Here is a 230686-nt window from a genome sequence, read left to right on the forward strand (position 1 = left end):
GAACGGCTTCAATACACGAAGCGGATGTTTGATATCCTTGCGCGGCTGATTCCCGGCGGCATGGATGGCGGCATATCGACGTCGCCGCTGGCCTACAGGCATTGGTACAGCGATACGCCACAGCAGTGGAAGGAGATGCGCAGGCATGCCACGATGCAGGTGGTGGATGTGACCGGGCAGCTTGTCCGGATTCATCGCGAGCAGGGGAAAACCCTGCACCTGGATATAGAACCCGAACCCGATGGGGTGCTGGAAACAGGAGACGAGTTTATTGCCTGGTATGAGAAGGAGTTGGTGCCAGCGGGAATAGCAGTATTATCGAAGCAGTTTGGGATGACAGCTACCGAAGCGGAGCAAGCGCTCAAAACGCATGTCCGGCTTTGCTATGACGTGTGCCATTTTGCCCTGGGCTATGAAGACCATGCCGCCGTAATGAATACATTATCCCGGCATGGTATACAAATCGGGAAATTCCAGATCAGTGCCGCCATTAAGGCGGCCATGCCGGCTGATGCGGAAGCTCGAAAAGCCATCGGCAGGGCGTTCATGGCGTTTGATGAACCCACTTATTTGCACCAGGTTATTGCAAGACAGCGGGATGGGGGAATTGTCCGTTTTAAAGATTTGCCCCATGCGGAACCTGCCCTTTTTGATGAGCGGACGGCGGAATGGCGCTCGCATTTCCACGTGCCCATCTTTTTGGAAGATTTGGGGGAGCTAAAATCGACCCAGTCGGATATCATGCAGGTGCTAACCATGCACAAGGCCGGGCGGTTGACCAATCATCTTGAAGTGGAAACCTACACTTGGGCGGTGCTTCCGGAACAGCTGCAGCTCCCCATCGCTGATTCCATTTCGCGGGAATTGAAATGGGTGATAGCGCAATGTGCAGACAAACGTGATTGCAGAAAAAAGTTGATATGAGGAAAACGGTAGTGATTGATGTGGTAGGATTGTCGTCCGCTTTGATCGGCGAGGACACCCCATTTTTGACGAAATATCTGGAAAATAGCCGCCTAAGTAGGATAAAGCCCCACCTGCCCGCAGTAACGACCTCCATGCAGTCTACATACCTAACCGGCACATGGCCGTCGCAACATGGCATTGTCGGAAACGGCTGGTATGATCGTACGGATTGCGAAGTGAAGTTCTGGAAACAATCGAATAAGCTGGTGCAAGGGGAGTCCGTGTGGGAAACAGCCAAGCGCATCAATCCGGCGTTTACCTGTGCCCAGTTATTTTGGTGGTACAATATGTACTGCGGGGCCGACTATTCCGTTACCCCGCGGCCCAATTATTTGGCGGACGGCAGGAAAATGCCCGACTGCTATTCACACCCCGCAGGGCTGCGCGATGAGTTGCAGCAACGATTTGGCCAATTTCCGTTGTTCAGTTTCTGGGGTCCGGGCGCCAACATTAAGTCGTCTGAATGGATTGCGAACGCCGCTATGTATGTAGAGGAAAAGCACAGCCCTGCCCTCAACCTGGTTTACCTGCCTCATTTGGACTACTGCCAGCAAAAATTCGGGCCCCAAGGCCCTATTGAAAAGGAGTTGCGCGAGATCGATGCGCTGCTCAAGAAGCTGGTCGGCTTTTTTGAAGAGCGAGGTGCCAATGTCATTCTGCTTTCAGAGTACGGTATTGTACCTGTATCCCGACCCGTTCACATCAACCGTATATTACGCAATGCCGGGTTACTCGGCATCCGCACCGAGCGCGGACTGGAATTGCTGGATGCCGGCGCTTCGCAGGCATTTGCCGTATCTGACCATCAGGTTGCTCATATCTACACAAAAAGCGACTCCATAAAAGCGCAGGTGATAAAATTGCTCACGGCGGAGGAAGGAATTGATCTGCTGTTGGATGAGGAGGGGAAGGAGCGGCACCACCTCGACCACGAGCGGGCTGGGGACATTGTGGCTGTAGCCAAGCCGGATAGCTGGTTTACCTATTACTTCTGGTTGGATGACCGTGTAGCGCCCGATTACGCCCGGATGGTTGATATCCATAAAAAGCCGGGGTATGATCCTGTGGAAATGTTCATGACGTCTAAACTACGGGCAGGCTATAAGCTGTTGCGGAAGAAGCTGGGGTTCCGGTATGTACTGGATGTGATCCCGCTGGATGCTACCTTGGTCAAGGGTTCGCACGGTGCTATTCAAATACCGGAAAAGTATTACCCGGTTCTTGTTGCCCGAGATATGGCGATACCGGAGGAGTTGGAGGCGATCGCCGTCAGGGACATCATCCTGCAAAGTCTCCTGTCCTGAAGGTAGCCGCGGAACCTAACGGTGCAGGATGGGTATCCGTGGAAATGAGCTAATTTTGTTCTTAACCAATGAACGAATCGCTATGAAAAAATCCTATGTACTGTCATCGTTGCTTCTTGGTGTCCTTACGGTTGGCATAGTAAGTGAAGCACTCGCTAAACGGTCGTCCGTACGCCCTGCTCAGTTGCGCGTAGAATACCTGGAGAACCCGCAAGGGCTGGACGTATTAACGCCGCGATTCGGATGGGTGCTGGAAGCAACCGACCAAGCGGCATTCGGGCAGCGGCAGACGGGCTACCGGATTTTGGTGGCGTCCACAAAAAAGCAGCTATCCAAGGAGCAGGGAGATGTGTGGGATAGCGGGTGGGTCGATTCGGACGAAAGCCAGCATATTCGCTATGAGGGACGTCAGCTCCTGTCCGACCGAACGTATTATTGGAAGATACAGGCGAAAGATGAGCACGGTATGGTGTCGGTATGGAGCAAAACCGCATGGTGGTCCACCGGCCTGTTCAACCAACGTGAATGGCAAGCCAAATGGATCGGTGGCGATGAGCTATACGACCGAGCGGCACCGGACAACAACATCAATGACCCTTGGTTGCGGAAAACCGTACAACTGTCTAAAAAACCGGGCAAAGCCATGCTGTTTATCGCCTCTATAGGCTACCATGAGCTATACGTAAACGGTGAGCGCATCGGGAATGACGTACTGGCGCCAGCGGTCACCGACCACACGAAGCGGGCACGGTATGCAGCATATGACATTGCAGGCAAACTTCGGAAAGGAGATAATGTGATTGGTATCTGGCTGGGTACCTCCTGGTCGATCTTCCCGCCGTATATCCTCCATGAAGACCGCCCACTGACACCGATCGTGGCGGCGCAGGCAGCCATCTACGGCGAGCGGTTTCCCGCTGACGGGGACGAACCCATGACGATGGTGGTCACCGATGCCTCATGGAAGACCCGTCCGAGCCCCAACCGGTTACTGGGAAAATGGGATTTCCGCAACATGGGAGGAGAACTGTGGGATGCCCGCAAGGAAGACCCGGAATGGAGCACCCCGGCCTGTGACGAGTCGGATTGGAAAGCGGCTACCGAGTACCCCGTTAAGCTGAAGATGTCTGCACAGGCGGTAGCTGGCAATCGCCTGTTTGAAGCGATCCGCCCCGTGAGCATCGAAGCACGGCCCGATGGATCTTACCGTGTGGATATGGGAGTCAATTTTGCGGGTTGGACTGAAATCGACGTAAAAGGACGAAAAGGAGATACCATCCGTTTCTTTTATTCCGAGCGGGAGCAAGACGACATGACCTTCAACCTGCACAGTGCCTATGTCATCGGCAGCAGCGGGGAAGGAACTTTCCGCAACCGGTTCAACTATAGTTCGGGTAGGTGGGTGACCATCCGGGGGCTGAAGGAGGCACCAACGGCCGGTGATATCCGAGGTTGGATGGTGCGGACAAATTATGCCGGGGCCGCCCGGTTCGAATGCTCCGATACGTTGCAGAACTGGATCTATGACCGGGTGCGGTGGACATTTGAAAATCTTTCCCTTGGAGGGTATATCGTGGATTGTCCGCAACGGGAACGCATGGGCTACGGAGGCGATGCGCATGCGACGAGTGAAACGGGGATGTTCAACTACCACTTGGGTGCATTTTATACCAAATGGATGCAAGATTGGCGGGATGTGCAGGGCACCGAACCCATGGTGGGCGATATGCTGGACGCCAACCATGCACGGAAGGCAATGACCAGCGGCAGGATATTCAATAACGGCGTACTGCCCCACACCGCGCCTACCTATTGGGGCGGGGGCGGACCGGCTTGGGGCGGTATCGTGGTGACACTGCCCTGGTTCATGTACCAGCACTATGGCGACAAGCTTGTACTGGAAGAGAATTTCGAGCTCATCAAGGGATGGCTTTCCTTCCTGCAATCACATACAAAGAGCGATCTTTTGCAGCGATTTGGCGGTCAGTGGGATTTTTTGGGTGACTGGCTCTGGCCCAATGCGGCAGCAGAGGGCATGAATAACGACAAAGTCGAAACGCTTTGCTTGAACAATGCCTATTATGTATTCAACCTGCGCACCGCGGCGAATATTGCCCGCGTATTGGGAAAAGGTGATGAAGCGGATACATGGGAAAAGCAAGCGAATGCATCGGCAAACGCCATTCATTCAACATTTTTCAATGCGTCGGATTACAGCTATGCCGACGGTTCAATGTCCATTCTAGCCGCTGCGCTATTGGCAGAGATTCCGCCAGTGGCATTGCGTGAACGTGTGATGCGTAGGCTGGAGCAGGAAATCCTTGACGTACGGCAGGGCCACATCCATGCCGGAATCACGGGCGGGGCGTTGCTGTTCAAGCTGCTTCGTGAAGAGGGCCGGAACGATTTGATATATAGCATGGTATCGAAGACCACTTATCCGAGCTGGGGATATATGAAAGCAAACGGGGCAACCACCATCTGGGAGATGTGGGAGAAAGACCTTCCGGGGCATTCCTTGCTGCATAGCTCGTACCTCTATCCGGGTGCATGGTATATTGATGGGGTAGCGGGAATCAGGCGGGATCCCAGACACCCCGGATTCCGGCGGTTTATCATCCGTCCGCCAGCGGCAGGCGCAACGGATATCCAGTGGGCGAGCGGAACGTATGATTCGCCCGTGGGCATGATTATATGTAACTGGTCAAGGGAAAAAGATCAAATGCAATTGGAAATTACCGTTCCGCCGAACAGCGTAGCAACCCTGCAGTTGCGACCGGACGACGCCGTAGACGTATCCGGTTATACCACGATTGCAGAACAGGGGGAAGACAACGGTTTTCTGCAGTATGAGCTAAAGCCGGGGAAATACAGGTTGCTTAAGCCTTAATTGCGATTTGATTTTCAGGACAGCACAGGTTGCTTTTATCAAAAAAACACATTAATATTGCAATACACCAATTATTGAATTAGTTTGCCTAATTCCAGCTCATGGCATTGCACAGGATACATAATGAAGCGGAAATTCTGGGTGGCGTAGCGAAAGGTGACGAAAAAGCCTTTGCTGAACTATTTTACGCTTATTATAATCAATTGGGTGAGTTTATTTTTTCCCTTACCCATGATACCGATGCTGCTGCGGAAATTGTGCAAGAGGTCTTTGCAAAAGTATGGATCAATCGCGAATCCTTTCCGTTAATAAAGAGCTTTGATGCATACCTGTTTATCCTGTGCCGCAACCATACGCTGAATTACCTCCGACGGCTTGCAGCCGAGCGAAAAAAATATGCTGCATATCTCCGGGAAGCAGACACCGTAGAAGAGGCGACGGAGATTACCGTCCGGCAGGACGCTCACGAATTGGTGGAACGGGCCGTGCAATTGTTGCCCCCCCAGCAAAAGGAGGTCTTTATTTTGCGTCAAAAGGGACTAAAAAACCCGGAAATATCCCGACAGATGAACCTTTCCGTGGAGTCCGTGAAAAAGTACCAGCACCTAGCCATGAAATTTGTGAGCGAATTTGTGCGGGCAAAAGTGGCGGTCTCCATCGCCCTGAGTTTGCTGTTGCTTAAATAAAATCGTTATTCAGTATCCACTTTTTGTCAATCCGGTGTCTTTATAGCAAAGACAGATCAGTTAGATGCGACAAAACCGGATGGCACCAAAACGGCTTGCAACATTAATCGAACGTGCGATGGCTGGCATACTCACTCCGCAAGAGCAGGATGAGTTGCTGGCTCAACTTGTAGATACACGTAATAAACACGAAGCTGAAAAGCTCCTTGCAGAAGCTTGGGGCCGTTTTACACCTGGCCGGCCTGTTTTCAGCCGTGAGGAGGGCCAGAAGATGATGCAACGGATTTTGGAGAAACACCAGGCCGTTGACGATGAACCTGTTGAAAAGGTCATTGCTTTCTCGGTTTGGCGTCGGCTTTTGCTGGCTGCCAGCATCGTGTTGATTGCCACACTTGCCGTTTATATGGTTGTTTATAAAGCCGACGATAAATCAAACGCGCAGACGCTTTCCCTCGCCGTTGAAAGGGCCGGAATAGAACCGGGCAAAGAGCGGGCGGTTATCACGCTGGGCGATGGGCGGACCATCATACTGGACGATATCGGCCATGGTCTGCTCGCTGAAGAGCCTGGGGTACATATCAGAAAGATTGTTGGCGGGCAAGTCCAGTATGAATTATCTCCGCAGGCGGAAACGGCTCCCATTGCCGACAACACGATCACCGTTCCGAGAGGTGGACAGTACAGGTTGGTGTTGCCGGATGGCACAAAGGTCCACCTCAATGCTGAATCGATGCTCGTTTATCCAACACGTTTCGACAACACCGCACGAGAGGTGAGGCTCACCGGTGAGGCATATTTCGAGGTGACCCAGCAATACAATGGTGAACGAGGCAGACAGGTCCCCTTTGTTGTGCACACGGCTGCCCAGAAGGTTGATGTGCTGGGCACTTCATTCAATATCCAAGCTTACAGCGGCGCAACCAGAACCGCTTTGGTGGAAGGAAGCGTGCGGGTTACCTCTGCCGGTGGCGATACTGTAGTGCTGCAACCAGGCGAGGCGGCCGTGCAGCCGGATGGCCAACCGATGATTAAAGTGGAGAAAATCAATATGGATGAAGAATTGGCCTGGCACAATGGGTATTTCATTTTTAATGACGAAGGCATTCAGGGTATTATGCAACGAATAGCCCGATGGTATGATGTAGAAGTGAGCTATCAAGGCAATATGTCCGACAAGCGGTTTGGCGGAATCTTTCAACGATCTAAGAGCGTTGCGCAGCTACTGGAGAATTTTAGGACTACCGGTTTGGTGGATTTCAAAATCGAGGAAAGGAGGATTATCGTTATGGAAAAATAGCACATTGCTACCGCTCAGATTCCAAACGAACAAAAGAAACCGGATGCGGGCCAACGCATCCGGTTGATTCCGAGACCGGAATTTTGGGCAAATCTCGAATTGATAAGTGAACCAATTATTTAATTAAACCCAAATTCAAATGTATAAAATTTTTACCGCTCTATGCGGGAGGAAACCAATTATTCATCGATATCCCTATTTGGTGATCATGAAAGTTACCGTATTCTTAACATTTGCCTGCATGCAACTGGCCATTGCCGGTCATGGGCAGCATGTAAGCATCAATGTAGAAAATGCCGCTGTCACCGAAGTACTTTATCAACTGTCGAAGCAAAGCGGTTATGATTTCATCTATGATGCCAAGCTGCTGGAAGACGTAGGTGCAGTGACGTTGCAAGCCAGCAACAGGCCATTTAAGGAGGTGTTGAGCAGGTGCTTCGAAGGCCATTCGTTGGAATTCGTATTTAACCAGGACAATACGATAGTGATTCGAAAGGGGCCGGCGCATAACCGCGATAAAGTGCCGCTGCAGATGCGCATTTCGGGGGCGGTGCGTGATTCCCTTGGGAGTCCACTTGAAGGCGTGTCGGTTTTGTTGCAAGGCACGTCTCGCGGTACGGTCACCGATGTGAATGGGACCTTTCAGATTCAGGCAAAACCGGGCCAGGTGCTGACATTGCGGGCATTGGGATACTTGACGCAGGAGGTTATCGTGGGAAGCCAGCAGCACATTCAGGTGGTCATGCAGCCCGAGCTGTCGGATTTGGACGAGGTCGTTGTGGTTGGATACGGTGTGCAGGAAAAGGTAAACCTGACCGGAGCTGTCGGTGTGGCTTCCGGCGAACGCTTGGAAAAAAGGCCCATCGCTTCCGTGGGAGAGGGGCTGCAGGGCGTTATACCCAATTTGAATATTGCTCCGCGAAATGGCGATCCGGCTGAGCCTATTGCTTTCAATATAAGGGGATTTACATCGATAAACGGAGGTGAGCCGCTCATTTTGGTCGATGGTGTCCCTATGGATATCAACCGGATCAACCCTAGTGACATCGAAAGCGTAAGTGTGCTGAAAGATGCTGCCGCTGCCGCCGTTTACGGCGCCCGGGCCGCTTTCGGCGTTATTTTGGTAACGACCAAAGGAGCGAAAGCCGGGAAAGTAAATGTCGACTTTAACACCCAGCTGTCGTTGGCGAAGCCCATTTTCAACATGGATCCAATCACCGATCCTTATGAGTTTGTCATGGCCAAGAACGCGGCTACCCAGCGGAGTGGGGGTAACAACTGGTATAGCGAGGTTTATGTAAACGCGGCAAAAGCATATTCCGAAGGTACCGGGCCCGAATGGATTGTCGACAATGGATCGTTGATATATGTGGGTTTCAATGATTACCACAATAAAATCATGACCAAGTTTGCGCCGACACAGCAACACGACCTATCGGTGTCTGGGGGCAGCGAAAGCTCGCGCTTTTTTGTCTCACTGGGGCATATGAACAAGGATGGGTACCTGCGTTCCAAGCGAAATGAAAATTTCAAGCGGTACAACGTGTTGATGAAAGCCGATTTTAAGATCACTAACTGGCTGAGTATCGATCAAAAAATTACATTCAACTCGCAACAAAGCGACAAGCCGCATTTTTACAACTGGGATGTCAACATCAATTCATTGGCACGGGTTGACCCCATCATGCCAATACAATTTCCGGATTTGCCTTACTACCTCGAGCCCGGAGACCGTGAAAAATACGAACCGTATATCGGCATGTATTTTGGCGGGACAAACTTCTTCCCGTATCTCCAACATGGTGGCCGTGCCACGTTTACGAACAACGATACCTGGCTGACACAGGGAGTCAGCCTCGAACCGCTGAAAAACCTGAAGGTACGGGCAGACTTTTCCTATAATTTTTTCAATAGGAACTTTCAGGATGTAGCCAGTAAGGTCAGTGTCGTATCAACCGACCTCACGGCTGCTAATATGCTGAGTGCAGGATACAGTGGAGATGATTGGATCAACGAAGTAAACAACTTCAACCGGTATTACGTATTCAATGCATATGCTGAGTACAATTTACAGACGGTAAGCGGGCACCGGGTAACGGCGATGGCCGGCTTCAATCAGGAAGCGGGGAGAAACAAAATGATCAGAGCAAGGGCCAGGTCGCTGATTACGCCAACGGTACCAGATATCAATACCACAACCGGAGCGCAAGAAACCTATGGAAACAGTTCGCATGTGGCGCTACGAGGCGCCTTTTACCGCATAAACTACAACTATCGCGATCGATACCTGTTGGAAACCAACGGTCGGTACGACGGGACGTCGAGGTTCCCCAGGGAGTCGCGCTACGGCTTTTTCCCATCCATATCATTGGGCTGGCGAATAGACAACGAAGGATTTATGGCATCGGCGCGTTCATGGTTGAACAATTTGAAAATCCGGGCCTCCTATGGGTCGTTGGGCAACCAACTACTGGGAACGAATTATTACCCCTATATCGCTGCAATGGGTATCGGACAGTCACCTTACATGTTTGCGGACGACCGGATACCCTATGTGTCTGCAGCGGGGTTGGTCAGCCCGGCGTTGACCTGGGAAACCGTTGTTTCCAAAAACTTGGGCTTGGATTTTTCGGTCTTCAGAAACCGTCTTGACGTATCTTTCGATGCGTATGTCCGGGAGACAAAGGACATGTTGATGAGTGTCACCTATCCTTCAATCCTGGGCGCTGCTGCGCCACAAGAAAATGCGGCTGATTTACGGACAAAAGGATGGGAGTTGGCGTTGACCTGGCGGGACGATGTAGGCAAGGACTGGCGTTACGATTTTACCTTGGCGGTCTCCGATTGGTCATCGACGATTACCAAGTTTAATAACCCATCAGGTGCGCTGAGCGGGCACTATGTCGGAAAAAAAATAGGCGAAATCTGGGGATATCGGACGGTCGGAATTTTTCAGACCGAAGAAGAGGTCGCAGCGGCAGCGGATCAATCGCGCCTCGGCTCAAACTGGCGGCCGGGCGATATTCAATATGCCGACTTGGATAACAATGGTTTTATCAGTCCGGGAAACAATACGCTTGCCAATCCCGGCGATCGGGAAATTATCGGGAACGAGACGCCCCGGTATTCTTTTGGAATCAATGCGGGCGTATCCTTCAGGGATTTTAGTCTTACCGCGTTTTTCCAGGGGATATGGAGCAGGGATCACTATCCCTCATATGGGCGATGGACCTGGTTTTTTCCCTTCAACGCGGGGCACGTCGAACGGTATTTTATCACTGACTCATGGAGCGAAACCAACCGCGATGCCTACTTCCCGGCTGCTACGTACAATCCAGCCAAAAACATTCAGCCACAGACCAGATTCCTGCAGCAGGCCGGCTATATTCGGTTAAAGAACATAAACCTCACCTACGACTTACCGAAAAACCTGGTGAGCAGTATCGGTTTGGGTAATGTTCAGGTGTTCTTTACCGGAATGAACCTTTGGGAATTTTCCAAGATACGGAAGCCGCTCGACCCGGAAACGATATACGGGGGATCAATCGAATACCCCATGCAACGGATATTCAGTGTTGGGGCAAGTGTATCATTCTAAAAAATTAAAACAACGTATTATGAATACAACGATAAAGTACCGTATTTTTTCCCTGCTTTCCTTGCTATGGGTCGGTTGTAACGACGAATTTTTGGAGCGGTATCCGCTCGACAGGATAAGTGGCGACACATATTGGAACACCGAGAATGATTTAGCTGTTTATAACAACAGCTTGTACCACATGACGTTAAACAACAACGATGTGCCTATATTACACGGTCATACTGCCGATGATTGGTCCAGTATCTGGAACCAGGACGAAATGAGTGATAATATGGCCATTCTAGGGATAAGACATGTTTTTTATCAGGAAATACGTTCCGGAAAGCACAACGTTCCGGCTACGCCGGGCTGGTTTGGGTATAAAGGCTGGAATTTCGTCAGGGCCGTAAATGTCGGACTGGCAAACTATAACAGGGCCGATATTCCGCAGGAAATCATTGACAGATACGCGGGCGAAGCGCGGCTTTTCCGCGGATGGTTCTACGCGGAAAAAGTATCGAAATATGGCGATGTGCCATGGATCGATAGGGAACTGAATATCGATTCTGAAGAATTGTATGCGCCACGCACGCCGCGGGAGGAAGCAATGGCACATGTGCTGGAGGACCTGAATTTCGCCGCAGAGAAGCTTCCAAACAATTGGAATGACGGCAATACACCAGGAAGGCTCAACCGATGGGCTGCCTTGCTGGTAAAATCGAGGGTCTGTTTATTCGAGGGGACATGGCGCAAATACCATGGCGGTTCGAATGCCGATCTTTGGTTAGCGGAAGCCGCAAAAGCCGCAAAGGAACTGATTGAGGACGGTCCTTATCGGTTGTATGTAACCGGCGATATCCATAATGACTATAATGCCTATCACCGGATATTGGACCTCAGTGGCAACCCGGAAGTGCTGTACTGGCGAAAGTACAAAGCCGGCGTGCTGACCAATCACATACAGGTGCCGTTTAACGAGATTGCCAGCGGAACAAAGAGCTTAGTGGAGGACTACCTGGCTTCCGACGGGCTGCCCATAACCCTGTCGCCGTTGTATGAAGGTGATGAGGAAATCGAAGACGTTTTCAAAAACCGTGACCCGCGGTTGAGGCAAACAATCCTGCACCCCGAAGACAAGGAAAAATACCGGTATCATCTTGGCAACGCCTTAAGTTATCCACGTGTTATCGGTATGGAAGCCAACCCTTCGGCTACCGGCTACCACATTGTAAAATTTTACAACGCCGATGATATGATAGGTAAGGCTTATAATACCGGTGAAAGCCCCGCGATTATATTGAGGTTCGGTGAGGCAATGTTAAATTATGCCGAGGCGTTGGCGGAATTGGGAACAATAACCCAGCACGATTTAGACATCAGCATCAATAAATTGCGTGACCGGGTGGGCATGCCACACCTAACCCTGAATGTCCCGATGGATCCCAGGTATGCCGCCGATGGCGTGTCTGCACTGATTGTTGAAATCAGGCGCGAGAGGCGGGTAGAGCTCTTTGCAGAAGGGTTCCGCTACAACGACTTAAGGCGATGGAAACAGGGTAAAAAGTTAGAACAGCCGACATGGGGTATGCGGTGGAACGAAGCGGCCATTGCACGTTATCCGGATGCGGAAGTACGAACAGCCATTGATCCAGTGACCGGAAAAACATACATAGACGTCGATCAGGGTTCGGATTGGGAAAACCCTGTATTTGACGAAAATAAGCATTATCTATGGCCCATCCCGTTGAGTGAACTTGCCCAAAACCCAAATATTGGGCAAAACCCGGGCTGGGATTAGCATAGCATATCGGAATAAGCAAATCGAATGGACAGACCAAAAAGGATATCGACGACGCTGATGCTGTATGGTTTTTGCTTGCTGATGGTAGCCATGCCATGCGAGGCACCAGCCGCAACGGATCCAGCCAAGCGCAAACGTGATTTTAACTCCGATTGGAAGTTTATCCTGGATCCGTTGATTGACGCAAGCGGCTATGTGTTTGATGATAGCGGTTGGGAAACTGTGTCCATCCCACACGATTACAGTATGCCCCTGATGGATTCCCCTCAGCAAACATCAGGCGGCGGTGTTGTCGGACCTTTTTCGATTGATAGCGAGGGCGGGGCATTTACCGGCCACACCACGGGAGGGGTAGGGTGGTATCGGAAAACCTTCCTACTGGACGAATCGGATAGGGGGAAAATAATCAACGTTCACTTTGATGGGATATACGCTGAGTCGGAGGTTTGGATAAACGGGCACAAAGTAGGTTTTAGGCCTAATGGATACGTGCCGTTTTATTATGACCTGACACCGTTTCTTCACATTGGTAGCAAACCGAATGTAATCGCGGTGAGTTGCAGAAACCTCGGGGCGAACAGTCGTTGGTATGCTGGCTCAGGCATCTATCGCTACGTGCATCTAACGGTAACCGATCCTGTCCATGTAGACACATGGGGGCTTCATGTTAGTACCGATCGACTAAATAAGAAACGAGCCAAGCTGTCCGTCAGCACGACGCTTGCCAATCGGTCGGAAATGGGGGCAAGGGTACTTGTGCTGAGCGAGATCGTGGATCACAATGGCGTTGCCGTGGCAAGAAGGACGAAAGAACAGGATGTTGCCGCAGGTGAACAGGCCACATCCCTGGTTAGCTTAGAGGTGAACGACCCGAGGCCGTGGTCACCGAAAGACCCCTACCGATACCTTGTCCGCATCGCACTCTTTATAAACGGCAGGCCCGTTGACTCGGTAGAAGAAAAGATCGGTATTAGAACCATCCGGATCGACGCACGTAACGGCTTGCGCATAAATGGCGAATCGGTGCTGTTGAAGGGCGCTAATATACACCATGATCATGGATTTCTTGGAGCGAGGGCTTACTCGGCTGCGGAGGCGCGCAAGGTCGCGGCGTTGAAAGCTAATGGCTTCAATGCCCTCCGGACCAGCCACAATCCGCCGTCGGAGGCGCTGCTGGAGGCCTGCGATCAATTGGGGGTGATGGTGATCAATGAGTTTTTCGATATGTGGGAGCGGCCAAAGAAACCGGACGATTATCATCAATATTTTTCGCAGTGGCACGAAAATGATCTGGCCCATGTCATCGCCCGCGATAAAAACCGGGCATCGGTAATGGCATGGAGCATCGGCAATGAAATCAACGAACGGGCTGATTCGTCAGGGATAGCCATCGCCAAGCAGCTGGTGGATCTCACCCGAAGGCTTGATCCTACTCGCCCGGTCACGGCAGGTGTCTGTGATTTCTGGGACCATAAAGGCCGCCCTTGGGAAGACACGGATCTGGCGTTTCAATTTTTGGACGTGGCCGGATACAACTACGGGCACGAACATTACGCTTCCGACCACCAACGCCACCCGCAGCGTGTAATGCTGGGAACGGAGTCGTATGCACAAGAGGCGTACGATAATTGGCGGAAAGTACAGGAGTTTCCTTATGTCATCGGAGACTTCATATGGACGGGGATGGACTATATCGGTGAAGCCGGGATCGGACATAGTGTACTTGATCAAAAGGCGGAGGGTAATTTGCTGCCTTGGCCATGGTACAACGCGTGGTGCGGCGATTTGGACATCACCGGCTCCAAAAAACCACAGTCCTACTACCGCGACGTCGTTTGGCAGCGAAGCAGCCTTGAGGTGGCGGTGCGGCCCCCCGATCCCCAGGGCAGTGTCTTATATACCAGTAAGTGGGGATGGCCATCTGAACAGCGGAGCTGGACATGGCCGGGAAAAGAAGGGCAGCCTTTGACGCTGGCCATCTATTCGCCGGGACCCTTCGTCACCGTCACGCATAATGGAGCGCAGGTGGCGCATCGCGGGGTTGATGCCGGTTCAAAGTGGATCACGCTACTGGAAATTCCCTACGCTCCGGGAGACATTTCGGTCGTAGCTTCAGACGGTAAACGAGTGATCGCCAGGCGCACCTTGCACACCACAGGCAAGCCAGCAGCACTCCGGATTGTGGCAGATAGGCCAATGGAAGACCAAGGGGGCGATGGCCTCATCTTTGCCCATATTGAAGTGATAGATGAAAAGGGTAATGTTGTTCCCAATGCCAACGCTGAAATTGCGTTGGAAGTAAATGGCGCCGGAACGTTGATTGGCGCGGGAAATGCAGATCCGACGGACCTGACGAGTTTCAACAATCCCAAGCCCAAGGCGTTTCAGGGCAAAGCTTTCGCGGTAATTAAGATGGAAAAAGGAAACGGAATGCTGGTCTTTCGCGCAAGCGCTGAGGGATTGGAGGGAGCTGTCACATTCCTCTAAAGATCTTCGGAGATACCCCGAATTTCTTCTTGAACAACCGGGAGAAATAATAAGGAGAATCAAAACCGGTGTAATAGCCGATTTCTTTGACCGTGAGCTTGGTGCTTTTGAGGAGCTCTTCGGCTTTATCCAGCCGGAGGTCGAGGTGGTATTGATTGGGCGATTTTCCGGTAAGCCGCTTAAACGATTTCCTGAATTTTGAATAACTGATCGGGAACTCTTCGACCAAATCTTCCATGCGGACGTTGTTTCCCAGCTCGGTCTGGAGTCTGAGTATGGCTTTCGAAACCCACACCGATTCGGGGTCGTCTTGGTTTTTCTTTCCCTGGTTTACCCGGTTGAGCAAGGCGATAATCTGCAAGGTAATGCCCGCGGCAACCTGTTGGTGTCCGATCTGGGCGTTCGACACAGTGCTTAACAGTTGAGTAAATGCCGCGATCAGCTCTTTATTGAGCCCCGAATCGACAAATGGAGTTTCGGGATGGAATAATTGACTCATGACATGCCGGGGGTAGCCGCCGTTAAAACCGACCCAATACTCTTCCCATCCATATGCGGGGTCCGGTTTATAGCGGTGCCAGACGCCCGGAAAGAGCATAAAACAGGTGCCTGACTCAATCACCCGGGGCCGTGTGTTGGCCGATTCGAATACACCGCGGCCATTGGTGATGAACACCACGTAATAACCGTCCAGAATGCGGCCTTTGTTCCAGGAGAACGCATGGTCCGCAGGATGCTGGTTGACGTCGGGATATTGGGCATGTTTGTCAATCTTGGTATAACCGACAGTATTGACGTAAAAATCCAACACTCGGTCAACCTCTCTGATGTGCAAATATTTATGATAATTGCTCATAACCGGTTTGTGCTACTGCTATCAAACATACGGAAAGCATGTGACATTCGGAAATGTCAAAAAGTGTAAAAAAAGGTTCCGATTAGTCATTTTGTGCTGGCCGTTTAAAGCGATCTTTGTATAACACATTCACCAATTATATAGATTATGAATACCGACGTAAGTAACGAGCAGATTGATTTTTATCGCGAGAATGGTTATGTAGTCATTGAAGACTTTTTGAACGCCGAAGAACTCGAACATTGGCGCAACGCAGTAACCCGGGCCATCCAGGTGCGCAACGGCCTCAAAATACCGGGCAAAGATGTACGCCTCGGCGAAGAGGACGGCATCAACGAGGACGCGGCCTATTTCAACAACGTATTCGACCAGCTGCTGAATCTCTGGCAGACCAGCGAAGAAGTGAGGGAATTGATGGTTGATGACCGCATTGGCAAGATGGCGGCCGATTTGGCAGAGGTAGACGGCATCCGCATCTGGCACGACCAGACCTTGATCAAACGGCCGTGGGCCAATCCGACCTCGTGGCATCTGGATACACCGTTCTGGTCATTTTCCGATCGGCGTGCGTTGTCTATCTGGGTGGCACTGGATGATGCAACCCTTGAAAATGGATGCCTTTTCTTTATTCCGGGCTCGCATAAGACCACCACATTTGAGAATGCCGGAATCGGTAAAAATATGGGCGGCATTTTTGAAGTTTATCCTGAATTTAAGCAGGCAAAATCCCATGCTGCGGTCATGAAAGCGGGTAGCTGTTCCTTCCATAACGGGTTGACCATCCATGGTGCCCATGCTAATATGACGCCCGGCTACCGGAGGGCGATGACCTGTGCGTATATGCCAGATGGGAATACCTACAACGGGACACCCAATATCCTCCCTGACGGGTACGTGAAGACCCTCAATGTAGGTGACTTGCTGGATAATGAGGAACAAAATCCGCTCATTTATAAGCGCTCATGAAGGTTGATTTCTATTGCCCCCGGTGGGGCGCGGAGAACATTGCGTGGCACCACTTCGCGCAACGGGCGAAGCAGGAGGGCTTTGCCGGTGTGGAAGTTTTTCCGTTGGGCGATAAACCGAACAACAAAGACATGGTCGATGTACTCAGCGATTCAGGATTGTCGTACATCCTGCTCCATGCGGAGCTTCAGGAGGGGCGGGATTTCGACCGGTATACGGCCGCGCTGGAACGCAACCTCTATGCGCTGCTGGAATACCAAAACGGACATGCCAAGCCCCAGTTCATCGTGTCGCAAACCGGACGGGAGTATTACAGCCGCGCTCAGATGGAAGTATGCTTCGCCATCTGTGATCGCATCAGCCGGGAGTCGGCGATTAGCATCATCCAGGAAACGCACCGCAACAAATGGTCGTTTGCCGCGCACGTGGTAAAGGAATACCTGGAGGTGTTCCCTTCGCTGGAACTGGCGCTTGATTTCTCGCATTGGGTCTGCGTATCGGAAAGTTTCCTTGAAGACCAGCACGATGCGGTTGACCTGGCCATCCGACATGGCAGACACTTGCATGCGCGGGTCGGGTTTCCGGAGGGGCCGCAGGTCACGGATCCACGCGCACTGGAAAACGAAGAGGCGTTGATGCATCACCTCGCGTGGTGGGACCGGTGGATCGAATACTTAAAGGAAACCGGAGCCGAACGGGCCACGATCACCCCCGAGTTCGGCCCGTACCCGTACATGGCCTACCGTCCGTTTACAACGCAGACGGTGGCTGATCAATGGGAGATCAATTGCTGGATGAGGCAGATGCTCAACGCGCGGTATGAGACCTGATGTTCGCAGGATGGTGCAGGACGCGGTTTAGGTATAGAGGTGTTAGTATTGTTGCGCCGACAATTATAAAGCTAAATAACTGGTCTCAGATCGGCTTCATCGACGAAATGATCGAAAGGAGGTATCATATGGACAACTGAAATACATAGCTGTCAGATTAACATTCGTAGAAAACCGACTAGACAGCCGATTATCAATGTAACCAAGTTATAAATTATAACCTAATTAAGATGTATTCAAAAGTTACCGCTAACAATTGCGGAAAATCGGTCATTTGTTCATCGGCATTTTTGAAGACGATGAGCGTATTCGTGTGGCTGACCATTGGATGGCTACAAACAGCCGTGGCGGGGCACGGACGGCCGGACCATCCGTCCGTAGGGCGCGTTGCCTTTCAGGAAGTGGTTACCGGAGTCGTGCGTGGCGCCGAGGGCAATCCCTTGGAGGGCGTATCGGTATTGGTGCGGGGTACATCCCGTGGTACCGCCACGGACGCCAATGGGCAGTTTCAGATACAGGCAACAGCCGGAGAGGTGCTGGTGTTCCGGGCGCTCGGCTTCTTGGCTCATGAGATACCCGTCAGTAACCAGCGCACCATCAATGTTGTGCTGCAATCGGAATCATCGAATCTTGACGAAGTGGTGGTCGTCGGCTACGGTACCACCAAACGACGGGACTTTACCGGCTCCGTGGGGTCGCTTAACCTCGAAGACTCCCCCATTGCACTCATGCCCAATATAAATGCGCTTGAAGCGCTTAAGGGCAGCATTACCGGATTGAATATCGGCGCCACTAATTCCGCAGGGGGAGAACCTGCTATGCAGATCCGAGGCGAGAATTCCATTAGCGGGACCAACACGCCTTTGATCGTGTTGGATGGGGTGATCTTCATGGGCAGCTTGAGCGACATCAACCCAAACGATATTGCGACGATGGACGTGCTTAAGGATGCCACCTCGGCTGCTGCATACGGTTCGCGATCTGCAAACGGTGTGATTGCAATCACGACGAAACGGGGCCGCATCGGCAAGCCGGTGATCACCTTTAACTCCTCGGTAGGATTTCAGAACTGGCAGAATAGGCCGGTGATGCTGCGGGGGGAAGGGTGGCTGGCCATGGTCAACGACCGTAACCAGTATACCGAAGGGTCGACCAACTGGCTGCAGGCCGGGGAGCTGGCCAATTGGGAGGCCGGCCGCGAAACCGTATGGCTGGATGAAGTATCGCGCACGGGCGTAATGCAGAACTATCAAGCCGCGATCTCGGGTGCGACGGAGCATATCAACTATTACTTATCCTCGTCGTTTGACGATAACAAAAGCATCGTGGTGGGCGACCAGTTCAACCGCATTGCGCTGTTGGGAAAAATTAATGCAAACATCACGAAATGGCTGGAGGTAGGGGTAGATGCGGGTTTCTCCAAACGGGACTACTCCGGCGTGGCAGCAAGTATTATTGATGCACAGAGCATGACACCTTATGGGGTGATGCACCGTGACGACCAAGGAAATCTGGAGAAGTATCCTTATACCCAGTCGCGCATAAATCCACTTTGGGGTGTGAGCGATGGGACCCGGGATAATGAAGATTTTCTTTACAATTACCGGTTGAATACCCACGCGGTCGTGAAAGTGCCTTGGGTGGAAGGTTTAAGTTACCGGGTTAATTACCTGCTGAACCAAGACGATACGCATTATGGCAATTTCTTTTATGAAGATTTTTATGTGCTGGAGGGCGCATTGCCTGACCGTTATTCGCCGGCAGTTCTTCAGGGGCTGCTTACCAATGCCAACGGTACGATAGAAAAGCGGAAAGGTGTCAGCTATGTGTGGGATAACATCTTGAATTTTAACCGGACGTTTGACCGGCATTCCCTTGACGTGACGCTGGTGGCTACCCGCGACAACATGCGCTACGACCGCTATGTCATGACGGGGCGTGATTTTGCCGCAAATGGCAATACGGTGCTTGGTTTGCAGGGATTGCACAAGGCTACCGTACAACGGATTGATTACGATGGTTCCGACCTCGACAATATGGCCACACGCAACTACGAGCGTTCGAATATCGGGTACCTCGGCCGGGTCAATTATAGTTTCGATGATAAATATTATTTCACGGGATCGTATCGCCGTGATGGCGCGTCGGTCTTCGGCGTCGATAACAAGTGGGCCAACTTCTTTGGGGCAGGCTTTTCCTGGCGCATAACCAACGAGGCATTTATGCAATCGATCCAGGTACTGAACGACCTGAAGCTGAAGGTTTCCTGGGGGCAAAACGGAAATCAGGGGGTTAACCCGTACGGTACGTTGTCTGCTATAGCCAATGCTGCCAGCGGAGGGGCTAGGTATGAGTTTTCGAATACCCCCGGCCGTATTTACTACGGATTATACCAGAGCACCTTGGGTAACTCGTTCCTCGGCTGGGAAACCACCTCGTCTTTGAATACCGGGTTCGAATCGGCGTGGTTGGGCAACCGCATCTTCGCGGATTTGGATATTTATTTTTCTAAAACAACCGACCAGATCTTCACCCGGAATATTCCCGTGATGACGGGTTTCAAAACTATGAGGACTTCCATGGGCCAGGTGAACAACACGGGGATTGAAGCCACTTTGCGCACCGTGAATGTGCAAAAGCCCGATTTCAATTGGAGTACGACGCTGACCTTCTGGAAAAACTTCAATCGGCTGGTTTCGCTTTATGGTGACGACCTGGACGGAGACGGGCGAGAGGACGATGATATCGCCAATAGCTTGTTTATCGGCAAATCATTGGGCGCAATCTATGGCTATGAGCAGATCGGCATTGTGCAGGAAGATGATACGGAGTATATGGAGTTGACCGGCGCGGTGCCGGGGTCGCCGAAATACCGTGATCTGGATGGAGTACCGGGCATTACGGCAGCCGACCGGAAAATACTGGGTTATGACAAGGAAAATTTCCGCCTGAATTTCAGCAGTAACCTGACGTATAAAAACCTCAACTTGTATGTGATGGTAATCGGGACGTTCGGCGGCAACAACATGTACCTACGGCCCAATGCCGCGGCGTACATGACTAATGGCACGGGGCGGTTTAACGATAACCAGCATCATATCCCCTATTGGACGCCGGAAAACCCGAGCAATGTATATCCGTCAGCCATCTTTGCCGGCGATGGCCGCTTCCTGGGTCTGCAGAGCCGGGGCTTTGTGCGGATACAGGATGTTACCCTGGCTTATACCTTTAATCAACCGTGGTTGTCGGCCGCACATATCGGGTCGCTGAAGGTGTTTGCGACGGCAAAAAACCTTGCGACGTTTACCGATTGGTTCGGCGGTGATCCAGAGGTCGGTAGCCGGATACGGGAAACGGACACATGGGCGCGTAATCCGGTGGCTTCTACCTATTCCTTGGGCGTAAACCTAAGTTTTTAACCTTAGTACAGTATGGAGATGAAAAGGATATCTATATACAGTGTCAGCGCCATGGTTGGCCTGCTGCTGAGTGTGGTGGGATGCAAATCGGACAAAGACTTTCTCACCGAAGTTCCGCCAACGTTTTATACGGTCGACAATGCGTTCAGTACATCGGCGCAGATCGACCAGGCGTTGATAGCAATCTATTCCCAACTGCGAGACCTGTGGGCCAATCCAGCTGAAGAAGGTTGGATTTTTGTGCTCCGCGGCAATGGCACAGACATGTACGACGTGCCCAGTATCCGGCGGGGGAACTCCTTTAATAATTACGGAAATATCAATCCGGATCATACCACGTTTTACAATGCGTACAGTACCTGGTATCAGATCATTGCCAAGGCGAACTTAGCGATTCATTCGGCAGATCTGGAACACATTTCATGGTCGTCTCCCGAGGAAAAATCCTATGCATTAGCACAGGCACGGTTTTTCAGGGCTTTCGCTTACCTGAACCTGGGTGAGCTGTTTGGCGGTGTGCCGATCGTGACGGAAATTACGACGGAGCCGAAGTACGACTTTCAGCGCACCTCGCGGATGGAGACGTATCAGTTTGCCATTGATGATCTGCTGGCTGCGGAGAATGATTTGCCGCCGACAACCGCGGAAGGCGGGCGCTTGGTACGCGGCGCTGCACAGCACATGCTGGCCAGGGCGTATTTGGCGCAGGGTACACAGTTGGCTGCTGATGGCGATGCTGGAGCGGGACAAGCTGCGTTTAATCAGTCCGTCGCTTATGCGGATAAGGTGATCAACGGCGGAACGTTCACCCTCATGCAATCGCGCTTCGGCTCGCGCCAGGAGGAAGCACAGGGTAACGTATACTGGGATTTATTTCAGGAAGACAATGTCAACTATCAGGACGGCAATACCGAGTGTATATGGGCGATCCAGATTGACTATGCCGCATACCGCGCCGAAGACGGCCGGTCGAAACTGCCCTATTCCCGCACGTACGGTCCGGTTTTCCGGGATGGCGCGCCGGCGCATCTGACCGGCACGGCGGAAGACGTGGGTGGCCGGGGCATCGCGCAGATGATTCCGACGTTTTATACGCGCGATAAGATATACGAAGGCCCATGGGCGGATGACTTGCGCAATTCAGATATTGTTTTTCGCCGGACATTTATCGGTAATGTACCGTCGTCTCCGTACTACGGTGAGCCGGTCCCCTGGGAAGTGATGTACTATGGAAGCAACGATGCCACCACCAATAGAAACAACCAAAGCTTATGTTATCCGGTGTCTTGCAAGATCGCGACCGACCGGTATACGGGACTGGAAGATGGGGAGAACATGAGTAACTTGTTCCGCGACGACTATTTCATCCGGTTGTCCGAAACCATTTTACTGCGGGCCGAAGCCAAGCAGCGATTGGGCAACAAAGCAGGGGCAGCGGATGACATCAACCTGCTGCGCAAACGTGCGCAATGTGGCTATAGCGTTACCGCGGCGGATGTGGACGATCAGTTTAACCTTATTTTAGATGAGCGCGCCCGGGAGCTGGTGTATGAAGAAAGCCGCTGGAATACGTTGCTGCGTATGGGCGGGACCATCGCCGTGGATCGTATCCGTCAATATGCGTTCTGGCCGGAAGCACAGGCTACCCTGACGTTCAACTACAATTTATGGCCGATTCCGAATACCGTTATTGACACCAACAAGGATGTGGCCCTGGCACAGAATGAAGGATGGCAAAACAGGTAAGCATGGGTAAGGTTGTGATGTTCGTTTTTTTGATCGGTTGCTTGTTTGTCGCCTGCGTTGAAGATGGTGATCGGCATGAGGAACTTTCGGAGGAACGGTTCCGCGATCCTGGGATGGAATTCGGTCCCAGCTGTTTTTGGTGGTGGCTGAATGGCAATGTAACGGAAGCTTCCATTACCCGCGATCTTGAAGCGATGAACGATAAGGGCTTTCGAGGGGCGCTGATTTTTGATGCGGGAGGCGCAGAGCAACATGGAAACGGACAAGTCCCGGCAGGGCCGCTGTTCGGATCGCCGGAATGGCGGAGGTTGTTCCGACATGCGGTGAGTGAGGCTGCAAGGCTGGGACTCGAACTTTCGTTAAACATACAAAGCGGTTGGAATCTTGGGGGCCCGGACGTGGCCCCGCAGGAAGCCGCTAAATTGGTAACCTGGGCATCGGTGCGGGCGCAGGGTGGACAAACGGGTGTGCAACTGCCGGTTCCGGAGCACCGGGCGGATTACTATGGGGATATCGCTGTGCTGGCTTTCCCACTTCGCAAGGAGGGGGAAGGGCTGGCGCCGGTGAGCGACCTGAAGGCGAAGGGTGCGTTTGGGGAAGCGGCGTTTTCCGCACACGATATGCGCTACCTGCTGGACGATAAACTGGCCGATGACGGCAGGCACCATGCTGCCCCCGGGGAGGTGCGTAATATCAGTGAACAGGTGACGCCGGATGGCAAGGTAAGCTGGGACATTCCGCCGGGCGAATGGGAGATCATCCGGTTTGGCTACACCAATAATGGCGCACACGTGTCGACGGCCAGTGGCGATTGGCAGGGACTTGTGGTCGACTACCTGAGCCAGGCGCATTTCCAGCGGTATTGGGACACCCATGTGGGGCCGCTGTTGGAAGAGATCGGTCCGGAAGCAGGGAAGACGTTGCGTTACCTCCATACGGATAGTTGGGAATTGGGGGGATCGAACTGGACGCAGGGTTTTGAAACGGAATTTAAGAACAGAAGAGGTTATGAATTAATCCCTTATCTGCCGGTACTGGCGGGTAAGATTGTGGGTAACCGCGAGATCAGCAACCGTTTCTTGGCCGACTTTCGCAAAACCATTGGCGATTGCATCTCGGACAACCATTTTGCGACGTTTGCGGCTAACGCCGCACGGTATGGTATGGGTATTCATCCGGAGTCGGCCGGCCCACATGCCGGTCCGTTCGACGGATTGAAAAACTATGGGCACAGTGCGCTTGTCATGAGCGAATTCTGGTCGCCATCCAAACACCGCCCGACACCGGAACGGCGGTTTTTCGTCAAACAAGCCTCCAGCGCGGCGCATATTTATGACAGGAGGCTTGTGGGTGCCGAAGGGTTTACGACGATTGGCAGGCATTGGAACGATGTCATCTGGGAGCATATGAAGCACAGCTTTGACCATGAGGTGTGCGCCGGGGCTAACCGGGTTTATTTCCATACGTTTACCAGTTCGCCTGCGGAGATGGGCAAACCGGGGCAAGAGTATTTCGCCGGCACGCACATGAATCCGAACATCACCTGGTGGGAGGAAGCAGGCGCTTTCTTCCGGTACTTGAGCCGTGTCCACTACATGATGCAGGATGGCCGGTTTGTGGCGGACGTGCTGTATTACTATGGCGACCACGTCCCCAACATCGCGACGCTGAAGGCGAGTGATCCAGCGGGTGCATTGCCCGACTTCGATTACGATGTGATCAATGAAGACCGGCTACTGGCTCTGGAAGTGCGAGAGAGACAGCTGATGTTGCCTCATGGCATGCGGTACCGGGTATTGGTGCTTCCCGATCATGCGGTGCTTTCTACCCGAGCGCTGCATAAGGTAGCGGAACTGGTCGACGATGGCGCGACGATTATTGGTCCGAAGACCCAGAAAACGGTAAGTTTGACGGGCTATCCGGTTTCGGAGGACGAGGTGGAGGCGGTTGCCGCTAGGTTGTGGGGAGATGCGACAGCCGGCAGGGGTAGCCGCTCGGTCGGGAAGGGGACCGTTGCCTGGGGATATACAGCCCGGAAGTGGTTACTGGAACAGGGCGTTCCTGCAGATTGCCGCATAGCCCCACCGCATGATTCGTTGACTTTTGATTATATTCACCACGTGCGGAACGGGGCGTCGTCGTATTACTTCATCAGCAGCCAGAACAAAGTGGCCTGCGATGCGGAAGCTACCTTCCGGATCGCCGGTAAGTTGCCGGAGCTATGGAACCCGGTAACCGGTGAAGTAAAGCCCGCGAGAACTTATCGGCAGGCAGGCGGCTTGACGACCGTGCCGCTGCATTTTGACCCTATGGGATCTTGGTTTGTCGTGTTCCGGAAAGATATTCCCGAAAGCCAGCAGGGTGAGGCAAGTCGCAATTTGCCTGCGTTTGTGCCCATGGATACCCTGTCCGGCAGCTGGAAGGTTTATTTTGATGAGGAGTGGGGTGCACCCGCAGAAGTCGAATTTTCGGAGCTATCGGATTGGGCGCAACATCCCGATCCGGGTGTGCGGTTTTATTCGGGAAAGGGCCGGTACGTAAAAACCCTTCCCCCGCTGGACACGGCCGATGCGCCGCTGTGGATCGATCTGGGCCAGATCGCGGATGTAGGAATCGCCCGGGTGCGGCTCAACGGCAGGGAGCTCGGTATCGTGTGGGCACCTCCCTACCGGATTGCACTGCACGGATTAGCGGCAGCGGGCAATACACTGGAAGTTGAAGTGGTAAACAGCTGGCGAAACCGCTTGGTGGGCGACCGCGGATTGCCGGCAGACGAACGGTTTACACAAACCAACATTACCATCAGAAACGATTGGGAGTTGCTGACGTCGGGGTTATTGGGGCCAGTGGTGATAGGGCAGATGATTGACGATTAAACATTAAATAGGCGGAAACGGAAAACAAATGCGAGTAACTGAGCGATTATTGCTGTTATGCCTGGCGTTGAGCGTCAGCTGGGGAGCCATGGCTGACCCCATTGAAGCACCTACCGGGCTCATGACCAATTTACTGAGTGCGCCGGAGAAATCCGTAATCACGACGTTGGAACCGAGGTTTACCTGGGTGGTACCGGCACAGGAAAATGGCGACTATCAGACGGCTTATCAAGTGCTGGTGGCATCCGCTCCGGCACTGTTGGAAGCGGGTACGCCTGATCTGTGGGACAGTGGGCAGGTTGAGGATAGCAATGCGCTGTATATTGCCTATGCGGGAGACCCTCTTAAGCCAAACACCGCTTATTATTGGAGGGTACGTGTTTGGAACCGGAGCGGGCAGGCTTCATCGTATAGTGGGATCCAGCGGTTTAATACCGGGGATACGGGGCGCAGCAAAGCGTGGCCGGGCGAAAGCCGGTGGGTACGCCTGGATACGGCGCGAGAAAGCGGAATGTGGACATTCGAAGACCGTCCGCCGATACAGTACCATTCGGCATATCCGATCGGGCTGAAACGCAAAGCAAACGGAACGTGGTTTGTCGCCTATGACCGGGCCGGGTTTGCCAATGTGGCGCTTACGCTGGACTGGAAAGCAAGGCCTGGCGAACGAAAAGATACGACGTTGCTCGTCCGGGTGGGGGAGAAGAGTGCGGGAGATTCTATTGATGCCAAGCCCGGCGGCGGCGTGATCTTCCAGGAATACCCCTTGACGATCCGTGCGGGCACACATACGTATCAGCTGGATATCCCGCGGTTTGAGGCGCGGTATCCGCACAGCCAGGTGATGCCCGGCCACATGATGGAGGTAATTCCCTTCCGTTTTCTTGAAGTGGTGGGCGGAGGATTGGACCTGTCGGTGGTTTCGGCAGAGCAACTGAAGCTGCATGTGCCATTTGATGCGTATGCATCGTATTTTGTCAGCAGCGATACCTTGCTGAATAAGGTCTACGATCTGTGCCGGTATTCCATTATCGCGAATACATTCAACGGGGATTACGCAGCTAGCCAGCGTGAACGCATGATGTACGAGGCCGATGCGTATATTCATCAGCTTGGCCATTATGCGGTGGATCGCGAGTTTGCGACTGCCCGCTATAGCTTGCAAAATATGATCTACCACGCTACTTGGCCCACGGAATGGATATCGCATTCTATCATGATGGTCTGGATGGATTACCTGCACACCGGAGATAGCAGTGTGATTCTGGAAAACTACGAGGATATCAGGCCGAAATTGATGACCGCCCTGACGATGTCTAACGGCTTGATATCGACAACTACCGGGTTGGTTACTGAAGAATTCCGGAAATCAATTTTTTTCAATGGAGAGGCGTTGCGTGATATTGTGGACTGGCCCCAGCGTTCGCCGGCTATACCTGAGGGTGGAGAAACGGACGGCTATGTCTTCAAGGACTACAACACCGTGGTCAACGCGTTTCATTATCACACCTTGAAGTTGATGGAAACCATGGCACGGGTCGCCGGAAGGCATTCGGATGCGACGGCGTTCAGGAAACGACATACCCGGCTCTTTAAGCACTTTCAGCGCCATTTCTTTGACGAGAAGCGAGGTATTTATACCGACGGGGTCGGAACCGACCACGCTTCCCTGCACGCCAATCTGTATCCGTTGGTGTTTGGGCTGGTACCGGAAAAGGAGAAGCAGCGGGTATTGGACTACATCAAGTCAAAAGGGATGGCCTGTGGTGTCTATAGTGCCAATTACCTGCTGGAGGGGTTGTTCGATTCGGGTGAAGGGGAATATGCCATGTCGTTGTTGACCTCAACTAGCGACCGGAGCTGGTACAACATGCTGCGCGTTGGGGCTACGATGACCACGGAGGCGTGGGACAACAAATACAAAGGCAACAATGGCTGGAGCCATGCATGGAGCGCTTCGCCTGCTCATATTCTGCCGCGGAAGGTGATCGGCATCACCCCGTCGGCACCAGGGTTCAAGCGGGTGGCGATCAAACCGCAGCCATCGGGATTGAAGTGGGCTAAAGCGAAGCTGCCGACAATCCGCGGGCCGATCGAGGCTGTGTTTGATGTACAGCAGCGCGCCTTTTCGCTAACGGTATCCTTACCTGCCAATGTAATAGCCGATGTATATTTGCCGGTTCCGGAAGGCATGGATGACTACCATGTATCACGCAACGGGGTTGTTGTGGAAAAGACGACAAAAAGCGGCAGCTACGTATTGCTGAAAGACGTGGGTGCCGGACGCCATGAGTTTATGTTAAGCGCCGAGTAAGTATAAACATAATATCCTAATGATTGCAAACCAGAAAAACCACCCCTTGTTGCGGAAAGTCAGTCTTTGTGTTGTGCTGGCAGTTAGCTGTTCGTTGGCTACCGCCCAGGACCTTCAAGTGCACCGCCTTGCTGTCGATCACCTCCAACATGCGGATATGAAGATGGTCAATGGGTACCCCTCCGCAGGGCACCGAGGCGGCACCGGGCAGCGGCCATGGATTGCGAACAAACAGCCGGTATTCAGTTGGGAGCTGGTTGGTACGGAACAGGGAGGCCTCCAATCGGCCTACCGGATCACCGTATCGGATCACCCCGACAGTGCGGCAAACGGTGTGGGTAATGTATGGGATTCCGGCAAAGTCCATTCCAGCGCGTCCACGAACGTGCGCTACCAGGGACAGGCTTTGAAACCGGGCACTGCCTATGCATGGCGCGTAATGGTGTGGGATGGCAGCGAAGAGCCCTCGTCTTGGTCGACCGTCAGCGAATTTTGGACAGCCGATGAGCTGGCCGATTACCGTACGGCATACTATCCGCTACAAAAAACGGATGAGACCCCCCAGCGTGTGGTTAACGCGGGGAATGTCACTCGGGTAGACTTCGGCCGCGCTTCGTTTGGCCAATTGCGTTTCACGCTGGACACCCGTAAAGCCGGGACGTCGGTCACCGTTCGGCTGGGAGAGGCGGTTAATCATGACGGCACGATTAACCGCAAACCCGGTGGTACCATTCGCTATGCTGAATATCGGGTGCCGCTGAAACGCGGACGCCACACTTACCAACTGCAGCTCAGGCCCGATAAGCGTAATACCGGTCCGCAAGCCATTAAGATGCCTGATTATATCAGTGAAGTGCTACCTTTCCGGTATGTCGAGCTGGAAGGGTACGCGGGAATACTGGACGAGGCGGATATCGTCCGTGCCACTGTCCATTACCCGTTTGATGATTTTGCTGCATATTTTGAGAGCTCGGATACGGTACTCAATGCGGTATGGGAACTGTGCAAGTACAGCATCAAGGCCACCTCGTTCGCCGGAATCTATGTGGATGGCGACCGCGAGCGCATACCTTATGAAGCTGACGCTTACATCAACCAGCTTTGTCATTATGGTGTGGACAAGGACTTTAGCATGGCTCGGCGTTCGCACGAATACCTGCTACATAACGCGACATGGCCCACGGAATGGATTCTCCAATCGGTGCTGATGGCATACAACGACTACATGTATACCGGCGACATCCGTTCGGTTCGGCATTACTACGATGATCTGAAAGCCAAACTACTCCTTCCCCTTCGGGAATCCAACGGACTGATCAGTACCCGGACAGGAAAGCAGACCCCGGAACTGATGAAAGCAATCCATTATGGCGGCGACTCCCTACGCGACATTGTCGATTGGCCGCATACCGGCAGCTTCGGCATGGTCGGTAATGGGGAGACGGATGGGTTCGTATTTACGGATTACAATGCCGTGGTGAATGCCTTCCATTACAAGGCCCTGCGCGATATGGCCGACCTGGCCGAGGCGCTTGATCGGGTTGAGGATGCCGCGCTGTACCGGGAAAAGGCGGCAGAAACGTACAGGGCTTTTCAGTCCCTGCTGTGGGACAAGCGCCAGGGCGCGTACCGCGACGGGGTGGATACCGACCATGCCGCGCTGCACACCAATATGATGGCGATGGCCTTTGGATTGGTGCCGGAGAAGGCAAAGCCGCGGGTGATGGAGTTTATCCGCTCGCGCGGGATGGCATGCAGCGTATATGGAAGCCAGTTTTTGATGGATGCCGTTTATGAAGCCGGTGATGCGGACTATGGACTCTCGTTGCTGACATCCCAGAGCGACCGCAGTTGGTATAACATGATCCGAGCAGGGAGTACCATTACGATGGAGGCGTGGGATAACAAGTATAAACCAAACCAGGATTGGAATCATGCTTGGGGGGCAGTACCTGCCAATACGATCCCGCGGAAGCTGATGGGCGTGGAGCCATTGACGCCGGGCTGGAGTACGTTCCGTATCCGGCCGCAGATCGGATCGCTGGAATGGGCCACGGTGAAAGTACCCACGATAAAAGGGGACATAACTGTTTTCTGCCGACAGGATGCACCGCGATATGCCCTGAAATTTACTGTTCCGGTAAACACGTCGGCTTATGTGGAACTGCCAATAGGGCGGAAAGGAAAACCACGTGTGACGGTGAATGACCAAGAAGTGCACACCGATCTAAAAGAGGGATCAATCAACTTGCCGCTACTGGGGGCGGGGGCGTACGAGGTGATTGTTTTTTATTAGCATTGGTTGCGTTGCGGGCTGCGGGCCGGTCTACACCTATTCCCTTCCGACCGTTTTCTGAATGAAGGATGCCCTTCAGGATACAGCAGGACAGTTAATATAAAATTTGTCTTGATATTAGTTCCTGCTAATAAATGTCTAAACGACATAGGACCAATTTTATAAACTTAACACTTTTCGACATGAAAAAAAGAATTACTATTAGCCAGCGGGTGGCGTTTCTAATTTTTGTGTTACTTTCCACTTCAGCAGTTTTCGGGCAGGATGTGCAAACGTTTACAGTGAGTGGTCGGGTAACTCATTCGGAGACCGGTGAACCCATAATGGGAGTCTCCGTACAGGTGAAAGGGGAAAGTTCGAGTACACAGACCAATGAGCGCGGGGAGTATCGAATCGATGCAGCCAGAAACGCTATCTTAGTTTTCCGTTTTATCGGTTTTCAGGAAAAAGAAGTCGAAGTGACGTCATCGTCTATGAACGTAACGCTTGATGAAGAGGTCAGCCACCTGGATGAAGTGGTTGTGGTTGGCTACAACACCGTGAAAAAATCCGACCTCACCGGTGCGGTATCGAGTATTAGCGCAGAGCAGGTTCGGCGGATGCCGGTGACCAATGCCCTTCAAGCTATGCAGGGCATGGTTGCAGGGGTTGACATCACATCCAATGAACGGCCGGGCGAGATGGGGAGTGTGCTTGTACGGGGAGTCCGTTCACTTAGCGCCAGCAATTCGCCATTGTATGTGGTCGACGGGATACCGTTGAATGCCGGAGGAATCGAGGCTTTGAATCCATCGGATATCGAGTCTATCGATGTGCTGAAAGATGCTTCTGCTACAGCGATTTTCGGGTCCCGGGGCGCCAATGGTGTAATTATGGTGACCACTAAGCGAGGGAAAGAAGGCCGGTTATCGCTAAACTATCTGGCGGTCACTACCATCGAAAACATGCAGGACAGGGTGGAAATGATGAATGCTGCGGAATACATTGAGTTCAGGCGTGATGCTTATCGCCGCCTTCCTGCCGACAATCCCAATAGGTACCCTGACGTTCCGACATTACAGGATGACCAGCGTATTTTCGGCAGTGACAGCTATGCGTGGGCTAACGTGGAGCAAGGCTGGCAGGGCGGCACATGGAATCCGAGCCTAGTGCCTACCACCAATTGGACGGATATGGTATTGCAGACCGGGGTAACCCATGATCATTCCATCAATGCGAGTGGAGGTACGGATAAGATGCAGGCGTACGGTTCCTTTGGTTACCTCAATCAAGGGGGGACCATTTTAGGACAGGATTACCAGCGCTATACCGGAAAGTTCACGGTCGATATCAATCCGGTGAAATGGTTTAAAATGGGTGGAAGCCTTACGGCAACATTCGGAGACCAGAATTATGGGTATCAGGGTAGCGGTTCAACGGGAGCGGGCAATCTTTACTTTGCGGCCCAGGGAATGTTACCTTATGCGGTTCCTTTTGATGAACAGGGCAATCGGATCAACCTCCCGGGCGGAGATGTCAACATCCGCAACCCGATTGGCGACGACCAATACACGATTAATGAAAGAAAGGTGTTGCGGACATTGGGTAACATCTACGCGGAGGTGAATCTGTTGGAAGGGCTGAGATACCGGATGAATTTTGGTCCCGATTTTTATAATTTCCGGAATGGCCGATGGATGGACGAACGGGCGGCAGAGCGAGGTGCGGGCGAACCGGGATCGACCAACTATGCGCAGCTGAACCAAACGATGCGGTTTTCATGGACGCTCGACAACCTGCTTTACTACGACAAGACTTTTGCCGACAAGCATGACCTGGGCATAACATTGCTGCAGAGTGCTACCGCAAACCGGACGGAAACTTCGTCGATGACAGCCACAGCGCTACCATGGAACAGCCAGAAATGGTATCAGTTGAATTCGGTCAGTGAACTGGATGGATACGGCACCGGACTATCCGAGTCACAGCTACTTTCCTATATGGCGAGGGTGAACTACGGATTTGATAGCCGGTATTTGCTGACCGCTTCAATACGCTGGGATGGAGCTTCGCAATTGGCCGATGGCAATAAATGGGATTTCTTTCCTTCAGCAGCCGTGGCATGGCGTATGGATCAGGAATCCTTCATGCAAGACGTCGACTGGATAGACCAACTCAAATGGCGGGTCGGTTTCGGCAGCACCGGCAATGCGGCGATCGATCCTTACTTTACAAAAGGAGGGGTGCAGACACTGTACTATACATGGGGCAGTGTAGTTGAGCCCGGATACGTATCATCGGACGCATCGCTGGCTAACCCCCAACCGATGGCGAATATAGCACTCGGTTGGGAACGTACGACCCAGTGGAATTTTGGTTTGGACTTCGACTTTTTCCGAGGCAGAATCAACGGTTCCTTGGATTTCTATAATTCGCACACTTCAGATCTTTTACTGCAAATGCGCATCCCTTCATTGACGGGTTATACGAGTACCTGGGCGAATATCGGAGCAACGGCCAATAAGGGAATAGACTTGAGCTTGAATACGGTCAATATCGATAAACAAAACTTCCGGTGGACCTCCAATCTGAATTTCACGGCGAGTAAAGACCGCATTGTGGAACTATCAAACGGAAAACTAGATGACATCAACAACCAGTGGTTTATCGGCGAACGGCTAAGTGTGTATTATGATTTTGTAAAAGAAGGGATTTGGCAAAATACGGCAGAGGATTTGGCCGAAATGGAAAAATTCAATGCCAATGGGCATGCATTTCGGCCCGGCGATGTACGGGTGGCCGATCTTGACGGCGATTACCGCATTGATGCAAATCACGACCGGCGGATTGTGGGGCATTCCGCTCCCACATGGACTGCAGGATTTAATAATTCGCTCAGCTACAGGAATTGGGATTTGACCTTTTTTGTATTTGGCCGTTTTGGCTTCACCACATTAGGCGGAGGGGAATATTTACAGGGGAGGTTCGCGCAGCGGAAATTGGATTATTGGCGGCCCGATAATCCGACAAATGCATATCCAGCTCCTAACTACGGGAACGCCGGTGGAGATCCCTATCGTACGTCGATGAACTACCAGGATGGATCATTCATCAAACTGCGGAACGTATCGTTGGGTTATACGTTGCCTACACGCATTGTAAACAGGCTGACGCTTAATACCCTTCGGATATTTGCACAAGCTATGAATCCAGGGTTACTGTATTCCAACGTCGACTGGATCGATCCGGATTTGGGCGGTTCGACATTTAACAGGGGATTTGTCATTGGGCTTAACGTAGGACTCTAAGCACCATTTTAGGTAACTTACAATGAACAACGTCATGAAAAAGATAAAGCAAACACTTAGCTATGTAACCTTGATCAGCTGTGCCACACTGGTATTCTCTTGCAAGAATTTTTTGCACGAAGACCTGATTACGGCCCGCAGTACACAGGATTTTGAAACGAAGGATGGACTGGACGGACTGGTAACAGGCATGTATCAAAGTCTAAAATTCCATTTCAATTATGAATGGGCGTACACCACCACCAATTATGGGGTCGATGAATTCACGGTCGGCGGCGACCGTGGCCAGCAGGTTTGGAATTCGTACGATGCAGGTTTGAATTCGCTGACCGGGGACGTACGTACCATATGGGATAATATGTACGGCAATATCAACTCAGCCAATATTGTTATCAAAAATGTTCCCCTTTTCTACGGTGACAGCCCCGAACGGGATACGCGCTTGGGCGAGGGGTATTTTATGCGGGCGTTTGATTACTTCAAATTGGTGAAACAATACGGTGGTGTTCCGTTGAAACTGGAACCGTCAATGACGGTCGAACGGGAGTTTACCCGCAATGCTGCGCCGGAAGTGTACGATCAGATTATCGCTGATTTCAACATGGCGTTTGATCTACTGCCACCGACTCCGGCACAGACGGGCCGGATTACGAAATGGGCTGCTGCACATTTCCTCGCGAAGGTTCATCTGTTCCGGGCCAGCGAGTTGTACAGTGATTGGAATGGTGCCACGCGCGACGCCGATCTGGAACAAGCCGTAAACTACGCAGACCAGGTAATCAATAGCGGATATCACACATTGGCAAATGATTTCCGGGACTTATGGCACTTCACAGAAGTTGATGGGCCCAATGAGAGGCTACCTGAGGTCATCTTGGCAGCTCAATTTTCGGGCAACGTCGCCACTCAGGGAAGATACGGCAACCAAATCCACTTATATTATCCATCGGTGTATCAAAACCTGCCCGGGATGCAGCGCGATATCCCGGGGGGCAGGGAGTTTCAGCGGTTGCGGTCTACTGACTATGCATTGGACGTTTATGACCGGGTAAACGACTCCCGTTTTTGGAAGAGTTTCAAAACGGTCTACCTATCCAATAACCCAAACAGTGCGCCGGTTTGGAGCGAACAACACGCCCCGACACCGGATTTGGCGGGTCGCCCCAAATTTTCAGGAGGTGAAGAAGCTATTCGCTATATTGTGAATAATCCGGGGGATGAACGTTATACTGCGGATAATATCCTTCAGAGGGCCCCGCATATGTTTGTGCGGTATTTTGCGGGCGAGAGTGAAAATATGCATGGCGGACACGGGAATTATGAGGCAAGCCGTTTTGTGGCGCTTTCGAAGTTTGCCGATGGATCGCGCGTGAGCGTGGCTTCCCAGGCCGGGCAACGGGACGGCATACTTGCGCGCGTAGCGGAAACTTATCTTATCGCTGCTGAGGCACTCGGTCGGTTAGGACGGTATGACCAAGCGTTGCCCTACATCAACAGGCTCCGTGAGCGTGCCGCTTATAAGGGGGGCGAAGATCGCTCGTTTCACTCGGACGGTGGCATTGCGTATTTAAACAATCCTGCTGCCAATACAGCTGCCTTCGTTTCTTACTCCAACCGGAATACCTATTTTGAATCGAATAGTATTCCGGAATCCACAGCGTCCACCCTGGAGCAATTACGCTTGAATAGCGTTGCGGATATTTTTAACTCAACCAACGAGTTTTACGATCTATTGGGTGTAGGTTCCGATGCGGAAAAATTCCTCCATTTCATCCTGAATGAACGCTCGCGCGAATTGATGGGTGAACTCATGCGTTGGGAAGACCTCGCAAGAACCAGGACACTGGTAAAACGGGCGACCCTTTTCAACGACGAGGCGCGTCCGCTAGAGAACAAACATTACCTGCGGCCAGTACCGCAAAGCTTCCTGGACGATATTTATACAGCTGGAAGGCCGTTGACTCCTGATGAAAAGTCGGCGATGCAAAATCCGGGATGGTAAGCAATGCCGGGGATTACGGGTCAGAAGCAGATTATTCGAGTTGATAAACCTTGAAATTGTCAATCGACTGGCGGGAATGGGTAGATCGAAAGCCAAAATAGCCGCGGGTTAACGGAACAGGCGCTGTATGTTGGAAAAGAACTTCACCATCTACCGAGAACGTGGTCACATTGTCCCTGACTTCGGTACGGACGAAGTAGGTTCGGTTTGCTTTCAGCAGAAAGTCATTCCGTTCATAAAGCAAGGGTTTCGATCCCCATCCTTCGTATTGACGAAAACGGGTGGTCGTATTGGTATTGCCGCCCACACCAACATAATAAAGTGATAATGAATCGTAGCTTTCAAATACTCCGGACCGTGAAAAGAGGCCCCTGCCAGAGGGGTCGGACGCCATCCAGAACTGATTCAGGTCAGATAGTCGGTCGTTGGCCCCGCTATCGATCACCACGGTCCGTTCGTATTCAATGGCGATGTTGCCCTGCAGCTCGTTATTCAGCCATACGGTTACCCCACCATAGGTATCCAGCCAAAGTTTGCCGTCGGCAGCATATACACGAGACCCCAGTTCCGGTGCAATTTCAGCTATCCACATGGTGGTGTCGAGTTCGTTTTCGAAATCGTCTTTATAAATTAAATGCCCAGCAGCTTCTATTGAACCTGACCGGGGCTGACAGCTCCATAGGTCCATCAGTGACAGGAGTGGGAAGATGACGAGACGTATGACTTTCATTGTGCTAATGTAAAAAATACAAGATAAGAAATGACATATGGATAGAAGGAAAAAGGAGTTTAAGCAATCAAGGAGGAACTTTCTGAAACATACCGCCTTTGCGGCTTCAGCATTGCCGCTTTCTCGATCCTTTCAGTGGCCGGATATCGGTAAACAGCCTGATGGTGGACGGGGCGTTCCGCTTCGTTGGCTGGGCCAGCCCGTATCCGTCATACCACGAGGTATCACTTGGGGGGTGCCCTGGGAAAAGGGCGAGTTGGGTGGCGCCGACGGACTCCTGCTAAAAGCAGACGGAGCGAATGTCATCCGCGCTCAGCATTGGGTAACCGCCCGTTGGCCGGACGGTTCGGTAAAATGGACTGCACATGTCGCAACACTTGGGCGCGAAAAAGTATCAAAGCTTATCCTGCAGCGTTCAACCGACGCAGGCGAAACGATGGAGCATTCGGGGATGCATGTTCAACAAGACAGCCGTGAGATCACTGTAGACACAGGTAAAGCACGCTACGTGTTTTCGAAGACCGGGCAGGTATTGGTCAAATCCATCAGTGTTGAAACACGGACCTTGGCCACAGACGGACATTTAGTCCTCCAGTGGCAAAACTTACCCGAAGCGGCTGAGGGTGAGCCCCTGCTCACCGACTCGCTCCGGAGCGAAGTCAGCGAGGTGGTTGTTGAACATGCTGGACCGGTCCGCACCGTTGTGAAAGCGGAGGGCATACATCGCTCCATCAAGACAGGACGCGCATTGCTACCTTTCACCATACGGTTTTATTGTTACCTCAATACCGCTGGCGTCCGAATGGTCCATACCCTGGTATATGATGCGGACGAGTACACTGACTTTATCCGTGGAATGGGCATCCGGTTTGCCGTGCCAATGGCGGATGAGCTGCATAACCGGCATGTACGGTTTTGTTCGGCTGATGGTGGCGTTTTCGCCGAAGCGGTCAGGGGATTGACCGGCTTGCGGCGCGATCCGGGCCGGGCGGTGCGGGAAGCGCAGGTTGCCGGAAAGCCCACGCCACCGGTTGCGGAATTCAATCCGGCGGTAGCCAAGGGATTGCGCTATATCCCTGCGTTCGGCGACTATACGCTGTGCCAAACAACGCCTGATGGCTTTGACATCCGTAAACGGACCGCAGCCGGAAACGGATGGATTGACTCAGCCTATGGACACCGCTCAGGCGGATCGGGTTACATCGGTGGCGCTTCGGGTGGGATAGTATTTGGCATCCGTAATTTCTGGCAGAGCTTTCCCGCACAGATAGATATCCGCCATGCGCACACGGGTGTCGCTGAGCTAACGCTTTGGTTATGGTCGCCGTCGGCTCCCGCTATGGATCTTCGGTTTTACCATGATGGGATGGGGCAGGATACATATGACAGACAACTCGATGCGCTTGATGTCACCTATGAAGATTATGAACCGGGATTCGGCACGCCTCATGGCGTTGCTCGTACGAGTGAACTTGAAATATGGCCGATGACTGAAACGCCGGCCTATGCTGACCTCGTCGAAATCGTCAGACAGATTCAGGACCCACCGTTTTTAGTCTGTGAACCGACCCATTATGAGCGGTCAGGTGTGTTTGGCAAAGCGTTTTCAGCGGCGAGTGCAGGCAACGATGCCGAAAGGGCCATTGAAACGCAGCTGGCGTTTTATGTCGACTATTACAAGAAACAGATCGAACAGCATCGTTGGTATGGTTTCTGGAATTACGGAGACGTGATGCACACCTATGACACAGACCGCCATGTATGGCGATATGATGTCGGAGGATATGCATGGGATAACTCGGAGCTGTCTACCGATCTCTGGCTTTGGTTTTACTTTCTACGATCCGGCAGGCACGATGTATACCGGATGGCCGAGGCGATGACGCGACATACCGGCGAGGTGGATGTGCACCACATCGGCCGGTTTGCGCCACTGGGTTCGCGCCATAATGTGCAGCATTGGGGCTGCAGCGCCAAGCAGCTCCGCATCAGCACGGTAGTCAACAGGCGTTTCTTCTATTACCTTACTGCTGATGAACGGGTCGGGGATCTCATGCGCGAACAGATCGAAGGGGCCCGATCCCTGAAGGCCATCGTCCCCGGCCGTAAAGTTGGACAAGTGGCATCTATCGATGAGGACACCGTGAGCATGTCTTTCGGCACCGATTGGGGAGCGCTGGCGGCCGCATGGTTTACCGAATGGGAACGCACGGGCAACGAACAGATCAAGCAGCGGCTTATCAACGGTATGAGCACAATTGGCGGCCAGCCGCGCGGGTTCTTCACCGGCACGGCCAACATGCGTTTGGACAATGGGATGTTCGAAACCGAAGAACGGAACACAATCATGGTATCCCACTTGAGCGCTGCATTCGGGCTGCCCGAAATATGTGCCGAGCTGATCGAAGCGTTCGACGTCCCGGAATTCAACGACGCATGGATCCGATATTGTATAGCATATAATGCCGGCAGCGAATGGCAGGAGCAAAACCTTGGTGAGCCGCTCCAGCGGTTAAACTTAGCGCAGGGACACAGCCGCCTGACGGCGTATGCCGGTTGGTACCTGAAGAACCGCGCACTGCAAAAGCGGGCATGGACTGAGTTCTATGCGGGAGGCAGCGGCCTGAAAGCAGAGATACCGAACGTCGTCACAGTCGGTCCACCGGAGGTGCTTAGCGCGCGTGAAGAGGCCCTATCTGTTTCCACAAACGCCGTAGCGCAGTGGGGCTTAGCGGCCATGCAGTGCCTGGCGTAGGCAAGGGCGGCTCTTTAACGTTTGTGATACCGACAACTGAGTTTTAGTTTGAAACCATACAAATCATGAATAAATTCTATTTTTTAAAAGTTTATGTGATTGTCTTTCTGACGGCAGGTTCATCGTTTTCTTGCACTGATCGGAAAGCGGGAAAAGATGAGGTGGCCAACGATGTGAATACCCCCCTGCATTTATTGAAACCGGATTATCCGGTAATATACGGGGAAACGACGCCCGAAGACATAAAGGTTGTTATAGACCGGATACATGGCTACCTTGATAGGGCGACGCCTGTCAGGCTGGTCAATAAAGGTAACCAGCAACCTGTGGATGATCTCTCGTCGGTTGACACCAGCACCATTTTCCAGCAGGGTGATTTCCGGTTGATCAGTTATGAGTGGGGCGTCACGTATGGTGCTATGCTCTCCGCAGCCGAAGCGACGGGCGATGAACGCTATCGGCGATACACGCAGGAGCGCATCGACTTCATCGCCGATGTGGTCGCTGCTTTCGAGGCATTGCCTATGGGTGAAGGCAACGTTTATCGGTCGCCTGTGCACTCCGTGACTCATCCGGGCGCGTTGGATGATGCCGGTTCGATGTGCGCGGCCATCATCAAGACGCAGCAGGCAGAGGTGACGGCGAAAGACGTCCGACCGATCATCGATCGCTATATCGATTATATCCTGAATAAAGAGTTCCGCCTGGAAGACGGTACGCTGGCACGCAACCGGCCATTGCCCAACACCCTATGGCTTGATGATTTATACATGAGCCTGCCTGCATTGGCACAGATGGGCAAACTGACGGGAGATGCGCGTTACTTCGATGAGGCAATCCGGCAATTTTGGTTGTTTGCAGACCGTATGTTTGTCGGGGAGAAGGGGCTTTACATGCATGGTTGGGTGCAGGATATGGACCCACATCCTCATTTTCATTGGGCGAGGGCCAACGGCTGGGCACTGCTTACCAAGGTCGAGCTGCTCGACGTCTTGCCAGAAAGCCATCCAGGCAGGGAAAAACTGTTGGGGCAATTCCGGGCGCATGTGCATGGGCTGGCCCCTTTGCAAGATGGCACCGGCTTCTGGCACCAGCTGCTGGACCGCAATGATACGTATCTCGAGACCTCGGCAACAGCAATTTATGCCTATTGCATAGCCCATGGGATTGATCAAGGTTGGCTTGATGGCAAAGCCTATGGACCGATGGTACTACAGGCGTGGAATGCGGTAAGCACGAAGATTAACGAACAAGGCCAGGTCGAAGGGACCTGTGTGGGTACGGGCATGGGTTTCGACCCCGCTTTCTACTACTATAGGCCGGTGAATAAATATGCCGCGCATGGTTACGGTCCGGTCATCCTTGCCGGTGCAGCGGTGTACCGTTTGCTTCAACATAAGCCGTTTGAGATCAATGACAGTGCCGTAATGTTTGGATATTAGTTTATATGATGTTTATGAAATATGAGCTCTTTAAATCGAAAGCCATACGGTTGGCAGGTATTGTTCTGCTGGTCTCAGTCGTGCAGCAGGTTTTCCCGCAACGTGCAAAGGAGCGCCTGAACAGGGGTGTGGTGGCGCTTGCCACAGAAGCAGGCGAAGTGTTCGTCTCTTGGCGGTTGTTGGCGGATGATCCTATGGGACTCGCGTTCAACATTTACCGCACTGACGAGCAAGGAACTTCAGAAAAGCTGAATGAAACACCGCTGACCGGACCAACGTGTTATGTAGACACGCAGCTTCACCCGCGATCAAACGTAATTGGCTATTTCGTGAAGCCGGTGATCGACGGGGCGGAAGGTGAGGCATCATCGATTTCCCAAGTCGATCTCAATAAGCCGGCCAACTACTTAACCATTAATCTTCAGCCCTTGCCGGGGTATACCGCGGGCGATGCATCGGTGGGCGACCTGGACGGGAATGGGGATTATGAAATCGTTCTACACCGTACGGGCAGGGGGCGCGATAATTCGCATGACGGATTTACGGATCCTCCGGTATTGGAGGCATATAAGCTGGACGGAACCTTTCTGTGGCGTATTCAGCTCGGAAAGAACATTCGGGAGGGGGCGCATTATACCCAGTTCATGGTGTACGATTTAGATGGCGACGGAAAGGCCGAGGTAGCCTGTAAGACGGCTGATGGAACCATTGACGGCGGGGGCACCGTCATCGGCGACAGTACGAAAGATTGGCGCAACGAGCAGGGGCGAATATTAGACGGACCGGAATTCCTTACGGTATTCGAAGGAGCTTCCGGCAAAGCGCTGACGACCGTTGACTACATACCGGGAAGGGATCCGATCGACGGGTGGGGAACGCCGAAGCACAATGACACCCGTGGAAACCGGTCGGACCGCTTCTTGGCGGCTGTAGCTTACCTGGATGGTCGCTTGCCCAGCCTCGTGATGTGCCGCGGGTATTATGCACGTTCCGTCATAGCAGCTTGGGATTTCCGTGGCGGCATGCTGACCTCGCGCTGGGTGTTCGACTCCCAGGACGGAAGGAATCCCTATTCGGGGCAAGGGTTTCATAACCTGAGCGTGGCGGATGTGGATGGGGACGGCAATGATGAGATTGTTTATGGCGCGATGGTCGTTGACCATGACGGCCAGCCGCTTTACACCACCGGATGGGGGCACGGGGATGCCCAGCATCTTGGCGAGCTGATACCTTCGCGCCCAGGACTGGAGATCTTCACCGTGCACGAAAAGCCACCGGCACACCGTCCCGGCGCCGCACTGCGGGATGCACGCACCGGAGAGGCGCTGTGGCTGGGTGCTTTCGGGCAGGATGTCGGTCGCGGTGTCGCGGCCAACATCGATGCGGCCAACCCAGGTGCTGAGCTTTGGTTTTCGGGGTCTGACGGGTTATTAAACGCTGAAGGCGAGCGGATTGGTCCCCAACCAAGCTCAGCCAACTTTCTGATCTGGTGGGATGGCGACCTCACCCGCGAACTGCTGGACGGTATCACGATTGACAAATACCGGCACGGGCCGATCTTCAAGGCTGAGGGTTGTGTTTCTATCAATGGGACCAAGTCGACTCCGGTGCTAAGTGCTGATCTCTTCGGCGATTGGCGGGAAGAGGTCATTTTCCCGACAGCCGATCATCTGTCGCTACGCATCTATTCGACAACCCTGCCGACGCCGCACCGGCTCGTGACGCTGATGCACGACCCGCAGTACAGGCTAAGTGTTGCCTGGCAGAATGTGGCTTATAACCAGCCGCCGCATACCGGGTTTTATATCGGCGAAGACATGAGCCTGCCGCCAAAGCCCACAGTCGGGTTGTCCGGGGGAGCAAGGCCCTCAGATCCGGCTACCGACTTGCCAAAAAGGAAAAGATAGTGTTTAGTACCAAGTATGTAATAGTTAAGTGATAATCCACAACAATTTTAGCATGAAACTCAAAAAAAACGTTAGTCTACTGATCGCATGGTGTGCGATGCTGGGAGTGTATGCACAAACCACGGCTCCCGATGAACTCATTATTAAAAAGGTGGCCGACTATATCCTGGATAAAGCAGAATTTGCATTTGAAGACAAACAGCGCAACACAACCTATGCCAAAACCAGCAAAATTCCAGAAGGCGTGGAGGTGGGGTTCAAAACGCCATATGGCGAATGGCACTACACCAATGGGGTGATTAACATGGCCATGCTGCAACTGGCCGATTTCACCGGCGACAAACGATATGCGCAGTATGCACTCGACCATGTCGCGTTCGGATTCGACAATTATCCATTTTTTCAGCGTAGCTTTAAAGCCGATCGCCCGCACCACCGGTTTCCTTTCGGTCAACTGTGGACCATGCAGGAACTAGATGACTTCGGTGCCATGAGCGCCAGCATATTGGAGGTCTATAAACACACTCCCCGGGAGGAATACAAGACCTACTTGGAAGATGGTATCAAACGGCTCACCTACGGGCAGGACCGGCTCGCGGATGGTACGCTGGTGCGGACGTTTCCCGTAGATAAGACCTTGTGGGCGGATGACCTTTATATGAGCGTACCGTTTTTAGCAAGAATGGCCGTGTTTACGGGAAACGACAGTTATTTCGATGACGCCGTCAATCAGGTGCTGAGTTTTGATAAGTATTTATGGCACGAAAGCAAAGGCCTTTACTATCATTGCTATTATTCCGCCAATCGGGAGAACGGCGTGGCCCACTGGGGCCGGAGCAACGGGTGGCTGGTCCTTGCCCAGCTCCACCTGCTTGATCACCTTCCGGTAGACCACCCCAACCGCGATGACATCATCCGGAATCTGCAGAAACAATTGATCGGGCTTTCCCGCTATCAGGACGCCGATGGATTGTGGCATCAATTGCTGGACAAACCAGATTCATATGCGGAGGCCTCTGCTTCGGCCATGTTTATCCAAGGATTTGCCAAGGCCGTTAACGAAGGGTGGTTGAGCGAAAACTATGCGTCCGTTGCTTTGGTAGGTTGGGAAGGGTTTAAAAACCATTTTATCACCGAAGACGGACAGGTGAAGGATATCTGCGTCGGTACGGGGATTGCTGACAATTTGCGCTTTTATTACACCCGCCCGGCCCGGCCCAACGAAAAGCACGGTGTGGGGTCTGTTATCGATGCAGGGATAGAGGTTGTCAAATTAAAACGGAAGTTGAAAAAAGATCAGTAACCTTGAATGATGAAAATAGCTTTTAAAATGAAATTAATGCCGGGTTGCAAAGAAGAATACAGGAAGCGGCACGAAGCCATCTGGCCGGAGATGGTGGCATTGCTGAAGGAAAACGGGATAAGTGACTATACCATCTTCGTGGATGATGAAACCAATACGCTGTTTGCCGTCCAACTGCAGGCCGATGGGGCGCAATCTTCCCAAGAACTGGGAAATAGCCCTGTCATGCAGCGCTGGTGGGCTTACATGGCGGATATTATGGAAACACATGCCGATAATTCACCGGTCAGTAAGCCGTTGGTGCCTGTATTTCACCTCGATTGATAAACTTAAATGTTACCTATATGAAGCAGTGGTTGATGGTTGTTTGTACGTGGGTCGCGGTGGGTGTTCAGGTCGCTTGGAGCCAACACGACCCCTGGCCCGCTGTGGACCGCGAAACCAAGCCTTGGGCGCGTTGGTGGTGGATGGGCAATGCCGTTAGCGAGCCGACGATTTCCCGGCTGATGGCAGACTATGCAGGTGCTGGCTTTGGCGGACTGGAAATTGCGCCGATCTACGGTGCAAAAGGCTATGAAGCGCAATACCTTCCCTACCTTTCTCCCGAATGGATGGCCATGCTGCGCTATACGGCAAGGCAGGGCGACAGCCTTGGGCTGTCCATCGATCTCACCACTGGCACAGGTTGGCCCTTCGGTGGGCCGCAGGTGGGTCTGTCCGAGGCGGCGACCCGTGCATTGTTCCGTAAATTTGAACTGGTGGGCGGCACCCCCTTTGGCAGTAAGATTGTGCCTGATGATCCTAAACAGCGATCGGCGTCACTGCTATCGCTTACTGCCTATGACGAACAAGGTAACCCAGTAATGATCACCGATCACGTGACAGCCGACGGGACATTAATGTGGCAGCCGGCCAAGGGGAAATGGGAACTTTATGCCGTATTCGAGGGCAAGACATTTCAGCGGGTGAAACGTGCTGCCCCGGGAGGTGAGGGATATACACTCAACCATTTTTCGCGCGATGCGTTGGACGGTTACTTATCGCGTTTTGATAGCGCATTCCACCGGGAACCGCAGGGTATCCGGGCGTTTTACAACGACAGCTATGAGGTGTATGGCGCCGACTGGTCAGCGGATTTCTTCGCGGAGTTTGAAAAGCGCCGTGGCTATGACCTGCAACTGCATGTGCGGAAGTTATTCTCGGACGATACAGCGGCCAATGCCGGTCGCGTAAAGTCCGATTACCGGGAGACTATGGCCGAGCTGCTGCTCGAGAACTTCACCCGGCCTTGGACACAGTGGGCGCACCGTTATGGAAGTGTAACCAGAAACCAGGCGCATGGATCGCCAGGTAACCTACTGGATCTTTATGCTGCCGTAGACATTCCCGAAGCAGAAACATTTGGATCCAGCTTTTTCCAGATTCCGGGGCTTCGCCGCGACAGCGCGGATATACGTAATGTAGACCCCGATCCGGTGATGATGAAATTTGCCTCATCGGCGGCGAATGTGACCGGGAAGCGGCTTGCTTCATCCGAAACGTTTACATGGCTGACCGAACATTTCAAGACGTCTCTGGCGCAGTGCAAACCCGAAGTGGAGCAATGTTTCCTTGCAGGGATAAATCACGTCTTTTTCCATGGCGTCACCTATTCGCCGGAGGAAGCGGGATGGCCGGGATGGCTATTCTACGCCTCAGTCAATTTCGTGCCGAATAACAGCTGGTGGCCACACCTGGATGGGCTTAATGGTTACATCACGCGTGTACAATCGGTGCTTCAGGCCGGCAGATCAGACAACGAGTTGTTGATGTATTGGCCGGTTTATGACAATTGGGATGACTCCAGAGGCCGAATGATGACCTTGACCGTGCACCACATTGACGAGTGGCTCCATCCTACACCGTTCTACAAAAACCTGCAGCAACTGCATCGCCACGGATACTCAGTTGACTTCGTATCGGACAACCTGTTGGCACGCGCTACGGTAAGTGAAGGGCTCATCCATACATCGTTTGAGGGTATGCCGTATAAGGCATTGGTGGTGCCGCTCACGCGGCGGATGCCGCTGGAGACATTGCGCAAACTCATCAGTCTTGCCCAGCAAGGGGCAACCGTTGTGCTGCAAGCGGTGCCGGAGGACGTACCGGGTTTCGCAGACTTTGCCCATCGCCAGGCAATTTTCAGGGAGTTAGTGGAGACATTACCCAGCAGCGGCGCCACTATTTCGCCGGATGTGACAGCTGCTTTGCAACGGCTGGGCATCATGGGTGAGCCACTGGCCCGACAAGGCCTTGGGTTCGTTCGCCGTGCTGCGGCCGACGGCGGCACATACTATTACGTCGTAAATCACCAAGCCACTGCGGTAGACAGGCGTATTCCGCTTCTCGCGGCCACGGGTGGCGGGTCGGCGGTGCTACTGGATCCGCAGAGCGGTGGCTCCGGCAAGACGCCATGCGTAGCCATCGACGGGCATTATGGTGTCCGCGTACAGCTCCGGCCCGGTGAAGCCATCGTGGTAAAAGTCGGAAGCGAAGCCGGAAAGGAGGTGCCGGATTGGGTTTATGCCGGAAAGGAACTGGATCGTATTTCGCTGGAACAAGGGTGGCAGCTTACATTTGAAAGCGGCGGCCCGCAACTGCCCAAGCCGATACGGGCAGACACGTTACAGTTGTGGACCAACGATCCGGGTGAAGCCTACCAGGCGTTCAGCGGGTTAGGCTCGTACAGCACAACCGTAGACATGGATATGGTTACGGAAGATGCGCTATATGTGCTTGAACTTGAAAAACTGAATGAAAGTGCGCGTGTCTATATCAATGGACGAGAAGCGGGCTTGATTTGGAGCATACCTTACCGCCTGCGGATCGGCCACTTGCTGAAACCGGGACAGAACACCATCCGCATAGAAGTGGCCAATTTGATGGCTAACCGTATACGGGATATGGACCGGAAAGGGAAAGAGTGGCGGAGCTATCATGAAATCAATTTTGTGAACATCGACTATCAGCCATTTGATGCGTCCAACTGGCCGGTGCAGCCCTCCGGTTTGGCAGGTCAGGCCATGATTATTCGGTACAAAAAGAATTAACTTTACCGATATTTCGGGCAAATCCCTTATCTTAATGCCGTAAAGCGCTAAAGAAGGGATTGACATGAAGTCAGCATCCATGTTTGAATATATTCACATCAACGAATATTCGGCTACTCCGAAATATGTACAACTGGCCAATGCCGTTATCGGGGCAATCGAAGCGGAAAAAATCCAGAAGGGCGATATGCTGCCATCAATCAACGAGCTGAGCTATGTGCTGGAGATATCGCGTGATACCGCAGAAAAAGGATACAAACATTTGAAGCAACTGGGGGTGCTGGGGTCCGTGCCGGGCAAAGGGTATTACATTACCAATGCCGACTTCAGGCAGGAGTTGCAGATCGTACTGTTTTTCAATAAGCTGAGTGCACATAAGAAAATCGTGTATGATTCGTTTGTAAAAGCCATCGGAACGGATGCCGCCGTCGATTTTTATATATATAACAATGACCTTTCACTGTTCAAAAAGCTGCTTCAGAATCTTAAACAGGAGTATACGCACTACGTCATTATCCCTCATTTTATTGAAGGGCACGATAAGGCCGCCGAATTGATCAATACGATTCCAAAAGAGAAGCTGGTACTACTCGATAAGCTGGTGCCGAATATTGACGGCGAGTACGCCGCGGTTTACGAAGATTTTGAACGCGATATCTATGAAGCGCTGGAGCAAGCCAGGGAACAATTAAGCAAATACCACACACTGAAGCTTATTTTTCCCGATAAGAGCTATTTTCCCAAGGGCATTATCAAAGGGTTTTACCGCTTTTGCCAGCAATATGCTTTCAACCATTTATTGGTCAGCAATATTTTGGAAGAACCCATATCGGCGGGCGAAGTATATATTAACCTTATGGAAGACGACTTGGTGAAATTGCTTGATCAGGTAATCTCCCTCCAACTGAAGATCGGCCAAGACGTAGGTATCATTTCGTATAACGAGACCCCGTTAAAGAAATTCATCCTGAATGGCATCACGACCATCTCCACGGATTTCAAGCGCATGGGGGAAGCCGCAGCTGCGGTGATCCTGGAAAATGCCAAACGCCATGAAAAAGTGCCTTTTTATTTGACGTTGAGGCCATCGGTTTAGGTTGATCTTGTCGTCTCAGCCTTATCGTCGTTAGCGACTGCGCCTGGCCTCTACCGGAAACTGCTCCATGACGCCGGTAACCACTTCCGATAATTTGTTAATGGCTTGTTCGGGAGTACGTACCTCGCCCGAGCCACGCGCCTGCCAGACGACCTTGTTGGAACGGCGGTCTCTGGCCTCAATGATGATATGGCCTGCACGGTAGCGTTCCTCGCCAACGGGCCGGTTCCAGCCCCAGCCGTAACCAAACCCCCAGCCCCAGCCGGGTCCCCACATCCAGGGATTGTAGCCCCACATGCCCCACGGACCGCCACCGCCATATACTGGGCGTTTTTTGTTGTTGACAATGGCAACGTACCGGAACAGCAGATCCGGATTCTCTTTTGAATACGTCAGTCCCCGGGCCTCAAGTTCGCGATTGGCCGTCTCCAGAATATTCGCTTCCGCGATGTCATTGTCAAAATAGGACTTAGACAGCGAATCCACGGGCGGAAGCCAGCTGTAAGTGCGGTACTGGGAAAAATCCGTTCCCTCCATTTTAGTGGTATGGTATCGGTAGGATGAACAGGACGCCAATACCATCAACGGAACGATGTATAATAATAACCTTTTCATGGTCAACTCTCCTCATTTATTCGTTTACAAACGATTAGACAAGGAAATGGTGCGATGGTTTAATCGATATCAACGATACTTAGGTGCTATGGGTATTTGCCGACCAATGGCAAGGCTCTGCCCTCGCCGAAGGCTTTACTGCTTACGCGGAGTATCGGCGGAGCTTGGAAGCGTTTGAATTCTGTGCGGTTAACCATGTTCACCACCTTGCGCACCAGCGCTTCGTCAAACCCCAGTGCGATGATCTGCGCTGTACTCTTTTCATTCTCGATGTATTGAAAGAGCACGGCATCCAGCAATTCGTATTCCGGCAGGGAGTCGCTGTCTTTTTGCCCTGGCCGCAATTCAGCCGACGGGGGTTTTACGATGGTGTTCTCCGGTATGATTTCCCGGTCTCGGTTGATGTAGCCAGCTAGTTTGTAAACCTGTGTCTTGTATACATCGCCGATGACTCCCAAAGCGCCGGCCATGTCGCCGTATAACGTGCCGTAACCCACAGCGGCCTCGCTTTTGTTGGAGGTATTGAGGAGTATGTAACCCAGTTTATTGGAAAACGCCATCACCAGTGTGCCGCGTATGCGCGCCTGAATGTTTTCTTCTGTGACATCAGGGCCGAGTCCCTTGAATGCGTCACTAAGGCCTTCGTTAAAAACTTCAGCCATGCGCTGTATAGGGATAATTTCATGACGGCAGCCCGTGTTGCGGACCAGATCCAGGGCATCTGTGATGGAATGGTCGCTGGAATAGGCCGACGGCATCAGCACAGCCATTACATTGTCGGCGCCCAGCGCTTCACATGCAAGCGCCGCCACCACGGCCGAATCGATGCCGCCCGACAGCCCGACCACCGCCTTATGGAAGCCTGATTTACCGAAATAATCACGGATGCCCAATAACAGGGCCTGATGGATGAGTGGGGTATCCAGCGGAGGGGTCACCGCAGTTGCGTCTTGCAGTGGCGCAATGGTTTTACCTTTCAGCTCATAGCATCTCAGATCCTCCTGAAAGGACGCCATCATGTCAATACATTCACCGGTAGCATTGAGGGCGATGGACCGTCCGTCGAAAATGATATCGGTATGTGCACCTACTTGATTGAGATAAAACAGCGGCACGCCGGTTTCGCGGGCATGCGCCTGTAATACGTCCATCCGTTCGTTGAGGTGGTTGTAAGAAAAGGGTGACGCCGCGATGTTGATAATGATATCCGGGTTGTCTGCTCGCAGGACGTCCATGGGGTTCCTATGATAGAGTCTCGGCGTTGCAATATTCCACAGATCTTCGCAGATGGTCAGGGCTATTTTCTTGTCTTTATACGTTACACAGCGGAAGTCATCGGACGGCTGGAAATAGCGGTATTCATTGAAGACATCATAATCCGGAAGCAGCCCTTTGTGCACCGTCTGCTGCACCTGCCCATCCACGATGAACAGCGCGGCATTGTGCAGCGGCTTGCCTTGTCCAGAGGTGTTGCGTACGGGCGCACCGATAATGCACGCTATCCCATCGCAATGACGTGCAATTTTGGCAACGGCGGCGTCGCATGCGTCCAGAAAAGCCGGAGAGCGCAGTAGGTCCTTGGCCGGATAGCCGCCGATAGCCAGCTCTGCAAAGACTACAAGGTCCGCGCCGCGGCTTTTCGCTTTCCCGATGGCCTGAAGCATAGCCGAAGTGTTGCGTTCGAAATTGCCGATGTGGTAGTTTTGCTGGGCTAACGCGATTATCATTGAGTTATGCTGTTGAGGATGAGCGGTCAGAAAAATATCCCGAAATTGAAAGCCACATACGAATTGCGGGGCTCGCCGTTTTTAACGGCCTGGGTAAAACCGTTGTTGAAGCTGAGCCCGGTCATCATCACCAGGTTATGGTCGAGCTGCCATTCTATCCCGCCGCCGATCTGTAGGGCTAAACGCAGGAAGTCAGCGCTGCTACCCATGGAAGTACGGGCGGAGGCATGTTCTTCCTTTTCCTTGGCGTTGAGCTTGACCCCTCCTGTAAAGCCAAACTGTCCGTAATAGCTGCGGAAATACCGCATGGTACTTTTCAATTTCAGGCTTATCGGTATTTCGGCGTATTGCAACCGGTAGTTGTTGGTCGTATAGACGTTTGGTGCGCTGGATACCGGATCCGGGTATTTTGCGGTACTGTTGATCGTGTTGATCAGCAATCCGGTGGAAAAATAATAGTTTTCGGTAAACGCGAAGTCGGCGAGCAGGCCATACGCATAGCCAAACTTCGGACTGCTTGAATATCCTTCCGTATCACCATACCGCAACCACCCCATATTGGGAGAAAATGTGATTCCCAGGGAAACCGGTCGGTATTGGTAAGTTGAACTGTAGTAATCTTGGGCACTGCTTGGAATGAAAAGGGTGAGTAATAACGCTGAAAGGAGGTATGGGCTCATTCGCTTAACCCTGTTCGACTTTGCGTCTTTGCATGATACGTGCTGATCGTGTTCCATCAAATCCTTAACTTTGCTGCTTGATAAACAAAAATGATGCTCAAAAGCCTTGTGTCGCAAATTTATTGCTTTTTTTTGATTATCGCGCTTTGTTCTTGTGACAGGCCCAAGCGTGTAGACGTGAGTCACATTGACGTGGATGTCACCATCGAACGCTTCGATCAAGCGTTGGACAGCCTGCGGCCCGATAACATCCTTCAGAAAAACGGGGAGTGGCTCCGCCATTATGGGTTTTTCTATGCTGATTACATGCAGTACATGCTGGAGGCCGGCAACCCACTCGACAGCGCAAAGCTGGCATCCGTTTTGGCGGAGGTGATCGCGACGGATGATTTCCAGGCATTAAAGGCCAGCGTATACGAAGCCTTTCCGGACATGGCCATGCAGGAAGCGGGCCTCACAGACGCCTTTAGGCACCTGAAGTATTATTTCCCGGCCATCGATATTCCGCGGTTCATCGCTTTTTTCTCTGGATTTTCCGTGCAGACACCGATCGGTGAAGATTATATCGGGATCGGACTGGACATGTTCCTTGGCGCGGATTCCAAGTTCTATCCGGCACTGCGCGAAAGCATTCCCTATTACCTTTCGCGGCGTTTCACGCCGGAAAATATCGTGCCGCGGGTAACGGAGAGCTATATCCGGGAAGAACTGTATCTGCAGGACGATTTGGATATGACCCTGCTGCAGCACATGATTTATCAGGGAAAAGTGCTGTACGTGATGGACCGCGTGTTACCGGAGATAGCTGATACACTTAAAATCGGCTATACGGGACAACAGTGGGAGTGGGCTAACCGTTTCGAGCGCGATATTTGGGCGTGGTTCCTCCAGGAGAACCTGTTGTACGAGGCGGACTACCACCGCATCCAAAAGTACCTGAGTGAAGCCCCATTTACGCCCGAATTAGGGACGCAGAATGAATCGGCTCCAAAACTCGGCGTGTTTGTTGGATGGAAGATTGTAAGGAAATATATGGATAGGCATCCGGATACTTCCTTACAAGCGTTGTTGGAGATTAAAGACGCACAGGTGCTACTGGATGGATCGCGGTATAGAGGGGATTGAAAGCGCATAAAAAAGCCAGCGATTCGCTGGCTTTTTTATGGTTTTTTCAGTCTTTATTCGTCTTTGACTTCAACTTCATAGTCCAATGACGAATAAGGGGGGATGACATAGTTTCCTGTTGCATCAGTTGATCCGGTTCTGCCGTAGGCTACAGTGCTTGGCATAAAAAATCTGATTTTCCCGCCCTTTCGTAATAAAATCATCATATTTTGCCAACCCGTAATGTTGTCGCTAACTTTGGCTTTGTAGTCGTCAAGTTGCTGGATAGTGCTACCGTCGGGTCTTTTGAGTACAAACTTTGTCGTGACCGTTGAGTCTGCCGCAATCGGATCCCCTGAGCCCTCACTGATTATTTTGTAATAAATTCCGTCTTCTGTTTTAGTTAGGTCATCCAATGATAAACCCGCTCGTTTCACCATGTTGGGAATCACCCAATCATTTTCAAAATCCTCAAAATTATCATGCACAGTCACCACGTAATCCAATGAAGCATTTGGCGGAATACCAACTCTGGAATCACCATTCCGACCGTACATCAACCTTGATGGTACAATGATGCGGATTTTCCCGTTGGTTTTTTTAAGCACTTCGCGGATCACCTCCTTGAAGTCACCCGTACGCTCGACGGTCGGCGAGCCTGCAGCACCGGAACCAAAAGGGAAATAACCGAAATAATCCGTATAGCGGTTATTGAAACTCATGGTGTCTCCGGAACTATATTTTCCGTCTAAGCTCTTTACCGTGTAAACCACAGGATAGCTATTTTTATAGTCAATGGGGTTTCCGGTCCCTTCCTCCAGCACTTGGTAAAACAAATCGGTCTCTTTGTATTGGCTGACATTGAGGTTGTTTTTCTCAATATATTCGAGGATGTTTTTGTTGTCCAGCTCTTCGAATGAGTAATATTCTTTTTTGTCGCAACCCGATAGAAATAGCGCTGTCGCGATGCCTGCCATTAGAATACAAGGAGTCGGTTTTGTCATTTGCTCAATCAATGAAGGTTTGTTCGTCCTAATCACCTCAGTTGCTGTCTGGCGCTTCAATATTTACAACCTCAATTTCATAGTACATTGGAGAGTTGGCCGGTATCTGGCTGGTGCTGGTGTTGCCAAAAAGGAGGAGAGATGGGCTTACAAATCGAATTTTCGATCCTGTTTTCAAACCATCAGCTGTCAGGCCACCTACGCCGCCGAACTTAATGGGCTCATTCAATGGATTGCCATCTTTGTCCAGACGGATTTCGCGCGGTAAGAATGCATATACCCACGCTGGAGGAATGTTGCGGTTAGCTAATGACGTCTCGTCGCCTTCATCCTTCTGATTCTTATGGACTGGGTCGTCACCGGTAAGCAACCGGCCGGAAAATATCACTTGAATGTCAGGTGCTTCGATGTCCAATTGACCGTTTGCGTTTGTAGTGGTTTTATATTGATACGACGTGGGATCACCTTCTGTGACCAATTCGTAGTATACGCGCATCCCGCCAATGTCGTGATGCTGTAAGAGGCCGTTCGCAATGGCATAGGCTTCTATTTGAGGTTTCTCTAGCTCATATTGCGCCGCAGGATCAAATGTCTCGCCGTCTTTTATACATGCCGAGAACCCGAAAGTTACCAAAAATCCCAACGCGAGTAAATTTATCTTTTTCATTTTTTTGTCTCTTCAACTATGCAAGTTGCAAAGTTATTTAAATAATCTAATTAATTGATCCTTTAACACTATTTAACAAGCCATGGAATCAAAGGTTTTGTTTAAGGGGTTGAAAACCAGTGCGCCATAAAGTCTATGCTTGCTTAAACGGAAATAGAAGGGTAAACGCTACAGAGACCTACAAAATCATTGTTTTCTTATTTGCTGTCTCGGCGGGTGCCGAAGACCTGCACCCAGTACTTGCCATCATGGGCTATGGCCATTTCCCGGTAGGAGTTGCGCATAATATTGGCACAGTGGCTCGGGCTTCCCAACCATTTTTGAACGGCACCCTTCAGGTCGAAATTGCCGAATGCGATGTTTTCACCATAGGCGAGCACGCTGGACGTGCCGGATATGTACCCCGACTGGACGAGGCGGTGATACACGTTTTCTCCCGAAAGGCTGGTGTGGCTGAAGTAACTTTTGGTGTTCATGTCTTTCGCATGAGCCAACGCAGCAGCATAAAGCTTGGCGTTCCAGGTCACTTTTTCTGCTGCAGGTTTGGCCTCATCGCCGCAATCACAGCCGGCCTGACGCCAGGTGTTGATTTCCGATAGGGCGATGATAATGGTCGAGTCGCTTTCCGCGGGCTCACCGCCCCCGGATTGATCTTCCTTCTTACCGCCTTCTTGGTGTACCGCCCCCGGAGGATCACGCGGTACGGGCTCCATAGATTCATTTGCATTGGGTTCGCACGCAGAGAGCAATGCAAACGAGCAGAAAACCGCTAGTACCGAATGCTTTAACATAGGTAGATGTTAAATTTCGTGCAAGCTAATAAATTGCCACGAAAATCTGCAAAAATATTTTGCAATTTTTCGTGGCAATCAGTATCGGTTAAAACCTGTAGCCCAGTGCTAAGCCAATATTCCTGCCCGGATTGGGGATGGAAAATGCGCGGAGGATAGACAGGTGATCTACATAAGTGACATCAAATGCGTTGTTTATGCTTATTGCTGCGGTTAACTTTCCGGCGGTGAGCGGAAATTCGTGTTGGATGCCAGCATTCACCAGCGTATAGTCGGGTGTACGCTGCTCGTTGTAACCCAGCCGATTTTGAACGGCAGTATGTTGGACAGCTGCAAAAAGCCGTGCGCCTGTGGCGAAACCAGGCTCGTGCGCAACCTGAATGGTATAGTGGTCTGCCGGGATGAATGTCAGGTGTTCGTCACTTTTTCGTAATGTGCCCCTGACCATCGCTCCCCTGCTCGTTACCTCCAGCCGCTTGTCACGCAATGGCCGGAATGCGACCTCCCATTCGGTGCCGTACAGTAAGGCATCTCCTTGTTGAAAAGCCCATATTTCCAGCCCATCTTCAGGCCGGATATTGCCGGTAGCCACAAAATAAATGTAGTTTGAGATGACATTGTTATATACCGAGGCGCCGATGTCAAACATGGCGGAGTTGAATGCGTAGCTAAGGTCCGTCTGAATGCTTTGTTCCCGTTTGAAATCGATATTTCCGGTTTCAAACCGGTTGGTGCCGGGGTGCGGCCCATTGGAGAAGAGTTCCGCAAGGTCGGGCGCCCTGAATCCGGTAGATACATTTACCTTGAACTGGTGTTGGCTGGCCAGCGTGTAGCTGGCACCAAGTGAACCCGAGAATCCGGAGAAGGTTACGCTAAGCTTCCGGTCTTGAGGATCCCCCGGCAGGGTAAAGCCGTATTCGACCAGGTGGGGTGCGCTAGCATCAGCAATGACCTTGCGGTAGTCAAACCGCGCTCCACCTTGGACATAGAAGTTTTTCCAGTCGAGACTACTTAGGTAATAGACGCCGAAGTCAGTCGTATTAGCGTCTGGAATGAGGATCTCCTTGGCCACCGATTTGTTTGCTGTAGCGATGACGCTGCCTTGCACGCCAAATGTATGCGACAAATCACGGGCAGGGTTCAGCGTTATTCTGCCCGAATAGAACGTATTCCGCTGCTTAAGCCCGAGATCGACTTCATCGAACGACTCTTCCACCTCGCTGCGGTCGTTGTAGTGGTGCGATAAGTGCAGGTATGTCGTGAAATGATCATGGGTTGTTTCCTGGTTGTAGGAAGCTACGTAGTCCCGGATCTGCTGGTAGGGCAGCTGCACGCTGCGATCGTTGCGGGAGGTTACCAAGGATTCGCCGTCTACCATCTCGTTGTCGTCGATGATGCCGAGATCTTGACTATGGTATGTGAGAGAAAGTTTGTTTTTGAACCGGTCGAGGTCCAGTCCGGCATGGGCACGGAGGGTGTGGTTATTGAACCTGCTATTGCCGATTAGCAATCCGTCACCAGCCTTGTAGTCGGCGTGATTTTCATAGGCGGCATCCACGTTGGCGAAGAAGCCATTATCGAAGCGGTTGCCAACCGATCCGAACGTGCGGATTCCGTTGGAATTGCTGTTGAAGACCGAGCCTACCGATCCGCTTACTTTTCCGGACGTCAGGTAGCTTTCGTCGTCTTTTACCATCAACACTCCGCCGAGTGCCCCGGAGCCGTAGAGAATGGAAGCCGGTCCTTTGATGACATCAACGTTGCTTACCCCCAGGTTGTTTAACCCCAGGCCATGGTCCTGGCCCCATTGGTGATTTTCCAATTTATTCCCTTGGTATATGGTGACCACGCGCGAAAAACCCAGCCCGCGGATGAAAGGTTTGACGATACCCGGCCCCATGCCTGCGCCGCTTACGCCCGGAATCTCCCGTAGGGCGCCGGCGATGCCACCGGGATTGCTGCTTTTTGAGAGGCTTTGCATCTCCACACCCGATATGGCATAAGGTGTGCGCCGCGTCAGGCCGGTTTGGCGGTCGAGCACCACTTCATCCAAGGTAACCGAAATGGGATCGAGCTCGATGGCTAGCTGAATGGAATCAAGCACGGATACGTTCAGGTCCCGGTTATAAGGCGCATAACCCAGGGCATTGACAGCCACTGTGATGTTTCCTGCCGGTACATCGAGTCGGAAGTGTCCAGATAGGTCCGATTGAGTAGCCGCGGTTGTTTTCGCGACCGAAATGGTGGCAGCCGGAATGGCTTCGCCGCCGGAAGTCACCGTTCCATAGAGGGTGGCCCGCGGCTCCTGAGCGAAAACGGAATGGGATAGAATAAGGCTAAGAATGGTGAACACGTATGGTTTCATCAATTGCGGTTTCATGATGCTGATTGCTATAAGTAAAATGCTTGCTTTAATGATCTGTTGCCGTAATCAGGACGTGCCGTATGCCGGCTTGTATTGCTCCGCTGACAACAGCGGTCATCAATAAGGTACGACGGAATCGAGGCGACAAGCCCTAACACAGGATGCCTCACCATGCGGACTGGCATGGGATGACCAGTGGGATAACGCTGGTCAAGGCATGAAGTTTAAAGCGAGGTGGGCGGGCCCCGGAGGTAAGCGTACGGTTGGTCGTCTTTGGTGTAAAAAGGAACCGGTACGGGTGTGAAAGCGGTTTCAAACCGCAACGCGAGCGAGAAGTCGAGTAGGAGGCAGGACGGTTGAGTATAGGAGCCTTGGAAAATTACATCCAATAAATGGATTTCAGTCTCCGATTGGTGATGCTTAGCTGCATCGGGGTCGTTACTTAAGTTGTAGGGATGGATATGGATGACAATCCGTCCGCCTGCGGTTTTATGCTTGTGCATAAAGACCGTTCCGCTGGCTACAATCAAGCAAAACAGCGTAGCTTGAAATAAGGCAAGTGTCGAACGGATGTTGCTATTCCACATCTCGGTTGATTAAAAGCTTACAAAGTAACTACTTTCTTATATCGATTGCATAACCTAAACAACCGATCACTGCAAAAGTAGTGAAAGTTTGGTTAGCCTAACAAAAATTTAATTATTCTTTTGACGGTGTCATGCGTAAGCGGTAGCAACCTTCTTGATTGCCGCTGGCGAACCAACTGGAGAGCGTTTTATGCGGTGTCCGCACACGGGCAGGTTGAGGTGATTAGAGTAGCCGGTTATCTCCGTCTGGGAATACCAATATCGGTTCGTACTTTTTCGCCTTTTCTATATCCATTAAGGCATAGGAAATAATGATGATGATGTCGCCCACCTGCACCAAGCGAGCAGCGGCGCCATTGAGGCAAATGGTGCCCGATCCGCGTTCGCCTTTGATGACGTAGGTTTCAAAACGCGCCCCGTTGTTGTTGTTGACGATCTGGACTTTTTCGTTGGCAATGATGTTTGCCGCATCCATCAAGTCTTCGTCGATCGTGATGCTGCCCACGTAGTTCAATTCTGCTTGAGTAACCCGTACGCGATGGATCTTCGATTTTAATACCTCAATAACCATGATGCAAAGATACGGAAAATTAAATGCTAGGTTTATCATCTGTTTGTAACATCCTCAGTCTAAGCATGGCCGATGTGAAAGGCCGGCTCTGATACCGTTATAACAGCATATTATCAATCAACCGTACACCATCTACCCAAGCCGCGACCAGAGCGACCAACGTTGAGCTGTGTTCCGCGGTGTCTGCTTCGGTGAAGGTGTCGGCATTGTATACCGTAAAATACTCCAACCGGACACCAGGGCTACTTTTCAGCAGGTCGATGGCATTTTGGCGCACCGTGTGGAGATCTGTATGGGCGGAATCTGCCTTCGTCTGCAGCAAGGACCGGTAAAGTGCCAGGGCTTGCTGCCGTCCTTGTGCCGACAGCCTGACATTGCGCGAACTCATGGCAAGGCCATCCGGCTCCCTGACTGTGGGGCAAAGTTTCAGTGATACCGGTAGCTTTAACTGCCTGACCATGTATTCAATGACCTTGTATTGCTGGAAATCCTTTTGGCCGAAGCACGCCACGTCCGGCTGCACGGCGTCGAAGAGCTTCTTCACAACCTGTGTAACGCCCTGGAAATGTCCCGGACGGTGCAAGCCTTCCAGCACGCTGTCCAACTGACCGAGGTTTATGTGCCATTGTTCACCAGGCACATACATTTCATCCACTCCAGGGTGAAACAACACATCACAATGGGCTTTCTTTAGCATCGCCATGTCATTCTCAATGGGGCGGGGATATTTTTCGAGGTCGCTGGGGTCGTTGAACTGTGTGGGGTTTACAAAAATACTGCACACCACAACGTCGGCCAGCGACTTTGCTTCGGTGACGAGGGCGATATGGCCCCGATGCAGTGCCCCCATTGTAGGGACAAACGCAATGCGCAGCCCCTGATCGCGGTACGGTTGCAATTGGCGGTGCAACGAAATTCTAGTGGTAACTACTTTCAACAGACTAACCCGTTTTTTTGTTTGGCAAAAATGGTAAATTTTTAGCTTATCTCGTCGATGAATAGGGTAACTAATTGGTATATTGACAAAAATTGATTATCTTTGCAAACCGATTTTACTTTTCTAATAAAAATTAAAAACAAAAAATTGGAGATGGCAAAAACGAAGATTCTGTTTGTTACCCACGAGATGTCGCCTTTCCTCGAACTAAGTAAAATTTCTGAAGTTACCCGCCAACTGCCTCAGGCCATGCAGGAAAAGGGCTACGAAATCCGGATTCTGATGCCGCGTTTCGGGAACATCAATGAGCGCCGAAACCGGTTACACGAAGTAATCAGGTTATCCGGGATGAATATCGTCGTGGATAACAACGATAATCCCCTGATCATCAAGGTAGCCTCCATTCCGGCGGCACGTATGCAGGTGTATTTCTTGGATAACGAGGAATATTTCCAGCGTAAGCATGTGTTCTGCGATGATTGCGGTAACTACTTTGAAGACAATAACGAACGCACCGTGTTTTTCTGCAAAGGGGCCTTGGAGACCGTGAAAAAACTGGGATGGTCACCGGATGTGATACACTGCCATGGATGGATGAGTGCGTTGGTACCCGCTTATGTGAAGACGGCCTATAAAGACGATCCCACATTTAAGGACACGAAAGTGATTTATTCGCTATATAAGGAAGACGTTAATTTCTCGTTGGGCGAGAATTTTACGGATATTGCGCTCACGGGCAACATGACGGCCGATGATGTGGTGTCTTACGGCTCGGGTGACTATGCAGGTCTTTACCGAGGGGCACTGAGCTATTCCGATGCGGTGGTTCTCACTGGCAACGATATGGACGAACAACTGTTAAATATTGTTAAAGCGAGCGATTTACCGGCTTTTGAGGTGGAAAACAACGAAGAATTCGAAAATTATTGCAACCTTTACGAACAATTTTCGAGCATAGAGCTCGAAACAGCAGTGGAAGCGTAATTTTGAATTTAATTTCTTTGCGAATGAATTATCATACCAAAGACTTATTGACGCTGTTAATAAGTCTTTTTGTTTTGGGAGGTTGTACCAATCCATCGGGCATTGGATTGGACGTGGACCCTGAAGACCAAATTAGGGGCGTCTTAACAGACACGCTGACGTTGCAGGCGGCGACGTTTCTGGATGACAGTGCGCGATCCTCTTCCTTTTCTTCCAGTCAAACAATGTTTGGCCGTTTCGTCGACCCCATGATCGGAACAACCGTTGCAGACCTTGCAATTGCGATCGGTCGGCCGACGACGGTGCCACGGATCAGGCCAGACGCAGAGATAGATTCTGTTATCCTTGTTTTGCCGTACGGTACCGAATATTTCGGCGACACACTCAGTTCAACGTTCTCCCTTCGGGTGCGGCAATTGGATGAGAATTATACCGATGGTGCGTCCTCGTCCAAGCGTTGGTCAGTGACGAACGAGCTTCTCGGTTCAACAACCATAAGCCGTTTCAGACTCAGTGACACCATAAGCGTCACCAAACATATTGATGGTAAAGACTCGGTGGTAAAAGATATTCCGCAATTGCGTGTGGCACTCTCGCCGGAGTTTTTCAAGGAGCTGTTCAGCGAATCGGTCGATTCAGCTTTGCTCTCTACCGTTTCGGGCTTTAATAGTCATGTAAAGGGCTTGTTTCTCGATGTGGATGCGGATGCATCAAGCGGTATCGGTGGGCTGGTTGCTTTTCGTGGTCTTGCCAATACCACCGGTATACACCTTACTTATCGCCAGCCCAACGGGAAAGAGGGTGACGATGCGGACACCGATACCATCCGTACATTTTTGCCTACGACGATACAGTCTAGTAACGTTAGTCCAGGTGTTTATGGCCTTGCAACCCAAGTCAATCGTACATATAACGAAGCTGTACAAGTGCAGCTGGACAATCCCGAGGGTAATTATGAAACAGTATATCTTCAGGCGCCGGCAGGGCTCCGTACCCGATTGCGTATTCCCTACATCGATTCGCTGAAGGGACGGAATATAGCGGTAAACAAAGCAGAGCTGGTGTTGTATGTGGACGAGGTTTCCGATGAACAGTTCAATGCCTACGCGCCGAGGCTGACGTTATACCGGGAGGATATCGCCGGACGGCGACAGCCGGTGCCGGACGGGGATTCGCGGACATCACAGAATAATTTTGGGCAAAGCGGCTTCGGTGGCGATGGCCGCAGCCTTTGGTATCGGTATGGCACCTGGAGGGCGTTTGGTGGGGAACTGGACAATGCGAGAAAACGCTACGTGTTCCAGCTTACGTCATATGTTCAAGACCTATTGCTTGGCAAGATTAACAGCAATGAATTTTTTATTGCTCCGGCTGCTTTCCTTGACGGTCAGGTGCCTTACTATCCGGTGATGAACACAGGTAGCCGGGCAATCATCCAAAATGTACGCAATTCTGACTTGAGGATGAAATTGAATATTTACTATACTCAGATCGGGGATTAACGTAACAATGTTAGCCTCCCCTTGAAAGGGAAAATCCTCAAAAATCACGCCGGATTATAAGCTGATTTTTGAGGATTTTGTTTTGGTGAGAACTTTCAAAATCAGAAAATCCCCAGTACTTTTTTCTTGTCCTGCCCGCGCGACCGGTTTGCTGGGAATGTGGGTGCCGTCTTGGTGTTAACTATCGGCGAACCCACCAACGTCATGGCACACCGGAATCCGGTCATGGCATTTGATGCGTCCTGCTGCATAAAACGGCGGGTAGCAGGGTTCAGCCAATAGGCACGGTCATTCCATGAACCGCCTTTATACACCCGAGATTTATCATTGATTAGCGTAGTGGCACCATACAGCTCATTATTTGTCTCATCAGCGTGGCCGCGCACGTCATGGTCAAAGGCGGCAGGTGCAGACTCAGAAGCCGCAGCCATTGCCTGTAATTCCTCCCATGTCTGCTTCCGCGGTGCTTTAGCAGGCACCCGGATAGGACGGCCGTATTTATCCTTAGCTAAGATGCCTTTTTCGGCGTCTTCAAATTGTTTATCCATATACACATTACCGCGGAAAGGGTTGAAGTCTTCGAAATCTTCAAACGACAGTTGCCGGTATACGTCACTTACCCACTCGTTGACGTTGCCCGCCATGTTGTAAAGCCCATAGTCGTTGGGAAGGTAGCTGGTTACCGATACCGTGATGTCGCCGCCGTCATTAAGGTATCCAGCCACGCCCATATTATCGCCGCCAGAGGGCTTGAAGTTGGCCATCATCAGTCCTTGTGTGCGCCGCTTGCCGGAACGCACCCCCATCCCGTCCCATGGATATATTCTGCCGCTTTCGATATTCCCATATTCGGTATTACCGATCAATCCCAGCGCGGCATATTCCCACTCGGCCTCGGTTGGCAGCCGATAGGGTTGCTTAAGCACGCCGTCTTCCATGCGGACAGGCCGCCTTGCGCCGTCTTCCGCACCCGGGCGGTTGTCTCTCGGCATCCGTTCACCGTCTACCCCTTCGCCCCTGTATTGCCCATTAAGATAGATGTCGGTGTTAAAAGGTTCATTTGGCCGTGCTTGCGATTCCGCTAATGTACGGTAGTCTACCAATGCTCCTTTCTGTCTCAGGATGTGTTCATTCACCCGGTCGGTCCGCCACACACAGTATGCATTTGCCTGCTCCCACGTAACACCCACCACCGGATAATCCTGATACGCTGGATGGCGGAGATAAAGGTCAACGTAGGGTTCATTGTAGGACAAGGGCTGGCGCCACACCAAGGTGTCGGGCAACGCATTGTAGTAGAGCTCTTTGTCGTCTGGGAAATTCTGGTTGAGCCAATGCAGGTACTCCAGCCAATCGGCATTGGAAACCTCGGTTTCGTCCATGTAAAACGAAGCGACCGTGACGCGGCGTTTGAGGTTGTCGTGAGCGTAGGTTAAATCTTCGTTGAGGCTGCCACCCATCACGAACGTACCCCCTTCAATAACCACCAATCCGGGGCCGGGCCCTTCTTTCACCTTCCTATTGATTTGAAGGCCACCATTGTACGGGTCGTTATAGGCGACACCGGTTTTTGGGGAAACGCCACTTCTATTTTTACAGGAAGTAATCAAAACCCCACAGAAAAACAACAAGAGGAGATGGACGAAATAAGTAGTTTTTGTTTTCATTCGGTATTTTCAGCAATGACACCATTCTTTTGCAGAATCAAAATTAAATAAATTATTGAAGTAAAGTGCAATTAAAATAACATTCATTATGTTTGGTGGATGGTGATGGCAGGGGTGAAGTAAATAATTAATCAGATATATGAAAATAAAAGTTGGATTCGGATTTGATGTTCATCAGCTGAAGGAGGGACATCCCTTTATACTGGGAGGGGTGCAGGTGCAGCATCATTCGGGTGCTTTTGGGCATTCCGATGCGGATGTGCTGGTCCATGCCATATGCGATGCTATCTTAGGCGCAGCCAACCTGGAAGACATCGGACATCATTTTCCCAACACAGATGCGCGTTGGAAAGGGGTCAATAGCTTGATTCTGTTGCAGGAATGCGTGAAGATATTGCAGGATAGGGGATGGATATTGGGTAATGTTGATGCGATGTTGTGCCTTGAGACCCCCAAGATAAAACCGTATATCCCGCAAATGAAACAGCGGATCGCGGCAGCAGCGGGCATCACAGAAGAAGACATTTCGATTAAAGCCACCACCAATGAAACCATGGGGTTCATCGGTCGGCAAGAAGGAGTGGTGGCATATGCCGTATGCTTGATTGAGCGTCGGTAATTGTTGCGTAACTTCATGGTTACCGGATGTGTTTTTATGGCAAAAACGTTCATCTTTGATCTGATTATAAGTTTCATTGAAATCTAAGTGCCATGAAAAGAGAATCTATCCTTCATGGTAGCGCACTTGCGTTACTTTTATTCTTGTTTTTTTCCACGGTTGCCCAAGACAACCTGACCTATCAGACGCCGCCCGAAAGTATCCGTGAATTGGTTGATGCGCCAACCACGCCATCCGTCCAATTTACCAAGAGCAGGGACAAGATGCTCCTGCTGGAGCGTCCCGACTTTCCGACGATCGCTGATATTTCCCAGCCCGTGCTGGGATTGGCCGGACTGAGGCTCAATCCGGCCAACAGCGCCAGTGAAGGCAGCGGCTTTACTGCGATCATCATCAAGGATGTTAAGACCGGGAAGGAAAATCCGATTACCGGGTTGCCCGCTGAGGCCCGCCTCGGCAACGTGACGTTGAGTCCGGATGAAAAATGGTTGGCTTTCAGCAACAGTACGCCAAACGCGGTGGAACTTTGGTTAGCGGATATAAAGCTATTCACTGCAAGGAAGCTTACCGATAAGCCGCTGAACGATGCTTTTGGTTTTACGCTTTCCTGGACTCCTGACGGGCAGCATATTCTTGCCAAATTCATTCCCGATGGCCGCGGAGAAATGCCGGAGGCTGGTGAGGTGCCCGTGGGCCCCGTAGTACAGGAGAGCCTTGGAAAAACCGCTCCGTCCCGGACGTATCAAAACTTGCTTGAAAACCCATATGACGAATTGCTGTTCGATTATTTCTTGACAGCGCAGGCGGCATTGGTGGATTTGCAGGGCAACATTACCAAGCTCAACGAGCCGGGCATATATCGAACGTTAAGCTATTCGCCGGATGGCAACTATTTGCTCGTTCAGCGGGTTGTACGTCCATATTCCTACCTTGTTCCGGTATATTCGTTCCCATACCATGTCGTTTTGTGGGACGCCACGGGCACGGAGGTGAAAACGCTGCATAAGGCTCCGCTGGCGGATGATGTGCCTATCGGGTTTGACAATACCGTGACCGGTCCCCGTAGTTACAGCTGGCGGCCGGATAAACCGGCAACCTTGTATTGGGTGGAGGCACTGGATGGCGGCATTGCGCGCAACGAAGCAGACTTCCGGGATGCTGTATACCAGCTCGAGGCACCCTTCACGGCAGATCCGGCCACACTCATCCGTACGACACTGCGCTACGGCAGCATCACTTGGGCAGACAAGGATTATGCTATTCTGAACGAGCGCTGGCGGCAGACGCGGACAGAAAAGATGACGCTGTTTGATTCGGACAGCGGAGATACGATTAAAACGATTGCTGACCGCTCGTCGGAAGATGCCTACACCGACCCCGGCCGCTTTGTATATATGCCCAATTCCTACAATCGCTCCGTGCTGTTGCTGGATAAGGGGAGACAGCCCGCGGTATTTACGATATCCACCGGAGCGTCTCCGGAAGGCGACCGGCCTTTCCTGATGCGGTGGAATTTGCTGTCTGGAAAAACGGATACCCTGTTCCGATCACAAGCGCCATACTACGAGTTGCCTGTGTTTTTCGACAATACCGGTACACTCATTATCTCGCGGGAGTCGGTCGACGAAGCACCGAACTATTACAGCGTTAATCTCAAAAAGCGGTCGATGGTTCCCATTACTGCGTTCCCTGATCCATATCCTTCGATGAAAGACGTACAGAAACAGCAGTTGTCATATCCGAGAAATGACGGCCTGACGCTCACCGGCACGTTGTACTTACCCAAAGATTACAAGAAAGAAGACGGGCCGCTTCCCATGCTGATGTGGGCGTACCCCAGGGAGTTCAAAACTGCGGCAGCTGCCAGCCAGGTGAAAGGTTCGCCCCATCGTTTTACCCGGATATCCTGGGGTTCACCGGTTTATTGGGTTACGCGCGGATATGCCGTGCTTGACAATGCAGATATGCCCATCGTGGGTGAAGGAGAAGACCAGCCTAATGATACGTTTGTACCGCAATTAAAAGCTAATGCCGAGGCAGCGATCAATTACGTGACAGGCCTTGGCTTGGCCGATCCTAAACGCATCGGGGTAGGAGGGCACTCTTATGGTGCGTTCATGACAGCCAACCTGCTGGCACATACCGATCTTTTCGCTGCGGGACTTGCCAGAAGCGGAGCTTACAACCGGACATTGACTCCGTTTGGCTTTCAGGCCGAGCCACGGACGTATTGGGAGGCTCCGGAGGTGTACTATCAAATGTCGCCGTTCAGTTTTGCCGATAAGATAAAGACCCCGCTTTTGCTTATTCACGGTGTGGATGATGAAAATTCGGGGACGTTTCCCATCAACAGCGAGCGCCTATATGCAGCAATCAAGGGACATGGCGGTACTGTTCGGTTAGTGTTCCTTCCTAAAGAGTTGCACGGATACCGCGCAAAGGAATCCATTTACCATACGCTTTGGGAAATGGACCGGTGGTTGGAGCGGTATGTGAAGCATAGACAGGAGTAGCAGCGTCTTGATGGCCTTTCTTTACTATCGCTTTGCCCGCGTGGTCAGGTCAATATCCGCCGATATTGCCACGCCTGTGGAGTATAGTTTGATATTGCCTTGACCGATCTGGCTCAATGGTACTTTTACAAAGGGTTGTACAGTAATGCCGAATGCGGGCGATAGCCTGCGCTGATACCCGACACCGATATTGGCTACGCCAAGAAAATGCCGGTTTTCATTGCGAACCTTGTATTTCTGCGGATAGTGATGCTCATCTCCGGGATACGTGAATTTGTACGCCTCACTGAGCATAATATAGCTTGATAAGCCTCCAGAGACGAACCACGCTGCATTGGAACTCCGCTTCAAGATGTAGTCTACGTTGATCGGAATGTCCAATACACGGCAATCCGCGTCTACCAGTTCGGGTCTGTTCCCATAAGAAGGCCACCCGTTACTGGGGCGGTATGCCCCGAAATCTGCTTGGTAGATTTTTTTTGCGTACCAAACCCCAGTGCTGATGCGAAACCGATCGTTGAGTTGATACGCGGCAAGTATGCCAATATTCGAACTTAATTTACCTGTTAACAGGCTGGTCCCCGACAGGTCCGGAGCGGCGGCTACGGTAAGCGTCAATCCGGCCTGTTTCTTCTGATGCCACGATAAGGAAAGCGGTGGTTCGGTTGCCGATGTGTCTATGGTCAAACTTTCCGGTAGGATGAGGCGTGATGGTATTGGTATGGCGTGCTGCGATCTGCCCATCACCTGCGGCATTGGTAGGTTGGCAATGGCCGGCCGATTGACAATCGTATCTGCCTTTTGCGGTGCCTGAACCTTTTTTGCTGCCGGCAGGGCAACCGGCGATGCATGAGAAAGCGATGCGTCGTTGGCTTGTTGCTCCCCACGCGTTTGCACTTCCGGCTTATCAGGACGCCATTGACCCACATCCTGCCGGCGATTTACCATGGAGCTGTCCTGAAGGTGCGCGCCGCTATCGAACAGCCATATCGCCGCAATGACCAGCGAGGCGGCTACTGCGCTTCCGGCCCAGAGAAGCGCAGCCGTGCGCATTTTTTTCGCCGGGACCAGCTTTTTTTCCAGCATTTCCCAGTCCCGTTGGTCAAACGGGATGTCAGGATCGCTGAGCCCCTGCTTAAACAGCTGATCTATCGGGTGTTTTTTTTGCATGTGTTTATTCCTTTACCTCTTTTGCTGCCCCGCCCATGTATTCGTGCAACCGTTCCTGCAGTTTCTTCCTCGCTTTGTGAAGGTTGGCTTTGGATGTGCCTACGGTAATACCCAATAGGTCGGCTATCTCCTGATGACTGTACCCGTCTATGGCATACAGGTTAAATACGGTCCGGTAGGCTGGGCTTAGCTCCGTTATCAAGACGAGTAGGTCATCATAAGCCAGCTTGTCGTATACGTTGGTTGCGTTAGCCACTTCCTCATGCTCCTCCACATTTTCATGCACGGAAAACCGGATGCTGGTCCGGTAAAAATCAATTGCCGTGTTCGTGACGATTCTTGCTATCCACGATCTGAACGGTCTTGTCCTATCATAGTTTTCGATATGGTTGAATATTTTAAGGAAGCTTTCATTCAGGATATCCGACGCTTCATCCGATTGGCGGGCGTACCGCCTGCATATTCCCATAGCATAGCTATAGAAATGCCTGAATAAAGCATATTGGCTTTCCCTTTCATGCTTTAAGCAACCGGCAATATACTTCTGTACCGTTTCTTCATTAATAATGGTCGGCAAGCTACTTCTTCGTTTACACAATATTACGGGGAATAAAGGCAAAAGGTTGCCTGACGAAAATAAATTTTTTGGACCCGTTTGAGGCAACCTGTCGCACAATCACTCCGTATTGCTAGTATGGAAACCAAGAAGTGATTGATAATCTACGAAGTTATGGAGTCTTACCGCATTAGTACAGTTTGGTTAGCGGCCACGGTGGCTTGCTTGCCAGTCTTTTCCTGCAAAGACGATGACCAGCTTGAACCCGAGCCGGAGAAAATGGGCATTCTCATCCAGACGGATGCTGCCTTCGGACAGGTATTGACAGACAGCGCAGGCAAGGTGCTTTACCTTTTCTCCCGCGATGCCAACGGAAATTCCTCGTGTGCCGGAAACTGTTTATCCCTGTGGCCGAAGTACTACAGCAGCCATGCATCCGGAAGCGAAGGCATCGATGGCGAAGACATCGGCACGATCACGGCGGCAGACGGCTCGATGCAGACCACCTATAAAGGATGGCCACTGTATTACTATGCCAATGATGGCACCCCGGGCGAAATAAATGGCAATGGCGTGGGAGGCAACTGGTTTGTGGCGAAGCCCGATTATTCGGTCATGCTGGTGCAGCATCAACTGGTAGGCGGCAATGGGACGCTGTACACCCAGGACCTGACGCCCGGAGAAGGGATGACGCGGTACCTGGTCGATGCCTATGGGCGTACACTATATGGATTCCGTAACGATCGATACCATACCAACAACTTCACCAAGCCCGATTTCAGCAATAACAGCGTGTGGCCGATTTATGAATCTGAGGTATTGGCCGTACCGTCAGCCATTGACCGCGGTGATTTCGCGGAAATAACCGTGCATGGGCGAACACAGCTGACCTATAAGGGGTGGCCGCTCTACCGGTTCGAACAGGATGCGTTGCGTGGCGAAACCAAGGGGGTCGATTTTCCGGCGGTGGGGGTCTGGCCGGTCCTGCGTCCCGATTCACCCGTGGCTGAGGGCGCGGATGACTGACTGCGATTTTACAACTAAAAACAATGAATAGATTATGAAACCAAAACAATGGAAGGTGTCGTTATTAGCGCTGATCGTTATTTGTTTTACCGGGTGCGGAAAGGATAAGGACAGCCCTGCTCCTGAGCCGCCTCCGGGTAATGGGGGTGGGGAAGTGACGGAAGAGAATGTATCCTACACAAACTTCGTCGGATCACTGTTGCAGTCCAAGTGCAGCAGTTGCCACACCGGCTCAGGACCGGGCACGTCCCAATGGATGTTCTCCGGATACAATTCGGTGAAAGATAATCTGGCACGTATTAATGACGTGGTTATTGTCCGCAAAGTGATGCCACAAAACGGTAGTTTATCCAATCGGGAGCTGAATTTATTGAGGGCATGGGTTGATAAAGGCGGGCCGCAATGATCAACGTTTTGGTATGGCTGTTCGTGACGATCCTAAGCTTGCCCGCGGAGGCTCAGGGCATATTGATCGATAAAGAAAGCCGGATATCATTCTTTTCGGAAGCACCATTGGAAAACATCTCGGCAGAAACAAAAAAGGCGGCCTCAGCGCTTGATATGGATAAGTATGAGATCGCGTTCAAGGTACCCATAAAATCGTTCGTGTTTAAGAAGCGATTGATGCAGGAACACTTCAACGAAAACTATATGGAGAGCGATAAATTTCCGTACGCCACATTCAGCGGCAAAATCAATGAACCGCTGGATTGGCAAAGGAATGGCGCCTATCAGGTAACGGTGTCCGGAAACTTGGAAATCCATGGGGTGAAAAAGTTGTACACGACAACGGCGACCATTGAAGTGTCGGAGACAATGGTGGGGACCACTGCCAAATTCCGGGTCCGGGTGGTGGACCATAATATCAAGATTCCCCGGGTTGTCATCAAAAATATCGCCGAAGTGGTGGAGGTAGACGTTTCGGCAACTTATCGAAAGCAATAATAAACTATTTTATTCTATGAATCTATCGCGACTTATCAATCGCATCTTTCTTTTGTCTGTGACCCTGGCGACTTTTTATGTGCAGCTGGCCGCTCAGACCGATTTGGAAGCGACGCTTGCCGGCGACAGCGTAAACTGGACGCGGGAAGAAGTGGAAGCCACCTTCAAGACCACCCGTATCATCAATAGCCAATCTGTCGAGACCATCCGCAAGCGCGAGCTTGATTTCAAGGTAGACCATCGTTTCGGAGATATCGCAGGTGCCAATGGTGGTGCCAAGAATTTCTTCGGATTGGACAATGCTACCGACATCAAGATTGGCTTTGAGTACGGAGTTACGGACCACCTTAATGTAGGGATTGCGCGGGCAAAAGGGGCTACGCGCGTGTCGCAGCTGTATGAAGCGAACCTGAAATACCGATTGCTGCGGCAAACGGTCAATGGAAAGATGCCGCTGTCTGTGACGTTATACACCAGTGTCGTCATACCAGGGGTGCGCGCAGACCGACAAAATGATGATGAGGCGATTTCATACCGGCAATTTTCCGATCGGCTTAACCTAGTCGGCCAGGTGATTATCGCCCGCAAATTCGGGTCAAATCTGTCATTGGCACTGCATCCCACATATATCCGTCGGAATACAACGGCCAATTACGACGGTGAAGAGAACCTGTTTGCCCTGGGGATAGGGGGAAGGCTGAAGGTAAGCAGGCGTATGGCGCTGGTGATGGATTATTTCCTGCCTTTCCGGTCAACGGCAAGCAAGGAAGGGTATGCGGATGCCATCACCGCGTTATACAATCCTTTAGGGGTAGGGTTGGAAATCGAAACGGGCGGGCATGTGTTCAACCTTAACTTTACCAATGCCACGGCTATCCAGGAAATGCAATATATCCCCGAAACCACGTCGACATGGACGAAGGGCCAATTCAGGTGGGGTTTTACGATTTCGAGGCGGTTTTCGTTATGAACCCCTTAAATCGTACCTTTGAAGTATGGTTTGGCTGAAATTCCTTGACATTTTCTTTACCCTTCTCCACCTGCTGATTATTGGCTTCAACTTGTTGGGATGGATATGGAAACGTACGCAGCGGCTTCACCTGTACAGTGTAATACTCACCGCAGGTTCCTGGCTGCTGCTCGGAATATGGTTTGGAATCGGTTATTGCCCCATTACGGATTGGCAATGGCAGGTAAAAAGCAAATTGGGGGAGCATGACCTCCCCAATTCGTTTGTCAAATACCTGTTGGACAACGTTTCCGGTTCAGCTATCGATGCCGGCTTGGTGGACCGCATTACCGCCATCAGTTTTGCCGTGGTTGCCCTGTTATCTGTCTACCTGAACGTTAGAAAAAAACGGAAAGGGACAACCGGGTAGCTATTTCCCCCGTCGTGTCACCGCCCGTATCACGGTATAGATACTGATGCACACGCCGGCTAACGCAAACAACGCCGTCCAAAGCAGCACCTCGCTGTTCCGCGACTCATCGATCCGGAATCCGATATAAGTAAATACGCCGATAATGGCAATCATTTGAAAGCCCACTCCGGTAAAATAGGCATATTTGCCTAAGCTTCTATTCGGTGACGGCTTGTGATTTTTCATAGGAAATGAGCTTCACTTCGGGCAGACGGCCAGGCAGATTTAAGCTTTTACTGGTTGTACACCTGCCATTGATAGAAGCCCCGTCTTCCACAACAAAACGCATTGCTTCGATGTCGCCCTGAATCGATGCGGACTGGTTGAGCTGAAGTACCTCCTTTGCGATCACTTGTCCGCGCACGGTGCCCGAGATTTCGCCAGACTGGCAGTTGATGTGGCCGTCGACCTCCCCGCTTTCGCCGACGACCAGCTTGGCCGTACACGTGACATTGCCTGTGATGTGGCCATCGATACGCAAATCTCCCGGGGTGTTGATGTCGCCAGTGATTTCTGTTCCCTGTGCGATTAGGTTGAAGCTGCTCCCCCGTTGTTCTGGTACTCTTTCGTTTTTCTTGTTTGCAAACATGCTGGTGTTGCTTAGGTAAATTACGGTATTTGTTAAAAAGCTATGTAATCAGTGGGATTTACCGGATTGCCATTATGCCACAATTCAAAATGAAGGTGTGGACCTGTGCTCAACTCTCCCGTATCACCAGCAAAAGCGATAACTTCGCCACCGCGTACAAAACTACCAACTTTTTTGATAATCGAGGCACAATGTTTATACAGAGACAGTATGTTATTGCCATGTTGGACGATCACCACATAGCCGGTTTCAGGGGTATAGGAGGCGAATACCACATGCCCGCTCAGCGTAGCCCGCACCGGTTCATGCTGTTTCACCGCAATGTCAACCGCGTAATGTTGCTCCTGAGGGTTGAAGCTGGAGCTGATGATGCCCTTGATGGGATTGTAAAAGGTGTAAGACGAAATCCCGGTCCGGGTACTCCCCGTGTTTTCCGGTAAGTCGTAGGGTGCCCCGGACTCTACCAACTCACGCAATGCCAGTTCATCGGCCGAAACGCCGACACCGAATTCGCTGTCTGCGATCACTGCGTTATCTTGATCGCCAATAGGTTGTCTGCTTACTTGCTCCATTGTCTCACCGGCTTCTCCGCTGATTACCGCCCGGATGTTGTTTAGATAGATTTCGTTCGCCTGTGCCATGTGGTCCAGGGAGTCGATGCGGGCATAGGCTTCAATCAATCGTCCGCGTTCGTAGCCGCTCAATGACGTCCCGCCTACATATTCACGGAGCGGGGTTGACCGGATCAGCATGATGGTAAATATAACGAGTATCACTGCTGCTGATACCGCACCGGTAATCCAATACCACAACCTGCCGGTAAAGGCGGCTTTTTCTTCAAAAGTTTCCTCACGGAGGACCACTACCTTGTAGCGCGCATCGAGGGCTTTGCTGAGCTTGTTTTTCCGTTTGGCCAATGCTTATCCTTTCCCATGCGGTGTATCAAAATAAATTGATTATTTTTGCACATGCATTCCCAGCAAAGATATTCATTTTGTATGGTAGATCGGCTAAGAAACAGCGGCATTGAAAAATAACCCTTATTCCTTTTCTCTTATCCGCGTCAGTGCGTTAGTTATATTGCACTGTGTGGTTATTGCTTGTTCCGTAAACAAGGAACAAGGTCGGTCTGAGTATGATATGATGGAAAATCTAACAGCGAGGTACAATATTGTGTACCACGGCCGAAAAATCATCGGAGACGTCGAACGGGAAAATTTCGCCCTGCATCAAAATAATTACCAGCAATTGCTGCCTGTCTTTATCGAGCCAACTGAAGCGACAGCTTCGGCCAACACCGCGTTGATGGATTCGGTCATCGGCAAAGCATTGAACATTATCAATACAAAGTCCAAAAGCAAGTATATTAATGAAGCATATCTGCTTACGGGGAAAGCCAATTATCTGAAAGGGAATTATTATAACGCCACAGAGTTCTTCACCTATGTAGCGAACGCATTCGCCGACATGCCAGAATACCGGCAGGCCGCTCTGGCTTGGAAAGCACGGTCGCTGATGCAATTGGGTAACCTTACGGAAGCGGGGATGGTGCTGGATACCGTGTTTATGGGACTGGAGTCAGAAGACAAATCCGTGGGATTGATTTTTGCTGCCCAGGCCAAGCACTACCTGCTTACACACGATGAAGAATCTGCGATTACCATGCTCCAGCAGGCCCTTGAACATACCTCGCATAAGCCAACAAAATTGCGTTGGCATTATTTGCTGGGCCAGTTGCTGCAAATGCATGGGCGGGATGAAGAGGCGTATCGGCACTTTTCCCGTGTGGTGAAGAGTAATGTCGCCTACGAGATGTCGTTTTATGCTGATTTGAACAGGGTATATTTGGCGACGGCAGAAAATCCTTCCGGCGCAGACCGTGTAAGATTACTGAAACGCATGCTGCGGGACGGCAAAAACACAGCGTTCAGGGATCAGATTCACTACCGGATAGCTGAAATATATTACGCAGATGGCAACGTACCCCAAGCCCTCGCCCATTACGAGCTGGCGCTGCGGCAGCAAAGCAACAACCGGTATCAGACCGCAATGAGTTACCTGAAGCTGGCTGATCATTATTTCGGGCAGGGCGACTACCAGACCAGCAAGCATTATTACGACAGCGTAGGTATGTCTCTTCCGGCTGATTTTCCGGATGCAGGGGCTGTGCAGCGCAAAATCGCTAACCTGGACGATCTGATAGCCGAATTGCAGACCGTCGCCCGCGAGGACAGCCTGCAATACCTGTCGGGGCTCAACGAAGTTCAGCGACAGACGGAAATCGACAGCATCATCGCCCGCGACTGCGCTAAGCTCCAACACGACAGCAGGGCGAAAGTGGACAGGAAGAAATCGGGGCAAACATCGCCGCGTTCGCCGTTTGATGACATGGTGGGGGGGACGGTGACATATACCGACAATCGCTTCTACTTCAATAACGCCGATGCCATGGCCATGGGACAGGCCGAATTCAGGCGACGGTGGGGCAGCCGTCCGCTGCGCGACAATTGGCGGTTCAGCGATATGATAGATGGAACGGCGGCTGTTGAACCGCCGAGCGCTATCGGTACGGAGACGGCAGCTGCTGCAGACACCGCTGCGCTGGATAGTGCTGCATGGGCTTTCAAGCTACGGGAATCGTACCTGGATGCCCTGCCCAATACCGCGGAGAAATTAGCCGCTTCACATCAACGCATACACGATGCCCTGCTGCGTATCGGAAATACATACCGCGATGAATTGCGTGACGACGAAGAAGCGGCAAATACCTACGAGGAACTGCTGAGACGCTACCCCGATACGGACGATCGCGCATTGCTGTACTATAACCTATATAGGCTTTATGCCCAAACCGATGAGGTGCGGGCCGCCTATTACCGCGAGAAGCTATTGGCAGAATTTCCGGAGACACTTTACAGCCGGATCATCCGAGATCCTCAATATTTGGCCAAACTTGAACAGCAAAAGCAGGCGCTGGACGAGGCGTACGAAAAGGTATATACGCAATATACGCAGCAACAGTATAGCCAAGTGGTCGACGAGGTGACACGCTTGCTGAGCCAACAGGACGGGAGGCAGCAGACAATGAGCCAATTGGCCTACCTAAGGGCACTGGCGTGGGGCCGGACCTCCGGACTGGATACATTTGAGCACGCACTGAAACAACTGGTGGCCGACTTTCCGGACGACAGCCTCATCACGCCGCTGGCCGGTCAGCACCTGGCATTCATCGAAGCCAATAGGGATACCTTGGCTAACCGGATGGTTGCACTGTACGGAGTCGATGGCAACCGGGCGCGATTTGTAGATGAGCCGACCATGACGTTGTGGCCGCAATTGGTCATCCATAGCGGACCGGATCGGCCGGTGCCACGCCGTCAACTGGCAGTATCTGCAGCAGGACAGACCGCTGTGCGGGGAAACGCTGGCCTCGGCACGGTACAGGGCTTGGCGAGGCAACAGTTGGCAAAGACGGCCGAGGTGGGTGAAGTCGGGCCCAACGTCTACCGAAACCTGGAATTGCTGCCCGACTCGGCAACTTACTATTTCGTGATAAATGTGATGAACGAACGCGTCAACCTCGCTCCCTCAAGGTTCGGCATCGGTCAATTCAACCGTACCCGGTATACGGGGGGCGGAATCAGCCACCAACTGAAGGCGGTAAACGATGAAAACCAGCTGATCTACATAGGGCCCTTCGATTCGTATGACAACGCAAAGCTGTACGAAACGCAGATTCTCCCCTTACTGCCCGATATCATGAAAATCCCGGGCGACATCTACAATACGTTTGTAATTACTGATCGCTATTTTGGCACGCTATCTGATTTTGACAAGATCGACGATTACTATACGATTTATTGGGAGGAAACGAGTAAGTGAATAAGTGAGTACGCAGTACTAGACGATAATGAAGAAACAGACAACGAAAAAAAACGCGTTAACCAAAGAAGACGTCAGCCGGTATACTCGTAATTTCTGGACCATACTGATCGGCGCCATTTTATTAGGGTTCTTGTTTATTTTTAGCGTAGGAATCGGTTTTTTCGGCAAGTTGCCGACTTTCCGCGACCTGGAAAACCCGAAAAGCAATCTTGCTTCTGAGGTAATCTCGGCCGACAGCGTTGTGTTAGGTACATACTTCGTACAGAACCGCTCCAATGTGCGGTATGACGAACTGTCACCCCACCTTGTCCAGGCGCTCATTGCCACAGAAGACAAGCGTTTCTACAGGCATTCGGGTATCGACTACCGCCGTACCTTCACCATTATTTTTTATAACCTCATCGGGAAGCGGCAGGGTGCCAGTACCATCACCCAGCAGCTCGCGCTCAATCTATTTTCCGAGGGGCGCGCACGGAGCACCGGCAAGCGTATCATTCAGAAATTCCAGGAGTGGGTCACCGCCGTGCGTCTGGAGCGCAACTACACCAAGGAGGAGATCATTACCATGTACTTCAATACCGTGGATTTCGGCGCCTATAACACCTATGGCATCAAATCGGCGGCACGTACCTATTTCAACACCACACCAGACAAGCTGAATATCCAGCAAGCCGCCATTTTGGTCGGAATGTTGAAGGGTCCGGGCATTTATTCGCCGGTTCGGTATCCGCAAAATGCGATCAGGCGCCGTAATGTCGTGATCGACAACATGCGCAGTATGGGTTTTATCACCAGGGAAGAGTCGCGGCGCTTGCAGAAGGAGCCGCTGGTGCTGGATATGCGTATATCGAATTACGGTGAAGGGCTTGCACCCTACTTCCGCGCCGTGATGAAAAGGGATATCCAACGCGAGTTCAACGAACTATCCATTACCCAGGCTGATGGAACACCGTGGGACCTGGACCGGGATGGCCTGAAAATTTATACAACTATCAACTCAAAAATGCAGCTTTATGCCGAAGAGGCGCAGCGGGAATGGATGAAAACTGTACAAGCCAGTTTCGACAGGCAATGGAGGAAGCGCGATCCGTTTGCCGGGGATAAAGCAAAGTTGCTCGAAACTGGCATGAGGCGGTCTGACCGCTACCGGGTACTGAAGCAGGCAGGCAAAACGGATGAAGAGATCAAAAAAGATTTCGATACCCCCACACCGATGACCATTTTTACATGGGAGGGCAACAAGGATACGACGATGACGCCAATGGATTCCATCCGCTACAATAAACTGATCCTCCGGAATGCGTTGATGTCGATGGAGCCGCATACCGGCTACGTGCGCGCTTGGGTAGGCGGCATCAATTTCGAGCATTATAAGTATGACCAGGTGAAAATGGGTACGCGGCAGGTGGGATCAACGGCCAAGCCGTTTACCTATGCCGTGGCTATCGATAATGGCTTTTCTCCGTGTTTTCAGGTGCCCAACGTGCCGCTGACCGTGGGTAGCGGTCCGTATGCCTGGACGCCGCGTGGCGAATCTGTCGGAAGCCCGATCACCCTGCGCAGGGCGCTGGCCCATTCGCAAAACTACGCTACGGCGTACATGATCAACGAAGTGGGGGCCAGGTCGGTGGCTACGCTCACCAAGCGGATGGGGGTAACCTCCGAAGTGCCGGAGTACCCCTCCATCGCATTGGGTGCCTACGAAGCCTCGCTGTACGACATGGTAGGGGCCTATTCGGCCTTCGTCAACCATGGGGTATTGATGGAGCCTATTTACATCCTGCGTGTCGAAGACAAGAACGGGATGACCATCTATGAGCGGACACCGCGCGTGACGAAAGTATTGAACAGTGAGAGCGCATACATCATGGTGGATATGCTTAAGAGTGTCGTGGATGAAGGGTCCGGACGAAGGTTAAGGTTCAGGTACAGCTTTACCAACCCGATGGGCGGTAAAACCGGAACGACCAATGACAACGCGGATGCTTGGTTCATCGGTATTACGCCAGAGCTGGTTAGCGGTGTATGGACGGGTGCCGAAGACCGGGGTATCAGCTTTTCTTCCATGGCCGAAGGGCAGGGTGCTCAGGCAGCGTTGCCCGTGTTTGCGCTTTATATGCAGAAGGTGTACGCTGATGCTTCACTCGGGTACTCCAAGGGCGACTTTCCTTTGCCTGAAGGCGGGCTCACCCGCGAACTGGACTGCAATAAATACCGGGAGCTTATGCCGGATGAGGAACCGCGTCTGGACGACCGGCTTGGGTTTTAGTAAACATGGCTAATTTCGACTACCGCAAAGCGATTGAAGAGATACCGCACCGGCCGGGTGTATACCAGTATTGGGATGCCAATGGCGAGCTGATGTATATCGGCAAGGCCAAAGATCTCAGAAATCGGGTTAGCTCGTATTTTGTAAAAACCAATCTGCTCAACGGCAAGACGCGCGTACTGGTGCGTAAAATCAATCGCATCACCTTCACCATCGTCGATACGGAAATCGATGCGTGGCTGCTGGAAAACAGCCTCATCAAAAAGCATCAGCCACGTTACAACGTGATGCTCAAGGATGATAAAACCTACCCCTGGATTGTCATCAAAAATGAACGTTTCCCACGGGTTTTCCCCACAAGGCGGTATATTAAAGACGGGTCCAAATATTTCGGCCCGTATGCTTCCGTAGGTATGATGCACGCCATTATGGATACGATCCGAGAGCTGTTTCCCCTGCGTACCTGCAACCTCGCGCTCACACCGGAAAATATCAGCAAAGGCAAATTCAAGGTATGCCTCGAATACCAGATCGGCAATTGTAAAGGGCCATGTGAGGGCTATCAGAATGAGGAAGACTACGAGCAGAACCTGAACGACATCCGCGATATCCTGAACGGCAAGATCGGTGTGGTCATCCGTCGGCTAACGGACCAACTGGACAAGGCGGCGGCGGAACTAAATTTCGAGTACGCGCACATGCTGAAAAGCAAACTTGATCTCCTGGCCCGGTATCAGAGCAAATCGACGGTAGTTAGCTCATCCATTACGAACGTAGACGTGTTCAGCGTTGCTTCTGACCAGGGCCACGCATTTGTCAACTATTTGAAGGTGATGAATGGCGTGATTATCCAGACGCAAACTGTGGAACTCAAAAAACGGCTCGATGAAACTGATGCCGAATTGTTAACTTTAGCTATCCCCGAGATCCGCAATCGCTTTCAAAGCACATCCCGCGAAATCATCGTCCCCTTCGCCATCGGTATCGAAACGGAAAACCTGAAGTTCACCGTGCCGAAGCAAGGCGAAAAGAAAAACCTTCTCGACCTTTCGCTGAAAAATGCGCTATACTTTAAAAAGGAACGACTTAACCAGTATGAAAAGCTGAATCCGGAACTCAAGACCGAGCGCATTCTGTCGCAGATGCAAAAGGATCTCCGGTTGAACGTCCTGCCGAGACATATCGAGTGCTTTGACAATTCCAACTTCCAGGGTAAGTACCCAGTGTCTGCGGTAGTGGTATTCCGGGATGCGAAGCCATCGAAAAAGGACTACCGCCATTTCAATGTGAAAACCGTCGAGGGCCCAAACGACTTTGCGACCATGGAAGAGGCCGTGCACCGGCGATACCGGCGGCTGCTGGATGAGGGGCAAACATTACCGCAACTGATTGTTATCGATGGGGGCAAAGGCCAGCTTTCCGCTTCATTGAAGAGCCTCAAATTGCTTGGCATTGATAAGCAGGTCACCATTATCGGCATTGCCAAACGACTGGAGGAAATCTATTATCCCGGAGACCAATACCCGATGTACCTGGATAAGAAGTCCGAAACGCTGAAAGTGATCCAGCAGTTGCGCGACGAAGCACACCGTTTCGGCATTACGTTTCACCGCAAGCAGCGGAGCCTGAAAACATTCCGGACTGAACTGGAAAATATTCCAGGTATCGGTAAGACGACTGCCGAGAAGCTGCTGAAACAGTTTAAGTCGGTAAAAAAGATCCAGGAAGCTACGCCCGAACAGCTTCGCACGATACTATCAGATAAACAGGCACGGGCCGTGGAAGCCTATTTCCATGTATAATAAAGTGGACGGCTGACTTTTTCTAATTGGCTGTAAATTAATAGATTTAGTTTTTGGGCAGGTTTTTGAAGGCGATAGCCTAAGATGAGGAGGAATGTATGAGATACTTAGTGACATTATTATTTGCCGCTACGGTATTGTGGATGAGTTCATGCACAGTGCACCGCACGGCAGGAAAAAGCGGTAAGGTGCCGCCCGGTCAGGCCAAAAAAATCACGGGAAAGAAGTCGGCGCGTGACCATGCGCCGGGCCAACGGAAGAAAAACTTCCAACGAAAGAAAGACCTATTGTATAACGACATAATTAATGAGCGATGAAAAGCATGCGATTTGTTTTGCCCTTGCTGGCAATAGGGTGTGCTGTGCTGTTTTCCGCAGCATGTAGTAAGCGTGATTCACACTCGGCCGGTACCGCGAAACTCGATCTGCGGTTGACCGACGCTCCCGGAGCTTTCGATGCGGTGTACCTGGATGTGCAAGGCATACAGTTTCATGTCGATGGGTCGGGCTGGATATCAGTGGACCCTGTAGTTCCAGGAACCTATGATTTACTGAAGTTTCGCAACGGTGCAGATACACTTTTGGCCCGGGCGGAACTTCCAGCTGGAAGACTTTCGCAGGTGCGCTTGATACTGGGTGGTGCCAATGGCATCGTGGTAGACGGTACGGAATACCCGTTGGATGTGCCCTCCGGTCAGCAGAGCGGGTTGAAGTTAAACGTACATGAAGAATTAGCACCTAATGGCTCGTATGAGATGTGGACGGATTTTGATGCCGCCCGCTCGATAGTGCAGACAGGCAATGGGTCTTATAAATTAAAGCCGTTGATCCGGGTATTCACCAGGCTGACCGACGGCCAGATAAAAGGTTTTGTGGCGCCGATGGAGGCGAACCCGATCATCTACGCAATCAATGGAGCGGATACGGCAAGCGCCTTTCCCAATCCGGATGGATTTTTCCTGATCCGCGGATTGCCGGAAGGGTCGTATACACTGCGGATAGAAGCTGATAAAACAGCTGGGCTGGCCGTTTATGAGCAGAGCGTTTCTGTTTCATTCGGCGAGATCTCTAACGTTCAAACCATCACGCTAACGGCCGGATCTGCGGACTAACGGTCAGTGTCTTGGCCTCGCGATCTTACCAAAATGGGTGTCCAGAAAACCTGGGATTATCCGCATAGGCTATTGTTACATATTGTCCCGCGGAGTGAATGGGCAGTTTATCACTGTATTCCTGTCAACAGAGCATGGGCTGCAACTGCGTGTAGATGGTCAATAACGATCGGCATCTATTTTTCAGGACGGATGATAAAAATCCCCGCCATTTCGACGGGGATCTGAGCACTTCGATTGATATGTTCCGTGCCTAATTATAGCCCGGATTTTGATGAAGGTTGTTATTGCCGGATATCGCCTGCGTCGGAATCGGGAATCGTTTGAGATGGTCTGATGTTGGTTCATGGTCCCACCACCTTTCCGTGGTAAACTTATTCCACCTTATGAGATCGGTTCTTCTGCGTCCCTCGCCTAAAAACTCGATACCCCATTCATCTAGCATACGGTATTCATCTAAGTTGGCTGCCGTCGCTGGGTTAGGATCTGTCCCTTCGAAATTGCGCACCCTCACCTGGTTGATCAAGTGGGCCGCCTCTTCAGGATCTCCCGCCCTGAGTCTGCACTCCGCCAGCATATAGTATATTTCCGCCAGCCGGATAACCGGATTGTCCGCACCCCAACGTAAGCTTTGATCTGCGTTATTGGGGATCGGTACTTTCACCAATCTCACTCCGGTATTTTCTTCCCCCTCAGACATTTTGGATGGTAAGTCGTTTATTGAGCTGTAGCGCTTTCCCGGGCCTACCTCGCTGAACCGCGCTACTTGGTCGACGAAAACCAATGGCTGACCATTGTATTCCTCGCCACCGACTATCTGTTCGCCCGCCGGTGTTGTGTGGTTTCCCACTAGGAACATCCCTTCGTACCTGCCGTTTCCATGATATACGTACGGTTTTTTTCGTAGGTCACCGTCGTCGAATTTTTCAAAAGGCGAACCGAGCTTAAAATCTGTGCTGTAAGGTGATCCGTCCGGCTTCAAAGACGGAGTGAGGTGAGCGCCGTTCCAGGGACCACCGTCGATGTCGAAATATTTTACCGTATTATAGTGGTAAAAAAAGTTGAAAAACCAATCGTATTGCAGGTAGTTGAATTCGGACGGTATGGACCAAATGATTTCTGGTGACGAATCGTTTGTAAACGAATGCGGACCGTACCATGTCGCATCGAGACTATATACACCATACTTTTGATCTATGATGTCACGGCATAGTTCCTCGGCTTCTGCAAATCGGTTTTGGCCCGTATAGGCTTCCGCATTGAAGTACAGGCGAGCCAATAGTGCAGCGGCAGCAGCCTTTTTCATGGCCCCTTCTTCCTTTTCACCTGCAACTTTCGACGGAAGTTTTTCGATGGCCTCTATCAATAGACGCTCAATATGATCAAACGTTTCTTGATCGGTGTTCCGTGGCAAGGCCTCTTGGTCAAGGGATTCGAAAATCGGCATCCCGCCAAAGTAGTCGAGGCCACGCATGTAAAAGAAAGCGATCAGTGCATTGAGCTGGCTCAGGTGGTCATCTTTGTCAGCCTGCGTCAGAGCAAGCGATTCATAGTCTACCCTTTCGAGGTCCTGCTTGGTATCCAGAGCCAGTGCAACTCCCATGAGTGTGCCGCGCCACGTACCCCATATCCAACCGTCGTCCTGTGTCCATCGATGATAATGAAACCGCTCATTTTCACCCCCATTGTACCAATGGCGTCCTTTTGTTGAGATGGCGAACTGGTCTGCGGGATACTCTTGCAGATTCCAACGGTCTTCGCCCATGTACCAACGCGCGTGCGTAAACGGCCGGTATAGCGCAGCTTTTACGTCTTTTTCGCTTTTGAAAAATGTCTCGGGCACCACCTGGTCGAACCATTCCTGCTCTAATTTCAAGCAGCTCGAGAAGCTTAGAACCGCGATGAGACATAGCAGGTTATTTAGTGTACTTTTCATGATATTATCCTTTATGTATTATTTCACGCCTATTGTTAGAAATTGACCTGTAGTCCCAGCATAAACGTTCTCGTTTTCGGATAAGCATCGCGCTCTTCGAAGCCAGGCTCAAGGCCATTGATGTTGACTTCCGGATCAAGACCGGAGTATTTTGTAAAGACAAATAAATCACGGCCCGCAGCATAGATCCTGAGGTTCTGCAATGGACGAATAAGACGCTGTGGTAAAGTATAGCCAATGCTGAGTGCATCCACTTTGACGAAATTACCCCGTTCCAACCAGTAGTCGCTAAGTTCTTTTTCTCCAATGATGTTCTTGTGATCCTCATAGGCTTTGCGCAGTACATTCTGCCCGGCCACGTTTGGTACACTGTAATACATATTGATCATGTTGAACACATCATAACCCAGCCAACTCCGCAAGTAAAGGCCTGCATCGAATTGCTTATAACGGAGGGAATGGTTCCATGATAGGATGAGTCTTGGTATCGCGTTGCCCACAAACGATTTGTCGGCAATAGCTTTTGTCCGTTCGGTTACATCAAAAGCATTTCCATCCGCGTCGTATAACATCCAATTGCCTTCATCTGTAAATCCGGCGTGTCGCCAGAGAAAAAAGCGGCCGATTTCCTCGCCGGGGTATAGCCTTACCGCGTTTCCTGGCGATCCGGGAGCTGGAAAGCCTTTTCTGTCCTGGAATGTGGTGCTGCCCCATAAGGAGGTCAAAACGCTTTTGTTATGTGAGTAAGCGAGCGTGGAGGTGTATTCCCAGTTTTCATTGGTTACAATAATGCCTGTAAAATCGCCTTCAAATCCCCGGTTTTCCATATTGCCGACATTCATGGTGGTCTGGTCATGGATGGCCGGAGGTTGCGACACGCTAATGCTGTAAATCATGTCGTCTACCTTCCGATTGTAATAATCAAAACGTCCGGTCAGCCGGTTGTTGAACAATCCAAAATCGAAGCCCACGTTAAGTTCTTTTTTGACTTCCCACTTGATGTTTGCATTTTGGTTATGTCGTACTCCAAACGTCCGTATCCAGTCTCCGCCGGTGAGCCACCAGGTATCTGGGCTGTACATCCGGAAGGCGACGTGGGAGTCAAACCCTTCATTTCCTGTCTCTCCGTACCCTCCGCGAAGTTTCAGGTCACTGAGGATGGTGCTGCCTTTAAGGAATGTTTCTTCAGACACCCGCCACCCAACTGATATGCCAGGAAAAGTGCCCCAACGGTTTTCTTTCGCAAATTTTGACGAACCTTCCTGCCTCACCGATGCTGTCAATAGGTAGCGATCCATGAACGAATAGTTAACTCGGCCGAAAAATGCTGCAAGTTTAACCGACGGACTTCTCCAGGAGCCCATACCCGCGCGTCCCTCGGGAAGGAATGTGCCAGTACCTAAACTGTGCTCTTGCAGTCCGTCCACCGGGAAGTGGGAATTGCTGGCATTGAAGCCGCGTCCGTTGAAATCTTGATAACTATAGCCTATTACCGCATTGATACTGTGGTTAGCAATGAGTTTGCTATAATTGGCCGTCCACTCAAATGTGCGGTCGTTCCATCGGCGATATTCTTGGCGGGCGTAGCCATCGATGCCATTCAATCTTGAAATCCGATGCTGGCTTGATCGGTGAAATACCGGATGGTCAGAACGGTTATTTATACCCACCATTACCGAGGTGTTCAAATCGTCGGTGATATTTACTTTCAGGGTTGAATTTGCCAGGAGATCCCGATATTCATTTTGGTTTTTAATCAGCATTGTCTCAGCCACCGGATTCCAGTACTCATAGCCTCCCGTCCAAACGTTGTAACCCGTAGGATTTGTTGCATCGTATGGTGTTTCGGTAGGGTTCAATACTAGCGCCATATTGAATATTGCGTTGTCGTTTCGATCCGTATTTAACTGAAAGAAATTGGCATTACTGTGGTTGTAGCTGATGTTGCTGTTGATTTCGGCCAACCCATTCAATAACTTGAAGGAACTGTTTATCCGTCCGCCATACTCCTTGCGGCTTGAGCCGATAGCGATACCGGTAGCATCGCGGTAGTTGACGGTCGCATATATCTGTGCGTTTTCCGTGCCGCCATTCAAATTAACCACATGCCTATGGCTGAACGGGTTGTCATTGGTCACCTCATCATACCAATCGGTACGATGGCCAAGATCTTCCCCGCGTCCATTAGCCACGAATTCCTCCGCTGAAAGCACTTCCGGTCGTCGGCGCACCGTCTCCATAAAGCCTTCTGTAGTGTAGGTGACGTTTGCCGATCCGGCACGTGCACGTTTGGTGGTGATTAATATTACACCACCCGATGCCCGAGTTCCGTAAATGGCGGCCGCAGAGGCGTCGCGTAGCACGTTAATAGATTCGATGTCTTCCCGTACCACGGTGCTCAAGCTCCCGCCCGGTACGCCATCGATGACGATCAATGGTCCTTGCGAAGCGTTGATGGAGTTAATGCCCCGCAGTTGCACGCTGATGCCTGCATTCGGATCGGTGCCGTTGGTGGAAGCAATGGTAAGCCCCGGCACCTTGCCTTGTATAGCCATTAAAGGTGAAACAGTACCCTGGATAAGGTCCTTGGGGCGCATGGTCGTAACTGCAGTCGTCAAATCCTTTTTTTCGATTGTGCCGTAGCCTACCACTACAACCTCGTCCAAATTCGCCATGTCCTCTTGCATCGTCACCATTACGGGGCTATTGGCATGCGCCGTCACTTCTTGGCTTACATATCCGATGTAAGTCAGGACAAGTACGGCCGGCGAACGGCTTACCGTTAACGAAAACTGACCATTATCGTTCGTAAACGTGGCATTGCTTGTTCCCTTCTCGACGATGCTCACGCCGCCTAAGCGCTCGTTGTCTACTGTTTCAACATAGCCTGTTACGGTCTGCTGCTGAATAAGCGGCCTCTCGTGCACTACAGTTCGTTTTGGCGCCCTATTTTCCTTATCGAGTATGACGATGGTTTTGTTATCTATTAGATAGTCGATGGGCTGGTTTGCGAAGATCATCTCCAGTACTTCTTTCAATGGCCTGTCTTTTACGTTGATGGTCACCGGGTGAGCCTTCTTAAGCTGGTTGGTTTTAAAAATGAAATCAATTTCGCTCTGTTTGCGGATTTCCAGGAGTACCCGCTGCAGAGGTGCGCGCTGTACAGCGAGCGTAACCGGTTGAGCAAGCGCCGCTGCGGAAACTTGCATACAAGCGGAGATGACAACGAAGATGACAAGCTTCATGCGGAGAATAAACATTAAGGTGTGTGATGGAGATGTGATGCGGACGCATCCATTTCCGCAAAGATTAAAATGCATATCTTTGTGAGCTTTGGGTGAATAATTAATTTAATATCAGCAAGAATTGGATTGAGAATTTCCCAATGATTACCGGGGATGCTGGCGGGCATTCCCGGTCTTCTTATCTTCCGTTTGTTAATCAGGTGTAGCCGTGGTTTTCCATAATTGTGTGTTTTTATTTAATAATTGGTTAACTGTCCCGCTTTTTCGTGTTTCGAAGAAAGAAACACGGTGTCGTTTCCTATTTTGGAGGCCAGTCCCCCGGACAACTCCAATATACGTAATACTTCTGAAAGGTTTTTGTGACGGGAAATCTGGCCATTATAACGTTCATCCGGTAGCTTGCTCTCGTAAACAATCGCTACATCATACCACCGGGATACTTTGCGCATGATGCTTTTCAGGTTTTCATCGGCGAAGATAAAGTCACCGTTTTTCCAATCGACAACGGTTTCAACATCGACCTCGGTAACAGTGAGGCCATTGGCCCCGGCTTTACATTGCTGTCCGGGTTTCAGCGATGCCGAGGACTGCGGGGTGATGACGCGGACGGCACCCTCCAACAATGTAGTGGTGGTGGTGCTTTCGTCTTCGTAGGCGTTGATGTTCAGTTGGGTGCCAAGAACTTCTGCAACAAGCGCTTTCGTTTTCACGCGAAAGGGGACGCGCCGGTCGCCCTCCAGCCAGGTGCTGACCTCGAAATAGGCTTCACCTTCCAGTTCCACCACGCGCTCGTTAGTAGCAAATTGCTTGGGGTAAGTCAGCGTGCTGAGTGCATTGAGCCAGACTTTTGTCCCGTCATGCAGGGTGATTTGATACTGGCCGCCTTTCGGTGTGACCAGTTTATGCGCGACGCACCGGGATGTGAGCAGTTTGGTACCGTCGCTATAGGAAATATCCTTGTCTGTAATTACGATGCCTGGCTGATCGCTGCTTAATGCAATACTTTCGCCCCCTTCGAGCATCAGTGTAGCACGATTGCCACCTGGAGCGGCGTCATTGGTGATGTTTGCACTTTCCGGCATAACATCCGTTTTCAAAGAATTTAGGTAGACGTATAGACCGGTTGTTGCGGCTATGAGAATGGCGGCGGCTGCAATCACTGCCGCGTAACCGAACGCCGTTTTGCCTTTTTTCTTCTCTCCTTCACCAAGGTCTAGCTTAGCAAAAATGCGCGACAGGACAACCTCATCGGCAGCTGAGTCTACACCGTTTTCGAGGTGTTTTTCAATGACACGTTCAATATCGGTTCTGCGTTTGCCGGACCGTATGATACGGACTAAACGAGCCGCTTCCTCCGGTGAACAGGAGTTGTTGAGGTACTTTTCGAACAGCTGGTATATGTCCTGCAGATTACCCATTTTCTGTCTTTATTAATTAATACAGAAAACAGGCGGCGTTCCTCTGCTCATCCGACAAATTTTTTTGAATGAACGGATGATTAAGCTGTATTATTCTTCTGTGTATTAAAGGAAATGCAGGGCAAAGATCAATCCAAGCGCCTGCTCGGAAAGGTAATGAGCCTTCAGCGATTTGTTTGCTTTTACGATGTGGTCACTGATTGTGGCAACAGAAATACCAAGGATACGGCTCACATCTTCATAACTTTTCCCCTCGATCTTGCATAGTAGATACACCAAGCGCCGTTGCGGTGGAAGCTGATGAATACCATTGGTGATAATCGCTTGCGTTTCTTTAAAAGCCATTTCCTCATCGACGTGCTGGTAATTAGCTGTCGAACTCTCGATCAAATAATGTTCTAAATGGCGTTGTTTGCTTTGCACATGAAAAAAATCGTAAACCAAATGCTTGGCAATGGTAAACAAGTACGATTTGAAAGATTTCGTAACGTCAATGGATTCACGTTTCTCCCATACACGCTGAAAAAGTTCCTGTAAGATTTCCTCGGTAGTATCGGTAGACTTTACCATCTTCAGTATGTTGCCCCAAAGTCTTCTGCTGTAAAAAAAATACAAGCGTTCAAAGGCATTGACATCCCCTTTTTGTAATGAAACGAGTAAACTGGGTTCATCGAATGGCGTCTTGACTGGCATAATGCTTCCTCAAATCTTCAACTAGGTTTTTATTACACGATTAAAGATTACCTCCACCCCTCAGCGTGAAAACTAATCATCCGTTGTTTAGTAATTGGTTTGCCTTACTTGAGCTAGCTAGTCGCTGTACACTAAACGTTCAATATTACACATTTCAAAAGTAACTTCATAATGAAATCGTCATAACATCCCATTGATCGCCGGCAGGTGTTCAATCACCTGTGTCGCTGGCACCACGGCCATACCTACGTCGGCGACCAGCCGGTCTCCTGCGGCACCATGCAGGTAGCAGGCCAGCATGGCCGCCTCTTCCGGGGTGTAGCCCTGCGCGAGGAACGCAACCAACATGCCGGTAAGTACGTCGCCCATGCCGCCAGTCGCCATTGCCGGATTGCCCGTCAGGTTGATCAGTACCCTGCCGTCGGGTATGGCAATGAAGGTATATCGGTTCTTTAAGACGATGACCAGCCCGCGTGCGTTGGCCTGCTCCCTCGCCGTCCGCACACGGTCCCACCATGTGCCATGGTCGCCAAACAGGCGATCAAATTCCTTCATGTGCGGTGTGAGTATGCTTCGTGCTGGCAGCTTGTCCAATAACGATTGCTCATGGGCGAGGGCGGTAAGCGCGTCGGCGTCAATTACCATGGGCTTCGGTTCATATGCCAAACATTTTTCGAATAAGGCAACGCGTCTGCCAAGACCCGGCCCGATGCCTATCGCGTCGAACCTGTCCCACAAGTCTGGAAGGTCAGCCATGGCGCAGTACATCACCTCAGGATGGCGCGTATTCAGTGCCAACAGCCCTTCCTGGGGGATGCAGGCAGTAGTAAGGCCTGCACCGCTAAACAGACTTGCTCCGCAACATAATATTGCGGCACCCATTGTTGATGTGTCGCCAGCGATGATCAAAGCATGGCCATAGGTGCCTTTATGGCTGAATGGTTTGCGTTTCCGGTATGCCAGCCGGATGTCCTCCGGCTCTACTAATTTGAAGTCAGCGGGGGCACCTTCGATGAAGGCTTCGTCGAGGCCGATGTCGACGACCTGGAAGCGATCCATTGTTTGTGCTGATTCGGGAAAGAAAAAACTCAGTTTCGGTCGCTGGAAGGTAATCACTTCATGCGCGAAGATCGTGGGTTCCGTTGCAGGAATGATGCCATTGGCGCGAAGGCCGGTGGGAATGTCGACTGCAACCACCTGTTTGGAAGCCTGGTTGATGTGCTCCACCAGCCGAAGCCAGTCTCCTGTTAAAGGCTTGTTCAATCCTGAACCAAGCAGGGCATCGATAACCACGGATTGACGGATCTCCGGCAGTTCGTCGGCCGGTAAGAATTCGGCCACGGTGACCGGTGTGTTGTGCAGGCGTGTGAGATTAGTGGCGAAATCATCGGTTTCGCGCTCCGTAAAACGGGCAATCCACACGGTGACGGCGTCATAGCCGTGCCCTTGTAATAAGCGGGCGATGGCTAGCCCGTCTCCGCCGTTGTTTCCCGTGCCGCAGCAGACCAGGACGCTCACGTGCCTGTCGGGATACAGTTGCATGAACGCGCCGACAAAGGCCAATGATGCCCGCTCCATGAGATCCACTGAAGCAATGGGCGCTGTGTCGATGGTGTGCCGATCGGCATCGCGCATCTGTGCTGACGAGATGACGTTTTTCATTAACGCTAAAGATACGGGTTTGCCGTCGCAATGTCAAGATGCACGCGGTCACCCGCTTTCTTGAAGACCAACGAGCCGTTTTCCTTGAATACCGAAACAAACCCTGAAGCCGCCAGGAATTCAGAAGCGTCGGCTTCCCCCACCTGTTCGAGGACCACCCACCGGGCGGTGGCCGTCTGATCTTTCCAATCCGGTAGGGCATCCCCTGAAATTACGATCACGTCGTATCCTACAGTTTGGGGCCTATCGGTGACAAAACCAATCGGATAGCGGTGGGCTGTATACGTATGTTGCGCGGCACGAATTTTTTCCTCGTTGGCATCCCAAGCGGTGACATCACGTTCTGCGCTGTCGTAGACCAGTAGGAAGCTCAGTACGCCGTATCCACACCCCAAGTGGAGGAAGCGCCCCTTATTGGGGAGCAGCCGCAATAAGCGGTGGTACGTGTCCTTGTTGGCCTTGAACGTCCCCTTTACCTCGCGTTGGATGTGCCTCGGTTTGTAGCTGTAGTTGAGATACAATTTTCGCCTAAAATAGTCCGCAGGCTCCTCCTCCTCACGCAGTTTCCTAAATTCCGCCCGAAAGTAAGCGGCGATCTGCTTGGAGCGCAAAGCATAACCGATGCCAAACGCAGGATCGTCGTGTTTGATCCGCGGCAGAAACTTCATGGTTATCGGACCCGGTTTAAGCATGTTGTCGTTTTTGGGCAGGGCGTGCGCATTGCCATGGATCAGCACCGGAAGGATATCCATTTTGAGTTGCTCGGCGAGGTAGAAGGCTCCCTTATGGAAGCGCTGGATATTGGAGGTCATTGATCGTGTGCCCTCGGGGAATATGATGAGCGAATAACCTTGGTCGACTTTCTTGCGCAGCCGATCAAGGCTTTCCGGATGGTTTTCGCTGGCCGGGTAGGCCCCCACCATCCGCATGGCACGGCCAAAGAACGGGGATCGCAACTGCCGGTCGTTCATCATAAAAATCTGCATGGGGTGCAATAGGCCCATCGTAGGGGTGTCCAGGATGGACGTGTGGTTGGCGATGACGATCGCGGGCGGGTCGTAGTTGTCGGGTTTTTGCCCGGTAATATTCATGCGGACACCGGGGGTACGGTACATCAGGTTATGGAAAAAAAACTGCAATAACCGGTGGAAGGCGGCGAATTTTTTCTTTTTGCTTAGCGGCAGGATGGGAATGAACAGTTGGCCTAATAGGCTAATTGCCAACCCGCCGAGAAAAAAATAGCCGAATGTAAAACCGGTGAAAATGAGGTTGGTGACGCGCCATGGTGTATTGCCCCGCTCCTGTGGGCGGCTGATAAACGTGCGGAAAAGCCACGGCTGTACGGAAAAGGACATCAATACCACGACCAGCAGGCCGATCAGCGGAATAATGGATATCGACCGGATGGCCGGGTGCTTGGCAAAGGCAAGGATACCGAAACAGATAACCGTGGCCAGTGCGGACATGATCACGCCGGCTTTATAGGCAGACATATCCCGGCTGCCGTAGGTGTACTGTTCGATCAATCCCTTGGTCACGAAGATGGAATAATCAACCCCCAAACCAAAAATCAGTGTGGTAATAATAATGTTGAACGCATTGAACTGGATGCCGAATGCCCCCATCATGCCCAGCGTGACCAGCCACCCGAGGAAAATGGGGATATTGGTGATTAGCGTAAGCTCCAGGCTGCCAAAAAACAAGAACAACACTACAAAAACAGCAATGGAGGCAATAAAGAAAAGGGTATTGAAGTCGGCTTCTAGGTTGCTGAGCAGCCGCTCCTGCAAGTGCTTTCTGTCTATCGCTAATATGCCCTGTTCGTCGGCAAGCGATTCAATCAGCTGCGCCGCATGGTCGCTTTTTGTTTTTACCACGGTGGTCATGGTGGTAAGGCTGTCGCGCGATGCCAGGAATTCCTCTAGAAACGATTCACGGAGTATGTGTTGGTCCGCCGTGTCCAGTTCGGAAAATGGTGTTGACAAGGTTTCAAAAAACGGTTGGAATGCGCTCTCCTTAAAGCCGGTCCGCCGGCCTTCTGCAAGCAGAAGGTGCCTCAGCTGCCCTTTTTTGTCTTCCGACCAAAATTGGTTCCACCGCCTGATTTTGTCCTGCTGCCGAGCAGTGGATAGCGCAATGGCTCCTGCGGACTGGAAGCTGTAGATATCCCCCCGCGCTTGCCGTTCCTCCAGTTGCCGGTATAACGCTGCGTTACGGTCTGCTGCTTCGTCGTAGGAGTGGCCATACGAAACCAGGTAGATGGATTTAGCGGCATAGTTGATCAGGGTGTCCAGCCGCTGCTCGGCTTGCCGGAGTTGCTCCGGCTGATAATTCAGGGCGGCAAGGTCGTCATTGAAGGTGACCCGCCGAAACGTAAAGAGGCTGATGACGATCAGTACCGCACCTGCAGCCAGCAGCCAGTTGTTTCGGCTGAAATCATACCGGGCTATTGCGTCGACAAATGTGTTCTGGCGTATGGATACCTTCCGACGAGGTGTATAGACCTGCGGAATAAATATCAGGGCAAATACCGCGGCACCCAAAACGCTGGTCGCTGCGAAAATACCCAGATCCTTGAGCACATCCGATCGCAGAAACAACAGGCATAGGAAGTCAACCGCAGTAAAAACCGCGCACATCAGCAAGGGCTTTGTGGTGCTTTCAAACAGCCGTTTTACGTCACCAGTGCCTCGGTAGTGGCTCAGAATGTGCAGTGAGTAGTCCAAAGTAAGACCCAGCAACACCGAACCGATACCAATGGATATTGCCGAGATCGTTCCTTTGAGCCAATACAATACGGCCATGCCCAGCAGACTTCCAAAGGCTGCTGGGAGCAAGATGATCAACGGTATGGCAGCACGGCGGTAAAAATAGATGAACAAGGCAATCAAGGCCACGAGCGCAATAGACAGGGTAATTTGGATATCGCGTTTGATCTGCCTGGCGTTGGCTACAGCCATGGCCGCGGCACCGAAATACTCGGCCGTGGCCCTGCCGCTGAAACGGGTGTTCAGTTCTTGGATAGCCTGGTCGAGCGACGCGATGAGCCGCGCGTTGTCAGCGGTTTCGCCGATATCGGCCGACGGTGTAATGAACGCAATGAGGTTCTTGTTTCCACGGGCGATGAGGTATCCATCTGTTAAGGTAAATTGATCGCCGGATTGCAGCCGCATGAATTTCCGCAGGCCCAGGTACGTCAGGCCCAACGGATCTTGCCGAAGCAACTGGGCCGAGACGAGATTCTGGGGCGAGGTGATGGCACGGTAAGTATCCCGCACCTTTACCGCTATCGAGTCGGGATGCAGGAGAGAGTCGATGTGCCGGTAATCATCACGGTCCAGAAAAAGTGGCAAATTGCGGTTTACCAAATCCACAAGTTCCAGCAACTGGTCGTCCTCCACCCGTACCTGGAGGCGCCGGATATCCGTTCCGGCCGCAGTTTCCATGGCGGTTGCCAAGGCGTCGGCATAGGCTTGCAATGATGCTATGTCGCCCTCGCGCGACGCTGTGATGTTGATGACGATCTTATCGGCAAACGTAACGGTCTGCAGGACGCGGTTTACCTGTTCGGCACCCTCGCTCGCCGGAATCAGTTTGGTAATGTCCTCTTCAAAGCGGATACGGCTTGCCCAATAGACCAACAGGGCGAATACCAAGGGTATGGCAAAAAAGAATGCCTTTCGGTGTTCTTTCAGCAAGCGGAATATAGCGTAAAAAAAGGATGCCAAAGCAAAATTTCTAAGGGTGTAAAGTTAGCGAGATATTTGGAATTTGCTCCAACGAAGTCTTTTTGATAACCCGGGCCTACGTCAATTTCTCGGCATCCCGGTTTGTCCGGATATTCAGCACGAGATACGATAAGATTCCCGCCAGGGCCGCCGCAAAAAAGCCCAAGACAACGCTTCCCGTTATATACTCGGTGAGGTGTTGCTGGATATACGGGCGATACGTTTCTATTTCCTGCCAGTTGAACGCAACGGTCGCCTTTGGTTGCCCCAATACGAACGAGCCGATTTCCAGACACGCGTAAATTATAAATGGAATGAGTGGCGGGATGCTCACATTGGTAAAGGCAAAAGCGATGACTTTGTTCAGGCTGAGCGCCCAGGCAAGCGACAATACGATCAGGGTCTGGAATCCCCAGAACGGGGAGAGCCCGACCAATACGCCGAGCGCTACGGACAGCGATTTTTTTGCGGGGGAGTCTTTGCTGTGCAGTAGGTCTTCCAGGAAAAAACGTCTGAGCCCTTTTTCCCTGAATGTTCGCAAGTAGTTGCGTGGGCGTATGTACAACAGCGCAACCAGCACCAGCCAGGTGTTGAGGATACTGATGCGTGTGAAGTCGCGAAATGGCCGGAAGTGTGATACTCGTTCTTCCGGATCATACAGCACTCCTATGGGCACATTGCGCACCGGGATGCCGCGCCAGGCAGCCTTGACGATCACTTCCACTTCGAATTCGAACTTCCGGGTATAAAACCGGATGCCCTGAATTTCTTTAAGTGGATAAAGCCGGAAACCGGACTGGGTGTCTGAAAGGCTGATTCCTGTCTCGAACCGGAACCAAAAGTTGGAAAACCGGTTGCCGAAGCTGCTTTTTCCGGGGATCCCTTCCTGATCCATATTGCGGTCGCCAATAAGCAACGCCGATCCCTTTTCTTCGATTTCACGGGCGAACGCGGGAATGTCATCGGGGAAGTGCTGGCCGTCCGAGTCAATGGTGACCGCATAGTCGAACCCCTGTGCCGTTGCTTTCCGGAAGCCGATGCGCAGGGCATTGCCCTTGCCGCGGTTGCGGGGCAGGTGAACGGTGGTCAGATCAGGATACCGCGCCAGTATATCAGGTGTGGCATCCGTCGAACCGTCATTGACCACAATGATGTGTGATGTATACCGGTAAAGGCCATCCAACACGCGTCGGAGGGTTTTTGCGTTGTTGAAGGTGGGAACGATTACACAAGCGTTGATAGACGTTAATACCTTATTGGTGGTCATTTAAGTTGATGCGTCATTTTTCTGAAAACTCGTCGAAATAACCTTTGATCATTGCTTTGAGCCCCTCATCTTCCAATGATGGTAGTGCCTGCTGTATAAATTGCCGGTCCGCTTCGATGTCTTGGTTGTATTTCAGAAATTTGGGGAGGTGCTCCTGCACGCTGAGGCGTATCAGCCTGATTTCGGGATTGTGCGGCTCATCAGCCACGGCCTGTTCAATCCACGGTATTGCTTCCTTGACTTTCGGCCCGCGTTCCGTGAGTTTTTCATACCGTGCCAACAGCATAAGTCCCGCCCCTTTATACGCAACTAATACCGGCTTGTCGGATTTTGATACATTTTGCAGCGGCTCATAAAACGCCTGAGCCTGCGCTTGTGATTTCGTTGCGTCCCGGTATGACAGCCGGATGTCATTCAGGTCCTGCGCGCTTAAAGAGAACCAGTTGCTTAGGATAACGAGAAGAGCAAGATACCTGTACATTTTTTGTCAATAAATTTATACTTTTTGGAAGACGCCGCTAAATTTCAGTGCTACTGTTTCGTCAAACGAGGTGGTGCTTCTGACGGAAAGTAGCCCCGCTTCCTCTTCAACATCCAGTTCGACCTGAATGTTTGGATGGTTTTCCGGGTTGATGATCGCCATAAATTTCACATTCTTAGCCTTTTTTAGCATCAACGTGCAGTGTGCCCATTTTTCCGCCAATTCCTTGATGATTTGCATCATGCACACCCCCGGCGTGACCGGATGGTTCGGAAAGTGGCCTTGGAATACCGGGTGCGCTTTATTAATGGAGATGGACGCCGATATTTTTGGGCCGTTGGCATGGTATGATGCAATTGAATAGAAATTTTGCAGAAGCGACATAACAGACAAAAGTAAAAAATCTGCGGGACATAAGCCGTGCTATTTACGATTGAACTTATCAGCAGGCAGCGGTATATTCTTCCGCTGGTTTGCAAATGTGATCAGGGTATGGTCCCTGGCAGGATCAACGATCTTGATGCTTTTTATCAACCATGTGTCTCCGTCGACGGTCAGCTCCACTTCCTTGATGTGCCTGGAAAGGCCGCGGTTCTTAGGTGTCTGGACAGCTACGTAATCCGGTCCCTCACGATAATAAGCGGTGGCAAAGCGCTCTTCATTAAAAATGTTGCCATCGGCAATAGCAGCAGACAATAGTCCTGCGGCGCTTTTGGGGCGTTTGGCGGTTGTCAGATCGAAAACTTGCGCCGATGGGGTGGGGGTAAGGTATTCCCAGCGGATTTGATCGGGAGCCCTGACAAACAGCTTACCGGACGACCTAACCGCGCTTTCCAAGTAGCTGAGCACCTTGGTTTGGGTAAAATCACTCTCCAGGGTGCGGATATCCCGGATACTGGCGGTGACCCTTTCTTTAAACCGGGCGGCTTCTGCCGGCGTGAGTGCTTTGCGCTGGGCATTTGCCGTTATGCAGCAAACAAACAGAACAATGACCAAGATGCTACGGTTTCGCATATGCTTGTTGTTGGATGAGCTTTTCCACAGTAACCAAGGAAAAATCCAATTTCTTGAGTTCAGGCAACAATTGTTCCAAAACGGGGATTATTCGGTCATGGGTGTCATGCAGGAGGATGATGTCACCCGACCTGGTCTTTTTCAGAATTTTTTTGGTGATGCGCTGGGACGGTCGGGCCACGGTGTCATAGGGGCGTACCCGCCATCCGATAACGTGGTGGCCGCTTTCTCTGACTGCTTTTGCCAGGTGCGGGGTAGTGACGCCATATGGCGGGCGGAAAAACTGCGGCCGTTTGCCGATGGCATGTTCGATGGCTTCGTCTGTCTGCCGGATTTCGGCTAGCCATTTTGCTTTGCCATGAAAGTCAATGGTGGAAGCGTGGGTGAATGAATGGTTGCCAACAAGGTGCCCTTCGTCGTGTATCCGCTGCATTAGTTCGGGATGCTGCTCCACGTGTTGGCCGATACAGAAAAATGTAGCGCGGATACCATATTCCCGCAGCTGGGCCAATACCCGGGGGGTATGATCGGGATGGGGGCCGTCGTCGAAAGTCAGGGCAATTTGCCGGCGGGTTGTGTCTCCACAGTGAATGGCTTTCAGGAAAAAATTCCATCGGATACTGAAAGCACCGAAAACGAGGATCGTCAATCCGGCAATCGGTAGGATCAGCATCACCAGCCAAGGCAGGGCCGACGACACAACCAGTACAGCCGTGAGTGCGAACAGTATGGACAGCAAGAGAAGGATTTGCTTGATGTTCATTCGCAACAGGCTATCGTTCGACCAAGATCACGCTGTGGTTCTTCCCGCGGCGCTGCGTGTAGATGAGGATCCGTTGCAGAGAACGGGGTGGGATGTCATTCAACCGGAGGAGCCTCGGTATACGCTGGTGCCTGAAGATGCCAAGCGCCAGGAAAAGAGCTGAAGCTACCACCGTGTCATATTCCCCCAAGATGTGCTTGAAAGCCAGCTGCGCTGTGTCGGCAAATAAGGCTTCGCTGACACCTTGGTACAGGGGGTCATGGCGCGTGTCCCCGTTACAGCCCATAATCACGGCATCGATGGCGCGCGTGTCCAAACCTTCCTGTTCAAGAACCCCCCCGACGAATGCTTTGGCGTCAGTCGTTTCCAGACACGTTGCTGTCGCCGTAACTTTGCCATACGGCTGCGGTCCCGGCTGCCGCGAAACCACAAAAAATGCAGCGCCTTCGGCGGCGATTTCCCCTACTGTAGCAGCTGATGCTTTCAGTGGTATCGGTATGCTGGGTGTCTCGCGTTTGAGGTAGTTTGCAAGATCCCAAAACTGCGATGACCGTACACCCAGTTCGTCAACACCGCCCAACAGCGTAGTCTGCTGCGGGTGTTCGGCCAGGTATACCATGGTGTCCAGCAATGCGGATTCAAACGAATTGGCGTTGTTGACATAGGTCATATTATAGCCCTTGCAACCCAGTGCAAGTGCAATGGATGCTGCAGCCATGTTGTGGGTCGACTGGATGAACGGCGTCGGATTCAGCAATTGGCCCTCTTCTTCCATTAGCGCTTCGACAAAACGCTCCGAATCGCGCAGGCAACCCAAGCCCGTACCGGTGATTACTGCGTCAATAGCCGTCGTTCCGGCATCCTTCAGGGCGAGTTTACTGGCGAAGATCGCCATCCGCATACTTTTGTTCATGCGTCTGAGCTGCGATGCGGGAATAAGGGTTTTGTAATCGGGGTCGACTACGGGAACGACGTTCTGCGTATATGCTTGCACGTCCTCAAAAAAGTAATCCGCGTCTACCGTTCGCTGGATGGAAACGCAGCCGCTGCCGTGAATGTAAATGGGCTTAATCATGTGCTTTCGAAAATAACAGGGTACTGCAATTTCCACCGAAGCCGAATGAATTGGACAGCACATGATCTATTTTTTTTGTTTGGAACCGGGTCTGCGGGACAATGCCCAGCCCGGCGATGGGTTGTGCGAAATTCAGGTTGGCAAAAACCACCTGGTGCTGCAGCGCCAGTACGGAGAATACAGCTTCAATGGCGCCTGCTGCGGCAAGGGTGTGTCCGGTGAACGCTTTCGTAGAGCTGAAAGGGGGCAGCGCTCCGACCGAGCCGTAGATGCGCAGCAGGGCATTGCCTTCGGCAAGGTCATTATTTGGAGTAGCTGTGCCGTGGGCGTTGATGTAGCTCACATCAGATGCCACCAGTCCGGCCGCGTCCAGCGCCTGTTTCATCGCGAGGTAAGCGCCCTCGCCATTGTCGGACGATGCGGTCTGGTGGTACGCATCATTGGCATTTCCGTAGCCCGTGAGGTAAGCCATGGCGCGTTTTGACCGTTGCGGGAGCAATTCCGGTTTTTCCAGCACAAGGTAGGCAGCAGCTTCCCCCAGGTTCAGCCCGTTGCGGGAATCATCGAAAGGCCGGCAATGGCCATCCGAATAGATCATTAAGGAGTTGAACCCGTTGATGGTAAACCGTGAAAGGCAGTCCGTGCCGCCCACGATGGCGCGGTCCAGCAGGCCGGCCCGGATCATCCGTGCGCCCAGCATGATTGCATTAGCGGCGGAAGAGCAGGCGGTACTGATGGTGGTGACGAAATCCTTTATACCCAGATAGCTGGCCATTTGCTCTGCAGCATACCCGCAGGGATGCGCGGGAATGAAGTGCCTGTGTGTCGAAGAAACGAGGTAATCGTCGTAATACCGCTCCGTGGCGTCCATGCCGCCAACGGTAGTGGCGGAAATCATCCCCGTCCGGCTATGGTCTGTCGGATCAAACCCGGCAGCTTCCATCGCTTCTTTTGCGGCGACGAGCGCCAGCAGGGTACTACGCGTATATGCCTCGTCACGCGGAATGGAGAGCCGGTCATGCAGTTTATCATTAGCTATCCCGATTTCCCCGGCCAGCAGTTTGCCCGCGTGGTGGGTATCCAATCGGTTAATGGGCCGAATACCATGCCGGGATTCCTCGAGGGAACGGTAATGGGCGGCCACGTCATCTCCGATGGCGGAAATGGCCCCCATGCCAGTGATGGCTATCGGGATAGCGTGGGTCATTTACGGTTTTCCTCAATGAAATCAGCCATGGTCTGGATGGTTTCAAACACTTTCCTGCCCTCTTTCGGGTCTGCAAGCTTGATTCCGTAGCTTTTGTCGAGCATCACGATTAGCTCCAGCGCGTCGATAGAGTCCAATCCCAGCCCCTCGCCAAACAAGGGGGTGTCGTCGTCCAAATCATCCACGGTTAGGTCTTCCAAGTTAAGTTGGGTAATAATTTTTGCTTTCAGCTCCTGTGTCAGTTCACTCATGTTGTTCGTTATAAATTTTTTTGACTTCCTCCACCGTATGCGGTGTTTTGCCCTGCGTGCTGACATAATACAGCAATAAGTCGCACGTTTGCTCCGTCACTTCTGTCCAGCCGCTGATGGCATTCCTCGTCGGTTGGCCATCCAAAAGAGAATGGATATACGGAACGAGGAATTCCGGAAGATAGCTGTCAAAAATAAAGAAAACATTTTCGCTACGCAATTGGTGGCGTATGCTGATTTCGCCCATAGCGATGTTGGGCAGGGTATATACAAATGTCGCTGGGCTTGCTGCTGCGTTTTCGGCGGCAAAAATTGCGTCAGCATGCCGGCTGTCTGCAAGGATGCTGGACGAAAAGTTTGAAAAAACAAGCGCCGTTTCAGGGTGGAACGGGCCGGATTCGCGGGCAAGCAGCTCCGTTGCGACGAAATTGGCTTTGCAAAGACCATCCATTTTGTGGAACTTGGGATAGTCGGTGTTCAGCTGCCGGTAAGCGGTTTTAAGAAAGTCGTTCAATGTGGCCGACGCGTCCATCTGCAGCAATAAGCGCCCGTTTACATAGATGGATCGGCCGCGGATGATACAATGAGACCGGATATGAAGCGAGTGTCGGTCCATGCTCATATTTTCTGAAAAACCGTTGCAATATTGCAGCCGCCGAATCCCGAGGCTGTTTTCAGGAACGTCGCCAATGGTTGTGTGGAGCGTTCAGTGCTGATGTTCAACGGGTGACTGGTGCCTTGGTGCTTGAAACCAAGGGATGGGATCAATCGGTTGCTTCGGAGCGAATGCATGGCCAAGATGGTTTCGAGCAATCCGCTTGCCCCGAGCGTATGCCCATAGTATCCTTTGAGGCTATGCAGGGGAACGGCGGTCAGGCCTGACCGGTGCAGCGCCATGGCCTCCATTTCGTCATTGTATGCCGTCGCGGTGCCATGGGCCGAAATGAAATCAAGCGTCGGTTCCCCGGCTTCATGCATGGCCCGCCGGACGCTCCGGTAGAGCCCTTCTCCCGTGCGCGATGGCCCGGAGATATGGTTTGCGTCGTTGAACGAGCCTACGCCAACGAGCCGGACAGCCCCTTCGGCGGGTATCTTGGAAAGATAAACAGCAGCGACGGCCTCACCCAGGTTTAGGCCCTTCCGGTCACGGTCAAACGGACGGCAGGGCTCATCCGCCAATGCTTGGAAGGCTTCGAAGCCGGAGACGATGAACTTGGATAGCTCGTCACCTCCTACCGCGATGGCCTGTTCATACGTGCTGTTGTGTTGTAGTAGTTGCCGCGCCACCGACAGGGCCAGTGATCCTGATATACACGCATTGGATACGGTGATCAGCTGGTTTTCAAAACCGAAATAGCGCTGTATTTCATAGGCCATCTTCGAAATGTATATCCGCTGCGTTGGGAAAGCCGCACCTGGATCGCCCAATAAGGACACATTCCCTTTGGTGGTGGATAGCACAACCAATGTGCGTTTATCTGTCGGGATATCAAAGGCTTCGATGAGCCCTTGTATTGTAGCAATAAAAAGACGTTCTAAACGGGTATAACGCTTTTCATTTTCCTGTTTTCCGGGGAGCGAATCTCCACTGATCCGCGCCGCATGTATGCGGTGGCTGGATAGCGCTGGGTCATCAATCGGCGCTATAGCTGTCTGGCCATCTAGTACCTGTTTGAAGTTGATGTCGCTTCCCATTCCGAGTGGGGAAATGATATAATCGCCGATGGCAAAAACGTCCGATTTCATAGCAATCCCTGCTGTGTTTTCCAGTCCGAAAAAAACGGCGGATTGGTCAGTATCAGGTCACCGCCGAGATCGGTAAACACCTGAATGGTTTCCCCGGTTGCTACTACCTGGTTTTTGCTGTTGACTATGCTGTACAGGAAGATCATCTTGGCAGCCGGATGATTGATGAATATAGTTTCCACCGTTGCCCAGTCGCCATGCCGCAGGGGCGACTTGTATTCGCAGGTGCACTTGACTACAGGGGCGAGAAATCCATTTTCCCTGATATGGCGGTAAGAGATACCGAATGTTTCTCCGAATGCTTCCCTGCCGTCTTCGAAATAGGTGATGTAGTGCCCATGCCAGACGATGCCTAACGGATCTGTTTCATTGAACCGTACGCGGAAGCGAGTCGTATGGCGAAGTCCTGAATCCATCAATATGTCTGGTGTCTTTTGTCATACAGGATAGCTGCCAGCAAGGTGGCTGCGAAGAAAACCAACAGGTAGCCTAAGGGCTGTGCAATATCCGTTGCTGTGCCGTTGCGCAGAATGACATCATAAAATGCCGATATTCCCCAGTTCATGGGCGAGAAGGCCGATACCTTTTGCATCACCTCGGGCATGATGAAGGTAGGTACCCATACACCGCCGAGTGCTGCAAGAATGATCACGAAGATGGCGCCGAACGGAGCCGATTGTTCCTGCGTTTCGGCGATGGTACCGATCAGGATACCCAGCCCGATAGCTGCTAGTCCGGCGACAAACGCAATCAGGATCATCAGCGGAAGCTGCGTTCCGGGATCAAACTCGATAAGCCCGATAAGGGGGAAAATGTATTTGGCAATGAGCAGCATCAGCATGAACTGGATGAGGCAGATGACGGTGTACGTCACCATTTTTCCTCCCAGAATAATCGCATAGGCCACCGGGCTGGTGCGCAACCTGATGTAAGTGCCCAGGTTTTTTTCTTTTACCAGGTTGATGCCTAGCGGCACGATGATGAAAAAGATGCCGAACAAAATCCATGCGGGCACGTTGTGCTGGACCGCATTGGGGATGATGCCATCGTCCCCTTTCTGGGCGATGATTTCCTGAAATGTGATGATTTCATCAGCCAGGAGGCCCGGATCTTCGTCAAGCTCCATCTCCGAGATAAAAACATCGTAGATTTTCTGCACTTCCACCTTGGAGAGCATCCGCTCGATGTTGCTTTTCACACCGTTTCGAAACGTCTGTCCTGCCGCCGGATCAAAATAAATATTGATTTCCTTAGTGTTCCACTTTTTAGCCGGGGTTTCCCTGGCCGTACCGTCAGCTTCGGTGAGCACAAATTGCCCAAGGATTTTATCGACATTGTGATTTACCTTCTCGGTCAGTTCTTCGCTGATGCCCTCGGGAATGACCAGGGCAATCTGGTATTTGCCGTCGCTGACCAGCGAACGGGCCTGTTCTTCATCGATCGGTTGGTCGTCCACCTCCGTAATCAATTGTACATTGGGAGCTTCTGTGAGGTTTTCGGCGACCAATTGGCCTATTTCGCCTTTATCCTCATCAACCAGAACGATGGGCAGCGTCGATTCCCCCACGGCTTTGAACGTGCTTTCCTGAATGAGGGTGATGGTGATGATCAACACGGACGGCATGAAAAACAAGATGGCCAAGCCACCCCAGTCTCGCAAAAGGAGCAATATCTCTTTATATGCAGACACCATCAGTTTATGCATAGTCCCTGAGTTGGCTTCCGGTAAGGTGGATAAAGACATTTTCCAGTGTAGTGGCCCCTGATACCGCTCTAATGAGGTGTCGGGGTTCGCCCTCGACCACGATTTTCCCATCGTCGATGATGGCGATTTTTGTACAGAAGTGCTGTGCTTCGTTGAGGTGGTGTGAACTATAGATGATGGTAGTGCCTTGCTCATTGAGTTCGTGGAGCAACGCCATGATGACTTCCTTGGAATGCACATCCACGCCTACGGTGGGTTCGTCGAGAAACAACACGTCGGGCCGGTGCAGGATGCCGGCCAGCAGGTTAACCCGTCTTTTCATGCCTCCGGAGAACGTGTTGATGTTTTTTCCGGCAAACTCGGTAAGGCCCACACGGTCCAGCCCGTCTGCAATACGGCGTTTCAGGTCTGCGGATGAAAGCCCGTACAGGCTGCCGAAGTAATACAGGTTCTCCGCAGCGGTAAGCGTGGGGTATAGCGCGTATTCCTGCGGCACTACCCCGATTTGCCGTTGAATTTTCCTGCGGTGCAGCCGGTAGTTCAACCCATTGAAGAACAACTCGCCGGATGTCGGTTTAATCATCCCGCAAAGCGTGGAAATCAAGGTGGTTTTGCCGGCGCCGTTGGGGCCTAACAAGCCGAAAATCTCACCTTTCCAAACAGAAAGCGATAGGTTGTTCAATGCATACCGGTCGCTGCCCGGATATCGTTTGGACAGCTGGTGTATGCGGATGATCTCCTCCATGTGGCGAAAATAAGGAAAGTTGTTGACATGCAGTTTTTCTTTTTTGTTTTGGTAAAAATACCAAAACCCGTGCACTTATAGTTAAAACTTGTGCTCGATACGCTATGAAGGATTATACGAACTACACCGTTGAAGATTTGTTGACAGATGATCGGTTTGTCAGCTACTGCTTGCGTAACAATGAATCAAATATCCGTTATTGGGAACGTATCCTAAATAGCAACCCTCAATTGGCCGAACGCGTGCGAGAGGCTAAATCACTGGTTCTGCTGATGTCTGTAAAGGTGGATGACGAACAAAAGCGGGTTGAACTTGGCAGGCTGAAAGAAGCCATGGAGGTTCGTTGGCTTCCCCGTCCTGTGCTGCGTTGGCTGGCTATTGCAGCATCGCTCGTACTTGTGGGGAGTGCCTGCTTGTTTCTCATGCGTAATAGAACTGTTGACCGTGCCATAGCGTTTGCCCTGGAGCAAGCCAAACCGGCTCCGATGATGCAGACTGCCTTAGGCGAACGCCGACATATTACCCTGCCGGATGGCAGTACGGTACTGCTCAATGGTGCCAGCCGATTGTCCGCTGTGAATGGCTTCAACGACACCCACCGTGTCGTATGGCTGGAAGGCGATGCTTACTTCGACGTCAGCAAAGATGCAGATAAACCGTTTATTGTGCGTACGGCGACTACCGTTACTACGGCACTGGGAACGACGTTCCGTGTTAGAAACTATCCTAACGAGCAAGAACCGCGGATTATGTTGACCTCTGGAAAAGTACAGGTAGACCATGTCGTGAGGGGGAAGTCGTTTGCGACGACCGTGCTTTTACCCGGTCAAACGGCAATCATTGATGGGCAGCACTTGCTTAGGTCTTCTTTTGCTCCGGACGAGATGGAAACATGGCTTAACAGCAGGCTCATATTCCGGGGAGCTGATTTCTCCGAAATCAAAGATAAGCTGTATGATATGTATGGTGTTTTGGTCGTGGCGGATAAGGATTTGGCAAATACGGTGGCCTTTACCGGACAGTTTGCCAACAGGCAGTTGCACGAGGTGTTAGACGCCATTGCCTTTTCCAACCATGTGCGGTTTGCGGTTGATGGAAATACCATTCAAATGATACCATTAGCGAAATAACTGATCAGATTAACATGCTAAACCATTAAAATTATGAAAGGAGTATTACATTTCTTTTGCCGATACAGGCTTCCTTCCAAAATGCTGTTCGCTTTGCCGATGACGCTTTTCTTCACGGGGTATGCACAATCGACCGAGTCGCTTTTTTCTTTCGCATGGAAACAGGAAAGCATCGGGCACGTGTTTGAGCAAATAGAACAGCGGGCAAGTGTGCGGTTTTCATACAACCCGCTTGAAATGGATGTCAATCGGCGTATTACGCTAGAAGTGCGTAATGCTAAGTTGGAAGAGCTGCTGGACAAATTGGCGCAGCAGTTGGCCTTCCGTTACCAATTGCGCGGGGAGATTGTCATGATTCAATTTAATGGGCAGCCGCATCGCGTGCAGCAGCAAACGGTAAGCGGCCGAGTGCGGAGCAATGAGGGAAGCCCGTTGGAGGGGGTAACCGTCATCAATACACGGACAAATGAGTCACGGATCAGTGCTGGCGACGGCGGTTTTTCGATTCCTGCCCGAGCGGGTGATGTGCTTCAATTCCGTATGATGGGGTATACAACCAAGGCGTTGACTGTGACTGATGTTTCGCAAGCCGCCGATGTGGCGATGGTCGAGGAGTCGGTCGAACTGGAAGAAACCGTTGTCACGGCATTGGGCATTACGCGTGAGGAACGATCATTGGGATATGCTGTATCCGAAGTGGATGGCAATGATTTGAAGAAAGTGCGCGAACCCAATGTCATCAATTCGCTCGCAGGAAGGGTTGCAGGGCTCGTCATCAATTCCACCGCGGGTGGTCCAGCAGGCTCCTCGCGCGTTATCATCCGCGGAGCAACTACCATCACCGGCAATAACCAGCCACTTTATGTCGTGGATGGCATTCCGATGGACAATTCCAATTACGGTCAGGTGGATGGCGGCAAATTTGCAGCCGGATATGATCTCGGCGACGCCATCTCGGCGCTGAATCCGGATGACATTGCCAAAGTAAGTGTATTGAAGGGCCCCTCAGCAGCGGCGCTTTACGGCAGCAGGGCAGCCAATGGGGTGATTCTCATCACGACAAAAAAGGGCAGTGCCAATAAAGAATTGGGAGTGGAGCTGAATAGTACGATGACCTTTGAAAACCAATTGACCACGTTCGACGGTTACCAGACACTGTATGGGCAGGGACGCAACCAGAACTTGGTATTGGATGCTGACCAAGCACGAACTTCCTTGTTTTCAAACTTCGGTCCCCGTCTTGATCCTGACCTGATGATTCCGTATTTTGACGGGCAGCTACGGCCCTATGCCTTAATGAAGGACAACATCAGCGGATTTTTCCGTACAGGAGCTACCTATACCAACAGCTTGGCACTGACCAATGCTACCGAACGCTCGTCCTTCCGTTTGGCGGTATCCGATATGCGCAATCAGGATATCGTGCCTAATAGTGGGCTACGACGCAACTCATTTACGTTCAATGGTAATGCTAAGTTTGGTGATCAGGTGTCTGTGGAAGCTCGTGTATACTACCTGAATGAAAATGTGGCCAACCGGCCGGCGCTGGCGGATGATCCGGGAAATATCGGCAACAATTTCGTAGGATTGGCTAACAACGTTGATCAGGCTTATTTTAAGAACTACTATAAAGATGCCCAGGGAACGTATGTCGATTGGGGGGGCGGGCAGTACCGTCTCAATCCGTACTGGATCATCAACGAGATGCGCAACGAAACGGATAAGGATCGCTTAATGGGTGCAATACAACTCAACTATACCATTACCAGCTGGATGAACTTACAGGGGCGGTTGGCGACAGACCTGACTTTTCTCGATTTTGAGAAATATACACCCCGTACCACACCGGGTTCGTTGGCCGGAAGGTTGAACGCTAATCACCAGCGGTACTCAACCACTGAATCGGACGTATTGCTCAGCATACAAAAGCAGGTGTCGCCCGCTTGGCATGTTGCCGCTCGGCTTGGTGCCAGCCTATCTCGTATACGCAATACAGGAAGTACCATGGAATTTCTGAATATGACCATGACCGATGTGATAAGTCCTAATAGTTTTGCCGACAAATCGGTTATCGAAAATGATTACCGCAAGCACAATAATTCGGCATATATGTTACTAAGTGCCGGATACAAGGGGTTCCTTTATGCCGACGCGACCATCCGCCATGATGCGTCCTCCACATTGCCCGTGCACAGCAACAGCTATATTTATCCATCAATAGCGGGGAGTTTTATTTTTTCAGATGCATTCAATATTGATAAGCGTATACTGACATTCGGTAAACTACGCGTATCGGCGGCCGAGGTGGGTAACGATACGGACCCTTACCAATTGGATTTGTATTACGCCCTTAATCCCCTTCCTTTTATGGGAAGATCAGTAGGCAATATTTCCAGTACGCTGCTCCCCAATCCGGCTTTGAAGCCCACACGGACCCGTTCGTTTGAAACCGGATTGGAGCTAAAATTTCTGCAAGATCGTATCGGATTGGATGTGACTTATTATTCTCAGCATTCGCGCGATCAGATCAACCGCGTACCGATACCGATTTCCGCTGGCTTCACCTCACAAATCATCAATGCCGGCGTGATAGTGAATAAGGGTGTGGAAATCGCCTTGAACACCCAACCCATATCCAATGACCATTTTCACTGGGACTTGAACTTCAACGTGGCGCGCAACATCAACAAAGTGGAATCGTTGGCTGAGGGCGTGCCTTTCCTCACGCTATCTGATGCCCGTTGGATGGGGGTGGCCGTTGTCGCTATGCCGGATGCGCCTTACGGCTCAATACTGGGCTACGGGTATCAGTATGATCCGCAGGGAAACATCATCCTCAATCCCAACAACCTGACGCCGCTGGTAAGCGAGGAACGGCAGTTGCTGGGGCAGGGTACGTTTAAATGGACAGGAGGGCTGTATACCAGCATGGCTTATAAAAACTTCGGATTGACGGCCATCATCGACATGAAGCTTGGCGCCGACTTGTTTTCGATGTCCAACCTGTTTGCCGCTACACGCGGAAGCTTGAAATCGACCCTTGAAGGCCGGGAGGCATGGATACAGTCTGAAGAAGAGCGCTTGGCTGCCGGCAAAACAGAGGAAGAATGGCAGACCATGGGCATGGTACGTGGGTATGTTCCTCAAGGTGTGGTGCAAACCGGTATGGATGGTAATGGCAATCCGATCTACGAACAAAACACCCAAGCTGTTGACCCCTCGCTCTACTGGTCAAATATTTATACCGATGGCAACGGTATCTCTATTCCTTATATATATGACGCCGGATACTTTAAACTGCGTGAAGTCACATTCAGCTACCGTGTGCCTGCCTCGTTGATCTCAAAATGGGGAATTAAAGACCTGGGTGTCGCTTTGGTGAGCCGCAATCCTTTCATCATCCATAAATCGGTGCCAAATATTGACCCCGACTCGAATTATAACAACAGCAACGGACAAGGGCTGGAGTACGGGTCGCTGCCCTCACGGCGCAGCTGGGGAGTTAATATCAATTTCAGGTTCTAACAACGACATGGTTTCATTTATTCCATAAAGCTTATGAAACAATTTAGTTATAAAATGGTGAATCTACTAGCCGTGGGGCTGCTGCTCTCGGGGTGTACCAAGTTTGGCGATACCAATATCGACCCGACCAGGTCCAGCAACCTGGATCCTAATCTCCAGCTATCGCTGGTACAGGCGCGCTTTTCCGGCGACCTTGAAATCAACGAAAAGCTAAGTGTGGTGATGACAATGCCGCTGGTACAGCACATCGGTGGTATCTGGGCTAATCGCTACGGGCAGATGTATATCAAAAGTCTGCCTTACCTTTCTTCATTCTGGGAATATACCTACCACAATGACATCCTGAATATCGTTGATGCGGTAGAACGCACCAACGGCCGGGAGGAAGTAAACAACCTGAATGCCGTATGTCGCATCATGAAGGTTTACCTGTTTGCCAGGCTTACCGATGTCTATGGTGACATCCCGTATAGCGAAGCAGCAAAGGCAGCGTATACGGGAATCACCAGGCCGGCATATGATCGGCAGGAAGATATCTACGCTGATTTTTTCGATGAATTAAAGGCAGCAGCATTTCAACTGGATGCAACGAAAGACCCGATAACGGGCGATTTCTTTTACGCAGGAAACGTGGCGGCCTGGAGAAAATTTGCCAACTCACTGCGCCTCCGTTTGGCCATGCGGCTTGTCAAGCGAGACTTGGCAAAGGCGCAGGCCGAAGCGGCTTCTGCGTATCAGGATGGTGTGTTCAGCAGCAACGCAGATATGTGTATCATGCGCCATGAAAATATTCAGAATGACTATGTGGATATCCGGGGAAACGGCGTATCGGTGGGAATCAATCAGCACGAGGTGGTGCCACGGTTAAGCAATACCCTTATCAGTCAGCTACGCAATACTAACGATCCTCGCCTCATGCATATCGCCCGGTATTATATTGATATTCCTTACCGGCCGTTCGACCGCGTGGATATCACCGAGCAGGTGCGGGCGGTGGTGGGTATCACCGGCGTAAACCCTCCTGACTATATTTGGGATGATTGGAAAAACCCTTTTACCATCGAAGTGCCTGGCCTGGGTATGCATACGGTAACTAACAACGAACAAAAAGCGCAGCTGGCGAACTTCCTTATCCGGAATGATGCCCCGTTTTTCCATCAGACTTATGCTGAAGTGGAATTTCTGTTGGCCGAGGCAGCGCTACGATTTGGCGCCGGATTTGGTGATGACGTCCAAACGCATTATCAAAACGGTATACGTGCCGCCTTGGAACAGCTGAGCCTGTTTCCCGGTGGGCCTACGTTCAGCGAAACGGAAATCAGCAGTTTCATCCAAAGTGTGCCATTACTGCCCGGGCGCGAACTCGAGGTCATCAATACGCAATTGTGGGTTGCATTATTCCTTAATGGACCGGAGGCTTACGCTAATTGGCGGCGTAGCGGTTACCCCGTATTGCCTTCATCGGTAAACGGCGAGTCAAACTCGACGACTACACCGCGGCGGTTTGAATACCCGCTTTCAGAGCAGGAACAGAATGGGGTGAATTACCAAGCTGCTGTAGAGCGCCTGGGAGGCAGCAACTCATGGAACGGGAGGGTGTGGTGGGACGCAGAGTAGTGGCGATCATGATCTCGTTCGCTTGGTCGTTGGTCTGCGGCCAGGCATGCGAAAAAGGCCTCCGCGGAACCGAACGCGGCGATTCACCGAATTTGCGGGTGCTGGGATATGTATTTACGTCCGACTGGCGCGCGGTCACTTCCCGGATCGAATGGACGAAAATTACCGACCTGAATGTGGCGTTCATCAATCCTGACGTCTCCGGCAACTTCTTCGTTCCGGAGGGCGTTGCCCAATTGGTTAATGTCGCCCATCAAGAAGGCATACGCGTATTCTTTTCCATTGGCGGCGGAAGCCCGCCCGCCCATCTGGAACAGTTGCTGGCCAGCTCGGAGGGTTGCACGAAGCTCGTGGATGGCATCGCCGGTGTTTTGGAAAGGTACGGCTTTGATGGGGTGGACATCGATTTGGAAAACGCATTGATCAATGAACATTATGCGCCGTTTGTCGCCAGCGTGGCCAAGTCTGTGAGGCCGATGGGTAAGCTCGTGACGGCGGCATTGGCCCGTTGGAATGCCGACCAGATAGCCGATGAAACCTTGGCCCATTACGACTTCATCAATATCATGTCATACGATGCCACCGGTCCGTGGAACCTCGACAATCCGGGACCTCATTCACCCTATCAAATGGCTGTCGATGACTTCATGTATTTCAACCAAACACGTGGCGTCGCTGCCTCGCGCCTTTTTATCGGACTACCGTTCTATGGGTATGGTTTCGGTCCGGGGGCACCTGAAAGTATCTATTACCGTGATATCGTGGCGCGATGGCCGGAAGGGGCGTCGAAAGACGAAATCAGCCTTCCCGCGGGCGGAAAAATCTACTACAACGGCATGCCTACTATCCGGCAAAAGACACAATTTGCGTTGGAAAACGGTGCAGGTGGCGTCATGATCTGGCACCTACTGCATGATGCCGAAAACGAGTGGTCATTGCTGCATACCATCCAAGAAACAATTTATCAACCCTTAAAATGACTAACGGATGAAGATACGATTAACTGATATGACCCTGTTCGGCTGCTTGTTGCTGGCCGTAGGGTGTACGAAAGACGGTGATGCCACCGCTGATGCGGATTTCCACCCGAGGATATTCGACCGAACCGGCGTCTTTTCAAGTCCTTCAATGATTATCTCCGAAGGGGAAACAGCCGCATTTTCCGGGTTGCTGTTTTCACCTGCAAACCACGTGGATATTAGTTGGAAGGTGGATGGCGTGGAAGTATCTACCGATACGGTGTTTGCATTTACACCGGATGGTGGCGGGGAATTTACCATCACGGTAGAAGCTACCAATGCGGGGAAAACCGCCATGCGCACGTCGACGGTGCTGGTGAACCCCCTATCATACACCCTGAAGCCGTATAACCGTGTGGCGATGTCTTACCTATCGGACGGTGGGACGGCTGCGCATGTTGACTGGAATACTGTTACCCATGTGACGTTTCAATGTGCGCGCGTGCTGCCCGACGGCGGACTTGACGTGACAGCCGGACAGACGGATCAAGCGGCGGATGAAGTGGTGGCGCGTGCACATAACAACGGCATTCCGGTATTGCTGGGTATTGCCGGCCGGCTCACCGGGCTGGATGGTTGGGCCCTGTATGAAAGTAATGATTTCGGCAGCGCCATTGCCAATGCCGCTACACGTCCGTTAGTCGTCCAGAACGTGGTCGATTACGTTGCGGCGCGCCGGATGGACGGCGTGGATATCATGATGACAGATATCAACTCGGGGGCTTACGCCTCAAACCTGGCCGCCATTGGACCTTTCCTGGCTGATTTGCGGGCGGCATTACCAGCAGGCGCGCTCGTCACCGTCACGGTAGCGGTCGGCTGGCAGCATTGGGAATACCCGGACGTATCTGCCGCAGATTGGCTTAATGTCAGGGGATTTGAAAACGGCCTTACGGTAGGGGTGGGTGCACCCCGTGGCCAACCCTCGCCATTCCAGTACCTGGTTGACGGTGCGAATATATGGCTGAACAAAGGTGTACCGAAGGACAAGATCGTGCTGGGCATTCCCGCATTCGGACTACGTTACGATGCAATCGACGACGACGGAAACAACCGGGATTGGGGATCCTACAGTTACGTGCGGTACAGTGATATCCTGGCACAGGATTCCGGCGCAGATCAACAGGAATACATCGACGTAGCCCACGGATTGTATTACAACGGCATTCCATTGGTGAGACAGAAAGCCGGATTTATCAAAGATGAAGGATTCAAGGGCGCGTACCTCTGGGCGGGTGATTATGACGTACAGGGAGAAAAGTCGCTGATGGGTGCAATTAGCAACGCATTGAAGTAAATGAGTGGGCAGACGGCACATCGGCTCGAATCCATCGATGCTTATCGCGCACTGGTGATGCTGTTGATGATTTTCGTGAACGACACGTGGACACTCATCGCCATCCCCGGTTGGATCGGGCACATGCCGGCTGAGGCAGACGGGTTGGGCCTGGCAGACGTGGTATTCCCGGCTTTCCTGTTCATTGTGGGGCTGTCGATACCGCTAGCTATCCGCAGCCGGTTGAGGAAAGGGGATTCGCGGAGGCAAATCGCAGGGCATATTGCGCTGCGGTCTTTGGCACTGCTTATCATGGGTGTCTTCCATGTCAACCTCGATTATTATGCCCATACCGCCCTGATGCCGAAAGGTGTGTGGCAGCTTGCGATCACTGTTGGTTTCTTCCTGGTTTGGTTGGACTATCCGAACCCGCAATCCGGGAAGGCAAAACTAATGAAAGCGGCTGGAATTGTGATGCTGCTGGTACTGACAGCGCTGTTCGAGCGCGAAGGGCATTCACGCCGGTGGCTGGCGATGGAACCGCATTGGTGGGGCATTTTGGGGCTTATCGGCTGGAGTTATTTCTTGGTCAGCGTAGTATTTCTCTACACTCACGGAAAGCGATGGGCACAGGGCGCGCTGTTTGCCGGCCTGGTTCTATTCAATATGGGCGCGCAATCCGATGTATTTGACGCGTTGGACCCCGTCCGTGAGTACATCTGGATCGTAGGTGACGGGGCGCTGCCCGCACTTACAGCCTGCGGTGTGGTCGTTTCGCAATTATACCTGCTGCACAAAGACCGGCTCTATGTGTTTTTGCGGAAAGCGCTATGGATCACATTGGCGTTGGTAGGATCGGGACTGCTTGCCCGGATGGAATGGAATGTCTCCAAGATTTGGGCAACCCCTTCCTTTTCATTGTTGTGCGCCGGCATCAGCACTGCCGGGTTCGCCGCTGTGGTTTACGTAGCGGACATCAAACGCTGGATAGCATGGTATCGGATCATCCGGCCGGCCGGAACCAGCACACTTACCTGTTACCTCTTGCCGTATATCCACTATGCGCTGTTGGGCTTCGTTGGTTGGCAGCTGCCTGAAATATTGCGGACGGGGGCGGTGGGAATAATGAAGTCCCTTGCCTATGCGTTGCTTATTATTATCTTTACCGGCGTGCTAGAACGGAGCCGAATCCGACTGAAGTTATGATCATGATCTATTGCAAACATATTCCTAAAATTTTCTGGCTGCTGGGACTTGCAGCCTGCACAACCCATGGAACCGTCACCGAAGATCAACCGCTATCGCTGCATTGGGAAATCGTCGCGTCGCCGTACGGGGACACCCAGCGGACGCTTTCCCGGTTGACAATCACTAATCGTTCCCCGGACACGTTGAGCGCAACCGGTTGGTCAGTCTTTTTCAATGCAGGTGAGGTGGAAGTTTTCGGTAATGACACGCTGGTAGCGGCTATTGAAATAGTCAACGGCGATTTCTTCGCCCTTTATCCCAAAGAAAAGTGGAAGCCGGTGCCACCCGATTCGAGTGTCCGCATTCAGGTATTATCGCGAAAGCTCAACAATGTGACCGACATTCCCAAAGGATTCTATTGGGTGTCGGATAGCTATCCCGGGGGCGTGCCCGTTCCATTGGAAGTGGCTCCGTTTGCGTCGGCAGATGGCCATGAAATAGCCTTGGCCGCACGTGTGCATACCCAAAATGAGTTGATCTACGCAGCACCGGGAAAACCGCTGCCTCCGATCATACCCACACCAAATGCTTTTGTGACGGGAGAAAGCATATTCCGGTTAGGTCCGGAGGTGGCAATCGCCGCCGATCGTGTTTTTAGGCGGGAAGCTGGCTATCTGCGGGACGAGCTTGCGGGGGTATTGATACAGCAGCCGGTGTTCGTTGAAGACCATTCGGCTGCATCCATCACGCTGCGCCATAAGGAAGGACTGCCCCCCGAAGGCTACGTGCTGGTCGTGGATAGCCATGGCATTGTGATCGAAGCCAGTAAACCTGCCGGTGCCTTTTACGGCGTCCAGTCGCTGAAAGGGCTGTTGCCGCCGGTTGCCTGGCAAACCAAGCAAACCGGCATGGCCCTTACCGCTATCACGATAAATGATGCGCCCCGTTTCGGGCATCGGGCAGTCATGCTTGACGTGGCACGCAATTTCCAGACAAAGGAACAGGTGATGAAGATAATTGACCTGCTTGCGTTGTATAAAATCAATGTACTGCATTTCCATCTGAATGAGGACGAGGCATGGCGGCTGGAGATACCCGGCTTACCGGAACTTACCGAGGTAGGCGCTAAACGGGGGCACACCCTGGACGATGCAACGCACCTGATGCCTTCATATGGTTCCGGTCCGTACGTTGACAACGCGACTGGCACAGGGCACTACAGCCGTTCGGAGTACATCGAGTTGCTGGAGTATGCTACTGAGCGCCACATCCGGGTGATCCCGGAGATCGAAACTCCAGGCCATGCGCGGGCGGCCATCAAATCGATGGATGCGCGCTACGCACGCCTGCTTGCAGAAGGCGATACCGCAGCCGCTACCCGATACCTGTTGCGCGACGTGGATGACCAATCGGTATACCGATCTGTGCAGAATTGGAATGATAACGTAATGAATATCGCCTTGCCCTCCACCTACGCATTTTTGGAAATGGTCGTTGACGAGCTTATTGCAATGTACCACGAGGCGGGGGCTCCCCTGCAAACCATCCATTTTGGCGGCGACGAAGTGCCAAACGGTGTATGGGAACGGTCGCCCGCCGTGCATCGGCTGCTGACATCCGAGGGCATTCCCCATGTGGACGAGCTATGGCACTATTATTTTAGCCGAATTGACGGCATGTTGAAGTCGCGGGGCCTTTACCTTTCCGGTTGGGAAGAGATCGGGATGAAACAGGCTGAGGTGAATGGTGCGCGCCGTATGGTGGTGGAACCGCGGTTCGCTCAATCGAATTTCCATGTGGATGTGTGGAATAATCTCGGTGACAACGTTGATTTGGCCTACCGGCTTGCGAATGCGGGATATCAGGTGGTACTGACCAACGTGACGAACTTCTATTTCGATTTGGCATACAATGAGAGCTTTTATGAAATCGGCCAGTATTGGGGCGGTTATGTCGACGTCGATAAAGCCTTCCGGTTTATTCCGTTCGATTACTACCGCAGCTTGGAGAAACCTGCTGTCGGAGAACGGCTGACGGCTGTAGGACGGGCGAATATCGTGGGGTTGCAAGCCCCGTTGTGGAGTGAGATCATTACCTCGCCGGAGCGGATGGAGTACTTATTGTTGCCAAAGCTATTTGGGTTGGCTGAACGCGCGTGGGCGGCGGATCCGATATGGGCTGCAGCCGCTGACGATGCCACCGCGCAGCAATCGTATGCGGCAGATTGGTCGGCTTTCATCCATGTCTTGGCGAAACAGGAATTGCCCCGGCTGGATTACTACAGGGGCGGGTATCACTACCGCATACCGACCACAGGTGTGGTTGAGAAGGAAGGTAGGTTGCATGCAAACGTACAATACCCCGGATTTACCATCCGGTATACCACCGATGGCAGCGAGCCTGACGCACAGAGTCCGATTTACACCACGCCGCTGCCCGCAGCGGGTAGCACAGCATTCCGGGTTTTCAATGCTGCAGGTAGGGGAGGTCGTACCATTTATTGGCAATGAAGCAAAAGATATATCAAGGATAACAGGTATGACCGTAAAGTCCTGATCGCACTATGCAAGGTATTGTATACCGTGCGTTCTGTGAGCGACAGTAGGATTGCAATCTCGGAAATAGGCTGGTTTTTATAGAAGCGAAGCTCGATGATTTGTTTTTGTCGTTTCGTCAATCTTTCGAGTGCAGCGCGAAGCTTGTCCCGCGTGTGTTCTTCGCTTTGCGAAATGACCAATAGCTCTTCATAAGACTGTTCCCAAGGTTCAACGGCATCTCCCTGAAGGATGGGTGCCGCCGATTTCGAATCGTAATCCTGAAACGTTTTATGGCATACCCGTTTGTATACGGCAATAACATATTGTTTCTTATTGTTCACATGCTCCCGGCGTTCCCAGTCCTTCCAGAGTTCGAGGAAAAGGTTGTGGATGCACTCTTTCACGAAATCCGGCGTTTTGTACCAATGAAGCCCCAGCCGATAGAAATCGTCGTAAAACAACATAAAGCAATGATACAGTCCTTCCCGGCCATCCGTGAAGAACAGGTTCCATTCTTTTGCAATGTGGGGGGTACACACTTTAGGCCTCATGAGAGCGCATAATAGTCACTAAGATAAGCATTTATTGTTACCTTGCAACTGCCCTGTGATCTAATACTGCGCCCCGAAGGATTATATATTCTTTTTCAGCCTTAGGAAAAATTGTTTTTCGCGGTCAGCAAGTGCAGCAAGCTGGTCGCTTAATTTTTCATAGATGTCGAGTCCGGACTTGCGGTTTTTATAGATGCGTGAGATATCCAGTGCGAAATCGCGCCAAGCATCACCGATTGTTGTCATCTCTTCTGATCGCTGGATGAGCTCCGGGCGATTAAGAAGCGTGCCGGCTTCCTGTAGGAACGCCGCGTAAATAAAGCGAAACCCGCCGCCACCGGTGCCGATTTCCTCCTGCATCCGCACGAGCTGCGCAAGGTAGTGGTTGGTTTTTTTGGTGCCGATGGATAGCGGCCACTTCCGGATGTTGCGAGCCACCCATTTCATGGCCTGTACGCCAACGATGGGAACCGGCGCGAGCATGTCGTTGCAGGTTTGGCGGATTCCTTGAGTAATAGCCTTTTCAAGTTCATAGTTGTCAGGCAACCGTTCAAGGTAGTACAAGTGCCCCTTGGGGGGCAGCGCTCCCTTCGCAAAGCGTACACGAATCAGGTCCTGCACGGTAAGCCGGGTGGTGCCATCCATGACCGGATCACTGATAAGGTATTCGTTTCCCTGCTTGCCATACACTACAAGGTTGTGTGCGTTGAAATGGAAGCGGTACTCATCTGGAAAGTAAGTGAGGTGATAGACGCCGACCTGCAATCCGACGGGAATACCCTGTTGAAGTTTTTTATCCAGGACGGCCATCGCCCGTTGGGGTGATGAAAACCGCTGGTGCTTCACCGCAATACCCAGCCGCTTTGCCAATCTTCGAAAAATCTTGCCAGGCATGGGGCGATAGCTGAAGCCGGGCGCAAAATTGACCTTGAGGAAAGGTAGGTATACAAAGAACAGACCGCTTCCGATGCCGAATGCCATGGGCTCCGAAAGTCTGATGCCGTGGTGATTAAGTAGGTTGGAAATGACACCGTTTTCGCAGTGCGCGGACTGCCTGTGCTCAAAATCTATATTCATTTATCGTATTGGGAGAAGGGAGCGGTTAGCCGGTCCACAGTGATATCAAAAGTGTCCGCATATTTTTGAAGCGTTTTTTTCTTCAACTTACCGAAGCGCTTGGGATGGAAATGCCGCTTGACAAACCAACGATGAATGCCGACATAGTCGGCCAGCAACGCGACGTCCATGCGATGGAGCTCCATATAGTAGGCGATCGGACTAAGCCGTCCGGCCAATACCGCTTCCTTGGTCGCCGCTATCCGCTCACTGACGAGGTCAAGCGATTCGTTCAGCGCGAGTGTCTTAGCTTCCCAGCCTGTGCTGCGGACGGTCGTATAACGGCCATTTTCATCCACAGCATAGCAGAGTTCGCTGATATCGGTTTTTGCCAGGCTTCGCTTGTCTTGCGGCACTTCGTTTTTCTTCATATGCGCGTCACTGGTCTTTGGTTTGCAACAACATTTTCATCGTTGCGGCCAGAGCGGTTTCCCCATTTACGGAGACGCGGCCCCGGATGTTGCAAATTTTCAAAAAATCCGAAGTAAAAACAAGCTCGGTATGCGTACAGGTGATCAACTGGTCGCCAATCTGCGGCAGTGCATGCACCGCCAGGTCCAAAATGGTGCTGATGACGCCTAAGTTGTCTTTTTCCTTGTCCCACAGAACTTCACCGGGTTTGGTGAAGAAATAATTGAGAAAGATAAAGCTGGTCTGTGCGAGGTTTTCAAGCATACCCATTTCTGATAGCGCGTTGTGGTCGACGAATAGGCAATCCGGTGTGACGAGAAAGCTGGTTTCCGTTTTTAAGCCATCAACCGCCACTACGTGGTCTACCATAATCATCGGCGCACGGTGGGGAATCAATTCATTTATTTCGGGAAATGGCATACCGCTAATCTTTGGCAATGACTGTCCGCATTTCGCCTGTGGCAATGAGCTGCCCGCCATGCTTGACCGCACCCTGCACCATCGTAACGCCAAACAGTTGCTGCAGGATATGTATGGACGTGGTCAGATCGTCCCCTACACGCGGCAACTGGCATATCTCGAAGTTTTTTATAGAGCCGATATAACCCACCGGAGGGCGCATGTCGCGCAAAAAATAGTCGTATCCCTGATGCAGCGCAATGGTCTGTGCGAAATGTTCGATTACGCCCGCTTCGGTAAGGCGTCCTCCGCCGTCGACCAGGATATGCTCAACAGGAACGCGGAAACCGGCAACAATGTGATTCGGTTTGTATTCGATAAGCCGGTCAACCAAAACAAAAGGCTGCTGCTGCGGCATCAATTTACCAATGGCTTCCTGTGACGAAATGAGGCTCATAACATTTAGGTTACTTCCAACAGTGCATAAACATAAGAAAATCTTCCGCTTTCAGGAACCGATAACAGTATTTTTTGACCACGTTTGAGTGCATGCGTGTTGAAAAGCTCCTCCAATTGGAGGTAGCTGGATGCCGAACCTACGTTGCCGATCTTGTGCAGGTTGATGAACCACTTTTCTTCTGGGATGGTTATGCCCGCTTTTTCGAAGGCTTCCGCCAATCGGTCGCGAAAAAAGTAAGAGGAGATGTGCGGGAGGAAATGGTCGATTTCGCTTGCCGTCACTTGGTGCTTACGGAGGATTTGCCGAATGCTTTCGACCCCTTTTGGAATGATGTGGCTCTCCAGCAATTTGATGTCCTGCTTGATTGCAAAAATCGATTGTTCAAGCCAGTCTTGGGGCGGGGTGTCGCTCCAGGAACGCAGTTTTCCATCGACCTTGGTGGCTCCCGCAAACATGCAGGCTTCCAGCTCATGTGCATAAGAAATGCCGTCTACCCAATGGACGGCAAGCGACAGGCGGTCCGGATTGGGGGTGTCGGTAATTAGCATTGCTCCGGCGCCATCGGACAACATCCATCGGAGAAAATCTTTTTCAAAGGCAATGATGGGATTCTGTTCAAGCGCGGCAAGGCACTCGGATTCATCATTGAACTTATCCGCGCGGAGCCAAGATGAAACGCGTTCAGAGCCCGTGCACACGGCTTTTTTTGCGCTACCGGTGGCAATGGACATGTAAGCATACTTAAGCGCATTCATGCCGGAAGTACAGATCCCGGAAGCGGAGTTAAGCTCCATGGCTTTATTGCGCCATAGCCCATGTACCATACTGGCATGTGAAGGCAACAATTGGTCGGGGGTGGAGGTGCCACATGAGAGCACCTCGATGTCAAGGGCATCGGTCGCGGATTGCGCCATCAGCGTTTGAATTGCTTCGATGGTCAATTCGGCATTGTTGTGTGTCGGCTGCCCGTCTGTGCCGATGGCATAGTGACGCGATGTGATCCGGTTGTTGCGCAGTACAATGGAACGCGCACGGGAAGGGGCACCGTTGACGATGCCCAATACCTGCTCCATGCGGTCGTTAGGAACGGGCTCATTAGGCAAAAACTTCGCAATTGCATTGATGTATACCTGTGGCATCATCGAATTCTTTTGAGATTAACAGATTGATAGTATCGCTTTTCTTTTCGAATAAGGGAAAGAAAAGGCAAATGTAGGATTAAAAATAGTAAACTGACGATGGGAGCAAGTACCCAAATGGCAAAAAGGAGGTAATAATTGAATGCTTTGAGCCACGGCCTTCGCGCAGGCTCGCCCGGCAAACCTTTGCGGCGAATGAGGCCGGCCCATTTGGCAAACATCGAATTGGCCCGTTTGTCAGTGAATACGAGAACCGGCTTTACGCGTACCGCCCCCATTTCGACCAGCTCCTGTTGCAAGGTCGTATATGCATTGCTTTTCAAATGGGATAATACGGAGATACCGAACCTGCTCGACTCCTGAATGTCTTTGTCGGATACTCCCGGTTTGGGAAATAGGCCGAGGTACGAATCTTTTTTGCCTTTCATCATCCAGTGGACGATGGTGATGACGCTGATGTGGTTGATATGGCGGTCTGCCAAGACGATGTTGCCGACCAGGTTCGCACCGATGCTGTAAAGCGCTCTTTTTACTTTTTCCTGGGCCATCACCCACATATTGCGGCAATTGATGACGGTAATGACCGGTTTGCCTTTCAACAGCTTCTCCGCCTCCTTCTGTTTCAGAAATGAGTTGAACGGGATGGAAGGAGAGAGGTACCACACTTGGTAGCCAAGAATGACTAGATCGTAGTCTTGCGGCAGCACCTGCTCGTCAGCCGGGGCCAACTCACAGGGAATCTGCAGAAACGCTTCGGGAAATGCATCAAAAAAACTGTGGCTGTCCCATGGGAAAGGATAATCCGGTATAGGTCTTAGGCGATAAAATGTTAATTCCACACCAGGGTCCGATACCAAGGGCTTCAGTATGTTGTCCAGAATGTCTTTCTGCTGCCCAGTTTGGGTGTAGTATACGACTAAAACTTTTTTTTTCATATCCGGCTTCCGACTTTAGGTTTCCTAATATCGTTAGGCTTTCCAAAAATCGTAATAATTAAACCATTGCAAAGGATATTTGACCAGAATTTGTTCGATGCTTTGTGTGAAGGCGTGAAGCAGCGATTGCGCATCACGTTTGTTGAATGTAGCCGTCCGCGCGTATAGGTGGTAATGTTTATTCCGCTCACGCATGACATACACAAAGATTACAGGTGTATTCAGCCTTGAGCTGATAAGGAACGGCCCTGCCGGAAAGCGTGCCGGTTGTCCGAAAAAATCCGCCGTCAGGGTTTTGCTACCATCCACAAATCGGTCGCCTGTGAAGCAAATGATTCCCTTTTTATCGATTACCTGATTGATTTCGAAAATGTGAGACAGGTCGTTTTTGACCACGATGAAGCCGGTCTTGGGTTTGGCCATGATGTTTGCAAGGTATGATTTGATGGCCCGCTGTTCTTCGTCTGTGGTCACCAGGTGGATTTGTTTATCAAATTCACCCATAAAGTACTGTGATACCTCGAAATTCCCCACATGGGCGCTTATGAGTACACCTGCACTGTTATCCTTGGCCAACTGCCGGATGTGCTCAATGCCGTCAAATTCATAGGTGTACTTATCTGCCAGGCCAGCAGTGATCGCCACTTTGTCGATGATCGTCTGGCCGAACACAAAGTAGTTCCGATAGGTATTGATCAGGCTGCGGAATACGCTGTTTTTGCGATGGTCGTGGAAATAGCGGTATATGGCTTTTGTTTGGCGGGGGGAACAGAAGAAATAATAGGCGGCGACAAAAGCCAGCAGGAGATAAGCAACGTTTATCCCTACATGCTTGATCAGGAAAATAAATATTCTATAGCCGGAAACGGTTCCTTTTGATTTTCCTTTCCATTCAGCCATGGGATGCGATTAGGCGATGGCATGCAGCTTACCGCCAATTAGATCGTACAGGTCGTTGAACGTGCGGATGTCGGTGAAGTCTTTACTTTCCAGCTTGATGCCGAAATTCGATTCAATGAGGACCACGAGATCTACATAGTCTAAGCTATCCAAATCGAGCGATGTTTTCAAATCAGCATCTGGCTGAATGACCTCATACTCCACTTCAAACTCTTCGATTAAAAACGTATTGGTAATATCGATGATCTCGTCCCTACTCATGGCTAATGCTGCGCTGTTACAGTTTCCTTACAATTAATGCGGAGTTTGTTCCGCCGAATCCAAAAGAATTGGACAAAAATACATTAAAATTTTGGTTTATGGTATTTTTTACCAAACTCAGCCCCTTAGCGGATTCGTCGATTTCTTCGAGGTTTATATTGGGCGCGACGAAGCCATGCTGGGCCATGATGAGCGAATAAACGACCTCACTAGTTCCCGCCATCCAGCATTCATGTCCTGTCATCGATTTCGTAGAACTGACATATGGGCCTGATCCGAACAGCCGGGATAATGCACGGGCTTCGTTGGCATCACCCATGGGGGTTGATGTCGCATGGGCGTTGATGTATTCAATGTCATCGGGTGAAAGACCGGCCTGCTGCAACGCCATCTCCATGGCCCGTACCGGGCCTTCTACGTTTGGCGTGGAGATGTGGTCGCCATTGGAAGAGAAGCCATAGCTCAACACTTCAGCAAGGATGGGGGCACACCTCCGTACAGCGGATTCGTATTCTTCGAGGATGATCGTGGCCGCGCCCCCTCCGGGCACGAGACCATTCCGGCTTTTATCAAATGGACGGGAGGCTTTTGTGGGCTCACCCTCACGGTCGGAAAATACACCCAACCCATCGAAGCTGGCCATGGCATATTTATTGGTTTCCTGTGAGCCACCGCAAATGACACAGTCTTGCAACCCCTGCTTGATAAACAGGTAAGCCAAACCGATGGCGTGCGAGCCGCTCGCGCAGGCGGCGCTGATGGTCATGTTGATGCCGCGGATGCGGTGGATGGTAGACAGGTTCATCGTCACGGATGAATTCATCGACTTGAAGATAGCGCCAGATCCCACCAGCATCGTATCTTTTTTCTGCCTGACAATATCAATGGATTCCATCACCGCCTGTGATACGCTGTCATTGCCATAGATGAGCCCGACGATATGCTCGTCGAAGAACGCATCGTCGATGTTGGCGTTCCGGAGAGCTTCGCTTGTGGCGATGTAAGCATACTCGCTTTCCTCCCCCATACTGATGCGCTGCCTGCGTGAGAGCAGTTTCGTGAGGTCGGGCTTGGCTACGAATCCTGTCAGCGCCGAGCGATAGCCGAATGCCTTGCGCTCTTCTGAATACACGATGCCCGAACGGCCCTGATACAGGGAATCCCGTACTTCATCGAGATTTTGTCCCAACGACGAATAAATTCCCATTCCGGTAACGACTACCCTGCGTTGCATTACGAATAAATCCCTCCGTTGATGTTGATAACCTCCCCTGTAATATAAGCTGCTTTTTTTGATGCCAGAAAACACACCAGGTCAGCTACTTCTTCGGCTTTCCCAAAACGGTTTACAGGTATGATTTTGCTCAGTTCTTTTTCGTCCAATGCGCTGGTCATATCGGTCTCGATGAAACCGGGAGCTACGGCGTTGACCGTCACCTTTCGCTTGGCCACTTCCTGGGCGAGCGCTTTCGTAGCACCGATCAGGCCCGCTTTAGCTGCCGAGTAGTTGGTCTGTCCGGCTGTTCCCTTCATGCCAGACACCGATGCTACGTTGATGATTCGCCCGTAGCGTTGGCGGATCAGGTCCTCGATCAAAAACTTGGTGACGTGGTAAAAGCCGTTAAGGCTGGTATGGAGTACGTTGCCCCAGTCGTCGGCTTCCATCCACATAAACAGGCCGTCGCGTGTGACCCCGGCGTTATTGACGATCACCTCTATGACCGCGCCGGGATGCTGTTCCTTCCACAGTGTCAGTTGGGCGTAGGTTTCGGTCCGGTTGCTTACATCAAACGGTATCAATTCGGCTTCCCCTCCCTGGGCTACGATTAAAGCTTTGGTCTCCTCGGCAGCATCGGCGTTTGACTGGTAGTTGATGAGGACCGGATAGTTGAGTTCGGCAGCTAACTTAATGCATATCGCGCGTCCAATGCCACGAGATCCTCCGGTCACCAATGCATACTTCTTTGCCTCCATCAGTTCGTTCGTTCAAATGGTTCCACATTTTTTACATGGTCCTTGATCGCTATTAGATAAGGCGATAACACGATATCCTGTTCAAAGATAGGAACAATTGACCGTATCTCTCGATAGACCATTTTACTTCTTGAAGAAAGATCAGCTGCGCAATCCAACGCGTCTATCGCCTGTACGAGGGTGAGCAGTTGGATGGCCAGGACTTCATACGCATTGTCGATGACTTTCTTGGTAAGCCAGGCCGCGTTGGCACCCATGCTTACAATGTCTTGGTTGTCTTTGTTATTGGGAATACTGTGGGTATAGATCGGTGTGGCCAGCGTCTGGTTTTCCGCCGTGGTGGAGGTAGCGGTAAACTGTGCACCCTGCATGCCGAAATTAAGTCCAAGTTTGCCCAGGTTGACGAAAGAAGGCAGTATTTCGTTCAGCGATGAGTTGAGCAAATAATTCAGCTGCCGTTCAATCAGCATGGTCAGCTTGGCGATGGCAATACGCAGCTTATCCATTTCGAACGCAATGTAGTCGCCGTGGAAATTGCCCCCATGGTATACGTTTTCCGAAGCTACGTCTATAATCGGATTGTCATTTGCGGAATTGACTTCCTCAATCAGTGTGGCAGCGCAGTGTTGAAGCGCATCCCATATCGGCCCCAGTATCTGGGGGACACAACGGATGGAGTAGTATTCTTGCAGCTTGTCTTTGAATATGCTTTCTTCTACCTTCCGGCTGTACAGGTGTTCGTGCCGTTTGCGGATCAGCTTGCTGTCGGCAATAATCTCCCGCATATGCGCCGCCACCTGCCGTTGCCCGGCGTGTTGTTTGGCGCCGTTGAGGATTTCGGAAAGGTGATCGTCATAAGCCCTCACCAGCTCATTCATTAATGCTGAGCATCCGATCGACCAATTCAGCAGGCGTTGGCCATAGATGGCATTGACAATGCCGATACCCGTCATGACCGATGTGCCGTTGATGAGTGCCAGGCCCTCGCGTATGTGTACCTGCAGCGGCTGCAGCCCCTCTTTGGCAAGCGCTTCGGCGGCGGGCATTTGCTTGCCCCGATAGATGACGTTGCCCTCACCGATCATGTTCAATGCCAGATGGGCCAGCTGTACCAGATCGCCGCTGGCACCTACCCCTCCATGTTGATGGATGATCGGCAAAATATCGCGGTTCAACATAGCCACCATCAACTCCACGGCATTAGGGTGTATCCCCGAATAGCCCAGTGACAACGTATGCAAGCGGGCCAGCAATGCCGATTTTGCGTAGACCGGATCCAGGACATCGCCCATACCCGTGGCATGGCTGCGGATGAGATTGTATTGCAGCTGGACCTGATCGGCTTCATCGATTCGGTATTGGGCCATCGGGCCAAAACCGGTATTTACGCCGTAGATCACTTTATCTTTGGCGAAATGTTTGAGAAAGTTGTGGCTTTGGCTTATCCTTTCCGATACGCTATCGGGCAGATCGATCTTTCGGCCCTCGAAGAGCACAGTATAAAAGTCAGCGAGCGTGATCGGATTAGTCAGTTTTGTCATTTAGTCACACGAGATCAAAGCGGTTGCAAACTTAGGTAAATTGGTGCTGATATACAACTGAAAAGGAAGTTCGTAGCAATGCGTGCCTTTCGGATATCTGTGCAGATGCAAGGAAAATTAATTTCATTGTAAGACAATAAGATTCCTGGAAAATTTGTCTTGAAAACTCGCCATAGTATATTTCCGAAGTCACCGAAGCCTTTTTAGAATGACCGCGGTCGTTTTTGGCCTTTTTTTAACAAAAGAAGCCGCCCCGGCATATGCCGGGGCGGCTCGATAACTGTCGATCATCCTGTGGTTACCGGATTTTCTCTAAAGTTAAATTGTTCGTGGCGGCCCACACGTGCCTGCCGGGATGGAAGAGCAGCCGGGCCCGCAGGAAGTTCGCGGTCGATACTTCTTCTTCGGTGTCGCTGCCAGTGCTGTTACTGCCCAGCCTGAACGAACCCAGGTTGCCGAGGCGGACGAAGTAGCCGCGCGATATGTTGCGGGGGGCTTCGCGCACCAGGATCTGCAGCACTGCATACACGTCTGACGCAGTGAGCGACGAGGTGTGTGCGATGTCGTCGGCCAGATCCTCCAGGGTGATCTCTCCGGTATGCACCGGACGGGGATAAAATTTCCTCGGCGCTGTCGGATCCCCCGGCTTGCCGATTTCCACAACATTATACCTAACCATTGTTAAAAAAATTAAAAGTTAAAAAACGAAAATTACTCCGCGCCGACGGGCGGTACCTTACCCGTTGACAAGAACAAAGTTCGGTGGGATGGCAAGAAGTGCTGTCGGACTTGGCGGCTTTGTCGGAATCGACGGTTTTCTCGCTTTTTCCGGGCTGAAAAGGCACCAGAAAAGGATCTTGAACGGCACATGAAGCGGGAAATCTGGGTGGCAAGGGATTTTTTGGTCGCTTCAAGCGGTGGGCAGAATAGGCTTGTTTTTATAGGCAAGTTTATCTAAGTTTGGCCCGTCCATATCCCATTAAATAATAATGATTTTAGAGCATGTCGATGTCTTAGTGATCGGAGCGGGACCGTCAGGGGCTGTAGCCGCTTCCATCCTGCACCAAAACGGGGTTAAACTCAAGGTGGTGGAACAAGCGCATTTTCCGCGTTTCGTCATCGGAGAAAGCCTGATTCCGCGTTGCATGGACCATTTTGACGAGGCGGGCTTTGTCGAAGAGGTAGCGGCCAAAGGGTTTGAAAAGAAATTCGGAGCACGTTTTCTTCGTGGGGATGACGTGTGCTGGTTTGATTTCAGCCAGAAATTCTCCGAGGGTTGGGACTGGACCTGGCAGCTACCCAGGGCTGAGTTTGATAAAACACTGACCGATATTTTGCAGCGTAGAGGCGTCGATATCGCGTTTGGCACCACGGTTGAGCAGGTGGTATTCAATGGTACGGATTCATTGACTACCGTGCATGACGATCGGGGCAACCGCCGGGAAATACATGCCCGCTTTGTGATCGATTGCAGCGGTTACGGCCGTGTACTGCCGAGGTTGCTGAACCTCGATGCGCCTTCTTCATTTCCACCGATGGCGGCCACGTTCGTTCACGTAACCGATAAGCGGCGTCCCCAGGGTGGCGAGGGAACGCTGATTACTTTTGACGTGCTTGACCAAAAGGTATGGTTTTGGGTCATCCCGTTTTCCGATGGCCGGTCCTCCCTGGGTTTGGTTTGCCCCAAGGAACACCTTGAGATGATTGATCAGGGTAGTCCTGCGGCGACTTTTCAGCATATCATCCAGCAGTCAGACTACTACCGCCAGCGATTTGATGGCTTGGAATTTCTGTTTGAACCCAAGCAGGTTGTCTCTTACGCCAAGGCGGTCAAAAAACTGTATGGCGACGGCTTTGCACTTACCGGCAACAGCGCCGAGTTCTTGGATCCTGTATTTTCGTCTGGGGTTTGTTTTGCCACCGAGTCCGGTGCTTTGGCTGCTAAATTGGCCGTTAAGCAGCTGAACGGCTTGAAGGTGGATTGGGAACACGAGTACGAAGAACATATGCTGTGGGGCGTGGATGTATTCCGGTCTTATATACGAGACTGGTATTCGGGGGATCTTCAGAAATTTTTCTTTCATAAAAAGGTCAACGAAGACGTAAAACGCAAGGTTTGTTCGGTATTGGCCGGGTATGTATGGGATAAGGAAAATCCCTTCGTAAAAAAGCATGACCGTGCTGTGAGGGCAGTGACGCATTTATTGCCTGAAGACAGTTGTTAAGCCAAGCATGGCCACATCATTTCCATACCGATTTTGCTTGCGCTTTATCGGCTGGTCCGTAGCGCTATCGGTGACTTCGTGCGCGGGGGTAAAGCACCATCCTTCCGTAGCACCGTATAACGACCAGGTAGGCGAACGGGACGAGCCATCTGCTGATTACTATGTGATGCCATATGGTAAACTTCGCAAAAATGACCTAGGGTTATGGGAGCTCTATGTGGAGGGTGATGCGTTGCAGCGGGGGCTGACCAATGGCTTGCTGACCAAAGAGCTGCTTTTTAAGCAGGAAAGCGCGTTTGTCTCCCAAATCAGGGAATTTGTGCCTTCACCTTTCCGCCAGTGGCTGTTGCGCGGGTTTCTGAATTTTTTCAACCGGCGGTTGGCGGACCATGTGCCCACTGAGTATCAAGCCGAAATATATGGCCTGTCGCAGGCAGCGTCAGCTACATTCAACTTCGTTGCGCCCCCTTATCCCCGGTTGCTTTATTACCATGGAGCCCATGACATCGGGCATGCGTTGCAGGATTTGGCACTGGTGGGCTGCACATCGTTTGCGGCATGGGGTAGTCATACGGCCGATGGCAAGCTGTTGATCGGCCGCAACTTTGATTTTTATGCCGGCGATGCGTTTGCCCGGGAAAAGATTGTCGCGTTCATCAATCCGGACGAAGGGTATAAGCATGCTATGGTCACCTGGGCGGGTATGGTAGGGGCGGTCTCTGGAATGAATGAGAAAGGGCTTACCGTCACGATCAATGCGGGGAAATCGAACATGCCTTATCAAGCCAAGACACCGGTAGCCCTGCTCACGCGGGAAATCCTCCAGTATGCTGCTACAATTGATGAGGCGATTCGCTTGGCTGAGCGGCGGGAGGTTTTCGTATCGGAGGCGATCATGGTTGGGAGCGCTATTGACAGTAAGGCAGTGCTGATTGAGGTGTCGCCAAAGAAATTTGGAGTTTACGAAGTGAAAAACAGCAGCAACGCGTTGGTCTGCGCCAACCATTTCCAAAGCGAGCCCTATCGATCGGACAAAAAGAACCTGCGGCAGGTTGCCGAAAGCCACTCGCAATACCGATTTGACCGTATGCAGGAATTGCTGGACTCCACACCGAGGCTCAACCCTTCGTCTGCGGCGCAGATACTCCGTAACCGGGAGGGAATCGGCGGAAAACAGCTGGGCTATGGCAATGAAAAAGCCATAAATCAGCTGCTGGCCCATCACGCAGTGATCTTTCAGCCGGAAGACCGGTTGCTTTGGGTGTCTACTGCTCCGTATCAGCTGGGCGCTTTTGTCGCATACGATCTGAATACTGTTTTTTCGCGGATGGATACGCTTTCTGCGGATGGGGTGGTGGACGAAACCCGGCTCCGCATTCCAGCGGATACCTTCCGCTACTCAGCGGCGTTCAGTGACTACGAGGCTTACCGGCGTCAGAAGCGCGTGCTGGAAAAAGCCGTCGCCGCAGGCACGCCGCTGGATACCGAAGTGTTGCGGTCTTTCGAGCAGCTAAATCCGGCATTCTGGAAAACCGGCTATCTGCTTGGTGAATATTACCTGCGGCAAGGGCAATACTCCGAAGCGCTTCGTTATTACCGGATGGCGGCAGATAACGAGGTGACCACCCTGCCGGATCGGCAAATGATTCAAAAACGCATTAAAAAAGTTGAACGGAAGCTTTAGGCAGTGCGCAGTCGCAGCGCAGGATACATGGTACCGACTTAAGTCTAAAATGACAAGATAAGCAATGAAAGCAACACCGACCATCGAGCAGGCAGATCAGGCCACTATCAAGCGGTTCCAGGAGGAAAAACTGCAGCAGCTTTTGCATTATCTTCAGGCACGATCAAGCTATTACCGAAGCCTGTTCAAGAGACATGCGATTAATCCGGGGTCTATCCGGTTTCTGGAGGATCTGGAACAAATTCCGGTGACAACTAAAGCCGATTTACATCAAAGCAATCTGGAATTCCGCTGTATAGGCGGCGATAAGGTAGCCGATTATGTGACCACTTCCGGCACCTCCGGTGATCCGGTACTGCTGACGCTGAGCGACAACGACCTGGATAGGCTGGCTTACAATGAAGCATTGTCTTACCAATACATCGGCTTGACGCCGGGGAACACCGTTCAGCTTACCACTACCATCGATAGGCGTTTTATGGCCGGGTTGGCCTATTTCCTTGGTGCGCGCAAGGCCGGTATCGGGATGGTCAGGGTGGGGTCGGGTGTGCCCGAACTGCAATGGGACACCATCGCTCGCGTGCAACCGGATGCGATTGTGTGCGTGCCCTCTTTTCTGCTTAAAATGGTGGAATTTGCCGAGGCTAATGGAATCGATTATCAGCATTGCAGTGTGAGGAAGGCGCTATGCATCGGAGAGCCTTTGCGTAATCCTGATTTTTCGCTCAATACGTTGGCCTCCCGGATCCAACGCAAGTGGGACATCCAGCTGTTTTCAACCTATGCCTCCACCGAAATGGCAACCGCTTTTACCGAATGCGAGCATGGAATGGGAGGGCATCATCATCCGGAGCTCATCATCACCGAGTTTTTGGATGAGGACAATAACCCGGTTCGGGAGCGGCATCCCGGTGAACTGGTCGTCACGACCCTTGGTGTTGAGGGAATGCCCCTGCTGCGTTTCAAGACCGGAGATATCGTGCAGCCGCATTATGAACGGTGTGCGTGCGGCCGCACCACCATGCGGCTTGGGCCGGTTATCGGCCGTAAAAACCAAATGGTGAAATATAAAGGCACCACGCTATATCCACCGGCGATGTTCGACTTGTTGGACGATTTCGAGGAGGTGGTCAATTACGTGATTGAAATTTCTGCCGATGGGTTTGGGGAGGACGAAATCACAGTGAAGGTAGGCGCTGAACAGGAATCGGAAGAACTGGTGCTAAAAGTTAAAGATCGGTTCAGGGCCAAGCTGCGGGTCAGTCCGCGCATTGTGTTTGCACCGATACCGGAAATCAACCGGATTAAGTTTCCTGAAAATTCGCGGAAGAGTGTCACGATCATTGACCGGCGGCAGTGAGGTCCGTCAGATCCGCAATAAACTGTGTACATGCAGCTACAGGCGTTGCCCACGAGGTCACCAGACGGACTGCGGCATGCTGTCCGTCTACCTGCTGCCACGTGTGGAACAGGTATTTCGCCGCCAGCCTTGCAATTACCCGGTTGGGCAATACCGGAAATAGTTGGTTGGAACAGGGTGGCACAACGAATGGATAACCCAGTTTTTCGATGGCCCGCGCTATCCCCATGGCCCGCTCATTGGCGTCTGCGGCAAGTTTAACGATAAGGCCATCCTGGAATAGTTCCCGGAATTGCAATCCCAACACTCGGCCTTTGGCAAGCAATGCGCCATTTTGCTTGAGGTGATAGATAAATCCGTCTTTTAACCGGGGATGGGTAATCACAACCGCCTCGCCGAGCAGTCCGCCATTCTTCGTGCCACCAATAGTAAACACATCGGTCAGCTCAGCAATATCCGCAAGTGTGAGGTCGTTGCCGTCGACAGCGAGTGCCGAGGGAAGCCGCGCGCCGTCGAGAAAAAGATACCAGCCGTGGGTGCGGCAGAAATCGGACAACGCGGCTAGTTCGTGTTTATTATAGACGGTACCCAGTTCCGTAGTATTGGAGATATAAAGCATTTTCGGCTGTGTACTGCTCGGGTTGCCCACCTGACGCAGCAAGGGCGAAATCAGGGAAACGTCCAGCTTGCCGTCCGAGACAGGCACCACCTCCACGCGGTGGCCGGAAGCCTCAACGGCTCCGGCCTCGTGGCCGTTGATATGTCCGGTCTGTGCGGATACGACCGACTCAAATGACCGCAACGCCGCTGAGATGACAATCAAGTTGGCCTGTGTGCCGCCGGAGACGAAGTGAATATCAGCATTGCTGCCTGGCATCATTGCGGCGATGAGGTTTTTTGCCGCTATGGAATAGGCATCGTTGCCGTAACCGATCTGCTGGACCAAGGTCGTTTCCTGAAGTGCCCTCAGGATCGCCGGATGGCAGCCTTCACTGTAGTCGTCCCTGAATGAAAATTGATACTGGGTCATGTCTACCATCCGGCTCTAATCATGTTTGGCGATTCTCCAAAAACGTTGTATTTGATCCCGAGCAGTCCACCTACATTGTCATAAAACCCGCCAGCATCGACGGCTATCCCTGCAGATAACTGCAGGCCGGGTATGCGCTTCACATCCACTGCCACCTCATGCAATGTGTATGCCTGATTTCTGGGTGAACGGGTGATCACGTTATTATGCGTGCCGAAATTACGTGTGTAGGTGAGCATCGTTCTTCCGACGATGCCCGGTGCGTACCGGTGCAGCATGCCGATATGGCCGCCGACGATGCGGTTGTTAATAAAATTCCGGTTGCCCATGTTTCCTGTATTGTCATGCCGCCAATTTACTGCATTGAATGGAAGGAAGTTGGAGCCGCGATACAGGTTGAGAAACAGCGGGGTTCCCACACTTCGGTAGTGATATTCCCAGCCTGTCGAATAGACGCCGTTGTTGTAATAGCTTTGTAATTCCCGATCTTGAAAACTTTCCATCTGTTTGGTGTAAATAAACTCAAACATGAGCCGGTCCAACCAACGGTGATTTTTCAGCATGACGTTGAGTCCGCCTACCCGGTCGATATTGCGTAGATCAATGCCCATGCCACTTTCAAATGGAACCTGGAAGTACATATGCCACAATACATCGTCGAATTCAAGGTCGCCGCCAAATTCCACAAGGCCGCGTTGGGCGCCTGCCCGGTTAGGCCGCCGACCGTCGGGTACGCTGCCATCGTTCGCTTCTTTCACAAATAATACGTCGAAAAACCCCTTCCAAGATCGGTCCAATACGAAGCGTCCCCGTTCGCCGCCCCATATGGCAAAATGCTGTACGCCGCCGTAAACCTTAAACGGTCCGTTGCCAAGTTTGGCATAAAAGGTCTTTTCATGCAACCATGCCCGTTTCATCGACTGTTCTTCTCCCATCCAGCCATGGCTCATCAGCCCCTTGATCTGTAACCATCCGTTGGTGAAGGGAACAGGCGTGTATGTCGGCAGCGCGACGCCGACCTTGGGAATAGGCAACGCGTTGCCGCTTACGCCCAAGGAGCCGGTTGACAACAGCGGATCTATATCGCCTAATCGTTCTTGGTAACGGCCACCGCGTAGTTCAAACGCACCATATCGGACTTTGAGGTATCCCTGCTGAATCACCACCCGGTTGAAGTGCTGATTATTGACAATGTTGGCACCGTATTCTACGCGGATATCGCGCTTGCCGGTAGGAAACGCGTGCGAGTTGCGTGCTCCGATAAACGTTGCCAGATCCGCTCCTTCTTCGCTAAGCAATCCAAAGCGGTTGGATTCGATCCATAACGGCTGGAATGCTTTGGAAGCAAAAGAAGCCATGGTGCCGACTTGTATCTTCAGGGAATCGATCTGCTGCGCATGAGCGAATGCCGTGAGGAGCAGGAAGATGAGACTAAGTTTGTTTCTCATAGGTGATCAACGTTATCAGGTTCCGTTCAAATTCCTTCAACAATTGTTCTTTGCTCAAAAAGCGTTCCGCATATTGCCTTGCACGCACCCTGAATGGCGTGAGATCCATATGAAGCGCCTGCTGCAGGCCGGTTGTCAGCGCATTTACCGATTCCGGTTCAATCAATATACCCAATTCATGTTCGCTTATGACTTCGTGCAAAGATGTACCTTGGATGGCGGAAACTACCGGGCATCCGCCCGCAGCCAGGATGCCCGTAAGCTTGCTTGGCATCACCAGGTCGGAAGCTGATTTTTTTTGCAGGACCAAATGCACATCGGCGGTGGCCAACAAGGCAGACAGCTTTTCATAAGGTTGCAGCGGATAGAACCGTACCTGCCGTAAGCCGGCTTGGGCTGCCAAAGCTTTCAGGCGATCACTGGCACCACCCGATCCACAAATAACGAAATGCACGTCTGTCCGGTCACTGAATTGCTTTGCGGCATCAATGATGATTTCCAGTCCTTGTTTTTCGCCCAGATTGCCAGCGTATAGCACAACTTTGTCATCCAGCGGTATGCCCCACTCGCTTCTCAACGAGCGCGATTTAGGCAGTAGGTTTATTGTTTTTTCGTCTACCCAGTTAGGAAACATGATGTACTTCGTCTCGGGCACCCCTTTTGCAAGGATTTTCTTTTTCATTCCCAAGCTGATGGATGAAATTCGGTGGCTTTGGTGAAGGAGGTACCTTTCCGCCTTGAAAAGCACGTCGAGCAACCTCTTGTTGCCGATCATACCGAGTTCCTTAGCGGCGTCCACCTGCAGATCCTGAACGTGGGTTACCAGTTTTGCCCCTTTGAGTTTAGCGTAGAACGAAGCAAAAAAGCCAAGGTGGAACGGCGGGGTGATATTGATGACGACGTCGTATTTTTTCTTCAGCAGCAGACCAAGCCACTTCGGGAACATACCGCCAAGAAACGAGAATTCATGCAGGATACGTTTTTTGGCACTCACTTCCCTGGGGACATACAGCGGTACGCGGTGCACGGTAACGCCGTCCACTTGTTCTGTAATCCATCCGGTCCCCTTGTAAGCATCATGAACCTTCCACTCCGGGTAATAGGGTTTGGCTGTGACGACCGCTACAGTATGCCCTTGGGCGGCAAGCCACTGGCTCATTTCGCCAGTATATTTGCCGATGCCCGTAAGCTCTGGGGAGTAATTTATGCCGAAGATGAGGATACGCATGTAGATATCAGTCTGATTGTTCTTTTATTTTACAATAGATTTCGGTAAAATATGCCATTTTGAGAATTGCGAAGGCGAAGCCGCGTGCGCCGTCCAGAAAGCCACCCATCAAAACAAAGCTACCAAGAAAAAATGCCGGTCCGATAAGTGGCGTACGCATCAACCGGTATTTAATGCGTTGTTTTGCTGTTAAACGGTAGTTGCTTGTCGACTTCATCATCCGGAGGTAGCGAGCGGCTTCCCAACTCGAATACGCATTGTGCTTGTTTATATAATGGGCAATGCCGCGGAAATCGCGGTGGTCGATCTTTTCTTTGATCGTACCGATATCGCCGGTCAATATGGGATGCTCATGGATTTCCATATCAAGGTGGCTCCACTGTTGTTCGTCTATATACTCATATTCGCCAGCGCCGGTCCGGAACAAGGCCAGCTTTTTTAGCGGATACCCCCCTTTTAGTTTTTTCCCCATGAAATATATGGTGTAGTTTAACCAAAAGCCCACTTTGGTGGTATCCTTAAGTTTCCTCGCTGTTTCTTGTTTAAATTCAGGGGTGAGATATTCATCCGCATCGAGAAACAATACCCATGCCGTGGTGGGTGTGTGATAACGCAGATACCAATTGCGTTTTTTGGGAAACCGTCCATTCCATTGAAAATCGATGAATGAAGCACCGAACCGTTCAGCGACGGCTTTGGTTCGATCGGTACTGCCCGAATCGACAATAACTACCTGTTGCGCAAAATCCTCACCGATTGCCTCAAGGCATCCAGGAAGGTTTTTTTGCTCATTCTTAACGGGAATAACAATGGTCAGATCTAATTTCATAGACGCTTTTTAGTCAAATTTTTTATTCCAATGTCCGTGGAGCCAACGGTCGGCACGGAAAACCCGAACACACGGTCCAAGGCAACGTATTTTTGGTAACTACCGACCGTGCTCCGACTACTGATCCTTCTGCGACGGTCACACCCGGATGAACAAACGCTTCAGCGGCAACCCACGCATAGTCTTCGATCACTATCGGTTTGGCGATCAAAGGAAACCCTTTCTTGGTGTAATCGTGTGTTCCCGTGCATAGATATGCCCCTTGTGAAATGACTGCTCGCCTGCCGATAATAATCCTGCCTTGACTGTAAAGATTGGCACCGTTGGCTACGCCGCTTTCGTCGCCGATTTCAATATTCCACGGGGCCCAGACTTTGACAGCAGGGTAAACGTGCACATCTTTCCCTATTTTGGCGCCAAACAGCCGGAGCAGGAGCGAACGCCATCCGTGCAGCGGGCGCGGGGAGTAGCGAAAGAAAAGAATATAGACCGCCCCCCAAACGGCCCTTGTTAAGCGGTTTTGCAAGGAGAAGGAAGGTCCAGTATGCGTATCGGTATTATATGCCATAATCAATTGATTTCAATGTATTGAACAGTTTGCCTGCAGCTTTTCCGATATCGAATTTGGCTTCGAAAGTGTTCTTGGCGGCTAAGGCTGCATTTTCCTTATCGCGGCCTGTTGAGCTGAGCCACTGTCTCAACATTTCATACACGGCCTGTTGTGTGTCATCCGAAACGAGGCCGCCTCCGCCTTGAATGATTTCACGCCAGATGTTCACTTTATTGGTTATGATTACAGGCTTTGCGCAGGCCATGGCTTCCACGATAGCGATGCCGAAATTCTCTTGATGGCTGGGCAAAATGAACGCCTCGCATCCATACAGCGCTCCCCATTTAGCACCTCCGGTCAACATTCCCGCGAATACGATCTGGGAAGTTGATTGCGCAAGCGCTATCATTTGTTTTCCGAAAGCCGTATCCAGTCCCGGGCCCGCGATGACCAGAACAGGAAGTGTACCCGCCTCATGAAGTAACTTCTGATAGGCTTTTATCAACATATCCACCCCTTTTTTTTCATGAATCCTGCTCAGGAATAGCCAATAGGGCTGGTCAAATTTAACAGGACACACCGCGTGGAAGTCATGGGTCAGTGTGATGGAATAGGGGGGAGGGTTTTGTATCCCATAACCGATGTTTAGCTCTCGTTTGGGGCTGTAAAAAGCGAACGTCTCGCGGGCGAGCAGCAACTCTTGTTCGCAAGTAAACAACACACCATCGGCATTATTTACGGCGTGCTGTTCGAAAAGGCGCCAAAAAAGCCAATTCCGGATGGCTTTCAGCCGCCGGCCTGGAGATTTTTGAAAATAGGGATCAAGCATGCCGTGAGGCATAATGAACAGTTTTGGCGCGGTGCCGTTGCGTGTTTTGTAAGCTTTTATCGCCTGATAGGTACCATAACTGTTGTACAGCCACAGACCGTGGATAATGACGGCATCAAAGCGGTGTAAATGAGCAAGCAGCCACCGCTTCAGCTCACTGCAATAAGCGTAGGGTCCTTTTGCCGGACCAATCGCATGGACGATGAACGGGTCACTACCCAAGTATGGCGCATCAGGCGAATCAAAGCTGAGCACCTCATTGTGCACTCCTAATTGCTCCAGGACCGGAACGCTGTTGCGTATACCCTGACTTGGACCACCGTGGACGGGATTCATGCTACTGATGACGCGCAGTATTTTCATGGCTATTTCCATTTTCTAAGATTCGTTTGTAAATGTTCTCGATGCTGTCCAATGCCTGATCGGCATCAAAGCGTCTGACATTTTGAAGGCCGCGGTCAACCACAGCCATCCGATTTGGCATATGGAGAAGATCTGCCAGGGCATGTGCAGCGGCGTCCGCCCATTGTTGCCTCTTTGTGTTACCCTCCATGGGCTTTTTGTCGATGTACACGGCGGCAGCTCCGCCTACCTCGTTCATCGGGGCCTCGTTGGTGGTCATTACCGGACAACCGGACGCCATGGCTTCGATGATTGGCCAACCGAATCCCTCAGCCAGCGAAGGAAACAAAAAAGCGCTAGCCGCCGCATAGAAATCTTGGACATGCGAATCGTTCACCCCTGTGAGAAAAAAGATGTCTTGCTGGTATGCGGATTGACGATGCATGGTGTTAAGTTGCCGATCCGGTTGAGCCCCGATAAAAATCAATGGAAGCGGTATGTGATATAATCTTCGCCAAGCTGAGTAGATTTCAATGACGCCGGACCGGTTTTTATACCATTGGTTGCCACCCACGTGCAACAAGAACCCTGATGAAAGATCAAGGTTAAATTTATTTGCTAGCGCGTCGCGGACAGGGGTACGGTCTGTTGCTGGACGAAATTTCCGGGTCAATCCATTATAGACCACTTCGGACACATCCGGCTCGGAAGCAAGGAACCGATGGAGATCCATTCTGGTCTTCTTTGAAATAGAAATAAAGTTTTTGCCTTTCCGGTAGCCTTGCCTGATATACGCTTGATAGATTTTTCCCGTCAAACCCGTTGGATTTTCCGGAATTTCTCCTGAAGCGCTACGCTGCGCCAAAAAATCGTGGCAATGAATAACGTGGGGGCAGTGCGCGGCATGCCGCACCCAAGGACCCAGCGCGTGATCGGTGAAGACGAACAACGTGTTCGGCTGGTCTTTCTTTAGTTGCTTTTTTACCCATAGGGGAAAGCGTACGTATTGATCGATATACCCCATCCATTTCTTGAGTGGCTTGGGAACGGGCAGGCGGTGACATACCGGCTTGGGTTGCCAAACTTGAACTTCATGACCACGTGCTTTCATACCAGCGACCAGCCAATTTGCATACCGGGGCATGCTTTGGGAAGGAATAAAAGGCGGATGTGTAAAAAATACGATGTTCATGGAGCTAGCGTAATCTTGTTTTCAGTGATGCCATAACTAATCCTCCTGACAGTACGGCGAAACCCAGTGAGGTGGGTTGTGCCCATTGTCCTTGTAGCACGTTTAAGGCCGAAAAACTAAGCAACAGCCAAGGTAGTCCATTGCCGGTTGCCAGGCTGTTGAAAGACAGCATACCCAATTTGGACACGGTGAATATGCGCAAAACAATTATCATCATGCCAAGGAAAAAGCCCATTTCGCCGATCACCCGCCCCCATTCGCCCTCGGATATCAGGAACGTAAGTTTGCCGGACAATAGCATTGCTCCAACGTTTGTTCCCATACCTAAGCCATGGCCCCAAAACGGAATATCCTGTTCGCCGAATACCGCCGTATACATACCGCCTAAAAACCGGTCTACTAAGACGCCTTCCATACCTCCTTCTGATTCATTGGCTGCTTCAAAACGAGCCATAAACGCTGCTGTTGCTGTTTGAAAAAATGCAAAACTTTGAAGTATAGCTACTAGAATGGCGAACGACACCAATGCGATAACCAGCGATTTCAATAGACGGGGACGTTTAGCTATGACAAATAGGGTGAAAATGAACGATACGCCTACCTGAAAAAGCAACGCCCGGCTGATGGACAACGGAATGGCGGCCAACAATCCAATGCTTGCCAATAATAAGACCCAGCGGCTGACGGCTTTATCCTTATACAGCCAGAACTGTATAATGAAGGGGGCAAGCATCCCGTAAAATAAGGTGGTCCCGTTTGTAAAGGAAAATGTACCGGGCGGTCTTGCAAAACCTAACGCTCCACTGAATCCCGCCCCTTCCACATCGCCGCCGACCCCCCTATTTACCCAGGCGGACTGAGGACTGTAGAACTGGAAAGCAATAAGAATGGTCATCGGTATGGCGATCCATACCATCGCTTTCCCAATTTCAGCCACGTCCTGCCGGCGGAACACCTTTCCGATGAGGAACATGAATGGCACATGTATGACAAGAATCCTCAGCCCGTAAACGGCTACTACTATGTTTCCATGCGCAAAAATAAGGGTGACAAAGAAGGAGATCAATGCGGTCAGCATAAAACCGATCATTAGCCCATTCTTAGGAAATACGCCTTTATGATAGGCGATGATCAGTAATGCCAATGCTATCGGGTCGCGTACGATTAGTAAAGGGTTTGCCAATGACGGTAAAAACCACTTCCTAAGTGCACCTTCAAAAATCAGTAACAGAAAATACAGCCAGATACCCCGTTTAAGCAGCAAAACCAACCGCTCGTGTCTCTTTTTTGCGTGCATGCTTATCGCAGGGGCTTCAAAAGCTGTAGAGAATACCGATGCCATAGTATTATCCAGTTACAGTGACTTCCTTTATTTTTTCAGCTAGCTCCCTGCCATATACCGGCCACGGCCGTTTCCTCGCTGATTCCAAGGCAGCCAGCCCGTTAGCTTTAATCATCATGGGATTTGACAACAACCGCTCGATTTGTGCTATCAAAGCCGGGGTACTTCCCGCGTCAACTAACCAACCGTTGTCATCATGCGTTATCAGGTCCGGTCCCGCAGTTCTATGGGTGGTAATGACCGGCGTGCCTTGTGACATCGCTTCGGTAATCACCAGTCCAAACCCTTCAAATAGGGATGGAAAGACCAAGACATCGTGTTCGCGCATTAAGGCGATTACATCACGATGGGGCAATGACGGGATCCATCGATGCTGCTGTAATCCGGCTTCCAAGGGAACGCATTTTTCGGCGGTTTTCCTTCCTACGATCGTCAATTCCACGTATGGCTTTAAATAGTCCACCGCTTCCAGCACATTGGCTATTCCTTTTCGTTGGGACAGCCCACCAACAAACAGCAGTTTCAGTTTCTGGCCTGAAAGTATGCTGTAAGGTTTGCCGTTTGCAATCTCAGGGAAACCATAAGGAATTACGTCGATTGGCGGCAACTTCCCCGGATACAAGGCCAAGCTACTTTTTGTAAAAGTGCTGGCGACAAAAATATGGTCCGCTAGTGCCAATTCTGCGTCTTTCCGTCTGAGTTTTCGATCTGAATCCTTTAGTCCGGTCAACGTCGCGGACCACTCGGGCCGGTTTATCCGCTCGGCAGCCAACAGTTGATGCATGGCACGCCAGTAACCTATTGGTAAATCATATAAACATCTGATATTCGGTTTCGCCGCTTGAAAACTTGCTAGTGCTCCGTCTTCATAAGCATATATGGCGTCAAACGCTTTTGTATTTCTGGCTACCTTTTTATCCAGCGCATGATAAATTCGGTCGATGCAGAACCTTCCGTTTTCATGTTTAACAAAAGAGGTCAGCTTCGCTTTTTCGGAAAGCAACCTGCAGAGTTCGTTTGCCGGGTACGCCTGGGTATACGGTTTTAGCGCCGCTGCGTATGTTCGCTTGCGAAACTCCTTAAGTGGGCCGACACCCGAAATACCGTAAGCAAGTGTCCCAGGGAATAGCGCAATAGTTGTGTAGAACGAACCCAATAGTCCCGCTTGCAATAAGCCTTCCACCGCATTTCTGACGTTGGCGTTGCCTGTAGGATGGGCAATTGACACTCTCATGGATATATAATTACTGTGTTAGGGCATGTTTGATAACTGCCAGATACCGCTTCGCGACCACTTCCGGGCAATGATTAGCTAAATGTTTGCTACTGCTTTCCTGAAGTTGATTGCGTTTCTGTTCATCTTCGATCAGTGCTTTTGTTATTAGAAAGAAATCATGCTGGTCGTTTCGCTTAAATGTGATTCCGGCAGATCCCACTGCATCCGGTAGGCCGCCCCCATCGGATACGATGGGTATACAACCACAAGCCATCCCTTCCAGAGCAACGTTGCCAAAGGGTTCTTCCCATTTAGAGGGCACGAGTATAAAGTGATGCTCATTTAAGGTGCGCACTAGTTCATCCCCTTTTAACGGGCCGGTGAAGTTGATTAAATCCGTCAAATTTAATCGTTGGACCAGCTGTTCCAATGGTGATTTTTCAGGACCGTCACCAATGATCGTCAGTTTTAAACCAGTGGTGCCCGGTAAGCCGGAAGCTTGCCATAAAGCCTCGTCTTGTTTTAACTGACGAACCAATTGTATGGCCATGTCTGCCCCCTTATCAGAAACCAGCCTTCCGACGAAAGCAAATGCTTTATTTCTATGGATCGCGGACATTTTCCTGAATAGATCTTTCCGATATGGGTTGCCTATTACTACACACTTCGGGTGTGTCGATTTCTTAATGGCTTCGCTTACGGCGATTATGCCGTTGGCTTTAGCCACTGATAGCCGCTTTAGCTTGTCCTGAGGGGCTATCCGGCCATCGGTGCGTCGGATAAAAGTCCTGACGGCCACCACCCGTTTCTTTTTTGGAAAAATGAGGGCAGGCCAGGAGAGCCGAAGGGAGGGGTTGTTCTCGAATACCACATCCGCCCATGTGATTTGACGGATAAGGTCCAACATTGATGGATTCCGGATCACCGGAAAATTCATCCGCTCCTCACCCTGGAACGTGGTGTGCGTGACGAGCCGCACCTGCATTCCCAACCTATGGAATTCCGTAGCGAGCACCTCAGAGTTGACTTCGATGCCCCCGATGTCCGGATAGAATTTATGCGAAAGGATCAGAATCTTCATGGTCAGCTATTGTCGTTTAGATTATTGGCCAACTGTGTAGCAACGACCGGCAACAAACTTTGGTAGGGTGTCTCCGATTTTTTCTGCTGGAAAGCCGCTGATAACTCGTTAATTATCAATTGTTTTCTGAACCCATAGTCGATATGGTCTTCGCCCGGCCGCCAGTTAAACACCCATACAGGCAGTCCATGCTCCAGCATTGCAATAGCTGTTCCGCTTTTTCCGATATATCGCGGGCTTACGCGGCTGATGCCGATATCCATCTGCTGCATAATGACGCTGATTCTGGCCGTGTTTTCAATGAAGCCAAGGTCGATTACTGAAAACTTCGGGCCGAATGCCATTTCCAGTTCGCTTAGCGCCCTGAGGTATTCTTCTTTGCGTTGCGACGGTGCCGCGATAATATATAGCGAGATAGCTGCAGTTGCCAGTGCCCTTTTAAGGGCGTCTACGATATCGGGAAAATTTTCAGGTTTTGGTGCGGCTCCGAAATGCAACAGGTTGAAACGCCTACCGTCGGTTTCATTTATCTGGTGACCGATTGCCCCGTCGTTATAGGGAATGTTTCCGAACAACCCGAGAATGGCCGCATTGGCTCCTATTCGGCGCAGTCTGGTGACGTATTCCGAGATGGACGTATGAATGACTCGTGGTCTTATTGACCGGACAAGGCGTCTGATGATTAACGATTGCAATGTGCTCAACAAGCCATAGAATCGGTCTCCGTGCTTTTCCACCCACAACTCGTGAAACATGATGTGCCATTTTTTGTCTCTGCCGAGGTTTTTTAGTTTGTCCGGCAAAATATAGGGCAATCCTTTATCGTGAAATGAGTAAGGAACAAATTGCAGGCTAAGCCAATCAGGCCCATGATCGTCAATGAAATCGCCAGCCTTTCTGATCCGATGCCGCCATTTCATGTTGTTGGATAGCCGCAGGGTGTGTATTGTTTTTTCATCGGGCAGCTGGCTTTCGATGAAGTGATGTCCGTGTAAATGTTTATCATGGAGCGCGATAATGGAGACACTGTGACCCTCTGCCGCGAGTGCCGCGGAAAGAAGGCTGGTGTAATCGCCGACACCATCCTTGCCGGGTTCTAGGCTGCCGCATATGAAACATACTCTCATGACTGTCGGTTTAATTTGTCTTCAATTCCGCTGCGTGGGTTGGTACGTTCTTTTTATGTCGGATAATATATCCAAGAGCTGGTCCGTTTTGGCGTTAAAAATTTCATCTTTACTCATGGTGGGTTCTTCCTGTACCAGGGCACTGAGTGCGGCGATGCTTTTTTTCCTGACGAACAGCTGCTGATACCGGTCCATTAGTCTTTTGCTTAGCCCAATTACCTGTTGAGGCAGCATATTCCGGGTTTTTTTTCGAAGCTTATGCTCAAATGCTTCGTCGTACCGTTGGAGCGAGGGTAACTTACGGGCGTGGTAGTCCATCTGAAGCGATTGTGTCCAATCGCTCCACTTGAAATCATCAATGAATTGATAGGTTTTGACAGGGATCCAGGGTATACGCAGCGCATCGGCCACAATGGCGAAATGCATGGCTTCTGCTATAACCATTTCTGACTGCAGAATCTGGTCAATGACCGCGTTGATGGGCGTTCGTGGACTCACGTAGTGTATACCGCATTCAGCACAGATATCCGCCCACGAATAAATATATTCACTGGTCCAATGCGGCATGTAGGACACCTTATACCGTTTTGCCTGCGTTGGGAAGTGAAACTCCCGGAGCAGTGCCGCGCCGTCGGTGACCGCAAGGTTAGCATCCAGTTTCAATGCCTTGGCGGTAAGCGGACCTCTCACACAATAAAACTTATAGGAATCATCAATCGCTACGGGGCCGTATTTCCTGGCGTATGCCGGCGAGTAGCCACTGCTAAAAATTATCTTGTTTTTGGCATGCTTCATCATATCAAATCCAATAATCGAGCCTATTCCGAAAAAGTCGGTCTCATCGTCTTCATCAAAGAAAGAAGGTAAGACGTTATTAAAAATCATCGGATTCAAAGCATCTCCGAAATTATCGCCGTCGAAGTATCGTAGTCTCATGGTATGGATTATATGCTATTTGTACTTTATGATCAGTCCCCGCAAAAGCATCAACAGGCTCTTTACCGTGCCTGGCGAAAACAGGTGACTTCTGTAGGGCTCCCCCAATAAAATGCGCATTGCTTCCCTCGGTTTATTGAACAAAATGGCTTGTCTCAATGCCCTCGGGGAAATATTTGATAATCGTATTTTGCGGTAATCGACCGGCTTGTCTGCAGGATAGGGCAACGCCTCCAGTATTCGGAAAGACCGGTAACCCCAATCGTCTTTTGTGCTTCTGTTTATCGAATCGTGGCTGAGCCGGTATGTCGAAACATATTCATTGAGGAAATAGAACTTGGCACCTGCATTGGCAAGATTGATGCCGAAAGCAAAGTCGCACGCGTTTCCAACGCCGATTTTTTTCGGATAACCGATGTTTTTTACATAGTCCATGTTTACCAGGAAACCATTCATTGGAATCTGCTGCATGATAGCGGAGTCCAGGGATGTCAATACGCTCCCCTCATAGTCGGCTGTTTTGAAGTAAGATGCCATGTCCCGCTCCGTTCGTTCCGTAAGTACTTCGCCATCATGTGTCGTTATATACTGCTTGCCAATCACCAGATGAATGTCGGAATGTGTTTCAAAAGGCTTGGCCATTAGCTCAAGGGCATTAGGCAACAGCGTATCATCGTCATGAAGCAACAGAAATTTATCTCCGCTAGCTTTTTTGATAAGCATATCTACGTTGTCGTTTTGCCCTAAGCCAGGCTTATTGTGGTGATAGTTTATTTTTATAGCTGCAGTGTTTCCGGCAAATATACGTGCGACCAGTTTTTCGGATAATTCATTGTTTGAATCATCTCCGATCAGAATTTCATATGGTTTACGTGTCTGCGCAAGACAACTTTCTATGGCCGCTAAAAGCAATTCGGGTCGATTGAATGTGGGGATGGCAATCGATACGTTCATCGTCATGAATTCATAGCATTAAAAAAGTTCGCTGCTTCTTGCTCTTGGACCGCCTTTAGTGCGATAAGCCGCCCACTTATCCGAGGCCAGTCGAACGTTTCTCGTTGGCGGAAGGAGGACAAGATATGGTCCGCAGTGATTTTCGCAGGCAGGCTGCCTTTTTCTTCCAGGCCGATACTGCCAAGCAGGTCATCATGCTTGTCTTTGTAGTTGATCGCAATAAACGGTACATGGCACAAGGCCGCTATGGCGATGAAGTGCAGCCTTAACCCGGCGGCAAACAGGTAGTCGGAGAAAATTTGTTTGGCCTCTGTAAATGTTCGGGGGATAGGCAGCAACCTCAGTTCGGGAATTGCAGCTTTAATTCCGGTAGCCTCGTTGCAGTCGATTTCGTGTAGCGGGAGAAAATGAACTTCGTATCCTTCCGTGACGAGCTGTCTGGAAAACTTGATTAACTCATTTTTGGAATGCTCTCTTCCATCGAAAAGATGATGAGCGCCGAAATTTATTAACACTTTTTTCGGCTTTTCTTTCGGCGCGACCGGATCATACATACAAAAACATGCATCTCCGATGATGTTTCTCTGCTTTTTTACGGCAGCGAGTATTCGTTCGTAAGACAATTTACCCCTTATCCCCCCAAAGCTGTTGGTCACTAACATGTGGTTCCATAGCTCCTCAAAGTTGATCGTTGAGGTAACACCGGTGCCATGGAAAAAAATCGGGGTATTGGATGCGTTCAGACTGCGTATAAAGCGCTTTTCTGCAAAGTAAGGGCCAATCAAGGTGCCTCCACCAACGACAATACCTGCGATACGCCGCTTAAACAATGTTCGGTAAAGCTTTACATATAACGGGCTGTGATGCAACACGGGCAACAGGACCGTCCCACTGAACAGCGTTTTTGCGCTTTCAAATACCAGTTCATCTCCGAAGTTTCTATCTCCGAGAAACCCATAGTATGCGAGTACTCGTTTTTTTGAAAAATACAGCTGCCAAAAGGAGGGGAAGTGTCCGTAAAAGTAGGCTCTTAGAACGTATTTTTTGATTTTTTTAAGCATGCTTCGTTTTCTTGATGACATGGTAAAAGTAAAGCAACCGCAGGCCATAGATCGTGGCAGTTGTCGTTATCGCATAGAGGATAACCCCTTTGATTTCCGAGATCGGAAAAATAAATGCGGCACCCACCTGAACGAACACCGTGGTGGAGATAAACAGTGCCGGTGGAACTATCAATCCTTTGGAAGCCATTAGGCTGTTAGTAGCTTGCCCGATTATGGTAATGCAACCGCTGATCGAAATTAACAACAGTTCGGCGTTTAATCCTTGATATTCCGGTCCCAAAACAAAGAGGATCGGATCGGACAGCAAATAAACCAACGAAATGATGAACAAGCTCGTCAAAAAAAGAATCAGCTGGCTTCCGGCAAAATAGGTTAACAAAACTTTCTTTGTATCGGGAAGTTTAGCGAAGCGCGGGACGGCAAGCGTACCGAAGACCGTGGTTACTATGGCAAACGAAGCCGAAATCCTCCCGAGGGCACCAAAGCTGGCCAACGCGTCCGTATTGCCAAAGATAGAAATGAGCCAAATGGTGACCTGACCTGATATGCAATAGTAGACGGAAGCGGGCAGCACACGGCGCACAACGTTGAGAATGGAGCTCCGTACAGCGTTGTCTGAATACTGGTTCTGGTCGGCCAAGTTTGAAGACAGTTTGCGCAGTCGTATGTTGCCCAGTATTCTTGGGATGCCATTGGCCAGAAGTGCCACGAAGGTCCAAGGCCAGGCAAGCAGTGCCAAGGCAGCGAAGACCAGCCGTTGCAGGGCAACCATAAAGTGGTTCTGTTGTAAAGGTTTGATGTCTTGATGGAGTTTTAGCGCGGTCTGATAGATGGTGTCCGAAAGCGTCGCAAAAAATGCCGGCACAAGGGCTGCTACAATCAATATGCACTGCAGCGCACTGGCACCGTGCTGGGACAGTAGAAAGATAAGTATTGGTATCGCAATGATTAAGCTTCCAAATGCAAATCGCTTCCGAAGGTCCAATCCTGTTGCTAATACGATCCCCAATTTGGTTTTGTCCTTCCAAACCTTGCCGCCCTCAGCCATCGTACCGCTGCTAATCCCCCCATCCGCTAACACAGTCATCATGCCGAGCATCGTATTCGCCAATGTATAGTAAGCATATTCTTCTTTTGGGAGCAATCGGACGATCATGATACCACAAGCCATGGTAAAAACCTGAACGAGTACCTGAGCACCGCCAGTAAGTGATATCAACTTGCCCCATCGTGATGCCTTCGCAAACCCGGGGTGTTTAATCATATGATTGATCGAGCCTTTCATTACACCAAGTGTTCCCGTTGGGTCTTGCTGTCTTTGCGTAAAATCGCTAAATCGGACGATACCATTTCTTTACATAACGCCGGCAGATCATAAGTCGGCTTCCAGCCCAGTTTTGTTTTCGCCTTTGTGGGATCGCCGATCAACAGTTCGACTTCGGTGGGACGGAAGTAAGACGGGTCGACGCACACCACTTCCTGGCCAACGGACAAAGGTGCCTCTGAGTTGGATACCGATTTGACGTAACCCTTTTCGTCGACCCCTTCGCCGTTGAACTCGATGGTTACCCCAACCTCGTTAAAAGCCATCGTTACAAATTCCCGCACAGGTGTAGTGATGCCTGTAGCAATGACGAAGTCCGCTGGTTTGTCTTGCTGTAAGATTAACCACATTGCCCGCACGTAATCCTTTGCGTGGCCCCAGTCCCGACGGGCATCAAGGTTTCCGAGAAACAGTTTTTTCTGCAAGCCAAGGGCGATTGCTGCAACCGCGCGTGTAATCTTGCGCGTTACAAACGTTTCACCGCGCAATGGGCTTTCGTGGTTAAAAAGAATACCGTTGCAGGCGTACATGTTATAGGCTTCCCTATAGTTTACGGTAATCCAATATGCATACAGTTTGGCGACCGCATAAGGACTGCGGGGATAAAACGGTGTGGTTTCACTTTGCGGTACTTCTTGTACAAGGCCGTAAAGCTCTGAAGTAGACGCTTGGTAGATGCGGGTCTTCTTTTCCAATCCCAAGATCCTGATTGCTTCCAACAGGCGCAAGGTGCCGATTCCGTCTGCATTTGCCGTGTATTCAGGCGTGTCGAAGCTTACCTTAACGTGGCTCATCGCCGCGAGATTGTATACCTCATCGGGCCGGGTCTCTTGGATAATGCGAATGAGGTTGGTGCTATCCGTCATATCGCCATAGTGTAGCTTGAATCGTACGTCTTCATCATGGGGATCTTGATAGAGGTGATCAATCCGGTCGGTATTAATCAGGGAAGAACGGCGTTTGACGCCATGCACCATGTATCCTTTTTCGAGGAGTAATTCTGCAAGGTATGCGCCATCCTGGCCATTTATTCCAGTAATGAGTGCTGTTTTCATGGTAAAATTATATGTTATCTATGTTAATCTTTATCGCGCGGCGTCGGCGTTCCGCAGGAAGTCTTGATATGCCTTTTCGATTCCGGTATTAAGAGCTGTCCGGTGTTTCCAGCCTAAACTGCGAAGCCTGCTGACGTCCATCAATTTGCGGGGTGTACCATCTGGCATGCTCGTATCGAACAGCAGTTCTCCACGATATCCGACAATATCTTTGATCAACTCCGCTAACTCTTTGATGGTTAAATCTTCTCCTGTTCCTACATTGATCAGCCCGCGCTCGCTATAGCTATTCATGAGAAATACGCAGGCCTCAGCAAGGTCTTCAGCATACAGAAACTCACGTCTCGGGGAACCGCTTCCCCAGATCGTTACGCTTGGTTGGCGTGCTAGTTTAGCCTCGTGAAAACGTCGGATAAGCGCAGGCAAAACATGTGAATTTTGCGGGTGATAATTATCTCCGATTCCGTAGAGGTTGGTAGGCATCACACTGATAAAATCTTCGCCATATTGATCTCGGTAAGCCTCACACAACTTAATGCCGGCAATCTTGGCGATGGCATAGGGCTCATTAGTCGGCTCCAGCGGTCCTGTGAGCAGGTACTCTTCCTTCAATGGCTGTGGTGCCATTTTAGGGTAGATGCAACTACTTCCCAAAAAGAGTAATTTTACTGCATCATGGCTATGGGCAGCATGGATGATATTGGCTTCCATGATCAGGTTGTCATAAATAAAATCAGCCCGGTACGTGTTGTTGGCAACAATACCGCCTACTTTGGCTGCCGCGAGGAAAATATATTCAGGGCGTTCGTTTGCAAAAAAATTGTCGACGGCTTGTTGGTTGCGTAGATCGAGCTCTGACGAAGTTCGCAAAACCAGGTTGTTGTAGCCGTTGCTTACTAAGTAGCGCATGATAGCGCCCCCCACCATTCCCCGGTGGCCCGCAATATATATCTTACTGTTTTTGTCCATGGCTTCTGTTACGATTTTTTATTTTTGATTTTTTCTCCGAATTTCCACCATGATTTATTGGCCCTATCGTTATCGTAATAGCCGTAGCCGTATCCACTGCCATAGCCGTACCGTCCGCCCTGAGGTTTAGCGTCGTTGATCAGGATGGCTATCTGCTTCATTTTTCCACTGCGATATAGTTCTTCAGGGATTTGCAATTGGTTTTTATGCGTGTATCCTTGGCGTATCACATATATCGCAAGATCGGCGTATTGGCTGAGAAGCTGAGCATCGGTCACTAACCCGATAGGCGGGGCATCGATGATGATGTAGTCAAAAGCTGCGTTCAGATAGGTCATTAATTCACTAAGGCGGCCGCTAAGCAGTGTTTCCGCCGGATTAGGCGGAATGGGGCCTGAACTGATCAAAAACAGATTTTCATGTGCTTCAGACGGTACGACAACATCCGCCGGACTAAGGGAAGTGTCAATGACGAAGTTCGTAAAGCCGGTTCCGCTAGCTAAATTGAGCCTGACGGAGAGATTGGGTTTACGCAAATCCATTTCCATGACCACAACGCGCTTTCCGGATAGCGCAAATACCATTGCCATATTGAGTGCGACGAAGGATTTACCTTCTCCACTCATGCTTGACGTGAGCAGTATTGTTTTGGCGTCGGGCGCATTCAGGTAAAAAATCAGATTTGTACGGAGTGAGCGGAATTGCTCGGCGATGGCGGTGCGTGCGCCGGGAGTGACGACTAGCGTTTCCTTCCCCTTGCTGTGCATAATTTCACCAATGATAGAAACCCGGGTCCGTTTGCTGACATCTTCCCTATTCTCCACACGGGTATTGGTCAGATCGCGTAAATAGATTACGGCAAAAGGAAGCGCTAGTCCGACTAACAGGCCGGTGAGCAGCACAGTGGTGCGTTTGGGGCTGAACGGAAACGCAGCGGCCTTTGGCGGGTCGATGACCCGGCTGTTGGAAATGGTAGCTGTTTTGCTGATAGCCGTTTCTTCGCGCTTCTGCATGAGGTATAAATACAGCTCTTGTTTGATTTGCTGTTGCCGGGCCAAGTCGAGGTATGTTCGTTCGATTGCCGGCACTTCCCGCACTTGCCGACTTAATTGCCCAGCCTCCCGGCGGAGACTGTTACGGGTAATATTCAGCCGATTGCGTGTACTGCTGAGGTTGGAAAGCATGTCCCGCCGCAGGCCGCTGAGTTGCTGATTAAGGTTTATGATAGCGGGGTTGTCCGGCGTTGCGCTCATCAGTCGCTTATCCCGTTCCAGAAGCAACGCATTGTATTGCGTTACTTGGCTGCTAAATACGACATCCTCTGGTATGACGGCGTTTGGTAACACACGTTCGTTGGCATCACCGGTCAAAATCGTTTCCACGTTGTCGAGGATGTCCAGTTGTATTTCCACTTCGGCCAGCTGTTTCACAAACTCACTTGAATTCTGCAGCAACAGTTGTGACTGGGTAGGCATATCAGCAAGCTGGCGGTCCTGACGGAAATTTTGGATATCTCCTTCTACATCACCAAGCTCTTGGCCCACATAGAGTAACCTGTTTTCGATGAATGCGATGGTGCTGTCTGCGATGGTGTTTCGGTCTTTCAGGTTGCTCTCCATGTATTCTTTGATTATGGTATGCAGAATCTCTTCGCCTTTGCCTTGCAGTGGATAGTTAAACCCCAAGTTGATGATGGAAACCTGCTTGTTATTGATGGCAACGGACAAGCGCCCCATATACTCATTTACCTTGTTATCAAATGAAGCAACACTGAATTTGTATACCCCTTTCACTTCTTCGGCAGGTAGTTTGCGTGAAATCAGTATGTCGCCGACACCGGGTAGCTTTACGGTCTTTCCATAATCGACGTCTACCGAAAAATCATTCTCCTGGTAGATGCGCACACCACGGGAATCAATCGGCTCAAGCATAAAGGTTCCGCCTTTAACCGAGTCTGGGGATGCTAATGTCACTTGGAACGGCGAGCGATGAACCTCAATGTCGCGTACCCGTCCGGGGAAAAAGAAACTGACCTGCGCATTAAGTGACCGGACCACTTGCTCCATCAAATAACGTGTTTTGAAAATCTCCGCTTCGTTCTCAACGGAGCTAACTCCTCCAAAGAAGCTATTGATATCTCCCGTGAATGAACCCTGGCTTCCTGCGCCGCCACTGCGTTGTGAATGGTCGGTGACAAGCACCCTGGCGCCGATCCGGTAGATCGGGTGACTATACCGGAGGTGTATATAAGCAACGGACAGGCCTATGGCACCGCATAATGCAAACCAATACCAGTTAGCAAGCAGTTTTCTTAACAAATCAAAAATTCCTTGCCGGTCTTCTGAATTGGTGGGTTCAAAAGCATCTTCTTGCCATTCGTTCATGGGGTCTCGTTGTCTTAAATTAAAGCCTTGTGATTACCAACGTGATAACGGAAAGTGCTGATAGCGCAATCGATATAAATTGCACGGTGCCAGCATTGTTCGCGGCTACCCTGCCTCTACCGGGTTCTACATATATCACATCGTTTTGTTTAAGGTAGAAGTACGGCGACGTAAACGTCTCATATTCATTAAGGTTGAACCGGATGAATTGTTTCTCGCCACTGTTGTCACGGATAAGCAACACGTTCTTTCGGTCCCCTAATATTGTCATATCCCCGGCCATGCCCAACGCGTCCAATAAATTGATGCGTTCACTTGGCACCGTGTAGGTAGACGGGCGAGCAACTTCGCCCAAGACCGTAATTTTGAAGTTGGCAAATCGAACTTGGACCGTAGGTTCCTTGAAATACTTGGACGCGGCCTTAGTAACCATCTCACGTACCTCCAGCGTCGTAAGACCGGCGACTTCAAATGTGCCCAGCATCGGCATGGTAATTTTACCCGCTTTATCCACTAAATAACCTGCCGGTACCGAATTGTGGTTAGTGGTAGCGGCAGTCGCATGATCAACAACTCCTCCTGACAATTGATCGGACACCATCGCTAGCCCGCCATCAATGGTTTGAATCGTAATGTGCAAAATGTCGTCAAGCTGCACAACCGGTTCCGTATAGTCTCCGAGCTTAATTGTCGGGTCGTTTGCGGGAATATTGTCAAAATAAACAAGGTCTTTCCTGGCTACGCAAGCGTTTAATCCCAGAAGTATGTATGATAGTAAAATGATTATTTTTGTTCTGTGTTTCATACACCAATTAAAGCTAAGTTTTTTATCGGGTTTTTTCTGAATATGCTGTGAGCGTCACCGCTGAGGACGAACTGTTCGATGGCAGCAAGATGTTTTTGATGATGCAGGTCGGTGCCCACAAAATCAATCATACCGCGCTTCAGCAGGTGCTGCGCGGTTTTTTTGACCTGTTGACTATAATACCCTGTAGGTGAAAGCAAATTCATCTGCATTAGGCAACCGAGGTGTTTAAGCTGTTGATAGCGGTTTAAACGGTCATAATAAAATACATATCGTTCGGGGTGCGCCAATATGGGCGTGTATCCGTGTGCCTGCAACTCGAAAATCACACGGTCAATATGCAGACTTTCTGACATATAGGACATTTCGATGAGCACATGGTTATGCGGGAGTGTCAAAAGCTTTTTTCCTTTGCCGAAGCGTGCGTCAAACGCCTCGTCAACCATATATTCGGCGGCAAACCTTAACGTAATGCGGTCTGGTAATACCTCACGCAGCCCTTCGAAGGCGCGTTGGATGGTTTCTGCAGTGTTGGGATATAATTCTGTGTGGACATGAGGGGTAGCATAAAAATAGCGCAGCCCCAACGATTCCAAGCGATTGATGTAACCGAGCGAAGTCTCAATGGAAGGGCTGCCGTCATCAATACCAGGTAGTAGGTGGGAATGGACGTCCAAACCTAGCCAATCCAAACTTGTGTGATTCTTTGCTTTATTCAAAAACGTAAACATCCCGAAAATTGGGTGAACTGAATTTTTACATGTAAATCAATGCTTGCCGTGCGAGGAAAAAGAAGTTTTAATAGGCATTTTCCTCGCCAGTAAGCATGTTAATTATGGTCAGGAAGACAATACGCACGTCGAGCATTGTCGTCCAGTTTTCAAGGTACCAGATGTCGTGAGCGATGCGCCGCCCCATCAATCGCGGATCGGTAGTTTCCCCTCGGTAGCCGTTCACTTGGGCCCATCCCGTAATACCGGGCTTGAGAAACTGTCTAGCCATATAGTGATCAATCATTGCACTGTACTGCTCGGTATGCTTGAGCATATGCGGGCGAGGCCCGACAACGCTCATATGGCCCGACCATACATTGAAAAATTGAGGTAATTCGTCTAGGCTGGTTTTCCGTAGAAAGCGACCGATTCGCGTGATGCGGTTGTCATCCCGCGTGGCTTGCCGTTTGTCGCTGTCTGAATTGACCCGCATGCTTCGAAATTTGTAACAAAGAAAAGGCTTGTTGTCGCGACCGCTGCGGTATTGTTTGAATAGCACCGGTCCCCGGCTTTCCAACTTGATAAGTAAAGCAATAATGGGATATAACCAGCTAAGTATCATTACGATCACCGCGGTGCTAAAAAGGAGGTCGAATAGGCGCTTTTTGAACCGGCCGCCCATATCATATGCCGGCTCATGACGGATGCTCACTACTGGCACGGGCCCCAATACACTCACCTCGTATGGTAGACTGTCTCTTCGGGTAAGGTCGGGCACAAGTTTCACTCGAAGGCAGTACTGTTCCCCAGCCTCCAGAAGCGCCGAGGCTTGAGCGATTTGATGGGAAGGAAGGGAAACATACACCTCCTCTATGCCACGGTCAACCGCACGTTGAAACTGCTGTAGCGCCGTATTGGTTACCTCGCCATTATCTTTGATCAAGGAGTGATCGTTTTCAGACAAATAGCCTTCAAAAGCGTAATCTTCTTCATGGGCACGGAAATAACGGGCCAATCGCCTGCTGCCCTCATGTTTACCGATGATGGCAACCGTCTTCCGGACCTTGAAGTTGCGGATGAGCACCCGTTGAAAATAGGTGCCCAAAAAGCGGCTTAAAACCAGCATCGCAGCCAATGCGAAATGAAAGACGGTCAGGAACAGCACGGTATGAGTTGCACCAACGTCGGCTAAGTATACGTAAAGCGAAAATAGCACCGCATGGAGCGTTGCGGTTCGATAAGTAGCACGGTAAATTCCGTCTAAGTCGCTCACAGATGCTTGGGCATATAAGCGGAATACACCAGCAGACAATAGCCACATTAAGTTAGCTATCGGAAGATAGTACCGATAGATTAAGCGTTCATCTAAAAATTCAAAATAGTCAGTTGTGACGCTGGCTACAACGAATACCCCATTTAGTATCAGTAGATCGGAAAAGGCTAATACAAACTTGAGTAAATAACTATAACGTGTTTGCATTTCTTTTAAGATAGACGGGTGTCTGAATAACCTTTTTTCACTAATCAACAAAAAAAGTTGATTGAAATCTCTAAAATTTTTCCTTTTCTACGTAGAAATGTAAAAAATAGAAATAATTATATTCCTGATGTTTCAAAAAACATACCAAAACGGCAACTAGCTATTAATTTGCAGTGAACTTTGTGTTAAACTATTTGGTATAAACAAATTTCAGGTTAAAAAAATAAGCTGCCAACTCAATTTTAGCGGTGTTTTTGATACGATTGGTATGAGTGGTCGATTTTTTACTATGCATATCGTCAGTTCTCTTTCGGCTGGGTCGGTGTTGCTGAGCTCGGCCGTTGTGTACTAAACCTGACAAAGGGATTTCGGAAACAGGTCGAAAAGCGGCGTAGGCGCGCTCCTCGTCGGTGTCCACATTAATGATCAGTGCGCCAAGCTGTCTGTCATTTAGCACACGGTTGTTTACATAGGCGAACTGCTTGCGGGTGGAAAGTCTTGCGCAAGTGGTCTGCACGGATGCTGCAGAAGCATCGACCAGCCGAGGCATGCTCACTGCAACCCGACCCAATCCCGGCTGACCGGCGACCATGATCGGGGAAGCGTATGACAAGTGTTGTGCTGCAACTTGTGGTAATCCCGCCAATTCAGCGGCAATCTGTACAGGTGTGTTCTTCATAGCGAACAGAAGATAGATGTTGTTTTTCAATCCTGTAAACAGTTTCTGCTGCTGTTTTGTTTTGTGGTTTGCTTTTTTGTTTTTGAAATAGTTGGTCTTTGTTATTAATGCTCGAACCGAAGTGTACCTAATTTGTATTAGTAATTAACGTTTTGAGTTAAAAAAGCCCGATCTGCCCTTTGTCATCAATTTGAATATCATCCGGATTGGTAATCTCGAAATCGACGTCGCGCTCTGCCGTATCGTTGGTTTCCATATTTTGAGCATGATGATCACCTGCAGGTGCTTCATCTGCTTGCTTTTCGGATGGCGGGACGATATCAGTAGGCGTTTCGGGAACGTCAGGCTGTTCGCCGGTTGCGCCGGTTTCGCCGGTTGAAGCGCTGACCAGCGCCACATGTGTCACCTTGTGTGGATTCAGTCGGTTGCCTTGCGCCTTCATGCCTTTTATATCGACGATATCCGTAAGGCTCTGTTCCAGCGTCTCCGGTTGCTCACTTTTACCCTTCAGCACGTCTACACGTACCCGTGGCGTTGGCGCATTGCTGATTAGCAAAAGTTTGGACCCCGGCTCGTCATTGATGATGGACGTGCGCTTACCGATTGGCGTGTCGTCAAACAGGAAGCGTTTGACATAATGGATGCCGGACTTGCCATCGCGGTGCACTACGCTGTATACGCGTTGCGGATCGTACTTTTCGATATGAACGAGCTTCTCGTCGAAGTGGTTGCTTAGGTCAAAACTGCATAACTCATATGTGCCATCGGCCATGACCGTGAGGATTTTGTCTTCGCCGTCGAACTCGCCGAGATATAGGCCGCGGCCATCGGCATTGAGCCGCCGAAGCACGTCATCAAACCAGATTTTGCGGCCGGCTAACGTAGACACGCCCTTACTCCGGAGGATGATCTTTTTGATCGGATATTTGGTGACGATGTTCCCTTGAGAGCTGCGCCCTTTGATGGCTATTTCAGCGAAATCAAGATCAAACTGAAGTTTTCGGAGTTTGGAGTGCGGTTTCAGCTGAACGTTTATCACCTCAGCTTCGCCGTTGGGATTGGCAGTGAAATACAATATTTTAGAGCCTTTTTCGCCCTTGGTGAGGTCATACTCCTTGTCTCGCGTGACCCCTAATACCGAAAAGCGCTTGACATAGGAGACGCCGGATTTCCCGTCGCGATAAATTATGTTGTACACCGTGCGGTCGTCGCCTTTCTTAAATACCGCAACATGAATGATGTCTTTGCCCACAAATACTTTTTCTTGTACTTTTGTGACCAGGCATTTGCCGTCTGCCCGAAACACGATGATATCATCAAGATCGGAGCAGTCGCCGATGTACTCGTCTTTGCGCATGCCGGTACCCACGAAGCCGTCTACGCGGTTTACGTAAAGTTTGACATTGGCCAAGGCTACCTGGGCGGCTTCCACGCGGTCGAATACGCGGATTTCCGTGCGGCGCTCACGGCCTTTGCCATATTTTTCTTTAAGCCGCTCGAACCAGGCAATAGCGTAGTCGGTGAGGTGACGCAGGTGATGGCGTACCTTTTTGATTTCCTCTTCCAATGCAGCCATCTGTTCATCGGCTTTCTTCACATCGAAACGGGTGATACTGCTCATCGGCTTTTCGATCAGCTTCTTATAGTCTTCCGGCAATATCTCACGGTAGAAGTGGTCAAAGAACGGGGTGAACAGGCGGTTAAGTACTTCCACCACGGCATCAAAATTGCCGGAATTTTCGTAGTCGGGATGCTTATACATTCCCTCCTGTATAAAAATCTTGAGCAGGCTGCTGAAAAAGATTTTTTCCTGAAGTTCGTTGAGCCGAATCTCAAGTTCCTGTTTGAGGAGACTCCTGGTCTGTTTGGTGTTTTCAATGAGCACGTCATTTACGCTCATGAAATAAGGTTTGTCATCTTTAATGACGCAGGTGTTGGGTGAGATGGAGACCTCGCAGGCGGTGAATGCATATAGCGCGTCAATGGTCACATCGGGTGAGATGCCCGGAGCGAGGTGGATAATGATTTCGACATGCTGTGCGGTGTTGTCTTCAATCTTCTTTATCTTGATTTTCCCTTTGTCATTGGCGGCTACCACACTGTCGATTAGGCTGCCGGTGGTCGTTCCGTAAGGAATTTCGGTGATAGCGAGCGTCTTTTTGTCGCGTTCCTCAATTTTGGCGCGTATCCGTATTTTTCCTCCCCGTTGACCTTCGTTATAGGCAGAACAGTCAGCAAGGCCGCCGGTGGGAAAGTCGGGCATGAGGTTTGGGCGTCCGCCCCGGAGCACGTCGATCGAGGCGTCGATCAGTTCTATGAAGTTGTGCGGCATAATTTTGGTGGCCAGGCCGACCGCAATGCCCTCGGCACCTTGTGCTAGCAATAGTGGAAACTTGACCGGCAAAGTCACGGGTTCTTTATTACGGCCATCATAGCTCAGCTGCCATTCGGTCGTGTCTGAATTGAAGACCACCTCGCTGGCGAACTTGGAAAGACGACCTTCGATATACCGGGGTGCAGCGGCTGAATCGCCGGTTACGGGGTCTCCCCAGTTGCCCTGGCAATCGATAAGCAGGTCTTTCTGACCAAGCTGAACCATGGCATCCCCGATAGACGCATCGCCGTGGGGGTGATATTTCATGGTGTTGCCGATAACATTCGCCGCCTTGTTGAACCGGCCGTCGTCCATTTCTTTGAGCGAATGCAGGATGCGGCGTTGAACAGGCTTTAGTCCATCGTTGATATGTGGCACAGCACGATCGAGAATGACGTAAGAGGCATAGTCCAGAAACCAATTTTCATACAAGCCAGACAATGGGATGGTTTGGGTGCTGCCACGTAAATTATCCTCTGAAGTGCTGTCCTGATTTCCCTGTGGTGTCAGATTCGTTTCGTCGCTCATTTAGCCTGCTGTTTTTTTCGCCGGTGTAAAAATAAAAAAATCCCTGAAGACCTATGCTTCTCAGTCAGGAAGCATCTGATGCTCCTTGAACCATCGTATAGATTTAGCGATGCCGCTTTCGATCGGCCCGAAGGAGATGTCCAAACGCTGCCGTGCTTTTTGGTTGGAATAGTAGTTTTTGACACAAAGGATTTTCATATTGGTAGACGATAGGGGTGTTTTCACACCCAGCGCACGGACCAGGTCGCCGATATAGCCTGCCGTTAGGAGTATGAAGCGGGGGATGCTCATAAGCAAGCTCTTTTGTCCCGCTTGTTGGTTCAATTTCTGAAAAAACTGCCGATAGGTAAGGTTTTCCCCCGCCAGAAGATATGCTTCCCCGTTTTCGCCGCGCTCGAGGGCGTTGACCACCCCGGTGGCCACATCCTCCACGTTTACGAAATTTTTGCCGCCAGGCGGATGAAAGACCAGCCGCTTCCGATATCCCATCTGGATGATGGCGCCTGAACTGGGCTTGCCGTCATAAGCACCAATCATAAAGGTAGGATTTACAACGGTTACCTTTATCCGATCTTGGATGGCCTGAATCAGTTTTTCGCCTTCCCATTTACTTTTGGCATACCAGGCGTCTCGGAACGGAGGCTTCATGGGCGTGGTTTCATCACCAGGCTGCTGCAACGTGCCGTAGCCAAACGTGTTTGCCGTACTGACATAAATGATTTTTTGGACGTCATGCTTTAATGCGGCTTGTATGATGTTTTCCGTTCCCGCAACATTGATACGGTAATAGTCGTCGTAGTGCAGCAGATTCTGGTCGGTGGTAGCGGCGCAATGGATAACATAATCGCAATTGTTTACAGCTCGCTCCAACGATTCCATGTCGGTGATGTCGCCCAATACCAAGGCTAAATTTTCGTGGGGTGGAAGGAGAAATTTTCTTTCGTCCCGAATAAGACCCTTTACTTGGTATCCCCGAGACAAAAGTGCAATAATCGTATTGGTGGCTAACAAGCCATTCGCTCCGGTAACCAGGACATTCATGCGCGCTTAATCTCTTGCTTAATTTCTTTTTTAAAGGCGTTGGTCAACAACGGCAGCCTGATATAAACCGGAAGGAACTTCATGACCAGCCAGGTAAGCTTGTTTACCCAGTTGAGCATGATGAGCGGATCTCGCTTGAGGAGTCGCCGTATTGATATTGCAGCGACTTGTTCAGGGGTGAGTAGCCCCATGCTTGCCAGAAAGCCCTGCTGTTGGAGACTGGCCGAGGAAACTGCGTTGGTCATCATCGGCCCGGGATTGACCACGCTGAAAAATACGTTGCTGTCGGCAAACTCTTGATAAAGCCCGCGGGTGAAGCTATAGACAAATGCTTTTGAAGCAGGATAGACGGTTTTATAACCAATGGGACTGTAGGCGGCCACGCTTCCGACATTGAGCACGTAAGCTTGATCGCGCTGTGTCAGGTTGGGCAGCAATTGGTGGGTAAGCAGTGAGGTGGCTTTTACGTTGAGTTGGATGATTCGGTCGAGGTAGTCCAAGCTTGCGCTTTTGAAGCTTTGCGTGCCGCCACATCCGGCATTATTGATTAACACACTTAGTGGAAAATGCTGGTTAACCCAGGCAGCCAATGCCACAATATTTTCTTTGTTGGTTAGATCGGTCTCATAGAAATGTGCTTCCTGCCCCAGTGCTTCCACTTGCGAAGCGATTGACCTTAAGTCTTCACCGGGCAAACTTACCAGAATCGTGCTAAATTTCCGCTTGGCCAGTTCCAACGCGAAGGCTCTGCCTAAACCTTGGCTAGCTCCGGTAATTAATGCATAGGTTTTGCTCATCGCTGTAAAAATACAAAAAAATGTAGCTATTATGTGCATGGTAAATGGCAGTTCCCTGCACAAACAAATGGTTGGGTTACTTCCTTCTTTTAGCCAATTCGGCACAGAAGAGGGCGGCCGACACAGCTACATTGAGTGATTCGGCTTGCCCCACGCGGGGAATAGTAACCGGATATTTGATGAGTGGTAATATGTTTCTACTGATACCATTGCCTTCATTCCCTAATACCAGTAAGCCTTCCGATCCAAAGTCAGTTCCGTAGATGGACTCCCCATTAAGCACGGCTCCAAAAACAGGAACGGGCGGATTGGCGAGCAGTGCTTCGATATTCGCATAGTGCACCTGCACCCTGGCCAATGACCCCATACTCGCCTGAACGGTCTTCGGGTTGTAAGCGTCTACCGAGCCCGTGGAACAGATAAGACGCGTGAACCCGAACCATTCTGCTGTGCGGATGATGGTGCCGAGGTTACCTGGATCCTGTATATCGTCTAATACGAGGTGGAATGCATTGCATAGTTGTTGGTTCGCTAAAGTCGGATGCGAAGGGATTTGAACCAATGCTAACACGCCCTGCGGGTTTTTCAGCGAACTGATCCGTTGCAAATCATGTTCGCTAATCTCTTGAGATTTTATATTTTGCGGGATTTTGATCAATTTTGCAGCCGCAGAGGGGGTGTAAAAGATGTGTTGAACCGGATAGTCCGAGCGGAGAAACTCCATGATGGATTTCGCACCTTCCACGACAAACAACCCATGTTCTCTACGGAATTTTTTATGTTGAAGCGAAGTGATGGTACGGATTTGCAGTTTTGAAAGCATTGTTAATGGATAAACAAAATTATCTTTTTGCGTATGCAAGTATAATGCTTTTGTTGGTATTATTCGCTTCATGCCGCTCTCCCCGCTTGCTCGCGGAGGGACAGGCGCTGGTTACCAAAGCGGAAATCAGGGGAATTGACCCGCAGCATGAAGAGCAAGCACAGGCTTATATTTCCCAGGATATTCGGCCCAACTCGCGCATCAACCTATTTGTCTACAACTTAGCCAATGTGAGGAAAGGCCGCTATCGTACTGAAAATATTCGAAATGTTGGCGAACCACCACATCTCTTGGATAGTGGTTTAGTTGCCTTCTCTGCTCAACAGATCAGCCGTTACCTGGTCTCGAAAGGCTATTTCAATGCCAGGGTAAGCAGTGAAATCGTTCGGAAAGGCAAACGTGCACACATTTACTTCCACGCCTTGCCGGGGATGCCGTTTACGTTGCGTGAGGTGGACGTGCAAATTGCTGACCCGCGTTTGGCGCAGCTCTATGACGAAGGAAAAGCCAGTTTTTCAAAAATCAAATCAGGTATGCGCTATGATGCCGATTCTTTGGTAGCAGAGCGCGAATCTATTTATCAGCTGATGCGGCAGCATGGATATTATGATTATTTCAGGCAGTATATGCGGGTAGATGTGGATTCAAGTCTGAACAGCAACCAAGCGGATCTCGCAATAATTGTGGACAATCCAGAAGGGCAGGCTGCACATACCAAATACATCATAGACAGCAGCTTTGTAGTGGTAAAACATGACCGGGCTGAGCTCAATCACCCTTTGCCGCATAAATTAAAACTTCCAGGATCATTATATTTTGAAGATCATACCGGCCGTTTCAAGCCAGCTCCCATAGTACGCTATCTTTTTCATCGGCAGGGCAGTACCTTTAATGTTGATATGGAGAACCTTGCCTACGACCGGCTTTATGAGCTTAACGGTTTCCGTAGTGTAAAAATTACTTATAGTAAGCCAGATTCGAGCCGTTTGAATGTGTATTACGAACTTGTGCCACGGCCGTACATGGCCAATCAGGTGGAGGGCGAATACACGTTCAATGCGGGGATGAGCGGCTTTAACGTCGGGAACACCTTTACCCATCGAAATCTTTTTGGCGGACTTGAACAGTTGGATGTGAAACTCCGGTATGGGGTGCTTTTCGACTCCCGTCTTCCAGGTAATCTGCTTGACCGCGTCTTTAATAACGATTTCCAGGTTGGGGTCAACATCACCGTACCTCGGCTAATTACCCCCTTTGCCGTTCCTCCTGTCGGGAGGAATGGGTTGCCCCGCACCATTTTCTCTGCAAATCTGCAGGCATTTGACCAGTTTCGAACCTATTCAAACCGTTATTTTAGCGGAACATTGTCCTACAATTGGTTTGATAATCGGTATAGACAGCATAACCTGACACCCTTGGTGCTAGAATACCGCTATGGGCAATTGAATAGTGAATTCGCTCAACGATTGGTCGAACAGGGTTTTCTGCTTTACGTTCGAAGTAATAACAGGGCGTATTTCGGGTTGGGTTCGCAATATACGTATACGGTTAATGCTGCCAAATTATCCCGGTTAGCGGATTTTCTGTATTTCAGAGGTGCGTTGGATCTGAGCGGCAATCTTTTGGGGCTCGCCGGCCAAATCGTCAATTTCAGCGAAAACGAAGACGGTGAAAAGGAAGTGTTAGGAGTGCCTTACCTGCAATACGCAAAGGTAGAGACTGACCTGCGGTATTATCGGCACCTGGGTGGTGACCGGCAATTGGTCGTCCGGCTCAATCCGGGAATAGCGGTGCCCTATGGAAATAATTCCAGTTTATTGATTTTCGAAAAGAGCTTTTTCGGGGGAGGGATGAATGGCATCAGGGCATGGCAGGCCCGCACATTGGGGCCGGGCAACTATAATCGTGAAGTGCTCGATCCCGACCTGCGCCTAAACTTCCGTAACCTCGACCAACTTGGCGAGATCAAATTGGAAGGCAACGTGGAGTACCGGTTCAGGGTTGTGAATGATGTCTTTGGCGCAAAGCTGAAAGCAGCCACATTCGCTGATTTTGGTAATATATGGCGGATCAGAGCCAATGAATTGAATCCGGATGGCGAATTCAAATTCGATCGGTTCTTAGGACAGATTGCAATCGGTGCGGGAGCGGGGCTGCGCTTTGACCTAGATTATTTCGTTGTCCGGTTAGACGCAGGAATCAAAGTGCGCGACCCCCAATTCCATGGCGGAAAACAATGGGTGATCTCCGAGTTTTTTGCCAGCAGGCAATTTAAAGAACAATACCGTATCACCAATGCGCCTGATCGCTATAATTTTGTGCAGTACAATTTCGGTATCGGTATGCCCTTTTAGACGTGGGGCCCTGTGACTAAAGCGTGTGGACGATCTCCAGACAGTCGGTTAACGATCGATGACTAACGACTTAATCCCGTGGACAATGGTTTCAATAATATTTTCCAGATTCAAGCCTTTGCTGTAATTGAAAATGAATAATCCGATCAGCACCACGATGGCGACCGCCATAAGTCGTTTGAAAAGATAAGCAACCAATAGGATGACTGCTGGGACAAGGATCAAGTAATACCAATTGACAGCAATGGGGTTGAGTCCCTTTTCACTTTTCACAACATAATATAACCGACCGTGTGATCCCTGCTGGTTGCGGTGTTTGATGAATACAAAAGCCGAGGATTCTATCGCATTCGCGGTAATGGCTACGCCTTCATTGAACTTCAACTCATGTTTAAAGCCATTGATTACAAACTGATAGGTACCGGAGATCGATTCGTTGGGACGCTCTTCAGCGTCTGTAGCGATGATGGCCAATTTTCCATTATCGATGAGGTTTTCCCGTACGATAAAATGGTTAATACCACTTTGCTGTTGTGCCTGCAACATTAGCGGGAATAATACCATGGTCAATAAATAAAGGAAATTCCGCATGTCTTACCGTTGATATTGGATTGATGCAATGTTAAGGAAAAAACAGAAAAGTAAGGTATTTTTATATATTTGCGAACGTATTGCCTCATGTTTCCGATTATTGCTTTTTCGCTTCAATGGATTATATCATAGGTGTAGATATCGGTACTTCTGGCACGAAAGCGGTTGCCTTCGATGTTTTTGGAAGTATTATTTCCGAATCCTACGTTGGTTATCCCTTGCTGAATCCGCAAAAGGATTTCTTTGAACAGGATCCTGACGTGTTGTTTTCTGCGGTGCTTAAAGCTATCCCGCAGGTCGTCCGGCGCGTCAATGACATTTGGGGCAGTGCCAGGCTATCCGGAATTGGCTTTAGCAGTGCGATGCACGGCTTAATTGTTATGGGCGAACAGGATCGACGGCTAACCAATTGCATCATCTGGGCGGATACGCGGGCTGAGGCTTTTGCTACCAAATTAAGAAACACGGCGGAGGGGTTGAATATTTACCTGAAGACGGGTACGCCTATCCATCCGATGTCGCCGCTCTGCAAGCTGGCCTGGCTGCGGGAGCACCTTCCGTCTGTTTTCTCAGCCGCTAAAAAGTTCATATCCATCAAGGAGTACGTGTTTTTTAAGTTGTTCGGCCACTACGTGGTGGATGAGTCCATTGCTTCCGCCACTGGGCTTTTTGATATCTATGAACGCGCATGGTATCCCCCGGCGTTGAATTTAGTCGGAATTTTGCCTGAGCAGCTGGCTAAGCCGGTGCCAATTACGTATAGGTGCTCAGGCCTGGATAGGCAGGTGGCCCTGGATATGCAGATCCCTGACGATACGCCTTTTATTGTGGGGGGAAGCGACGGGTGCCTGGCCAATTTGGGGGCGGGTGCCGTTGCCCCTGGCGATGCGGTGGTGACCATCGGGACAAGCGGTGCCATACGGATGTTATCCGGATCGCCCAAAACCGATCATAAGGCGCGCACGTTCAGTTATGTACTCACGGAAGAGTTATTTGTGCTTGGGGGAGCGGTGAATAGCGGAGGAATGGTGCTTAGGTGGTATAAAGACCATTTCGGTGTCGGTGGAATAGATGGAGATCAGACTTACTCCTCGCTTGCCGAGGAGGCCGCCGCGGTTCCGGCAGGGGCGGATGGATTGGTTTTTTTGCCGTACCTCGCCGGTGAACGTGCGCCGCACTGGAACGCCGACGCCAAGGGGCTCTTTTTTGGCATTCAGATGCACCATCGCAAGGCCCATTTTACACGCGCGGTATTCGAGGGTATCACCTATGGTTTGTACAGTGTTGGGAAGGTGCTGGAAGAAATCGCTGGCCCTGTCGGTGTCCTCCACGCTAACGGTGGCTTTGCCCGCTCTCCGCTGTGGACCCAGCTATTAGCTGATGTATTCAATAAACAGGTGCTGGTGAGGGAAAGTGTAGAAGCGGCGGCAAAGGGTGCTTTCCTCGTTACGCTCAAAGCGTTAGGCCGGATTGCCAGTTTCGACAAAGCGATAGGCAATCTGACTTCAGGAGAGATTTTCATGCCGAACGCCCGACAGCATCGAGCGTATATGGAAAACTTTCGCCTGTTTGAGCGGCTGTATGACCGGGTCAAAGATGAATTTTAAAAGAATGTATTGTATCGGTAGTCGGGTATTCGGTATACTGGTGGGTGCGCTATTTATATGCGCAGATTCAGTAAAAAATGTGATACAGCTCTGAAATAGTTGCTGATTCCAGTAGCTTTGGCAGACGAAAAGATGTACATTTATATCTTTCAGCAGTGGAGGAATAACCAAGCCTGCGTTCAGATACTAAACATGAAGAGAAAGTATGTTTATATTGCGATAGCTGCGGTTGTTGTGGCTTTTGTAAGCTATCGCTTAACACGTAGCGACAGGGCGAAAATAGCGCCGCCGCAAGCAGCGGGACGAGGATCAATGGAGGTCAACGCAATAGTCGTAGCGCCCCGTGAGTTTGCCAATGTCATAACGCTTTCGGGGTCTATTGAACCCGATGAACAGGTGCAGATCCGTAGCGAGGTGTCCGGTATCGTGAGAAGCTTGGGTTTTCGTGAAGGAACAATGGTAAAAAAAGGGCAGCTGCTGCTGCGTATCGACAACGCCGAGCTGCAGGCACAGCTTACCCAAGCACAAAGCCGGGAGAAACTAGCCGAAGATAATGAAAACCGAGCCCGTTTACTGTTGGAGAAGGAAGCCATCAGCCAGCAGGAATACGACGTTGCACATGCTGACTTTGAGTATGCCAAAGCCCAGACTGCGCTGATCCGTGCACAGTTGGCAAAAACCGCTGTCCTTGCTCCTTTTTCTGGAAAGATTGGTCTTCGGTCGATTTCGGAAGGTGAGTACCTCACCCCAGCTACAGTGGTCGCTAACTTAATGAGCATTACTTCCGTTAAGCTCCTGTTTTCGGTTCCCGAAAAGTATAGCGGCCAGATTCAGGTGGGGCAAGAATTAAGTTTTCACGTAAGTGGCTCCGACACGAAGTATCACGCCGAAATCTATGCCATCGAGCCCGGGGTGGATGCCTCTACCCGCACCATCAGCATCCGTGCGGTGGCTGAAAACCCCGGAGGTCAGCTGTTTCCCGGCTCTTTTGCTCGCATCGAGCTGCCTTTGGACCGCATGGAAAATGCTGTACTGGTGCCAACGGAGGCGGTAATTCCGGTACAGAATGGAAAGCAGGTTTACCTGTTGAAAAATGGGGAGGCTCAAGCCACGGATGTGGAAGCCGAAAACCGCACACGAACGGATGTTTTAATAACAAGCGGGGTGAGTGCCGGCGATACGGTGCTGATTTCAGGGATTATGTCGCTCAAGGACGGGATGCCTGTGCGCGCACAGGTCGTTGAACATTAATAGACATTACAGCCATGAGTCTGTCAACCATTAGCATTAAAAGGCCGGTTCTCACGATCGTGATGAACCTGATGCTCATTTTGTTTGGTGTCATCGGATATACGTTTCTCGGGGTACGCGAATTCCCTTCCATCGATCCCCCGATTGTATCTGTGCGGACCAATTATGCAGGAGCCAATCCGGAAATCATCGAATCTCAGATCACTGAGCCGCTCGAGCGCTCAATCAATCAGATTGATGGCATTCGAAATATATCCTCATCAAGCAGCCAAGGATCCAGCCGTATCAATATCGAGTTTGTGTTGAGTAAAGACCTGGAAGAGGCCGCTAATGATGTCAGGGACAAGGTATCACAGGCGATGCGTAGCCTGCCGCAGGATATTGACGCTCCGCCGGTGGTATCTAAAGCTGACGCGGATTCTGAGCCTATCATCGTCATAACGGTTCAAAGTGATTCACGATCGCCGCTTGATCTTGGGGATATTGCCGACAACGTTATTGCGCAGCGCCTGCAGACGTTGCCCGGGATAAGTGCGGTGCAGATTTGGGGCGAGAAGCGGTACGCCATGCGGTTATGGATAGACCCTATGCGGCTTTCCGCGTACGGGCTCACCCCGCTGGATGTTCGTAATGCGTTGAATCGCCAGAACGTCGAATTGCCTTCTGGAAAAATTATCGGGGATAATACAGAGCTTACCATCAAAACCATAGGCAACCTCACTACCGAGGAAGAGTTCAACAACTTGATTATCCGCTCGGAAGGTGATCGGATTATCCGGTTCGGTGATATCGGCAATGCCGTGCTTGGCCCCGAAAACCTGGAAAGCGAATTCCGCGAATCAGGTTCGGTGATGGCAGCGATGGCCATCATCCCGCAGCCGGGGACCAACTACATCGATATTGCCAATGCATTTTATGAGCGGTTTGAACAATTGAAGAATGAGGTGCCGAGTGATATTAAGATGGAAATCGCTATCGACAACACGCTGTTTATAAAGCGGTCTGTTACTGAAGTAGCCGAAACCATCATTATCGCATTGATTCTGGTTATCTTGGTCATCTTTGTTTTCTTTCGCGATTGGGGTATCGCGTTCCGTCCGCTGATCGACATCCCGGTGTCGCTCATTGCGACCTTCTTTGTGATGTACCTATTTGGGTTTTCCATCAACGTGCTGACCTTGCTGGCCATTGTGCTGGCCACCGGATTAGTGGTAGATGATGGCATCGTAGTGACCGAAAACATTTACAAAAAGGTAGAAGAAGGCATGTCTCCGATCATGGCAGCCATCAAAGGGTCCAACGAGATTTTATTTGCCGTCATCTCCATTTCCGTCACACTGGCAGCTGTGTTCTTACCGGTTATGTTTATGGAAGGCTTTGTGGGCAGGCTGTTCCGGGAGTTTGGGGTTGTCATCGCCGCGGCGGTGTTGATTTCGGCTTTCGTAGCATTAACGCTTACGCCAATGCTCAACGCATACCTGATGCGTAGTGGCGTCCACCATTCCCGGTTTTATAAGGCAACGGAGCCGCATTTTGTCAGGATGACTACCGGATACGCCAATTCTTTGCGCCGGTTTATGCGGGCGAAATGGGTAAGTTTCCCAATATTGGCGGTCTGCTTCGGTCTTATCGCGTGGTTTTGGGTACATCTGCGAAAAGAAACGGCGCCTTATGAAGACCGTAGTCTCGTACGTGCCAGTGTGACGGCGCCCGAGGGCAGTACTTTTGAATATATGGATCGTTTCATGCTCAGGTTGATTCAGCTCGTCAACGATTCGGTTCCGGAAAAGACCGTCAACATGGTTAATACTTCTCCCGGTTTCGCAGGTACGGGGAGTGCAAACACGGGAATGATGCGCATCGGCCTTGTACCTCCGCAAGAAAGGGAACGCTCGCAGGACGAGATCGCGGAAGCATTGGGCAGGCAGGTAAGCCGGTTCAGCGAGGCCCGTACGTTTATTTCCCAGCAACCGACGATTTCGGTCAGCAGACGGGGCGGAATGCCAATCCAATATATTATACAGGCACCCAACTTTGCGAGGCTTGAAGAGAAGATTCCGGAATTTATGAACATAGCGACGGCTGACCCGACGTTTGCAAACGTTGATGTCAATCTGAAATTTAACCGTCCGGAGCTCAATATCAGCATTGACCGGGACAAGGCACAGAGCCTTGGCGTATCGGTATTGGATGTGGCGCAAACGCTGCAGCTCTCCTTAAGTGGACAACGGTTTGCGTATTTTTTGATGAATGGTAAGCAGTATCAGGTGATTGGGCAGTTCACAAACGACGACCGCAGTTCGCCCTTGGATTTGGCCACCATATTTGTCCGCAGCAGCACGGGTGAGCTGGTGCAGCTTGACAATGTCGTGGATATGGTTGAGCAAAGCAGTCCGCCCCAACTCTACCACAACAACAGGTTTATGTCGGCCACCGTATCGGCATCGTTAGCCCGTGGGAAGACGATTGAAGAGGGTATTGCTGCAATGGACCGGATAGCCGACCAGGTTTTGGACGACAGTTTTTCCGTAGATCTTGGAGGTGAGTCCCGCGACTTTACGGAAAGCAGCTCCAACACACTTTTTGCTTTCGGTTTGGCGTTGTTGCTGGTGTACCTGATCCTTGCCGCACAATTCGAGAGCTTCCTTGATCCCCTAATCATCATTTTAACGGTACCGATGGCTGTGGCCGGGGCGATGCTCTCCCTTTGGATTACCGGTGAATCATGGAATGTTTTTAGCCAGATCGGTACGGTAATGCTGATTGGATTGGTGACGAAAAACGGTATCCTTATTGTTGAGTTTGCCAATCAGCTGAAGGCAAGAGGAATGCCGGTCAAACAGGCAATTATTGAAGCGGCCGAGGCGAGGCTTCGTCCGATATTGATGACCAGTTTGACTATCGCATTGGGAGCATTGCCAATCGCCATGGCTTTCGGGGCAGCAGCGACAAGCCGTGTCGGTATGGGGGTCGTAATCGTGGGCGGCACCATGTTCTCACTGATACTTACCTTGTATATCATTCCGGCAGTATACGCGATGTGGTCAAGGGAATATAAAGCCAATCCGGACTTGGAAGAAGCCGATCGGATAGAAAAGGAGGTGATGGCAGGAGCCCATTGATTATGAAGAAACTTGTTTGCATCGTTTGTTTTCTTTTCCCCATTTTTGGCATTGCACAACCTAAGCTAGCTCTGGAGGAAGCTATAGTCATCGCATTGGAAAGCAACTATGACATCCGACTGGTCGCCAACGATGCCGCTATCGCGACTAACAATGTACATATAGGGAATGCCGGCATGCTACCAGCGGTCAGCGCTGACGTATCTTCGGCCGCAGCTATCCAAAATACCACGCAGACTTTGCTGAGCGGCGAAACTCGGGCGTTGCGCGGTGCCGAAAGCAGATCAGTGGCTTATGGCGCTAGCTTGGATTGGACGATCTTCGATGGGTTCCAGATGTTTACACGCTACGAGCAGTTGAAGGAATGGAAGGCTTTAGGGGACGCTAACCTTAAAGCGACCATACTGGCCACCGTCTCTGAAGTGGTAAGCAATTATTTCGACCTGGTGCAGCAGCGACAGCTTATCAGCGCCACACAAACCGCACTGGAGCTGTCCGCTTTTCGATATCAAACCGCAGAGAACAGGTACCAGATCGGTCAGGCCTCCAAATTGGAGGTCCTGGCCGCTAGCGTAGATCTCAATACCGACACCACCAACCTTCTACGACAACGCGACCAATACCGAAGTACGCAGATTCGGCTAAACGAATTGCTGGCACGTGATGTACATACTGATTTCACCGTTTCGGATACGATAATCATAGCAAGCGATCTCAATTACGAAATCCTCTCCGAATCGGCCAAGCAAATGAATCCGGCATTGCAGGCTGCGATCATTAACCAGCGCATCAGTGAGTTGGAGCTTAAGCGGGTCAAAGGCGAACGTTATCCGGTAGTCAGCGTTTCATCAGCTTATACGCGCGCGCGGTCACGCACAGAACTCGGCTTCTCGACTCGGTCAAGAAACAACGGTTTTAATTATGGTATATCAGCCTCTATGAACCTATTTAATGGTCTTATGCAGCGGAGAAACGAACAGAATGCGGAATTTGCTTTGGAAGCCGCAGAAATGGAGGTTGGAAAAGTCCGCCAAAACGTCGAAGCGCAGCTGCTGGCGGTTTATCAAACTTATTTGATGAACCTGGAGTTGGTGCGGCTGGAAGAACGTAATAAAAACATTGCCGAGGAAAACATGGGGATTACGCTGGAGAAATTTAAGCTCGGGAGTATAGCCCCGCTGGAGTTCCGGGAGGCACAGCGTAATTTCGTGGATGCGAGTGCACGGTTCAGCACTGCCCAATATCAGGCGAAATTGGCCGAAATCACGTTAAACCAAATAGCTGGAACATTAAGGATGGAATAATTTGCATATAAAAGCAACTTTGATTAAGTTTGATATTCAAAAGGAAGTTGACGTTGTGTATGATATTAGTAGCAGATAGCGGTTCTTCCCAATCAGACTGGATGCTGGCCTTGCCCGGCGGCGATCGGTTGGCGTTTACTACAAAGGGCCTCAATCCTTTCTTCGTAAATGAGAAGGATATCGCAAAGATTATACAGAATGTGCCAGAAATCTTACCTCATGCCGACCGGGTAAGCGAGGTCTATTTTTTTGGCTCCGGCTGTTCAAGCCCGGATAGGCGCGAGATGGTTTCTAACGCTTTATCACAGCTTTTTACCAACGCTTTTATCGCTGTGGAGACAGACTTGCTGGGGGCTGCCTACGCGACCTGCGGGAATAGAAAAGGGTATATCGCGACGTTGGGTACCGGATCTGATGTAAGTTTTTTTGATGGCGAGGGAGTGCTCCCGTCTCGGCTGGGTATCGGTTATGTACTTGGTGACGAAGGTTCAGGTGTTTGGTTCGGTAAACAATTAATAACCAGTTTTTTGTATGGCGTCATGCCTGTTGACCTTTCTGCGGCATTTCAATCTAAATACCGCCTCAATAAAGAAATTGTTATAAAAAACGTTTATCAACGGGCATCACCAAGTGCTTATCTGGCGTCGTTTGTTCCGTTCATGGGAGAGCATATGACCCATCCGTTCATAGATGAACTGCTAACGTCTGGATTTAAAGAGTTTGTCACGACAAACATCAAATCTTTTCCAGATCACCGCGACTATGTATGTCATTTTGTTGGGTCTGTAGCTTTTTATTTCATGGAGCCGCTGCGTGCGGTCTGCGAGCAGCACGGTGTTAAGATCGGTAAAATACTTAAGCGGCCGATTGAGGAGTTATTTGACTTTGTCATTCAGCGGGAAAGAAATTACGAGATACAGCTATAGCTAAGGTAGATATGAAATCACTTGTTCTGTTATTGGTTGCCGCCATGCTGGTGAAAGAAGCGGGCAATGTACACGGCTTCACCATTACATCCATTGATGGTAAGGAAATAAAGCTTTCGCAATTCAAAGGCAAAAAGCTGTTAATTGTAAATACGGCTTCTGAATGCGGATATACCAAACAATATTCAGGGTTGCAGGAACTGTCGGAAAAGTATGCCGACAAGGTGGTGGTTATCGGCTTTCCGGCAAATAACTTTGGTGGACAGGAACCGGGCAGTAACGAAGATATTCAGGGATTCTGTGAGAAGAACTTCGGTGTCACTTTTCTGTTGGCTGAGAAAAGCAGCGTAACGGGGGACGACATCTTACCCCTGTTTGCATACCTTACTAAGGCAGATAATAACGATTTCAAGGGAGAAATCAAGTGGAATTTCGAAAAATTCCTGATAGACGAGCAGGGTAATCTTATTCATCGTTTCCGATCCAAGGTGGAACCGATGAGCCCCGAACTTACGAGCAAATTATAACGATTTCGGCGTTGCATCTGGTTATTTAAAAAAGCAAGCCCTGCATCTTGGCTCATAGCTTTCCTTTTCACCTAACACTAATTGCTGTTCACTTTTCGCAATACGATAAGAATAGTTCGCCATAGCACCGCAACGCACACAAACCGCATGTAATTTAGTTACCTGTTCGGCTATCGCCATCAGCGCAGGAATCGGGCCGAAAGGCCTGCCCTTGAAGTCCATATCCAGGCCAGCGACGATGACACGGACACCTCGGTTTGCTAACTGATTGCAGACATCTGGCAGTCCGTCGTCAAAGAACTGTGCCTCATCTATCCCTACTACTTTGGTGGTGTAGCCCAGTGACAAGATCAACGACGAATGGCTCACCGGTTTCGATGGCACCACGCTGCTGTCATGCGATACGACGTCGCTATGATGGTACCGCGTATCGAGTTCAGGCTTGAAGATCTCGACTGTGAGTTTCGCAAATCGGGCACGGCGCACTCTTCGGATAAGTTCTTCGGTTTTGCCCGAAAACATGCAGCCGCAGATCAGCTCGATACTTCCATATGGTGCGTTGGTCAGCGCAAACTGATTTTCTGAAGACGGCATGAACTTTTTCATTAGCTGGACAGTTGAATTTATATACTGCCAAGGCCCACTAATATCAGAATTTAATATTAATTTTGGTTTTTATAAAGGAAGAAATACATTCTATTTTTTATGGCTACAAAACAGCAAGTATTAACAAAAATCGGCACGTTATTAAAGGATATCAATGAACAATACGAAGCGTTAGAACGTATAGAAACAACGGAGGACCAGCACCTCAGCGGAGACCTCTTCGAAGCCACTGTTAATTATTTTGCTGCCCATGTTGTTTTGTATAACAAACTGCTAAAACGGGAGGATGTGAAGGCTGCTGACACCTTGCAGGCTGAACGTGTCGAACCGACTGCAGACGATCAAAAGGGGTCTTCGGGACAAACCGATGATAGATCGATATTTACTCCTTCTATAGAAGCCGAACGCGAAAAAGAGCTGCATGTCAGACAAGTCGAAGAGGTAACGGCTGTATCGGGAGATACCGGCACCAATGAAGTGGCAAACGAGGAGATAGGGGAAGAGGCGGAAACCGAAGAGGCGAATGATAAGAAAAGTGTTGATCAGGTTGAAGCAAGGTCGACCACAGCGCCTAAAGACAGCCAAGAAACCGGAGACAGCCAAGAAACTGAAGACACCGGTGATGCCGATGAACCTGAAGTAGATGATAGCGTTAACGATATCGGCGAAGGGAGGCGGCAAACGCCGGAGCGCGGTGAAGTGGTAAATCAGGTGACCATCGAAAAGAAAGAGATCCACGTCAGCGCGTCTGATCTGCCGACAGGCCAACCTAGTGAACATGAACGGCCAGCTCGTCCGCTGACCGTCAATGAGATGATTTCAGCCCAACGGAAAGCAGGGGCTGGGAGTAGCAATGCGCTATTTGCGGCACGCCGGGGAGATGGCGAGCGGATTACCGATCTTAAGTCTGCCATCAGCCTTAATGACAAGTTGTTGTTTATCAAAGACCTGTTCAACGGCTATAGCCTGGCTTATAGCGAGGCGATCGAATTGCTCAATCGATACGACGACTTCGCTTCGGCAGATGCATTTCTTCAAGCTAATTATGCAGAGAAGAACAATTGGGCGGATAAGCAGGCAACGGTAGACAAGCTGTATGGCATCTTGCGGAAGCGGTTTGCCTAGTAGCCTAAGGCGGTGCCGCGGTTTACCTCAAGCTCACCTCGCCATACCTGGAGCTTACGCTGACGGTGTTGTTTATGGCTTTATTCCAAAAACCGGTATAACTTTTCGAACTATTCGTTTCAGCTTTGCTGCCGATGTTGGCGCGACTCCGGTCATAGTTGAATGAGCCGTAACTTACGGCTATGTCAAATTGAAATGCCGCACCTGCCGATGGTCTAATCGTCACGCCGGAATAAGATGCCGCAACGGTGGCTCTCCGTATAGCTGGACCAAGCCCCATTTCAAACCCTCCGCTGTAACGAAGGCTGATGTCGGCCTCCCTGTGTACGACCCCGATTTCGCTCCCGCTGGTATAGCTTAAAGCCAGTTTCAGGTTATCAGCTTCCGAAAGAGCAAATCCACCATACCGTACTGATACATCGCCTCCGTTGAGATACGCTACTGTTGCCTCCGAGTAGGTAATGGCCAGTGAATTCTCGCGGGCATTCAGCCTGCCAGCCTGTAAACTTCCATAGGCCACGGAAATGACCACTCCACCGTCCCTATCGTCCAGTTCAATGGAACCATACCTGTTGGTCAGGGCGAGTGCGTTTGCTTTTGGCACGAACACCTCGTAGTCGATCTGCAGCGCGCGGTTATCGCCACCGCTCATAAGCGAAGACCACCAGCGTGAATCACTTGCGCTGATTTCTGTTTTGAACGAAATGCTGTTAGGTGATTTGGATTCAACAATATGTACGCGGTCTAGCGCTTCCTGTGCTTTCCTTTCAGAATTTTCAGCCGTGCGTATGCTTATTGATACCTTCACTTCGTTTCGGGTCCAGTTGCGTACCCGTATTTTGCCGTATCGGTTGTCGATGCTTATCTTGTTTTTGTTATTGATCGAATAGACCTTTTCGATTATCTTTTCTTTTTGAAAACCGAAAAACGGTATCGGTAGCGGTTGATGATGGGTGTGCGCCTGGTCCTGTTGGAAGACCATGGGAGCCGTCAAAACCGCAAGCCGTTCGGCATCCTGCTCAAACGGATGAAAATCAATTGCAGGTTGCGCAAGGGTTTTTGTGCTGATCGCTAGTGCGACACCCAAGACCAGTAAACCAAGGCCGTTAAATCTGTTCATGTTTGGTTTGCTTTTTCGTTCCGTCAATGTACTTTAATACCTCCATTTGTTGGCTAAGTACTTGGATTTGCGCCTGCAGGTTGCGAATCATGGCTCCCAATGTCAACTCCTTGTTGGGACTCCTTGAAAACTCCCGTTTAAGCACTTCGTAATTGGCCTCCATTTTGAGCAATACATCAGAAAACTCGTTATAGAGCAGCGGGTCTGATGATGCGATATACGCAATCGAATCTTTTTTCTGTGTTACGAGTTGTGCATACACCTGCTGCACAGCGGCCAATTCAGGATTGATTTGGCTGTAGTCCTCATATGCTTGTTTTTTTCCAAGGAAGTATATTACGATGCCTGTTGTGCCAACAAGAAACGTCAGGGCAGCTATTTTGAGCACCTGCATAATCCGCATTTTCCGCACCGCAGATTTGCGGGGCTGCATCTGTTGGCGGTCCAGCTCATCCGCTATTCGTTGCCACAATGCCCCTGGCGGCGTTGCATGGTCAAATGCCGCCCTGTTTTCCGTGATGAATGTTTTCAAATCCTCGTTCATTTCGCCTTTTTTATGTCCATTCAATTCGTTAAATAGTCCAACAGTTTCCGCTTACCGCGAAGGAATTGACTGCGTGAGGTCGCTTCGCTGATCTGTAGGATATGTGCTATTTCTTCGTGATCGTAGCCCTCAAGCAAATACAAGGTCAGCACCAGCCGATATCCGTCTGGTAGTTTAGCAATGGCCTTCTTGATCGCTTCTACGCGTAATTCCATATTGCTTTCTTCCTGCTCTTCTGCCGGTACATGCTCTCCCTCCTCCAATGGCTGCAATTCCAATTTCCGCCTGCGTAGTATCGATATCGATTTGTTGACGACGATCTGTTTCATCCAAAGCCCAAATGTGCAATCCTGACGGAAGCTGTCTAATCGGGCAAATGCATCTATAAATGCTTCTTGCAATACGTCAGCAGCTTCAGCCTCGTCCGCCACAATACGGAGCGCTGTATTGTACATTGCTTTGGCATATAAGCTGTATAGTTTGAATTGCGATTGGCGATCCCCGTTTTTGCAGGCCAATATCAACTCATAGTGCTTGTCGCTGAATGACGCTTCCAATTACTCTTGTTTTTCTGATTTCATGAAATAGTACTATTCCCTCGTCTACGCATGCCCAGATTTCCTTGACTAATAGACGCACGCATTAGGCCCTGTGTTGCACCGCTCTTTAGAAAAAGGTGAAGGAAATAAGAAGTATCTCACTAAAAAAGTACTTTTGTAGCCAATGCATACCATTAGACTCAAAAAGGACAAAGACAAGGCGGCTCGACAGCAGCACCCGTGGGTGTTTTCCGGAGCTGTGGGCCACATCGATGGAAACGTGATGGACGGTGATGCCGTCAAGGTAACCGATCATTCTGGAAACTTTATAGCGTATGGACTGTTCAACGGACAATCACGTGTGGCGATCCGGCTGATGTCGTGGGACATGGGCGTTCCCCCCGGTGAAGGGTGGTGGCGAATGAGGCTGCAGCGCGCCTTGGCAGCCCGGAGGCACCTGCTTATGTCTTCGCATACGAATGCGTTACGGCTCGTTTTTGCTGAGGCTGATTTTCTGCCAGGTTTAATCGTAGATAAATACGCAGATTTTATTTCAGTGCAGGTACACTCATCTGGCGTCGAACGTGTCAAGTCCGTTCTTATTGACGAACTGAACAGCCAACTAAGTCCAAAAGGCATCTATGAGCGCAGCGATGCCAATTCCCGGGCGCATGAAGGGTTGCTTGTTACGAATGGGCTATTATCCGGTATCCACCCGCCGGAATGGGTGGACATCGTAGAAAATGGCATTCACTACCAAGTGAATATTGTAGAGGGGCAGAAATCAGGTTTTTATTGCGATCAGCGGGTCAACCGTTTGCTTGTTGCACAGCATGCAGTGGGTGGGAAGGTGCTTGACTGTTTTTGTTATTCAGGCGGATTTTCGCTGAATGCACTGGCCAGTGGTGCAGCTGAGGTGGTTAGTGTGGATAGCTCGGCATTGGCGCTTGAGACACTACAGCGGAATATCATGTTGAATGGTTTCGACACAGGAAAATGCTCAGTTATCCAGGCAGATGTTAACAAGCAGCTCCGCGCATTTGTCGACGGTGGTGACCGATTTGACGTGATCGTCTTAGATCCGCCCAAATATGCACCATCGCGTTCGAGTCTTGATAAAGCCGCACGGGCATATAAGGAATTGAACAGGCGGGGAATGTTATTACTTGAAAAGGGTGGGCTGTTGGCCACTTTCTCATGCTCAGCGGCGATGGACATGACCACATTCAAACAGGTGCTGGCATGGGCCGCCTTGGATGCAGGCAAAGAGATCCAGTTTGTTGGTCAGTTTTGTCAGCCTGAAGACCACCCAATCCGTGCATCATTTCCCGAAGGTGAATACCTGAAAGGCTTGCTGTGCAGAGTCATGTGATGGTCTCTTCGATCACACTTATAATCGTGTTGCAAGCCGTAATGATCTCTTCTTCATTGATGATGAGCGGCGGCGCAATACGAAGCGCGGTTTCACAGTGCAGGAACCAGTCGATAATAATGCCGCGTTGTGCACATTTTCTGCTGATAGACTCCACCTGCTCAAACGACTCCATCTGTAGGCATAGCATGAGTCCCATGCCCCTGATTTCACGAACAGCGGGGTGCTGAAGGTTCTGGCGGAACAGTTGAGCCTTTCGTTCTACTTCTGCGGTGAGGCGTTCATCTACAATGACGTTGAGCGAAGCAAGCGCAGCTGCACAGCTTACCGGGTGCCCGCCGAATGTGGTGATATGTCCCAGCATGGGATTGTCTTTGATGACATCCATTACCGCCTTATTAGCGATAAACGCACCGATAGGCATACCTCCGCCCATACCTTTGGCCAACAGGAGGATATCAGGTTCGATGCCGTAGTGTTCAAACGCAAAGAGTTTGCCTGTGCGGCCGAAGCCGGTCTGTATTTCGTCAAAGATGAGCAAAGCGCCAGTTTCGTCACAGCGTTTCCTGACGGCCCGCATGTATTCGATGCTAGGTACGCGGATACCTGCCTCACCCTGTACCGCTTCGAGGACCACGGCGGCGGTTTCAGTCGTTATTTTAGTGAGGTGGCTTTGATCGTTATAGCGGATAAATGTGATGTTGGGTAGGAGCGGGGCATATGCTTTATGGTATTCGGGATTCCCGATAAGGCTTAATGCTCCCTGCGTACTGCCATGATAGGCCTTTTCTGCAGCAACAATCTCACGCCTTCCCGTGGCCTTTTTTGCGGTTTTCATCGCACCTTCGGTAGCTTCGGTGCCAGAATTGGTGAAATAAACCGAGTCAAACCGTTTAGGAAGTAAAGAAAGCAATTTGGTAGCCAGCTCAACCTGGGGAGCCTGTACAAACTCGCCATACACTGTTACGTGAAGATACCTGTCGAGCTGCTGTGTTATGGCCTTCAGTACCTCGGGATGGCGGTGGCCGATGTTGCTCACAGCAAACCCGGAAACCAGGTCCATATACCTTTCGCCATTGGGCCCATATAGGTATACCCCCTCGGCACGAGCCACTTCAATGAGCCGGGGAGAAGGGGAAGTTTGAGCGGTATTTAACAGAAAGAGCTGCCGTAAACTGAGCATGCAGTAGTTCCGAATTAAGGGTTGTCTTTGTCTCGCCTACGATGTTGCAGTTCACGTAGCAAGTAATTGCGGAACTCTTCCTCGACCTCGAAGAACCGTGATGCCCGGGCTTGTCCGACGATTTCTGCAAAGCGCTTTCGGTAGGTTTTCTTGACCTCCAGTTCTTTGGCGTCAAAAGCCAGCACGTCTGTATTGGTCGGGTTAAGGCTATTCCCCTGAAGTTTTTGGCTTTTCAGGTTTTGCGGGGGACCTTGCATTCTCTTATTATACCGCTCGTGCTTTAGCTTCGATATATCCTTATAATACTGGTTATAAACCGGGAAAAATCGCTGCGCTTCTGAAGGTGTGAGATTGAGCTCTTTGGTGATAAAAGCAATCTTTTCCGCTTCAATTCGCTCAAATCGCTGCGCCCTGCTTTCCTGCCCTATTGAATAGGAAATTGGAAACAGTACAATTGCAAAAAAACAAAACTTTTTTATTGCGGTCATTTTTACAGCGTATGATTAAGGTATGCTTCAATATCCGCCTCACTCAGGCCCTCACCGAAACTACGCTCATCGAGCTCGTCAAGCTGTTCCGAAATATAAATCATGTCGTTTGCCGCCCCATAAAACTCCAGGTAATTAAGTATTTCCTGATCAGAGACAGCGGCTAGCACGCTACTGGGGGCGGTGTCCCCACTATCAACCAACCTGAAGACACCGGCAATGCCTACTAGCAATGCCAGGCAAGCTGCAGCGGCATATGCCACCCAACTGCGGTGGTTCAAATGCCGAACGGGTGTGGCTGATCGTTCGGATGTCTGGCTCGTGATGTTGCGCTGCAATTCGGCAAAGTAGGATGCAGGAACGAAAAACCCTGCTTCGCCCACCTTTTCCTTGAGTTTCCGTTCGGTTAGCAGTTGTTCTTTCAGACTGTCAAAATAGCTAGCCGGAACCGAAAATCCAGTTTGGCTGGTGATTTCCAACAGTTTTTGCTCCGCAATACCCGCCATTATGCTGTCTTCCAACTGATCGAAATATCCCAAGGGTATTGCAAATGTTGTTTGCGGCTCGCCATCGCTCATGCACTTTTGCAGCGTGCAGTGGTGTAACCCTTCAAAATAACCATCTGGCACCGTATATGGATTAACACGGCATGCCTCAGGCAAATTTTGCGGCGCATCGGCATCACGGTATGTGTGTCTTTCCTTCATGGTACTCCTTAGATGTTTTTGTTACGTTAAGGTTTAATCGTTGGCTTCAAAAAATTGTGCTATTTTCTTTACTGCCAAATGATAGGACGCTTTCAACGCACCAACACTGGTGCCTACGATAGCGGATATTTCTTCGTACTTGAGGTCGTCGAAATACTTCATGTTGAAAACCATGCGTTGCTTCTCCGGAAGTGTCAGAAGTGCCTGTTGCAGTTTTAGTTGCGCTTGGTTGCCGTTGAAGTACGGGGTATCTGCCAATGAGTCTGCCAGATAAGCTGAACTTTCATCATCCAGCGAAATATTGTGCCGTTGCTTTTTCTTGTTCAGGAACGTGATGCATTCGTTGGTGGCGATGCGGTAAAGCCAGGTATATAACTGTGCATCTTCCCTGAAATTTTCCAGGTTTTTCCAGACTTTGACAAAAATATCCTGTACCAGATCGTCCGCATCATCATGATCGATTACCAAACGCCGCACATGCCAATAGATTTTTTGTTGGTATTTTTTAAGTAGTAGCGAAAATGCCTCTTCACGTGTCCCTTTATCCGCAAATTTCTCCAATATCTGGCCGTCTTCCATCATGTGCTAAGGTATGCTCATTGCTCTTGCCTGCGTTTCATCACCCGTTGGACGGCGGATACGATGTTGGCGGCGTTCAGGCCGTACTTTTCCATCAATTGTGCGGGCGTGCCGCTTTCCCCAAAGCTATCATTCACCGCCACGTATTCCTGCGGTGTAGGGTTGTTTTTAGCGAGCACCTGTGCTACACTGTCGCCCAGTCCGCCTAGTCTGTTGTGCTCTTCGGCAGTAACGACGCAGCGTGTTTTGGTGGCTGACCTCAGGATGGCCTCTTCATCCAACGGTTTGATGGTATGAATATTGATGATCTCCGCATCGATGCCCATTTCTGCCAGTTGCTCCCCTGCTTGAATCGCTTCCCAGACCAAATGGCCGGTAGCGAAAATGCTCACATCACTTCCCTCATTTACCATCCATGCTTTCCCAATCTTAAACTGCTGATCGGGGTCTGTAAAAATAGGAACCACTGGACGTCCGAAACGCAAGTACACGGGGCCATCATGATCGGCTATGGCTATGGTCGCTGCCTTTGTTTGGTTATAATCACAAGGGTTAATAACCGTCATGCCCGGCAACATTTTCATCATTCCGATGTCTTCAAGAATCTGGTGCGTTGCCCCGTCTTCACCCAACGTAAGGCCGGCATGCGACGCGCATATTTTTACATTTTTTCCCGAGTAAGCGATGGATTGCCGGATTTGGTCATAAACACGCCCGGTTGAGAAATTAGCGAACGTACCTGTATAGGGGATTTTTCCCCCTATGGTGAGACCGGCCGCAATGCCCATCATATTGGCTTCGGCGATACCGACTTGAAAGAACCGTTGAGGAAATTCCTTGATGAAGTCATTCATTTTAAGGGAACCGACCAAATCGGCACATAGAGCCACTACATGTTCATTTTTCCGGCCCACTTCCAGCAGGCCAGCCCCGAAACCGGAGCGGGTGTCTTTTTTATCAGTGTATGTGTATTTTTTCATTTTTTACGTGTTGTGTGGTAAATATTGCGTATTACGATGATTTTTCTCGATGAGCTGTGCCCTTGTCGCGGTACTTATACTCCCAAGATTAATAATCTCCAAGGGTTTCTTCCAATTGCGATAAAGCAACAGCCAACTGTTCATCGTTGGGCGCAACGCCGTGCCACTTGTGGGAGCCCATCATAAAATCCACGCCGTTCCCCATCTCAGTCTTCATTAATATCAGTACCGGTTTCCCTTTTCCGGTACGGGACTTGGCCGCAGCCAACACGTCGAGTACTTCAGCCATGTCATTTCCATTCATTTCAAGCACATCCCAGCCAAAGGCTTCCCACTTTGCCCTAAGGTTACCAAGGGATAAGACGTCTTCCGTTGCTCCGTCTATTTGCTGGCCATTGTAGTCAATGGTTGCAATCAGGTTGTCTATTTTGTTGTGAGGAGCATACATGGCGGCTTCCCAGATCTGACCCTCCTGTTGTTCACCGTCGCCCATCAGCGTATATACCAGATGGGGATCGTTGTTAAGTTTTTTTGCGCGTGCCGCACCGATGGACACGGAAAGTCCCTGGCCCAGAGATCCGGAAGCTATACGCACGCCTGGCAGACCCTCGTGGGTTGTTGGATGGCCCTGAAGGCGAGAGTTGATTTTGCGGAACGTGTTCAGTTCGCTTGCGTCAAAATAACCTGCACGGGCTAGTGTACTGTAAAATACCGGTGAAATATGTCCGTTGGAGAGGAAGAATATGTCTTCTCCTATTCCATCCATGTCAAATCCCGGTTTGCGCTCCATTACACTGAAATACAACGCTACGAAAAATTCCGTACAACCGAGTGATCCGCCGGGGTGGCCTGACTGGCAGGCATGGACCATCCGTACGATATCGCGCCGTACCTGTGATGCAATGTCCTCTAGTTTCTTGATGTCTTCGCTCATTATAATGGTTATTATTGATTTGGTGCTAAAGTTAAGGATTTACCGACAGAATTTTGCATCTGTCTTGAAAGTCACAGCAACGGGTACAGTGCTTCCCACACGGTGTTAGCCATGATTTGGTGTCCACGTTCATTGGGATGTATACCGTCTTGTAAATTCAGGTCAATTTCCCCGGCCACCCGTTCTAACAGGAAAGGAACAAATACCATGTTATTTTCTTCTGCAAGTTTTGGGAACATCGCCGAGAACGCATGCCCATAAGCACCACCCATGCTTGGCGGCACCATCATGCCAGCTAACACCATCTGGCAGTCGGGGTATTGCTGCTTGACTTTATCGATGATGCGCTGCAGATTTTTATAGGTTTCCTGCGTGTCAATACCCCTAAGGCCGTCATTTGCTCCCAGCTCTAACACGAAGATGTCTATCTTTTCGTTTAGCAGCCAGTCTATCCGTTCGTTGCCTGCAGCGGATGTTTCGCCACTGAGCCCGCCGTTTATGACGCGGTAAGGAAGCCCCAAGGAGTCGATCCGCTGCTGGATAAGCCCAGGGAAGGCCAACGATTTATCGTCCAGGCCATGTCCAGCGGTGAGGCTGGTGCCGAAAAAAAGAATGTTTTTTGTTTCCACAATCGGTGTTTCGGCATTTGGTGCTGTGTCTGGGGTATCACGGTTTCCCTGCCGGTTTTGCGGTGAGCCGCAGGCTGACAGCAATAGAAATCCGAGCAATATCGGTAACGCGTGGTTCAGCATAGCTATTACAATGCTTCTGCTACTACTTCCTGAACCTCAGGTACCATCCGTTTGAGAAGGCCTTCAATACCTGCTTTGAGCGTAACGGTAGAGGAAGGGCAACCACTGCACGATCCCCGTAATTCAACGAAAACCGTGCCCTCTTCAAACGATTTGTAGCTAATGGCTCCGCCATCCTGCTCTACTGCCGGACGTACATAGTCGTGCAAAATCTGTTGGATTTTGATTTCAGTTTCCGTGCCTTCAAAGGCTACCTCTTCATCCCGCAGCGTTTCCTGTATTTTTAGTTCGGACTCCACTGCGCCTTTCACAAAATCCTTTAATATGCCCTCAATGTCTTCCCACTCCGCATCTTCGGTTTTGGTAACGGTCACAAAATTGCTTGCGAAAAACACGCCATTTACAAAATTAAATTTGAACAGCTCTCTCGCAAAAGGGGATTCCTGGGCCTTTTCCCGATCGGGGAAGTCTAAACTCCCATTGATCAATAATTTATTGACCAAGAATTTCATCGTGGCCGGATTCGGGGTATATTCAGTATAAACGTTTATTGTAGCCATTGCTCCTCTTTTTTTTACAAAGTTATTAAATTCCAAATACCTTAGGGTCAGCGTTTCGTCAAAGCTCAGACGCCCGTGTAAGTCCAGGGCGTTACTGCCTTTAGCTCTTCCTTTACCGCATCGCTTACGTTTAGGGTTTCCACGAACGAGGCGATGGTCGCCTGAGATACGGACTTGTTGGTACGTGTCAGTTCTTTTAACGCTTCATAAGGCTTAGGATATCCCTCGCGCCGCAAAATGGTTTGTATGGCTTCCGCTACCACAGCCCAGTTTTGTTCCAAATCGGCTTGCAGTGCAGATTCGTTGAGAATGAGTTTTTTCAACCCTTTTGCTATGGACTTGAACGCGATAAGTGAATGGGCGATCGGCATACCGATGTTACGCAACACGGTTGAGTCTGTAAGGTCGCGTTGCAAGCGAGAGATAGGCAGCTTCGCCGCCAGATGTTCAAATAGCGCATTGGCAATGCCCAGATTGCCCTCCGCGTTTTCGAAGTCTATTGGATTGACTTTATGTGGCATAGCCGATGAGCCTACTTGGCCCTCGGTGATTTGCTGCTTGAAGTAATCCATGGAGATGTAAGTCCAAATATCCCTGCAGAGGTCGATCAAAATATTATTGATGCGCTTCAGCGCGTCGCACTGTGCTGCAAAGTGGTCGTAATGCTCGATCTGGGTCGTCGTTTGCGAGCGATATAAACCCAAGGTGTCGTTGACAAAGCTATTGCCAAAAGCGACCCAGTCTACATCAGGATAGGCAACTTTATGCGCATTGAAATTACCCGTGGCACCACCAAATTTGGCGGCATGGGGGATGCGGGCGAGCAGTTCCAATTGGTTATCGAGCCTTTCGACAAATACACGGATTTCTTTACCCAGTCTGGTAGGCGAAGCGGGTTGGCCATGGGTGCGGGCGAGCATAGGTACGGCCTTCCACTCGGCTGCCAACCGCTTTAGTTCCTCAATGAGGCTGCTGAGTAAGGGGGAATAAGCATTCGTGAGCGCTTCTTTCCAAGAGTAAGGAATAGCCGTATTGTTAATGTCCTGTGAGGTAAGTCCAAAATGAATGAATTCCATTGAATCAATCAGGCCCAAGGCTTCGAACCTGTCTTTAAGAAAGTACTCTACCGCCTTTACGTCGTGGTTGGTTTCTTTCTCTTTATCCTTAATCCATTGGGCATCATCCTGCGAGAAGTGCCGGTAGATATCCCGTAGCTTGTCGTTAAGGCTGCCATCAAAATGCCGGAGTTGCGGGATACCGCTGTTGCATAAACTGATAAAGTACTCCACTTCAACGAATACACGGTATTTGATAAGCGCGTACTCGGAAAAAAAGTCGGCCAGTTCGCGGGTCGCATGATGATAGCGGCCGTCTACAGGAGACACAGCCGTGAGCGGTGATAGCGTCATACGGTGATTTTTGTTTTTCGCAAAGGTAGGTAATGAGGTGCGAAATCCGAAGCGGCGGAGTAGGAAATCACCTGTTGGTCTTGGATAGTAGCCCTCATGCCCGCTAAGGAAATGAAGGACTAGCCAATGAGTCCGTTGTTTTGGTGGTATCACCCCACGTAGCGGAGTCACTTGCAACCGAGTCGATGAAGAATGAATCAACGCCATCGGTATCGTTTTGATTTTCTGTCGGATTGCCGCACGAAGCGGCAGCGATTGCCAGTGTTCCGCAAACGCCTATTAAACTGAGCATCTTCATTGAATTAACTTTATTTTCAGGGTTGTCAATACTATTTATTATTATGTTATATTGTAATACGTCCACCCGTAACCGGAATAGTGGCTCCGGAAATGTAGCTCGCTTCATCAGAGGCTAAAAAGACATAAGCGGGAGCAACCTCAGCAGGCTGGCCTGGACGTTCAAGCGGTGTGTCTTCTCCAAATCGATCGTGGTCTGGAATGGTCGACGGGATCAAGGGCGTCCATATCGGCCCGGGGGCCACGGCGTTTACACGGATACCCTTTCCATTTTCGAGCAGTATTCGGCTCAAGTTTGCCGTGAAATTCTGGATAGCCGCTTTGGTCGCAGCGTAAGGTAGCAACATAGGGGTCGGCTCGTATGCGTTCACGGATGTCGTATTAATGATGCTCGATCCGGGCAGCATGTGCGGTTCAGCAGCCTTGCAGAGGTAAAACATACTGTGTATGTTCACTGCGAATGTTTTTTCCCATTCCCATGCTGGAATGTCCTGCAACGTTTCTCTCGACATCTGGTATGCGGCATTATTTACCAGAATGTCAATCTTTCCGAACGATGCCACCGCCGTTTCAATGATTTTCCGGCAATGGCTTTCTGAGCTGATATCGCCTTTTACCAATACCGCCTTTCTTCCGGCATCCTCGATAAAGTTGATCGTATCCTGCGCATCGCGGTCCTCTACGTCATCCAGGTAGCTGATCAATACGTCCGCCCCCTCGCGTGCGAATGCAATCGCCACTGCCTTGCCTATCCCTGAATCACCTCCCGTTATGACAGCCGATTTCCCCGCTAGCCTATTCCTTCCTTTATAGGTCTTTTCGCCGTGGTCAGCCTGTGGGTCCATTGCCGCTTCCGTACCCGGCACATCTTGGGGCTTGCTCGGGAACGGTGGCTTCGGATGCTTATCGGCCGGATTCTCTGAAGGATTTGTTAAATCAGTGCTTCTTATATTGTTCGATGCCATAAGTCTATTTTGTTACGGTCAATCTGTTTTCACGAGGTTAACAATTCGGTGCATGCTTAGTTTGGTTTTAATAAACATTCGGATAATTAAATTGTAATACAGGAAAGGATATATTTAAACAAATTAGCTATGGCAATTAAGAAGGAGAGCGCTCAGGTTTCCGCAGAGAGCGATAAACTACGCGATAAAAAGGGGGAAGATCTCATTCGCCCACGGAATGACCTTAAGGATAAAGAAACGCAAAAGAACTACGAAGCAGGGGTCGACCCGCAGGACGAACAAATTAACCCGGTTCCCGAAGGGGATGGGACGGATCGTGGCGATTCTAAGCCGGGAGGAGGAAATCGACTTCATGAAGACACAAGCAGTGAAAAAGCGGAGCAGCGCAAGTAAAAATAAATAAAAACAAAAAAACAATTTAGGATGTTCGTTGTAAATCATGGTGTATTGGCTTAACGATATTTTTTCAGCCTACTGATTCGTTATTGTATTCTTTACTATTTACATTTATTGAAATCTTTCAATGAAAACCGGAGATTTTGTAACACGTAGCTTGGAACAATTATAACACCTGATGAGAAAGAAAATTCTGTACATTGAAGATGATCCCGATATGGCGGACATCGTTTCGGAAATCATGCAGTTTGAGGAATATGATGTTATTACAGATAACGGCAAGGCGATGTATAGGCTTTTGAAAGACAACGAAATTGGTCTCATATTAATGGATGAGGGATTGAGCTGGTGTTGGGGCAGTAGCCTTTGCAAGGAGCTCCGATCAAACGAGGCAACAGCGGAGATTCCTATTATCATGATTTCGGCCGTTCGTGAGATTGACGACATTGCGCAGCATTGCGGTGCCAATGCATACATCCGTAAACCGTTCGAAATTTACGATGTCATCGACGCGGTGAATGATTTTTATCCAAAAGATGATTTCGCTGTTTGATGCGAATTAGAGAAAACATAGCGATTATGAAAAGGAGTAAAATAGACCGGATTGCAGCAACAGCGCCCACCCCGTACCCAAAACTCCTTCTTGAACAGGAGAGTGCGGATAAAGCGGATTATTCCAATGAAGTGTCAAACAGCAGAATGCTTGAAAACTTGAAAATGGCCTTGTTTTTTAGCAGAATGCAAAGCCAGATGAATAAAGAAAGGCAAAATGGATGATCTCTCAACAGGCATTGGACCTTTTGCGCCTTTTAAGAAGGTGGTCAACCGGTTCGATTCGTAAATTTGCCGAGGAGCTCCATGTAGAGGCATCTGATTTGGTTGAGGCAGTTTTCGAATTAAGAACGCAAGGCCTGTTAGTTGCCTACGAAATGCATGACGGAGAGCCATTTTCAAACGCTATGTTGGAGATAACACAATGGGGGCTTGATTTTATTGAAACCGTCGACGGCCAAATCAGCACAGAAGAATAGCGGGGCGAAACTTCGCTACCTGCCCGACATGGTGGCGGGTTATAAGCGGGTACGGCGCGGAAAAGGATATTGCTATTTAGACAGTGCGGGCGGCCGGATAACCGAGGCAAAGAAATTAGAACGTTTCCGGGCATTGGCCATCCCGCCGGCATGGAAGAACGTGTGGATCAGCCCGAGCAAGAAAGGCCATCTTCAGGCAACGGGAGTGGATGAAGAGGGCCGTAAGCAATACCTATATCATCCCGAATGGACGAAGGAAAGGCAACGGAAAAAAATAGAGCGGATGCTCGCTTTTGGCAGTGCGTTGCAGGACATCAGACGGCAAATCGTAAAGGATCTGCGGCACGGCAGTCTCATCAAGGAAAAGTCAATCGCTATTGCGCTGAAAGTGACAGAAGTTACCTTGATCCGGATTGGCAACGAACATTACTTGAAAAAATACGGCAGCTACGGCCTGACCACACTAAAGAAGAGGCACGTGACCATTGCGGACAGCAACGTCACCTTTCGTTTTAGTGGTAAGAAAGGGGTTAAGCACGAGATACTGGTCCGAAATGCTGCATTAGCGTCGAATATGCGGGAGCTCAAACAGTTGACCGGACCTTATCTTTTCCAGTACCTCAACGACAGCGGTAAACGCCAAAGGCTTCGTGCTGTAGACATTAATGCATACCTGCAACGGCACACAGATCCCGACTTTTCGTCAAAGGACTACCGCACGTGGTTTGCAGGACTTTGGGCGTTTCACTTACTCGCCCGTTGTGTAGATTACGGCAACGAAAAGGAATGCCGTGCAAACATCATGTCGGTATTAGATGCGGTTTCCGAACGCTTGGGGAATACCAGGACCGTCTGCAAGCAGTATTACGTGCCGGACCGTCTAATCAGTGCTTATGAAGACGGCTCACTACTGCCGTTCCTGAAGAAGTGTTTAAATGGCAGGGGGGTACCCACCATCAAAGAGACCGAACGACAGCTTTTGGCGTTCCTGCAGTTGGTGGCCTCAGAGACAAACACGTAACTACGTTTTAGGCTGTTTTTTTTTCAGTAGCTTCATCAGTGTGGCTTTATCTTTCTTGATGTTCGCAGGACCGATGAGTTGTCCGTACGCATGAAGTTCTGGAATATTATCGCAGATTATTTTAACAATACCAAGCACGGGAATGGCCAGGGCCATTCCGGCGATGCCCCATAGCAGTTCACCAGCCACCAAGCCGATGATAATAAACAGCGGATTGATGTTTACCTTTTGACCCACCACAAGGGTCTCCAGAAAATACGTTTGCAGAAACTGGATAACGAGATACACAGCAACGATCGCGAGGACCATGCCGGCGTCGCCGCCTTGTGCCAATACAGCCAGGATGGCGATCACGTTGCCTACAAAATTTCCAAAAAAAGGAACGATTTCAAGCACACCACAGATGATCGCAAAAATGATCGCGCCTTCCAGACCGACTATCGTAAATCCGATGCCGTACATTACCCATAAGATTGCAACCATATTGAACAGGCCGGCTAAATAACGGCTCGACACAGTCGCTGATTTGTGAACAACCTCATTGGCATGCTGCCTTTTGGTTTCGGGGACAATGCGGAGCACGAATTTTTTCAGGTGCGAGCGGTAATAAACAAAAAGATAGGTGTAAACCATTACCAAAACTGTATTGAATGCGATACTGGCCAAGGTATCAACCACAGCCATCAATACGTTTCCGGTTTTGGAGGAAGCTTTCTCTTGCTGTTGCTTAAGCAATTGTTCCTGCTCCTCATAGGCTATACCAAAGGTGTCGCTTACCCATTTCCGTAGGGTGTCCACTTTGTTGCTCACCTCTTGCCTCATGTCGCCGAAGTTGTCCGTAAACCGGTTAATCTGCCAATAAAGGATAAATCCGATTAATACAACTGTGCCAATGAATAATAAAAGAGGGATGAGCGAAGACAATGCGCGATTGATGCCGAAACGTTCCAGCCATCCGCTACCTCGGGTGAGTAACATTGCTAATAGCGCGGCAAGGATGATCGGTATGAGAAAAGCGGCGGCAAAGTATAAACCGGCAACGGAAAGGACAATAATTAAGATCAGGTTGGCGACGCGTGTGGTCTTAAGGGGCATTGCTGTCATGCATTACTCTTTTTGCCCGTCCACATCATATTCCACCGTTGTTTGGGCATATTAGTTTCCCTTAGCGTATGGTTTTAACTTCTTTTTCAACTGCTGCCGCGCGACGTGGATCCGCGTCTTCACCGTTCCGATCGGAATCTTAAAATGATCAGCAATTTCGTGGTATTTATACCCTTCATAATACATAGAGAACGGATAGTAATACTCTTCGGAGAGCTTGGAAAGGGCTTGGTCAATGTCTTCCATCACGAACTTTCCTTCAGCTGCATTGTGCAATGAGCTCTTAAATAAATCAGCGGAGGAAATGGTATCAGATTTAAGAATGATCGCGTTGGTCTTCACTTTCCTTCGATAATAATTAATGAAGGTGTTTTTTAATATGGTATAAAGCCAAGCCTGTAGGTTGGTACCGTCTTTAAATTTATTGTAGTAGGAAAACGCTTTCAACAGGGTATCCTGAACCAAATCATTAGCATTTTCTTCATCACGTGTAAAATAGAAGGCATAGCTGCTTAGCGATCCGGCTTCTTGTACGACCTTGGTGTTAAATTCGATCTTATTCATAATCTATAGAATTTGCCGCTTAACGTATTTTAAACGTTAAGCGGAGCTGCAGACGTTTGTCCACAAGCCAACCGTTAAGCTAATAACCCCCATAACCCGATCAGACAACAGTAAAAATATATGACGTACAGTTGTTTGTTTAGTAGATTATCACCGACTTCTTCGATTGATAATTTACAGTTTGCAGGTAATCAACAACGTTGATAATCCTTTTGTTTTCTTTCACGACAAAAAAGAAACAAACTTTATAAAGTTTTTTATAAAAATAGCGTATTAACGCATATAGAGCACTTTACTTTGTTGATTGTATTAAATTTGTTACACAAGTATGCTATTCATCACTTGTTTGTCCATCCCGGTTTTTAGGTGGAATATGGTTAACTTCCCGTTCCATTTCTCGTTCTTCCACATGTACTGCAAATTCGGCTGGCGCGATACGGGCGCCCCGGTATTCGGCGTACGCGCGCGTAAATGAGGCACCGATATAAAGAATCATTGCCGTGAAATAGACCCAAAGCAACAAAACGATGATGGAGCCGGCTGCACCATAAGTAGATCCCGTTCCTGTGGTCTGTATGTAGAAGCCGATCAAAAAACGGCCAATCATAAACAACACAGCAGTGAAAATCGCTCCCGATCTAACGTCTTTCCAACGGATGCGCACGTCTGGTAGAAACTTGAAGATTACCCCGAACAACAAGCTGATTACTAAAAAATTGATGATCAACTCAAACGCCATGGATAGGTATATTGCAAGGTCTGAAAAAAGCGCTTTGATATAGTCAGTAAATACCATTAATACACCGTTTACGATGAGCGATACGATCAATAGGAAACCCAACGACAACACGAGTGATGAGGAAAGTAACCGGTCTTTAATCAACTTTACCCAACCGCGCTTAGGCTTAGGCTTAATTTCCCAGATTCTGTTAATCGAGTGCTGCATGTCAGCAAATACCGTTGTCGCGCCGATAAACAGTGTGCCGATCCCGATAATCAGTGCCATTGTGTTGTCTTCGTTGAGCTGCACGTTGCGAATCATCTGCTGTATTTGGGCGGCGGCTTCACGGCCGATCAGCCCGTTTATTTCTTCAAACACTTTTCCTTCAGCGGCCTCCTGGCCAAAAAATATTGCGGCGAGTGAGATGGTAAGAACAAGAAGTGGCGCCAATGAAAAAACAGTATAGTAAGCCAATGATGCTGCAAACTTGAACCCCCTGACGCCCATAAATATGGAGAATGTGTCTTTCAGGGTCGTAAACCAGCGGGCAACAAAAGTCTTTTTCTTCATACACGCTTTGTATCTATGATAAACCGCTAACGCTTGACCGCTGGTTTTGGTTTACATTATCCACAAAAAATCCAAACAATAATCGCTCGTGCTCTTCAATTTTCAAATTAAACAAACCAATCTGATGGTTTGATTGTCTTTTCTCAAGAAAAGCGCTTCGGCCGATCAGCGGCATGATACCAAGCGAAGCCAGAGTCCAACACAGATTGATTCGCGGAGCATTCAGAAACGCTATTAGCACACCTTAAGTAAAAGTTATGACTAAAAAGACAGCGACAAACCAGGAAAACAGCAAAAAGCAGCAGTTAGCAGCGCATACGGAAGATGGGCGTGGGCAATATCTAACCACCAACCAAGGTGTCCGGATCAACGATAACCAAAATTCGCTGAAGGCCGGCGCGCGGGGTCCATCGCTGCTTGAAGACTTTATTCTGAGAGAGAAGCTGACGCATTTTGATCACGAACGTATTCCTGAACGCGTAGTCCACGCTCGCGGAAGTGCCGCCCACGGCGTTTTCCAAGTCTATCAGTCCATGGCTAATTATACGAAGGCCGGGTTTTTACAAGATGCGAGCAAACAAACCCCTGTTTTTGTCCGATTTTCCACCGTGGTTGGTTTCCGCGGTTCCACTGATTTGGCTCGTGATGTTCGCGGCTTCGCTGTGAAGTTTTATACAGAAGAGGGTATATTCGATCTGGTAGGCAATAATATTCCGGTCTTTTTCATACAAGATGCTATGAAATTTCCGGACCTTGTTCATTCGATCAAGCCAGAGCCACACAACGAGATTCCACAGGCTACCGCAGCCCATGATACGTTTTGGGATTTCGTTTCCCTTATGCCGGAAGCTACCCATATGGTAATGTGGGCCATGTCTGACAGGGCCATACCCCGTAGTTACCGTATGATGGAAGGGTTCGGCGTACATACATTCCGTTTTATAAATGAAGCGGGTAAATCCACCTTTGTAAAGTTTCATTGGAAACCTATGTTGGGCATGCATGCCGTTGCATGGGATGAAGCACAGAAGATATCAGGTGCCGATCCTGATTTCCATCGCCGCGACCTTTGGGAAGCAATAGAAAAAGGCATGTATCCTGAGTGGGAACTGGGCGTCCAGTTAGTGGCCGAGGAAGATGAGCACGCTTTTCCATTCGATCTGCTTGATCCAACCAAAATTATTCCGGAGGAAATGGTACCGGTAACCCCGATTGGAAAACTGACGCTGAATCGGAATCCGGACAACTTTTTTGCCGAGACCGAGCAAGTCGCGTTTCATCCCGGGCATATTGTGCCCGGCCTCGACTTTACCAATGACCCCCTGCTGCAAGGTCGACTCTTTTCTTATACGGATACCCAGCTAATTAGGCTTGGCAGTCCCAACTTCCATGAAATACCCATCAACAGGTCCGTAGCTCCGGTGCATAACAATCAGCGCGACGGGCATATGCGGCAAACCATCAACAAGGGCATTGCCAGTTACGAGCCGAATACAGTCGGCGGCGGATGCCCGTTTCAAGCCAAGATAGCAGAGGGAGGTTTTTCGTCTTATCCAGAGCGGGTCGAAGCACACAAGGTGAGAGAGCGGAGCGCTAGTTTTTCCGACCATTTCAGTCAGGCCACACTCTTTTACCGGAGTCAGTCAAAAGCCGAGCAGCGGCACATCATCGGTGCCTACAGCTTCGAATTGGGCAAAGTGAATCGGGTAGAGATACGCCAACGGATGTTGGGGATACTGGCACAGGTCGATAAAGACCTCGCTCAAGCGGTAGGCGAAAACTTGGGATTGGAAGTGCCTGAAACGCCAGAACAGCCGATCAACCGTGGTGTCCCGGCAAATGCGGATCAAACAACCTATGAACCACAGTCGTCCAAACCGTCGATTGAGCGCTCCCCTGCATTAAGCATGCTATTTACCCGCCCCAAGAAAATGGGCATTGCTACGCGTAAAATCGCTTTTTTAGCTGCCAATGGGGTGAATGATGCCGACTTTACCCAGGTCAGGGCGGTCTTGGAGGAAAACGGTGCCACCGTACAGGTCATTAGTCCTAAGCTCGGGACAATCAAGACCGAAAGGAATGAAGCGATCAAAGTTGATCATAGCTTTCTTACAGCGTCTTCGGTATTGTTCGATGCCATCTATGTCCCCGGTGGGGCGGCCAGCATAGCTGGGTTGGGCGTTGAATCCAAAGCCATCCATTTCATTAACGAAGCATACCTACACTGCAAACCTATTGCCGCTTCGAAAGGTGTGGGGAGCTTTCTCGCCAAAACAGCGTTGCCCACTGGGATATTGGTCGGTGAAGATCCGGGACTTATCCTCGACGAGGAATTAAGTGCGCTAAAAACCGCATTTGTGGATGCGATCGCCCATCACCGGTTTTGGGATCGGGAAGAAGCCAGAAACGTGCCAGCGTAAAAGTTTCTCAAAACTCAATACTCGCTGAAATAGATGGCAAATACCGTAAGCGCCACTACCACGCAAGCTGCGCTAAGTATGATGAGCACTACTCCCGCTGTTTCTTGGATATATATCCACGCGAAGCGGCCCAGCATTCCGGCTAGAATGATAAATGCGAACGAAATCCAAAGCTTTTTTCTGTTTTTCATACTTGGCCAACAGGTAATGTCTGCATTCTCCGAGCCGTTACCGTCTCCTGTTCATTCGATAAATGACATAAGCTAACACTCCAATAAAAAAAATTGCACCGAACAAGATAGCGAAAAACATAACGACCCTTTTTTCTTTGTATTATTTACAATTCAGCGGCTTATTGGTTTGCTTCGATGTCATTTAGCGCATGATCCAGCCGCGGTGGGGGGATTCAACCAACAGAAAACCATTGTATTCCGCGATCACACTGGTCCGTTCGCCCGCCGTCAACTCTGTGACGCGCGCGGCCGACGTATCAGGTTGTGCATACAATGTACGCTCGCGGGCCAGTTGCATGCGGCGTATAGCGGCTAGCGGCACAAGTTGTTTGTGGGTCAAGAAGCGCTTGCTATGGTCCGGAAAGACCACGCGGTATCCATTCATATACGCAGCCTCAACACTTACGGGGCTATGGCGCGGGATGCCCGCGGTCAGCTGGGCGGTGGTGCGCATGGTATCGCCTATCCGACTCGTATCGGCAGTGATTTTCGGAGGGTTCGATTTACCTGGACGGACAAAGGGCAGCGGATCCACGGCGCCGCCAGACCGGTAGATGCCGAAATGGAGATGCGGGGGCGTCGTCCGCGCGTTTCCGGTATTGCCCATCAAACCCAGTGTATCACCGGTGCGTACCGGCTGCCCGGAAAAAACGAGTTGGCTGTCCAGATGTGCATAATATAAATTGATCTGGCGGCCTTTTGGTCGCAGCCAAACCACTTTTCCCCCTAACCGGTTGTCTCCCACTCGAGCTACTACGCCATCGGCCGCTGCCACTACCGGTGTGTGACGTGCCGCAAAGATATCTATTCCCTCATGCTTGCGGGAGCCGCCGTCCCTCGCATCACCAAAAACACTTCCAATATGTTGCTTTGCGCTCGGCGCCACCGGGTTCGCCAGAGAGGGCTCCGCAGTGAGCGTGAGGTCAAGTGATACTTCCGCAAGTAATTCGGGCTGTATGCGGAGGATGTATTGTCCATCGCGCGGTACGTCCCATGTGAGGTATGTTGCGCCGGTGTCTGCTGAAACGAGGTGCCTGTGCGCGTTGGCGGTGTCTTGTGGTGCCTCAAATAGGTCGATGAATAATTGAACGCTATCCGTGCCCTGCGCGGTTACATCGACATGCAGCAGCTCACCTTCCCGGGCGCCGAATGCATAGCCGATAGCAGTTGGTTTATCCCCGGCAAGATATGCCAGCTCCCGATGCGGTATCGTTATCGCTACAGGGTCATTGAGGCTCCGTGTTGCCGCTTGTACCCACTGCCGATATAATGCGCTGTGTTCAAGTCCTGCGTCATCAAGCTGCTTCTGGTACCGCTGGTGCGGATACTGCCGCTTGAAAAGTGTTCCGGTAAACTGGTCGCTGCACGAGGCGAGGGCGCCGGTTGAGATCATGACATATCCTATATTGCGGAAGAATCGTTTCATATGTTTAGTTACAAGCACAGCAATTCATTTGTTTGTCCGCACAACAATTCAATACGTTGTTTGTCTCTTTCTGCAAAACCAGGAAAAAATGGAAACAACCAAAGTAAGCGTAATCGGTTGTGGCGATGCCTTTGCAAGCGGAGGGCGGTTACACACGTGTTTTTATATACAGACACCGTACTCGCGCCTGCTGCTCGATTGTGGTGCGACAGCCTATTACGGATTAAAGAAGCGGGGAATCAGTGTCCGTGATATCGACACTATTGCGATTTCCCATTTTCATGGCGACCACTACGGCGGTGTTCCCTTTTTGCTGCTGGAGGAATCGATCAGGGGGCGGGAGGAGCCCTTGACCATCGTCAGTCCGCCAACGGGAAAGGAACGGATAGCACGCCTTCTTGACCAACTCTATCCGGGCAGTGAGGCCTTAGGTAAGCTTAATCTGATGTTTAAGACTTACATCCCAGGTGCGGTCGTGCAGACCGATCACTTGGAAATCACCGCATATCCCGTTGTTCATGCAGACGAAGCGTTAGCCTTTGGACTGCGCGTTGATGTCGGGGGCAAAATCGTCAGTTATTCCGGAGACACCGCTTGGACGGCTGCATTGATTGAACTGGCGCGTGATGCCGATCTGTTTATCTGCGAATGCAGTTGCTTCGAATCGCAGCTGAGCGGGCACCTGGATTATCGGACCTTACTGAAGTACGACGAACAACTTGGTTACAAGCGAATGATATTAACCCATTTGGGTCCGGAAATGTTGATTCATCGCTCTGATGTCCAGCATCCCTGTGCTGAAGACGGTTTGGAAATTGAATTGTGACCCCACAGCTTGTAATCCCACAGCGGTTAGTGAACCCGCAACGACCGGATGATACCGTTAATTGCGAAATTTTTGGGTAACCATCAAACCATAAATGCCGCCATCCAGGATGCCTATTCCGACGCTGCTGAAGGCGGGTCGAAGGATGTTGGCGCGATGGCCCGGTGAATTCATTAGCCCCTCATGAGCCAAGTGCAATGTTTGGGCGATGGCGAGGTTTTCGCCGGCCGTGAGAAATCTGATGTTGGCTTGCCGGATTCGGTCGAAGGGCGTTTCCCCTTCTGGAGAGATGTGTGAGAAATAGCTCCTTGAGAACATATCTGCCGAGTGTTGTCGCGCTACGGGGGTCAGCTCTTCGTCGGGCTTCAATGGCGGCAGGTTCGCTTTTGCCCGTTCCTTGTTGACAAGCCGGAGCATTTCGCTTTCTAGATCCGGCCTCGGTTTCGGATTTGCAACGGAAAACGGAAGGCTGATGCGTTCCGATGATTCCGGCGGGATGGTCATTTTGTTGATCGAACGATTAACCGTTTCGAGAGCGGGTGCGAACGGTCGTTCCACGCGTTCCAATACCATACTTAAATGATGTGCAAGTTTGCTTTCTCGGGTATTCGCGGTAAGCGATTCTGATATCGGCAGCAAAAGCAGCAGCGCGGCGGCGATTGCAGCATACAGTATCCCGGCGATAGCGCCCGGTACAGCGCCGAAAAGTTTGTTTAACGGGTATTGATGCGCTTTCGGTGGAATGATGGAAAGTGCTTTGGCCATCAGCAACGACAACAACGAGCCGGCAATCAGCAGGGTGATTAAAAAGGACAATGGAACGGTCCATACACTGTCGATGACATGGGCCTCGAAAAAGCGGGCGATTGGACGGTACAACAAGAAAGTGAGCAAAAGGCTCCCCAGCCAAGCAATCAGCCTTGCCATCCCTGCCAGAAAGCCACGGGATATACCACTCCATATCGCCAATACAACGATGAAGATAAGTACGATATCAATTACGTTCATTTCGTTCAATAATACAATCCATATCGTCGAATGTTTTGACGTAAAAATGCCAACAATTGGCAAAGACGGCTGTTAGCGTTCATAGAAGACCGGTTCAATATCGGTGTAATCAGATAAAAGACTACGTATGGCAACATTAACAGCAAAGCAATTGGATACTTTAATGGGCTATCAAGAGCCCCCTGTTTTTTCGGTGTATATGCCAACTCACCGCTCGCATCCGGATAATGCTCAAGACCCGGATGTTTTCAAAAAGCTCATCCAGCAATTTGATCCTGTCAAAGAAGAATATGCCCGGGATAAGGATGTTCAGACCATATTTTCTAAGTTTGAAAGGCTGGCAGAGGACTACCAGTTCTGGCAGCACACAAAGGAAGGGCTGGCGGTTTTTGCAACCAAGGAGTCGTTTGACGTCTACCGGCTTCCGAGGCGGGTTCGGCCGTTGGCAATCGTAGCGGATAGCGCGCATACCAAGCCGTTGCTGAAATACCTGCAGACCAGTGACAGGTATCACGTATTGGTGCTGACAACCAACACTGCGCAACTTTATGAGGGCAACCGATACCGTTTGGATGAAGTCGACCTTTCAGGACCCGACGTTCCCGAATCGATGATCGATGCGCTGGATCACGAGCTGCGCGATCTGCACGCCACGTTGGCTGCGTACCGTACTGCAACTGGTGAAAAGTGGGACATGGGGCAGAATCACGGGTTGAAGAAAACTGATATTGACAATGATATCGATCAGTTTTTTAGAGCTGTTGATCGGGCCGTTATTTTAAAATATTCAGTTCCTACGCAGCTGCCGCTTATCCTCGCCGCACTGCCCGAGCACCACCATCTTTTCCGGCGGGTCAGCCGTAATCAGCTATTGATGGAAGAAGGCGTAATGATCAATGCATCGGTTTTGTCTGAAGAAGAGCTTAGGAAGGCGGCAAACGAAGTGTTCGAGCCACATTACAACGCACGCTTAGACCAACTGATCGCTGAGTACCGGCACGCTACAACCAAGCGTTTGGGAGCGGATGACATCGGTGAAATCGTCAAAGATGCGTACGATGGCAAAGTGGGCGCCCTGCTGATCGAGGAAGACCGCGTTATCCCAGGCCGCATTCTTGACCGCGACAATGTCGTTTTCCACACCGATGACACACAGGATCGGGTCGATGATGTATTGGATGATCTCGCCGAGCTGGTGCTCCGGCAGGGAGGTGAAGTATGGGTTGTCCCTGAAGGCAAAATGCCATCCAACACCGGAGCAGCGACAATCAACAGGTTTTAGATCATCATCAACCGGTTTAATGGTTCCTGATCCTGTCGATAAGGTCCTTTTTTCTCATTTTTGAATACCCCTTGATGCCAATCTTTTTTGCATCTTGGATGAGCTCCTCTTTTGTTCGCCCGTCTAACTTGCCGGCCTTGCCGCCTTTTTTACCAGCATCGGATGTGTTGGCAATTCGGGCGGCTTTTTCCTTACTCATTCCTTTTTCCTTCAAGGCTTCGTATTTCTCGTCATCCCTGATTTGTTTTCCATGATCCTTTGCCATACCTCAACTATGTTTTCTTATCTGTCGCGCAAAATCTGAGCCATAACGGCACATTCAAGAAACAACTAGTCGCTATCTGCTGTTAAGAAGTGCAGTTAGGTCAAGCCTACTTATTGATGATGCGTTATAGAAACACCCCACATACCCATGAATATCTTGCAGATCACAAGGTCAAACTGTTATTGGGCGGCAAGTCCTATTTTGAGCTCTTGGTCCGCCTGATCGCCGGCGCTCAGGAAAGCATCCATCTGCAGGTATATATCTATGAGCCAGACGAAACAGGCCAGCTGATCACGGATGCGCTGATCGCGGCGGCGAACCGCGGCGTAGCGGTGTACGTGTTGGTAGACGGCTATGGATCACCGCGGCTGAAACGGTCGTTTACCGATCAGTTCAAGGCAAACGGCATTCATTTTCGCGTGTTCGAACCGCTGCTTAAAAGCAAGCGTTTTTACATTGGTCGGCGCATGCACCAAAAGGTGTTGGTCGTTGACTCGCGTTATGCCTTGGTCACCGGCGCGAATATTGGTGACAAATACAATGACCGGCCGGGGCAACCGGCATGGTTGGATTTTGCAATCTGTGTAGAAGGTGCAGTGGCTGTCAAGCTGTGTGAATTATGTTGGATTACATGGAAGAACTTTCAGCGCATCCCAAAGTCATTTGCTCGTTGCAAACCGTCGTCCACCGTAATCGATTTTTCCCCCGATGCAACAGGCGCGGTACGCATGCGCCGCAATGATTGGGTGCGGCATAAACACGACATCACCCGCACCTACAAAGAGATTTTTCGGAAGGCTACCGACCGAGTGATCCTCTTGTCCAGTTACTTTCTGCCAGGGACGTCAGTCCGCCGTGATATAAGTGCCGCTGTAAAGCGCGGGGTAAAGGTACAGTTGATTATATGCAGCCGCATGGATGTTCCATTTGTAAAAGATGCTGAGCGTTTTATGTATGGCTGGCTGTTGCAGCATGGTGTGGAAATTTATGAGTATTTTGGAAATATGCTCCATGGCAAGCTGGCTACATGTGATGAGGAATGGATGACCATCGGCTCATTTAATGTCAATGACCTCAGCGCCCGCGTCAGCGTCGAGCTAAACCTAGACGTGCAGGGAGGGCCGTTCGTGCGGCGAACAATCAGTGAGCTGCAGCATATCATGGACACCAAGTGCGTGCGTATTAATAGCGATCAGTTTACGGCTCAAAATAACCTGATAAGACGATTTTCGCGTTGGTTTGCTTTTAAAATTTTGCGTGTCACGTTCTTCCTTGGGACGTTTTACATGCGGCAGGAGAAACGTGGAGACGTTTGAGCGGGTGAGGTGCAAAACGAGTGGGATAAAGGTGGCGGCGGACGCCATGTGCTTCTACTTATAATCGGTATCACGGTTGTCGTGAATGGGTCGATTTATCCAAAAAATTCAAACAAATAAACACGGCCGATTGTCAACACCGTAGAAGTCCCCTTCGGGAAATCAATAGTTTGTAGGATATAAAAATGGAGAAAATCATGGAAGATATCAGAAAAACAGCGGAAGTATTGAATGACCTCATTAAGATAAACAATGACCGCATAGCAGGCTATGAAAAAGCCATCGCGGAGCTGCCAGTAGCAGACGTTGATCTCAAAGCATTATTCAGTAGCCTGATCGAGCAAAGTGAACGATTGAAAACTGAATTGCAGCAACATATCAGTGCATGGGACAATAAGGTAGACGAACAGACCACGGCATCAGGCAAAGTGTATAGGGTTTGGATGGATATCAAGCAGACATTCGCGGTCAATGACCGGAGAGCGGTGCTGGAAAGTTGCGAGTACGGAGAAGATGCCGCGCAAAAAGCCTACCGGGAGGCAGAGCAGGAAGAAGGAATTTCTACAGCGGCCAAAGCGCTTATTTCTGGCCAGAAAGCACAGTTAAAGGCTTCCCACGATCACGTCAAGCAATTGAGAGATCGGGAAAAAGTTAACTGATCTCCGCTCAATGGTAGTCAACGGAACATAATTAGATAATCATGGAAAACCTAAAAATAACTGAGGAATGCCTCCGCGATTTGGTGGCATTCCATGCCGAGCGCATCAAAGGATATGAAACCATGTTAGCTAGCCTTACCCCCGACGAAGGGCACTTGGTCGCATTGTTTGAAGCGTTCATAAAACAGAGTGCGCAAATGAAGGGGGAATTGCTGCAGTCTGGCGTGCAGTGGGGGTTGATGGAAGATGAAGTGCCGCTTGATGGCCAGTTTGGTTTGGCTTGGTCAGTGGTAAAAACGGTGTTTTCCAGCAGGATGCCCAGCTATTCGCTCGCTAAATGCAAATCAGGCGAAAATGCGCTGCTTATTGCCTACCACTGCGTTGAGGGTACGGATGGGCTGTATCCACCCATGCGATCGCTGGTCAACAAACAGAAACGGGAGGTCATCGCGGCCCGTGAGTGGATTACCCATTTCGAAGGGCTTGGTAGTCCATCCGTGCAGCAGGAATTGGCCGCAGTTTCTTAGACAGATCATTAAATCCTGGTAATATGGATCGTTTAAACGTTACGTTGGAAGTCCTCAACGACCTGATCGAGGTAAACGGGCAACGAATTTGGAGCTACGAAGCCGTGCGAGGACGGTCTGCTGGTCAGGCCGACGATGAGCTGAGCAGGATGTTAGAGCAGATCATCATTCAGGGACAGCGACTGCAAGAGGAGCTTGAGGTAGAATACGTAGCGCTAAACAACGATCTTCCGACACGGGGCAATCCCAAGGGAGTCATCCTCCGGGCTTGGGATATTGTCCGGTCCACTTTTGACAAGAAGGGCAAAGGACCCATGTCGATCAGCGAATATTTTGATACCGGCGAGCGCGCAATGCTCAAGGCTTACCGGTATGCAGAGAAGCGGTCTCGTATTCGGTAATCCACTGCCTTAATTGCTCGGCAACGACGCGAGCTGACCGCATTTTACCAGCAGTGTGAACGAGTTTTCCATCAGCCTGCAGCTATATAACCGGTTGTTACCATTGTTCCGCCCACGCTCAGCTAGCCCTAACAGGTAAGATAGCTGGCTTTAAAATGCAATATTTCAATTGTTGGATTTTTGTAAAACAATTGTAATTTTGTTTATCAAGGCAGCAACGCTGGAGGATTGGGTGTCGTGGTTATCGGCAATAACAAACTGCCTGTCTAAATGATGAATGGATTACACGCCGAGGTTGACAACCGTGTTTTGAGGGAATTGTTTCTAGCTTCTCCCGTGGCGAGCTACGTCTGTAACAGAGAAGGGTATCTCATCGCCTTCAACGATGCAGCGGTGACCCTGTGGGGGCGGCGGCCCGAACTGGAAAAGGACAGGTGGTCCGGAGCGCACGCCGTCTATTACGCAGATGAGCGGCCGATGCTGCTGGAGCAGTCGCCCATGGCCATGGTCTTGAACGGGGAGGAGAAAAGCCGGGAGGAGCTGATCATAGAGCGACCGGATAGGACCCGGCGCCACGTCTTGGTTTTCCCAAAAGTCATACGCACCGCCGATGGACAGGTGGCAGGAGCGCATAATACGCTGGTAGATGTGACCGATTATAAACAGTACGAGGAGAAACAGGCTATCCTTTCCGAAATCGTGCAATCATCGGACGATGCCATCGTCAGCAAGACGCTCGACGGCATTATTACCAGTTGGAACGCCGGAGCGGAGCGTATTTTCGGTTACAGCGAGAGCGAAATCATTGGCAAGCCCATCACCACGCTGATTCCACTCTACCTGAGGAGTGAAGAGGAGATTATCATTCAGGAAATCAAGGAAGGCAGGAAAGTAGATCACTACCAGACCATCCGCGTTGCCAAGTCGGGCAAGGAAATTCCGGTATCCCTTACGATATCACCTGTTCGCAACAAGCAGGGCCAGATTATCGGTGCGTCGAAGGTGGGTCGCGACATTTCAGATCGGATCCAGCGCGAGCAAGCTATTCAATTCCATGCACAGAAGTTAGAAACCTTGCATGCTATCGGTAAAGTGATTTCTGAGAAGATGGACATCCCGTCCATTATCCAGACCGTTATCGATTCGACCACCCACCTCGTAGCGGCTGATGTCGGTTTTTGTTTCTACCGCATGTCTGATGATCAGGGGCAGTCAGGACTGTCCGTGGCCGTGGCTGCGGAAAATAAAGACGCGTATCCCAACGTCCACCTGGAAGAGGGCGTGATCCATGCGATTTTTCTGCGTGAAAATATCTTGCGGTTCAGGGATGTTTGCAGAATTTCCTATCTGCTTTCTCTATTCAAAGCTAAGGAAGGTTATGCTGCGCCCCAGATTAAACATTGCTTGGCAATACCTATCCGTTCCGGCGACGGCCTGTTGATCGGGGCCATGTTTCTCGGCTACGATCAGTCTGACGTATTTGACACGGCAGATGAGGATGTCATGCGGGATATAGCCTCTTTAGTAGCCGTGACGCTCGACAACGCCCGGTTATTTGAGGAGGTCAACGCGCTGAACCTCAAAAAGAACGAATTCATCGCTTTGGCTAGCCACGAGCTTAAGACACCGCTGACCACGGTCAAAGGGTATCTTCAAATACTGGAACGGTCGGAAATCGACCAGGTAGGGCGCCGGTTTCTGACCAAAGCCCTTAAGCAGTTAGAGCGGATCAATGCGCTGATCGCAGAGCTGCTCGACATTTCAAAAATTGAGGCCGGCAAATTAAGTTTTCATTTTGAAACGTTTGACATGAGCGAGATGGTGCTCGATGTCGTCGAGACGTTCCATTTCAGCAGTCAAACACATACTATTTTCGTCAATAATACCCGCGGCGACTATCGCGTGGAGGCGGACAGGCAACGAATCGAACAGGTGGTGATCAATTTGCTCACCAACGCAATAAAGTATTCTCCCAACGCCAACAGTGTGTATGTAACCCTTGAATGTTCAGCCAATGAGGTAAGCGTACAGGTGAAGGACGAGGGAATGGGTATGAGCCGCGACCAGCAGGAGAAAGTGTTTACCCGGTTTTACCAAGTGGAGGGGACGTCGAAAATGACCGGCTTGGGACTGGGACTGTATCTTAGTAAAGAAATTATCGAGCGGCATGGGGGGCATATTGGCGTAAACAGCCAAATTAGCAAAGGGTCTACCTTCTATTTTTCAATTCCAAGGAAACAGGAGAAGCAATCCAGCTTGTAATTGCTAGCTGATTTTTTTAAACTTGCAAGGCATGAAAAAAGCGATCCATGTCTTAGAGGATGATGTTGACATCAGCGAGCTCATCACGTTTCTGTTGGTAGAGCAAGGATATGACGTGTCCGTGTTTAGCAATATCGCTTCGCTTGCTCGCCAAAGGGCCGAGCAGTTGCCGGCACTGTTGGTAATCGATGTCATGCTACCGGATGGCAATGGCTTAGATATCTGTGAAACTTGGAAGTCGGATCCGGCCACACGCCACGTACCTATCCTGCTGATGTCCGCCTATGAGGACTACAAACACGACGCACGCGCCAAATGCGCCGAGGGGTTCATCAGCAAACCGTTTGATATTAAAGCGTTTTTAAACGAAGTAAAGCAGCAGATAGATTAAAAGAAAGCCCCGCTTTGCGTGCAGTGTCTATGTGTGGTTGTAAGAGAGAGACGCAAAGGGGGCTAGAAACAAGGTAGTTACAAAGCGGTTCACTGCGCCACGTTGGCTTCCTCCATGGCGATTTCTGTCAATTTCGCGTCCGTATCTTTTTCTTCTTCCAGTGTTTGGTTCAGCAGTTCCGCTGCCTCTTTGTGTTCCATCAAATTGGCATACGTGACTAGGCAACCATAGCTGGCAATTTCATAGTGTTCTACCTTTTGTGCTGCGGAAATAAGCGCAGCATCAAGCACCTCGGCGTCTTCGAAATTTTCCATGATATCTTCAGCCTCCGCCAAAAGAGCTTCCATTGCTTTACATTTTTTTGCCCTTGCTGATAGATCGACTGATGCGAATACCTGTTTCAAGCGTTCGATGTGCTGCTCGGTTTGAACGTAATGTTCTTCAAACGCGGTCCGCAAGCCTTCGCGACTCGCCTTTGAAGCCATTTTCTTAAGTCCTTTCAGCAACAGCTTTTCGGCGCTCAATACGTCTCGTAGTTCGTCGACAAACAACTCGTGTAAATGCGCATTCGGCATGTTCTGTTTGTTTTTGCTTGTATTTGCCATGATTGTTATTTTTTGGTTCCTGTTAGTTCATGCACTTTTTATGCCGGGCTTCCATTAGGACGAAAAATGCCATTATCTGCTTCAGGTGGAAAGATTGAACAGCGACAAGTGTCCTGTTTATTGGCATCATTGTCTGCTTAAGCCAACTGCGCTTCTGTTTTCTGATCAATTCGTCCTTTCTTAACTATCCTCATTATACCAAAACGCTGGTTTCATAGCATTGGCAGTATATTTTGACAAAAACAATTGTTTAACACGCATAATGGAAAAAGAGATTGCTACCCTCGAAGATTACATTCGCTATCTACAAGCCCTGAAGCAGGAACACATGCCCAAAGGTAGGGTAGGTGACTTTTTGTATCGCGGTCAGGCAGGAGATATCCCGCTACTCCCCAAAATCCTGAGGCTGACGCCACGAGACGGTGACCTGTTGCTTGCCGAACGCGAATTGTTGAATGAATTTAAACGTGCCAATCCACTGCTTATCGATCCTTACCAGGTAAAAAATGATTGGGATTTCCTCACCTTAGGACAGCACTACGGGCTTCCAACCCGGTTTCTCGATTGGACCCACAATGCGCTGGCCGCTTTATGGTTTGCTGCGAGCTCTGCCACTGACAGTGTGGTGGCTGACGCGGGCGGTCCGGTCATCGTGTGGGTGTTTATGGCAGACTCCAGTGATTTTCTTGCGGATGAGTGCACCGGCCATCCGTTCGATTTGGAAGAAAGTAAGTTATTTCGACCGCGTATTATTAAACAGCGGATAAATAATCAATCCGGCGTTTTTTCAGTACATTCAACTGCCGCACTCATAAATCGGCAGCAATTCGACGACTTGGGTGACTATCGGTCAAAACTCGTAAAAATAAAAATTCCCAAAGCAGACGCGTGCGGTATTTTGGATGACCTCCATAGCTTAGGCGTAGATGCCTTCAGCATATTTCCCGAGCTGGAAGGGCTGTGCGCTTACCTACAATGGAAGTTCTTTCGGTAGTCAGGGTATCAGTGCCGACAGCCGCTTCGCGTTGTCCGCGGCATAAGCATGCTGGTCGTTGTCGAAGTAAATGAACACATCCAACCCGGCATTGCGCCACGACTGGCAATGTGACGCCCATGTTGTTAGGGTTTCATCTGGATAGGAACCCTGATACTTGTCGCCTGGTCCATGCAAGCGAACGTACGTGAAGCTCGCAGTGGCTTCAACGGGGGAGAGATGGCCGGCCAACTCATAGATGCAGAAGGCGCAATCATGCCGGCGCAGTATGTCATAAACGGTATCGTTGTACCAGCTTGGATCCCGAAATTCAAATACGTAGCGATGACCCGCCGGAAGGGAGCCGGCGAAATCGCTCAGTACCGCTGGATTTGACTTCCACTTGGGTGGCAGCTGAAATAAGATTGGTCCCAATTTCTGTTGTAGAAGGCTCGCTCGCTGGACAAATTCCGCAGTATAATCGGTCACCGAGCTGAGCTTCCTGAAATGGGTAATTCGCCTATGAGCTTTTACCGAAAAAAGGAAAGTATCAGGCGTTGCTTCCCTCCATTGTCGGAACGTGTTTTCGGCGGGCAGTCGATAAAACGAATTATTAAGTTCTACCGTATCGAACTGCTTTGCGTAGAAAGTCAGCTGATCGGCATTCTTCATACCTTCGGGATAGAATACTCCCTTCCAGTGCTGATAATGCCAACCGGATGTACCGATATGTACTCTGCCAGCCACCGTCCGTCGACGAATTACCCTGCATTAGCCGCTATGACTTCGCCGATGCGCTGTACCGTATGCTCGGGCAAATCGCCCCACACTTGTGTCCATTCACCTGAGGTCTCCAGCCGCAGCTGGCTGATCGATGTGCCGTCCAGGTAACAATGGTATATAGGCACGCCGTCGGTGGTTTGTTCAGGCTTGACAGTCAATGACCTGCCCATAAACTGGCCATCGAGATTTACTTCGAAGATTTCGTCCGATTTTTCCATCATGTCGATATCGATTAGTTTAATACACCTTGCTGGAGTGCGATGCGGATTACCGTGCCGATATCTGATGCACCCGTTTTTTGTAGCAAACTTTCCCGGTATTTCAAAATGGTACGCTTATTGGTAAACAATTGGTAGGCGATTTCCTGATTAGAATAGCCTTCCAAAATAAGCTTCAGGATCTGTTCTTCCCTTGGCGAAAATTCTACTGTCTGCCCTTTCTTGCCAAAATCGGTTTCCGCAATGGATTCCAGTACTTTCAAATACAATGCTGTGCAGATGTACGTGTTGCCCGCAAGGATATGCTTGATCGCAAAGACCAGTTCGTCCTTGTTGGCTTCATTTACAATGTATCCGTCTGCTCCCGATTTCATTAGGCTCAAAATGTCTTCATCGTATTCTATTCCCGACAAGACCAGCACCTTAATCTGCGGCACCATTTTTTTTAACGTAGAAAGGTACGTTTGGTCGTCCGTTAGAAAAACATGATCTACAACTAATAGGTTGGTCGCCGGCCTCGCTGAAAGCGCCGGTATAATATCCTCCCGTCTGGAAACAATTTCCGCAAAAGCAAAATCAGGCTCTTGGTCCAAAAGCGCAATGATGCCGTCGCGGGCAAGTGTTTGAGGCGAAGCCCAAATAATTTTTGCTGAGTTTTCCATATGCTTACCCTCTATCTGTTTAATTTATAATCTCGTTTTAGAATCGTAGAAGTATACGTTTCAATGGTTGTAAAAGTTTTTGTTTTTTTAACATACTTTCCCTAAACCGACAAAAAGTATGGTTTTTAGTACATTGGAGAATGCCACACTGGACTTTTTCGACATAAACGAAAATGCGGATTGGACGTACTGCCATTTTCTTAATGGTTATGGTATTGATCTAACTTGCAATATATAAGTGTCTTAGCTGATCCTTCCACACTGCCGGTGCATATTAGCATGGCATTCCGACGCTGTGGTATAGCGCTTGAACCTCGATACTATACGGTTTACTGAACGCTACAACGCTCGCAATGCCATTGTGGCATAGCAAGGTAGCTCGTATAAGTGCTTCTCGCAAATAATTTGATAGATGATGCATACTAACAAAAGGTTACGGATTTTTACATGGCACATCCACGGCAGCTACCTGTTTTACCTATCCCAGGGAAACTACGAGCTGTATATCCCGGTCAATGACGAGCGTACGGAAGGGTACTACGGAAGAGGAGCCACTTTCCCGTTTGGGGATAACGTCCATGAAGTCAGTCTGGCCGACATTCGTAACCTTGAATTTGACGTTATTTTGTTCCAGACGTCCGGTAACTATGAGCGCGATCAATATGAAGTATTGTCAGAATACCAGCGGGCACTCCCCAAGATCTTTCTTCAGCATGATCCACCCTGGGGGCATCCTACAGACACCCGCCACGTGGCTTGCGGAGGTGATGTCACGCTGGTCCACGTCACACATTTCAATAACTTGATGTGGGACAACGGCGATCTTCAGACACACGTTATCGAGCATGGTGTCGTCGATCGGGGCCCTACTTATACCGGCGAGATGGAACGTGGGCTGGTGGTGATTAACAATTTGCCCAAACGCGGGCGCATGCTGGGGTTTGACCTCTTTCTTGAGCTACGTAAACGTATTCCGCTTGACCTCGTGGGAATGGGTGCAGAACCATATGGGTTGCCCGAGGTGTTGCATCCGCAATTGCCCGGGTTCGCTGGTAAGTACCGGTTTTTCTTTAATCCTATCCGGTATACCAGCATGGGGCTGGCTGTTTGTGAGGCCATGACCTATGGGATGCCTATCGTTGGTTTGGCTACCACTGAAATGGTGATGCACGTCAAGAATGGGTACAACGGATTTCTTGGGCTAGAGTTGAACAGGTTGGAAGAGCATATGACTTTTCTGCTGGAAAACAAAGACGACGCCGCGGTCATGGGTGCCAACGCACGCCGGTATGCAACGGACCGATTCAATATACAACGGTTTGTTGGCGAGTGGGAAGCTCTCTTCCGCCAAGTGGCCCAAGGTCAAACGTCGGCAGTGCCGTACGGTAATTAAGCAAACATATCATGAGCAGAACGATCGCATTGATTAGTGAACACGCCTCTCCACTGGCCGTGCTTGGCGGTGTGGACAGCGGAGGGCAAAACATCTACGTTGGAGAGCTTGCGCGGCAGTTAGCGTCGTTAGGCTACTCAGTTGATATATTTACACGCCGAGACGAAGTGAAGCTGCCTGCCGAAGTGCATTGGCTTTCCGGTGTCCGGGTCGTCCACGTAGATGCAGGGCCTGCTGAGCCACTGCCCAAAGAGGAGTTGTTTCAATACATGGACGAATTTGCGGCATCGATGGAGGCATTCGTGCAAAGCCAACCGTATCGGTACATGCTATTTCACGCCAATTTCTGGATGTCTGGCTATGTGGCCATGTTGCTCAAGGAGCGATTGGCCATCCCTTTTGTCGTTACGTTTCATGCCTTGGGCAAAGTCAGGCTGATGCACCAGCGCGAGACCGACAGATTTCCAAGCGAACGCTGTGAAGTGGAAACCCAGATTATGCAGTCGGCAGACGCCATCATTGCCGAATGTCCTCAGGACGAGGCTGACCTGACCGAGCTGTACCGCGCCGATGCCCGAAAAATTACGATGATTCCCTGCGGTTTCAGCCCGCATGAGTTTCATCCAATCGATCAGGCCTATGCCCGGATGCTCCTGGATTTGCCTGCGACGGGCAAAATCATTCTTCAACTGGGAAGAATGGTTCCGCGCAAAGGAATAGATACGGTCATCGAGTCTCTGGCTCTGTTGCAAAAAAACCTGCCGGACGCCCGATTGGTGATCGTCGGCGGCGAGTACGAAAAGGCACACCTCCATGCCGACCAGGAATATAGGCGGTTAAGGAAACTTTCCGAGACACTGGGGATAGCTGATGCAGTATCTTTTGAGGGCCGTAAAAATAGAGAGCAATTGAAGTACTATTACGCAGCAGCCGATGTGTTCGTTTCAACTCCTTGGTATGAACCCTTCGGTATCACGCCGCTGGAGGCAATGGCCTGTGGCACGCCTGTAGTCGGAGCCAACGTGGGCGGGATACAATACAGCGTAGCCAATGGCAAGACCGGTTTTCTGGTGCCCCCGAAAGACCCGGAGGCTCTTGCCCGGAAAACAGGATTGATCCTCAAAAACAACGATTTGCGCAGATCCATGCGGCAAAAATCAATAGCGCGTGTCAACGAGTGTTTCACCTGGAAACGAGTGGCTGAGCAGATGGACGTCGTGTACCGTCGCTTCGGTAGCCAGCAACCCGAAGCTGTCGGCGACAACCGGCAGTTCGTCCGCGACGCATTTTATGAGGCTGCAGATACGTTCCGGTTATCGGCCGAGAGCCTCACCGATGCCATCCTGCACGCAGGTGATACCCTGTCCGCCACCTTCAAAAAGGGAGGCAAGGTCTTGGTCTGTGGCAATGGCGGTAGCGCTGCTGAAAGCCTCCACTTTTCGGCCGAACTGCTGGGACGCTTCGAAATGCCGAAAAGAGAAGGCTTGCCTGTCATTTCGCTGGTTGCGGATACCGCTATGCTGACGGCGTGGTCAAACGATGAGTGTTTCGCCGATGTCTTTGCGCGCCAGGTGGCTGCCTATGGCCGGCCCGGCGATGTGCTCGTGTGCCTGAGCACCAGTGGCAATTCAGCCAATATCCTTAAAGCTATGGATAAGGCAAAACAACTGGGGATGGAGTGCATCACCTTGCTGGGTAAAGACGGCGGCCAAGCGAAAGCCAAAGGATCGATCAATATTGTCATTCCGTCCAGCAATACGCAGCGCATTCAGGAAATGCACCTTCATATCATCCACTTACTTTGCAGCATGGTGGAGCGGGGGCTGACAGACCGACCAGCCGGCCAACGCGCATCGCCATTGCTTCAGAACATCGAAATATCAGCTCGGAAAAACGGCAAAACATCACATAAGCATGCGGCACCATAAGGCAATATTCCTCGATAAGGACGGCACGTTGATCACCAACGTGCCTTACAATGCCGACCCGGCAAAAATCGAGCTGATTGAAGGTGTAGCAGAAGGCTTGCAACGGCTTGGCTCGCTGGGATATTTGTTCTTTGTAGTGACCAACCAAGCAGGCGTCGCCAAAGGTTTTTTCACCGAGGAGGCATTGACCGCAGTGGAAGACCGGCTGCAACACCTGCTCAGCAACAATGGCATAGCACTATCGGGATTTTATTACTGTCCGCACCATCCGGAAGGGTCCGTGCCGGTATACGCCAAGGCGTGCCACTGCCGCAAGCCTATGCCTGGCATGTTGCTTGAGGCTGCCCTGAACAATGATGTCCGCCTCGATCAATCGTGGATGGTAGGCGATATCCTCGACGATGTAGAAGCCGGCAACCGCGCAGGTTGTAAAACGGTGTTGGTTGACTGCGCACAGCATGAAAGGGCGAAAATATCAACGGATCATCAGTGTCCTACCTTCATTGCCGACGACTTTGGAGAGGCTGCAAACTTAATCATAAAATTTACCCGCAATGGAGAAGTATAATTGGCAATTCACAGAACGGTTCAACCAAAAGAGAATACTGGTGGTTGGCGATTTCATGATCGATGAATACATTGAGGGGGATAGTACCAGGCTGTCACCGGAGGCTCCCGTGCCGGTGGTGGATATCCGGTCAGACCGGCGGGTGCTGGGCGGCGCGGCCAATGTCGCAGCTAACCTCAGTGCATTGGGTGCCGAAGTAGTTCTATGTTCGGTCATTGGAGAAGACCGAGATGCCCACCTTGCCTGCTCCCTGGCCGTAGAGGCGGGGTTTTCCCCGGAATACCTCGTGCGGCAACCCGGGCGTGCAACCCTTGTTAAAACACGCGTATCGGCCGATGGCCACCCGTTGGTACGGTTAGATCGCGGAGATGATACCACAATCTCTGCCGACTCCGAACAGCAGCTTATCCGATATCTCCAGCAGCACTTCGATACGTGCGATGGGATTGTGGTGGCCGACTACCACAAGGGTGTAGTAACACTCCCGGTAATCGATAGCCTTTTCCGAATGAAGCAGTCACAACCGAAATTCATTGCCGTAGACTCAAAACGGCTGTCGCTGTTCAGAAAAATCGCTCCTACGTTGGTTAAACCCAACTATGGCGAAGCGATGCGCCTGCTGGGCCAGGAGAAGGGCGCGAAAGACCGGAAAAGGCTGTTGGAAACATGTGGCAAAGCGCTTTATCAGAAAACCAATGCACAGTGGACGGTGCTCACGCTGGATAGAGACGGGTCTCTATGGTTCGAAAAAGGGAAGTTAGTATTCCACATGGGAGCCATCCCGGTGACTACGCCGCATGTATGTGGTGCCGGCGATACTTTTGTCAGCGCCTGCACACTAGCCCTGCTCTCGGGCGCCGATGCCGGGCGCACAGCAACGCTGGCCACAGCCGCGGCTACCGTGGCAATCGAAAAGGAAGCAACCTCATTGTGTGGACGGCTCGAACTGCTGGCCAAGCTGGACAACGATCAGAAGCTCGTCACTTCCTTGACACGGTTGAGGGAAATCGGTATGTTTCATCGGAGCAAAGGTCGTCGCGTAGTGTTTACCAACGGCTGCTTTGATATTCTGCACAGCGGACATGTCAATTATTTGAGGTTAGCCAAAAAGCTTGGCGATGTGCTCGTTGTCGGCGTCAACAACGACGACAGCATCCGACGGTTAAAGGGTAGTGAGCGGCCGATCAATGGTTTGGCCGAGCGGCTATCGGTATTGGCTGGTTTGGGTTGTATAGACCACCTGGTGGTCTTCGGCGATCCCGCAGACGACACGCCGGCGGTACTCATCCGCGCATTATGCCCGGATGTATTTGCCAAGGGTGAGGACTACCGCATTGAGGAACTTCCCGAAAAAGAGCTTGTGGAATCGCTTGGCGGACGCGTCCAGCTGATCCCATTGACGGCCAACCGCTCTACTACCCAACTTATACGTCAAATCTACGAGCATACGCACGTCAACAAAGCCATCATTTAGAGCGCGTATGGAAAGCTGGAGTACCTGCAAAAACTTGTTAGTCATCCGTCCAGACAATATGGGTGATGTATTAATGAGCAGCCCGGCCATTCGGGCGCTAAAGCGGAGTTTTGGTAGTAAAATTACCTTGCTTACATCTACCGCCGGCGCCGAGGCTACGAACCTGTTACCGGAGGTGGATGAAACTTTGGTGGCTGACCTTCCCTGGGTAAAGCACGCGTCAGCGCTCAATCCCGCTTCCTTAGCTGATCTTGCTGCCCGGCTTAAAAAATCAGATTTCGATGGCTGTGTCATTTTCACGGTATATAGCCAAAACTCGCTGCCAACAGCGATGATCGCATGGATGGCCGGAATCCCCCGGCGGTTGGCTTACTGCCGTGAAAACCCTTATCAGTTGCTTACGCATTGGGTGCCGGACAACGAACCATACACACATATCAGGCATCAGGTGGTGCGTGACCTTGACCTGGTCGAAAAAATCGGTGCGTATTCCTTTGATGACCGAATCACCATTGCGCTACCCCCCGAAGCGGACGGCATCGCCAAGGCGAAACTTGCGCGAGCCGGTGTAGAATGGGATTGCCCATTCGTGATCTTTCATGCAGGGGTAAGTGAACCTAAGCGGGCGTTTCCAGCCGAACGTTGGATTGCCTTGGCGCGGCAGCTGATAGCCAGCCGTCCTGTTCAGGTGCTGTTCACCGGCAACACCCGAGAAGCAGCCCTTACGGATCGGTTACAGCAGGCCTGTGGGAAAGGGGCGTTCTCGGTAGCAGGGTTATTAGACGTGACGACGTTTGCCGCGGCCATACGCCGGTCGGCCCTCGTTGTGTCAGTCAACACAGCCACTATTCACTTGGCAGCAGCGCTCGGACGGCCATTGGTTGTACTATACGCACAAACTAATCCGCAGCACACCCCATGGCGGTGCCCCCATATGCTCTTCTCGTACAGTGTGTTGGACGAACGACAGAAGAGCCGGAATGAAGTGGTACGTTATGTAGATCGTGCGCTGTACAACGGGCAGAAGACAGGCCTACCCACCATCGATGAACTTTTAGGCGCAATCGATGTGATGCTCGATGGGCGAGGGGTTGGACAGCCTGTCCATCAGCGTTTTTTCGACTAAAGCCAGATCAGGGGTCATATTCCAATCAATCATTGCCAGCGTCGACTTGTTGAGTGGCCGCCACCTGTTTGGTTCGCCGTCCATGCTGATGATAACGCCGGGAGTACCCAAGGCTGAAGCAAGGTGGGATACGCCTGTGCAGTTGGAAACGATCGCTTTCGACTGCTTAATCAGCGCAGCCATAGCACCCAGTGACGTTGTACCCGCAACGATGATCGGTGTATGATGCATGGCCTGGGCTACTGCGCTTGCCAGGGGCAGCTCTTCGGCTGTACCGGTAATAACCACATCGTAGCCCAGCGCAGCACACCGGTCGGCCATGATGGCAAATGCGTTGGGAGGCCACCGCCGCCACGCCGCCCGACTACCGGGATGGATGCAGACATATTGACCGGGTTGGGTAGGCAGGGCCAGCGCTTCGGCTTCCGCGTAGTCCTGTTCGTTTAGCGGGAACTCCAAATCCAGGCCTTGGTGCGGTACTCCCAAGTGTTGCAACAGCAGCAGGTTGCGGCATACTTCGTGTACATGCGTTGGGTACCTAATGAACAGGCCGTTCTTCGGGTAGTAAACTCCGGGTGTAAAGAATCCAGTAGTGTGATTAGCTCCGAATAATTCCACCAGCGGGTTCACCAACGTTCCGTTTCCCTGCATCTGCAGTGCCAGGTCGAAACGTTCGGTCTGCATACGACCGATGAAGGCAGCCAGTTCATGCACAGAATAGGGTTGCTCAGGGAGACCCGGGTAGCCGGGAAAAATTTCCAGCCGATCGATATACATCGGGAATCGGCGTACAAGCTGTTCGGCCCACGGCAATCCCACCAATGTGATAGACGCCTGTGGCAATCGGTGGCGCAACGCCCGCAACGCAGGGATGGCACATAAGAGATCGCCTAAATGCAAGGCCCTGAAGATCGCTATTTTGTGGATGTCATCAATATGCATAGTGGAAAAATTAAAGTAAGGGAATTCGTTTAAAGTAAGAGCGCGCGATTGAAGTAAGAGCGCGCGCTTAAAATAAAAGCACCCGATTAAAGTAAGAGCACACGGTATTTAAAGGCACCGTAACACTGCCAGTAAATGGAAAGGAAGGGGATAAACAAGGAGGTAAATACCATTTCAGTTACGTGACGCACAGATTTATCTTTATCGCGGAGGCGTTTCCATGCAAAGCCGCCTACACACAGCAGCCACCCCAGGAATGCAACTTCGGTTACCGTGCGGAAACCTAGGAACAGTGTAATGCATAACGCCAAGAACAGGGACACGGTGATATAGTATTGCCAGGCCGGATGCTTCTGGATCTTTTCCCTGTACAGACGGGGATATTTTTTATAAAGCAACGCATTGTACAGTCCTTTCTTTTGCTCCTTTAGGCTAATGCCCCAAGGTGCTTGGCGCACCGGGTGCTTTACGACGGCATTGCTGACGTGGACCACTGGAATGCCGCAAGAAATGAACTTGAATTGCAGGTCGCTATCTTCGCGCCAAGCCATACCGAACCGCTCGTCAAAACCGCCGACTGCCGTCAGGGCATCTTTTGTGCAGCAGCAATTGGCAGTCACGAATTCGGCCGTTTGCAGCTGCGCGGTATTCCACTCGAAGTCGGTTGGTCGTTGCGGGATGGGTACCTGTACATAGCCTGTCATGGCGAAATGTGGCTGCCCGCCGAAGTGGTGCACCAGTGTTTCCAGCCATTCGGGGTGGGGCAGGCAATCGTCATCGGTGAAAGCAATGAGCTGCCCTTCAGCAGCACGCCAACCGGCATTGCGTGCGGCGGCAGGTCCTTTTTTTATGGAGGTTGATATAAAGCGGAATTTCGCATCGGCTCTGCCCGCATGCCACCTGGCTACCGCATCAGCGGTAGCTGCGTCGGGGCCATCGCTGACCACAATAACTTCGAACGCCTTCTCCTCCAGCGTTTGCCCATGCAGCGCCTCCAGGCACTTAACTAAAAGCCGGGGCCGTCTGTAGGTGGGAATGACTACTGATATCCTTGTTTCCATATTGCTTTGAAATCAAAAAGGAACCGATAATCAATACGTCGAACGGTGACGTCCAAAAGCACTCGATGGCGTCCCGGGGATTGCATACAATAGGCCTGCCCACGGTATTGAATGATGTATTAATCAATACCGGTATGCCGGTGATCCGCTCGAAGGCTTTCAACAGGTCATAGTACAACGGATTTTGCGCACGGTTGACCGTCTGGATGCGCGCCGTTCCATCCACATGTTTCACCGCGGGTATCAAGCTTGCCTTGTCCGGCGCTACATCGTTTACAAACAGCATGAACGGCGATTGCCGGGCGTCCGTAAACCAGCGCGGTGCATCTTCTTCGGTTACCACAGGCGCCACTGGACGGAAATCTTCGCGGTCTTTTACCTCATTGAGCCACACCTGCATATCCGGCAGCACGGGTGATGCCAGAATGGAGCGGCTGCCCAATGCGCGGGGTCCGTATTCCATGGCACCCTGAAACCAACCGACAATCCGGTTATCGGCAAGCAATTGCGCGGTCTCTTCTGCGATGTTTTCCAGGCGCGTGTAGGGTACCTTAGCTTTTTCGAGGAACTCGGCAATTTCGTCATCACTATAAGAAGGACCCCAATAGGCGTGGTCCATTGTAAACATTTTTTTGTCAGTGTTCCGGATGCGGCTGTCAACCCAAAGACCTGCGCCCAATGCCGTGCCTGAATCTCCCGCCGCAGGCTGTACCCACACCTCATTGAACGGACCGTCGTCGCGGATCCGTGCATTGAGCACGCAGTTCAGCGCCACTCCCCCCGCCATGACCAGGTTGGGCTGTTTCGTTTCCCTGTGCAGCCAGTGCACGAGCTCAAGCACGGTCTCTTCCAGTACATATTGAAGCGAACGGGCAATGTCAAAGTGGTGGTTCGTAAATGGTTCGTGCCGTAGCCGCGGTGGTCCGAAACGCTCCGCTAACCGTGTATGTTCGATACGATAATCTCCGGGCCCAGCCATAACGACCATTGCTCTGAAATCCTCGACGAAAGTAGGTTTGCCGTATGAAGCTAACGCCATCACTTTATATTCATCCGAAGAATGAAGGAAGCCCAGATAGGTGGTTACTTCCTCATAGAGCAGGCCCAGGGAATGCGGAAGGTTCACCTGCCCAATGCGGGTGATGTTGTGGTTTTGTCCTATGTGATACGACGTTGTGGCCAGTTCGCCGCGGCCATCCAACACCATTATAGCGGCATCGTCAAACGGCGCTGGCAGGTAAGCACTGGCTGCGTGAGAGAGGTGGTGCTCCACGAAGTGCCACTCCCAGTGAGCCGGGTCCGCACCCCTGAAGCGCTTTTGCAGGTGATGTGGGTATCCATCTGCCAATTGTCCAGGTGCGTTGATAATCGACGACAGGAACAGCCCTTGCCAAGGTTGGTCGTTCGCATCCCAATCGGTCAGACGCAGAGGTATGGAAACCGCGCTTTTTCCAGTCTGCCCTTCATTGTCCAAAAGATACGGGTCGAATGAATAGGCCACATGGTCTACGTCGTTGAGATGGATCCCGGCAACCCGAAGACAATAGTCGATGGCATGGAAGGGCAGCTCATAAGTGGAAAATGGAATGGGCCGTTTCCCGTGTTTGATACGAGTAAACCGCTCGTCTTCAGCAGCCGCGAGCAACTCACCATCTTTAATGATACAAGCCGATGAGTCGTGGAAAACGGCATTTATCCCTAGCGTATACATAAAATCTGGGTTTTAACCGTGCCGCTGTGCTTTTTGTGCTTTTCTGACAACAAAAACGGTCACGAACATAATGAAAATGAATTGGACAGCTGCATCGATAAGGTATACACGGCTGATAGTCCCGCTCATCACATATATCAAATCCATGACGAGGAAACTCACCGCCGCCGTATAAGCCAGCACCAATGGCAGGCGCTCCTTACGGACACTGGACACAATGAAGGAAACTCCAATGGAAGTGGCCAGCAGGCCGACCATCTCTACGAGCCAGGTGTCCTGTTTGGGTCCTGTCGCTTCGATAAAACTGGGCATATTAAGCACCGGCCAGAGGCCGGTGATAACGAAATACGCGCCTTGAAACAGAAACACACCGCTCAATACCCCATGTTGTGAAGCATTAGCCATACGATGTGGTTTACCTGTCGTGTTGGTCGTGACCCTGGGTTTTTACAATTTTGTTATAGGTACCCAATAACAGGAACGGAGCTGCCCACTGTCCCACGAACAGCGCCGTGTGTTTATGACCGGCACATTTCAAGGCGAGCGATACAGCCATTGATCCCAAGGCAGCATATAGAAAAAGTTGCGACGGCAACTTTGCGGTTTGTTCTTCAATGGCTTTTGTAGTTTGGCCTTCTTGGCGTTGCGGATTTTCGTGCTGTAGCATAATTAGTTCTCCTTTTATTTAATTATCAATCATATAAACTATGCTGATACCTGCACAGACGATGCCATGATCGGTTTGGTTTTAGCATCCGCCGGTACAAACCCTGCTTTTTACTGGAAAAATTGAATCGTAAGCTGTCGTATGCTATATATAGCATAACATAGTGCGTCCCTAATTAGCTAGACCGTCCGGGTAAACTCGCATATTGCTTAACAAGGTGTTCGTTTTAGCAAACAGCCAAACCACAAAAACAAACAGTCATGTCCTGTATACTTTATGCAGATGCGGACGCTGCTTATTGAACCTGCTGAATAGCATCGTGTGCATCGGTATTTCGCGAATGGCTCAATATATGATGTTTTATCTTCAATAGAAAGAGATACAAAAAAAGGAGATTTTATGACTGACAATAAAAAAAGCCCTCCGATAGTCCCACTGGATGTGGAGGACACCGATGAAACCCGTGAGCCGACGGGCGAGAACCTGCAATTCAACGAAGACAAAGACAGTTTCGAGCTTGAATCGGAGACGGCCAATACTGAGTACCAGCACCCGGAGCCATATGATACCGCCGCCCCCCGAGGAGAAGACGACAACTCAACGTACGACGAAGAAAATCCTTACACGTCTGGTGAATACCGTGACAAAAAAGGCGAACTCGAAGGTGAATTGGAGGAGCTGGATTCGGTCGTCGATGACCAGCTCGGACAGCTTGACGCAGTAGACGAACGTCTTGCTGCTACTCCAGAAGATGAACGGGGCGACTTGGACGAAGAGGGATATCCAGTAAGGGACGATTCAGGGGGAGAGCGCAATCCGGTATCCGCAACTGCTGATGAGCAAAATGGAGGTCCTGAGGATGAAGATGACGACACGGACGCTGAACTTCCGCCATTTGACGATCCGCGGCGAGATGACGACGAGCCAATTGGGGATGATCCCAATCGACCTTTGGAACCGGAAGATGTACCCCCGGTCGATGAGCGCGATCCGTTAGGCGATAAACAGATTCAATCCGATGACCCGACTGAAACAACGGGATAGTTAATAAAATAAATCAGGGAATACATCTATGGCTGACCATAAGACAAGTGCACCCGCGGATACACCTCCGCAACATACGGGCAAACAGGTTGACGTCGAATCTAGCATCAGCCTGCCGGACGAGCGGCGCGCAGCCGATTTTTTCGGGCTGGCGAGGCGCCGGCTGTTTGATATCAATCACTGGCATGAGGTCGCAGAAGTGCCCATTGCCACATTTGTACTCACCGATGCGCATGGTGGGGAAGCCATTAAATCGATGCCATCGAAGGGCGACAAGGTGCGGATTGATATTCCGGGGCCAGGGCCCACAGCAGGCGACGGATATGACTGGGTAGTCGTTGAAGATATCGTGGAGCAGGACGCGGGTGGGGCAGATTACTGCGCCATAACGCTTAGGCCGACGGCAAATCCGTTGAAGCCTAATGACGATACGGCGCATTTTTTCGATGATGCAGCAAGTTCAACACTCGTCCTTGAACGGAAAGGAAAGGAGGTGATCGCCCGCTACCATGGAAGGAATGAAGTGGCTAATACCGATACCGAATCAACGGTAGACAATGTGAGGAACACACTCGTGGGGGGCGGTGCTAAGCTAGGGCTTTCTTATCCCCAGTGGAAAAGCTTAGTATCGGGTTTGGTAAAAGAACCATGATAGTTCCGCACGAGTTGCCGCGTATCCAGTAATTAAGAAACTTATCAAAAATTGGAGTATATTATGAAAACATTTCATTTTTTTGGACTAATGTTGGCATCAGCGGTATTGATGGCAGCATGCGATAATACCGGTAGGCGTACCGCCGACGACAGTATAGAGCAAGCGCAAGACGTAAACGATACAACCGCAATGGCCAACAGTGATGATGCCGATTTCGCCGTTAAAGCGGCCGATGCCGGTCTGGCAGAAGTCGAATTAGGTAAACTGGCCATGGAAAAGGCCGAAAGTCAACGGGTCAAGGATTTTGCCAAGAAGATGGTCAACGACCACCAGAAAGCCAATGATGAGCTGATGACCATCGCCACGAGGCATAATATTACCCTGCCTCCGGCCATCAGCAGAGACCAGGTAGATAAGCAACGCAAACTCCGGGAGCGATCTGGTGCCGAATTCGACAAAGAGTACATGGACGCGATGGTCGACGACCATGATAAGGTAGTGTCGTTGTTTGAAGATGCTGCATCAGATGCGCAAAATGCGGATCTGAAGGCTTTTGCTTCCAAAACGCTTCCGATATTGAAAAAGCACCACGAAGAAGCAAAGGCTATACGGGATTCGATTAGTCCAGTTGATTCAGCTATGATCCAGCGACGGATTATGCCGTAGGAAATCGCTAACATCGCGTTATCGGCAAGACCCGTATACAAATCTAACCCGGAGGTATTACAGCCTTCGGGTTTTTGCTATGAATAGGTCTTCCAGGACAGCGGCCGCGTGAGGGACGAAGTAACCCGCATGAGTGTATTATCCGAGAGCATGGACGATTCCTCCCGTGCTTTAATATGGGCTTTAAACAACCGGGTATATTGCTTGCCGATTCTTGGCCAACGCAGTGATAGCCCGTATCGGAACGCATTCTGCTTCAGTTTATTCAATTCAACGGGATTACTCAGCAAATCGTTGACGACGGCAGCGAGTTGGCCGTGGTCATTAAAGCTGAACAGTTTCCCGCGATTTCCTTGAAGCAGTTCACTGGCATGCCAGTAAGGCGTCGATACCACTGCAGCACCTGCACCCACCGCGTAAGACAGTGTGCCGCTGGTAATCTGTGCAACGTTTGGATAAGGCGTCAAGTAAATGTTGCATGCGGTTAGATAAGCATGTAGCTGTTTTTCATCCACAAACTTAGAGATAAACAACAGGTTTTCGGATACACCGATCTCCATGGCTAGCCGCTTCAGGCCGTCGCAATAGTCCTCTCCCAAATGCTTCAATACGCCGGGATGGGTTTTGCCGAGGATGACGTACTTGACATCAGGGTGCTGCTCTCGGATGGCTGGCAGGGCTTTGATGGCCGTTTCCAGTCCTTTGTTGGGTCCGAGTAAGCCAAATGTGAGCAGCATATTGCCGCTGGGAAGGCCCAGTTCGCGTCTGGTTGCCTGCATATCGGGTTTTTCGAAATCAGGTACGCCGTGAGGTATGGATACGATCTTGCCAAGCGGAATGCGATATGCGTCGCGCAGCAACTGCACGGCCTTATTGCTCATCACGATTACTTTAGCCGCCTTGTCGGCAAGCTTCCTGGTAATCGAGAGTTGCATTGGGTCCGGGTGTTCAAGCACGGTATGGAAGATGACCGTGTAAGGCACTCGCAACGCACGCGTCAGCGCTAGCAGATAATCGCCATTGCGGCCGCCGAATATGCCAAACTCATGTTGGATGCAGCATAAATCTGCACCGCTCCGATTGATGAACGATGCCGCCGCTTGATAGTCAGTAAGCCGCTCCTGGCTGATGACAAACTTTACGCGATCGTCATAGTCATACTGGTATTTGTCGTCCGAATCGTTAAGTGCGACCATGAAACTACCGGATTCCGAAAAAGGAATATGCTGGTTTATTGCTTGAACTAAATTTTCGTTAAACGTGGCCAGACCACATTCCCTGGGTCGGCAGGTAGAAACATATGCTAGTCTCATCAGCTAAGAATTATCAATATCCTGTTTAATGTAAGCGGCCACTGTACCTGCGCAGCATCTACCGTACACTTGCCTGCTGTATACGAGCTAACACTGCAGCCGGATTATTGTTTGGATGGGAAATTGCGACTGCGAATTTTTGTAAATATACAATAAATTTGGGTGATATTTCCTCGGATAGTAGCACATGATAATAAAATATAGCAACAATGGCATTATTGGAATCCCTTTATCAGTGTATTTTTCCTGTCGTAGCGCGCCACGTGGCCAGGAGAGGTGGCACTTTTGAAGAAGCCAAAGACGTTTTCCACGACGCTTTGCTGATTTATTACGAAAAAGCACGCGACCGGCAGCTGACCCTGCAGCGAAGCGAAGCCGCCTATGTGTATGGCGTGGCAAGGCACCTGTGGACCAAGCGATATAAGGAAAACCTGCGGTATGCCTCACTTGATCAGTTGATGGGCAGTTATAACGATGACGGGAGCAGTCCGGAATGGGCCGATGATGCCAGCACCCCAGAAGCGGATCGTGTCGTAAATCGTGTGGCGCGGATCTTGAATGCGGCAGGGCGGAAATGCATGGAGTTGCTTACTGCATTTTACTATGAAAAGCTGGCCATGGAAGAGGTAGCCACACGCTTCGGTTTTTCCGGCACACGGTCGGCAACCGTGCAGAAATTCAAATGCCTGGAGAAAGTAAGGCGAGTTGTCAAAGAAAAATCACTCCAGTATGAAGACTTCGTCGGATAAATTTCAGTTTATGGAAGACTGCCTGCTGGGGCGGGCGCCCGGTACGGAGCAGGCACTGTTTCAAGCCAGCTTACTGGTGGATCCTGATTTGCGTGAGGATGCTTACTGGCAAAGTAAAACCTATGCAGTCATCCGTGAATTCGGCCGCGCGCAGTTCCGGACAGAGTTGGAACAGCTGCACCTGACACTGTTTACCGCGCCACAGCATCGCTCTTTCCGCCATAAGGTGCTGGGCTTCTTTGGCAAGTAACCCTGATTGGTTTCATAAAAGGAAGTCACATGCCCACGGATGGGTGTGCAGGGACGAGTATGTTTATATTTAACGAATAAATGATATGACGATCAACAGCAATGAATTCCGGCGGTATGCCGTGAAGCACCACGGCATCAACGGCATGTATGTAGACCAATACGTCTCAAGGGCATCATTCGGAGCCTGGCCGGTGGCCATGACGCCTTACATCACCGAAGAGCGGCAGCTCAACGTGGCCCAGATGGATGTGTTTTCGCGCCTCATGGTAGACCGAATCATCTTCCTCGGCGAACCGGTAGACGACCGTGTGGCCAACATCATTCAGGCACAGCTGCTCTTCCTGCAATCGGCAGACCCCAAAAAAGACATCCAGTTGTACATCAATTCACCGGGCGGGTCGGTCTACGCCGGACTCGGTATCTACGACACGATGCAGTACATCGGCCCCGATGTCGCCACCATCTGCACCGGTATCGCGCTGTCCATGGCAGCGGTGCTGCTGTGCGCCGGCGCGAGCGGTAAGCGTGCCGCATTGCCTCATGCCCGCGTGATGATCCACCAGACGTCAGGTGGTATGCAGGGCACAGCGGCAGATATGGACATCAGCATCCGGCAGACGTTGAAGATGCAGCAGGAACTTTACCGGATCATAGCAAGCCATAGCCGGCAGGCTTATGAAGTTGTTGGCAAATTATCAGACCGTGACCATTGGATGACGTCCGCCGAGGCCAGGGAGTTCGGCATGGTGGATGAAGTGTTGGGCGGCTGAGCCCTTCTTCCGCCTTTTTTCCTCCTTCTTTCGGTGATTTGCCTGCCGTTTTTCTGCCGTAATGCGGCGTGTATGCGAGCCGGATGCGGGGCGTATGTTGCCTTTGCACGCATACGCCCCGCATACGCCCCGCATCCAGCACGGGAGATGGCGGGAGAAAGTCGGGAGATAGTCTCACTTATTATTAGCCACGTAATAGCCACATATCATCCACGTACTAGCCACCTTTTACTTAGTGAGTTTACAATAGGTCATCTATGGATGGTCTATGTGGATACTGCGGAAGGCTCCCAAGTGTCTAGCGTTTAGCTTTAGCGTCGGCCTCGATTTTCTCTTCTAATGTCTTGATGTATTTTTCCTGTATTTTGATAAGTTTTTGAAGGGATTCGAGCGTTATGTCGTCGCTGTTCGGCATACGTTGGTACGGCAAACCCGGCTCGGCTGCAAGGGTGTATTCCGATGGTGGAATCGTTTCCAGGTCCTTTTCGACCAAATCCTGCAAGTCTACGTGAAATAGATTCACAATCCTTACCAACACATCCAGCTTCGGTATCGATCCCCGTTCGTAAGACGCTACATTATCACGCGACACATCCAGCCGCTTGGCCAATTCCGCCTGACCCCATTTTTGCGCCTCCCGGAGGAACTTTATATTTTTTGAAAAATAATTCATTGTGAAAATAAATCACATATCATTTGTAAATATGAAAAATATTCACAAACTTTGCTTTTGTATTCACAAAAGTAATAAAAAATGAAGAAAGCGAGGTATCCCCAAAATTTGTCGCTAAAACTCGAAATCGTTAAATCCCGGCGGACCATCAAAGAGATTGCCGAGAAAATCGGCGTAAGCCGGGAAGTACTGACCAACACCGTAAACGGACACTATAAAGGTGTCGAAGTAATTAAGAAACTGAAGTCTGAACTAAACATTAACGATTGATTAAAATTTACTATCCATGCACGCATTGACCTACCGTACCAAAAAGAACAATGAGCGTTATTTCCAATTCTATAAATCGGGCAACGAAACCGGGCTGAATTACTTTTACTACGCATACTATGATTACTACGCGTGGCGGGCTGAGCGTTTTGTGAAAGATGATGTTGTGGCGCACGCTATGGCGCAGGAGGCGTTCCTGCGGTTGTGGCTTATGCGGGATATTATCAGAGATGTAGACCACTTGCACGAATTTCTGGGTGTACAGCTTCGCGAAGCGGGCACAGCCTACTATGGTAAGACCACCGATCGTTTCCACCGTAGCATGCTGCGGCTGGATGGCATCGAGGATTTCCAGGAATTCATGCTGGGCTATGAAATGGAGGAAGAGCAGGAGGAGGATATCGTCTACCTCGAACAGTTGGAAGTGGAAAAACAGCGGCAACTGGAGCTGATCAAAAGCTTGTTGCCTAACCTGACCGACCAGCAACAACTGTTCATCCGGCTGTGCCTGCGGTATGGGTTCAATTACGAGCGCATCGCTTACCACCTCGGCGGTATCTCGGACTATGAAGTAGCCCAACGCGTGGAGCAGTGCATCGCTAACCTGAAAGCCGCACTTTCGGATACGGCCAAGCTGAACAGCGCCACCCGGACGAAGCCGCTGGTTACGGAGGGCATGCTCACCGAGGAGCAAGCGCAGGTGCTGGCAATGCGTTATGACCTGCAATATTCCTTCGAGGAAATTGCCGAGGCCCTGCAACTGGACGACGCCAAAGTGAAATCGTTGTTTATACAAGCGTATACCGTTATTAAAAAGGGAAAGCAATCGGCCTGACCATGGAAAAGAAAACCATCATCCTGACACGGAAAATACAAGTGTATGTAGACTGCGTTGATAAAGAGCAGAAGGATGCGTACTACAAGCAGCTGTATGAATGGCAATTTTTAGCCTTTCAGGCAGCCAATCTGATTTTCACCAACCTGTATGTACAGGACCGGGTGAAAGACCTGATTTACTTTACCGATGAGGTAAAGGTAAAGCTGGTCGACCGTGCCAAGGATGCCGAGGGCATTCTGAATACCTCGCGGATGAACACCACCTACCGCGTGCTGTCCAGCAAGTTGCTGGGCAAGATGCCCTCGGATATCTTTTCCAACCTGAACAATTCGCTGACAAGCGTTTACAGTACCGAGCGCAGCGCGTACTGGAAAGGGGAGAAGTCCCTTCGAAACTATAAGCGTAGCATCCCACTGCCCTTTTCGGGCAAGCTGCTGAAGTTCGTGGCGGATGAAAGGCATCGGGAATTCCGGTTTACCTTGTTCAAAATTCCATTTAAGACTTACCTCGGCAAGGATAAAACGGACAAGCGGGTACTCATCCAGCGCCATGTAGCCGGAACGCTAAGGCTTTGCGCCAGTTCGCTGAAAATCGACAAGGGCAAACTGTACCTGCTCGCGGCCTTTGAGATGGAGCGCGACGAGCACCGGTTGAAAGATACGGTAATCGCCGAAGCGTCGCTCTCCATCGAACACCCCATCGTGGTGAAAGTAGGGAAGGCCCAGTTCCAGATTGGCAACAAGGAGGAATTTTTGCACCGTCGGCTCGCCATTCAGGCCGCGCGGCACCGCCTGCAGCGGGGTTCTACATACAACCGCCCCGGAAAAGGCCGCCAGCGTAAGTTGAAAAGCCTGGAGGATTGGGACGCGAAGGAAAAGCGGTACGTGGACAGTCGGCTGCACCTGTATAGCCGACGGTTGATCGACCTGTGCGTGAAGTCTGAGGCGGGTACGTTATTGTTGGTAAACCAGCAGCAAAAGGAAGAGGTGGCCAAGGAAGAGGAGTTCTTGCTCCGCAATTGGAGTTATTACGGGTTGAAGGAAAAGATTGCCTACAAGGCGAAGAAGGCCGGGATTAATGTGATTGAGGAGTAGTGGCGGCTATCGGAAATAGGCTGTCGGCCCGATGGCTGACTGCTGAATAAAGTTCTTTGACGTATTAGTAAAGTTAGTGGCTGAGCTATAATGGTGGATGGCAAGGCGCGCGAAATAAGCAAAAGCGCAGTCTACTAAAGGTAAATGAGCATTTTGCGAATGAGTGCAACGCAGCAAGGTACCATTAGAGACAGATACTTAGAGGCTGCTTGTACAGCCGCAGGGTGAGGTCAGGTCGACACTCACTGAATACTTTTATTAATGCGAATTCGCAAATTTGCTGGTGAATTAGAGAATTAATGTGTATGCAATCCAGTAGGGCGAGTCGTTTGCAATTTTGAATTAGAGAAAATATAAGGGTTCTTAAAGAAAATACAATTGTCAATCTTCGTGGAACCTTATTCAGAGATTTATACAATACGACGTCTCTCGTTCGAAGTTTTGGAGTATCTACAACCTTTCGGGTGTCAAATTGATATTGCTTTTGGAAAGGTATATAAATGAAAACGAGTTTTTTATAGTAAGTCCACAATCGTTGCAGTCCCTGATTGAAAGGTATCTACAACCCTCCGCTTTCGTTTCCCCTTCTACAACAAGTTGTTACAGACACCGATTTGAAAGGTATTTACAACCGAAGCCCTGGTTGATTATAGGAGGAAGAGTTATTAGTGACCCTAATTTGAAAGGTATATACAACACTCGGGTGTAACATTTAATATCTGGGCAAGGTGTTACAGACCACAATTTGAAAGGTATACACAACGAGGAATTGAAGCGCCTAAAAAAATACCGAGGTGTTACTGACCACAATTTGAAAGGTATATACAATTAGTTTTATTTGAATACAATCCATTTTTGGTGTTGCAGACCAAATTTGAAAGGTATATACAACGGTGCAAGAACTGGGTCTCCGTGTAGGCCCGGTGTTACAGACCCCAATTTGAAAGGTATTTACAACCCCCCGGGGTGCTGCATGCCGTTGCCCTGTTAAGGTGTTACTGACCCCAATTTGAAAGATATATACAACAGTAATACCTTTCTCTATGCTTAAAACGGTGGTGTTACAGACCACAATTTGAAAGGTATTTACAACGTTTAACCCACTGGGCTTTGCCACCGACCGGGTGTTACAGACCACAATTTGAAAGGTATATATAACGTGATTTCTCAGACCGTGGCAATAAGTTGAGTTGTTACAGGCGACAATTTGAAAGGTATATGCAACTCTGCGAAATGGGTAACTTCTTTAAATATTAGTGTTACTGACCCCAATTTAAAAGGTATATACAACCAGGGATCGACATTAATAGCCTTTGCTATGGTGTTACAGACTCTAATTTGAGAGGTATTTTGAAAAAACTCACCTCATTGCGTATCTTTGTTCCAAACGTGACTCGTATGACACAGGTGACCTTACATATTGACAGCAAGAAAAAGTGGGCAGCCATAAAGACCATTTTGGAAGCTATGGATATTGCTTACGATGCACAAGAGCCTATGAAGGAAATCTGTGAAAAAGAACAGGTGTTGCTACAGCGGGCGGAAGCAGACGTTGTTGGAGGGCGATTGCACAAGTTTAAATCCCATCGTGAAATATTAGGTCGTTAGTACCGGTTCGTGATTAAAAAAATCGAATATACCGAAACCTACAAAGAAACCTTATCAGCTACAGTGTCGATAATCGAGCGCGATTGGGGCGATCGGTATGTCAATCGATTTCTGAATCAACTTGACGATGTGGTCGAAAAAATCCAGACTTATCCCTATCTGTTTCAGGCTATACCGATAAACCCGAAATACAGACGGTGTGTCATTTCCAAACAAACGTCCCTAGTCTACGAAGTCACTGATTCAAAAATTATACTCCTGTATTTGTTTGACAATCGGCAAGAGGCATTATGGGATTAGGTGTTGCTTAAGCTTTCGTGTAAATTCATTTAGGCAACTGCCTTACAAAGTTCTTCGAAATCTTTGAGGCTGCTTGTACAGCCGTAGGGTGAGGTCAGGTCGACACTCACTGAATACTTTTATAAACAACAGAGTCTCGACTGTAAAGCCCACGAAATACTGCGGATTCTGCAACGGAAATTCTGGCGCCGAGGTATATACAAAACCCCAATGCTGAATGAGAGATCAACTTTTATTGTCACCAAATTGAACGTATGTACGAAGACCACTTGCGATTTGCAAAACGGGATTACGATACAATTAGTGCCATGCGAGTCCAGCCTTGAGTAGCGTTGTCTCTGACCCCAATTTGAAAGGTATATACAACAACCACTCACATATGAGCTCGACATTCCAGGTGTTACAGACCCCAATTTGAAAGGTATATATAACTAGTGGTTACCTTGCCAAAAAGCATGATGGGGTGTTACAGGACCCAATTTAAGACGTGTCCATTAATTGAGTTCCATTGAGATCTTCATTTTTGGATGTGTATAAAATTTCGTATCTTTACACATAATAAAATGAGTGATTATGCGTACCAACATTGAATTAGATGACCAACTGGTTAAGCAAGCGCTACAAATCAGTAATCTGAAAACAAAAAAGGACGTCGTGCACGAAGCGCTTAAACAATACGTTGCCTCGTTGAAGCGGAAGAAACTATTGTCTATCCGCGGTAA

General features: G+C 50.5%; 199 protein-coding genes (2 of these 199 cut by a window edge). 89 read left to right on the forward strand and 110 right to left on the reverse strand.

Annotated features, from left to right (window positions below; genetic code table 11):
* From eboE to ACFOET_RS14625, 8 genes are all read left to right on the forward strand, one after another.
* Nucleotides 1-924, forward strand: the 3' portion of a protein-coding gene (gene eboE, locus ACFOET_RS14590) for a metabolite traffic protein EboE (protein WP_379023925.1). The gene continues 318 nt to the left of window position 1, outside the view; only the last 924 of its 1242 coding nucleotides appear in the window; its start codon lies off the left edge, out of view; the stop codon is at nucleotides 922-924.
* Nucleotides 921-2270, forward strand: coding sequence for an alkaline phosphatase family protein (locus ACFOET_RS14595; RefSeq protein ID WP_379023927.1), 1350 nt, complete (start codon nucleotides 921-923; stop codon nucleotides 2268-2270). Before eboE ends, ACFOET_RS14595 begins: the two co-directional genes overlap by 4 nt.
* Before the next feature lie 82 nt (nucleotides 2271-2352).
* On the forward strand, nucleotides 2353-5160 hold the full coding sequence (locus ACFOET_RS14600; RefSeq protein ID WP_379023929.1) for a family 78 glycoside hydrolase catalytic domain: 2808 nt from the start codon (nucleotides 2353-2355) through the stop codon (nucleotides 5158-5160).
* Between the two features lie 101 nt (nucleotides 5161-5261).
* On the forward strand, nucleotides 5262-5846 hold the full coding sequence (locus tag ACFOET_RS14605) for a sigma-70 family RNA polymerase sigma factor (RefSeq protein ID WP_379023931.1): 585 nt from the start codon (nucleotides 5262-5264) through the stop codon (nucleotides 5844-5846).
* 79 nt (nucleotides 5847-5925) lie between these two features.
* The gene (locus tag ACFOET_RS14610; protein ID WP_379023933.1) at nucleotides 5926-7143 is read left to right on the forward strand and encodes a FecR family protein; all 1218 of its coding nucleotides are present in this window, start codon (nucleotides 5926-5928) and stop codon (nucleotides 7141-7143) included.
* 208 nt (nucleotides 7144-7351) lie between these two features.
* Nucleotides 7352-10741 (forward strand): TonB-dependent receptor, encoded by a 3390-nt coding sequence (locus tag ACFOET_RS14615; protein WP_379023935.1) that lies wholly within the window; start codon nucleotides 7352-7354, stop codon nucleotides 10739-10741.
* Nucleotides 10742-10760: 19 nt separating this feature from the next.
* Entirely contained in the window at nucleotides 10761-12521 is a 1761-nt protein-coding gene (locus tag ACFOET_RS14620; protein WP_379023937.1) for a RagB/SusD family nutrient uptake outer membrane protein, read from the forward strand.
* A 27-nt stretch (nucleotides 12522-12548) separates the two neighbouring features.
* On the forward strand, nucleotides 12549-15011 hold the full coding sequence (locus tag ACFOET_RS14625) for a sugar-binding domain-containing protein (RefSeq protein WP_379023939.1): 2463 nt from the start codon (nucleotides 12549-12551) through the stop codon (nucleotides 15009-15011).
* Here ACFOET_RS14625 and ACFOET_RS14630 read toward each other — a convergent pair.
* Entirely contained in the window at nucleotides 14998-15867 is an 870-nt protein-coding gene (locus ACFOET_RS14630; RefSeq protein ID WP_379023941.1) for a helix-turn-helix domain-containing protein, read from the reverse strand. The genes ACFOET_RS14625 and ACFOET_RS14630 overlap by 14 nt on opposite strands.
* A 147-nt stretch (nucleotides 15868-16014) precedes the next feature.
* Between ACFOET_RS14630 and ACFOET_RS14635 the strand changes: the two genes are divergently transcribed.
* The 9 genes from ACFOET_RS14635 (at nucleotide 16015) to ACFOET_RS14675 (ending at nucleotide 35603) form a co-directional block, all read left to right on the forward strand.
* Nucleotides 16015-16833: a phytanoyl-CoA dioxygenase family protein gene (locus ACFOET_RS14635; RefSeq protein ID WP_379023943.1), complete on the forward strand. Its 819-nt coding sequence runs from the start codon at nucleotides 16015-16017 to the stop codon at nucleotides 16831-16833.
* Nucleotides 16830-17663, forward strand: a complete 834-nt coding sequence (locus ACFOET_RS14640; RefSeq protein WP_379023945.1) for a sugar phosphate isomerase/epimerase — start codon at nucleotides 16830-16832, stop codon at nucleotides 17661-17663. The genes ACFOET_RS14635 and ACFOET_RS14640 overlap by 4 nt, the downstream gene beginning before the upstream one ends.
* A gap of 230 nt (nucleotides 17664-17893) precedes the next feature.
* Nucleotides 17894-21082: a SusC/RagA family TonB-linked outer membrane protein gene (locus ACFOET_RS14645; protein WP_379023947.1), complete on the forward strand. Its 3189-nt coding sequence runs from the start codon at nucleotides 17894-17896 to the stop codon at nucleotides 21080-21082.
* Nucleotides 21083-21100: 18 nt separating this feature from the next.
* Nucleotides 21101-22828, forward strand: coding sequence for a RagB/SusD family nutrient uptake outer membrane protein (locus ACFOET_RS14650; RefSeq protein ID WP_379023949.1), 1728 nt, complete (start codon nucleotides 21101-21103; stop codon nucleotides 22826-22828).
* A gap of 2 nt (nucleotides 22829-22830) precedes the next feature.
* Complete coding sequence (locus tag ACFOET_RS14655) at nucleotides 22831-25704, forward strand: glycosyl hydrolase (RefSeq protein WP_379023951.1); 2874 nt, start codon at nucleotides 22831-22833, stop codon at nucleotides 25702-25704.
* A gap of 28 nt (nucleotides 25705-25732) precedes the next feature.
* On the forward strand, nucleotides 25733-28018 hold the full coding sequence (locus ACFOET_RS14660) for an alpha-L-rhamnosidase-related protein (protein ID WP_379023953.1): 2286 nt from the start codon (nucleotides 25733-25735) through the stop codon (nucleotides 28016-28018).
* Between the two features lie 19 nt (nucleotides 28019-28037).
* On the forward strand, nucleotides 28038-30314 hold the full coding sequence (locus ACFOET_RS14665) for a family 78 glycoside hydrolase catalytic domain (RefSeq protein ID WP_379023955.1): 2277 nt from the start codon (nucleotides 28038-28040) through the stop codon (nucleotides 30312-30314).
* Between the two features lie 182 nt (nucleotides 30315-30496).
* Nucleotides 30497-33601: a SusC/RagA family TonB-linked outer membrane protein gene (locus ACFOET_RS14670; protein ID WP_379023957.1), complete on the forward strand. Its 3105-nt coding sequence runs from the start codon at nucleotides 30497-30499 to the stop codon at nucleotides 33599-33601.
* 34 nt (nucleotides 33602-33635) lie between these two features.
* Nucleotides 33636-35603 carry a RagB/SusD family nutrient uptake outer membrane protein gene (locus ACFOET_RS14675; RefSeq protein ID WP_379023959.1) on the forward strand — a complete coding sequence of 656 codons (1968 nt, stop codon included), beginning with the start codon at nucleotides 33636-33638 and terminating at the stop codon, nucleotides 35601-35603.
* Between the two features lie 31 nt (nucleotides 35604-35634).
* Here the strand turns inward: ACFOET_RS14675 and ACFOET_RS14680 are convergent, their stop codons facing one another.
* Nucleotides 35635-36333, reverse strand: coding sequence for a DUF6250 domain-containing protein (locus tag ACFOET_RS14680; RefSeq protein ID WP_379023961.1), 699 nt, complete (start codon nucleotides 36331-36333; stop codon nucleotides 35635-35637).
* Nucleotides 36334-36370: 37 nt separating this feature from the next.
* On the opposite strand from ACFOET_RS14680, the gene ACFOET_RS14685 reads away from it, so the two are divergent.
* From ACFOET_RS14685 to ACFOET_RS14715, 7 genes are all read left to right on the forward strand, one after another.
* Nucleotides 36371-39088, forward strand: coding sequence for an exo-rhamnogalacturonan lyase family protein (locus ACFOET_RS14685; protein ID WP_379023963.1), 2718 nt, complete (start codon nucleotides 36371-36373; stop codon nucleotides 39086-39088).
* Between the two features lie 65 nt (nucleotides 39089-39153).
* Nucleotides 39154-40530, forward strand: a complete 1377-nt coding sequence (locus tag ACFOET_RS14690) for a glycoside hydrolase family 88/105 protein (protein WP_379023964.1) — start codon at nucleotides 39154-39156, stop codon at nucleotides 40528-40530.
* 14 nt (nucleotides 40531-40544) lie between these two features.
* On the forward strand, nucleotides 40545-42437 hold the full coding sequence (locus ACFOET_RS14695) for a rhamnogalacturonan lyase (protein WP_379023966.1): 1893 nt from the start codon (nucleotides 40545-40547) through the stop codon (nucleotides 42435-42437).
* Nucleotides 42438-42489: 52 nt separating this feature from the next.
* The gene (locus ACFOET_RS14700) at nucleotides 42490-43740 is read left to right on the forward strand and encodes a glycoside hydrolase family 88/105 protein (RefSeq protein ID WP_379023968.1); all 1251 of its coding nucleotides are present in this window, start codon (nucleotides 42490-42492) and stop codon (nucleotides 43738-43740) included.
* A gap of 6 nt (nucleotides 43741-43746) precedes the next feature.
* A complete protein-coding gene (gene rhaM / locus ACFOET_RS14705) occupies nucleotides 43747-44064 on the forward strand; it encodes an L-rhamnose mutarotase (RefSeq protein WP_379023970.1) in 318 nt (105 codons plus the stop codon).
* A 20-nt stretch (nucleotides 44065-44084) separates the two neighbouring features.
* Nucleotides 44085-46829, forward strand: coding sequence for a glycosyl hydrolase (locus ACFOET_RS14710; RefSeq protein ID WP_379023972.1), 2745 nt, complete (start codon nucleotides 44085-44087; stop codon nucleotides 46827-46829).
* 64 nt (nucleotides 46830-46893) lie between these two features.
* A complete protein-coding gene (locus ACFOET_RS14715; protein WP_379023975.1) occupies nucleotides 46894-47925 on the forward strand; it encodes a GntR family transcriptional regulator in 1032 nt (343 codons plus the stop codon).
* Between the two features lie 30 nt (nucleotides 47926-47955).
* Here ACFOET_RS14715 and ACFOET_RS14720 read toward each other — a convergent pair whose 3' ends face one another.
* From ACFOET_RS14720 to ACFOET_RS14730, 3 genes are all read right to left on the reverse strand, one after another.
* Nucleotides 47956-48540 carry a DUF4136 domain-containing protein gene (locus tag ACFOET_RS14720; protein WP_379023977.1) on the reverse strand — a complete coding sequence of 195 codons (585 nt, stop codon included), beginning with the start codon at nucleotides 48538-48540 and terminating at the stop codon, nucleotides 47956-47958.
* A gap of 86 nt (nucleotides 48541-48626) precedes the next feature.
* Nucleotides 48627-50267, reverse strand: a complete 1641-nt coding sequence (locus ACFOET_RS14725) for an NAD+ synthase (protein ID WP_379023978.1) — start codon at nucleotides 50265-50267, stop codon at nucleotides 48627-48629.
* Nucleotides 50268-50293: 26 nt separating this feature from the next.
* A complete protein-coding gene (locus tag ACFOET_RS14730; RefSeq protein WP_379023980.1) occupies nucleotides 50294-50947 on the reverse strand; it encodes an outer membrane beta-barrel protein in 654 nt (217 codons plus the stop codon).
* Nucleotides 50948-51037: 90 nt separating this feature from the next.
* On the opposite strand from ACFOET_RS14730, the gene gldB reads away from it, so the two are divergent.
* On the forward strand, nucleotides 51038-52072 hold the full coding sequence (gene gldB / locus ACFOET_RS14735; protein WP_456320333.1) for a gliding motility lipoprotein GldB: 1035 nt from the start codon (nucleotides 51038-51040) through the stop codon (nucleotides 52070-52072).
* 53 nt (nucleotides 52073-52125) lie between these two features.
* Here the strand turns inward: gldB and ACFOET_RS14740 are convergent, their stop codons facing one another.
* The 7 genes from ACFOET_RS14740 to panC all read right to left on the reverse strand — a co-directional run bounded on the left by ACFOET_RS14740 (nucleotide 52126) and on the right by panC (nucleotide 58973).
* Nucleotides 52126-53055, reverse strand: a complete 930-nt coding sequence (locus ACFOET_RS14740) for an FKBP-type peptidyl-prolyl cis-trans isomerase (protein ID WP_379023984.1) — start codon at nucleotides 53053-53055, stop codon at nucleotides 52126-52128.
* A gap of 37 nt (nucleotides 53056-53092) precedes the next feature.
* Nucleotides 53093-53722, reverse strand: a complete 630-nt coding sequence (locus ACFOET_RS14745; RefSeq protein WP_379023986.1) for an FKBP-type peptidyl-prolyl cis-trans isomerase — start codon at nucleotides 53720-53722, stop codon at nucleotides 53093-53095.
* A gap of 197 nt (nucleotides 53723-53919) precedes the next feature.
* Nucleotides 53920-54513 carry a CAP domain-containing protein gene (locus ACFOET_RS14750; protein WP_379023988.1) on the reverse strand — a complete coding sequence of 198 codons (594 nt, stop codon included), beginning with the start codon at nucleotides 54511-54513 and terminating at the stop codon, nucleotides 53920-53922.
* Nucleotides 54514-54601: 88 nt separating this feature from the next.
* Nucleotides 54602-56878, reverse strand: a complete 2277-nt coding sequence (locus ACFOET_RS14755) for a TonB-dependent receptor (RefSeq protein WP_379023990.1) — start codon at nucleotides 56876-56878, stop codon at nucleotides 54602-54604.
* 224 nt (nucleotides 56879-57102) lie between these two features.
* Nucleotides 57103-57465: a hypothetical protein gene (locus ACFOET_RS14760; protein ID WP_379023992.1), complete on the reverse strand. Its 363-nt coding sequence runs from the start codon at nucleotides 57463-57465 to the stop codon at nucleotides 57103-57105.
* A gap of 223 nt (nucleotides 57466-57688) precedes the next feature.
* Complete coding sequence (panD, locus tag ACFOET_RS14765; protein ID WP_379023994.1) at nucleotides 57689-58036, reverse strand: aspartate 1-decarboxylase; 348 nt, start codon at nucleotides 58034-58036, stop codon at nucleotides 57689-57691.
* A 97-nt stretch (nucleotides 58037-58133) separates the two neighbouring features.
* Nucleotides 58134-58973 (reverse strand): pantoate--beta-alanine ligase, encoded by an 840-nt coding sequence (gene panC, locus ACFOET_RS14770; protein WP_379023996.1) that lies wholly within the window; start codon nucleotides 58971-58973, stop codon nucleotides 58134-58136.
* A 153-nt stretch (nucleotides 58974-59126) separates the two neighbouring features.
* Here panC and ACFOET_RS14775 point away from each other — a divergent pair, with 153 nt between their 5' ends.
* Complete coding sequence (locus ACFOET_RS14775; RefSeq protein WP_379023998.1) at nucleotides 59127-59957, forward strand: glycogen/starch synthase; 831 nt, start codon at nucleotides 59127-59129, stop codon at nucleotides 59955-59957.
* Between the two features lie 23 nt (nucleotides 59958-59980).
* Nucleotides 59981-61459: a DUF4270 family protein gene (locus ACFOET_RS14780; RefSeq protein WP_379024000.1), complete on the forward strand. Its 1479-nt coding sequence runs from the start codon at nucleotides 59981-59983 to the stop codon at nucleotides 61457-61459.
* 101 nt (nucleotides 61460-61560) lie between these two features.
* Here ACFOET_RS14780 and ACFOET_RS14785 read toward each other — a convergent pair whose 3' ends face one another.
* Nucleotides 61561-63126 carry an SUMF1/EgtB/PvdO family nonheme iron enzyme gene (locus tag ACFOET_RS14785; RefSeq protein ID WP_379024002.1) on the reverse strand — a complete coding sequence of 522 codons (1566 nt, stop codon included), beginning with the start codon at nucleotides 63124-63126 and terminating at the stop codon, nucleotides 61561-61563.
* Nucleotides 63127-63265: 139 nt separating this feature from the next.
* Between ACFOET_RS14785 and ispF the strand changes: the two genes are divergently transcribed.
* Complete coding sequence (ispF, locus tag ACFOET_RS14790) at nucleotides 63266-63745, forward strand: 2-C-methyl-D-erythritol 2,4-cyclodiphosphate synthase (RefSeq protein ID WP_379024004.1); 480 nt, start codon at nucleotides 63266-63268, stop codon at nucleotides 63743-63745.
* 92 nt (nucleotides 63746-63837) lie between these two features.
* Nucleotides 63838-66258 (forward strand): S9 family peptidase, encoded by a 2421-nt coding sequence (locus ACFOET_RS14795; protein WP_379024006.1) that lies wholly within the window; start codon nucleotides 63838-63840, stop codon nucleotides 66256-66258.
* Nucleotides 66259-66282: 24 nt separating this feature from the next.
* On the opposite strand, the gene ACFOET_RS14800 is transcribed toward ACFOET_RS14795, so the two are convergent.
* Entirely contained in the window at nucleotides 66283-67428 is a 1146-nt protein-coding gene (locus tag ACFOET_RS14800) for a hypothetical protein (protein ID WP_379024008.1), read from the reverse strand.
* 4 nt (nucleotides 67429-67432) lie between these two features.
* Nucleotides 67433-68005, reverse strand: a complete 573-nt coding sequence (locus ACFOET_RS14805) for an RNA polymerase sigma factor (protein ID WP_379024010.1) — start codon at nucleotides 68003-68005, stop codon at nucleotides 67433-67435.
* Between the two features lie 135 nt (nucleotides 68006-68140).
* Between ACFOET_RS14805 and ACFOET_RS14810 the strand changes: the two genes are divergently transcribed.
* Genes ACFOET_RS14810 through ACFOET_RS14830 form a run of 5 tightly spaced genes read left to right on the forward strand, consistent with a single transcriptional unit; the run spans nucleotide 68141 to nucleotide 71334 of the window.
* Nucleotides 68141-69010 (forward strand): hypothetical protein, encoded by an 870-nt coding sequence (locus ACFOET_RS14810; RefSeq protein WP_379024012.1) that lies wholly within the window; start codon nucleotides 68141-68143, stop codon nucleotides 69008-69010.
* Nucleotides 69011-69044: 34 nt separating this feature from the next.
* The gene (locus ACFOET_RS14815; protein WP_379024014.1) at nucleotides 69045-69416 is read left to right on the forward strand and encodes a hypothetical protein; all 372 of its coding nucleotides are present in this window, start codon (nucleotides 69045-69047) and stop codon (nucleotides 69414-69416) included.
* Nucleotides 69413-69955, forward strand: coding sequence for a YceI family protein (locus ACFOET_RS14820; RefSeq protein ID WP_379024016.1), 543 nt, complete (start codon nucleotides 69413-69415; stop codon nucleotides 69953-69955). Before ACFOET_RS14815 ends, ACFOET_RS14820 begins: the two co-directional genes overlap by 4 nt.
* Nucleotides 69956-69971: 16 nt before the next feature.
* Nucleotides 69972-70925 (forward strand): DUF5777 family beta-barrel protein, encoded by a 954-nt coding sequence (locus tag ACFOET_RS14825; RefSeq protein WP_379024018.1) that lies wholly within the window; start codon nucleotides 69972-69974, stop codon nucleotides 70923-70925.
* A 25-nt stretch (nucleotides 70926-70950) separates the two neighbouring features.
* Nucleotides 70951-71334, forward strand: a complete 384-nt coding sequence (locus ACFOET_RS14830; RefSeq protein WP_379024020.1) for a DUF2784 domain-containing protein — start codon at nucleotides 70951-70953, stop codon at nucleotides 71332-71334.
* Here ACFOET_RS14830 and ACFOET_RS14835 read toward each other — a convergent pair whose 3' ends face one another.
* From ACFOET_RS14835 to ACFOET_RS14845, 3 genes are read right to left on the reverse strand one after another with little or no spacing between them, the layout of a single operon-like run.
* A complete protein-coding gene (locus tag ACFOET_RS14835; RefSeq protein WP_379024022.1) occupies nucleotides 71335-71562 on the reverse strand; it encodes an AtpZ/AtpI family protein in 228 nt (75 codons plus the stop codon). It abuts the gene before it with no gap.
* Nucleotides 71534-71965, reverse strand: a complete 432-nt coding sequence (locus tag ACFOET_RS14840) for a bactofilin family protein (protein WP_379024024.1) — start codon at nucleotides 71963-71965, stop codon at nucleotides 71534-71536. The genes ACFOET_RS14835 and ACFOET_RS14840 overlap by 29 nt, the downstream gene beginning before the upstream one ends.
* A gap of 32 nt (nucleotides 71966-71997) precedes the next feature.
* A complete protein-coding gene (locus ACFOET_RS14845; RefSeq protein ID WP_379024026.1) occupies nucleotides 71998-72882 on the reverse strand; it encodes a M23 family metallopeptidase in 885 nt (294 codons plus the stop codon).
* 172 nt (nucleotides 72883-73054) lie between these two features.
* On the opposite strand from ACFOET_RS14845, the gene porW reads away from it, so the two are divergent.
* The 5 genes from porW to ACFOET_RS14870 all read left to right on the forward strand — a co-directional run bounded on the left by porW (nucleotide 73055) and on the right by ACFOET_RS14870 (nucleotide 81032).
* Entirely contained in the window at nucleotides 73055-75847 is a 2793-nt protein-coding gene (gene porW / locus ACFOET_RS14850) for a type IX secretion system periplasmic lipoprotein PorW/SprE (protein WP_456320334.1), read from the forward strand.
* A gap of 28 nt (nucleotides 75848-75875) precedes the next feature.
* On the forward strand, nucleotides 75876-78119 hold the full coding sequence (locus ACFOET_RS14855; protein ID WP_379024030.1) for a penicillin-binding protein 1A: 2244 nt from the start codon (nucleotides 75876-75878) through the stop codon (nucleotides 78117-78119).
* A gap of 5 nt (nucleotides 78120-78124) precedes the next feature.
* Nucleotides 78125-79921 carry an excinuclease ABC subunit UvrC gene (uvrC, locus tag ACFOET_RS14860; RefSeq protein WP_379024032.1) on the forward strand — a complete coding sequence of 599 codons (1797 nt, stop codon included), beginning with the start codon at nucleotides 78125-78127 and terminating at the stop codon, nucleotides 79919-79921.
* A 98-nt stretch (nucleotides 79922-80019) separates the two neighbouring features.
* On the forward strand, nucleotides 80020-80238 hold the full coding sequence (locus tag ACFOET_RS14865; RefSeq protein WP_379024034.1) for a quinol oxidase subunit 4: 219 nt from the start codon (nucleotides 80020-80022) through the stop codon (nucleotides 80236-80238).
* A complete protein-coding gene (locus ACFOET_RS14870) occupies nucleotides 80235-81032 on the forward strand; it encodes a DUF4382 domain-containing protein (protein ID WP_379024036.1) in 798 nt (265 codons plus the stop codon). Before ACFOET_RS14865 ends, ACFOET_RS14870 begins: the two co-directional genes overlap by 4 nt.
* Before the next feature lie 253 nt (nucleotides 81033-81285).
* Here ACFOET_RS14870 and ACFOET_RS14875 read toward each other — a convergent pair whose 3' ends face one another.
* The 19 genes from ACFOET_RS14875 to ACFOET_RS14965 all read right to left on the reverse strand — a co-directional run bounded on the left by ACFOET_RS14875 (nucleotide 81286) and on the right by ACFOET_RS14965 (nucleotide 103968).
* Nucleotides 81286-82968: a RagB/SusD family nutrient uptake outer membrane protein gene (locus ACFOET_RS14875; RefSeq protein WP_379024038.1), complete on the reverse strand. Its 1683-nt coding sequence runs from the start codon at nucleotides 82966-82968 to the stop codon at nucleotides 81286-81288.
* Nucleotides 82969-83003: 35 nt separating this feature from the next.
* On the reverse strand, nucleotides 83004-86213 hold the full coding sequence (locus tag ACFOET_RS14880; RefSeq protein ID WP_379024040.1) for a SusC/RagA family TonB-linked outer membrane protein: 3210 nt from the start codon (nucleotides 86211-86213) through the stop codon (nucleotides 83004-83006).
* A 236-nt stretch (nucleotides 86214-86449) separates the two neighbouring features.
* Nucleotides 86450-87631, reverse strand: coding sequence for a FecR family protein (locus ACFOET_RS14885; protein ID WP_379024042.1), 1182 nt, complete (start codon nucleotides 87629-87631; stop codon nucleotides 86450-86452).
* 105 nt (nucleotides 87632-87736) lie between these two features.
* On the reverse strand, nucleotides 87737-88324 hold the full coding sequence (locus tag ACFOET_RS14890; RefSeq protein ID WP_379024044.1) for an RNA polymerase sigma factor: 588 nt from the start codon (nucleotides 88322-88324) through the stop codon (nucleotides 87737-87739).
* Nucleotides 88325-88504: 180 nt separating this feature from the next.
* Nucleotides 88505-89986 (reverse strand): NAD(P)H-hydrate dehydratase, encoded by a 1482-nt coding sequence (locus ACFOET_RS14895; RefSeq protein ID WP_379024046.1) that lies wholly within the window; start codon nucleotides 89984-89986, stop codon nucleotides 88505-88507.
* Nucleotides 89987-89991: 5 nt separating this feature from the next.
* Nucleotides 89992-93714: a 1-acyl-sn-glycerol-3-phosphate acyltransferase gene (locus ACFOET_RS14900; RefSeq protein ID WP_379024048.1), complete on the reverse strand. Its 3723-nt coding sequence runs from the start codon at nucleotides 93712-93714 to the stop codon at nucleotides 89992-89994.
* 76 nt (nucleotides 93715-93790) lie between these two features.
* The gene (locus ACFOET_RS14905; protein ID WP_379024050.1) at nucleotides 93791-94981 is read right to left on the reverse strand and encodes a DUF2062 domain-containing protein; all 1191 of its coding nucleotides are present in this window, start codon (nucleotides 94979-94981) and stop codon (nucleotides 93791-93793) included.
* Nucleotides 94982-94994: 13 nt separating this feature from the next.
* Nucleotides 94995-95462: a hypothetical protein gene (locus ACFOET_RS14910; RefSeq protein ID WP_379024052.1), complete on the reverse strand. Its 468-nt coding sequence runs from the start codon at nucleotides 95460-95462 to the stop codon at nucleotides 94995-94997.
* A 15-nt stretch (nucleotides 95463-95477) separates the two neighbouring features.
* On the reverse strand, nucleotides 95478-95846 hold the full coding sequence (locus ACFOET_RS14915; RefSeq protein WP_379024054.1) for a hotdog family protein: 369 nt from the start codon (nucleotides 95844-95846) through the stop codon (nucleotides 95478-95480).
* Between the two features lie 39 nt (nucleotides 95847-95885).
* Complete coding sequence (locus tag ACFOET_RS14920; RefSeq protein ID WP_379024056.1) at nucleotides 95886-96476, reverse strand: LolA family protein; 591 nt, start codon at nucleotides 96474-96476, stop codon at nucleotides 95886-95888.
* Nucleotides 96463-97239 carry a polysaccharide deacetylase family protein gene (locus ACFOET_RS14925; protein WP_379024058.1) on the reverse strand — a complete coding sequence of 259 codons (777 nt, stop codon included), beginning with the start codon at nucleotides 97237-97239 and terminating at the stop codon, nucleotides 96463-96465. The genes ACFOET_RS14920 and ACFOET_RS14925 overlap by 14 nt, the downstream gene beginning before the upstream one ends.
* A gap of 10 nt (nucleotides 97240-97249) precedes the next feature.
* Nucleotides 97250-98314, reverse strand: coding sequence for a beta-ketoacyl synthase N-terminal-like domain-containing protein (locus tag ACFOET_RS14930; protein WP_379024060.1), 1065 nt, complete (start codon nucleotides 98312-98314; stop codon nucleotides 97250-97252).
* Nucleotides 98307-99521, reverse strand: a complete 1215-nt coding sequence (locus ACFOET_RS14935; RefSeq protein ID WP_379024062.1) for a beta-ketoacyl-[acyl-carrier-protein] synthase family protein — start codon at nucleotides 99519-99521, stop codon at nucleotides 98307-98309. The genes ACFOET_RS14930 and ACFOET_RS14935 overlap by 8 nt, the downstream gene beginning before the upstream one ends.
* A complete protein-coding gene (locus ACFOET_RS14940) occupies nucleotides 99518-99772 on the reverse strand; it encodes a phosphopantetheine-binding protein (RefSeq protein WP_379024064.1) in 255 nt (84 codons plus the stop codon). Before ACFOET_RS14940 ends, ACFOET_RS14935 begins: the two co-directional genes overlap by 4 nt.
* Nucleotides 99765-100388: a hypothetical protein gene (locus ACFOET_RS14945; RefSeq protein ID WP_379024066.1), complete on the reverse strand. Its 624-nt coding sequence runs from the start codon at nucleotides 100386-100388 to the stop codon at nucleotides 99765-99767. Before ACFOET_RS14945 ends, ACFOET_RS14940 begins: the two co-directional genes overlap by 8 nt.
* A 2-nt stretch (nucleotides 100389-100390) precedes the next feature.
* Nucleotides 100391-101518 carry a beta-ketoacyl-[acyl-carrier-protein] synthase family protein gene (locus tag ACFOET_RS14950; protein ID WP_379024068.1) on the reverse strand — a complete coding sequence of 376 codons (1128 nt, stop codon included), beginning with the start codon at nucleotides 101516-101518 and terminating at the stop codon, nucleotides 100391-100393.
* Nucleotides 101515-101934 (reverse strand): acyl-CoA thioesterase, encoded by a 420-nt coding sequence (locus tag ACFOET_RS14955; RefSeq protein WP_379024070.1) that lies wholly within the window; start codon nucleotides 101932-101934, stop codon nucleotides 101515-101517. The genes ACFOET_RS14950 and ACFOET_RS14955 overlap by 4 nt, the downstream gene beginning before the upstream one ends.
* Nucleotides 101934-103223 (reverse strand): ABC transporter permease, encoded by a 1290-nt coding sequence (locus tag ACFOET_RS14960; protein ID WP_379024072.1) that lies wholly within the window; start codon nucleotides 103221-103223, stop codon nucleotides 101934-101936. Before ACFOET_RS14960 ends, ACFOET_RS14955 begins: the two co-directional genes overlap by 1 nt.
* On the reverse strand, nucleotides 103216-103968 hold the full coding sequence (locus ACFOET_RS14965; RefSeq protein ID WP_379024074.1) for an ABC transporter ATP-binding protein: 753 nt from the start codon (nucleotides 103966-103968) through the stop codon (nucleotides 103216-103218). Before ACFOET_RS14965 ends, ACFOET_RS14960 begins: the two co-directional genes overlap by 8 nt.
* Nucleotides 103969-104072: 104 nt before the next feature.
* Here ACFOET_RS14965 and ACFOET_RS14970 point away from each other — a divergent pair, with 104 nt between their 5' ends.
* From ACFOET_RS14970 to ACFOET_RS15000, 7 genes are read left to right on the forward strand one after another with little or no spacing between them, the layout of a single operon-like run.
* Entirely contained in the window at nucleotides 104073-105098 is a 1026-nt protein-coding gene (locus tag ACFOET_RS14970) for a FecR family protein (RefSeq protein WP_379024076.1), read from the forward strand.
* A gap of 33 nt (nucleotides 105099-105131) precedes the next feature.
* A complete protein-coding gene (locus tag ACFOET_RS14975; RefSeq protein WP_379024078.1) occupies nucleotides 105132-108623 on the forward strand; it encodes a SusC/RagA family TonB-linked outer membrane protein in 3492 nt (1163 codons plus the stop codon).
* A 33-nt stretch (nucleotides 108624-108656) separates the two neighbouring features.
* Complete coding sequence (locus ACFOET_RS14980; protein ID WP_379024080.1) at nucleotides 108657-110240, forward strand: SusD/RagB family nutrient-binding outer membrane lipoprotein; 1584 nt, start codon at nucleotides 108657-108659, stop codon at nucleotides 110238-110240.
* Nucleotides 110207-111220: a glycosyl hydrolase family 18 protein gene (locus ACFOET_RS14985; protein ID WP_379024082.1), complete on the forward strand. Its 1014-nt coding sequence runs from the start codon at nucleotides 110207-110209 to the stop codon at nucleotides 111218-111220. The genes ACFOET_RS14980 and ACFOET_RS14985 overlap by 34 nt, the downstream gene beginning before the upstream one ends.
* 7 nt (nucleotides 111221-111227) lie before the next feature.
* Nucleotides 111228-112556 (forward strand): glycosyl hydrolase family 18 protein, encoded by a 1329-nt coding sequence (locus tag ACFOET_RS14990; RefSeq protein ID WP_379024084.1) that lies wholly within the window; start codon nucleotides 111228-111230, stop codon nucleotides 112554-112556.
* On the forward strand, nucleotides 112557-113741 hold the full coding sequence (locus ACFOET_RS14995; protein ID WP_379024086.1) for a DUF5009 domain-containing protein: 1185 nt from the start codon (nucleotides 112557-112559) through the stop codon (nucleotides 113739-113741).
* Nucleotides 113738-116233, forward strand: coding sequence for a family 20 glycosylhydrolase (locus ACFOET_RS15000; protein ID WP_379024088.1), 2496 nt, complete (start codon nucleotides 113738-113740; stop codon nucleotides 116231-116233). Before ACFOET_RS14995 ends, ACFOET_RS15000 begins: the two co-directional genes overlap by 4 nt.
* Here the strand turns inward: ACFOET_RS15000 and ACFOET_RS15005 are convergent.
* The 13 genes from ACFOET_RS15005 to ACFOET_RS15065 form a co-directional block, all read right to left on the reverse strand.
* Nucleotides 116221-116811: a sigma-70 family RNA polymerase sigma factor gene (locus ACFOET_RS15005; protein ID WP_379024090.1), complete on the reverse strand. Its 591-nt coding sequence runs from the start codon at nucleotides 116809-116811 to the stop codon at nucleotides 116221-116223. The two genes, ACFOET_RS15000 and ACFOET_RS15005, sit on opposite strands and share 13 nt — an antisense overlap.
* An 81-nt stretch (nucleotides 116812-116892) precedes the next feature.
* Nucleotides 116893-117888 carry a BtrH N-terminal domain-containing protein gene (locus ACFOET_RS15010; protein WP_379024092.1) on the reverse strand — a complete coding sequence of 332 codons (996 nt, stop codon included), beginning with the start codon at nucleotides 117886-117888 and terminating at the stop codon, nucleotides 116893-116895.
* Nucleotides 117885-118298, reverse strand: a complete 414-nt coding sequence (locus tag ACFOET_RS15015) for a hypothetical protein (RefSeq protein WP_379024094.1) — start codon at nucleotides 118296-118298, stop codon at nucleotides 117885-117887. Before ACFOET_RS15015 ends, ACFOET_RS15010 begins: the two co-directional genes overlap by 4 nt.
* A 7-nt stretch (nucleotides 118299-118305) precedes the next feature.
* Complete coding sequence (locus ACFOET_RS15020) at nucleotides 118306-118758, reverse strand: hypothetical protein (RefSeq protein ID WP_379024096.1); 453 nt, start codon at nucleotides 118756-118758, stop codon at nucleotides 118306-118308.
* 4 nt (nucleotides 118759-118762) lie between these two features.
* A complete protein-coding gene (locus tag ACFOET_RS15025) occupies nucleotides 118763-119194 on the reverse strand; it encodes a 3-hydroxyacyl-ACP dehydratase (RefSeq protein WP_379024098.1) in 432 nt (143 codons plus the stop codon).
* 5 nt (nucleotides 119195-119199) lie between these two features.
* Entirely contained in the window at nucleotides 119200-120339 is a 1140-nt protein-coding gene (locus ACFOET_RS15030) for a beta-ketoacyl-ACP synthase III (protein WP_379024100.1), read from the reverse strand.
* Nucleotides 120336-121271 carry a hypothetical protein gene (locus ACFOET_RS15035; protein ID WP_379024102.1) on the reverse strand — a complete coding sequence of 312 codons (936 nt, stop codon included), beginning with the start codon at nucleotides 121269-121271 and terminating at the stop codon, nucleotides 120336-120338. Before ACFOET_RS15035 ends, ACFOET_RS15030 begins: the two co-directional genes overlap by 4 nt.
* Nucleotides 121272-121304: 33 nt before the next feature.
* Nucleotides 121305-122171: an LpxL/LpxP family acyltransferase gene (locus tag ACFOET_RS15040; protein WP_379024104.1), complete on the reverse strand. Its 867-nt coding sequence runs from the start codon at nucleotides 122169-122171 to the stop codon at nucleotides 121305-121307.
* A 9-nt stretch (nucleotides 122172-122180) separates the two neighbouring features.
* Nucleotides 122181-122432: a phosphopantetheine-binding protein gene (locus tag ACFOET_RS15045; protein WP_379024105.1), complete on the reverse strand. Its 252-nt coding sequence runs from the start codon at nucleotides 122430-122432 to the stop codon at nucleotides 122181-122183.
* A 16-nt stretch (nucleotides 122433-122448) separates the two neighbouring features.
* Entirely contained in the window at nucleotides 122449-123666 is a 1218-nt protein-coding gene (locus ACFOET_RS15050) for a beta-ketoacyl-[acyl-carrier-protein] synthase family protein (protein WP_379024107.1), read from the reverse strand.
* Nucleotides 123666-124406 carry a 3-oxoacyl-ACP reductase FabG gene (gene fabG, locus ACFOET_RS15055; protein ID WP_379024109.1) on the reverse strand — a complete coding sequence of 247 codons (741 nt, stop codon included), beginning with the start codon at nucleotides 124404-124406 and terminating at the stop codon, nucleotides 123666-123668. The genes ACFOET_RS15050 and fabG overlap by 1 nt, the downstream gene beginning before the upstream one ends.
* Nucleotides 124406-125947 carry an HAL/PAL/TAL family ammonia-lyase gene (locus ACFOET_RS15060; RefSeq protein WP_379024111.1) on the reverse strand — a complete coding sequence of 514 codons (1542 nt, stop codon included), beginning with the start codon at nucleotides 125945-125947 and terminating at the stop codon, nucleotides 124406-124408. The genes fabG and ACFOET_RS15060 overlap by 1 nt, the downstream gene beginning before the upstream one ends.
* A 298-nt stretch (nucleotides 125948-126245) precedes the next feature.
* The gene (locus ACFOET_RS15065) at nucleotides 126246-126626 is read right to left on the reverse strand and encodes an HU family DNA-binding protein (protein ID WP_379024113.1); all 381 of its coding nucleotides are present in this window, start codon (nucleotides 126624-126626) and stop codon (nucleotides 126246-126248) included.
* 310 nt (nucleotides 126627-126936) lie between these two features.
* Between ACFOET_RS15065 and ACFOET_RS15070 the strand changes: the two genes are divergently transcribed.
* From ACFOET_RS15070 to ACFOET_RS15080, 3 genes are all read left to right on the forward strand, one after another.
* Nucleotides 126937-128172: an NAD(P)/FAD-dependent oxidoreductase gene (locus tag ACFOET_RS15070; protein WP_379024115.1), complete on the forward strand. Its 1236-nt coding sequence runs from the start codon at nucleotides 126937-126939 to the stop codon at nucleotides 128170-128172.
* A gap of 7 nt (nucleotides 128173-128179) precedes the next feature.
* Nucleotides 128180-129856, forward strand: coding sequence for a C45 family autoproteolytic acyltransferase/hydolase (locus ACFOET_RS15075; protein WP_379024117.1), 1677 nt, complete (start codon nucleotides 128180-128182; stop codon nucleotides 129854-129856).
* A gap of 64 nt (nucleotides 129857-129920) precedes the next feature.
* The gene (locus ACFOET_RS15080; protein WP_379024119.1) at nucleotides 129921-131216 is read left to right on the forward strand and encodes a phenylacetate--CoA ligase family protein; all 1296 of its coding nucleotides are present in this window, start codon (nucleotides 129921-129923) and stop codon (nucleotides 131214-131216) included.
* On the opposite strand, the gene ACFOET_RS15085 is transcribed toward ACFOET_RS15080, so the two are convergent.
* The 26 genes from ACFOET_RS15085 to ACFOET_RS15210 all read right to left on the reverse strand — a co-directional run bounded on the left by ACFOET_RS15085 (nucleotide 131197) and on the right by ACFOET_RS15210 (nucleotide 161356).
* Complete coding sequence (locus ACFOET_RS15085; RefSeq protein WP_379024121.1) at nucleotides 131197-132246, reverse strand: threonine aldolase family protein; 1050 nt, start codon at nucleotides 132244-132246, stop codon at nucleotides 131197-131199. The genes ACFOET_RS15080 and ACFOET_RS15085 overlap by 20 nt on opposite strands.
* Before the next feature lie 2 nt (nucleotides 132247-132248).
* A complete protein-coding gene (locus tag ACFOET_RS15090) occupies nucleotides 132249-133694 on the reverse strand; it encodes a capsule assembly Wzi family protein (protein ID WP_379024123.1) in 1446 nt (481 codons plus the stop codon).
* Entirely contained in the window at nucleotides 133678-134922 is a 1245-nt protein-coding gene (locus ACFOET_RS15095) for a WcaI family glycosyltransferase (protein ID WP_379024125.1), read from the reverse strand. Before ACFOET_RS15095 ends, ACFOET_RS15090 begins: the two co-directional genes overlap by 17 nt.
* Nucleotides 134923-134929: 7 nt before the next feature.
* Nucleotides 134930-135751 (reverse strand): glycosyltransferase family 2 protein, encoded by an 822-nt coding sequence (locus tag ACFOET_RS15100; protein WP_379024127.1) that lies wholly within the window; start codon nucleotides 135749-135751, stop codon nucleotides 134930-134932.
* 22 nt (nucleotides 135752-135773) lie between these two features.
* Nucleotides 135774-136319: a WcaF family extracellular polysaccharide biosynthesis acetyltransferase gene (locus ACFOET_RS15105; protein WP_379024129.1), complete on the reverse strand. Its 546-nt coding sequence runs from the start codon at nucleotides 136317-136319 to the stop codon at nucleotides 135774-135776.
* Nucleotides 136309-137493 carry a glycosyltransferase gene (locus tag ACFOET_RS15110; protein ID WP_379024131.1) on the reverse strand — a complete coding sequence of 395 codons (1185 nt, stop codon included), beginning with the start codon at nucleotides 137491-137493 and terminating at the stop codon, nucleotides 136309-136311. The genes ACFOET_RS15105 and ACFOET_RS15110 overlap by 11 nt, the downstream gene beginning before the upstream one ends.
* On the reverse strand, nucleotides 137468-138664 hold the full coding sequence (locus tag ACFOET_RS15115) for a glycosyltransferase (RefSeq protein WP_379024133.1): 1197 nt from the start codon (nucleotides 138662-138664) through the stop codon (nucleotides 137468-137470). The genes ACFOET_RS15110 and ACFOET_RS15115 overlap by 26 nt, the downstream gene beginning before the upstream one ends.
* Nucleotides 138665-138668: 4 nt before the next feature.
* Nucleotides 138669-140006, reverse strand: coding sequence for a hypothetical protein (locus ACFOET_RS15120; protein WP_379024135.1), 1338 nt, complete (start codon nucleotides 140004-140006; stop codon nucleotides 138669-138671).
* A gap of 4 nt (nucleotides 140007-140010) precedes the next feature.
* Nucleotides 140011-141240, reverse strand: a complete 1230-nt coding sequence (locus ACFOET_RS15125) for a glycosyltransferase family 4 protein (protein ID WP_379024137.1) — start codon at nucleotides 141238-141240, stop codon at nucleotides 140011-140013.
* A gap of 10 nt (nucleotides 141241-141250) precedes the next feature.
* Nucleotides 141251-142303 carry a glycosyltransferase family 4 protein gene (locus ACFOET_RS15130; protein WP_379024139.1) on the reverse strand — a complete coding sequence of 351 codons (1053 nt, stop codon included), beginning with the start codon at nucleotides 142301-142303 and terminating at the stop codon, nucleotides 141251-141253.
* A gap of 2 nt (nucleotides 142304-142305) precedes the next feature.
* Entirely contained in the window at nucleotides 142306-143430 is a 1125-nt protein-coding gene (locus tag ACFOET_RS15135; protein ID WP_379024141.1) for a glycosyltransferase family protein, read from the reverse strand.
* Between the two features lie 21 nt (nucleotides 143431-143451).
* Nucleotides 143452-144366 carry a glycosyltransferase family protein gene (locus ACFOET_RS15140; RefSeq protein ID WP_379024143.1) on the reverse strand — a complete coding sequence of 305 codons (915 nt, stop codon included), beginning with the start codon at nucleotides 144364-144366 and terminating at the stop codon, nucleotides 143452-143454.
* Nucleotides 144367-144381: 15 nt separating this feature from the next.
* On the reverse strand, nucleotides 144382-145320 hold the full coding sequence (locus tag ACFOET_RS15145) for a glycosyltransferase family 2 protein (protein ID WP_379024145.1): 939 nt from the start codon (nucleotides 145318-145320) through the stop codon (nucleotides 144382-144384).
* 2 nt (nucleotides 145321-145322) lie between these two features.
* A complete protein-coding gene (locus ACFOET_RS15150) occupies nucleotides 145323-146381 on the reverse strand; it encodes a polysaccharide pyruvyl transferase family protein (RefSeq protein ID WP_379024147.1) in 1059 nt (352 codons plus the stop codon).
* The gene (locus ACFOET_RS15155; protein ID WP_379024149.1) at nucleotides 146374-147648 is read right to left on the reverse strand and encodes a lipopolysaccharide biosynthesis protein; all 1275 of its coding nucleotides are present in this window, start codon (nucleotides 147646-147648) and stop codon (nucleotides 146374-146376) included. Before ACFOET_RS15155 ends, ACFOET_RS15150 begins: the two co-directional genes overlap by 8 nt.
* A gap of 20 nt (nucleotides 147649-147668) precedes the next feature.
* Nucleotides 147669-148763, reverse strand: coding sequence for a GDP-mannose 4,6-dehydratase (gene gmd, locus ACFOET_RS15160; RefSeq protein WP_379024151.1), 1095 nt, complete (start codon nucleotides 148761-148763; stop codon nucleotides 147669-147671).
* Between the two features lie 30 nt (nucleotides 148764-148793).
* Nucleotides 148794-149732, reverse strand: a complete 939-nt coding sequence (fcl, locus tag ACFOET_RS15165; RefSeq protein ID WP_379024153.1) for a GDP-L-fucose synthase — start codon at nucleotides 149730-149732, stop codon at nucleotides 148794-148796.
* Nucleotides 149733-149740: 8 nt separating this feature from the next.
* The gene (locus ACFOET_RS15170) at nucleotides 149741-152116 is read right to left on the reverse strand and encodes a GumC family protein (RefSeq protein WP_379024155.1); all 2376 of its coding nucleotides are present in this window, start codon (nucleotides 152114-152116) and stop codon (nucleotides 149741-149743) included.
* Between the two features lie 19 nt (nucleotides 152117-152135).
* Complete coding sequence (locus ACFOET_RS15175; RefSeq protein WP_379024157.1) at nucleotides 152136-152921, reverse strand: polysaccharide biosynthesis/export family protein; 786 nt, start codon at nucleotides 152919-152921, stop codon at nucleotides 152136-152138.
* Entirely contained in the window at nucleotides 152918-153613 is a 696-nt protein-coding gene (locus ACFOET_RS15180; protein ID WP_379024159.1) for a tyrosine-protein phosphatase, read from the reverse strand. The genes ACFOET_RS15175 and ACFOET_RS15180 overlap by 4 nt, the downstream gene beginning before the upstream one ends.
* Nucleotides 153614-153719: 106 nt before the next feature.
* Nucleotides 153720-155114, reverse strand: a complete 1395-nt coding sequence (locus ACFOET_RS15185; protein ID WP_379024161.1) for an undecaprenyl-phosphate glucose phosphotransferase — start codon at nucleotides 155112-155114, stop codon at nucleotides 153720-153722.
* 190 nt (nucleotides 155115-155304) lie between these two features.
* A complete protein-coding gene (locus ACFOET_RS15190; RefSeq protein ID WP_379024163.1) occupies nucleotides 155305-155823 on the reverse strand; it encodes a hypothetical protein in 519 nt (172 codons plus the stop codon).
* Nucleotides 155824-155950: 127 nt separating this feature from the next.
* Complete coding sequence (locus tag ACFOET_RS15195) at nucleotides 155951-158695, reverse strand: DNA gyrase/topoisomerase IV subunit A (RefSeq protein ID WP_379024165.1); 2745 nt, start codon at nucleotides 158693-158695, stop codon at nucleotides 155951-155953.
* 60 nt (nucleotides 158696-158755) lie between these two features.
* Nucleotides 158756-159736, reverse strand: a complete 981-nt coding sequence (locus tag ACFOET_RS15200; protein WP_379024167.1) for an NAD-dependent epimerase/dehydratase family protein — start codon at nucleotides 159734-159736, stop codon at nucleotides 158756-158758.
* Nucleotides 159733-160533 (reverse strand): SDR family NAD(P)-dependent oxidoreductase, encoded by an 801-nt coding sequence (locus tag ACFOET_RS15205; protein ID WP_379024169.1) that lies wholly within the window; start codon nucleotides 160531-160533, stop codon nucleotides 159733-159735. The genes ACFOET_RS15200 and ACFOET_RS15205 overlap by 4 nt, the downstream gene beginning before the upstream one ends.
* Before the next feature lie 76 nt (nucleotides 160534-160609).
* Nucleotides 160610-161356, reverse strand: a complete 747-nt coding sequence (locus ACFOET_RS15210; RefSeq protein WP_379024171.1) for a TrmH family RNA methyltransferase — start codon at nucleotides 161354-161356, stop codon at nucleotides 160610-160612.
* Nucleotides 161357-161361: 5 nt separating this feature from the next.
* Between ACFOET_RS15210 and tamL the strand changes: the two genes are divergently transcribed.
* Nucleotides 161362-163710, forward strand: a complete 2349-nt coding sequence (tamL, locus tag ACFOET_RS15215; protein ID WP_379024173.1) for a translocation and assembly module lipoprotein TamL — start codon at nucleotides 161362-161364, stop codon at nucleotides 163708-163710.
* 48 nt (nucleotides 163711-163758) lie between these two features.
* Here tamL and ACFOET_RS15220 read toward each other — a convergent pair whose 3' ends face one another.
* Nucleotides 163759-164301 carry a hypothetical protein gene (locus tag ACFOET_RS15220; protein WP_379024175.1) on the reverse strand — a complete coding sequence of 181 codons (543 nt, stop codon included), beginning with the start codon at nucleotides 164299-164301 and terminating at the stop codon, nucleotides 163759-163761.
* A 116-nt stretch (nucleotides 164302-164417) separates the two neighbouring features.
* Here ACFOET_RS15220 and ACFOET_RS15225 point away from each other — a divergent pair, with 116 nt between their 5' ends.
* From ACFOET_RS15225 to ACFOET_RS15250, 6 genes are all read left to right on the forward strand, one after another.
* Nucleotides 164418-165908 carry a gluconokinase gene (locus ACFOET_RS15225; protein WP_379024177.1) on the forward strand — a complete coding sequence of 497 codons (1491 nt, stop codon included), beginning with the start codon at nucleotides 164418-164420 and terminating at the stop codon, nucleotides 165906-165908.
* Between the two features lie 192 nt (nucleotides 165909-166100).
* Nucleotides 166101-167159 (forward strand): efflux RND transporter periplasmic adaptor subunit, encoded by a 1059-nt coding sequence (locus ACFOET_RS15230; RefSeq protein ID WP_379024179.1) that lies wholly within the window; start codon nucleotides 166101-166103, stop codon nucleotides 167157-167159.
* Between the two features lie 14 nt (nucleotides 167160-167173).
* The gene (locus ACFOET_RS15235; protein ID WP_379024181.1) at nucleotides 167174-170281 is read left to right on the forward strand and encodes an efflux RND transporter permease subunit; all 3108 of its coding nucleotides are present in this window, start codon (nucleotides 167174-167176) and stop codon (nucleotides 170279-170281) included.
* A gap of 2 nt (nucleotides 170282-170283) precedes the next feature.
* Nucleotides 170284-171585 carry a TolC family protein gene (locus ACFOET_RS15240; protein WP_379024183.1) on the forward strand — a complete coding sequence of 434 codons (1302 nt, stop codon included), beginning with the start codon at nucleotides 170284-170286 and terminating at the stop codon, nucleotides 171583-171585.
* A 59-nt stretch (nucleotides 171586-171644) separates the two neighbouring features.
* Nucleotides 171645-172511: an N-acetylglucosamine kinase gene (locus tag ACFOET_RS15245; protein ID WP_379024185.1), complete on the forward strand. Its 867-nt coding sequence runs from the start codon at nucleotides 171645-171647 to the stop codon at nucleotides 172509-172511.
* A gap of 11 nt (nucleotides 172512-172522) precedes the next feature.
* Nucleotides 172523-173038 (forward strand): glutathione peroxidase, encoded by a 516-nt coding sequence (locus ACFOET_RS15250; protein ID WP_379024187.1) that lies wholly within the window; start codon nucleotides 172523-172525, stop codon nucleotides 173036-173038.
* A 21-nt stretch (nucleotides 173039-173059) separates the two neighbouring features.
* On the opposite strand, the gene ACFOET_RS15255 is transcribed toward ACFOET_RS15250, so the two are convergent.
* Nucleotides 173060-173644, reverse strand: coding sequence for a thymidine kinase (locus ACFOET_RS15255; protein WP_379024189.1), 585 nt, complete (start codon nucleotides 173642-173644; stop codon nucleotides 173060-173062).
* A 99-nt stretch (nucleotides 173645-173743) separates the two neighbouring features.
* On the opposite strand from ACFOET_RS15255, the gene ACFOET_RS15260 reads away from it, so the two are divergent.
* Nucleotides 173744-174769, forward strand: a complete 1026-nt coding sequence (locus ACFOET_RS15260; RefSeq protein ID WP_379024191.1) for a hypothetical protein — start codon at nucleotides 173744-173746, stop codon at nucleotides 174767-174769.
* A gap of 22 nt (nucleotides 174770-174791) precedes the next feature.
* On the opposite strand, the gene ACFOET_RS15265 is transcribed toward ACFOET_RS15260, so the two are convergent.
* The 3 genes from ACFOET_RS15265 to ACFOET_RS15275 are packed head-to-tail and all read right to left on the reverse strand — an operon-like array spanning nucleotide 174792 to nucleotide 176990.
* Nucleotides 174792-175889: a hypothetical protein gene (locus ACFOET_RS15265; RefSeq protein ID WP_379024193.1), complete on the reverse strand. Its 1098-nt coding sequence runs from the start codon at nucleotides 175887-175889 to the stop codon at nucleotides 174792-174794.
* Entirely contained in the window at nucleotides 175876-176433 is a 558-nt protein-coding gene (locus ACFOET_RS15270) for a hypothetical protein (protein ID WP_379024195.1), read from the reverse strand. Before ACFOET_RS15270 ends, ACFOET_RS15265 begins: the two co-directional genes overlap by 14 nt.
* A gap of 20 nt (nucleotides 176434-176453) precedes the next feature.
* Nucleotides 176454-176990 (reverse strand): RNA polymerase sigma factor, encoded by a 537-nt coding sequence (locus ACFOET_RS15275; RefSeq protein ID WP_379024197.1) that lies wholly within the window; start codon nucleotides 176988-176990, stop codon nucleotides 176454-176456.
* Between the two features lie 166 nt (nucleotides 176991-177156).
* On the opposite strand from ACFOET_RS15275, the gene ACFOET_RS15280 reads away from it, so the two are divergent.
* Entirely contained in the window at nucleotides 177157-178344 is a 1188-nt protein-coding gene (locus ACFOET_RS15280; protein ID WP_379024199.1) for a class I SAM-dependent rRNA methyltransferase, read from the forward strand.
* Here ACFOET_RS15280 and ACFOET_RS15285 read toward each other — a convergent pair.
* From ACFOET_RS15285 to ACFOET_RS15335, 11 genes are all read right to left on the reverse strand, one after another.
* Nucleotides 178337-179527, reverse strand: a complete 1191-nt coding sequence (locus ACFOET_RS15285; RefSeq protein ID WP_379024201.1) for an aspartate aminotransferase family protein — start codon at nucleotides 179525-179527, stop codon at nucleotides 178337-178339. The two genes, ACFOET_RS15280 and ACFOET_RS15285, sit on opposite strands and share 8 nt — an antisense overlap.
* Before the next feature lie 14 nt (nucleotides 179528-179541).
* A complete protein-coding gene (locus ACFOET_RS15290; protein WP_379024203.1) occupies nucleotides 179542-180015 on the reverse strand; it encodes a hypothetical protein in 474 nt (157 codons plus the stop codon).
* A gap of 2 nt (nucleotides 180016-180017) precedes the next feature.
* Nucleotides 180018-180722: a hypothetical protein gene (locus tag ACFOET_RS15295; protein ID WP_379024205.1), complete on the reverse strand. Its 705-nt coding sequence runs from the start codon at nucleotides 180720-180722 to the stop codon at nucleotides 180018-180020.
* Nucleotides 180723-180755: 33 nt separating this feature from the next.
* Nucleotides 180756-181301 carry an RNA polymerase sigma factor gene (locus tag ACFOET_RS15300; protein ID WP_379025124.1) on the reverse strand — a complete coding sequence of 182 codons (546 nt, stop codon included), beginning with the start codon at nucleotides 181299-181301 and terminating at the stop codon, nucleotides 180756-180758.
* Between the two features lie 17 nt (nucleotides 181302-181318).
* The gene (locus ACFOET_RS15305; RefSeq protein ID WP_379024207.1) at nucleotides 181319-182281 is read right to left on the reverse strand and encodes a transketolase family protein; all 963 of its coding nucleotides are present in this window, start codon (nucleotides 182279-182281) and stop codon (nucleotides 181319-181321) included.
* 88 nt (nucleotides 182282-182369) lie between these two features.
* The gene (locus ACFOET_RS15310; protein WP_379024209.1) at nucleotides 182370-183215 is read right to left on the reverse strand and encodes a transketolase; all 846 of its coding nucleotides are present in this window, start codon (nucleotides 183213-183215) and stop codon (nucleotides 182370-182372) included.
* 71 nt (nucleotides 183216-183286) lie between these two features.
* Nucleotides 183287-183967, reverse strand: coding sequence for an arylesterase (locus ACFOET_RS15315; RefSeq protein ID WP_379024211.1), 681 nt, complete (start codon nucleotides 183965-183967; stop codon nucleotides 183287-183289).
* 5 nt (nucleotides 183968-183972) lie between these two features.
* Nucleotides 183973-184527, reverse strand: a complete 555-nt coding sequence (locus ACFOET_RS15320) for a NifU family protein (RefSeq protein WP_379024213.1) — start codon at nucleotides 184525-184527, stop codon at nucleotides 183973-183975.
* Nucleotides 184528-184592: 65 nt separating this feature from the next.
* Nucleotides 184593-185936, reverse strand: a complete 1344-nt coding sequence (gene purB, locus ACFOET_RS15325; RefSeq protein ID WP_379024215.1) for an adenylosuccinate lyase — start codon at nucleotides 185934-185936, stop codon at nucleotides 184593-184595.
* Nucleotides 185937-186039: 103 nt separating this feature from the next.
* On the reverse strand, nucleotides 186040-186234 hold the full coding sequence (locus ACFOET_RS15330) for a Vmc-like lipoprotein signal peptide domain-containing protein (protein WP_379024217.1): 195 nt from the start codon (nucleotides 186232-186234) through the stop codon (nucleotides 186040-186042).
* A 46-nt stretch (nucleotides 186235-186280) separates the two neighbouring features.
* Complete coding sequence (locus ACFOET_RS15335) at nucleotides 186281-187198, reverse strand: SDR family oxidoreductase (protein ID WP_379024219.1); 918 nt, start codon at nucleotides 187196-187198, stop codon at nucleotides 186281-186283.
* A gap of 129 nt (nucleotides 187199-187327) precedes the next feature.
* Here ACFOET_RS15335 and ACFOET_RS15340 point away from each other — a divergent pair, with 129 nt between their 5' ends.
* From ACFOET_RS15340 to ACFOET_RS15355, 4 genes are all read left to right on the forward strand, one after another.
* Entirely contained in the window at nucleotides 187328-187591 is a 264-nt protein-coding gene (locus tag ACFOET_RS15340) for a hypothetical protein (protein ID WP_379024220.1), read from the forward strand.
* Between the two features lie 181 nt (nucleotides 187592-187772).
* Nucleotides 187773-188147 (forward strand): response regulator, encoded by a 375-nt coding sequence (locus ACFOET_RS15345; protein ID WP_379024222.1) that lies wholly within the window; start codon nucleotides 187773-187775, stop codon nucleotides 188145-188147.
* 26 nt (nucleotides 188148-188173) lie between these two features.
* Nucleotides 188174-188371: a hypothetical protein gene (locus ACFOET_RS15350; protein ID WP_379024224.1), complete on the forward strand. Its 198-nt coding sequence runs from the start codon at nucleotides 188174-188176 to the stop codon at nucleotides 188369-188371.
* A 207-nt stretch (nucleotides 188372-188578) separates the two neighbouring features.
* On the forward strand, nucleotides 188579-189646 hold the full coding sequence (locus tag ACFOET_RS15355) for a DNA topoisomerase IB (RefSeq protein ID WP_379024225.1): 1068 nt from the start codon (nucleotides 188579-188581) through the stop codon (nucleotides 189644-189646).
* Here the strand turns inward: ACFOET_RS15355 and ACFOET_RS15360 are convergent, their stop codons facing one another.
* The 3 genes from ACFOET_RS15360 to ACFOET_RS15370 form a co-directional block, all read right to left on the reverse strand.
* Nucleotides 189647-190750, reverse strand: coding sequence for an AI-2E family transporter (locus ACFOET_RS15360; protein ID WP_379024227.1), 1104 nt, complete (start codon nucleotides 190748-190750; stop codon nucleotides 189647-189649). It lies immediately after the preceding gene.
* Between the two features lie 51 nt (nucleotides 190751-190801).
* Entirely contained in the window at nucleotides 190802-191314 is a 513-nt protein-coding gene (locus ACFOET_RS15365; RefSeq protein WP_379024229.1) for an RNA polymerase sigma factor, read from the reverse strand.
* Nucleotides 191315-191645: 331 nt separating this feature from the next.
* Nucleotides 191646-192605 carry a YihY/virulence factor BrkB family protein gene (locus tag ACFOET_RS15370; protein WP_379024231.1) on the reverse strand — a complete coding sequence of 320 codons (960 nt, stop codon included), beginning with the start codon at nucleotides 192603-192605 and terminating at the stop codon, nucleotides 191646-191648.
* Nucleotides 192606-192862: 257 nt separating this feature from the next.
* Here ACFOET_RS15370 and ACFOET_RS15375 point away from each other — a divergent pair, with 257 nt between their 5' ends.
* Nucleotides 192863-195025, forward strand: a complete 2163-nt coding sequence (locus ACFOET_RS15375; RefSeq protein WP_379024233.1) for a catalase — start codon at nucleotides 192863-192865, stop codon at nucleotides 195023-195025.
* Between the two features lie 14 nt (nucleotides 195026-195039).
* Here ACFOET_RS15375 and ACFOET_RS15380 read toward each other — a convergent pair whose 3' ends face one another.
* Both ACFOET_RS15380 and ACFOET_RS15385 read right to left on the reverse strand, forming a co-directional pair.
* Nucleotides 195040-195216 carry a hypothetical protein gene (locus tag ACFOET_RS15380; protein ID WP_379024235.1) on the reverse strand — a complete coding sequence of 59 codons (177 nt, stop codon included), beginning with the start codon at nucleotides 195214-195216 and terminating at the stop codon, nucleotides 195040-195042.
* A 184-nt stretch (nucleotides 195217-195400) separates the two neighbouring features.
* Entirely contained in the window at nucleotides 195401-196684 is a 1284-nt protein-coding gene (locus ACFOET_RS15385; protein ID WP_379024237.1) for a peptidoglycan DD-metalloendopeptidase family protein, read from the reverse strand.
* Between the two features lie 88 nt (nucleotides 196685-196772).
* Here ACFOET_RS15385 and ACFOET_RS15390 point away from each other — a divergent pair, with 88 nt between their 5' ends.
* The gene (locus ACFOET_RS15390; protein ID WP_379024239.1) at nucleotides 196773-197510 is read left to right on the forward strand and encodes an MBL fold metallo-hydrolase; all 738 of its coding nucleotides are present in this window, start codon (nucleotides 196773-196775) and stop codon (nucleotides 197508-197510) included.
* Nucleotides 197511-197567: 57 nt separating this feature from the next.
* Here ACFOET_RS15390 and ACFOET_RS15395 read toward each other — a convergent pair whose 3' ends face one another.
* Entirely contained in the window at nucleotides 197568-198518 is a 951-nt protein-coding gene (locus ACFOET_RS15395; protein WP_379024241.1) for a CvpA family protein, read from the reverse strand.
* A 127-nt stretch (nucleotides 198519-198645) separates the two neighbouring features.
* Between ACFOET_RS15395 and ACFOET_RS15400 the strand changes: the two genes are divergently transcribed.
* Nucleotides 198646-199800, forward strand: a complete 1155-nt coding sequence (locus ACFOET_RS15400) for a baeRF3 domain-containing protein (protein WP_379024243.1) — start codon at nucleotides 198646-198648, stop codon at nucleotides 199798-199800.
* A gap of 16 nt (nucleotides 199801-199816) precedes the next feature.
* Here the strand turns inward: ACFOET_RS15400 and ACFOET_RS15405 are convergent, their stop codons facing one another.
* Nucleotides 199817-200065 (reverse strand): DUF7218 family protein, encoded by a 249-nt coding sequence (locus tag ACFOET_RS15405; RefSeq protein WP_379024245.1) that lies wholly within the window; start codon nucleotides 200063-200065, stop codon nucleotides 199817-199819.
* A 116-nt stretch (nucleotides 200066-200181) separates the two neighbouring features.
* Between ACFOET_RS15405 and ACFOET_RS15410 the strand changes: the two genes are divergently transcribed.
* The 6 genes from ACFOET_RS15410 to ACFOET_RS15435 all read left to right on the forward strand — a co-directional run bounded on the left by ACFOET_RS15410 (nucleotide 200182) and on the right by ACFOET_RS15435 (nucleotide 205621).
* Nucleotides 200182-201381, forward strand: a complete 1200-nt coding sequence (locus ACFOET_RS15410) for a phospholipase D-like domain-containing protein (RefSeq protein ID WP_379024247.1) — start codon at nucleotides 200182-200184, stop codon at nucleotides 201379-201381.
* Nucleotides 201382-201566: 185 nt separating this feature from the next.
* Nucleotides 201567-202040, forward strand: a complete 474-nt coding sequence (locus tag ACFOET_RS15415; protein WP_379024249.1) for a PA2169 family four-helix-bundle protein — start codon at nucleotides 201567-201569, stop codon at nucleotides 202038-202040.
* Nucleotides 202041-202081: 41 nt separating this feature from the next.
* Nucleotides 202082-202567: a hypothetical protein gene (locus ACFOET_RS15420; RefSeq protein ID WP_379024251.1), complete on the forward strand. Its 486-nt coding sequence runs from the start codon at nucleotides 202082-202084 to the stop codon at nucleotides 202565-202567.
* 23 nt (nucleotides 202568-202590) lie between these two features.
* Nucleotides 202591-202968 carry a hypothetical protein gene (locus tag ACFOET_RS15425; RefSeq protein ID WP_379024253.1) on the forward strand — a complete coding sequence of 126 codons (378 nt, stop codon included), beginning with the start codon at nucleotides 202591-202593 and terminating at the stop codon, nucleotides 202966-202968.
* 270 nt (nucleotides 202969-203238) lie between these two features.
* The gene (locus tag ACFOET_RS15430) at nucleotides 203239-205230 is read left to right on the forward strand and encodes a PAS domain S-box protein (protein ID WP_379024255.1); all 1992 of its coding nucleotides are present in this window, start codon (nucleotides 203239-203241) and stop codon (nucleotides 205228-205230) included.
* A gap of 31 nt (nucleotides 205231-205261) precedes the next feature.
* A complete protein-coding gene (locus ACFOET_RS15435) occupies nucleotides 205262-205621 on the forward strand; it encodes a response regulator (RefSeq protein WP_379024257.1) in 360 nt (119 codons plus the stop codon).
* An 89-nt stretch (nucleotides 205622-205710) separates the two neighbouring features.
* Here ACFOET_RS15435 and ACFOET_RS15440 read toward each other — a convergent pair whose 3' ends face one another.
* Nucleotides 205711-206226, reverse strand: coding sequence for a ferritin-like domain-containing protein (locus ACFOET_RS15440; RefSeq protein ID WP_379024259.1), 516 nt, complete (start codon nucleotides 206224-206226; stop codon nucleotides 205711-205713).
* A gap of 262 nt (nucleotides 206227-206488) precedes the next feature.
* Between ACFOET_RS15440 and ACFOET_RS15445 the strand changes: the two genes are divergently transcribed.
* Nucleotides 206489-207220: an FRG domain-containing protein gene (locus ACFOET_RS15445; protein ID WP_379024261.1), complete on the forward strand. Its 732-nt coding sequence runs from the start codon at nucleotides 206489-206491 to the stop codon at nucleotides 207218-207220.
* On the opposite strand, the gene ACFOET_RS15450 is transcribed toward ACFOET_RS15445, so the two are convergent.
* Genes ACFOET_RS15450 through ACFOET_RS15460 form a run of 3 tightly spaced genes read right to left on the reverse strand, consistent with a single transcriptional unit; the run spans nucleotide 207221 to nucleotide 208862 of the window.
* A complete protein-coding gene (locus tag ACFOET_RS15450; protein ID WP_379024263.1) occupies nucleotides 207221-207946 on the reverse strand; it encodes a DUF72 domain-containing protein in 726 nt (241 codons plus the stop codon).
* A 14-nt stretch (nucleotides 207947-207960) separates the two neighbouring features.
* Nucleotides 207961-208203: a hypothetical protein gene (locus ACFOET_RS15455; protein ID WP_379024265.1), complete on the reverse strand. Its 243-nt coding sequence runs from the start codon at nucleotides 208201-208203 to the stop codon at nucleotides 207961-207963.
* 11 nt (nucleotides 208204-208214) lie between these two features.
* Nucleotides 208215-208862 (reverse strand): LuxR C-terminal-related transcriptional regulator, encoded by a 648-nt coding sequence (locus ACFOET_RS15460; RefSeq protein WP_379024267.1) that lies wholly within the window; start codon nucleotides 208860-208862, stop codon nucleotides 208215-208217.
* Between the two features lie 412 nt (nucleotides 208863-209274).
* Here ACFOET_RS15460 and ACFOET_RS15465 point away from each other — a divergent pair, with 412 nt between their 5' ends.
* The 5 genes from ACFOET_RS15465 to ACFOET_RS15485 are packed head-to-tail and all read left to right on the forward strand — an operon-like array spanning nucleotide 209275 to nucleotide 215351.
* Nucleotides 209275-210255 (forward strand): glycosyltransferase, encoded by a 981-nt coding sequence (locus tag ACFOET_RS15465; RefSeq protein WP_379024269.1) that lies wholly within the window; start codon nucleotides 209275-209277, stop codon nucleotides 210253-210255.
* Nucleotides 210256-210266: 11 nt separating this feature from the next.
* Nucleotides 210267-212183 (forward strand): glycosyltransferase, encoded by a 1917-nt coding sequence (locus ACFOET_RS15470; protein WP_379024271.1) that lies wholly within the window; start codon nucleotides 210267-210269, stop codon nucleotides 212181-212183.
* Nucleotides 212170-212751, forward strand: coding sequence for a D-glycero-alpha-D-manno-heptose-1,7-bisphosphate 7-phosphatase (locus ACFOET_RS15475; RefSeq protein ID WP_379024273.1), 582 nt, complete (start codon nucleotides 212170-212172; stop codon nucleotides 212749-212751). Before ACFOET_RS15470 ends, ACFOET_RS15475 begins: the two co-directional genes overlap by 14 nt.
* A complete protein-coding gene (locus ACFOET_RS15480) occupies nucleotides 212738-214225 on the forward strand; it encodes a PfkB family carbohydrate kinase (RefSeq protein WP_379024275.1) in 1488 nt (495 codons plus the stop codon). The genes ACFOET_RS15475 and ACFOET_RS15480 overlap by 14 nt, the downstream gene beginning before the upstream one ends.
* A gap of 7 nt (nucleotides 214226-214232) precedes the next feature.
* The gene (locus ACFOET_RS15485; protein ID WP_379024277.1) at nucleotides 214233-215351 is read left to right on the forward strand and encodes a glycosyltransferase family 9 protein; all 1119 of its coding nucleotides are present in this window, start codon (nucleotides 214233-214235) and stop codon (nucleotides 215349-215351) included.
* Here the strand turns inward: ACFOET_RS15485 and ACFOET_RS15490 are convergent.
* From ACFOET_RS15490 to ACFOET_RS15510, 5 genes are all read right to left on the reverse strand, one after another.
* Entirely contained in the window at nucleotides 215280-216293 is a 1014-nt protein-coding gene (locus ACFOET_RS15490; protein WP_379024279.1) for a glycosyltransferase family 9 protein, read from the reverse strand. The two genes, ACFOET_RS15485 and ACFOET_RS15490, sit on opposite strands and share 72 nt — an antisense overlap.
* 86 nt (nucleotides 216294-216379) lie before the next feature.
* Nucleotides 216380-217354, reverse strand: a complete 975-nt coding sequence (locus tag ACFOET_RS15495; protein ID WP_379024281.1) for a glycosyltransferase family 2 protein — start codon at nucleotides 217352-217354, stop codon at nucleotides 216380-216382.
* Entirely contained in the window at nucleotides 217296-219065 is a 1770-nt protein-coding gene (locus ACFOET_RS15500; RefSeq protein ID WP_379024283.1) for a carbamoyltransferase family protein, read from the reverse strand. The genes ACFOET_RS15495 and ACFOET_RS15500 overlap by 59 nt, the downstream gene beginning before the upstream one ends.
* A gap of 12 nt (nucleotides 219066-219077) precedes the next feature.
* The gene (locus ACFOET_RS15505) at nucleotides 219078-219470 is read right to left on the reverse strand and encodes a hypothetical protein (protein ID WP_379024285.1); all 393 of its coding nucleotides are present in this window, start codon (nucleotides 219468-219470) and stop codon (nucleotides 219078-219080) included.
* 10 nt (nucleotides 219471-219480) lie between these two features.
* On the reverse strand, nucleotides 219481-219732 hold the full coding sequence (locus ACFOET_RS15510; protein ID WP_379024287.1) for a hypothetical protein: 252 nt from the start codon (nucleotides 219730-219732) through the stop codon (nucleotides 219481-219483).
* Between the two features lie 399 nt (nucleotides 219733-220131).
* On the opposite strand from ACFOET_RS15510, the gene ACFOET_RS15515 reads away from it, so the two are divergent.
* The 3 genes from ACFOET_RS15515 (at nucleotide 220132) to ACFOET_RS15525 (ending at nucleotide 222097) form a co-directional block, all read left to right on the forward strand.
* Nucleotides 220132-220776, forward strand: coding sequence for a hypothetical protein (locus tag ACFOET_RS15515; RefSeq protein WP_379024289.1), 645 nt, complete (start codon nucleotides 220132-220134; stop codon nucleotides 220774-220776).
* Nucleotides 220777-220804: 28 nt separating this feature from the next.
* Nucleotides 220805-221428, forward strand: coding sequence for a hypothetical protein (locus ACFOET_RS15520; RefSeq protein WP_379024291.1), 624 nt, complete (start codon nucleotides 220805-220807; stop codon nucleotides 221426-221428).
* Between the two features lie 63 nt (nucleotides 221429-221491).
* Nucleotides 221492-222097 (forward strand): DUF4142 domain-containing protein, encoded by a 606-nt coding sequence (locus ACFOET_RS15525; RefSeq protein WP_379024293.1) that lies wholly within the window; start codon nucleotides 221492-221494, stop codon nucleotides 222095-222097.
* A 77-nt stretch (nucleotides 222098-222174) separates the two neighbouring features.
* Here the strand turns inward: ACFOET_RS15525 and ACFOET_RS15530 are convergent, their stop codons facing one another.
* Nucleotides 222175-223293, reverse strand: coding sequence for a glycosyltransferase (locus ACFOET_RS15530; protein ID WP_379024295.1), 1119 nt, complete (start codon nucleotides 223291-223293; stop codon nucleotides 222175-222177).
* Between the two features lie 326 nt (nucleotides 223294-223619).
* Between ACFOET_RS15530 and ACFOET_RS15535 the strand changes: the two genes are divergently transcribed.
* The 3 genes from ACFOET_RS15535 to ACFOET_RS15545 all read left to right on the forward strand — a co-directional run bounded on the left by ACFOET_RS15535 (nucleotide 223620) and on the right by ACFOET_RS15545 (nucleotide 225181).
* Entirely contained in the window at nucleotides 223620-224159 is a 540-nt protein-coding gene (locus tag ACFOET_RS15535; RefSeq protein ID WP_379024297.1) for an RNA polymerase sigma factor, read from the forward strand.
* A complete protein-coding gene (locus tag ACFOET_RS15540) occupies nucleotides 224140-224409 on the forward strand; it encodes a hypothetical protein (protein ID WP_379024299.1) in 270 nt (89 codons plus the stop codon). The genes ACFOET_RS15535 and ACFOET_RS15540 overlap by 20 nt, the downstream gene beginning before the upstream one ends.
* An 85-nt stretch (nucleotides 224410-224494) precedes the next feature.
* Nucleotides 224495-225181: an ATP-dependent Clp protease proteolytic subunit gene (locus tag ACFOET_RS15545; protein ID WP_379024301.1), complete on the forward strand. Its 687-nt coding sequence runs from the start codon at nucleotides 224495-224497 to the stop codon at nucleotides 225179-225181.
* Nucleotides 225182-225479: 298 nt separating this feature from the next.
* Here ACFOET_RS15545 and ACFOET_RS15550 read toward each other — a convergent pair whose 3' ends face one another.
* Nucleotides 225480-225854 carry a helix-turn-helix domain-containing protein gene (locus ACFOET_RS15550; RefSeq protein WP_379024303.1) on the reverse strand — a complete coding sequence of 125 codons (375 nt, stop codon included), beginning with the start codon at nucleotides 225852-225854 and terminating at the stop codon, nucleotides 225480-225482.
* An 81-nt stretch (nucleotides 225855-225935) separates the two neighbouring features.
* Between ACFOET_RS15550 and ACFOET_RS15555 the strand changes: the two genes are divergently transcribed.
* From ACFOET_RS15555 to ACFOET_RS15580, 6 genes are all read left to right on the forward strand, one after another.
* The gene (locus ACFOET_RS15555) at nucleotides 225936-226124 is read left to right on the forward strand and encodes a hypothetical protein (RefSeq protein ID WP_379024305.1); all 189 of its coding nucleotides are present in this window, start codon (nucleotides 225936-225938) and stop codon (nucleotides 226122-226124) included.
* Nucleotides 226125-226140: 16 nt separating this feature from the next.
* Complete coding sequence (locus ACFOET_RS15560) at nucleotides 226141-226959, forward strand: sigma factor-like helix-turn-helix DNA-binding protein (RefSeq protein WP_379024307.1); 819 nt, start codon at nucleotides 226141-226143, stop codon at nucleotides 226957-226959.
* A 2-nt stretch (nucleotides 226960-226961) separates the two neighbouring features.
* On the forward strand, nucleotides 226962-228056 hold the full coding sequence (locus ACFOET_RS15565) for a hypothetical protein (RefSeq protein WP_379024309.1): 1095 nt from the start codon (nucleotides 226962-226964) through the stop codon (nucleotides 228054-228056).
* Between the two features lie 1350 nt (nucleotides 228057-229406).
* A complete protein-coding gene (locus ACFOET_RS15570; RefSeq protein WP_379024311.1) occupies nucleotides 229407-229664 on the forward strand; it encodes a hypothetical protein in 258 nt (85 codons plus the stop codon).
* A gap of 9 nt (nucleotides 229665-229673) precedes the next feature.
* On the forward strand, nucleotides 229674-229964 hold the full coding sequence (locus tag ACFOET_RS15575) for a hypothetical protein (protein ID WP_379024313.1): 291 nt from the start codon (nucleotides 229674-229676) through the stop codon (nucleotides 229962-229964).
* A 573-nt stretch (nucleotides 229965-230537) separates the two neighbouring features.
* On the forward strand, nucleotides 230538-230686 hold the 5' portion of the coding sequence (locus ACFOET_RS15580) for a type II toxin-antitoxin system VapB family antitoxin (protein ID WP_079718164.1). It continues 43 nt past the right edge of the window; 149 of the gene's 192 nt are visible here — the first part of the coding sequence; the start codon lies at nucleotides 230538-230540; its stop codon lies off the right edge, out of view.

The organism is Parapedobacter deserti (assembly GCF_042646065.1).
In the GTDB taxonomy this organism is placed as follows: domain Bacteria; phylum Bacteroidota; class Bacteroidia; order Sphingobacteriales; family Sphingobacteriaceae; genus Parapedobacter; species Parapedobacter deserti.

Excerpts from the sequence above, each read along its gene's own strand:
- ACFOET_RS14595 (WP_379023927.1), top strand. The coding sequence starts at position 921 with ATGAGGAAAACGGTAGTGATTGATGTGGTAGGATTGTCGTCCGCTTTG.
- ACFOET_RS14600 (WP_379023929.1), top strand. The coding sequence starts at position 2,353 with ATGAAAAAATCCTATGTACTGTCATCGTTGCTTCTTGGTGTCCTTACG.
- ACFOET_RS14605 (WP_379023931.1), top strand. The coding sequence starts at position 5,262 with ATGGCATTGCACAGGATACATAATGAAGCGGAAATTCTGGGTGGCGTA.
- ACFOET_RS14610 (WP_379023933.1), top strand. The coding sequence starts at position 5,926 with ATGGCACCAAAACGGCTTGCAACATTAATCGAACGTGCGATGGCTGGC.
- ACFOET_RS14615 (WP_379023935.1), top strand. The coding sequence starts at position 7,352 with ATGAAAGTTACCGTATTCTTAACATTTGCCTGCATGCAACTGGCCATT.
- ACFOET_RS14620 (WP_379023937.1), top strand. The coding sequence starts at position 10,761 with ATGAATACAACGATAAAGTACCGTATTTTTTCCCTGCTTTCCTTGCTA.
- ACFOET_RS14625 (WP_379023939.1), top strand. The coding sequence starts at position 12,549 with ATGGACAGACCAAAAAGGATATCGACGACGCTGATGCTGTATGGTTTT.
- ACFOET_RS14630 (WP_379023941.1), bottom strand. The coding sequence starts at position 15,867 with ATGAGCAATTATCATAAATATTTGCACATCAGAGAGGTTGACCGAGTG.
- ACFOET_RS14635 (WP_379023943.1), top strand. The coding sequence starts at position 16,015 with ATGAATACCGACGTAAGTAACGAGCAGATTGATTTTTATCGCGAGAAT.
- ACFOET_RS14640 (WP_379023945.1), top strand. The coding sequence starts at position 16,830 with ATGAAGGTTGATTTCTATTGCCCCCGGTGGGGCGCGGAGAACATTGCG.
- ACFOET_RS14645 (WP_379023947.1), top strand. The coding sequence starts at position 17,894 with ATGTATTCAAAAGTTACCGCTAACAATTGCGGAAAATCGGTCATTTGT.
- ACFOET_RS14650 (WP_379023949.1), top strand. The coding sequence starts at position 21,101 with ATGAAAAGGATATCTATATACAGTGTCAGCGCCATGGTTGGCCTGCTG.
- ACFOET_RS14655 (WP_379023951.1), top strand. The coding sequence starts at position 22,831 with ATGGGTAAGGTTGTGATGTTCGTTTTTTTGATCGGTTGCTTGTTTGTC.
- ACFOET_RS14660 (WP_379023953.1), top strand. The coding sequence starts at position 25,733 with ATGCGAGTAACTGAGCGATTATTGCTGTTATGCCTGGCGTTGAGCGTC.
- ACFOET_RS14665 (WP_379023955.1), top strand. The coding sequence starts at position 28,038 with ATGATTGCAAACCAGAAAAACCACCCCTTGTTGCGGAAAGTCAGTCTT.
- ACFOET_RS14670 (WP_379023957.1), top strand. The coding sequence starts at position 30,497 with ATGAAAAAAAGAATTACTATTAGCCAGCGGGTGGCGTTTCTAATTTTT.
- ACFOET_RS14675 (WP_379023959.1), top strand. The coding sequence starts at position 33,636 with ATGAAAAAGATAAAGCAAACACTTAGCTATGTAACCTTGATCAGCTGT.
- ACFOET_RS14680 (WP_379023961.1), bottom strand. The coding sequence starts at position 36,333 with ATGAAAGTCATACGTCTCGTCATCTTCCCACTCCTGTCACTGATGGAC.
- ACFOET_RS14685 (WP_379023963.1), top strand. The coding sequence starts at position 36,371 with ATGGATAGAAGGAAAAAGGAGTTTAAGCAATCAAGGAGGAACTTTCTG.
- ACFOET_RS14690 (WP_379023964.1), top strand. The coding sequence starts at position 39,154 with ATGAATAAATTCTATTTTTTAAAAGTTTATGTGATTGTCTTTCTGACG.
- ACFOET_RS14695 (WP_379023966.1), top strand. The coding sequence starts at position 40,545 with ATGAAATATGAGCTCTTTAAATCGAAAGCCATACGGTTGGCAGGTATT.
- ACFOET_RS14700 (WP_379023968.1), top strand. The coding sequence starts at position 42,490 with ATGAAACTCAAAAAAAACGTTAGTCTACTGATCGCATGGTGTGCGATG.
- rhaM (WP_379023970.1), top strand. The coding sequence starts at position 43,747 with ATGATGAAAATAGCTTTTAAAATGAAATTAATGCCGGGTTGCAAAGAA.
- ACFOET_RS14710 (WP_379023972.1), top strand. The coding sequence starts at position 44,085 with ATGAAGCAGTGGTTGATGGTTGTTTGTACGTGGGTCGCGGTGGGTGTT.
- ACFOET_RS14715 (WP_379023975.1), top strand. The coding sequence starts at position 46,894 with ATGAAGTCAGCATCCATGTTTGAATATATTCACATCAACGAATATTCG.
- ACFOET_RS14720 (WP_379023977.1), bottom strand. The coding sequence starts at position 48,540 with ATGAAAAGGTTATTATTATACATCGTTCCGTTGATGGTATTGGCGTCC.
- ACFOET_RS14725 (WP_379023978.1), bottom strand. The coding sequence starts at position 50,267 with ATGATAATCGCGTTAGCCCAGCAAAACTACCACATCGGCAATTTCGAA.
- ACFOET_RS14730 (WP_379023980.1), bottom strand. The coding sequence starts at position 50,947 with ATGAGCCCATACCTCCTTTCAGCGTTATTACTCACCCTTTTCATTCCA.
- gldB (WP_456320333.1), top strand. The coding sequence starts at position 51,038 with ATGATGCTCAAAAGCCTTGTGTCGCAAATTTATTGCTTTTTTTTGATT.
- ACFOET_RS14740 (WP_379023984.1), bottom strand. The coding sequence starts at position 53,055 with ATGACAAAACCGACTCCTTGTATTCTAATGGCAGGCATCGCGACAGCG.
- ACFOET_RS14745 (WP_379023986.1), bottom strand. The coding sequence starts at position 53,722 with ATGAAAAAGATAAATTTACTCGCGTTGGGATTTTTGGTAACTTTCGGG.
- ACFOET_RS14750 (WP_379023988.1), bottom strand. The coding sequence starts at position 54,513 with ATGTTAAAGCATTCGGTACTAGCGGTTTTCTGCTCGTTTGCATTGCTC.
- ACFOET_RS14755 (WP_379023990.1), bottom strand. The coding sequence starts at position 56,878 with ATGAAACCATACGTGTTCACCATTCTTAGCCTTATTCTATCCCATTCC.
- ACFOET_RS14760 (WP_379023992.1), bottom strand. The coding sequence starts at position 57,465 with ATGTGGAATAGCAACATCCGTTCGACACTTGCCTTATTTCAAGCTACG.
- panD (WP_379023994.1), bottom strand. The coding sequence starts at position 58,036 with ATGGTTATTGAGGTATTAAAATCGAAGATCCATCGCGTACGGGTTACT.
- ACFOET_RS14775 (WP_379023998.1), top strand. The coding sequence starts at position 59,127 with ATGGCAAAAACGAAGATTCTGTTTGTTACCCACGAGATGTCGCCTTTC.
- ACFOET_RS14780 (WP_379024000.1), top strand. The coding sequence starts at position 59,981 with ATGAATTATCATACCAAAGACTTATTGACGCTGTTAATAAGTCTTTTT.
- ACFOET_RS14785 (WP_379024002.1), bottom strand. The coding sequence starts at position 63,126 with ATGAAAACAAAAACTACTTATTTCGTCCATCTCCTCTTGTTGTTTTTC.
- ispF (WP_379024004.1), top strand. The coding sequence starts at position 63,266 with ATGAAAATAAAAGTTGGATTCGGATTTGATGTTCATCAGCTGAAGGAG.
- ACFOET_RS14795 (WP_379024006.1), top strand. The coding sequence starts at position 63,838 with ATGAAAAGAGAATCTATCCTTCATGGTAGCGCACTTGCGTTACTTTTA.
- ACFOET_RS14800 (WP_379024008.1), bottom strand. The coding sequence starts at position 67,428 with ATGCAAAAAAAACACCCGATAGATCAGCTGTTTAAGCAGGGGCTCAGC.
- ACFOET_RS14815 (WP_379024014.1), top strand. The coding sequence starts at position 69,045 with ATGAAACCAAAACAATGGAAGGTGTCGTTATTAGCGCTGATCGTTATT.
- ACFOET_RS14820 (WP_379024016.1), top strand. The coding sequence starts at position 69,413 with ATGATCAACGTTTTGGTATGGCTGTTCGTGACGATCCTAAGCTTGCCC.
- ACFOET_RS14825 (WP_379024018.1), top strand. The coding sequence starts at position 69,972 with ATGAATCTATCGCGACTTATCAATCGCATCTTTCTTTTGTCTGTGACC.
- ACFOET_RS14830 (WP_379024020.1), top strand. The coding sequence starts at position 70,951 with ATGGTTTGGCTGAAATTCCTTGACATTTTCTTTACCCTTCTCCACCTG.
- ACFOET_RS14835 (WP_379024022.1), bottom strand. The coding sequence starts at position 71,562 with ATGAAAAATCACAAGCCGTCACCGAATAGAAGCTTAGGCAAATATGCC.
- ACFOET_RS14840 (WP_379024024.1), bottom strand. The coding sequence starts at position 71,965 with ATGTTTGCAAACAAGAAAAACGAAAGAGTACCAGAACAACGGGGGAGC.
- ACFOET_RS14855 (WP_379024030.1), top strand. The coding sequence starts at position 75,876 with ATGAAGAAACAGACAACGAAAAAAAACGCGTTAACCAAAGAAGACGTC.
- uvrC (WP_379024032.1), top strand. The coding sequence starts at position 78,125 with ATGGCTAATTTCGACTACCGCAAAGCGATTGAAGAGATACCGCACCGG.
- ACFOET_RS14865 (WP_379024034.1), top strand. The coding sequence starts at position 80,020 with ATGAGATACTTAGTGACATTATTATTTGCCGCTACGGTATTGTGGATG.
- ACFOET_RS14870 (WP_379024036.1), top strand. The coding sequence starts at position 80,235 with ATGAAAAGCATGCGATTTGTTTTGCCCTTGCTGGCAATAGGGTGTGCT.
- ACFOET_RS14875 (WP_379024038.1), bottom strand. The coding sequence starts at position 82,968 with ATGAAAAGTACACTAAATAACCTGCTATGTCTCATCGCGGTTCTAAGC.
- ACFOET_RS14880 (WP_379024040.1), bottom strand. The coding sequence starts at position 86,213 with ATGAAGCTTGTCATCTTCGTTGTCATCTCCGCTTGTATGCAAGTTTCC.
- ACFOET_RS14885 (WP_379024042.1), bottom strand. The coding sequence starts at position 87,631 with ATGGGTAATCTGCAGGACATATACCAGCTGTTCGAAAAGTACCTCAAC.
- ACFOET_RS14890 (WP_379024044.1), bottom strand. The coding sequence starts at position 88,324 with ATGCCAGTCAAGACGCCATTCGATGAACCCAGTTTACTCGTTTCATTA.
- ACFOET_RS14895 (WP_379024046.1), bottom strand. The coding sequence starts at position 89,986 with ATGAAAAACGTCATCTCGTCAGCACAGATGCGCGATGCCGATCGGCAC.
- ACFOET_RS14905 (WP_379024050.1), bottom strand. The coding sequence starts at position 94,981 with ATGACCACCAATAAGGTATTAACGTCTATCAACGCTTGTGTAATCGTT.
- ACFOET_RS14910 (WP_379024052.1), bottom strand. The coding sequence starts at position 95,462 with ATGTACAGGTATCTTGCTCTTCTCGTTATCCTAAGCAACTGGTTCTCT.
- ACFOET_RS14915 (WP_379024054.1), bottom strand. The coding sequence starts at position 95,846 with ATGTCGCTTCTGCAAAATTTCTATTCAATTGCATCATACCATGCCAAC.
- ACFOET_RS14920 (WP_379024056.1), bottom strand. The coding sequence starts at position 96,476 with ATGCGAAACCGTAGCATCTTGGTCATTGTTCTGTTTGTTTGCTGCATA.
- ACFOET_RS14925 (WP_379024058.1), bottom strand. The coding sequence starts at position 97,239 with ATGAACATCAAGCAAATCCTTCTCTTGCTGTCCATACTGTTCGCACTC.
- ACFOET_RS14930 (WP_379024060.1), bottom strand. The coding sequence starts at position 98,314 with ATGATTAAGCCCATTTACATTCACGGCAGCGGCTGCGTTTCCATCCAG.
- ACFOET_RS14935 (WP_379024062.1), bottom strand. The coding sequence starts at position 99,521 with ATGACCCACGCTATCCCGATAGCCATCACTGGCATGGGGGCCATTTCC.
- ACFOET_RS14940 (WP_379024064.1), bottom strand. The coding sequence starts at position 99,772 with ATGAGTGAACTGACACAGGAGCTGAAAGCAAAAATTATTACCCAACTT.
- ACFOET_RS14945 (WP_379024066.1), bottom strand. The coding sequence starts at position 100,388 with ATGGACCGACACTCGCTTCATATCCGGTCTCATTGTATCATCCGCGGC.
- ACFOET_RS14950 (WP_379024068.1), bottom strand. The coding sequence starts at position 101,518 with ATGAAATCGGACGTTTTTGCCATCGGCGATTATATCATTTCCCCACTC.
- ACFOET_RS14955 (WP_379024070.1), bottom strand. The coding sequence starts at position 101,934 with ATGGATTCAGGACTTCGCCATACGACTCGCTTCCGCGTACGGTTCAAT.
- ACFOET_RS14960 (WP_379024072.1), bottom strand. The coding sequence starts at position 103,223 with ATGCATAAACTGATGGTGTCTGCATATAAAGAGATATTGCTCCTTTTG.
- ACFOET_RS14965 (WP_379024074.1), bottom strand. The coding sequence starts at position 103,968 with ATGGAGGAGATCATCCGCATACACCAGCTGTCCAAACGATATCCGGGC.
- ACFOET_RS14970 (WP_379024076.1), top strand. The coding sequence starts at position 104,073 with ATGAAGGATTATACGAACTACACCGTTGAAGATTTGTTGACAGATGAT.
- ACFOET_RS14975 (WP_379024078.1), top strand. The coding sequence starts at position 105,132 with ATGAAAGGAGTATTACATTTCTTTTGCCGATACAGGCTTCCTTCCAAA.
- ACFOET_RS14980 (WP_379024080.1), top strand. The coding sequence starts at position 108,657 with ATGAAACAATTTAGTTATAAAATGGTGAATCTACTAGCCGTGGGGCTG.
- ACFOET_RS14985 (WP_379024082.1), top strand. The coding sequence starts at position 110,207 with ATGGAACGGGAGGGTGTGGTGGGACGCAGAGTAGTGGCGATCATGATC.
- ACFOET_RS14990 (WP_379024084.1), top strand. The coding sequence starts at position 111,228 with ATGAAGATACGATTAACTGATATGACCCTGTTCGGCTGCTTGTTGCTG.
- ACFOET_RS14995 (WP_379024086.1), top strand. The coding sequence starts at position 112,557 with ATGAGTGGGCAGACGGCACATCGGCTCGAATCCATCGATGCTTATCGC.
- ACFOET_RS15000 (WP_379024088.1), top strand. The coding sequence starts at position 113,738 with ATGATCATGATCTATTGCAAACATATTCCTAAAATTTTCTGGCTGCTG.
- ACFOET_RS15005 (WP_379024090.1), bottom strand. The coding sequence starts at position 116,811 with ATGAGGCCTAAAGTGTGTACCCCCCACATTGCAAAAGAATGGAACCTG.
- ACFOET_RS15010 (WP_379024092.1), bottom strand. The coding sequence starts at position 117,888 with ATGAATATAGATTTTGAGCACAGGCAGTCCGCGCACTGCGAAAACGGT.
- ACFOET_RS15015 (WP_379024094.1), bottom strand. The coding sequence starts at position 118,298 with ATGAAGAAAAACGAAGTGCCGCAAGACAAGCGAAGCCTGGCAAAAACC.
- ACFOET_RS15020 (WP_379024096.1), bottom strand. The coding sequence starts at position 118,758 with ATGCCATTTCCCGAAATAAATGAATTGATTCCCCACCGTGCGCCGATG.
- ACFOET_RS15025 (WP_379024098.1), bottom strand. The coding sequence starts at position 119,194 with ATGAGCCTCATTTCGTCACAGGAAGCCATTGGTAAATTGATGCCGCAG.
- ACFOET_RS15030 (WP_379024100.1), bottom strand. The coding sequence starts at position 120,339 with ATGATGCCACAGGTATACATCAATGCAATTGCGAAGTTTTTGCCTAAT.
- ACFOET_RS15035 (WP_379024102.1), bottom strand. The coding sequence starts at position 121,271 with ATGAAAAAAAAAGTTTTAGTCGTATACTACACCCAAACTGGGCAGCAG.
- ACFOET_RS15040 (WP_379024104.1), bottom strand. The coding sequence starts at position 122,171 with ATGGCTGAATGGAAAGGAAAATCAAAAGGAACCGTTTCCGGCTATAGA.
- ACFOET_RS15045 (WP_379024105.1), bottom strand. The coding sequence starts at position 122,432 with ATGAGTAGGGACGAGATCATCGATATTACCAATACGTTTTTAATCGAA.
- ACFOET_RS15050 (WP_379024107.1), bottom strand. The coding sequence starts at position 123,666 with ATGCAACGCAGGGTAGTCGTTACCGGAATGGGAATTTATTCGTCGTTG.
- fabG (WP_379024109.1), bottom strand. The coding sequence starts at position 124,406 with ATGGAGGCAAAGAAGTATGCATTGGTGACCGGAGGATCTCGTGGCATT.
- ACFOET_RS15060 (WP_379024111.1), bottom strand. The coding sequence starts at position 125,947 with ATGACAAAACTGACTAATCCGATCACGCTCGCTGACTTTTATACTGTG.
- ACFOET_RS15065 (WP_379024113.1), bottom strand. The coding sequence starts at position 126,626 with ATGGTTAGGTATAATGTTGTGGAAATCGGCAAGCCGGGGGATCCGACA.
- ACFOET_RS15070 (WP_379024115.1), top strand. The coding sequence starts at position 126,937 with ATGATTTTAGAGCATGTCGATGTCTTAGTGATCGGAGCGGGACCGTCA.
- ACFOET_RS15075 (WP_379024117.1), top strand. The coding sequence starts at position 128,180 with ATGGCCACATCATTTCCATACCGATTTTGCTTGCGCTTTATCGGCTGG.
- ACFOET_RS15080 (WP_379024119.1), top strand. The coding sequence starts at position 129,921 with ATGAAAGCAACACCGACCATCGAGCAGGCAGATCAGGCCACTATCAAG.
- ACFOET_RS15085 (WP_379024121.1), bottom strand. The coding sequence starts at position 132,246 with ATGACCCAGTATCAATTTTCATTCAGGGACGACTACAGTGAAGGCTGC.
- ACFOET_RS15090 (WP_379024123.1), bottom strand. The coding sequence starts at position 133,694 with ATGAGAAACAAACTTAGTCTCATCTTCCTGCTCCTCACGGCATTCGCT.
- ACFOET_RS15095 (WP_379024125.1), bottom strand. The coding sequence starts at position 134,922 with ATGCGTATCCTCATCTTCGGCATAAATTACTCCCCAGAGCTTACGGGC.
- ACFOET_RS15100 (WP_379024127.1), bottom strand. The coding sequence starts at position 135,751 with ATGAAATTAGATCTGACCATTGTTATTCCCGTTAAGAATGAGCAAAAA.
- ACFOET_RS15105 (WP_379024129.1), bottom strand. The coding sequence starts at position 136,319 with ATGGCATATAATACCGATACGCATACTGGACCTTCCTTCTCCTTGCAA.
- ACFOET_RS15110 (WP_379024131.1), bottom strand. The coding sequence starts at position 137,493 with ATGAAAATACTGCGCGTCATCAGTAGCATGAATCCCGTCCACGGTGGT.
- ACFOET_RS15115 (WP_379024133.1), bottom strand. The coding sequence starts at position 138,664 with ATGAACATCGTATTTTTTACACATCCGCCTTTTATTCCTTCCCAAAGC.
- ACFOET_RS15120 (WP_379024135.1), bottom strand. The coding sequence starts at position 140,006 with ATGGCATCGGTATTCTCTACAGCTTTTGAAGCCCCTGCGATAAGCATG.
- ACFOET_RS15125 (WP_379024137.1), bottom strand. The coding sequence starts at position 141,240 with ATGAGAGTGTCAATTGCCCATCCTACAGGCAACGCCAACGTCAGAAAT.
- ACFOET_RS15130 (WP_379024139.1), bottom strand. The coding sequence starts at position 142,303 with ATGAAGATTCTGATCCTTTCGCATAAATTCTATCCGGACATCGGGGGC.
- ACFOET_RS15135 (WP_379024141.1), bottom strand. The coding sequence starts at position 143,430 with ATGAGAGTATGTTTCATATGCGGCAGCCTAGAACCCGGCAAGGATGGT.
- ACFOET_RS15140 (WP_379024143.1), bottom strand. The coding sequence starts at position 144,366 with ATGAGACTACGATACTTCGACGGCGATAATTTCGGAGATGCTTTGAAT.
- ACFOET_RS15145 (WP_379024145.1), bottom strand. The coding sequence starts at position 145,320 with ATGAACGTATCGATTGCCATCCCCACATTCAATCGACCCGAATTGCTT.
- ACFOET_RS15150 (WP_379024147.1), bottom strand. The coding sequence starts at position 146,381 with ATGCTTAAAAAAATCAAAAAATACGTTCTAAGAGCCTACTTTTACGGA.
- ACFOET_RS15155 (WP_379024149.1), bottom strand. The coding sequence starts at position 147,648 with ATGATTAAACACCCCGGGTTTGCGAAGGCATCACGATGGGGCAAGTTG.
- gmd (WP_379024151.1), bottom strand. The coding sequence starts at position 148,763 with ATGAAAACAGCACTCATTACTGGAATAAATGGCCAGGATGGCGCATAC.
- fcl (WP_379024153.1), bottom strand. The coding sequence starts at position 149,732 with ATGGACAAAAACAGTAAGATATATATTGCGGGCCACCGGGGAATGGTG.
- ACFOET_RS15170 (WP_379024155.1), bottom strand. The coding sequence starts at position 152,116 with ATGAACGAATGGCAAGAAGATGCTTTTGAACCCACCAATTCAGAAGAC.
- ACFOET_RS15175 (WP_379024157.1), bottom strand. The coding sequence starts at position 152,921 with ATGAAACACAGAACAAAAATAATCATTTTACTATCATACATACTTCTG.
- ACFOET_RS15185 (WP_379024161.1), bottom strand. The coding sequence starts at position 155,114 with ATGCAAACACGTTATAGTTATTTACTCAAGTTTGTATTAGCCTTTTCC.
- ACFOET_RS15195 (WP_379024165.1), bottom strand. The coding sequence starts at position 158,695 with ATGAGCGACGAAACGAATCTGACACCACAGGGAAATCAGGACAGCACT.
- ACFOET_RS15200 (WP_379024167.1), bottom strand. The coding sequence starts at position 159,736 with ATGAATGTCCTGGTTACCGGAGCGAATGGCTTGTTAGCCACCAATACG.
- ACFOET_RS15205 (WP_379024169.1), bottom strand. The coding sequence starts at position 160,533 with ATGAGCAAAACCTATGCATTAATTACCGGAGCTAGCCAAGGTTTAGGC.
- ACFOET_RS15210 (WP_379024171.1), bottom strand. The coding sequence starts at position 161,356 with ATGCTTTCAAAACTGCAAATCCGTACCATCACTTCGCTTCAACATAAA.
- tamL (WP_379024173.1), top strand. The coding sequence starts at position 161,362 with ATGGATAAACAAAATTATCTTTTTGCGTATGCAAGTATAATGCTTTTG.
- ACFOET_RS15220 (WP_379024175.1), bottom strand. The coding sequence starts at position 164,301 with ATGCGGAATTTCCTTTATTTATTGACCATGGTATTATTCCCGCTAATG.
- ACFOET_RS15225 (WP_379024177.1), top strand. The coding sequence starts at position 164,418 with ATGGATTATATCATAGGTGTAGATATCGGTACTTCTGGCACGAAAGCG.
- ACFOET_RS15230 (WP_379024179.1), top strand. The coding sequence starts at position 166,101 with ATGAAGAGAAAGTATGTTTATATTGCGATAGCTGCGGTTGTTGTGGCT.
- ACFOET_RS15235 (WP_379024181.1), top strand. The coding sequence starts at position 167,174 with ATGAGTCTGTCAACCATTAGCATTAAAAGGCCGGTTCTCACGATCGTG.
- ACFOET_RS15240 (WP_379024183.1), top strand. The coding sequence starts at position 170,284 with ATGAAGAAACTTGTTTGCATCGTTTGTTTTCTTTTCCCCATTTTTGGC.
- ACFOET_RS15245 (WP_379024185.1), top strand. The coding sequence starts at position 171,645 with ATGATATTAGTAGCAGATAGCGGTTCTTCCCAATCAGACTGGATGCTG.
- ACFOET_RS15250 (WP_379024187.1), top strand. The coding sequence starts at position 172,523 with ATGAAATCACTTGTTCTGTTATTGGTTGCCGCCATGCTGGTGAAAGAA.
- ACFOET_RS15255 (WP_379024189.1), bottom strand. The coding sequence starts at position 173,644 with ATGAAAAAGTTCATGCCGTCTTCAGAAAATCAGTTTGCGCTGACCAAC.
- ACFOET_RS15260 (WP_379024191.1), top strand. The coding sequence starts at position 173,744 with ATGGCTACAAAACAGCAAGTATTAACAAAAATCGGCACGTTATTAAAG.
- ACFOET_RS15265 (WP_379024193.1), bottom strand. The coding sequence starts at position 175,889 with ATGAACAGATTTAACGGCCTTGGTTTACTGGTCTTGGGTGTCGCACTA.
- ACFOET_RS15270 (WP_379024195.1), bottom strand. The coding sequence starts at position 176,433 with ATGAACGAGGATTTGAAAACATTCATCACGGAAAACAGGGCGGCATTT.
- ACFOET_RS15280 (WP_379024199.1), top strand. The coding sequence starts at position 177,157 with ATGCATACCATTAGACTCAAAAAGGACAAAGACAAGGCGGCTCGACAG.
- ACFOET_RS15285 (WP_379024201.1), bottom strand. The coding sequence starts at position 179,527 with ATGCTCAGTTTACGGCAGCTCTTTCTGTTAAATACCGCTCAAACTTCC.
- ACFOET_RS15290 (WP_379024203.1), bottom strand. The coding sequence starts at position 180,015 with ATGACCGCAATAAAAAAGTTTTGTTTTTTTGCAATTGTACTGTTTCCA.
- ACFOET_RS15295 (WP_379024205.1), bottom strand. The coding sequence starts at position 180,722 with ATGAAGGAAAGACACACATACCGTGATGCCGATGCGCCGCAAAATTTG.
- ACFOET_RS15300 (WP_379025124.1), bottom strand. The coding sequence starts at position 181,301 with ATGGAAGACGGCCAGATATTGGAGAAATTTGCGGATAAAGGGACACGT.
- ACFOET_RS15305 (WP_379024207.1), bottom strand. The coding sequence starts at position 182,281 with ATGAAAAAATACACATACACTGATAAAAAAGACACCCGCTCCGGTTTC.
- ACFOET_RS15310 (WP_379024209.1), bottom strand. The coding sequence starts at position 183,215 with ATGAGCGAAGACATCAAGAAACTAGAGGACATTGCATCACAGGTACGG.
- ACFOET_RS15315 (WP_379024211.1), bottom strand. The coding sequence starts at position 183,967 with ATGCTGAACCACGCGTTACCGATATTGCTCGGATTTCTATTGCTGTCA.
- ACFOET_RS15320 (WP_379024213.1), bottom strand. The coding sequence starts at position 184,527 with ATGGCTACAATAAACGTTTATACTGAATATACCCCGAATCCGGCCACG.
- purB (WP_379024215.1), bottom strand. The coding sequence starts at position 185,936 with ATGACGCTATCACCGCTCACGGCTGTGTCTCCTGTAGACGGCCGCTAT.
- ACFOET_RS15330 (WP_379024217.1), bottom strand. The coding sequence starts at position 186,234 with ATGAAGATGCTCAGTTTAATAGGCGTTTGCGGAACACTGGCAATCGCT.
- ACFOET_RS15335 (WP_379024219.1), bottom strand. The coding sequence starts at position 187,198 with ATGGCATCGAACAATATAAGAAGCACTGATTTAACAAATCCTTCAGAG.
- ACFOET_RS15340 (WP_379024220.1), top strand. The coding sequence starts at position 187,328 with ATGGCAATTAAGAAGGAGAGCGCTCAGGTTTCCGCAGAGAGCGATAAA.
- ACFOET_RS15345 (WP_379024222.1), top strand. The coding sequence starts at position 187,773 with ATGAGAAAGAAAATTCTGTACATTGAAGATGATCCCGATATGGCGGAC.
- ACFOET_RS15350 (WP_379024224.1), top strand. The coding sequence starts at position 188,174 with ATGAAAAGGAGTAAAATAGACCGGATTGCAGCAACAGCGCCCACCCCG.
- ACFOET_RS15360 (WP_379024227.1), bottom strand. The coding sequence starts at position 190,750 with ATGACAGCAATGCCCCTTAAGACCACACGCGTCGCCAACCTGATCTTA.
- ACFOET_RS15365 (WP_379024229.1), bottom strand. The coding sequence starts at position 191,314 with ATGAATAAGATCGAATTTAACACCAAGGTCGTACAAGAAGCCGGATCG.
- ACFOET_RS15370 (WP_379024231.1), bottom strand. The coding sequence starts at position 192,605 with ATGAAGAAAAAGACTTTTGTTGCCCGCTGGTTTACGACCCTGAAAGAC.
- ACFOET_RS15375 (WP_379024233.1), top strand. The coding sequence starts at position 192,863 with ATGACTAAAAAGACAGCGACAAACCAGGAAAACAGCAAAAAGCAGCAG.
- ACFOET_RS15380 (WP_379024235.1), bottom strand. The coding sequence starts at position 195,216 with ATGAAAAACAGAAAAAAGCTTTGGATTTCGTTCGCATTTATCATTCTA.
- ACFOET_RS15385 (WP_379024237.1), bottom strand. The coding sequence starts at position 196,684 with ATGAAACGATTCTTCCGCAATATAGGATATGTCATGATCTCAACCGGC.
- ACFOET_RS15390 (WP_379024239.1), top strand. The coding sequence starts at position 196,773 with ATGGAAACAACCAAAGTAAGCGTAATCGGTTGTGGCGATGCCTTTGCA.
- ACFOET_RS15395 (WP_379024241.1), bottom strand. The coding sequence starts at position 198,518 with ATGAACGTAATTGATATCGTACTTATCTTCATCGTTGTATTGGCGATA.
- ACFOET_RS15400 (WP_379024243.1), top strand. The coding sequence starts at position 198,646 with ATGGCAACATTAACAGCAAAGCAATTGGATACTTTAATGGGCTATCAA.
- ACFOET_RS15405 (WP_379024245.1), bottom strand. The coding sequence starts at position 200,065 with ATGGCAAAGGATCATGGAAAACAAATCAGGGATGACGAGAAATACGAA.
- ACFOET_RS15410 (WP_379024247.1), top strand. The coding sequence starts at position 200,182 with ATGATGCGTTATAGAAACACCCCACATACCCATGAATATCTTGCAGAT.
- ACFOET_RS15415 (WP_379024249.1), top strand. The coding sequence starts at position 201,567 with ATGGAGAAAATCATGGAAGATATCAGAAAAACAGCGGAAGTATTGAAT.
- ACFOET_RS15420 (WP_379024251.1), top strand. The coding sequence starts at position 202,082 with ATGGAAAACCTAAAAATAACTGAGGAATGCCTCCGCGATTTGGTGGCA.
- ACFOET_RS15425 (WP_379024253.1), top strand. The coding sequence starts at position 202,591 with ATGGATCGTTTAAACGTTACGTTGGAAGTCCTCAACGACCTGATCGAG.
- ACFOET_RS15430 (WP_379024255.1), top strand. The coding sequence starts at position 203,239 with ATGATGAATGGATTACACGCCGAGGTTGACAACCGTGTTTTGAGGGAA.
- ACFOET_RS15435 (WP_379024257.1), top strand. The coding sequence starts at position 205,262 with ATGAAAAAAGCGATCCATGTCTTAGAGGATGATGTTGACATCAGCGAG.
- ACFOET_RS15440 (WP_379024259.1), bottom strand. The coding sequence starts at position 206,226 with ATGGCAAATACAAGCAAAAACAAACAGAACATGCCGAATGCGCATTTA.
- ACFOET_RS15445 (WP_379024261.1), top strand. The coding sequence starts at position 206,489 with ATGGAAAAAGAGATTGCTACCCTCGAAGATTACATTCGCTATCTACAA.
- ACFOET_RS15455 (WP_379024265.1), bottom strand. The coding sequence starts at position 208,203 with ATGATGGAAAAATCGGACGAAATCTTCGAAGTAAATCTCGATGGCCAG.
- ACFOET_RS15460 (WP_379024267.1), bottom strand. The coding sequence starts at position 208,862 with ATGGAAAACTCAGCAAAAATTATTTGGGCTTCGCCTCAAACACTTGCC.
- ACFOET_RS15465 (WP_379024269.1), top strand. The coding sequence starts at position 209,275 with ATGATGCATACTAACAAAAGGTTACGGATTTTTACATGGCACATCCAC.
- ACFOET_RS15470 (WP_379024271.1), top strand. The coding sequence starts at position 210,267 with ATGAGCAGAACGATCGCATTGATTAGTGAACACGCCTCTCCACTGGCC.
- ACFOET_RS15475 (WP_379024273.1), top strand. The coding sequence starts at position 212,170 with ATGCGGCACCATAAGGCAATATTCCTCGATAAGGACGGCACGTTGATC.
- ACFOET_RS15480 (WP_379024275.1), top strand. The coding sequence starts at position 212,738 with ATGGAGAAGTATAATTGGCAATTCACAGAACGGTTCAACCAAAAGAGA.
- ACFOET_RS15485 (WP_379024277.1), top strand. The coding sequence starts at position 214,233 with ATGGAAAGCTGGAGTACCTGCAAAAACTTGTTAGTCATCCGTCCAGAC.
- ACFOET_RS15490 (WP_379024279.1), bottom strand. The coding sequence starts at position 216,293 with ATGCATATTGATGACATCCACAAAATAGCGATCTTCAGGGCCTTGCAT.
- ACFOET_RS15495 (WP_379024281.1), bottom strand. The coding sequence starts at position 217,354 with ATGGAAACAAGGATATCAGTAGTCATTCCCACCTACAGACGGCCCCGG.
- ACFOET_RS15500 (WP_379024283.1), bottom strand. The coding sequence starts at position 219,065 with ATGTATACGCTAGGGATAAATGCCGTTTTCCACGACTCATCGGCTTGT.
- ACFOET_RS15505 (WP_379024285.1), bottom strand. The coding sequence starts at position 219,470 with ATGGCTAATGCTTCACAACATGGGGTATTGAGCGGTGTGTTTCTGTTT.
- ACFOET_RS15510 (WP_379024287.1), bottom strand. The coding sequence starts at position 219,732 with ATGCTACAGCACGAAAATCCGCAACGCCAAGAAGGCCAAACTACAAAA.
- ACFOET_RS15515 (WP_379024289.1), top strand. The coding sequence starts at position 220,132 with ATGACTGACAATAAAAAAAGCCCTCCGATAGTCCCACTGGATGTGGAG.
- ACFOET_RS15520 (WP_379024291.1), top strand. The coding sequence starts at position 220,805 with ATGGCTGACCATAAGACAAGTGCACCCGCGGATACACCTCCGCAACAT.
- ACFOET_RS15525 (WP_379024293.1), top strand. The coding sequence starts at position 221,492 with ATGAAAACATTTCATTTTTTTGGACTAATGTTGGCATCAGCGGTATTG.
- ACFOET_RS15530 (WP_379024295.1), bottom strand. The coding sequence starts at position 223,293 with ATGGTCGCACTTAACGATTCGGACGACAAATACCAGTATGACTATGAC.
- ACFOET_RS15535 (WP_379024297.1), top strand. The coding sequence starts at position 223,620 with ATGGCATTATTGGAATCCCTTTATCAGTGTATTTTTCCTGTCGTAGCG.
- ACFOET_RS15540 (WP_379024299.1), top strand. The coding sequence starts at position 224,140 with ATGAAGACTTCGTCGGATAAATTTCAGTTTATGGAAGACTGCCTGCTG.
- ACFOET_RS15545 (WP_379024301.1), top strand. The coding sequence starts at position 224,495 with ATGACGATCAACAGCAATGAATTCCGGCGGTATGCCGTGAAGCACCAC.
- ACFOET_RS15550 (WP_379024303.1), bottom strand. The coding sequence starts at position 225,854 with ATGAATTATTTTTCAAAAAATATAAAGTTCCTCCGGGAGGCGCAAAAA.
- ACFOET_RS15555 (WP_379024305.1), top strand. The coding sequence starts at position 225,936 with ATGAAGAAAGCGAGGTATCCCCAAAATTTGTCGCTAAAACTCGAAATC.
- ACFOET_RS15560 (WP_379024307.1), top strand. The coding sequence starts at position 226,141 with ATGCACGCATTGACCTACCGTACCAAAAAGAACAATGAGCGTTATTTC.
- ACFOET_RS15565 (WP_379024309.1), top strand. The coding sequence starts at position 226,962 with ATGGAAAAGAAAACCATCATCCTGACACGGAAAATACAAGTGTATGTA.